Below are 227,717 nucleotides of genomic sequence, written 5' to 3' on the forward strand. Positions count from 1 at the left end.
GGACGCCACTTCCCCAGGACGCAGATGGCCCCGCCCCACTCCACCGGCCGCCGGCCGAGCTCGCGTTCTCGAACGGAATTCGCCCGCTGGATCCGGAGACGCACGGGTCGTCCGGGCCACGCAGGGCCATCCCGTTGCCGACCGCCGGCCGACCCGTCAGCAGACACCCGCGCCACCGGTCCGCCGCCCGGCCGAAAGGACGAAAGGACGAAAGGACGACGAAACGCCATGCCCCACCAACTGCGCTCCGAAGACCTCGGCTTCCTCGAACGCGCCCCTGTCCGGCGCACCCGCACCCGTGACCTCCACGCACCCGCAGAGGTCATCTTCGAACAATTGGCGGCCCGCCCCGAGAACTGGCCCCGCTGGTTCGGGCCGGCCAACGAATGCCGCTATGAAGGAGCACCCCCCTACGGCGTGGGAACCATGCGCCACCTGCGCCTGTACCGGCTGATCCGGGCCCGCGAGACCCTGCTCGTCTGGGAACCCGGCGAGCGCTTCGCCTACCGGGTCCACGAAACCAGTGCGCGCGGCGTCACGGCCATGATGGAGCAGTGGACACTCGCTCCCTCGGCACACGAGCGGACCAGAGTCAGCTGGACGATCGCTGTCGACTGCGCACCCCCCGTACACCTACTGCTTCGGGTGAGCCGACGCCACGTGGACAAGATCTTCCGGGATGCGATGGAGCGGCTTGAGGGCATGTGCCGCCGTCCCTGACACTCCACCACGGCTCCGACAACTCAGGGCGCGCCCGTACTCTTGACGCCCGGCCAGCGGTCATGGGGCCCACCCGCGGGTGGCGTATCCATCGCGCGGCGGCGGACAGGGGTCGCTCGCCTGCCGCCCTCAGCTCCGGGGCACCTGGGCCGGCTTCTCACCCATCGGTTCAAGGCCCGTGGCCGACGGCACGACCGCCACCTGCCGACGGATGACGTTGATCGTCTCGACGAGCTGCTCACGCAGCATCTGGCAGTGTCCGGCCCGCCCCTCCGGAGCCCAGGCCGGTCCGTCCGAACCGCTCATACACACCTCCGCGGGGCGTACCCGCCCTGAACAATGTCCGTCAGACCCGCCGACCAGGTCTGCAACCACCAGCACGGCACCGCCGCCCTGCCCGCCAAAGCCTCAGCTCGCCGAGAGCCCCTCGCTCCGACAGAGCTGGTCACCAGCGGGCATCTGCACAGCGTCCCCCGCTCTGCCGCCGACGCTGACCGCCATACGTCCCCAACGACGCCATCCCGCCGCCGATGGCCCGCCGACAGGGTGGTTTTCGGCCGCCGCCCATCCCGGAAGGTCGGCAGCTACGACGGAAATACCGCCAAATGGCCCGCGCACTGGTCACTGGCTAGCATGAGAAGCGGAGCGGTCTCTGACACCACTCGCAATGGCGGACCCGGCAATACCTGCCCCGGACCCGGCCGCTCGGCCTTCGCGCGGTCTGCTCTGCCTTATTCCTGCACAACCGTGACCGTTGGATGCGCCGGCGCTTTGCGTTGACCGGCCGCAACAGATGCCCGGCGGTACGCGGACGTCCTTCTCCGCAGGCAGCGATCAAGCGTTCCAGTCGTCGGCATCGTACGACTGGCGCGCTCGGAGGATCAGGCGCATGGCGACGAACGAGTACAAGCAGGGAACCGCGTTTCCCGGAGTGATCGGTCGCACGGCAGAGGAGTCGACGCCCGCTTGGCCACAGCCGACGCGGGCCGTTCCCGGCACGCCGAACGTCCTTTTCATCGCGCTCGACGACACCGGATTCGGCCAACTCGGCTGTTACGGCAGCCCGATCGAAACCCCCCACATGGACGGGCTCGCCGCGAACGGGCTGCTGTACAACAACATGCATACGACGGCTCTGTGTTCACCGTCGCGTTCGTGCATCATCACCGGGCGGAACCACCACTCCAACGCGATGGCCTGCGTCACGGAACTGGCCACGGGCTATCCGGGGTACAGCGGCCGGATCCCGTTCGAGAACGGCTTCGTCTCCGAGATGCTGGTGCAGCAGGGCTACAACACCTACATGGTCGGAAAGTGGCACCTGATGCCCTCGGAGTACGAGTCCGCCGCCGGTCCCTACGACCGCTGGCCGCTCGGCCGGGGCTTCGACCGGTTCTACGGCTTCCTCGGCGGCGACACCAGCCAGTGGTACCCGGACCTGGTCCACGACAACCACCAGGTGGAACCGCCCGCCACACCGGAGGAGGGCTACCACCTCACCCCGGATCTGGTGGACAAGGCCATCTCCTTCATCGCCGACGCCAAACAGGTCGCCCCCGACAAACCGTTCTTCCTGAACTTCTGCACCGGAGCCACGCACGCACCGCACCACGTGCCCAAGGAGTGGGCGGACCACTACCGGGGGAAGTTCGACGAGGGCTGGGACGCCTATCGCGAGGCCACCTTCGACCGCCAGAAGCAACTGGGGGTCGTCCCCGCGGACGCGCGGCTGTCCCGGCACGACCCGGACGTCCCCGAGTGGAACTCCCTGTCCCCCGACGCGCGCCGTCTCGCCACGCGGATGATGGAGGTGTACGCCGGGTTCCTCAGCCACACCGACCACCACATCGGGCGGCTCCTGCAGTTCCTGAAGGACACCGGCGAGTTCGACAACACCCTCATCATGCTCGTCTCCGACAACGGGGCCAGCGCCGAGGGCGGCGTCGCCGGGACCACGAACGAGGGACAGTTCTTCAACAACGCTCCCGAGCCGGTCGAGGACAGCCTCAGCGCGATCGACGAGCTCGGCGGACCGAACACGTTCAACCACTACCCGTGGGGCTGGACCTGGGCCGGCAACACCCCCTTCAGGCGGTGGAAGCGCGAAACGTACCGCGGCGGCGCCAGCGACCCGTTCGTCGTCCACTGGCCCCGAGGCATCAAGGCCCGCGGCGAGGTGCGCAGCCAGTACGCCCACATCATCGACATGGTGCCCACCGTGCTCGACGTACTCGGCATCGAGCCCCCGGCGACCATCAAGGGCGTACCCCAGTCGCCCCTCCACGGCGTCAGCTTCGCCCACACCTTCGACGACGCGACCGCGCCGACCGCGCACCGCACGCAGTACTTCGAGATGTTCGGTCACCGCGCCATCGACCACGACGGCTGGCGTGCGGTGTGCCCCTGGCCCGGTCCGTCCTTCACCGAGGCGGGCAGGCCCTTCGGCACCCCCATCACGGCGCAGGAACTGGGAGAGCTGGACGCCCAGCACTGGGAGCTGTACCACGTCGCCGAGGACTTCGCCGAGACCCAGGACCTCGCGGCCGACAACCGCGGCAAGCTCATCGAGCTGATCTCGATGTGGTACGTGCAGGCCGGAAAGTACGACGTCCTGCCCGTCGACGGCAGCGGCGTGCAGCGGGCCGTCACGGAGCGGCCACAGGTCTCCGCACCGCGGACCGGCTACGTCTTCCGGCCCGGCACGCAGACCCTGCCCATGGCGGTCGCGCCCCGGGTGCTCAACCGCCCGTTCAGCGTCACCGCCGACGCCGAGATCCCCTCCGACGGCGCCGAAGGCGTGCTGCTCTGCCAGGGCACCAACGTCGGCGGCTGGACCTTCTACCTGAAGGACCGCAAGCTGCACTACGCCCACAACTACCTACGGCGTGCCCTGTACAGCGTCTCCTCCACCGAGGACGTGCCCGAGGGCCGCCACGAGCTGCGCTTCGAATTCGAACCCACCGGAGAGCCGGACATCGCCCACGGCAAGGGCATGCCGGGCCGCGCACAGCTCTACATCGACCGGCGCCTGGTCGGCGAGACCCAGATCCCGGTCACCACTCCGCTCATGTTCAACCCCGGCGGCATGACCTGCGGCGCCAACCCTGGCTCAGCCGTCACGGCCGACTACCGGCCGCCCTTCCGCTTCAACGGCACCCTGCACACCGTGACCGTCGACGTGTCGGGCGAGCTGATCACCGACCCCGAGAGCGAGATGCGGATGCACATGGCCCGCCAGTAGAAGCTCCGGCAGCAGTGCCAGTAGCAGCGCAGGCCAGCAGGTCGAAGCCCGTCAGACGCCGTCCCGGGGCCAGTACAACTGGATCTCCAGCCACTGGCTCTCCTGGCGCCAGGCGTCCAGTACGGACACCAGCCGGCGGCTCAGTCCGGCCGTGGTGAGGGACCGCCACGGCCAGCCGGCCAGGAAGTCGCTCAGCACCGCGATCCGCTCGTCCTGGCGGGCGACCCCCTCCGCCCCGTCGAACCTGTGGGGGTCGACGGCGGCCAGCGCGCGGCGGCTGACAGCCTCGGGAGTGAGCGTCCGCCACGTATACGGGGCGAGTGCCTCGGTCACGGCGACGACCCGCGTGTCGTCCGGGGCAACGAGTCTCATCGGCAGAGGACGCCTTCCACAGATCCACAGCAGCTCTTCGCCGGGCAGAGGTGACGCGGGCGCCGTTCCCGGGTTCGGAAACGCGTCGGGGCATCGACCGTCGTGAGTGCCGGGCGTTCGGGCACGTCACACGTCATCGTAGTCCGGCTCCCTGACGCGGCACAGATTGCGTGGGCGGCACGGGTCGCGCCGGATCAGCTCGTCGTCCACGACCCTGTTCACTCGCGCCGTGCGCGACCCTGTTCAACAGGGCCCGCAGCGGTCGGCAGTCCTCGACCACCCTCGGCTCACCGATGCCGGTCGCATGGGTCGCATGGGTCGCAAGGAGAGTCCCCCCAGCTAGGCACGCGCGCCCTCGTCGCCCCATCCTTGTTCCGGCACGGAAACGTGGACGCGATCGCCGTCAGGCCGCTTCAGCCGGGACCCGTCCCTCTCGGATGGCATCGACCAGGGCCTGGTGGTCCTTCTCGTTCTGGTCCGCGTACAGCTCGGCGAAGGTCGCCAGCGCGCGGTCGAAGACGTCGCCGCCGCCGAGGTAGGAGGCGATCGCGACCCGGTCTCCGGACCTGGCGTGGGCGCGGGCCAGCGTGGCGCCGCACAGCCGGCCGAACAGGGCCATCCTCTTCGGCGACATGTTCTCGGCCACGGCGACGCCTTTCCAGTCCCGCAGCTGGCGTATGTAGAAGTCCCGCTGTTTGCCGTCGATGCCCGTGATGTGTTCCCAGCCCAGGAAGATGTCGCTGGTGGCCTGCATGAGGCGTTGGCCGGCGACGACGCGCTCGCCCTGCGTGCTGAACGCGCTGCCTCCGACGTAGGGCGCCAGAACCGACTCGTCGGCCTCCTTGGCCTGGAGGAAGAGGGGATCCTCGTCGTCCTTGCCGAGCAGCAGGATGATCCAGCAGCGGGTTCCCACACTGCCCACCCCGACGACCTTGCGGGCGATGTCGGCGACGCGGTAGCTCTCCAGCAGGAACCGGCGGTCCGTCTGCAGGGTCTGGCCGTAGCGCTCGATCAGCCGGCCGAGCAGCTTCTCCAGCTCGCCGCGTTCGGCCTCCGGCAGCAGATCCTGGAGCCGGACCAGCAGCGGCGGATCGGGCGCGATCCGACGCCTTCCGTCGATGACATGCGTGAGCTTGTCGAAGACCTGCAGCGTGCTGTGCGCACGGGCCTTCTCCCGGGTGTGTTCCCAGCGATCACGCTGCCCAGCGGTCAGTACCGGGGCGAACTGCCGCGCAAGATCGTCCGCGTCGAAGCTGGTGTACCAGACGTCGAGATTGCCCATTCCGGCAAAGCTCCGCATGCCCTCGCGGTAGGACCGCACGGCCGCCCGCACCACCGACGCCCGCTCCTTGGAACTGAAGCCGTTCGCCCGGCCCGCGATGACCAGGCTGGCGGACAGCCGCTTGACGTCCCATTCCCACGGTCCGGGCAGCGTCTCGTCGAAGTCGTTGATGTCGAACATCAGGCGGCGTTCCGGCGAGGCCAGCAACCGGAAGTTCAGCATGTGCGCGTCGCCGCAGCACTGCACCCTGAACCCGCTGCGCGGCGTCTCCGCGAGGTCCGCGGCCATGATGGCGGCGGCCCCACGGTAGAAGCGGAACGGAGCCTCGCTCATCCTGCCGTAGCGGATCGGTACGAGTTCCGGCACCCGCGTCGCGGACTGCTTCTCGATGATCTCCACCGGGTCCGTGCGCTTCGGCGGAGGTATGAACTCGGCGTGGCCGGAACGGGGTACCGCGGCCCGCGCGGCCCTGCCACGGGCGACCCGCTCCTGCGGAGTGAGGTGCCGCGTGTCGGTGCCGGAAAGGTGGTTGTCGTTCATTGCAGACCCTCCACGATGTGGTGGCCGATGCGCAGGGCGTTGGCCATGGCCCGTCAGGAACGGATCGACTGCTCCGATGCTCGGGGCGAAGCTCGCCGCCGACGGCACAAAGGTCGCCGCTGTCATGCGCCTTGCAGTTGACGTCGAGTGCGGAACCGGCCGGGTCGCTGCCACAGCGGACGGTGCTACTCCGCCCCCGCCGAATGAGATAGGCGAATCCACTTACAACCTATCTCCGGACGGTGTTCCCGACGACTTGGACCAACCTGGCCGCCGCACGCCCGGGGAGCACGGTGGGCACGGGCAGTTTCACGACTGGCGCGAGCATGCTCGGCCAGGGTAAGCAGCCAGGGCCACCGGTCCGCGTCGTCCAGGGCGTGCGGACGGTCGTCCTGGCGATGCGCGTGCGGACGGTCGTCCAGGCGATGCGCATCCGATCGCGTATGGCGTCCTGAGCCGCTGGCCGGGATGCGAGGTGGTTCCCCCTGTTGGATGGTGAAGTCATGAACCAGCACCACCGCCAGTCTTCTCAGACGATCGACATCGACACCCGGCTCGTCAGGACCGCTGCCGTGCTCACCGCGGCCGGTGCCATGGTGGCATGCGCCGGCATGGCCGTCGGGGCCTTCGCCGTGCTCACGGCGGGGCGGCGCATGATCCGCGACATGGACGTGCCTGCGACCCAGCAGGCGGCCATGAAGTGGCAGCAGGCCAAGGAGGCGTCCCTGGCGGGCATGAGGGCGTGGCAATCCGCGTCCGACGCCCAGAACGGGTCGCTCGCCCGTTAGTCCGGCATCGCTCCACCGGCACCGGGTCCCGGGCCCGGTGTCGGTGGAGCGATGCCTGCTGTCGGAAACTACGCGGGTTCCCCGGACCGCATCGCGGGGGCTGCCTGACGCAGGCCGCCGACGCAGAGGGCCCAGCTGGCGAAGTGATCACCATTCGAAGGCTGCCGTGGCCGGGCACATCACCCGTACCGGGCCCCCGCCCCTCGACGCCTTTTTCTGTCAGGAGTCGAGGATCTTGCGCTTTTCGCTCTCGAACTCGGCTTCGGTGAGGACCCCTTGGGACTTCAGCTCACCGAGATCCTTGAGCTTGTCCATCTTGCTGGACGTATCCTCGGCCGGCGGCGGCTGGTCGGCCACTGGTTCCTGGGGGTTCTGCTGGGCCCAGCGGCCCTGCTGTCGTCGGGATACGCGATTGGAGACGGCAGTCGCGGTTCCGGCGACCACGGCGGTCCGCGCGACTCCACGGATGAGGCCAGGCATCTTGCCCTCCTTGAGGTTCTGACTGCGGAGATGAGCCGACCAGCGGTCCTGGGCTCGGCAGGAAGCCCGCATGGGGGCCGGCCGCTCAGGTGGGGGAGCTCTCCTCGGCGGCGTCGAGTGCGGCCAGGACGGCCTGGACCGGGATCCGGCCGTCGGCTACCAGCTGCGCACCCCCGTGCCGGAGCGCCTCGGCGAACGGCGCGGCCCAGAGGTTCTCGTACACCAGTACGCCTGCGGAGTCACCAGGCGAGAGGAGGGAGGCGGTCTCTTCGAGGTCGTCCATGCCGAGCAGGCCAGAAGAGACACCTTCGAAGACGGCCAGTTCGGGTTTTCCGTCCACGGCCAGGTCGGAGATTTCCATGGCCTTGACGGACCCGTCGGAGTCCTTCTTGACGAACATGAAGTCGATGATCCGGATGATGCCCCGGTCGACGAGGTCGACGAGCAGCGGCAGTCCCTCACCCGTCATGCGACTACCGGGAAACTCCACCACCAGGTAGTCGACCGGCCCCATATGGTCGAAATCGGTGCTCACGGCGACCCCTCTCCTCCGTTTCAACAGAGCGCCGACGACGCGAGGGCCGCAATAATGTCGCTCTGCTTCAAATTGGTCCTTTGCAATTCAATAGATCTGACGGTCCGAGGCGTCAGCTCCCAACCCGCGCGCGAGCACAGGGCCGAACTGGACCGCTCCCCCTCCCTTCCGAGTGCAACACCGGATGGATGCCGTCGCAAATCGGCACGTACCACCCGCACGGAGCGGGTCGTTGCGGCACAGGAAAGGGCGCCAGATCACGCCCAGCGTGATCAGCGCGACTGTCCAGAATGAGCCTGGCAACGGATAGCCGTAGGCCAGGTTCATCGCATTCATTGCTTTCATTGCTTTCATTGCTTTCCTCATAATTTCTACGGATTCCAGCCTGCGCCAGGTCCGGGGCGGGCACACCACCCGGTGCGGGTGAATCCGTCAGCCCGTACACCGCTCCTCAGATACCGCCGCTGCCGTCCAGGACAGGGCGAGCAGCCTCGCGGAGCCTGGCTACCGCTGACCTGGCCCCGGTTCCTGCCCCGGCTCCGGGGCGGGAGGCGGTGTGAGCTTCGCCGTCGCGACGTACGAGACCACGACCGCGACGATCACCAGCGGCATGACGGTGACTCCCTGCGCCCCGATCAGCAGTGTGGCGAGCAGGACGGAGACGAGCGGAAGTCTCAGCATCGCGGCGCTCATCGCTCCGATACCCATCGCGAACCCCGCGACCAGGCTCAGCCCTGGCAGATGGGAGAACAGGATGCCGCCCGCCGCTCCCACGAACATCGCGGGAAAGATCGGGCCTCCCCGGAAACTGCTGAGCGACGCGCAATAGGCCAGACTCTTGCACAACACCAGCAGCAACAACGCTCCCACCGAATACGCGGCGCTGTGCGTGAGGAGCGGATCCAGCGCCGTCTGCCCCGAATACAGCACGTCGGTCGCTGCTTTGCCGGTGCCCTCCGCGTAGCCGATCGCCAGCCCCGCCACGACCAGTCCCATGACCACCGTGGCCGGCACCCGTCGCCTCTCGACACGCGTCCTGAGCCGGACGCCGAGCCATCGGATTCCCACGCCCACGAGTGCCGCCGACAGTCCGATGACCAGAGCCCAGCCGAATTCCGCCGCTGTCGGGCGCGTGACCTCGGGTACGTCGTGCAGCGCCAGCGAGTAGGTGCCCAGCCCGGTCCAGGATCCCAGTCCGACGAAGATGAGTGCACCGATGCCCGCGGCCAGCAGACCGGGCACCAACACCAGCGCCATCATCGCCCCGCCCAACCCCGAGGCTTCCATCAGGAGGAACGCTCCGAGCAGAGGTGATCCCAGCAGCGAGCTGACGGCCGCGAAACTGCCCGCCGCGCCCAACACCGCGCTCACCTGCTCCGGGGGGTCCCGTTTGACCAGGCGTACGACACCGGCGGCGAGCCCGCCACCGAGCGCCAGGAGAGGAGACTCGGGCCCGAGGACGGCAGCGAAGCAGAGCGTCGCCAGAGCGGCGAAGAAGATGCCGGGCAACTCGATGGGAGTGGGCGCGCCGCCGGCCTTGAACCCGGCTGTCGGCTCATGGCCACCGTGCCCCGGCAGGTACTGAACCGTCAGCCCCGCAAGCAGTCCCCCTACAGCGAGCAGCGGCAGCGGCCACCACCATGGCGTTCCCTCGAACCCCAGCGACTTGGGCAGATCCGTATAGAGCAGTGGCTGAACCTCGCCGACCAGCGCGAGGAAGCCGAACGCCGCCGCGGACACCGGCACGCCGATCAGCGCGGCCATCACCAGAAGCACCAGGTACGCGCGGCTCCGAAGGAGTGTCAGCGGGTCCAGGGGGGACGTGGCCTCGGATCCAGTCCTGGCAACCGGCATGCGCACTGCCTCCTCGCGACGCGGACCTCGTTGGTGATCTCACCGGCCGCTTTCCGCCAACCGGAAAGCCCCGCCATCTGAAGGGAGCGGCGCGCGGTTCCGAGCCTGGCACGCCGTTCCCATCCAGGCACTTCAGCGCCGCCCATGCGGGCAACTCCGACCCCTCACCCCTGACCAACCGGATCTTCCGCGCCCGGTGGCTCGCCAGAGCCGACTGACCTGGCCTCTTCTGCAATCCGGACGGCGCCGAGGAGGATCCGCGCAATCATTCCCACCAGAATCACGTCGGCCAGCATCTGCACCATGGTCAGAACACGTGCCGTCCCGGTGACCGGTGTGATGTCCCCGAAGCCGACCGTGGCGCGCGGATGAAGACTTCGGAAGCGTTCTGGACGCTGTCCAACGCGCCTCCTGTAACCCATTCAGGGGACCTTTCGCGGAGCGGGCAGGACACAGCTCCGAGCGGATCTGTGCCTGCTGTACAGCGACGCAAGCAGCTGGCTCCCCGCCAGACGGACGCTTCCACGGAACGGATTCAGCGGCCGCTGTGGCGCTGGTGGCATTGGCCCAAGGTCGTAACCGCAAAGTCCCGCCTGCCCGGCGACGCCTGGCACGCACTCTCGCCGCACCGGGCGTGCCGCAACCACCGGCTCCGAGCGGTAGGACGAGGGTGCGTCCACCGGGTTTCTGGGTCTCTCGACCGAGGTGTTGTCAGTCGCCGGGGCGGAAGTGGTTGCCCGCGGACTCGCACGCGCCTTCCGGGGCGAGGGACTTGACGGCGAGGCCCAGGCCTGCCGCTGGCCACAGCGGTCTACGACGGTCCTGAGCTGTCCTCTTCGTGATCATGTCACCGGCCGGTGACAGCGCTGTCCTGGAACGAAGACGCCGGGATCCTCTCGGCTCTCAGCCCCCTCATAGTGATCGAACGAGCACCGAGAAGCCGAAAGCACTTCGGTCTCAACCACTGATCATCAAGGGGATTTCATGTCCGGCAACCGTCGCAAGGCCCTCCTCGTCTCCGCAGCCCTCGTGGGCGGCGCCATGCTGATGACTGCGTGCCAGGACACGGACTCGGACAAGGTCACAGGCGTCCCGCAGGGTTCTTCGTCCGCCACTCCGGTCGGCAATGCGGCCACCCCGTCCGGCTCGTCGACCACGGGCGGCGGCAAGGGCACGGGCAAGGACTCCGGCAAGGGCTCCGACACGACGGGCAAGGGAACCGAGGACGGGGCCGGCTCCGGCGTCGACACCGGTAACGGCAAGCGGGAGCCGGTCGGGCAGAGTTGCGGCGCCAACGACATCTCCTGGAGCACCAGGTCCGAGAGCCAGGCCGGCGGATACATCCTGATCATCGCGAAGGCGAAGTCGGGGATCACCTGTGACCTGCCGGCCGCGCTTCCGACCGTGGCGTTCGGTTCCGACGGCACCGAGGCGGGTCCCGCGGAGCAGTCCGTCGGCAAGCAGATCACGCTGAGTGGGAGCACCACCGCGTACGCCGGGGTGAACCCGAAGACCGCCAACGGAGACGGTGGCAAGGAACTGGACAGCATCATCGTCGCCGTCGGTGACGACGACCCCAACCCGGTCTCCCTGCCGGTCGGCACCATCACTGTCGACGACCCGATCGTCACCAACTGGCACACCGCTCCGGCGGACGCCGTTCCCTTCAGCTGAACGGACCCGCGGCTCGTGATCCACGCTCGAACGGCTCGGCGCACGCAGCGGCCGGGCCCGGGGTCGGGGTCGGGGTCGGGGTCGGGACTGGTGGCGGCGCCGCCCGGAGAACCGGCCGTGCCGGTGGGCGGCGTTCAATAGCGGTAGCAGGCGAGTTCGCCGGTGTTGCGGTTGCGGCGGAGCAGGAGTCGGCGACTACTGGGTCCGGGGGCAGCCAGGTCGATGACGGCCCCGTCGTAGAAACGGTGACCCTTGACCCGGCCCAGCGGTGCGCTTCTTCACATCCCCGGTGCGGGATATTCACCCCACCGAGTTCTAACTATAGATCTGCACCAAAACGGCCGATGCAATAACCGAAATCCCCAGCATTTCACAGAAGAAAGCACCCAAGAGGCAAAAAGCCTGACGCTGCGCCGCACTGTCTTCAGATCTCAGAACCTGCAACCTTGCGCGCGCTATCGCTCTGCCCGCCTCATGATTTGGCGCAGCCCAGTGTGCGAAATCTACCGCACTTTCGATGGTGTCGGGGTCCAGGTCATGCGACCGGCGCGGAAGGTTCCCAAGTATTCCACCCAAGCACGACAGAGCTAACAGCACAGATGAAATACCGACCAGTAGACGAGAAGTACTAGAAAGCTCCTTCTGGCTCGAAAAAGCAGTGACGAGCGTCAACTGGAGCATCACTAGAACACCCGCAGAGCTGATGGCGGCAAGGGCCCGAGCCTCCAAAGAAGCTCTCCTTGCACGAACAATTTCCAGCTGATGCCTTATTAACTCACTTATTTCATCTCCAGCAGACATTCACCCTCCGACTCAAGGGCCGAAGTATATCCGCCGACGCACACTTATCCTGGGGTACTCCGCCTCAGCGCCCCTTTTTTCACTGCTCGGCCTTTCACGCCTATCCTCACCCCTCGGAGTCTCATCCGAAGAAGAGCCTTCCGAATTAGAACGTTCGTCTTCCGCCACGTCTACCTCATCTCCAAGGTTCAAGCACCCTAGACGGTCAGCAGTGTGAGGCATGCGGATGCACTTTCAGGAGGGGCGCACTGGAGCACATGCCCTTCTACAAGTGCGCCGTTCGCTACCTCTTGCACTCCATGCGAAAGTATTCTGCCTGCCACGCCAAAAGGTCGAATTTTTATCTCATTCCCATCCGAACCAGTACCCAATCATGTGCAATCCCTTAGTACCGCGTCGACCTCCCGCACGTACCGGTCAGGTCCGTACAGTGGCGCGCGCATGATGCTGGAGCGTTGAGGAACCGGCAGGTTCCGCACACGTGTCATCACGCGCGTCATCGCCAGAGCAACGTCACGCGGCTACATCAAGAAGGCAGGCATGGAAGCGGATCCCACACTGAGCACCGTGTCTAAGGAAGCCCGCGGCGCCGGCGCGGAGGGTCGCGTAGACGTACTCGTCCAGGTCGAGCGTGGTGAGGATGAGGACGCGGACGCCGGACAGGGCCGGGTCCGAGCAGATCTGCCGGGTCGCCTCGATGCCGTCGAGGTCCGGCATGCGGATGTCCATCAGCACGACGTCGGGCCGTTCGCGGCGGGCGAGTTCGACGGCTTCCGCTCCGTTCGCGGCTTCGCCCACGGCCGTCATGCCGGGCGTGTGGTCGACGAGGGCCCGGAAGCTGCCCCGCACCATCGCCTGGTCGTCGGCGATCAGGACCCGGACCGGGGTCTCGTCGGTCGTCACGGTTGTTCGTTCCCTTCGACCGGCAGGCGAACGGGTACTGCGAAACCGCCCTCCGGGCGGGGTCCCGCCTTGAAGCTGCCGCAGTACATCGTCGCCCGCTCGCGCATCCCCAAGAGGCCATGTCCGCCCGGCAGTTCACCGACGGCCCGCCTGGGGGCGGGCGGTACGGACAGTACGGACGGTGGGCCCTCGTCCTCGATGTCTATGCGGATCTCTCGTGCGTCCGTCTCGACCACCACCCGGCAGCGGGTCGGAGCGGCATGTCTGACCGCGTTGGTCAGGGCCTCCTGCACGATCCGGTAGATGGTCAGCTGTGTTCCCTCTGTCAGGCCCTCCGGTGCGTGCAGCGTCAGGTCGACCTCCACCCCTGCCCGGCCTGCTTCCGCGGTGAGCGAGCCCAGGTCGTCGAGATCCGGTACGGGGCCAAGGGGCGCCCCCTCGGTGCGTAGCACGCCGAGCGTGCGCCGCATCTCGGCCAGTGCGGAACGGCTTGTCTCCTCTATGACCTTGAGCGCGGCCCGCGCTTCCCGCGGGTCGGCCTCCGCCACATGCCCGGCAGCCCCCGCCTTGACGGCAATCAGGCTGAGGTTGTGCGAGACGATGTCGTGCAGCTCCCGGGCGATCCACAGACGCTCCTCGTCCAGTGCGCGTTCCGACCGGCCAAAAGCGCCTCGGCTACCTCAGTCCCATCGAGTTCGAAGAGAAGCACTACGCCGACCAGGCAGCAGCCGAACCAGTGAACCTGAAACCACGTCAAACCGCCCTGACCTGCTAGTCAGCCACTCCCGCGCAGCGGGGGAACCTCAGGGCGGATGGTCAACCCCGGCGTGGAAGGCGCGGGCGAACAGTCCGAACATGACGAGCGCGCCGCCCCACAGTCCCCAACCCGCGCTCCGGGCCCCGATCCGTGCGGCCACCACGGCCACGGCCGGCCAGAGCAGCAGGCTGCCCGCGGCGAAGAGGCCGTACGCGGTGGCCATCAGGGTGGGGTGCCGCTCGTAGGCGGCAAGTTGATCGGGGTAGAAGAAGGGGAAGCGGGCCCGCAACAGCGCACCCGTCAGCATCAGGAGTGGGCCGAGCACCATGGCAGTGCCGCCCACCCACCGTCCGGGGAAGCCGGTGGCCTCCCACCGCTCCACGGGCAGCGCGCCGCGCAGTCTGGCGCCGATCGTTGTGACCGGGGTGGTTGGGGTGGCCGGAATAGCCGGAGTGGCCGTGCGTGTTGTCGTCGGGGTCGTCATGCTGACGACGATGCCTTCGCCTTCCCTGCGGGGCGTCGGACCAGGAGCTGAACTGCCGGGTCTGACCTGGGTCTGACTTGGGTCTGACTTGGGTCTGACCCGGGTGTGGCCTGGGTATTGTCCGTCGGTCCTGCTGGTCAGGCCTCCGCCCCTGGTCGTGTACGGGTTCGGCGTACGGCGTAGGTCGCGCCTGCGCCTGCGGCGAGCAGGAGTGCGCCGGCGCCGCCGATCAGCCACTGGTTGGTGCCCGATCCGGTCCCGGGCAGCGAGCCGTTCGGCTTGGCCGCGGTGGCAGCCGACGCCGTCTCGTCGGCCTCCGATGTGCCGGAAGTCGCCGTGTTAGTCGTGTCAGTCGTGTCAGTCGTGTCGCTCTCATCGGTTGAGCCTGTCTGGTCGGTCGTGTCAGTTGCGTCGGTCGGCCCGGACGTGGACGTGCCCGTCGTCGTCCCGGTGCCAGAGCCAGTGCCAGTGCCAGTGCCAGTGATGTCGAACGACGCCATGACGTTGTTCTGGCCCGCGTCCAGCTTGCAGCGTGCGTCGATCTTGCCCGGGAACGTCACGTCGCCACTCGCGTCCTTCGGGGTGAGGTGCGCTACGAGGTCGCCGACGGTGATCCTTGCGCGGCCCGGCTGTTCGAAGGTGAGCGCCGGTGCGGAGCCGGTCGCCTTGGCGTGGAACGAGCCGGAGTCCGGGACGGCGGCCTTCACCCGGCCCGGGAATTCCACCGCGATGTCTCCCTCGGGGGCGGCCACGCTCGCGTTCGCGTCCACCGTGCCCTCGATGGTCTTCACGCCGATCCTGCCCAGCATTTTCGTGGCGTCCGCGTTCACCGGTACCGCCGCGTCGACGACAAGCCTCGGGGTGGGTTCGCCGACCGCGGTCGACTTCGGGATATCGGAGTCGATCCGTACGGTGACGGACACATTCCCGATCAACCGAGTTGAGCAGGTATACCGGAGCGTGAGCGACACCGGGTCCGCGGCAGCGGGTCCGGCTCCTGGAAATCCCACGATCGCGGCCGCGAGCGCCATAACCGTCGCCAGTCGTTTGTCAGTTCCCATGGTGGTTCCTGTCAGGGTGTTTGTGTGTGCGTTACTCGGAGAATGGCTGGTCGCGGTCGCAGTCACACGTCGCGGCCGGCCAAGAAGGTCTGCGTCAGGTGGTCTTGGAGTTCGGCGTGACGGAATTGGTAGACCGCGCCGGCCTGACGCAATACGTCTCGCTCGCATGCGTCGTCCAGGAATGCGATCAGCCGCCAGGGCAGTTTCCCTGTGAGTGGCAGCCAAATACGCGCGAGGGCCACCCATTGGCCCCAGGCGGTGAAACTGAGCCCGTACGCGAGCCCGCCCGCGAAAGCGGCTTCGATCCCGAACGCGAGACCGATCAGGAGCCCCCACACCGCCCCGTCCCCCGGCCCTGCCCCCGTGAGCCCGGTGGCGGTTCCGGCCCCCACCCCGAACACGACAGCCCACACCAGCAGATAGAAGCCCACGTTCCTGCGGTCCTGACTCAACAGCGCGGAGGAGCTGACGCCGGATCTGATGTCTATCGGAACTTCCAGCCACGACATGATTCCGAGCGCCAGCCCGACCCCGACCCCGAGTCCGGGCACGAACACCAGGCCCCCCACGAGCCCGCCGTCGAGCCCGTCCGCGAGCCCCAGTGACTCGACCACGACCCTGTCCAGGAACAGGATCACGAGCGCGGCCAACACCCCGCACATGAGCCCGAGTTGGAATCTCGGGAGGAACTTCGCCCGCCTCCCCCCGGTCCGGCCGAAGACCTGTACGCGTACGCGCGACGGCTCCGCCGCACCCCGGGAGACGTACCCGTACACGATCCCGAAGATCAGCCCGCTCACGAGCCCGTGCAGGAGGCCGACCACCAGCCCCCTCACGAGCGCGAACCTGAGCCCGTGGGATGTCGCGATCAGGTTCGCGGGCACGTTTCCGATCGCCGTCGTCACCCCGAGGGCCAGTGCGGCCAGGAACCCGATCACGAGCATGCGCGAGGAACGCCGCATCGTCGTGCCCAGCTGCCACCAGGCGAGGTCACGTGCCGGAACACCCGTGCGTTCTCTGCCGAGTTGGTCCAGGTGCGCGGCGAGATGGCCGAGCCAGTACTGCGCACGGTCGGGGTTCCAGTGCCGCCGGCGGCGACCGCCGGAGCTGCCGGCAGAGGCGCTGCCGGAGCCGCTGTCGCTGTCGCCGTCCGTCGGTGAGAGCTCGTACGCGGCGGGGGTGAACGCGGCCAGGAGATGCCGTTGCAGGGCCTCGGGGGTGGCGAATGTCGTGGTGTTCAGGAGATCTGCCGGCTTGCCCCCGGGGGTGTCGCTGTAGATGGTGCGGGCCATCGCGACCATCAGTGGGGTGGCGAGCACCTTGGCGACGTTCTCCGCGCCCGGGCCGCGCCGCTGTTGGCGCAGCTCCTCCAGGACGGGTTCCCAGACCGTGCTGTGCAGGCCGCCGTCCGTGCCCGGGCTGCTGGTGAGGGGCAGGTAGTCGGCGATGTCCCTCAGGGTGAGGCCGTTCAGCTCGACGATGGCCGCCTTGGGGAGCGGGCGCTGTTCCTCCACGGCGTCGGCGTACGCGCGGGGGCGGCTGGTGAGGAGCAGCGGGATGGTGGTGCGGTCGAGCTCTTTGAGCGCCGCACCCCGCAGACCGCTTGCGATCTCGTCGAACCCGTCCAGAACAGGCAGGATCCGGCCCGCGTCGACCAGGGCGCCGGCCAGATTGCCTCCGTGCGGGCCAGGCAGACTGCCTCCGTGCGGGCCAGGCGGACTGCCCCCGTGCGCGGCGGCCGGCGCTGCGAGGCCGTAGTCGCGCACCAGTTGGCGGCACATCCAGTCACGCAACGAGATGGCGGTCGGGTCCCATGAGCCCAGGCTGAAGATCACTGGTACGGGGTCACCAGGGGTTGTGGGGTCACCAGGGGTGCGGTCGTCCAGCCAGTCGAGGACGAAGCGCAGGGTCAGGATCGTCTTGCCGGAACCTGCCGCACCGAGCACCACCAGCCGACGGGACGGGATGGACCGGTACACCTCGACGATCTGGTCGAGACTGCCTGCCAAGGAGAGCGCCCCCGGATCCGTCCCGCGCGGGGCATCGCGGATCTTGGCCCAGTGATCGGACCGGCACGTCTCGGCGTTCCGGAAGCGCACGGGAAGTGGGAACGGGTCGTGCACCTTCCGCCGCCGCTCCTCCTTCCGCCATTGCGCGGCAACCTTGGAGGCGAGTCGTTCGGCCGCCTCCCGCAGCTCGGGCAGCTCGGGCCTGCCGTCAGGGAGCGGCGATGAGCGAGGGAGCCGCACAAGGTGGTCAGGGCACGCCGGTAGACCGATCAGCGAGTTCAGTTCATTGATCTCGTCCGGTGCCAGGTGTTCGTACCAGCGGTCCACCGGGCTTGCCGCGAGCGTGCTCAGCCCGTCGGAGAGGTGGTGCTTGGTGATGACCCCGATCACGTAACCGCCGCTCCAGACCGGGGCCCCCGACATCCCTTCCCAGGGAGAACGACCCTGCTCGGGGTCGTACTCCGGGGAGGACTTGAGGCTGATCTCCAGACTGCCCTCGATGTGGTTCGACAGCGGGGTGGTGTCGCCGCGCGCGTGGTGGGAATCCCGGTACACCGCGTTCGCGCCGCGGTCCGACGACGCGGCGTCTGTGCGCAGCCTGAACCTCGGGAATCCCAGTGCTTCGCAGTCCGTCGCCTGCTCGATACGGGCGAACCCCACCCGCGGAACCTCGGCGGCGGCCAGTTGGCCGACAGTCCGTCCGCCGGCAGCCAGGCCGTCGGCGTTCGTGTCGTCCGCGATGCTGATCAACGCGATGTCCGAGGCGAGGTTCGTCCAGACCGGTTTGCCGTACAACTCCCGTGTCCTGCGGCCCTCGGTGAGGAAACGCACCTGGACCTTCGTCGCGTCGCACACCACATGCGCGGCCGTGAGCACCAGATTCCGGGTCACCTGGTAACCCGACCCGCGCCATCCCCCGTCCGCGCCGCGCGTGGTGATGACCTGGACCGCCCGCCGCGGGTCCAGCCCGTACGGCTTGATCGCGCCGCCCACAGCCCTGCCCACAGCTGTGCCCACAGTTGCGCTCACAGTTGCGCTCACCGCTCGCGTGCGTCAGCGCGGCCGGTGACGTACGGCGAGTTGTGCGCTGTCGTCACAGTCGCCGCTGTCGCAGTCGGCCCCGTCAGAGTCGGCTGCAACGCCAGTGAGATGCGCTGGGTGGAGGTGGCGCTCGACGTCGCCTCCGCACCGGATTCCATCACCCAGAAGCGGACTTTCGCCCCCGCCTGCCCGGACCGTTCCAGGGCGACCGACAGTTCCAGCTCGATCGACCCCAGCTCGAAGCGCAGCGCCTCGCCCTCCGCCGCGGCGATCGCCCGCGCCAGCTCCTCCCGCAGGTCCCTGATCACACTGGCCAACTCGATCACGCCACGTTCCCCTTTGCCGATCACACCGGTCCACCAGGACTGACTGACGAAGACGGTCGCTTCGTAGCAGCCGCGAACCTCTCTTGCCTTGCCGAGCCACGACCGGACGCCCGTTGAGACGGTCGGTGCCGGTCTCTTGCTACTCAGGGGTTCTCAGGGGTTCTCGGTCGTGTCTCTGCAACCATGTCGGGGCACGTTGCAGCGCCGATGAAATTTCGATGATGTGCGGAAGCGATGATGTGCGGAAACGGGGACTTGAGAGATGGACAGCGAACCTCCTCAGCAACTGCGGGTCGCGGTGCTCGGGCCGTTACTGGCCTGGCGGGACGGAACACCACTGGATCTGGGGCCCGTCAAGCGGCAGGCCGTACTGACCGCGTTGCTGCTCCGGCAGGGTGCTTTGGTGAGCCACGAGCAACTGCTCGACGGGGTATGGGGGTTGGAGCCGCCCGCGGGTGGTCGCAAGGTGCTGCCGACTCACATCAACTCGCTGCGCAGGGTTCTCGACGCGGAGGGCACCCAGCCCGGGGAGTCGGTGATCCGCAGTGGCAAGGGCTGGTACCGCTTCGTCGTCGAAGGGGTCCGGCTCGATACGGCGGAACTGGCCACGCGGAACGACGAGGCGACGCGCACCATGGCGTCCGGCGACCTGGCCACCGCGACGGACCAGTTGTCGGCAGCGCTCGGGCTGTTCCGAGGAGAGCCCTTGGCCAACCTGCCAGGGCCGTTCGCGCAGGACGAGCGGCGGCGACTATGGGAACGCCGACGAACACTGCGCCTGGAGTGGCTCAAGTGCCTGGTCCTGCTGCGCCGGTTCGGTGACGCCCTCGACGACCTCGCCCACCTGTCCGGGGCCGATCGCTACGACGAGTCGCTGTTGGCCTTGCGCGTACGGGCCCTGTACGGCTGCGAACGTCAGGCGGAAGCGCTGAACGCGTACGAGGACATGCGGGTACGGCTGCGTGACGAGCTCGGCGTCGATCCCGGTGAGGAGCTCCGCCGGGTGTACGAGGCGGTGCTGCGTCAGGACGACGCCTACCTCCTCCGTCCGGTGACTCCGGCTGCGGCAATGCAGGTCCGGCCAGGGTCACCAGGGTCACCGGGGACGCCAGGCTCACTGGGATTACCAGGACTACCAGGACTACCGGGGCTACAGGGGCTACAGGGGCTACAGGGGCTACAGGGGCTACAGGGCTCACCAGGATTGCCGGAGTCACCGGAGCGATCCGCTCACCCTGCGCGCGACAGCGCCCCGTTGGTGCCCGCCGAGTTGCCGCACGGCGCCGCGGGCTTCGCCGGTCGCACCGAAGAACTCGCCCAGCTGCACGAGTTGCTTCCGCCGGAACAGGGCCAGGGGCAGCCGAACACCGTGGTGATCTCCGCCATCGGCGGCGCCGCCGGCATCGGCAAGACCGCGCTGGCCGTGCACTGGGCACATCAGGTGCGCGATCGCTTCCCGGACGGCCAGCTGTACGTGAACCTGCACGGGTTCGACCACGACCGGCCGCCCCTCACGCCCGGCGAAGCCCTTGAACTGCTGCTGCGCAGCCTGGGGCTCGCGGCGTCGGAGATCCCCGCGGACGACGAGGCCCAAGGCCGCGTGTACCGGACCGTGTTGGCGGGCCGGCGCCTGCTCGTCCTGCTGGACAACGCGGCCTCGGCCGAACAGGTACGTCCGCTGCTGCCGGGCAGCCCGACCTGCTGCGTCGTCGTCACCAGCCGCAACCGGCTCGGTGATCTGGTCGCCCGCGACGGGGCACACGCCCTGCCGCTGGACCTCCTCCTGCCGGACGAGGCCCGCGCGCTGCTGAGCGAGGCGCTCGGCGCGGACCGGCTCTCCGCCGAACCGCTCGCGGTCGACGAACTGATCCGCCTGTGCGGCAGCCTTCCACTGGCACTGCGCGTGGCCGCCGCCCAGTTGGCGGGCGACCCGGGCCTGCCCCTGGCCGACCTGGTCACGGAGATGTCCGAGGGAAACCGGCTGGAGGCGCTGGAACAGCACGGCCCGGACGGCCCGGACGGCGGCGACAACTCCCCTTTGCGGACGGCCTTTTCCGCGTCGTACGGGGTTCTGGCGCCGACGGCGCGCAGGCTGTTCCGTCTGCTCGGCCTGTTTCCCGGACCCGAGCTCACCGCCGAGGCGGCGGCAGCCCTGCTGGACGCACCGCTCCAGCAGGCCCGCCGCCTGCTCAGTGCCCTGGCCGCCGCCCACCTGATCGAGCCCACGGCAGTGGGCCGCTACCGCTTCCACGACCTCCTCCGCGAGTACGCGCTGGAGCGCGCGCAGGCCGAGGAAGCAGCGGCGGATCGCGACGCCGCGCTCGAACGCGTCCTGCTCTGGTACCTGCACGCCGCTCGCACCACCGGCGGAACCTGGCTCTTCCCGGAACTGCCCCGCGACCTCGACCTCGGCCCCCGCCCCGACGAGGGCCCCGGCCTCGGCCCAGACGAGAACCCCGGCCTCCGCTCCGGCCCCCGCCCCGGCGATCACCCGGGCATGCCCTCCGTCGCCGGAGCCACCCAGTGGCTGGAGGCGGAGCTGGCCAATCTGCTCGCTCTCATCAACCACGCCGCCCGCGTTGGTCCCCGACCCGTCGCCTGGCACCTGGCCAACGCACTGTTCGGCTACTTCTGGATTCATCTGCCGCGGGCGGCGTGGCAGGCCGTCGCCCAGACGGTGCTGGACGCGGCGACAGCGGAAGGCGACCCGTTCGGCCAGGCAGCGATGCACACCAGCCTCGGACTGATCCGGTCGGACCGAGGGCAGGCCAGGCAGGCGTTGGTCCATCACACGCGCGTACTGGACATCAGCCGGACGCTCGGCTGGCCGATAGGCGAGGCAGCGGCTCTCGGCGGCACGAGCCTGGCGGAATGGAACATGGCGCAACTCGACAAGGCGCACGAGCATGTCACCACCGGCCTGCGGATCGCCCGCGCGGCCGGAAATCGTCACCTTGAGGCGTTGAAGTTGGTCATCCTCGGTGTGACCTGCCGGGATCTGGGCCGGTTGAACGAGGCCGCCGATCACCTCGAACTGACCATCAGCCTCAGTACGAAGATCGGCTGGTGGGACGACAGCCTGGCGCTGCAGAATCTGGGCTGGGTCTACTGGGAACTGGGCCGTCTGGCCGACGGCCTCGACATCCTCGGCCCCGAGGTGAACGCTCCCAAGAAGGCCGGACGCCCCAACGCCCGCGCCATGATGCTCGATGCCGTCGCCAAGATCAATATCGAACTCGGCCGTCACGACGAGGCGCTGGAACAGGCCGAGCACGCCTTCGCCCTGGCCAAGAACAGAGGAAGACGCTGGGTGCAGGCCGACATCCTGAACACGGTCGCCGCCGCCCACCGAAAACTGGCACGCTTCGACCGATCGGTCGAGGTCGGTATGCGGTCTCTCGCCCTGGCCAGCGAGGCGAAGTACAGACGGCCCGAAGCGGACAGCATCCTGGGACTCGCCCTCACACACATGCAATTGGGCCGGCACGACCAAGCCCGCAGCTTCGCCAAAGAGGCACTGACCCTGGCCCGTCATCATGGTTTCCGCGTGGTGGAGGGCCACGCCCTGACCGTCATGTGCTGGCTCGCGGAGTCCGAGAACGCGTACGCCCCAGCCGTCGCCCTCGGCCGGAAGGCACTGGCAATACACCGTCGGACCGGCCACCGGCTCGGTGAAGCCCGCACCCTGATGCTCCTCAGCCGCGCTCTCCGACAACGCGACGACGACGTTACCGCTGCCCCTCTGAGGCAACAGGCAGTGGAGATCTTCACGGACGTCGGCGTGCCGCCGAAGGAGTACAAGCACCTCGACTGGTGAGCCCGGTGTGGCGGCGGCGGGCGTTGATCCGCCCGATCACGGCGATCACGACGGTCGCGGCGAACGCTCCGAGCGGAGGCGCGAGCAGGTAGACGGGGAGAAGCGGGAGGGGGAGGTTGGCGGCGAACACGGCCGGGCCGAACTCGCGGGCCGGGTTGGCGATTCCGCCGGACAGCGTGCCGAAGGCGATGATCTGGGCGGCGATCATGGTGCCGACCGCCCAGGGAGTGAAGGGGCGCAGTCGGGGATGGGAGATACCGAGCCCGGCCATGGCCACGATGACGAACATCGTGGCGGCCTCGACGGCGGCGACGGCGGGCCAGGACCAGCCAACGGCCGGACGGATCACGGCGTAGTCCACGGCCGGCGAGGAGATCACCGGTCCCCAGACCAGTCGCCCGGTCGCGACGCCCAGGACCGAGCCGAGTAGCTGACCGGTGATGATCGGAGCGACGTCTCGGCCGGGGGTGCGGCCGTAGCGCCACATCGCGAGGGTGATGGCCGGGTTGACGTGACCGCCCGTCACCCTGCCCCAGGGCGAGAGCATGACAGCGGTGACGACGTACCCGGACAGGGGCGCCACAGCGACCAGCCTGCCCTCGGGCGTGTTCCACCAGCCGCCGGCGGCGGGGTCGAGGGTGCCCATGAGCCAGCGGACCGTGGTGGCCACGGCGAACAACATGAGCGCGGTCAGGGCGAGTTCGAGGAGGGCGGAGCGGAGGGTGGCGGAGCGGAGGGTACGCCGCCACGCGAGGTGGGTCGGCCGAGTCGGCCCGGCGTGGCTCGCGATGTCGGTTCCGGTGCCGATGCCGGTGCCGATGCCGGTGCCGATGCCGGTGCCGGTTCCGGTGCCGGTGCCGGTTCCGGACCGGGGCGACCGCGCGGACGTACCACCACCGTGCACGGAGTTCCTGGTCACAGCTGCTTCGTCCAGGCCGCGTCGGAGCGCGCCAGCACGAACGCGGCGACGGAAGCTGCCACCAGGAGCAGCGCGGCGAACAGCAGCGGCAGGGCCGGGCCGCCGTGCTGGACTGCGACGGCGCCGACGAGGCCGCCGACGAACATCGCTCCGGCCGAGAGCGTACGACGGCCGGCCTTGCTGTCCTTGCCGCCCGCGGCACGGCTGTCCGCGGCGACTCCGGTGATGGTGAGCGTCAGCACGGTCGTGGTCAGGTCGGGTACGGCCAGGGCGCGGGCTGCCGCGTTCTGTACGCCCATGGCGAGGCCGAGGAGCACGATCAAGACGTACTGGACGGTGCCCGCGTACGGGGTGGCGGCGGTGGCCTCGGCGATGCCGTACGCCACCACGACCAGGGCGGTCTCCAGCAGCAGTGCCCGGTGCAGTACCCGTCCTCGGTGGGTGCGGGCCCCGTGGGCGAGACGGCCGCCGAACAGGGCGCCCGCGGCGAACGCGGCGAGTGCCGCGAGCGAGGCGGTCAGGGAGAAGCCGGCCGCGCCGGCGATCGCGAAGCCGGAGAAGACGACGTTGCCGGTCATGTTGGCGACGAAGACGTGGCCGAGGACGAGATAGCTGAAGGCGTCCACGAGACCGGTGACCACGGTCAGCGTGAGCATCAGCGGAGGGAGCGGACCGTGCCGGTCCTCCATGTCGGGGACGACCGTGGCCCATGCGTCCCGCAGTACGGCAGACATGGCAATGCTCCCATTCGCTGGAGGTCTCCCGGTTTCCCGGCTCCTTCAGAGCCTCGCGCGGACGGATCGTTCCGTCCAACATATGGATGTGTGCGCAGCAATCTCAGATGGCGATCAATCCCTGACCGCGTGCCGCTCCACCACTTCGAGGAACGCCGCGGCGGCCGGCGCCAGCCGCTTGCTGTCGTGGACCGCGCAGATGGTGTGCGCCGCCGCCTCGTCCGCGATACGGAGCGCGCGGGCGCCGTACGGCAGGCCGTCTTCGACGTCCGGGCCGGGGAGGGCGTCGCCGCCGAAGACGGACGAGCTCGGTACGACCGTCACGCCGATGCCCCGCGCGGCCAGCCGGACCATGTCCTGGATCTGGCCGACCTGGAAGTGCTGGCCGGGTTCCACTCCGGCGCGGGCGAAGGCGGCCTCGACCTGCCGGCGCAGTCCGCTCCCCCGCGTGAACTGGATGAGCTGGTGGCTCTCCGGCAGGTCGGCGAGGTCGACCACGTCCGCGTCGGCCAGGGCATGGTCGGCGGGCACGATCAGCACGAGCGGGTCGCTGGCCAGGACCAAGTGGTCCAGCCCTTCCGGGACTTGGCGCGGGCCGAGCCCGACGACGGCGATGTCGAGGTCCCCGGCCAGGACCGCGGCGGCCATCTCCAGGCTGGGCGCGTTGGTCACCTGGAAGTCGATGCCCGGGTAGTGGGCGTGATAGTCGGCCATCACCTCGACGAGGTCGACCGAGGAGGCGCGCGTCTGGAGGAGCCCCAGGCGCAGCCGCCCGCGCCGCAGCCCGGAGAGGGCGTCGAGGGCCGCCTGGGCGTTGCCGACATCGGCGAGGATGCGGCGGGCCAGCGGTTCGAGCAGTTCGCCGGCGGCCGTCAGCCGTACGGAGCGGCTGGTGCGGCTGAAGAGCTGGGCGCCCACGTCCTTCTCCAGGCGGGCGATCTGCTGGCTCAGGGCGGACTGGGCGACGTAGCAACTGGCCGCGGCCTGGGTGAAGTTGCGGGTCTCGGCGACGGCGAGGAAGTACTTCAGGTGCCTCAGGTCCATCCCACCCACCCATCTCTCTCACAGATCGATACAACCAGAATCATGTGTTGGACCGATCCATTGTGGCAAACCTAGCGTCGTCGGTGCCACCAGCCGACCGACCGAGGAGCCGAAGTGTCCAGCAGCACCATGCCCGTGGGTGGCATACGCCCGCACGACGGGGTCGAGAACCCCGCCCAGCTCGTCGTCCGCAACGCCCGTATCCACACCGGCGACCCCGCCCGCCCGGCGGCGTCCGCCGTCGCCATCACCGACGGTGTGTTCACCGCCGTAGGAGACGACGCGACCGTAGCCCCGCACATCGGCCCGGCCACCCGCGTCGTGGACGCACTCGGCCGACGCGTGATCCCCGGCCTCAACGACTCCCATCTGCACGTGATCCGGGGCGGGTTGAACTACCTGCTGGAACTGCGCTGGGACGGCGTACGGTCGCTGCGTACCGCCCTGCGCATGCTGCGGGAGCAGGCCGAGCGCACGCCGAAGGGGCAGTGGGTACGGGTAGTCGGCGGCTGGACCGGGGAGCAGTTCGCGGAGAAGCGGCTGCCGACCGTCTCCGAGCTGAACGCCGCCGCCCCCGACACCCCGGTCTTCGTGCTGCACCTCTACCAGTCGGCGATCCTCAACCGGGCCGCGCTGGAGGCGGTGGGCTTCACGCGCGACACCCCGAACCCGCCGGGCGGCGAGATAGTCCGCGACTTCGCGGGCAACCCCACGGGCGTACTGCTCGCCGCGCCCGCGGCCGGGCTGCTGTACTCCACCCTCGCCAAGGGCCCGATCCTCGCCCCCGAGGACCAACTCGGCTCCACCCGCCACTACTTGCGCGAGCTGAACCGCTTCGGCATCACCAGCGCCATCGACGCCGCCGGCGGCTTCCAGAACTTCCCCGACAACTACGCGGCCGTCACCGAGCTGGCCGAGCGCGGCGAGCTGACGGTCCGTATCGCGTACCACCTGTTCCCGCAGACCGCCGGCCAGGAACTCGACGACCTGCGCCGCTGGATCGGCATGGTCAGCCCCGGCGACGGCGACGAGTGGCTGCGCTGCAACGGCGCGGGCGAGAACCTGGCCTGGTCTCCGGCAGACTTCGAGAACTTCGCCGAGCCCCGCCCCGAACTGACCGCCCGCGCCGGCCAGGACCTGGAAGCGGCAGCCCGCCTGCTCCTCTCCAACGGCTGGGGCTTCCGCCTGCACGCCACCTACGACGAGACGATCCGCCAGGACCTGGACGTCTTCGAAAAAATCGCCGCGGACGGCGGCTTCCCGCCGGACACCCGCTGGCTGTTCGACCACGCCGAGACGGTCAGCCGGGAGAGCCTGGAGCGGATCAAGGCCCTCGGCGGAGCCGTCTCCGTCCAGAACCGCATGATGTTCCAGGGCAAGGCGTTCATCGACCGCTACGGCGCGGAGCGTGCCGCGACCGCGCCCCCGATCCGCGCGATGCGCGACACGGGCCTGCTGGTCGCCGCCGGCACGGACGCCACCCGAGTCTCCAGTTACAACCCCTGGCTTTCCCTCTCCTGGCTGGTCACCGGCCGCACCATCGGCGACACCCTCCTCTACCCGGCCGAGAACCGCGTCGACCGCGCCACCGCCCTGGACATGTACACGAGCGCGGGCGCCCACCTGACCGGCGAGGCCGAAGCCAAGGGCACGATCACCGAGGGCAAGTACGGCGACCTGGCGGTCCTGTCCGCCGACTACTTCTCGGTCGCCGACGAGGACATCGACCGCATCGAGTCCTTGCTCACCGTGGCCGGCGGCAAGATCGTGTACGCGACCGGCGACTACGAGCAGACCGCCGCCCCGCTCCCGGAGATCAGCCCGGCCTGGAGCCCGGTCGCCCGCTTCGGCGGCTTCCAGACCGCATCGGGCGTACGGCAGGACCGCGCGTCGGGCGTACGGCAGGCGCACGCCTTCGCCGAGGCGGCCGCCGACTCCGACGACCAGCGCACCTGGCGCGAACGCCGCGGCGACTTCGACCACGTACCGCGACTCGGCAACGCACTCGACCCGCTGGACGGCTGCTTCTGACCAGCCCTCAGTGGCCCAAGAGATCTGCTTCTGGGGCCACTCGGGCGACTGAACCACTGAACCACTGGGCCACTGGGCCACTGAGCGGCGTACGTCATTGGCCCAGCGGCGCCGGTGGCGTCGTATCAGGAACAGGCGTCGAGGTCGGTGGGTGTGCCGTTGTCGTGTGTTCCGTTGTCAGGGCGTCGGTGAGAGAGCCTGCCAGGAGCGGGTCCGCCGGGAGGACGTGGGCGGCGAACCAGCGCGCGGGCGTCGGGTCGGGGGACGGGTCGACGAACTCCGTGCCCGCGTAGTCGTCGAGCGGAGGGTCGTAGATGTAGCCGGTGACCACGCCGTGATTCACCAGGCGGTCCACGAGGGCGTCGCGGTCGTGGACCAGGAGCGGGACCCGGACGAGGGGGAGCGGACTGCCCCGTGCCGCGCGGTCGCTGAGGGCCGGGGAGGCCCAGGGGGTGGCGGAGAGGAGACCGACCCCCGCCCTGCGCCGGGCGAGGTTGTCGTCGAGCCGGGCCATCCTGAGCGCCAACTGGCCGCGGACCAGGGCCCCGTGGCGGCTCCGGTAGTCGTGGAGGTCGACGCGGATCCACGGTTCGTACGCCATCAGGCTCGGCGCCTCGCGCGCGGCGGCGGAGAGCAGGGGCGCGCGCAGGGGCATGCGGAAGTCGTCGCGTTCGAGGAGGCCGAGGCGTTGCATCGTCCGCCAGGCCGGGCGTACCAGGTGGAGGGTGCGGACGCCCGAGCGTGCCAGCGGGCGGAGCGCGGTGGCCAGGTCGGCCGCCAGGCGGCCCGGGGTCAGGAGGTCGTCCCGCAGCAGCTCCAGCTCACGGCGAGTGCGAGCGTCCTCCACCGCGAGGAAGCCGCCCGCCTTCGCCGCCACGTGCTTGGAGAGGCTGAAGGCCGCCGCCTTTCCGAACGTCCCGATCGGCTGCCCGTCCAGGTGCGTACCGATCGCGTGCGCCGCGTCCTCGATCAGCGGTATGCCCAACTCCTCGCAGCGCAGGCGTAGTTCGACGACCCGGTCCGGCATGCCGTACAGGTTCGTGGTGAGAACGGCGTCCACGCCGCGCCAGGTGGCCTCCGGTACGGCGGCCGGGTCGATGTTGCCGTCCAGAGCGGACACGGGGGCCTGCACCGGGCGCAGTCCGGCCGCGAGGACGACGAAGAGGATCACGTCGTCGTTCACCGGGGACATCAGCACGCGCGCGCCCGGCCGGCACCAGCGTCGCAGCGCCAGGTACAGCGCCAGCCGTGCCGAGGGCGTGTAGACGCACTCCCGTCCGAGTCGACGTGCCATCGTCGCGGCGAGCCGCGATCCGTACGGCATCGTCACCGCTTCCGACGCAAGCGCGCGTTGCCTTGCGGGTTCGGGTTGCCTTGCGGGTTCGGGTTGCCTTGCGGGTTCGGGTTTCCTTGCGGGTTCGGGTTTCCTTGCGGGTTCGGGTTTCCTTGCGGGTCCGCACCGGAGCCCGACCGGGCAGCCGATCGGCCAGTCGATTGGGCGGTCGACTGGCCGGACCGGCCCGACGTACGCAGCGTGCCGACCGTCTTCAGCAGCCGGTCGGCCGGTTCCCGCAGTCGCGGGTGCGCCAGGACCGTGTTCCGCAGGCCGCGTACCGGCCTGCGCCACAGGCGATGTGCCGCCGCCACCGGGTGGGGGCGGGTCGCGAACCCTTCGCCCACCCGCAGCTCGCGGGTCTTGAGCCAGTCCTTCCACTCCTTGTCGCCGCGCCCCAGGTCCATGAGCCGCACGCCGTCCCGGCCGGCGGCCTCGGCCATGCGGAGGTGCATGATCAGGCCGGGCGAGTAGTACTGGAGGTCGGGGTCGTACGCGGTGAACCACGGCGCGAACACCGTGCGCGACCGCGGCCCGAAGTGCGCGGCCACCGGCCGGTCGCCCGCGTACACCACGGACAGCACCCCGGTGAAGTGCTCCTCGCGGACCTGGAACAGCTGCTCCACGAGCTCCACGATCCACGGCCGCGCGAACCGGTCCATCCGTCCCGTCCTGCGGTACTGGGCGGACTTCCACCGCATGAGCGTGCGCAGCGCCGCCGGATCGCGCTCGTCGAAGACGAACCGCATCTCGCCCAGGTCGCGCGCCAGCCGGCGTTCCTTCTTCAGCGTCGTCTTGGCCAGCCCCGGGTACGCGCCGCGCAGCCACTCCGCGTAGCCGGCGTCGTCGCCGTCCTTCAGGTCGATGGCCGGTGAGGCGAACGTCCCCGTGACGTACGCCCCGAAGGGTTTCTGCTCCTCGACGAGGTGGTCGAACTCGAAGACCGAGAGCCCGCAGGCCCGCAGCAGTTCCCGGGTGTCCCAGGTGACGCCGGGCCGGTGCACGAGGGCCTGGGCGTCGGAGAGACCGAGTCCGATGGCCCGGCCCACCCCTAAGGCGTTGCGCTCGTACGGGAGGAAGCCGACGGCCTCTTCGCCCTCGTGCAGGACCGCCACCCGCGCTCCGCCGCGGTGCCGGCCGATCCCCGCCGCGAACTCCGGTGCCAGGAAAGGGTTCGCGTAGTCCGGTGACTCGTCCATCGCGCGGTGCCAGGCCCGGCGCAGTGGGATGCTCAGTTCCTCGGGTCTGTGGATCGTGATGGTGCTCATGGACCGCACGGGCGCCCCCCCATTCCCCCATGACGCGCTCTCCGCGTCCTGCCCCCGCCCCGAACTGTTCGACGGGGCTCAAACGTCGCGAAACAGTACGCACGCTGTCAAGGGTGGTGTGAGTAATGGAAGCGTACGGATCGGACTGTCCGGTCCGCACCCGGTCCGCACCCGGTCCCCACCCGGGACGAGCCACCGCCGGTCACCACCCGCCTCAGGTGAACGGGTGCCCTGATTGCCCTACAGTACGAGGATCTTGTGCATCACGATCCGGTCCGCATCCGGTTCCACACATCCAACGGGGGCACATCATGGCGCTGTTCGGAAACGCGCACACCGTCGATCCGGCGAAGGCCCAGCACGACTACGCGCGACTGCTCGGGCAGGACGAGCAGGTGTACGCCGCGTACCTGCTGATTCGCGACACGATCCTCTTCACCGACCGCCGTCTCATCCTGGTGGACAAGCAGGGCATCACCGGCAAGAAGACGGAGTACCACTCCGTCCCCTACCGCAGCATCACCCACTTCGCCGTCGAGACCGCGGGCCACTTCGACCTCGACGCCGAGCTGAAGATCTGGATCTCCGGCACCCCGGCGCCGATCGAGAAGACCTTCACCAAGGGCGTGGACATCTACGAAGTCCAGGCGATCCTCACGCAGTTCGTGGCGCGCTAGGGGGTGTTTCGAAAGTCCCGCACAGCACCCACGGCGCCCGGCACGCACCCTCGCCGCACCGGCCAAAGGCCCAAGTACGTCCAGTACGAGGGCCTTCGTCCGGCACGCCGAGGGCACGCACCGGACACCGCGGGCACCGCACGGGACTTTCGAAACACCCCCTAGGCCCCACGGCGGGCCGCCGCGCTGACTGCCCCCTTCGGACGGTGCGGGGCGCCACCCGTGCCCCTTCGGAGCGGAGTTAGCATCCGTTCATGACTACCGACTCAGTTCTCGACGTCGACATCGATGCCCTGCAGGGCGGTTCCGCGGACCTCGGCCAGTACAAGGGACAGGCCCTGCTCATCGTCAACGTGGCCTCCAAGTGCGGGCTCACGCCGCAGTACGCGGGCCTGGAGCGACTGCAGGAGCGGTTCGCCGCCCAGGGCTTCACCGTGCTCGGGGTGCCCTGCAACCAGTTCATGGGCCAGGAGCCCGGCACGTCCGAGGAGATCGCGGAGTTCTGCTCGGCGACGTACGGCGTGACCTTCCCGATGACCGAGAAGGTCGACGTGAACGGGGAGGGGCGGCACGCGCTGTACGAGCGGCTCACCGGTTTCGCGGACGGCGAGGGGCACAGCGGCGACATCCGCTGGAACTTCGAGAAGTTCCTGATCGGCCGCGACGGCACGGTGGTCGCCCGCTTCTCCCCGCAGACCGAGCCGGAGTCCGCCGAGGTCGTCTCGGCGGTCGAGGCACTCGTCGCCTGACGCGCCGGGACTCATCGCCTGACGTCCCGGGACTCGTCGCCTGACGCGCCGGGTCTCGTCCCCCCGCCCCGGCGGCGCTCGTCGCCCGAAGCGACGGCTCCCGCCGGTTGGCCGGGCCGGCGGGAGCCGTCGGACGACCGCGGGCGTACCCCCGTGCGGGGTGGCTCACCGCGGAGAAGCGCTACCCACTCCCCCGGAGCTACCCACTCCCCCGGAGCTACTCACTCCCCCGGATCGCCTCCCGCATGTCCTCGGGGCATCCCGTCCCCCGCGGCAGTTGATACGGCGCGGCCAGCCGATACGTGCCCGCCCGCGGAGCGATCAGCTCCGTCCACTTGTCCCCGTTGACGTCCTCTTCTGTCTCCATAAGACACCCATTGACGTTGTCGTATGTCTTGGGCACCTCGTCCCCCTCCCACCGCTTCGACTCCTCGGTCTCCTGCGGCGGCTTGACGCTCTTGCCCTCCGCGTCGACGAGGCCGAGCCACGGCGAGTACGGGATCCGGATGAGCACCTGCCCCGCCCGCTTCACCTCGATCGTCAGCTCCCCCTGCTCGGCCCGGTCGACGACGGCGGGCGGGTCGGCCAGCGGGGTGGGGTCGGTGACCTGGAAGAGCTGCCAGTTGGCATCGCCCCAGACCTGCTTCAGATACGGCATCCCGCGCTGCACGAGCTCCCGCTCGCGCTCACCGCCGTCACCGTCGGGCTCGCCCTTGGGGACGACGACGTAGTGGACGGCCCAGCGCCGCAGCCACTCGTGGTAGTTCGCGGAGTTGAGGGTGTCGTCGTAGAAGAGGGGGTTGCGCTCCATGTCCGCCTGGCGGTTCCAGCCACGGGCGAGGTTGACGTACGGGGCGAGGGCGGACGCCTCACGGTGGGAGCGGGCCGGTACGACCTCCACGCGGCCCTTCTCCGCACCGGCCACCTGGAGCTCGTTGACGAGCGGGGCCAGTTCGCGGGCCCAGGACGCCGCGGGCGTCGTGTGCACGACGTCGTCCACGGCCTTGAAACCGATCCAGGCGTTCATACACACGAAAGTGACGACGATCGCGTACCACTTGCGCGAACGCGGCACCGTGAAGGGCAGCGCGGCGATCAGCGCGACCCCCGCGAGGAGCATGGGCAGGCGGCTGATGTTGGAGCCGATCTGCGAGCTGATCAGCCAGACCAGGAGGACGGCGAGGCCGTACACCGCCGCCGTGATCCGGACCGTCTTCCACTCCTTGGGGACGAGGAGGAAGACGAACACCGAGTACGCGAACGGCAGCAGGACCGACCCGAACAGCATCGGCTGCGTACCGGAGAAGGGGAACAGCCAGGCGGAGACGCCCACGACGGCGGCGGGCGCGAGGCCCAGCGCGTACGCGCCGGGGCGGCGCTTCTGCAGGAAGAGCGCCACCGCGACGAAGCCCACGAAGAGTCCGGCCACGGGTGACGCGGCCGTGGCGAGCGCCGCGAGGGGGGCGGCGCAGAGGGCCTTGGCCCAGCGTTTGTAGCGCCAGCGGTACGGCCAGCAGAAGACGACGGCGGTCGCGCCGAGCCCGAAGACCATGCCGAGGCCGAAGGTCACACGCCCCGAGACCGCGTTGCACAGCAGCGCGAACACTCCGGCGAGGGCCGGCCACACGGGGTTGGGTACGGTCCTGGTACGCATCAGGATCAGCGTGAGCAGCCCGGCGGAGACCGTCCCCGCGATCATCATCGTGGTCCGCACGCCGAGCACGGCCATCAGATACGGGGACACCACGCTGTACGACACCGGGTGCATCCCGCCGTACCAGGCCAGGTTGTACGCGGAACCCGGGTTCCGCCCGACGAACTCGGCCCACGCGTCCTGCGCCGCGAGGTCGCCCCCACTGTTCGCGAACGTGAAGAACCAGATGACGTGAAGGATGCCGGAGAGGGCGGTGGCGAGGGTCGCGGGGTGACGGAGGAAGCGGTGGAGACGGGAGGTTTCCTGCTCGGCGGGAGTGGCCACGGGAGCAGCGGGGTCCTCGCCGCCCTTGACCCCCTCGATGTCCTCGATGTCCTCGCTACCGCTGACGTCCTTACTGCCCTTGACGTCCTTGCCGTGCCCGGCGCTCGCACCGTTCTCGGCGCTCTTGCCGCGCTCCGTGCCCTTGCCGTTCGCGGGGCTCTTGGGCGGCTCGGCGGCGCCGGGGCTTTCAACTTGCCGCGTACGCACGCGTATTCGCTGGCCGGCTTCTTGGCCCGGCTCGGCGTCGTCGGCGTGCGTCGGCTCCGCTGTCGCCACGTGAAGGTACTCCCGTGTCCCGTTGTTTCCGCTCTCGGCCGGGCCCCGCGGCGGGCGACCTGCCCTTCTCGCGACGCTAGCACGCACCCCGACGGAGAGCGCCTGGTCGGTGCTCCGTCGGCGGGGTGCGGCTGGTTCGGCAGGGCTTGGGGTATACGTCCCCGAGCCCGCCTCGGTTGCGTACGTCCCGTCAGCCCACCCGGGTGAACTTGGCGTCGTAGCCGGGTTCGATGAGGTCGGACTTGAGCGCGACCGGCACCTCGACCGCGTCGCCGCTCGTGCCGTCACCGACGCTCAGCGAGCCGACCTTGGTTCCCGCCTTCGCCTCGTTCGGGATGACCGCGCCGTCCTCGCCCAGCTTCAGCTTGACCGTCTGCCCGGCCCAGCCCACCGCGGAGACGTCTTTCGTGGCGACGACCGGCGTGCGACCGCCGAGCCCGTCGTCCACGTACCCCACGACGTCACCCTTCTTCAGGATCTTCCGCGAGATCAGCGCCTTCTGGGCGGCGATCATCGTCTCCTTGCTGACCGCGTTGACCGTGTCGATGATCGGCGGCTTGTGCTGGCCGAGGATCGCGCCGACGACGATGACGACCTCGCCGCCGACCTCCTGGGTGGCGGCGAACAGCAGGTTGCCGCCGGCCTTGGTGGTGGAGCCGGTCTTGAGGCCGATGGCGTTGTTGTAGGGGACGAGGCGGTTGTAGTTCTGCCAAACCTTGCCCGACGGGTCCTCCCAGGACGGGAGCTTGGTGATGTCCACCAGCGCCTCCATCCGCACCAGCTCGTTGCCGAGCTTCACCTGGTCCTCGGCGGTGGAGACGGTCGTCTCCTTCAGGCCCGAGGAGTCGGTGTACGTCGTGTTGGTCATCCCGAGGTCCTTGGCGGCGGCGTTCATCTTGTCGATGAACTTCGCCTCCGAACCGTTCATGTCCCAGCGGGCCAGCAGCCGCGCGATGTTGTTCGCGGAGGGGATCATGATGGCCGCGAGGGCTTCCCTCTCGGTGAGGGTGTCGCCCTCCTTGACGGTGTTGAGCGTCGACTCGCCGTCCTTGTCGTAGCCGCCCTCCTTTTCCGCCGTCGCGTCGACGGGGATCGACTTGCCGTCCTCGCCGCGCTTCAGCGGGTGATCCTTGAGGATCACGTACGCCGTCATGGCCTTAGCGATCGAGCCGATCGCGACGGGCTTCTGCTCGCCGAACTTGTCGACGGTCCCGATGCCGTTCACGTCCACCCAGCCCTGGCCCTCGTCGGGCCAGGGAAGGGCGAGCTTGTTCCCCTCGAAGGCGTACGACTCGTCGGCGGTCAGCGCGAGCGTGGGGGTCGGCAGCGGACGTACGGCCTGCACGATTGCAAACACCACGGCCAGCAGCAGCACCAGCGGCGTCCAGATCTTGACCCGCCGCACGATCGTCCGCACCGGTGTCTCCCGGGGCGGCGGCGTGTTCGTCAGCTCCGCCAGCAGGTCCAACGGGGGCTTCGGCGGCAGGGGTTGCTGCGTCGTCCGCTCGGGACCGACCTGCTGGATGGCGGCGGTCTCGGCGGCGGGCGGCACCGACGGGGACGACGGAGTCGGGGAGTGAGCCGGGGACTGAGCCGGGGACGAGGACGGGGCCAAGGACGGCGAACCGGTCGGGCGCGGCTTGGGCAGCGCGGGCTCGTCGAGCGGCTTGAGGGCTACGAACTTGCTGGTGCGCTCAGCTTCCGGCTCGGCGGAGGGTTTGGTGGAGGGTTTGGCGGCCCAGGCCGGAGCGGGCTTGCCCTCTGGCGTATCGGCGGGCGTACGAGCTGCTGTCCGGGCGTCGTCCCTGTCCGGCTGTGCACCGGGCTCGGGCTCGGCGGCGTCGCCCTTGTCCGCGCGGGCGTCCGACTTGGCATCCGGCCCGGTCTCGGGCTTCTCGGCGGCGGGCTTGGCACCGCCCAGCTTGAGCATGGTGGTGGGCTGATCCACGGCACGCGCAGGCATCCTGAAGATGCCGGTGGGCTGGTCGACGGGGCGCTCGGGGGCATCGCCGGAGCCGGAATCAGAGCTGGCATCGGAACCGGAGTCCGACTCGGCGGCACCTTCGCGGTCGGCTGCCTCCGCGGACTCGCCCGCCGTGTCGGAGGCGGCGTCGGCCTTCGCCGCATCGCCCTCGACCTCGCCGTCGCCGTCGCCCTCGCCGTCACTCGGGGCTTCACCTGCGGGTTCGGCCGCGCTGGGGGCAGAGTCGGCCACGGGCGCCGAATCGGCCACGCCGTCACCGGGGCCTTCACCGGCGGGCTGGTCGGACTCGGCATCGGGCTCGGCGTCGGGCTCGGTCACCTCGGGCGCCGCGTCCGCCTTCGCGTCGCCACCGGCCTCCGCCTCATGCTTCGACTCGCTCTTCGTCTCGCTCTTCGCCTCGCCGTCGGGCTTCCCCTCGGCGTCGGCACCGCCAACTGGCTCGGCGTCGTCACCGTCGGTCTCGGCAGCGCGGTCGGCGTCAATCTCGGCATCGAGCTCGCCCGGAGCGCCGTCCTCGGCCGGGGCCTCCGCAGGAGCGGCACCCTCCGGCTCGTCGCCCGCATCGCCCACGCCGTGCGCATCGTCGGCGCCGTCGGCGTCCTCCGCCTCGGCGACTCGCGGGGCATCCGCGGAAGCGGCGTCCCCTGCCAGGGCGTCAGCCCCCGCGTCCCCCTCGGAGCCACTCTCGGGCCCGGAGCCACCGCCGTTGTCCGAATCGGAGTCGTCAACCGAGCCACCGCCACCGGCAGCGACCTCCGGAGCGTCCAAGCCCTCCGCGTCGACCCCGGCCGCATCCGACGCATCCACGTCCGGCCGGTCGGAACCCTCCGCAGCGCCGGCCCCATCGGCCCCATCGGCCGCGTCGGCCTCATCGGAGCCATCCGCCGCGCCATCGCCCGCCCCGGAGCCATCCGCGTCCCCAGAGGAGCCCTCAGAGCCCTTCTCGTCCGCGGACGCGACCCACGCGGCCACCACGTCCCGCAGTCGCGCGTCACCGCCACCGGTGGCCTTCTCGGGGCTCTTCTGGGCGGACTCCCGCTCAGCAGAACCGTCACTCCCCTGGGAACTCCCGCCGGTGGCCCCCTCCGCCCCCGCCGAACCCGCGGAGCGCTTCGTGGAGAACACCGCCGTGGCCGTGTCAGCCCGGGAAGCCGCTGTGACGGCCTCCCGGGCGACTGCCAGCCGCGGATCCGGAACCGGAGCCGTACTCCCCGACGTCGCTTCTTTCGACGACTCGTGCTGCTTCGACCTGTCGGGGGACTCGCCCGCCACCGATGCCTCCTCCATGCGCCACACTTCGTGCGCCCAACCGAACCATGAACCCGCGGAGACGTGCACACACTCCCGGACATCCCCTGTCCGAACCATGTATCAGTGTCCTGTGTGCGGGCTTAACCTCCGTGGTAGACGAGAACGACATACCTGCTGGTTCCACAACGAACCGGTCACGCACCCTCGACAGACCAATGTGAGAGGGGTCACCCTGTCATTCATCCACGCGGGGAGGCATGGATGGGCAGGAGCCGCAGAACACTTCCGGAGGAGCTTCTGCTGCTGGCGCTGGACCCGACCACGGGTACCACCGCACAGCCGCAGTCGCTCGACCTAGGTCTGGCCGGAGCGCAGCTAGTAGAGCTGGCGCTGGCCGGACGGATAGCCCCAGACGGGGATCGTATCGCCGTGGTGGCACCACGGCCGACAGGAGATCCAACCTTGGACTGTGCGCTGGAACTACTCCGCAGGCGGGGTGCTCCAGTACGCGCTGTGAACTGGATCGGCGGACCCCGGCTGGGGCTGCGCCAGACCTATCTCTCGCATCTGGAGCGGTGCGGCATGGTGCATGCCGTGGCGGGACAGATGTGCGGGGTGCTTCCGACGACTCGCTATCAGGCGACGGACACGGAGATCAGCCGGGAGATCAGGGCCCGGCTGGACAGCGCGATCCGCACCGGCGTACCGCCGGACCCGCGGACCGCCGCGCTGGCCGCGCTGGCGCACGCCGTCGGGCTGGGCAAGCACCTCTACCCGGGGAACGAAGGGCGTTCGTCGCGCTCCCGACTCCGGGACCTGATCAGGCACGACCCCATGGGCGGCCTCGTGGCGCACGCCGTGATGGACGTCCAGAACGGTGTGGCCGCTCAGCCACGCCGCAGCCCGGCACCGGCCGGCCGTCAGGCCACCCCCGGCGCCAGGCCCGCATCGGAGCCCGCCAGGGGCGTACCGATGCAACCGCACCGCGGTTCGATGGCACGCGCCGTGGCTCACTGAGCCGCTGATCCACGGCACCGGCCGGCACGACCGCAGTGCGGCAGTACCCGCAGGCACCACAGCACGACTCGCAGGCACCACAGCAGTACCCGTAAGCAGCACAGCAGTACCCGTAAGCAGCACAGCAGTACCCGTAGTGCCCGCAAGACCCGTGGTACCCGCAAGACGATCACCACCGTGCAGCACGCATCGCGCGTCACGCACGTCAGCGCCGCACCGCAGTCCCCAAGACCCGGTCCGGGAGCCGCTGAGCCGCGCGGGGTGGTGGGCCGTACGTCCGGACGACGACACGGCCCGCCGCCCCGCGCAGCCGCATGTCACGGAACGTGCGGCCACGCCGCATGTCCCGTCGCATCGCAAGGCTCCGTCGCATCTCGTGTGTGGCCGCATCACCTGGTCTCTTGCGGGGAGGCCCCGGCGGTCACGCCAGGGAGGAATCGCATCCCGTGACAGCGACGCGGAGCGTCGCCACACCCTGTTCCTCGGGCGTGGAGCGCCGCTGCGGCTTGCCCAGCGGAGCCGAGTGCAGGCGAACACGTGTGCCCGCATTCGCTGACGGGGATGACTGCGGCGGGAGAGGAGCGCGAACATACGGATCTCGTACGTATGGTCATCCGGCAGGGCTCGGGTGGCCGGAACGTGGACGGGGGTGAGGGCGTGACGGAAGCAGCAGGGGCCGACGGAGCGGGGCACGCCCGGTACACCTTCCGTCTGCGCGTATCGTCCACCGCCCGCACTGCGCTGATGGCGGAGTGGGACCGCTGCCGGTGGATCTGGAACGAGTGCTGCGCGAAGTCGAAGCAGACGCACCTCTGGAACAAGAACCGGCCCGAAGGCGTGGACAAGCGGACCTGCGGTCCAGCCCAGCTCGACAAAATGCTGACCGAAGCCCGGAAGGCGAACACCTGGCTGCGCGAGGGCTCCAGCGTTCCGCAGCAGCAGTTGATCCGCGACTTCGGCAAGTCCAAAGCCAAGGCGCAGAAGGACGTCAGGGAACGGCTGCCCATGCACCGCCGGGCCGGGATGCCGAAGTGGAAGAAGAAGCGCGAGGCGCTGCCCACCCTCAACTACACCAAGCGCGGCTTCCGTCTCAAAGACGGCAAGCTGCACCTCGCGGGCGGGATCGTGCTGACGCCCGTGTGGTCGCGGGAACTCCCGGCCGAACCGTCCAGCGTCCGTGTCCATCAGGACAGTGTCGGGCACTGGTACGTCAGCTTCGTCGTTCCCACCGAGGTCCAACCGCTGCCCGAAACGGGCGCGGTGATCGGCATCGACGGGGGCGTGAAGGAGACCGCGACCACCACCAGCGACGCGCACGACCTGCCCCACGCCGAGCACGGCAGGAAGGCCCAGACGAAACTGACGCGGTACGACCGGATGATGGCCCGGCGCAAGCCGAAGAAGGGACAGGCCGGATCGGCAGGCTACCGCGAAGCGAAGAAGCTGCGGGCCACGGCATGCAAGAAGGTGGCCCGCCAGCGGCAGGACACCGGCCGCAAGTGGGCCAAGTCCGTAGTCCGCGACCACGACGCCCTCGCTGTGGAGGACTTCCGGCCGAAGTTCCTGGCCAGGACCACCATGGCGCGCAAGGCCGCCGACGCGTCGATCGGCGCCACCAAGCAGGCCCTGATCGAGATGGGCCGCAAGCATGGCCGTGCCGTGTACCTGGTACACCCCGCGCACACCACGATGGACTGTGCGCAGTGCGGAGCGAGAACCAAGCACGCACTACCTCTCTCAGAACGAACGTATACCTGCATCGCATGCGGAGCCGTGTCCCCCCGGGACAAGAACTCCGCTCGCGTCATGCTGGTCCGGGCAGGTCTCAACCCGGCTGGTGCTGATCGCGTAAGACCAGGTGGCGCGCTGCCCCACCTGGCCGCGTGAGCTAGAAATCCCCGACCGACCCTGGAGGGTGAGGAATCCCCTTCCTCCAGGGCGGGGAGGTTTCAACACTCTTCCACGCCAGGTGGCGCGAGGTGGCGACAAGTGGCGAGTACGCATGGCATATCCGCGGTTTCCCAGCGGTAGCAAGCGCCTTGGTGGCAATCTGCTCAACAGCAGATACGCAAAGTACAGGCAGCACGCAGCCGGAGGTGCACGTCCCGTGGCGTCCAATGTCAATCCCACCGTCAGGCGACGCCGGTTGGGCCAGGAGCTGCGCCGGCTCCGCGAGCTCAAGGGCATGACGGCAGAAGAAGTGGCCGAGCGGCTGCTCGTCTCGCAGTCGAAGATCAGCCGCCTGGAGAACGGACGGCGCAGCATCAGCCAGCGCGACGTCCGCGATCTGTGCGGGGTGTACGAGGTCGAGGACGTCCGGATCGTCGACTCGCTGATGCAGATGGCCAAGGACTCGCGCCAGCAGGGCTGGTGGCACTCCTTCGGCGACATCCCGTACAGCGTCTACATCGGCCTGGAGACGGACGCGGCGAGCCTGCGCGTGTACGACCCGCTGGTCGTCCCGGGCCTGTTGCAGACCCGTGCGTACGCCGAGTCCCTGATCCAGGGCGCGCTCCCGGAGGCGGCCTCCGGCGACATCGAGAAGCGCGTCCAGGTACGGCTGCGGCGACAGGAACGTATCTCCGACCTGGAGAACCCCCTGCGGCTGTGGGCCGTGCTCGACGAGGCCGCGCTGCGGCGTGCCGTCGGCAACAAACAGGTGATGATCGAGCAGTTGGAGCATCTCGTCGAGATGTCCCACGTGCCGCATGTGACGGTCCAGGTCATCCCGTTCACGATGGGCGCCCATCCCGGGGTCAGCGGGCAGTACGCGATCCTAGAGTTCCCCGACGCGGCCGACTCCAGCGTGGTCTACATCGAGGGTGTCACCAGCGACCTGTACCTGGAGAAGGCGAACGACGTCCAGAAGTACAGCGTCATGTACGAGCACCTGCGGGCGCAGGCTCTGAACGCGGACCAGTCAAGGGAGTTCATCGCGGACGTCGCCAAGGACTACGCCACCGTGGCGATGTCCTGAGCGGACGTACAGGGGCCGCCCCGGTGAGAAAGTGCCGGATCTTACACCGTCACCTCACTCCGGCGGAAGACTCCCCTGGTATATGCCACCCGGTCGAGTGAATAGTCGCTTCGTACGCCGATGTTGGCGAGTAGCGTCGATCACGCCAAGCAGCAACAAGCTTGGCGCAATCCGAGCAGCGGATTCCGGAACGAATCCGCAGCGCGGTGACAGCAACTCAGCAACTGGCTACCGGAGCGAACATGGCAATCAAGCAGGGCGCCACGGATGCGTGGACCAAGTCTTCGTATTCCCAAGGAAACGGCGCATGCGTCGAGGTCAAGTCCCCCGTCCTGACGGCGATCGCCGTCCGCGACTCCAAGGTCCACGAGGGCCCCGCGCTGGCCTTCCCGGCCGACTCGTGGAACGCCTTCGTGTCTGAGGTGAGCCGGGGCACTGTCTGACCCCACCACCGGCTGGATCAACAACTGCTTCCACAACCGCATCGACAACTGCATCAACAACTGCACAAGCACCACGAAAGAGCCCTCTCGACTGGCCCGCCGTCCCGGCCGAGGGGGCTCGGCCTTTTCCGGATTTCGCGCCTTTCAAGGCCTCCAAATACGATCAGTTCCCCCACTGTTCGCATACTGATCCGACCTTCAACCGACCGTTCCTGTTCGATTACAGTGCTGGACTGTCGGCCGTACCGACTGGTTCGGTACGGGATCGGGATCTGTAGGAGGCCTCGGTGGGTGCGACAGCCGGTGCCGTCTGGGGCCGTGCCGAACAGCAGGATTTCCGCAGCCGGGTGCGTGGCACACTGCTCGGCGCGGCCGTCGGGGACGCGCTGGGCTCGCCCGTGGGCAACCTCTCGCTGGACGGGATCCGCGCGGCGCACGGGGCGGAGGGGCTCACCGATCTGGCCTTCGGGCACGGCAGGCGCGGAGCCGTCTCCCACCTCACCCAGCTGACGCTGTTCTCGATGGACGGGCTGATACGGGCCCAGGTGCGCCGGGACACCGGGGCCTGGCATCCGCCGACGGACCTGCACCGGGCATATCTGCGGTGGGCCGCCACGCAGCGCGACTGGGGTCCCGACGAGCGGCGCAAGGAGGACGGGTGGCTGGCACGCGAGGAGTGGCTGTACGCGCTCCGCGAGCCGACGCGCGCCTGTCTGGCCGGGCTCGGCGACGCGACGATGGGGACGCTGGACGCCCCCAAGAACCCCGAGGAGCAGGGGCCTGAGGCGGCGGTCCGTTCCGCGCCCTTCGGGCTGCTCGTCGGCTGGGAGCCGCAGCTGGTGATGCAGCTCGCGGTGGAGTGCGCGGCGCAGACCCACGGGCATCCGACGGCGTACCTGTCGGCGGGGGCGTACGCCGTCGTCGTGCATGGTCTGGCGCGCGGCGAGAGCCTCGACACTGCCGTCCAGCGGGCCCTGCAGATGCTGGCCGTACGCCCAGGGCACCAACCCGTCGCCGCGGCCCTGCAACAGGCGCTGGGGGCCGTACGGCAGGGCATGCCGTCTCCGTCCCGTGTGGAGGACCTGGCCGGGGGCGGTACGGCGGACGGGCTGCTCTCGGTCGCCGTCTACTGCGCCCTGGTGGGCGAGGACACCCGCCACGGTCTGTGCCTCGCGGTGAACCACGGGGGCGCGTCGGCCGCCGCGGGAGCGCTCACGGGCGCCCTGCTCGGCGCGCTGCACGGCGAGACGGCCCTTCCGCCGTCCTGGCTGGCCGAGCTGGAGGGCCGCCCCACCATGCTCGTCCTCGCGGACGACTTCGCGATGGAGATGACCCAGGGCCCGGCCCTGCACGGCCCGGCGGGCTCCTCACCGGGCTGGCTGGCCCGTTACCCACGGGGGTACTCGGCCTTGGCGGGCGCCACACCGGTCCCGACGGGCTGACCACGCCGGACGTCCGTACGGGCGGGCAGGTCGTACAGGCGGGTCAGTCCTTGGCCGGCGTGCCCGCCACTCCGTCCGCCACCACTCCCTCCGCCGCCCCCGCGGGAGCCGGTACCGCCGCGGCCGCCGAACCCCGGCCACCGTCGCCGTCGTTGTTGATCTTCGCGATGATGGCGTCGCGCTCCGGGGTGTCCTCCGGTTTCACGTACCCGATGAGGATGTAGAGGACGAGCGACACCGCGAGCGGGATCGACACCTGGTACTGGAGGGGTACGCCGCCGTCGACGTTCCAGCTGATCGGGTAGTTGACCAGCCAGAAGGTGAACAGGCCGACTCCCCAGCTGATCAGCGCGGCGGTGGGACCGCTCTTGCGGAACCAGGGCAGCAGGCCCAGCATCAGCGGGATCGCGATCGGGCCCATGAGCCCCGCGACCCACTTGATGACGACGGTGATGATGTCGCCGAAGAAGGCGGAGTTGACCTGGGTCGCGATGGCCATCGACAGGCCGAGGAAGAGCAGCGTGGCCCAGCGCGCGGCCAGCAGCCCCATCCGGGTGTCCCACTCGCGCACCTTGCGCGAGACGGCGGGCATGATGTCGCGCGTGACGACGGCCGCGATCGCGTTGGCGTCGGACGAGCACATCGCCATCGTGTGGGAGAAGAACCCGACGATGACCAGCCCCAACAGCCCGTGCGGCAGCAGCTGTTCGGCCATCAGCGCGTACGAGTCGGCCGGCACGTCCGTCTTGATGATCAGCGGGGCGACCCACATCGGGAAGAACAGCACGAGCGGCCAGACCAGCCACAGCACGGCGGACAGGGTGGCCGACCGGGTGGCGGACCTCGCGGAGTCCGTGGCCATGTAGCGCTGGGCCTGGTTCCACATGCCGCCGTTGTACTCGAAGGTCTTGATGAAGAGGTACGCGATCAGGAAGACCATCATGTACGGACCCGCCAGCGGCTTGGTGTGACCGTCGAGGGCCGGAGCGTCCCAGACGTTCCACAGCCGGCTGAAGCCACCCAGCTCGGCCAGGACCGCGACGAGCATCGCGATACCGGCGATGAACTGGATGATGAACTGGCCGAGTTCGGTGAGCGCGTCGGCCCAGAGCCCGCCGACCGTGCAGTAGACGGCCGTGACGGCACCGGTGATCAGGATGCCCATGTTGAGCGAGACACCGGTGAAGACGGACAACAGGGTCGCGATGGCGGCCCACTTGGCGCCCACGTCCACGATCTTCAGCAGCACGCCGGACCAGGCGAGCGCCTGCTGGGTGGGCAGGTCGTAGCGGTTCTTCAGGTACTCCAGCGGCGAGGCCACGTGCAGCCGTGAGCGCACCCGGTTGAGCCGGGGCGCGAACAGCTTCGCGCCGATCGCGATACCGATGGCGATGGGGAAGGACCAGGTGACGTACGAGGTGACGCCGTACGTGTACGCGATGGCGGCGTAGCCGGTGAACATCACCGCGCTGTAGCCGGACATGTGGTGGGAGATGCCGGACAGCCACCACGGCATCCTGCCGCCGGCCGTGAAGAAGTCGCTGACGTTGTCGACCCGTTTGTGGGACCAGACACCGATCGCGACCATCACACCGAAGTAGCCGATGAGCACGGCCCAGTCGAGCCCGTTCATATGCCCCCTCCCAGGGTCGTGTGACGCCCGCTCATCGTGAGTTCGATGACATGACTCCGACAACAGCCGATACAGTCAAGGGGAGGTAAAATAGTTCTGTTTACTGACTACCGTTCATGTCCATGAACAAATCAGGATGCATGAACGCGGCCGGAAATGACCTACCGCATCAACTCCCCCGCATTGACCAGCAAAGACTGTCCGGTGATCGCGCGCGCCCGGTCCGACGCCAGGAACGCGGCGGCGTCCGCGACGTCCCCGTCCGTGGCCAGCTCGGGCAGCGCCATACGGGAGGTGAGCCGCTCCAGCACCTCGGCCTCCGGCACGCCCTCGGTGTGCGCGGTGAACTGCACGAACGCCTCCACCGGCGGCCCCCACATCCAGCCCGGCAGCACGGTGTTCACCCGGATCCGGTACGGGCCCAGCTCCCGGGCCATGGAGTACATCGCGCTGGTCAGCGCGCCCTTCGAGGCCGCGTACGCCGCCTGCCGCACCTGGGAGGGTGCGGCGACGGACGACTGCGTGCCGATGACGACCACGGACCCGCCGCGCTCCTTCAGCGCGGGCAGACAGGCGCGGGTCATCCGCAGCGTGCCGAGCAGGTTCACGTCGAGGACGGACTGCCAGGTGGCGAAGTCGGCGTCCTCCAGACCGCCGAAGTAGCTGTCCCAGGCGGCCACATGGACGACGGCGTCGAGCCGCCCGAACCGTTCCTTCGCGAGCGCGGCGAGCGCCTCGCACTGGCTCTCGTCGGTGATGTCGGTGGCCCGGTAGGCCGTGTGCACCCCGTCCGGGTCGAGTTCGGCGGCGGCCTTGGCGAGGTTGGCCTCCGTACGCGCGCCCAGCACGGCGTTCCCGCCGTCCCGCACCACGGCCGCCGCGACCTGGTGACCGAGCCCGGCCCCGACCCCCGAGACGACGACGGTCTTGCCCTGGAGCAGTGACATTGCGGGCCTCCCGGCTCTGGCGCTTGATCTGACGGTCCGTCAGAGTAGGTCCGTCCGGAGGAGGAAGGAAGGCCGCAGGAGGAAGGAAGGGGAGTGCCATGCTCGATGACACGCCGATCGACACCCGCAGCGAGGTGTACGCGGAACTGGCCGCCGTCGGCCCGTACGGCGTCCACCCCGGCCACGCCCTGATCACGATGGTGGAACCGCATCCGGGCCACGAGTACGCATACAATCGATGGTACGAAGACGACCACTACTACGCGGGCGCGATGGCCATGCCCTGGATGTACGCGGGCCGGCGCTGGGTCGCGACCCGTGACCTCCAACTCCTGCGCTACCCCGAGAAGTCGGCGGTCGCCCAGCCGGTCACCACGGGCTGCTACCTCTCGACGTACTGGGTCACGGACGGCCGCTACGACGACCACATGAAGTGGACGGTCGGCATCAACAAGCGGCTGAACAGGGACGGTCGGGTCTACCAGGACCGCACGCACGTCTTCACGGCGTTCCAGGACCACGAGGCGACGGTGTACCGGGACGGGGCCGCCGGGCCGCGCGACTTCCACGCCCTTGACCACCCGTACGCGGGCCTGGTCGTGGAGGTCATCGACGCCGAATCCCCGGCCCAGCGGGCCGAGTTGCTGGAGTGGCTCCGCTCCCGCCACCTCCCCAAGCGCCTCGCGGGCTCCCCCGCCGCCATGGTCACGATCTTCCGCCCGACCCCGCTCCCCGGCGACCGCATGACGTACGTGAAGCAGGTCGAGGGCGTCGATACGCGGCTGACGTTGCTGTGGTTCCTGGAGGCGGATCCTCGGGAGTGCTGGGACCCGTACTTCACCGGGCTGGACGCGCCGGTGGCCGCCGCATCCATGAGCGGCTCCGCCGCGGGCGGCCTGGGGCGGGTGGAGTTGGTGGCGCCCTTCATTCCTACGGTGCCGGGGACGGACCGGTACGTCGACCGGCTGCGGTGACCCGTCCCGTTTTTCCGCGTTGCCGGCGCGCGCTCGCCGCTCCCTCCTGCAACCCGGCATACACCAGGTCCCCCTGTGGTTGAGCAACACACGTACAGGAAAGGGGACTTGAGGTATGGCCGCAGCACGCGCGCTTCCGCTCACCGCGACCCTGCTCACCGGCACGGTCGCGCTCTACATCACGCTCGTGGCGTTCGGGAACATCACCGACTTCGGCACCAACCAGCAGTTCGTCCAGCACGTCCTCGCCATGGACACCACCTTCAAGGACGACGACCTGATGTGGCGGGCCGTCGAGTCCAAGGGGCTCCAGGACGCCGCGTACATAGCGATCATCGTGTGGGAGACGATCGCCGCGCTCGTCCTGATCCTGGGCACGTTCCAGTGGCTTCGCCACGACCACGTCCGGGCGCGGCGGACGTCCACGCTCGGGCTGTTGATGCTGATGCTGCTCTTCGGAGCCGGGTTTCTCGCCATCGGTGGCGAGTGGTTCGCGATGTGGCAGTCGGAGGACTGGAACGGGCTCGATGCGGCGATGCGGGTCTTTTTGTTGAGCGGGGTTGTGTTGGTCGTTGTCCACCTGCCGGTGGAGCGGGCCGGGAGTGCGGGCGGCTCGTCGGGGGCCGACGTCTAGCTTCCTCGCGGGAGGCTGGCGGGGGTTGTTCGGTGGCTGCGGGCCGGCGGTGGCTGGTCGCGCAGTTCCCCGCGCCCCTAGAGGGCTGCGCCCCTGACGGGCTGCGCCCGAAACGGGCGCGGCCCGTCAGCCGTCATTGGGCGTAGCGGGTTCGAATCGCGTCGCGGGCCGTCGTGACCTCCGTCAGGCGGGCGGCGAGGTGGTCTCGGTCGGAGCCGGGGCTCTCCCGTACGTCGGTGAGGACGGCGGCCAGGTTGGCCAGGTCATCCCAGTCGGGGGTCATGGCCAGGAGCTCGGCCAGTCCTCGGTCGGCGGCGGGCCAGTCGGCGAGGGCGCAGCCGACGAAGCAGCGGCCCTGCGCGCGCTCCAGCTCGTCCAGCCCGCCGCCCTCCTGGATCATCCGGGCCAGCTCCCGCCAGAGGGGTTCGGCGGCGGGCAGGCCTTCGGATCTGCTGACGGTCACGGCCAGTTGGAACGTGCCGGAGATCGGTTCCGACTCGCGTATCCGCTCGGCCAGTTGGCGGGCCTCCGTCCACCGGCCCGCGTGCAGGTGTGCCTCGACGCGCAGGTCGTCCAGGTCGTCGGCGGGCGTCGGCGCCCGGTCCGGGCCGGCCAGGCGGGCCGACGCCTCGTCCCAGCGGTCGCACAGCATCAGCAACTCGATGGACGTACGGCGCGCCCAGTCCTCCTCCGTCGCCAACTCGACGCACCGGTCCAGGTCGGCCAGCGCCCGCTCGGTCCGGCCGGTCGCCAGGCCGACCCGGGCACGTGAGGCGTAGGCCCATCCGTAGTCCGGGCTCAGCTCCAGGGCGCGGTCCAGGTGGCGGAGGGCCTCCTGGTGGTCCTTCATGGCGCGGTAGGTCCCGCCGAGACCGGCCAGTGTGGCGTGGTCGTCCGGGCTGCGTTCCAGTATGCGGCGGAAGACGGTGACCGCCTCCTCGTACAGGGCCGAGTCGCGGTACGCCACGCCCAGTTCGTGACTGGTCCAGCCGTCGTCGGGATCCGTGTCCACGGCTCGCCGCAGGTCCTCGAACTTGCCTGCCCGGTCGCCCAGTTCGTACTTCGCGTGGGCCCGCATCACCAGCGCCCAGGAGTAGTCGGACTCCAGCTCGACCGCACGGTCCAGGTCGGCCAACGCCTCCTCGTACCTGCCCAGTTCATGAAGGGCCTGACCACGGCTGGCCAGGGCCGAGGCGTAGTCCGGTTCGAGGGAGACGGCCCGGCCGAGCTCGGTGACGGCTTCCTCGTAGCGGTGGGCGCGCCGGTAGGCGTCACCCCGCTCCGACGCGACCCAGGCCTCGTCGGGCGCGAGCTCGACCGCACGGTCGAAGTCGGCGAACGCCTCGTCCGGCTCCCCTCTGGTGAGGCGCAGCCGAGCCCTGCGCACCAGCGCCCACACGTACTCCCCGTCGATGCTCAGCGCACGGTTGAAGTCGGCGAGCGCCTCGTCGTACCGCCCGAGAGCCTGTCGGCAGACGGCTCGCCCGGTCAGGGTCTCGTCATTGGTCGGGTCGAGGGCGACGGCACGGTCGAAATCCACGATGGCCTCCTCGAAACGGGCCGCGAGCCGATAGGTCTCGGCGCGCTCGGAGATGATCCACCCGGTGTCGGGGGCCAGTTCGTCCGCCCGGTCGAAGGCGGCCAGCGCGGCCGGGAGATCGTTCATCACCCGGTGGGTGAAGCCGCGGCCGTAGTGGGCCAGGGCCAGCTCCGGATCGAGTTCGAGCGCCCGGGCGTACTCCTCCAGTGCCCGCCCGTACTCCCCGCTGTGCCGCAGTTCCCTGCCCCGCATGGTGTGCGCCATCGCTCGGCCGCCGGTGTCCAGTCCCGGCCGGGCCAGGAGCAGCGCCATCGCTCCCGCCACCCCGGTCGCGTCGTCCGCGAGCGCCTCGCCCAGCTCCCGGCCCCAGTTCCTGAGGGCCGGGCTGTCCGTCGCCTCGCCCGCCTCCTCCAGCATCCGTGCCCAGCGGCGGCCGACGACCTCGTCCTCGCGGCAGGCCTCGACCAGCGAGCCCAGCGCGTCGGCGAGGGCCGCGGGCGGGCGGGCGCAGAGGCGGTGGTACGTCTCCTCCAGGAGCAGCTCGCGCCACTCCTCGTCCTCCCACAGTTCCTCGGTGTCCCGGCCGGCCCCGACGTCGTCACGCCACTCGGCGAACGCCTCCGCCAGCCGCCGGTGCCGCCCGGCCCACTCGCGCCGGGACTTGCGGCGTTCCAGCCTGAGCATCGGCGCCCGTACGACGTCGTGGTACTGCACCCGCTCCCCGCGCTCGCCGACGAACGGCAGCGCGGTCAACCACTCGTACAGCGCGTCCAGTTCGTCGTCCGGGCGGTCGACGACCAGGACTCGGAAGACGTCCGCGTCGAGCCACCGCGGCAGAGCGCAGATCCCGGCGACCTTGCGGCGTACGGACGGTTCCGATCGCAGGAACTGTTCCACGGCGCCGGCGCTCGGGTCGATCACGGCGTCCGGGTCGCCGGGGCGCTTGTTCGCGAGCGTCGACACGAGGACGGGCAGGCCGCCCGTGAGGCGCAGCACCTCCTCGACGACCGGCTCGGCCACGACGCCCTTCCCGGCGAGCAGCCGGCGCGACTCGGTCTCGGTGAACGGCGCCAGCGGCACGTCCGCCACCAGGTCCAGGCCTCTCCAGCGGGCGGGGTCCAGCCGGCGCTGTCCGGCGGTGACCACGACGACGGTGGCGGGCAGCCCGCCGTCCGCCGTGCCGCGGGTGATCATCTCGTGCAGCCACGGGTCGAGATACAGGCCTGTCCGCTCGTACGTGTCGAAGAACAGGACGATCCACTCGGAGGTGGCGGAGGCGGCAGCGCGCAGTTCGCGGAGCAGGATCGGCGTGAGCACCTTCTCGGGCGACGTCACGAGTTCGATGTCGTCGGGGTTGCGGAAGCGGGCGCCGAGGCCGGCCCGCAGGCGGTCGGCGCCCAGCGCGAGCCGGTCCGCCGGGAGGGCGCTCGTGAGGAGGCTGCCGCCCGGCAGGGTGGCCTCCACGGCGGCCATGCCCAGCCCCACCGCGGCCCTGCTGCCGACCGACGCCGCCTCCGGCTCCGGTGCGGGGCCGCCGGCGAGCGCGGCGAGGGCGGCCGCCTCCGCCTCGCGCCGCCGCTCCTGATACGCGGTCAGCCGCCGCTCCAGGTCCTTCAACCGCCGTCCCTGGTCCGCGAATTGCTCGCAGATCTCCGACAGTGCCTCCGGGACGCTCCCGGCACGCTCGTCGACGTACGCCGTGAGCGCCCCGCGTTCGCGTGCCAGGTGCCGCAACTCCTGTACCAGGAAGGTCTTTCCGACGCCCGCGGTGCCGTGCACGTGGAAGCGGAAACGCTGTCCGGGGTCGCCGGGCCGGAGGTCGAAGTTCCGCAGGAACGCGGCCCGTTCGGCGTCCCGGCCGACGAATCCGGCGCGGTTGCCCTGCTGGATGAGCTCCTGCCGCGACGGTCCTGCCTGCGCCACCCGTCCGCCTCCTTGCCGCTCCCGGTCGAGTCCCGGTCCCGGTCCCGGTCCCGCTTCCGGTCCGGGTCCCAGTCTGGCTCAGCCTGCCGGAGATGACCTAGAGGTGTCGCCCTTCTGCCGTCCGCCTCCCGGTCATCCGTCATCCGTCATCCGTCATCCGTCATCCGTCATCCGACGGAGGAGGCCGTGAGCCGGTCCGCCTCGGGTACCGCTGGCCGGGATCGAGGGGTACGCGGGATGGCCTTTTCCCCCGGAATTCACTTGTCCACGCCGACCTCGCCGACCTCGTCGAGCCGGAGCGTCAGCCTGAAGTCCCGGCCGGGCAAAGTGGGTTACACGTCCCAGCGACACGCCGTAAACCCGGCGTGTCGCTGGGACTCTCGCGACAATTACTTCGCCCGGCGGATTCGCCAACAAAGTCCTGAAGTCCCAGGCTTGCTGCTGGGGTCATCACTGGCGGTGATGTGGCCCGGCTGCGTCGAGGCCGCGACAGCCAACCTCGACACCACCATCCACGTCCGCGGCTCCAAGGACAGGCAGGGCTCACAGCTCACGTTCGCGGACGCGGCGTGGACCGAGTTCGTCGGCCACGCCCGCCAGTCAGCGTGACTGGAGTGCGTCCAGGGCCACCGCCTGGGCGATGGCGAGGCGGCGGTCGAGGTCGGGGGACGCTATGTCGAGTACGTAGCGGTCGCGGAGGCCGAACTTCTTGTCGACCGCCATCGATCGTTTGTCGCCCTCGGTGAAGTCGAAGTGGTACGGCCATGCGAACGGCACGAAATCGATGAGCGGCAGGAACTCCCAGACGCGGCGGAGTACGGCCACCACCCTGTTGCGTTCGCGTCCGGTGAGCTGTGTCGTGCCCGGTTGATCCAGGCTCCACGTCGAGCGCAGCAAGGAGGCGGCAAACCTCTTGCGAAACGTCCCGATGAGGTTGCCCGTCTCGTCCCGTACGTCGTAGACGGCGCCGACATCGAGGACCTGGCGGGCCTCGAAGGTGAACAGGACACGGTTCTTGGACTCGTCGGAGTAGACGGTCACCTGTTCTTTGAACGTCATCCGTTTCTGCTGGGCGAAGGCGACGACCTCGCCCTCGGAGCCGTCAGGACGGGCCACGGTCACCACGTACCGGTTGGCCATGACGGTCATCTTCTGCCGGACGTTGAACCGCCCGTGCGCCTGCAGTTGCATGTGGTCCACGTGACGTCTCCCGTTTCGTCGCCTGCACTGTGTCCTGCTGAGCCATCGTCGCCGCGACGGCCGCCCGGATCAGTCCTCGGAAGTCGCGGTCCGCAGCGACCTTCGGCTAGGGGGTGTTTCGAAAGTCCCGTGCGGTGCCCGCGGTGTCCGGTGCGTGCCCTGGGGGTCCCCCCAGCCGGAGGCTGGGGGAGTGCCGGACGAAGGCCCTCGTCCGGGCCGTACTTGGGCCTTTGGCCGGTGCGGCGAGGGTGCGTGCCGGGCGCCGTGGGTGCTGTGCGGGACTTTCGAAACACCCCCTGCGGCGCCGACGGCCCCCGACAGTGCCCGCCCCGGATGTGGTCGTCGACTTTCGTCGTTCGGCGGCGCGACGCAGGGATGATGCGGGCGCTCCCGGGCACTGCCTATGGTCTGGGCGTGGAACTGGACGAAGCGAAGACCGCCCGCAGCGCATGGCCGCTCCGACGCCGGCTTGCCGCCGTGTCGCCCTGGAGTCGCGGGCGGATCGCTGGGGAGACCGTACTCACCGTTGTGCTCGCCGGACTCGCGGGGCTGTTCGACGCCGCGGAGGCCGGGTTCGGTGTACGGACCTTCGTCGTCGTCGCGGGCGTCGCCCTGCTGTCGCTGATCCGGCGCGCACTGCCGGCGACGGTGCTGGTCGTCTCGGCGGCCGCGGCCGGGGATCTGGCGGGCGCGGCGCCACTGCTGGTCTACGCGAGCTGGTCGGCGGGCAGCCGGATCATGAAGCCCTGGCGGGTGGTCGCCGCTTTCGTACTGCATGCCGCGCTGTGGTTCCGCAGCGAGCTCAGCGCGGGTTTCGACCTGCCACTGGCCCTCACGGGCACGCTGAGCGCAGGTGTGTTCCTCACGCTGTCGATCGTGCCGGGACTGGCCTCCCGCTACCGGGCACAGCGCCACTCGCTGCTGGACGCACTGCAGCGGAACAACGTCCAGCTCGTGCGCGAGCAGGCGATGGTGGCACGGCAGGCGCGCCTGCTGGAGCGGGGCCGCATAGCCCAGGACATGCACGACAGCCTCGGCCACCAGCTCGCCCTGATCGCCGTGCACGCGGGCGCCCTACAGGTCGATCCGGATCTCACCAACCGACAGCGGGAAGGCGTACGGATCCTGCGGGACGCCTCCGTGGCCGCGATGGGCGAGCTGCGCGAGGCCGTCGGCATCCTCCACGAGGAACGGGACGACCGGAACTGGCCCGACGCGCGCACCACCGCGCCCGGACACACCGAGCGCACCGAACGCACCGAGCCCGCCGACACGGACGGCGGGCGTCCGGGCTCCCGCGCGGTCACCGCCATCGACCGGCTGGTCGAGTCGTCCCGGGCCGCGGGCGCGACCGTGGAACTGCTCAGGTCCGGCGCCTTCCGGGCGCTGGCGCCCGCCGCCGGCCACACGGCGTACCGCATAGCCCAGGAGGGCCTGACCAACGCCCACAAGCACGCTCCGGGCGCACCGATCGCCCTCGCCCTGCGCTACGAACCGGACAGCCTGGTGGTGGAGGTCGCCAACGGGCCCGCACCGGCGGGGGCACCGGACGTCCCGGCGGCGATCAGCGGCGGCCAGGGGCTGAGGGGCCTACAGGAACGGGCCCGGCTCATCGGCGGCATGGTGCACACCGGTCCCACCGCGGACGGCGGCTTCCGCATCGCGGGCATGCTGCCCTACGGCACCGGAGGCGGAGGCGGCGAACCCCAGCCCCGCCACCCCGACGGCACGACCTCCGTCGGCCCCTGCAACGACTTTGTGGGGCAGCCGGGCGCCGGCGCCGTGGACAACAGTGGAGCGGTCATCAACCGATCCGATCCGCAAGGGGAGTTCGCCGCCACCATGAGCAAGAAGAAGAACGTGGCCATCGGCTGCGCCGTCACCGCCGTCGTCCTCGTCGTGGGCGTTGTCGCCCTGGGAATCTGGGGGGTGAGCGCGCTGATGGACGAGATGAACAAGGTCACCATCTCCCCAAGGGTGTACCAGTCGGCGAAGGTCGGCGACCCCGAGTCCGCCGTGCAGGACAAGCTGCCCGACGAGGACTCGGTTCTGACCTCGGCCTTGGCGGACCAGGGCCCGCGGAAGCCCAAGGGCGCGGACTGCCGCAACTTCGTGTCCGACGACACCGGCGACACCATGACCGTCTTCCGGTTCTGCTTCCGCGACGGAAAGCTGGTCGAGAAGCAGACCTTCAAGGAAGAGGGCTGACCCGCAGGACCGAGTGGTGACCCGGAAGAGCGAGAAGTGACACACCGTCTCCGCGACGCACCGGACCCGATCAGGGCATGATGGCGAGGCCATGCCATCCGCTCCCGACCGACACCGCGCAGGAGGCCGTGTGATCCGGGTCCTCGTCGCCGACGACGAGCCGCTCATCCGGGCCGGCATCAGGATGATCCTCACCTCGGCCGACGACATCGACGTGGTCGCCGAGGCGGGTGACGGCCGCGAGGCGGTGGAGAACGCCCGGAGCACCGCCGTCGACGTGGCCCTGCTGGACATCCAGATGCCGGTGATGGACGGGCTGACGGCCCTGGCCGAACTGGGCCGCGCCGCACCGAACGTACGGGTGCTGATCCTCACCACGTTCGGCGAGCGCGACAACGTACTGCGGGCGCTCGGCCACGGCGGCGCCGGCTTCCTGCTCAAGGACTCCGCGCCCGACGAGCTGATCCACGCGGTGCGGGCGGCCGCGGCCGGGAACGCCTACCTCTCACCGGCGGCCACCCGGCACGTGGTGGACGCCCTCTCCTCCCCCGGGGCCACCGCCCGCGCGGAGGAGGCCAGGCACCGCCTCGACGGGCTGACCGCGCGGGAGCGCGATGTGCTCGCCCTGCTCGGAGAGGGCCTGTCCAACGCGGACGCGGGCAGGCTGCTGTACATGAGCGAGGCCACCGTGAAGACGTACGTCAGTCGCATCCTGACCAAGCTCAACTGCGACAACCGGGTCCAGGCGGCCCTCCTCGCCCGCGACGCCGACCTGCACCCGGGTGACCCCTGACCGGTCCGAGCACCTCGCCAAGGACACCGGGGCCATGTTCCTCGCGTTGGCGATTCTGACGGCCATCACCCTGCGTTCCGTACGGAGCAACAGGCTCGTGCAGACCACGGGTGCGGTGTGGCTCGTCTTCAACGTGCTGCACCTCAGCTACCACATGCGGCATCTCAGCACGTACGGAACGCGCGACCAGGTACTCAACGTCGTCGCCCTGTGCCTGCTGGTCCTGTCGTCGGCCCTTCTCCTCGTGCCGATGTTCCCCGGGCGGCGGGCGGCCACATCATGACGCACAGTGACAGGGTGGACAGGCGCACTTCGGAGCACGGAGGGTCGACATGCGGATCGCTGTAGCGGGTGGGACCGGGCTGGTCGGGCGGTATGTCGTCGATGAACTGGTCACAGCCGGGCATGACGCGGCGGTGCTGGCCAGGTCGCGAGGTGTGGACCTCGTCTCGGGCGCCGGCCTCGACGCCGCCATGGCGGGCGTGGAAGCCGTCGTCGACGTCAGCAACGTACAGACCACCAACGCCAAGAAGGCGGTCTCCTTCTTCGAAAGCGTCGGCCGGAACCTCCTGGACGCCGGCGCCCGGGTCGGCGTACGGCATCACGTAGCCCTGTCGATCGTCGGCCTCGAACGCGTCGGCTTCGGCTACTACCAGGGGAAACTCCGCCAGGAGGAGCTGGTGGCGACGCACGGGGCCGCGACGCGCGGGGCGGCGAAGCACGGGGCCGCGACGCCGTGGACTGTGCTGCGGGCCACGCAGTTTCACGAGTTCCCGCAGCAGATCCTCGACCGGATGCCGGGTCCGCTGGCGGTGGTGCCCCGGATGCGTACGCAGCCGGTGGCGGCCCGGGAGGTCGCCCAGCATCTCGTGCGGCTCGTCCTCGGACCGGCGCAGGGTATGGCGCCGGAGCTCGCCGGGCCGCGGGTAGAGGAGCTCGTCGACATGGCGCGCAAGCTGCTGCGGGCCTCGGGCCGGCGTCGGCTGCTGGTGCCGGTGACGTTCCCCGGCGCCACCGGGCGGGCCATGAAGGGCGGCGGCAACCTGCCGACCGGACCGGGGTCCCGCGGCACCCAGACCTTCGACCAGTGGCTCGCGGAGAACGTCCGGCACGTTGCGCAAGGGGGCTGAGCGCCTCATGCCCACCTCACCCGGTTCGGGCCGGGACCCCGCGTCCAGCCCCGGCCCCGGTTCCGGTCCCGGTCCCGGTCCCGGTCCCGGTTCCGGTCCCGGTTCCGGTTCCGGTTCCGGTTCCGGTTCCGGCCAGAGCCTCCACTCGTGGACCCGTGCGCAAAGGATTCCCTAGCCGACGGCGACAGTCGGCATCGACAGCCGGCCAACGGCTTTGCCTTCTCTTTACAACCCGGTCCCCCGCTGTCTCGTCTCTTTGCGCGATCCGTACCTCAGCCCGCCAGGCCTCCTGGCGGGCTGACCGACGAAGGAGAGCGATTCATGCGCCGAACTGTCCTCAGCGCCATAGCCCTCGCGTGCACCGCCGTACTGGCGACCTCCGTGCCCGCGTTCGCCGACGGGGCGGCCCCGACCGCGGCCCCGAGCCAGGCCGCCGCCGACACGGACCCGACGCCGGCCCCGAGCGACAAGCCGACCACGGCGCCCGCGCCCGCCGAAACCGCCCCGACGGTCGCGCCGTCCCCCGCACCGACCAAGGCGCCGGGCGGGGGCGAGGTCTCCGTCGTACCGAGCGGAGCGCCCGACACCGGTGTGGCGCCGGCGTCGACGCAGTCCGGATCCGAGGGCGCGCTGATCGCCGGGGGCGCCGCCGCGTTCGCCGCCGCCGGTGCGGCCGTCTTCGTCGTACGGCGTCGGCGGGCGACCGGGGCATGACCTTGCCCTCCAGGCGCGGGGCCTCCAGGGGTGGATCCCCCGGGAGCGGGACCTTCGGGAGCGGGACCTTCGGGAGCGGGTCATCCGAGCACGGCCGTTCCCAACACAGTCCGTCCCAACACGGGCTCTCCCGGCGCGCGTTCGTCGCCGCGGCGATGGCCACGTTGCTCGTGAGCTGCGACAGCCAGTCGGCCGACCCGAACACGACCGACGGGACCAGGACCGGCAGCGGGAACGGGAGCGGGAACGGGAGCGCACCCGATCAGGCCGGGAACGGCCGTGCCGGGAGCACACCGCCCCCTTCGTCGCCCTCCGCCAACTCGGCGCAGGCCCTTCGGCGTTCGGTGCCGGTCAGGTTGCGGATCCCGGCCATCGAGGTCGACACCCCGGTCATGCGGCTGGGGCTGGCCCCGGACGGCAGCGTGGAGGTGCCGCCGATCGCGGCGGACGACCAGGCGGGCTGGTACCGGCACTCGCCGACGCCCGGCCAGGTCGGCCCGTCGGTGATCCTCGGCCACGTCACGGTCGGCTCCTACGGCGACGGGGTCTTCCGCCACCTCGCGCGGTTGCGCCGGAACGACCGGATCGTGGCGCGCCTGGAGAACGGCACGGCGGCGGAGTTCGCCGTCACCGCCGTACGGACGGTCGCCCAGGCCGACTTCCCGACCGACGAGGTCTACGGGAACGTGGGCCGTCCCGAACTGCGGCTCATCACGTGCGGCGGCCCCCGTACCGGTGACGGCTACCGCGACAGCGTGATCGTCTTCGCCACGCTGAGCGCCGCCAGCCCGTAGCCGGACGTACTCCGGACGTACTCCGGAACAGGCGCCCCCGGATCCTGGGCCGACGGACCGTACCGTCGATGGACGACGGTCGATGGACGGTACGCCGACGGCCCGGGATCCTCCCCCACAAGCCCAACAAGCCCAACAAGCCCCACAAACCCTACGAGCCCCGACCAGCCCGACCCAGCCCAACCAGCCCAACCAGCCCAACGAGTGCGTCACGCCCCTGGAGAGTGTTGAAACGGTCCCGCGAGAAGGCAGCGTCGGAGCTGTTCGCCGCCCTCTACCCGCGCCTCGCCGGCTGGTGCCGCCGGCTCGTCGACGACGACGAGACGGCCCACGAGATCGCCTCCGAGGCGTTCACCCGGCTGTGGGCCCGCTGGACATCCGTGGCGGAGCCCCGAGGGTTCCTCTACGTCACCGCCGCCAACCTCGTCCGGGACCACTGGCGCAAACTGGAGCGCGAGCGCAGAGCCGTACGCCGTGCCACCAGCGAAGCGGCCGTCCGCCCGCAGAACGAACAGGCCGACCCGTCGGTGCGCCTGCTCGTGCAGTCGCTGCCCGAACGGCTGCGCGTACCGATCCTGCTGCACTACTACGCTGACATGCCGATCCGCGAGGTGTCCCTGCTGACCGGGCGCAAGGAAGGAACCGTCAAGTCCGACCTCCACGCGGCCAGAGAAATACTCCGCGCCCACCTGAGGAGAAGCGTTGATCACACCCTCTGAGGACGGTCCGGACCTCGACCACCACGACGACCCGCTCGCCGTCATCCTGCGGCCCCCCTCCGGCTACCTCGCCCCGCCCCCGGGCGGATACGAAGCGATCCGCCGCGACGCGGCCCGCCGCCGGGTGCTCCGTGCCGCGGCCGGGGTCGGCCTGTCGTGCGTAGCCGCCGCTCTCGTGGCGCTGCCGTTCCTGCTGACCGCGCCCGGGAGGCCCGTTTCGCCGACGGTCCCGCTCGCCCCGCCGCCCGCGAGCAGCCCTTCGACCGCGCCCACTCCGCCCACCGCGTCGGCTCCGGCACCGGCGTCGTCGTCCAAGCCCGTCAGCCCCACCCCGAGCCCCGGCAAACAGATACCGTCCGAGGACTCCACCCGCGCGCCCAGCCCCACCCCGACCGACGCGGCCGACCCCACCCAGGCACCGTCGTCGACACCGAGCCCGCTGTCCGTGAAGCCGTCGACGCTCGGGGACAAGACCGACACCACGGCCGACAGCGGCGTCCGCTAGGCAGCTAGTCGACGACCGCGACCTTCGTCCCCGCCATGCCGAACTTCCAGACCGCGTCGCCGTCGGCGGCCCGCATCCGGATCCCGCCGGTCGTCACGCCGGACGCGGGCGGCGGCGGAGAAGAGCCGTCCACGGCGTTGGAGAAGGCGATGTTCGTGCCGGAGCTGACGGTGAAGAAGACGATGTTCTCGATCTTCACGCCGTCGCTGCCCGTGCTGGCCGCCCGTCGCGTACCGACCGTGTACGTGCCCGGGTCCGGGCTCACCGTCCCCGGCCACACCGTGAAGCTGCGCCGGGACGCGTCGCTCGCGTCGACGAGCCAGACGCGGCGCTGGTCGAGGGAGTAGACGATGCGCCGTCCCGTGCCGGAGCCGTCCGGCACGGCGACCGGCTTGGACTCGCCGGGGTCGTCGGAGGGCTTGGCGGTCGCCGACGCGGAGGGCTTCGGCGATGCCGAGGCCGTGGGCTGCGGACCCTTCTCGGCCCTGACGGCCAGGAACGTCACCGCCACCAGAGCCGCCGCGGTCAGACCGGACACCCAGACCCACGAGGGAAGCCGTCGGGCAGGCACGGGCACGCAACTCCTCAGCTCTGATTCACCCCGTCGGAGGGTCGGATCATCCTACTCCGACGGGCACCTCGGGCGTTCCTGGCCCACTCGCCCACACGCATGCCTCACGTGCCTCACGTGCCCACACGCATGCCTCACGTGCCTCACGTGCCCACACACATGCCTCACTTGCCTTACTCCAACACCGGCAGCAGCTCCGGCAGATGCCCGTCCGAGGCCGCCGCCGCCCGCTGCCGCTCCTCCGGCACCTCGCCGTACAGGGTGGTGCGCGGCCGGGACGGGCGTCCCGCCGCCTCCGCCACCGCGATCAGCTCCTTGACGGACTTGTACGAGCCGTACGACGAGCCCGCCATCCGGGAGATGGTCTCCTCCATCAGCGTCCCGCCGAGGTCGTTGGCGCCGGAGCGGAGCATCTCCGCCGCGCCCTCCGTCCCCAACTTCACCCAGCTGGTCTGGATGTTGGGGATGTGGGGGTGCAGCAGGAGCCGCGCCATCGCCATCACCGCGCGGTTGTCCCGCGTCGTCGGACCCGGCCGGGCGATCCCCGCCAGGTACACCGGCGCGTTCGTGTGGATGAAGGGGAGAGTCACGAACTCCGTGAAACCGCCGGTCTGTTGCTGGATCCGGGAGAGCGTACGGAAGTGGCCGAGCCAGTGGCGGGGCTGGTCCACATGCCCGTACATCATCGTGGACGAGGAGCGGATGCCCAGCTCGTGCGCGGTGGTGATCACCTCGATCCACGTCGCCGTCGGCAGTTTGCCCTTGGTGAGGACCCAGCGGACCTCGTCGTCGAGGATCTCGGCGGCCGTGCCGGGGATCGAGTCGAGGCCCGCCTCCTTGGCCGCCGTCAGCCATTCGCGGATCGACATACCCGTGCGGGTGGCGCCGTTCACGACCTCCATCGGCGAGAAGGCGTGGACGTGCATGCCGGGCACCCGCTCCTTCACCGCGCGAGCGATGTCGAAGTAGGCCGTCCCCGGCAGGTCCGGGTGGATGCCGCCCTGCATGCAGACCTCGATGGCCCCCACGTCCCACGCCTGTTGGGCACGGTCGGCCACCTGGTCGAGCGACAGGGTGTACGCGTCGGCGTCCGTGCGGCGCTGGGCGAAGGCGCAGAAACGGCAGCCGGTGTAGCAGACGTTGGTGAAGTTGATGTTCCGCGTGACGATGTACGTGACGTCGTCGCCGACGGCCGACCTGCGGACGTCGTCGGCGATCCGGCAGAGCGCGTCCAGCGCCGGTCCGTCCGCGTGCAGCAGCGCGAGTGCCTCGTCGTCGGTGAGGCGGGTCGGGTCGTCGGCGGCCGTCGCCAGCGCGGCCCGGACGTCCGTGTCGATCCTGGACGGCACCATGCCGGGCGCCGCGGCCTCCCGCAGGGCGTCCCAGTCTCCGTACACGTGGTCGTAGTCCTCGCGCCGGTCGCCCGTCCGCCCCTCGGTGTCGATGGACGCGTGCAGGTCCGTACGGCCCGACGACGTGAACGCCTCCTCGGGCTCCTGCCACGGGTGCCCCTCCACGACCGCGTCCGGCACGGCGAGCCCGGTCTCGGGGTCGGCGAGCGCCCGTACGTGCGGGAGCAGCCGCGGGTCCAGCCACGGCTCGCCGCGCTGCACGAACTCCGGGTAGACGCAGAGGCGTTCGCGGAGTTCGAAGCCCGCCTCGGCCGACTGCTCGCGCAGGAGCTCGATCTGCGGCCAGGGGCGCTCGGGGTTGACGTGGTCGATGGTGAGCGGCGAGACCCCGCCCCAGTCGTCGATGCCGGCGCCGATCAGCCGCCCGTACTCGGAGTCCACGAGGTTGGGCGGTGCCTGGAGACAGGCCGACGGGCCCATGATGTGCCGAGCGACCGCGACCGTCGCGACCAGTTCGTCGAGCTCGGCGTCCGGCATGCCGCGCATCGCCGTGTCCGGCTTGGCGCGGAAGTTCTGGATGATCAGTTCCTGGATGCCGTGGTAGGCGCGGGCCACGCGGCGCAGCGCGAAGAGCGAGTCCGCGCGCTCCTCGTAGGTCTCGCCGATGCCGATCAGCACGCCGCTGGTGAAGGGGACCGACGAGCGGCCCGCGTCCTCCAGGACACGCAGGCGTACGGCCGGTTCCTTGTCCGGGGAGCCGTAGTGCGGGCCGCCCGGCTCGCTCCACAGCCGGGTCGCCGTCGTCTCCAGCATCATGCCCATGCTCGGCGCGACGGGCTTGAGCCGCTGGAAGTCGGTCCACGACATGACACCCGGGTTGAGGTGCGGGAGCAGGCCCGTCTCCTCCAGGATGCGGACCGAGATGGCCCGTACGTACGCGATCGTGTCGTCGTAGCCGTGCGCGTCGAGCCATTCGCGGGCCTCGGGCCAGCGGTCCTCGGGCTTGTCGCCGAGGGTGATCAGGGCTTCCTTGCAGCCCAGTTCGGCGCCCTTGCGGGCGATGTCGAGGACCTCGTCCGGGGACATGAACATCCCGTGCCCGGCCCGGCGCAGCTTGCCGGGGACCGTGACGAACGTGCAGTAGTGGCATTTGTCCCGGCACAGCCGGGTGAGCGGGACGAAGACGCTCTTCGAGTACGTGATGACGCCGGGGCGGCCCGCCGCGTCCAGGCCCGCGTCACGCACCCGGGCGGCGGACGCGGTCAGGTCGTCCAGGTCGGCGCCGCGCGCCTGGAGCAGGACGGCGGCCTCGGTGACGTCGAGGGCGACGCCGTCGCGGGCACGTTTGAGGGCGCGACGCATGGCGTTCGCGGTGGGCCCGGTTCCGGAGGTCGCGGAAGTCGTCATCCTTCGAGCATACGATCGCTTTGATCAGGCCCTATCAGGCGCTGGCAGGCATTAGCAGGCACTGTCAGGCACCACTCGTATTCCGTGTGACGTCTGGCCCTCGCGCGGCGCTACAGGTACTTGGCGTATTCGTCCAGTACGCGCAGTACGTCCGCCTCGGCGGCCGGTGGCAGCTGAAGGACGACCTCCTCGATGCCGAGGTCCGCGTAGTGCGCGAGTTTGCCAGCGCTGGGCAGTACGGCGTACGGCACGACCTGGAGGGCCTCGGGGTCGCGGCCCGCCTCGGCCCAGGCGGCCCGCAGGACGGGGACGGACTCCGTCAGGCCCCGGCCGCCGATCGGCAGCCAGCCGTCCGCGTACTCGCTGATGTGCGAGAAGAGCTTCGGCCCGGCCGCGCCCCCGACGAGCGTGCGCGGCCCGACGACGGGTCCGCGCGGTTTCCGTACGGGCTTGGGGTGGGCGTGGCTGGCCCGTACGGAGCCGAACTCGCCCTCGTAGCCGGTCGGTTCGGCCGACCACAGGGCCCGCATCAAGGCCATCCGGTCCCGGACGAGCTCCCGTCGCGTACGCCAGTCGACGCCGTGGTCGGCGGCCTCCTCGACGTTCCAGCCGAAACCGAGGCCGAGGGTGAAGCGGCCGCCGGAGAGGTGGTCGAGGGTCGCGATCTGCTTGGCGAGGCCGATCGGGTCGTGCTGGGCGACCAGGGTGATGCCGGTGCCGAGCGCGAGCGTCTCGGTGACCGCCGCCGCCTGGCCGAGCGCGACGAAGGGGTCGAGGGTGCGGCCGTACTCGGGCGGCAGCTCGTCGCCCGCCGGGTACTGGGTGACGCGCTCCACGGGGATGTGCGTGTGCTCGGGCAGATAGAGCCCGGCGAAGCCGCGTCGCTCCAGCTCACGGGCGAGCAGGGTCGGAGTGATCGTCTCGTCGGTGAGGAAGATCGTCACGGAGATGCGCATGCCACATCTCTACCGGCGCACGGCCCAAGTGTCCATACCGACCGGTCGGCACTCCAAATACGCCGCATAGCCCGACTCGCCCAATCCGAATCGCGCAATCCGACTGCTCGAACTGCGAGGACCAAAGCCGGTGTCGGACCTGGAGTGGCTCCGCCCACGGTCCGAGGCGCGGGACCCGGGTGCCGGGGCGACGCGGGTCGGCCTTCGCGGCAAGGGTGCCGAGAGTGGCGCCCGGGCAAAGCTGGGCGGTTGACCGGGAGGGAAACCGCCGCGTGCGCTCGTCTTCGACTACCGCCCCAATCCTAACCGGTATAGCGGATAAGATGAACCTGTCGGCCAGAAAGCCGACTCAATCGGAGCAAAGGGGTCGCCATTCATGAAGTCATACGGGCTGTCGGACAGCGGGAGGCCACATCCCCCCTCTTCTCCGGATACCGCCACCCTCGGCGGCGGCGTGATCGAGCGATGGACTCGGCCACTGATGCTCATCCTCGGTCTCTTCGTGGCGCGACACTTGGAGGACCCGTCCTCCGAGTCCTTTGGCCTCGAAGTGGCCAAGGCAACCGGCCTGGGCGTTGGCACCACATACCCCGTACTACGGAGGCTGCAAAGGGCCGAATGGCTATCCGCACGCGAGGAGGAGCCTGACGGGCCTCGCGACTCGGCGCGACCGCCTCGCGTCTACTACCGCATCAATCCGGATCATCTCGGAACAATCCGCCAGGAGTTGGCCGAGCGCGACGCGGTCCGGCGAGCGAGGCGGCCGTCGGTAACGGGAGTCCAGGCTCCCGCGTCTACGTGATGGGGACCGTCCCCTCGACCTAGTAGGCAAAGGACCACAACAACGTGGCGAGGCACTCAAACAGCCGTTCCTCAGTGTCACTTCGGGCCCTTCTCGAAGTGACACAGGACGTCGTGATCTACGGCGGCCTCGGAATGGCCGTCCTGGCCGGCGGGAACCTACTCGCCGGAAACAATGACCCCGGTCGCCTGGTGCTGCTGTGCACGAGCGTCGGCATCGGACTCGTGGGGTATTCCGTGGTGCGAGCCCTGTGGCTCGTCCTCGGAGTGATGTTCTTCCTCGCGCGCTACACAGCCAGGACCACCATGCGGTACGCGGTGGTCGGCAAGTCCCTGGCGGGAGGCCCCGTCTCCAAGGTCGCGGCGCGGCTGCTGCCGCGCTCGTACCGGGATGGCTGGCTGCACGATGTGCGGGAGTCGACTTACTACAGCGGCGAGTACGGCTTCATGGCCGTCGCCACGCTGCTCGGCAACGTTGTCGCCTACCCATGGGTGGTGATGAGGGCCTGGCTGGAGACCATGGGCCTCATCAGCCCGGTTCCGGGTCAGCGGCCTGATGTGCGGCAGTGCGCGAAGAAGAGCACGGATGCTGCCGCGCATCGGTTGCGGATCCTGGAGGGGACCGTCACCCAGGTGTGGCACGAGATGAAGATCGCGGTGATCCTGGCCTTGCTCGCGGCCTTCGCGATCGAGCCGGTGTGGCACCTCTCGTCGTACGTGCTGCACCACTTCGGGTTGGTCTGGCCGTGGGAGTTCTACTTCCCGCTGCACTGAGTCCGATCACCCGCGCAACATGGAAGCGGCCCAATGACAGTGGGCCGCTTCCATGCGTGATACAGAATACGCGGGTCGCCCCAGCCCGCCGAGGCGACCGCGATCACGGGTAAGCCCGACTCCCATCCGGTCTGACGCGCACCAGCCTCGGCGAGGCCCAGCCCCCGATGACGAATGATCCCGGACGGCCGATCTCAAGGTCCGGGAAATCACTTCGAACTGGGGTAGACGTCAACCACTGACGTGAAAACGCTTCCGTTTCCTTGCAGCCGGTCATAGGTGGAGGGGCTCAACTGCCAGCGGTCATCGACCCACTCGAGTTCGAAGGTGCCTCGCACTCTTGGGACGCTCGCGAGGGATTCATCACGCGACGCCCTGGTGAACTCCACAACGGTCTTTCCATGCGTCAGAGGGGTCACTCCGTCGATGTCGACCATGGCGACCCGTGCGCGGGCGTAGGGGTTTTCCTCCCAGGTGATGCTGATCAACCTCACGCAGTTGGCCGCCTGTGGAGCAGCGATCTCACACCATGCGCGGCCGTTCCCCAGCTCTTCGGCGGTTCGCATTTGTTCCGCTGTTTGATAGGCCCCGTCCGCTCCAGGCCGACGCACGACAGCCAGGTCTACGCTCCCGTCGCTCCTGTCACCGCCAGGTCGAGGCGTGGGCAACGACCCCACAGACGAGGGAAACGGCCTACCGGGCGGGGGCAACGGCCCAGCGGACGAATACACACCGCTGGTGGCGAGGACGCCCCCGACGGCGATGACGAAGCCGAGCAACACGGCGATGAGACCGCCGCGACGGGGCTCTCTGCCGCGAATGTTCCTTACGGAGGGTGGTACGGAAGTGCGCCTGTAGGCGGGTTTTCCAACAAGGGTGATCACATCTGAATGCGCCTCACTTGTACTTGCGGAATTCCCCTTTGCCCCGCCCTGGTTGCGCTTCTCGGCGGCTGAGACAGTCGGCACCTCGCCAACGTAGCCAGCGTCCTCCTGTACGTGCGCCACTTCGGACTCGGAGAGGCGGGCGGCAACCGCTGTCACCTCCAGTCGCTTCCGCTCCAGGACCTCGGGGGTCCACGCCAGTGTTCCCAACGAGTCGTCTCCACTGAGGGCATCGCGAAGGGCCGCATCCCGCTCGCGATGCAGTGCGGCCCGGCGGACTGCCTCAAGCGACTCGTCGCGGGCCAGCACGACTCGGTCCCGCCTCGACCTGGGATCGAACCACGTGAAGAACATGTACCTCCGCTTCATGAGAAAATCCCCGTCCTCCAGAGCCGGCGCCGCACCCGCAGGCTCGAATGCAGTTCGATGTTGCAGGCGCAGGCCTCGTCGAACTCGATTCGAGCGCGGCGAAGGCGCTGACGAACCGTCCCGGATTTCTCTTCCAGTACCGAGGCGATCTCCTTTGGTGTATGCCCTGCGTACGTCATCATCAGCACCTCCTCGTGCTCTGGCTTCAGCGTTCGGATGACGGCCAACGCCTGCATGACCAGGTCGGCGTTGACCACGATCTCTTCCGGAGACGGACCTTGATCCGGGATTTCGATCATCGATACGGTCCCGTCGGGTGACCGTCGGTGGAGGGGAACCTCGTCGATGTGAATCTTGCGGTAGTGATCGTTCGCCGCGTTGAAAAGCGCCCGTCTCGCGTACGCGGCGGGATACTCCCCAACACGGTCCCAGTCCTTGTTCATCTTGGCGAGGATCAGATTCAGTTCGCTGGGTCCGTCAAACCCGTGATGCCGACCTGAAAGAAATTCTGCCGTCCGGTACAAGCGCCCGGCGTTCTTTTCAAAAAAATCGTCCCACGATCCCGTGGGTGTACCGCGCGATCCCCTATGGGGCGCTGGAATCATGGACGCGATGCTCCTCGGTGTGCGGGTACCGACCCCACTAATGACGGATGCGGGAGTAGAGCGTTACCAAAAACGATGATTTCCACCCGTGTGGGTGAATGCCTGAATGTGCCTTCGACTCCACGTCAGCAGAGGTAAGTCGGCACGATCTCGCCATGACCCAGGGGTGGGAACGAATGGCGGCCGTCGTACTGCTCACGGCCGTCGCAGCGGCCGGGACGGCAGGCTGCGACGTTCGGCAGCTTCCGGGGCGCCCTGCCCCCGAAAGCTGCCGATCCCCTTCCCTTGCCTCGCAGTTCACGGCTGAATACCAGGGTTGCCGGTACTACCCCCTGCGCCACCCTGCACCGCCCATGCCACTCACGAGACCCGGGAGCAGCAGATATGTGCGAGGACGACCACCATGGCGAGCACGGCAGTGGCTCCGGCAGTGACCACGGCATCGGCAGACGCGCGCTCTTCGTGACGGGAGCCGCCGCCGCGCTTACGTTGGGAAGCGTGAGTTTTCCGAGCGAGGCCGCCGACGCGGCACGCGCGTCCGAGACCCGGACCGTCCGCGGCACCCTGCCCACCGGTTCGCCGGACTTCGTGTACCTGCCGGTCGAAGTCCCGGACGGCGTACGGGAGATCAAGGTTGCGTACACCTACGAGAGGCCCCCCGTCCCGGCGGGCACGGCGGGCAACGCGCTCGACATCGGCATCTTCGACCAGCGCGGCACCGAACTGGGCGGCAAGGGCTTCCGGGGCTGGTCGGGCGGGGCCCGCACGGAGTTCTTCATCCGCGCCGACGACGCGACGCCGGGCTACATCCCGGGCCAGGTCAAGGAGGGCACCTGGCACATCGCGCTCGGCCCGTACACGGTGGCCCCGCAGGGACTCCCGTACGAGATCACGATCACGCTGACGTACGGCGAGCCGGGCACGGCTGTGGAGCCGGTGTACCCGCCGGCGCGGGCGAAGGGCCGCGGGCGCGCGTGGTACCGGGGCGACTGCCATCTGCACTCCTGGTACTCGGACGGCCGCCGCACCCCGGCGGAGATCGCGGCCCTCGCACGGGCGGCGGGCCTGGACTTCATCAACTCGTCCGAGCACAACACGCACTCCGCGCACGCCCATTGGGCCGCGGAGGCCGGTGACGACCTGCTGATCATGGTGGGCGAGGAGGTGACGACGCGCAACGGCCACGTCGTCGCGCTCGGCACCGACCCGGGGACGTTCGTCGACTGGCGCTACCGGGCGCGCGACAACCGCTTCGGCAAGTACGCGCGGGAGATCCGCCGCGCGGGCGGCCTGGTCGTCCCGGCCCACCCGCACGCCACCTGCATCGGCTGCAACTGGAAGTTCGGCTTCGGCGAGGCGGACGCGGTCGAGGTGTGGAACGGCCCGTACGGTCCCGACGACGAGGTGTCGCTGGCCGACTGGGACGGCATGCTGGTCGCCTCGGTGCGCGACCGGGAGAACCGGAACGGCGGGAACGGCGGGGACGGCCCTGGCTGGATCCCGGCGATGGGCAACAGCGACGCCCACCGCGACCCCGACCCCATCGGCACCCCGCAGACCGTGGTCCTCGCCGACGACCTGACCCACGAGGCGATCCAGGAGGGCATCCGCGCGGGCCGCTCGTACGTGGCGGAGTCGCGGAAGGTGTCGCTGGCGTTCTCCGCCACCGGCCCGAAGGGCGAACACGCGGGGATCGGCGGCCGGTTGAAGGTGGACCGCGAGGCCCCCGTCACCGTCCGCCTGGAGGCCACGGGTGTGCCCCGCTGCACAGTCCGCTTCGTCACGGACCAGGGCGTGCTCCACACGAGCGCGGTCCTGTCGGTGTCCGGCTCGGGGACGGTGGAGTGGCGTACGACGGCCCAGTACGCGGCGTACGTACGGGCGGAGGTACGGCACGAGGCGGCGGCGGGCCCGCTGCCGGGAGCGCTGGCCGCGTTCACGAACCCGATCTTCCTCGGGCGCGCGTAGCGCTACTGGGCGCCTCCTCCTCGGATGCGGTTCTGCTGGAGGGACGTCAGCCGGGTCACGACGAGGATGGCCAGCACGGCGGTCACGACGCCGATGAAGGTGGTGAACAGCGAGCTGACGATGACGTCGGTGGCGCCGACGGCGAGTTTCTCGTCGTACCAGCTGGTGAACGAGCCTCTCAGGTCCGTCAGGACATAGCAGAGCCAGAACCACCACCACGTGTGCAGCAGCCACCGCCTGGCGCCCGTCGGCCGGCCGGTCGTCACCGTCCAGATGTCGTTGCTGATCTGCTTCGGCATGTAGAGGTTGACGACCGGGATGAACCACGAGCCGGCCGCCATCCCGAGTGAGTGGCGGACGCGCCCCGGCGCGAAGGCCTCGGCGTTGTTGCGCGTGCGCTGGAACCAGAACGCCCACACGATCACCACGGTCAAGCCCACCAGTACGTCGAGGAGGTCGGCCGCCACCGTCGCGATTCTCAGGCTCTCGAAGTCCTCGATGAGCTTGGGGGCGGACAAACTGTCCTCCGCGCTGAGCTGGGAGAAGGCCGTCCCGAGGACGGCGGCCCGGAACAGCAGCGGCAGCGTGTACAGGCCGAGCAGAACGGACAGGGCCGTCGCGAGCCCTCGGGTGGAGCGGGCGTACGGGCGGGGGGCGCCGGCCCCGGAGTGGTACGGGGCCTGCGGACCGCCTGACGCGAAACCGTGCGGCGGGAGAATGCCCTGCGGCGGAAGACTGCCCGGGTGGAAGCCGCCCGGCGGGGTGCCACTGCCCGGCGGAGGGGGGCTCTGCCACAGGGGCGCCGACGGGTCGTACGAGACGGGCGGGCCGAAGCCCTGCACTGGGACCGTTGCCGGTATCGGTGCGGGTACCTGTACCTGTACCGATACCGGTACCGATGGCGGACTCTGCGCCAGGCTCTGCGGGTCCTCGCTGTTCAGGAGTTGGACGGCGTGCCGGCCCAGCTCCGCCAGCACCTCGCCCGGCAGCCACGCGCCGCCCGCCACCGCCACGCCCTCGATGCCCTCGATGGAGGTCAACAGCGTGTCCAGCGAAGGCCGTTGGGACGGGTCCTTCGTGAGGCACGCCGTGATCGGCCCGTGCCACGGCTCGGGTATGCCGGTGAGGTCCGCCTCCCCCTCCGCGATGCGGAAGAGCAGCGAGTGAATGCCGCCCTCGCCCGCGCCGAACGGCAGTCGCCCCGTCAGGGTGTACGCCAGCACGACGCCGAGGCAGAAGACGTCACTCGCGAACGTCACCCGCTCCCCGCGCACCTGCTCGGGCGACATGAAGCCCGGCGACCCCACGACGGCACCCGTGAGGGTGAGGCCGTCGACGGACTGCGTGGTCGTGTCGAGGGCGCGCGCGATGCCGAAGTCGATGACGCGGGGCCCGTCGATCGTCACCAGGACGTTGGAGGGCTTGAGGTCGCGGTGCACCAGCCCCGCGCCGTGGATGGCCTGAAGCGCGCGTATGAGCCCGGTCGCCAGCGCTCGTACGGACTTCGGGGGCAGCGGTCCGTACTGCTTGTCCACCACTTCGGAGAGCGAGGGGCCGGCGACGTAGCCGGTGGCGACCCAGGGCGTCGCCGCCTCCGTGTCGGCGTCCAGCACGGGCGCCGTCCACTCGCCGCCGACCCGCTGCGCCGCCTTCACCTCCTGCGCGAAGCGCAACCGGAAGTCGGACTTGCGGGCCAGGTCCTCCCGGACGACCTTCACCGCGACCGTACGGCCGCGCTCGGAACGGGCCAGGTACACCCGCCCCATGCCGCCCTCACCGAGCCTGCCGAGCAGTCGATAACTGCCGATCCAGCCCGGATCCTCCGGAGCCAACCCCTGCATGCGTGCTCCCTCTCCCCCGGCGTCGCGTCCGCATGAGGATAAGAGATGCGTGGAAAGCGGCAGGCGGGACCCTGGTGTCTGACGGTTAAGAGGGGTGTTCCGAGCCACGGTCGCGGCCACGGTGCGGGAGCACGGCCGCCCACGGCCGGACCTAGCGGCAGTAGGTGTCCCGGGCGGGCCGTTCCCCCGTGGCGAGGTACCGCGAAACGACCCGGTCTCCGCACGCGTTGCCGTTGCCGAGATAGGCGTCGTGCCCGGTGGAGTTCACGGTCACCAGGACGGCACGCCTGCCGAGGTCGGCACGGAGTTTCAGGGCGCCGCCGAGCGGGGCGGCCGGGTCGCGCCGGTTCTGGACCATCAGGACGGTGGAGGGCCCGCGATCGGTGATCCGTACGGGATTCTCCTTCGGCGGATACGGCCAGGCGGCGCAGGCGGTCGCGTTCCTCGGCATCCCGGCGGTCAGCGGGTACTTGGCCCGGCTCGCGTCAACTTCCTTCTGGTACACGGATGCCGATGCCGAGTTGGGCCACGCCCCGTCGTTGCACATGGTGGCGAGCGCGACGGCGAGGCCGTTCTGCAGCAGGGCCTCGGGGGGCGGCTCGGGCGCGGGCGGGACGGTGCCCTTCCGCGCGGCCAGGATCAACTGGGCCAGCGCCGGAAAGCCGTCGGGGTCGTAGAACGCGTCCACCATGCCCTGTCGCAGGGCGTTCCCGTTCAGCTCGGCCGGAGTGGCACCGGGCCAGGGGATCGGCTCACGGTCCAGCCGTGCGGCGAGCCGCAGGAACATCGGCCGCACCTCGGCGGCGGTATCGGCCAGCCGGTACGGATTCCCGGGCGCCGACGCCCACTTGGCGAACTCGGGAAAGACGTCCTCGACGCCTTGCTCGAACCAGGCCCACCAGACACGGGAGACCCCGCCACGGTCGCCACTGCCGTCCTGGCTGCCGTCCAGGTTGCTGTCGAGTACGAAGCGGTCGGTGCGGTGCGGGAACAACTGGCTGTAGACGGCGCCGAGATACGAGCCGTACGAGACGCCCCAGGCCGAGAGCTTCCGCTCGCCGAGCGCCGCCCGGATGAGGTCGATGTCGCGCGCGTTGTCGGCGGTGTCGATGTGCCGGATCAACTCGCCGCCGTTGCGCTCGCAGGCGTCGGCCATCCGCCGTGCGGTGACCATGTTCCCGGCGACGGACCCGTCCGGCCCGGGCCAGGGCCGGAAGGCGGTCGAGACGAGATCACGGCGTTCGAGTCCACAGCCGACCGGCGCGGACCGCCCGTTCCCCCGAGGATCGAACACGACCAGGTCGTACGCCTCACGCACCTCCCGAGGCAGCTTCCGCGCCTTCGCCGACTGCTCTTCGAGCGTGCTGCCACCCGGCCCACCCGGTATCAGCAACAACACCCCACGACGTACGGCCGGCTTCTCACTCCGGATCCGGGAGACGGCGATGCCGATCTTCCCGCCACCGGGATCGGCGTGATCGAGGGGCACATCGACGGTCGCGCACTGCTGCCGAGCCCCGAACCCACTCCCCTCACACGCCACCCACTCAAGAGGCTTCACAGGTGGGGTGGTTGAGGAGGCGACCGATGTCGTCGAGGTGGCCGAGGCGGTCGAGGTGGCCGAGGCGGTCGCGGCGGTCGCGGCGGTCGAGATGTTCGAGCGGGTGGATCCGGTTGAGGCGGTAGCGGTGAGAGGCAGGGTGAGCCCGAGCACCACGCCGCAGGCGGCGGTCAGGGCGACGTTCCGCTTGCTCTTCTTCGTCATACGAAAGAGCCTCGCGAATCCACGCGACCCGCCCCATCCGGCCACCCGGCTTCTCCGTGGGGCGGTTTCCCGAACCGGCGCATCCCAGCGAGGCGGGACCCGGCCGGATTCGCACCGGGCGGGACCAGCCGGACGCGGGCGTGGTCAGTGCTTCAGCAAGGCGTCCACTTCTGCCGCGTACAGCAGGGCGGGGTCGAAGTCCATGCCGGTGAAGTGGCCCGCCAGTTCCAGGGACAGGACTCCGTGCAGGCGGGTCCAGAAGAGCAGGGCCCGGTGGAGGGCTGCCGGTGGGGCGGGGTGGTCGCCTGCCCAGTGGCCGTGGGTTTCGAGGTGGGTGTCGAACTGTGTTGCCGGGCGGTCCGAGGGCAGGGCCACGCAGACGTCGAGGATGGCCGCCATGATGTCCGACGCGATGCCGGTGACGTCGTCCGGTGCGTGGTAACCGGGTACGGGCGTGCCGTAGATGAGGAAGTAGCGGTGGGGGTCCGCGAGGGCCCACTCGCGCAGGGTGTGCGTGAGCGCGGTGAGGTCGGCGCCGGACGCGGCGGCCGTCCGGAAGGCGTCGGCGAGGCTGCCGTACGCGTCCCTGATCAGCTCGGTGATCAGCTCGTCGCGTCCGGCGAAGTACCGGTAGAGCGCGGGGCCGCTCATGCCCATCTGCTTGGCGATCGCGTTGAGGGACAGCGCGGTCGCGCCCGCCGTGGCGATCTGCTCCCACGCGCGCTCCTTGATCTCCGAACGCACCTGGACGCGGTAACGCTCGCGTGGGGTCTTGGTGTCGGTCTCCGCCATGGCCTGCCGCCTTCCGTACTCGTGAGGACGCCTGTCGGGATACATATTCAAGATTTAGTTAGAGGCTATCACTAAAGCCCTTGACGTGGACCTTCGCAGGAAGTTATAACTTCTAACAGAAGCGAGAACGGGTCACTCACTAGGGACTCGAAACACAGAACACAGTGGAGGAAGCCATGACCGCCGAAGCCCTCGTCGAGGTCGTCCTGCCGGGCAAGGTGGAGCCGGAGGGGCTGGAGATCCGGCTCGGAGCCGTCCCCGTCGCCGGCCCCGGCCAGGTCGTGATCCGGATGGAGGCGACCGGGGTCTCCTTCGCCGAGCAGCAGATGCGCCGCGGCCGGTACTACGACCAGCCGCCCTTCCCCTTCGTGCCCGGCTACGACCTGGTCGGGACCGTGGCGGCGACCGGCGAGGGCGTCGAGCCGGGCCTCGTCGGCATCCGGGTGGCCGCACTGGTCAAGGTCGGCGGCTGGGCCAGCCACGTACTCGTCGACGCGGCGGACGTGGTGCCGGTGCCCGACGGAGTCGGCGCGGCGGAGGCGGAGACCCTGGTGGTCAACGGCATCACCGCCTGGCAGATGCTGCACCGCAAGGCACGCGTCCGCGCCGGGCAGACCATCCTGGTGCACGGCGCCAACGGCGGCGTCGGCTCGGTCCTCGTCCAGCTCGCCCAGGCCGCGGGCGCGAAGGTGATCGGCACGGCGTCCGCACGCCACCACGACGCACTGCGGGCCCAGGGGGTCGTCCCCGTCGACTACCGCAGCAAGGACGTCGCCGGGCAGGTCCGCGCACTCGCCCCCCGCGGGGTGGACGCGGTCTTCGACCACGTCGGCGGCCCGGGCATCGTCGACTCCTGGAGTCTCCTCGCCCCCGGCGGCACGCTCGTCTCCTACGGCACCGCCTCGACCCGCGACGACGAGGGCTCCAAGCAGCTGCCCGTGCTCAAGCTGCTCGGCCGGATCTGGCTGTGGAACGCGCTGCCCAACCGCCGGAGCGCCTACTTCTTCAACATCTGGGCCGGTCGGGGCCTCGCCAAGAACCGGTTCCGGGCCCGGCTGCACGCTGACCTCACGCAGGTTCTCGTGGCCCTCCAGCGCGGTGACATCACTCCCCAGATCGCCGCGCAGATGCCGCTCTCCCGCATCGCCGACGCCCTGCGACTGGCCGAGTCCGGCACCGTCGCCGGAAAGATCGTGCTGAACCCGTAGCGACTGGACCCGTAGCGGCTGGACCCGCGGCGGCTGAACCCGTAGCGCGCCCACGGATACGCCCACCTCGCCGCCGCCCCGGTTCCACCGCCCAGTCCCCGGCCCCAGCCCCCGGCCCCAACTCCTGGCGCCGCCCCGGTCCTCGCCGCGTTCGAGGACGGCCGGGATCACCCCGGTCCACTCACCCTGCCCCGCTCACCCACCCCGAGGGGAACCTGATGTCCAGCACCCGCCCGTCCAACTCGCCCAACCCGCGGTCCCGGCCCACGGACGCGCGAACCGGCCGCTCCCGGACCGGTGTACGCCCCGGCTCAGTCACCTTCCCGCTCGCCGCCGCCGCTGCCGTCGCCGCCGTCGGTGTCGCTGTCGCCGGTGTCCTCGGAACGGCCCCGTCCGCCCAGGCCTCCCCCGGTCAGGCCCTGTCCCGGTCCCTGGCCCAGGCCCTCGGCGCCCAGCACAGTGATCCCTCCGCATGCCACGGGGAGGGCGTCGACAACACCGCCGTGATCCGCTACGAGTCCGACGTCGTGATCGACGCGCCGCTGAGCACCATCTGGAAGCTGCAGACCGACGTGGAGCGCTGGCCGTCCTGGCAGCCGCCCGTCCTCACCAGCGAACGCCTCGACCCCGGCCCGTTCCGCAAGGGCTCGCGGTTCCGGTGGACGACCCCGGCGCCGGCCACCCCCTCAACTCCCGCCACCACCCTGGAAGTCACCTCCACCGTCCGCCAAGTCCAGCGCCAGTCCTGCATCTTGTGGAGCGGGCCCGCGATCGGTGAAGGACTGCGCATCGACGAGGGGGTCCACCTGTGGACCTTCACGAAGGTCAGGGGCGGCGTCCGCGTCCACACCGAGGAGACCTGGACCGGCGCCCAGGTCGAGGCCGACGTACCCACCGCGACCGCGGCCCTCGGCGGAGGCCTCGAAGCATGGCTGCGAGACCTGAAGACCACGGCCGAGCGCCGCCGCTGAGCCTCGCCGCTGAGACCTGCCGCCGAGACCGCCCTGTCCCGCCACTCCGGCCACCCCGGCCGTTCGAGCCGGTCGGCCCTGCCTCTATTCTCGCGATCGACCGTCGACCGTCGGCCCCGGCCGGCGGCCGATGCGTGTCATCCGCTCCATCGCCCAGGACGAGGACCGACCACCGACATGTCGCGCTACCACGAGACCAAGTTCCGGGTCATCACGTCGTTCCAGCGGCGGGTCGTCAACCCGCTGGCCCGACGGCTGCCGTTCCAGACCCTCCTGGAGACCACCGGGCGGACTTCGGGGCTGCCCCGAAGGACGCCGGTCGGCGGTCGGCGGGTCGGGCAGGAGTTCTGGATCGTGTCCGAGTACGGGGAGAAGTCCCAGTACGTACGGAACATCCAGGCGAACCCGGCTGTCCGGGTCCGTGTCAACGGGCGTTGGCACCACGGCACCGCCCACCTGCTCCACCGGGACGACGCCCGCGCCCGCCTGAAGTCCCTGCCCCGGATGAACAGTGCCGCGGTGCGGGTGGTCGGGACGAACCTGCTGACGGTACGGGTCGACCTGACCGACTGACGGGCCCGGGCCTCGGGCCGCTCCTCCTGAGTAGGGCCGGGCCACCCTCGGCCCAGGAATGCGGTGATCCGCATGTCGGCTCCGGCCCAGCGGTATGCCACAGCGTTGACATAGTCCTACGGCCTGCTCACAGATCAACTGGCGCTGTCGCGAGTCGAAGAACTGCTGCGTGTCGGCGTTGAGCTCGCCCGGTCTTGGCCCTTCGGCGGGCTCAGGGCAAATACCTCCAGGCAACCAACCGATCGGAAGCAGAGGCAGTCAGTGCCGATGTTGGCGTGAGGTGTCCTTGACCAGGCGGCGAGTGCTTGGTGCTCTTGGACAGTCGGGGAGTCGATCTCGGGGGTCTCTTGGTGTCCAGTCTGGTTCCGCGTGAGCTCGTCCTACCTGGCGACAACGGCGCGGGGTCCATATGAGACTGCGCCGCGGCATGGCGATCGCCGTCGTAGCCGGCGGTGGTGCCGCCACGACGATGCTCGTGGGTCTGGTCACGAACGCCGTGTCCGAGACGTCGCACTGGCCGGCCTGGCTCGGATGGATGCAGGAACACGCCTGGTTGTCGTTCGTCATGCTCGGGGTGGTCCTGGTCGGGTTCACCGCGCTGCTCGCCATGTTGTCCGACATCGGGGCGAGCGACAGCAACGCGGAACCACTCGTGCGGGCCGATGACGGTTCCGGGACGCCAGGGGCCGCGCTCGTGCTGCGTTCGCTGCCGCGTGACACCGCCGCCTTCACCGACCGGGCTGCGGAGCTCGACCTGTTGAGGCGGTCGGTGGCGGCGTCGCAGGCGAGCGGGGAGGCGCTGCCCGTCCACGTGATCGACGGGATGCCTGGGGTTGGGAAGACAACCTTCGCGGTGCATGCCGGGCATGCGCTGGCGGGGCGGTTCCCGGATGGGCAGCTGTTCGTGAACCTGAACGGGCATACGTCGGGGCGGAATCCGGTGCAGGCGACGGAGGCGCTCGCTTCGTTGCTCGCGGCCACCGGGGTGCCGACCCAGCAGATACCGGTCGGGGATGACGTCGGCGCCGTCACTGAGGCACGAGCCGCCATGTGGCGGAGTCGGCTCGCCGATCGGAAGGCGTTGCTCATCCTCGACAACGCCGCCAGCTACCGGCAGTTGGAGCCGTTGCTGCCCGGCGGGAACGGATGCCTCGTGCTGGTGACCAGTCGGCGACGGCTGGCTGCGTACGAGGAGGTCGTGATGGCCGTTGAGGCGTTGCCGCCGGAGCATGCGATCGCGTTGTTCACGCGGCTCAGCGGGCGGCCTGGGGAGAGTTTCGACCGGGCCGTGCTGGAGGAGTTGGTGCGGCTGTGCGGGTGTCTGCCGCTCGGGGTGTCTCTGATCGCCGCGCGGTTGCGGCACCATCCCGCCTGGAGTGCCGAGGATCTGCGGGGGCGGCTGCTGGTCGCGCGGGATCGGCTTGGGGAAATACGGGCCGGGGAGCGAGCAGTGGCCGCGACCTTCGATCTCTCGTATCGGGATCTTCCGGAGGAGCGGCAGCGGTTCTTTCGTCGGCTTGGCTTGTACCCGGGTGCCGACATTGACCCATATGTCGGTGCTGCGCTTGACTCTGTTCCGGTGGCGGACGCCCGTCGGCACCTTGACGCGCTTTACGACGACCATCTGATCGACGAGAACCCGGGCAGCCGCTACCGGCTGCACGATCTCTTACGCGACTACGCCCGCGGCCTCGCTGACGAGGGGGACAGCATGAACCAGGCCCAGGACCAGGCTCAGGCCGTTCAGCGAGTGGTGACCTACTACCTGGCGGCTCTTGTCGGCGCGAACCGGCACATCGCTCGGAGTGATGCGGTTGTTCCCACTCCTTCAGGTGGCCCGTCGGGCGTTGAGACTCCCGTCATGGGGACGCGGGCTGATGCTCTGGGGTGGCTGGAGACCGAGCGCGCCAACATGTTGGCCTGCATCGAGCGGGCCAACGATCTCGACCTGCACTCCGTGGTCATCCAGCTCGCCGCGGCCATGGCCCCCTTCCTGCGGCAGGCCGGGCCCTGGGACCAGGCCGCCGGTCTGCACCGCGCCGCCGCCGAGGCCGCCCGGCACACCGGAGACCGGCAGGCGCTCGCCGGCGCGCTCGCCGAGCTGGGAGTCGTACGGCGCTTCATGGCCAACTACCCGGAGGCCGTCCGGGCCTTCGACGAAGCGGTGACGGAGTACGAGGCCGTCGGCGACCGGCATGGCAAGGCCGAGGCCCTGAACCAGGTCGGGATCGTCTGGTACATGACCGCTGACACCGACGCGGCCGCCCGGGCGCAGACCGAAGCCCTGGCGCTCTTCCGGGACTTGGGGGATCGGCTCGGGCAGGCCAACGCGCTCGCCGATCTCGGGATGGTGCGACGGCAGACCAGCCGGTTCGACGAGGCCGTGGAGACGCAGACGGAGGCTCTGGCCCTCTATCGCGACCTCGGCGACCGGTACGGTGAGGCGAATTCGCTGCGGGACCTTGGGGTCGTCCACTGCCTCATGGGGGACTACGGGCTGGCTGCCCGACGGCACCGCGAGGCGTACGACATCTATCGCGAGCTCGACGACCGGGTCCACCAAGCCTATGCATTGAATGAGATGGGTGTGGTGCGGCGGTTGACCGGTGACGTCGACGGGGCACGGGAGGCTCACGACCAGGCGCTGGAGTACTACATCGAGCTTGGTGACCAGTTCGGGCGGGCCAACAGCATCCGGCTTCTGGGCGTGCTGGAGCGGCTGGGTGGGCGCGCGGTGGAAGCCGTGGCGAGGCAGGAGGAGGCACTCGCCGTCTACCGGGAGCTCGGGAGCCGTGGTGGCGAGGCCGCCGCGCTGGGTGAGTTGGGTGCCGCGCGTGGCGCCGCGGGCGACTCGGTCGGGGCCGTGGCTGCCTGCGAGCAAAGCCTGTCGATCTTCCGGGAGTTGGGCGACCGGTGCGGTGAGGCGGAGGTGCTGAACCACTGGGGAGGGCTGCTGGGTGCCTCCGGGGAGCCCGCTGACGGGCTTGTGCGCTTCCGCGAAGCGTTGCGCGTCGCCCGGGAGATCCGGTGCCCGCTGGAGGAGGCGCGCGCCCTGGAGGGAATCGGGCGCTGTGAGCTGGCGGAGGGGGAATGCGGTCGCGCTGATGAGTCGCTGCGCGATGCGCTCGCCGTGTACCGGCAGTTGGGAGTGGCGAGCGCGGTTGCCGAGGTCGAGCGGCTGCTGGCCGCGCAGGCAGGATGAGCCGGTTCCCCGGGGAAGCGCTCAGGCGCACGTGCGCGTCGCAGCGTCATCAGAGCAGGCCACGTGGCCAGTTTCGGTATCCCGGGATGCGCTGTTGGACTGCTACGGTGCCAGCTGATCAGTCACGCCAACTTCCTTTGTACAGCACCGATTTCGACGCTTCGATGGTCGGTGCGCACATCACGAGGAGCGTTGAATGCCGCCCAGCACGACTGTTCCTTCCCCTTCGGCCTCTGGCCTGGACAGCGCGGAAGCCGCGCCCAATCCGGAGGTCCTGGACCGTATCGCCGCCCGCGTGCAGCGTCGCTTGGCGGCCGAGCGGGCTGCCTCGAACAGCGTCGCGGACGGCCCCCACGCCGCCTCGCTGATCTGGCCGTGGCCGCTGTAGTCGCTGCTGCTTGATGACGTCCACGCCTCCTGGTACGCCGTTCCATACCTTCATCCTCAAGGTCGCCAATCGGTGCAACATCGACTGCGACTACTGCTATGTCTTCAACTCCAAGGACCAGGCGTGGCAGAGCCTGCCGGCGCGGATGAGTGTGGACGTGGCTCGGGCGGCGGCTCGGAGGATCGCCGAGCACGTGGCGACGTACGGGCTGCGGATCGTCCACGTCGTGCTGCACGGTGGCGAGCCGCTGCTCGCCGGACCCCGGCACCTGGGGGAGCTTCTCCGCGTACTCAAGGACGGCATCCCGTCCGACGTCGAGGTCCGCTTCGAGCTGCAGACCAACGGGACCCTCGTGTCGGAGACGTGGCTCGACCTCTTCGAGCAGTACGAGGTAACGGTGGGCGTCAGCCTCGACGGGCCACCCACCGCCAACGACCGCCACCGGCTCACCCACACCTCCCGGTCGAGCGCGGCCTCGGCGGTGCGGGGCATCGAGTTGCTGCGGTCTCGCCCGCGGCTGTTCGCGGGACTGCTCGCCGTGGTGGACTTGGCGAATGATCCCGTGGAGGTGCACGACTACCTGGCGTCGTTCGCGCCGCCGATCATCGACTTCGGGCTGCCGCACGGGACTCACGATGCGCCGCCGGATCGGAATGATCCCGCCGTCCCGGAGTACGGGGTGTGGATGAGCCGCGTCTACGACGCCTGGCTTGCCCGGCCTCAGTACCAGCACAGCGTGCGCATGCTGGAGGACATCGTGGCGCTCAGCTCCGGCGCGCGCGGCGCGGTGGAAACCCTCGGGCTCGCGCCGCCCGCCAGCGTCGTGATCGAGTCCGACGGTTCCGTCGAGGGCGTGGACACGCTGCGTTCAGTGGAGGAGGGCGAGTCCTGGCTCGGGCTCGACGTCTTCAGTGACTCCTTCGACGCGGCGGTCCATCACCCCAAGCTCTTGCACCGGCAGGTGTCCGGGACGGCCGCCCTGGCTGAGGAATGCCAGCGCTGTCCGCTCGTGGCGGTGTGCGGCGGCGGTTACCTGCCGCATCGTTTCAGCGTGGCACGTGGGTATCGGAATCCATCCGTGTACTGCGCGGATCTGGCGTATCTCATCCGGCACGTCCAGGGTTCTCTTCAGCGGCACGGCTGGGAGCTGGGCGCTGCTGCCACCGGGGCCCAGTAGCCACCATGAACGACCGCGCAAACGACAGGAGTTGCACGACAATGACCGTGACGATCCGGCCCGTCGAGAAGAGCGATGTCCGGGGACTGGCCGAACTCATCGAGGAGATCGAGCGGTTCTACGGAACGGACGACGCCGACATCCAGCCATTCGACGAGCGCCAGGCGCAGGTCGAGGAAGCCCTCTTCGGCTCGCCACCGCTCGCCTCCGCCCTGCTGGTCGAGGACGAGGCCGGGGACATCGTCGGGCTCGCCGCGTACTCGTTCCTGTGGCCCTCGGCGGGGTCCACCCACTCCCTCTTCCTCAAGGAGCTGTACGTCCGCGACACGCTCCGTCGGCAGGGCGTCGGCGCACGCCTCATGGACGAACTGCGCGCCATCGCTGCCGCGCGCCCTGGGTGCAGCCGGGTCGAGTGGATGACGGACCGCGTCAACCCGGACGCGCGGGCCTTCTACCGATCCCTCGGCTTCGCCGAGTTCGACGGGAAAGTCGTGTACCGGGTGGAGGCAGGTTCGGCCTGAGCGGAGGCATCGGGGAGTAAGCGGGTCGGGGGCACGCCCGCCCGCTGCCCTTCGTCCTTCACCAGACGCCCCGCCGTCAGCCCGGCCACACGATCGACTGCAGTTCCGAGTACGCATGCAGCGCATACGACCCCACGTCCCGCCCCACCCCGCTCCGCTTGAAGCCGCCGAACGGGGCCTCCATGTTCCGGCCCACCGTGTTGACGCCGACGCCGCCCGCTCGTAGCCGCCGGGCCACGCGGAAGGCACGGGACACGTCGCCGGACCAGACGTAGTCGATGAGGCCGTAGTCGCTGTCGTTGGCGAGTTCGACCGCCTCCTCCTCGTCGTCGAAGGGGAGGACCACGACGACCGGGCCGAAGATCTCCTCGCGGACCACCCGCATGTCGGGCGTGCAGTCGGCGAGGAGGGTCGGGGCGACGTAGAAACCCCGGTCGGACGGCGGCCGTTCACCGCCCGCGACCACCCGTGCGCCCTCCTTGCGGCCCAGTTCGACGTACGACTCGATCCGGTCCCGGTGCGCGGCGGAGATCACCGGGCCGACGACCGTGTCCTCCGCCCGCGGGTCGCCCACCTTCAAGTAGCCGATGTAGGACGCCAGTTGGGACACCAGTCGGTCGTAGACCGGACGCTGCGCGAGCACCCTCGTCGGGGCCGTGCAGATCTGGCCGCTGTAGAAGGAGAAGGTGGTCCCGATGCCGCGGACCGCCGACTCCAGGTCCGCGTCCTCGAAGACGACCGCCGCGCCCTTCCCGCCCAGCTCCATCAACTGCCGTTTCATACCGCGCCCGCACACCTCGGCGATACGCCGCCCGACGGCTGTCGAGCCGGTGAAACTCACCATGTCGACGTCGTCCGAGTCGACGGCCGCCTCACCGACCTCCGCGCGCGAGCCGCTGACGACGTTCACGACCCCCGGCGGCACACCCGCCGCCTCCAGCGCCTGAGCCATCCGGTACACGGACAGCGGGTCCTGCGGGGCGGGCTTCACGACGACCGTGTTGCCCATCGCGAGCGCCGGGGCGATCTTGCCGGCCGGGTTCGCCCAGGGGTTGTTGTACGAGGTGATGCACGTGACCACACCCACCGGCTGGCGCACGGCCAGGGCGCCCATCACCGCCGCCCTGCCGAACGGCCCCGCCTCGTTGATCTGCGGGACCAGCGGCTCCTCGACGGGCTCCACGCGCGCGTACCGCTGGAAACGGGCCGCCCCGACGCCCACCTGCATCCCGCGCGCGGTGCCGGTCGTCGCCCCGGTCTCGGCCTGGGCCAGTTCCGCGTACGGGACGAGGTTGCGCCGGATCTCCGAGGCCGCCCGGTGGAGGACGGTGGCCCGCTCCTCGGGTGCCGTGCCCGACCACGACCGGAAGGCCTCGCGGGCCGCGGCTGCCGCCGCGTGCACCTGATCCCGCGAGGCCTCCGGAGCCAGCCCGACGACACCCTCGGTCGCCGGGTCGATCACCTCGTAGTGCCCGCCGTCCGGCTCAACCCACGAGCCGCCGATGAACAGCCGCTGCCCGTCCGTCACTTGGCCCCCAACACCCGCCGCCACCGCCGCCACCGCCGTCGTCGCGTCACTTCGTGCTCACCGTTCGCGTGTCCCGGCCCGACCGCAGCACCTTGCCGGGTACGGCCCCCGACACCACATCGCCCCGTATCGCCTCGACTCCGTTGACCCATACGGCCGTTATTCCGATCGCCTTCGAGTCGAGGCGCGGGCTGTCTCCCGGCAGGTCGTGCACCAGGGTGGCCTTGCCGGCGTCGATCCGCTCCGGGTCGAAGAGCACGAGGTCCGCGTGGAAGCCCTCCTCGATCCGTCCGCGCTCACGCAGTCCGAAGAGCCGCGCCGGATCGTCCGTGAGCATCTTCACGGCCTGTTCCAACGTCACCAGTTTCCGGCCCCGTACACAGTCCCCGATGAACCGGGTCGTGTACGGCGCCCCGCACATCCGGTCCAGATGGGCACCCGCGTCCGAGCCGCCGAGCAGCACGTCCTCGTGCCGCCACGTCTCCTGGCGCAGGGTCCACGAGTCCGGGTCGTTGTCCGTCGGCATCGGCCAAAGCACCGTACGCATACGGTCGTTGGCGCAGATCTCGATGATGCACTGGAAGGGTTCCTCGCCGCGCTCGGCCGCGATGTCCCGTACGACCCGGCCCGTCAGACCCTCGTTCTCCGCGCTGTACGTGTCCCCGATGACGTACCGCCCGAAGTCGGCGAGGCGTCGGAAGACACCGGCCTCCTTGGAGTCGGCCCGCCGCAGCATCTCGGAACGGACCACCGGGTCCCGGAGTTTCGCGATCCGCTCGGGTACGGGGAGGCCGAGCACCTCGCCCCACCCGGGGATCAGGTTCAGCGCGCAGAAGGTCCCCAGCGACATGTTCATCGGCGTGAGGATCGGCATCGTCAGCGCCACGATCCGCCCACCGGCCTTACGGGCCCGCTCACTTGCCGCGAGCTGACGCGGTACGCGCTCGGGGACGGACGAGTCGATCGTCAGGACGTTCCAGTTCAGCGGACGGCCCGCCGCCGCGCTCATCTCCACGAACAGGTCGATCTCGTCGTCGCTGAACTGGTCGAGACAGCCCGCCACGATCGCCTCGATCTGCGTGCCCTCGTGGTCGCCCACCGCCTGGGAGAGCGCGAGCAGTTCGGCGGGCTTCGCGTGCCGTGAGGCGACGGGCTTCCCGTCCCCGTCGGAGTGGGTGGACGACTGCGTGGTGGAGAGCCCCCAGGCGCCGGCCTCCATCGCCTCGTGGAAGAGCGTGAGCATCTGCGCGAGCTGCTCCCCGGTCGGCTGCCCGCCCACGGCCTCCGGCCCCATCACATACCGCCTGAGCGCGCAATGCCCCACCATGAAGCCCGCGTTGACCGCGATCCGCCCCTCCAGGGCATCGAGATACTCCCCGAAGGAATGCCAGCTCCACGGCGCCCCTTCCTCAAGCGCGACCAGCGACATCCCCTCGACCTTGGACATCATCCGCCGCGTGTAGTCGGCGTCTTCGGGCCGCGCCGGATTCAACGGGGCAAGCGTGAAACCGCAGTTGCCACCGGCCACCGTCGTCACCCCATGGTTGAGGGAGGGCGTGGCGTACGGATCCCAGAAGAGCTGCGCGTCGTAGTGGGTGTGGGGGTCCACGAACCCGGGCGCGAGTACGAGCCCGGCCGCGTCCTCACTCGTACGCGCCTCCTCGGAGACCTGGCCGATCACGGCGATCCGCCCGTCCCGTATCCCCACGTCGGCGACAAAGGCGGGCCCACCCGACCCATCGATGACGGTCACGCCTTTGATCAGATGGTCAAGCACGACGAAACCCTTCTCTCCCTGAGCCTTCTGGCTTACGGCGGGGCTCACTTACCCAGGGGCGCGGGGCTGTGTCGATTTGCGCTCCACCGCGTGGGCGCGACCAGCCACAACGAACCCGCACCCGAAAACGAACCCCTCACACGGCCTGCCGGAAACGACTGGTCCGGTGGACGGGGTCGGTATCGATCTTCGGAATCACGTGCTCCCCGATCAGCCTGATCGTCTGAAGCGTGTCCTCCTTGGGCACCCCGACCGGCAACCCGAACGACAACTGATCGGCCCCGGCCTGCTCCCACCGCTTGCAATGCGTGAGCACCTCCGCCGGGTCCCCGCAGATCAACAGCTCCTCGGCGATGAGCAGTTCGATGAACTCCTCGTTGTACTCGGGCAGCGTCTCCGGCCACACGGGGAACCCCTCGGGCCGAGGGAACGTGTCGTGGTACCGGAACACCAGCGACGGCAGATAGTGCAGCCCGCCGCCCACGGCGATCCGGATCGCCTCCTCGTGCGTGGGCGCGCAGATCGCGGTCGTCGTCACCATCACGTTGTCGTTGACGAAGTCCCCGATCGGCTCCGCCTCGACGACGGCCGTCTTGTACTGCTCAAGCACCCACTCCATGTCGGAGACCTTCTGCACGCTGAAGCCGAGCACTCCGAGGCCCTTGCGGGCGGCCATGGCGTACGAGGGCGGCGACCCGGCCGCGTACCACATGGCGGGGTGCGACTTCCCGTACGGCTTCGGCAGGATCTTCCTCGGCGGGAGCTGCCAGTGCTTGCCCTTGAACCCGACGTACTCCTCCTGGAGCCACATCTTCGGGAACTCGGCGATGGTCTCCTCCCAGATCTCCTTCGTGTAGTTCATGTCGGTGATGCCGGGGAGGAAGCCGAGGATCTCGTGCGACCCGGCCCCGCGTCCGCTGCCGAACTCGAAGCGGTTCTCGGTGAGATGGTCGAGCATGGCGACCTTCTCGGCGACCTTCACGGGGTGGTTGACCTGGGCGAGCGGGTTGAAGATGCCCGACCCCAGGTGGATCCGCTCGGTCGCGTGCGCCAGGTAGCCGAGGAAGACGTCGTTCGCGGAGAGGTGCGAGTACTCCTCCAGGAAGTGGTGCTCGGACGCCCAGGCGTACTTGAAGCCGGACGCGTCCGCCTGGATGACGTACTCGGTCTCCTCCATCAGCGCCTTGTGCTCCGCGAGCGGATCGGTCTCGGCCCGCTTGCCCACGTATCCCTGTACAAAGAGCCCGAATTCCAAGGAGGTTCACCGTCCCCTGTCCGTCACCTCGTCGAACCTGACGCACCGTCAGATCCGCCTGCCGCCGACTGTTGCACCGCGCCCGCGAGGCGTCAATAGCTGATGGAGCGTCACATCATGAGGGCGGCGCCCTCGCGGGGTCACATGGCGCCCACCCCCGCCAGCCACCCCCCGTCGATCACGAACGGCTGCCCGGTGATGTACGAGGAGTCCGCCGAGGAGAGGAAGAGCGCCAGTCGCGCCACCTCCTCGGGCCTGCCTATCCGGCCCAGCGGCACGAGCTTGCGGTACAGCCGCTCGACGCCGGCCGAGGACGCCTCGGCGTCCGCCGCCGGGTCGAGCAGGGCCGGGTTGCTCATGGCCGTGTCTATCGCGCCGGGACAGACGGCGTTGACGCGGATCCCCTTGGGGGCCAGCTCCAGCGCGGCCACGCGCGTGAGGCCGACGATCGCGTGCTTGGTCGCGCTGTACGCGCCGACGTACGCCATGCCGGTGACCCCGGTGTACGAGGCGGTGTTGACGATGGTGCCGCCGCCGGCCGCCTCGATCTCGGGGGCCAGGGTCTTGATGCCGAGGAAGACGCCGACCTGGTTCACCTGCACGACCTGCATGAACTCGTCGAGGGGCGTGTCGACCAGGGCGTTGAACCGAAGGATGCCCGCGTTGTTGACCAGCCCGTCGACCTTCCCGTACGCCTCCTTCGCGGCGGCCAGTGCTGCCGCCCAGTCGTCCTCCCGGCTCACATCGAGGTGGACATAGAGCGCACCGATCTCCTTGGCGAAGGTCTCACCCTGACCGTCGAGGACGTCGGCGACCACGACGTCGGCCCCCTCCTCCCTGAACAGCCGGGCCTCCTGCTCCCCCTGGCCGCGTGCGGCGCCTGTGACGAGGACGACACGTCCGTCGAGCTTGCCCATGTGGACTCCCTTCGCGGTGCATTGGCCAAGGTCAGCGTACCTCCGTATCTGACGATGCGTCAGACCAAGCGCGGATGCTTGCATCTGCGATCTCAAGTAACCGACGAGTAGGGATATTTGACTCTGTCGGCCCCTCCCGCGAGACCCCAATACTCCTCAATCAAAAGGCAAAGGAACCCCCAAGGAGAGCTGAGCATGGCCGCCAAGAGGCGCTTCAAGAACAAGAAGGTCCGGTACGTCGCGATCGGGGCCTCCATCACCACCGGTGCGGCCGTCGCCGCCGTGCTGCTTCCGTCGGCGAACGCCGCCGACGACAAGACGCCCGAGCAGATCATGCAGATGTGCGAAAGGGCCAGGGTGGTCAACGGTGAACAACGGTCGGTGGAGGATTTCGGGGGCTCCTCCACCGATGGTTTCTCGTCCGACAACTGCGATTTCGTCGAGACGAAGTTCGAGACCTTCGACGGACCCACGGAGAAGGTCACGGTCGACTTCCCGAACTGCGAGCCGAACGCCACCGAACCGTCCAAGGTGACCACCGAGTTCTCGCAGGCGATCGGTCAGGGCGAGGGAAAGTACACCGAGACCCAGCAGGGCGCCGGCGGCGGCCTCTTCGGATTCCTGAGCGGATCCTGGCTGAAGCACAAGAGCACGCTGGACCTGACCATCAGGACGGCCACCGCCAAGGAGTCGGAACAGCGCGAAGTCCCCGTCGGCAAGGTCATGCACGTGACGTTCACGCCGAAGATGCAGCGCATGACCGGCGAATGGCGGGTTCGTATCGACGCCGTCGAGCAGACCACCGTCCTGCCCGCCAGCCCCGAGCAGAACTTCGTGGCACCGGACGTCATCGAGGGCCCAGTCATCCAGCCGGGGGCCGCGGGTGCGCCCGGCCTCGCGGACGGCGTCTCCAAGGCCGTGCTCACCGACTGCTGAGCCGGGACCGGGACCTCGCACCCTCCCCGGAAGTCTCGGAAGTCTTCCCCCTTACTCCCCGTACAGGAGAAACACCATGACACGCACCGGCCGTGGCGCAAGCCACCGGAGCAAGAAGAAGCGCATCGTTCTCTTCCTGGCGCCGGTCGCCGCCCTCGGGCTCGCCGTCCCGCTGATGTACAGCGCGGGCGCCGCAACCCCCGACGAGGTGGCCGCGGACTGCCGTACGGACTCGGACAAACTGGAGAACTGCGAGTTCGTCGACGTCCAGAACAAGCCCAACAGTCTCGGCCCCAACGAGCGGGTCACCAGTGTGACCGACAACTGCGGAGTCACCTCCACCGCGACGAAGACATTCAGCGGATCAGCGGCCGTGACCAGGGTCATCCAACTGGAAGACGGATTCACCGTGGACGGCGGAGCGAAGCTCGGAAACTCGTTCTTCGAGATCGGCGCCAAGTTCAACACCACGGAAATCAACATCAAACGCGACGACACCACCTCCACTTTCTCCTTCAGCAGAAGCGACACAGTGAAGGCGGACAACATCGCCTTCTTCATGTGGTCCCACAAACGCACCGACGTGAGCGGATTCCTGCGGGCCACCTACAAAGAGGCCCAGGACGGCCAGAAGGTGTTCTTCTCCCCCAGTGAGGGAAGCGCCACCGTTCACGTCTTCTACCCGCAGCTTCTGGCCAGCGGAGCGCCTGACGGCCGCCTCTGGCTACGCAATGTGCAGTGCGGCACACCAGAGGCCGACGGAATCATCAACAGCGGGAACAGCGTTCGCACCGAACCCGGATTCGGTGAAGGCGGCGCGAACGTCACCGACGTCGAAATCCCGCTTTCAGAGATCGCACAGTCATAGCGGCGCCGACAGGAGGGTGAAGACGGCAAGCACGTGAAAACGGGATCGAGCCCCCGGTACGGATACACGTACGGATACACGGGGGCTCGTTACCGACGCACGAACAGCTCGTTGCCACACCGAACGACTCGTTCTCATACGCGAATTGAGAGCGCCGCCCCCAGCCACTTCAGGACCGCTTCCGTACTCCCCCGGGCGTCCAGCTTGGCGTAGATGTTGCTGAGGTTGTTGCGGACGGTCTTCTCGCTCAGCCGTAAGTGCAGCCCGATCTCCTGGGCGCCGATGCCGGTCGAGAGCAGTTCCATGATCTCCCGCTCCCGGGGCGAGAGCGTGGCGCGCAGCCGCTCGGTCTCCTCCCCGCCGGCCGGCATCCGCCCGGCGGCCTCCCGCAGGGCGTTGCACGCGGTGGGCGAGAGGTAGGTGTGGCCGACCACGGCGGCGACGGCCGCCGCGGACAGCATGGTGGTGCAGTAGTCGCCGTCGACCAGGTAGCCCGCACCGCCCTGGAACACCTCGACCACCGTCTCGGTGTCCCGCACGGGGCTGACGACGACCACCGGGGCGCTCATCGCACCCCTGGCCTTCAACAGCTCCGCGAAGTCGGCCGACGGATCCTGGCACCGGAGGACGACGACGTCCGCCGCGCCCTCCAACGGGCTTTCCCGGAGGGCGCGGTAGGGCGGGGACACGGACAGCACCCGGCTCACGTACGGGTCGTCCGGCACCGGCCAGTCCTCGTACGGCCAGTCGCCGTCACCGTCGGCACGGGCGAGCGCGACGGTCAGCTTGCGGGAGGGACCCATGGGAAGAGGGGGAAGGATGGTGCCGACGGGCTGAGCGGTGGTGTCTATGAGCTCGGAAACGTGCTCGGGGATATGTGCGGAACTGTGCTGCGAGCCGTGCTGTGAGCCGTGCATGGGGGTTCGGACGTGCCGGGGGGATCGCACTGCGCGTGTCCTTCCGCCGTAGCCATGACGTCCTTACATACGCGGCACGGGCGGGTTTTGTTCGAAGTTTCAAGAATGAACTGTCTGGCTGTCAGACAGCTGTGTCCCGAGGGCCCGCGACAGCGCCTGTAACCGTGCCCGCAACAGCGCCTACGACAAGCACCTACAACAGCGGAGCGACCTCGGCGCCGAACGCGGCCATCTGGTCGGTGAGTTCGGTGCGGCTCCGGCTGCGGAACCGTACCTGGATCTGGTGCACCCCCATCGCCCGGTACGCGCGCAGCGACTCGGCGAGCGATTCGGGGGCCCCGGTGAGGGTGCGGCGCCCCACGGTCCACCCCGGCTCCCCCACGTACAGCGGTTCGGTGATGGCGCCGACGGTGAGGGGCTCGACGACCCCCGCCTCCTCTCTCAGCCGGCGGATCCGGGCGATCTGCTCGGGCAGCCGCTCCCGCGGATCCCCCTGCGGCAGCCACCCGTCCCCCTTGACCGCGGCCCGCCGGACGGCGGCGGGCGAGGAGCCGCCCACCCAGACGGGCACCCGTTCCTGCGTGGGCCGGGGCCGCTGCCCGAGTCCTTCGAAGTCGTACAACTTGCCGTGGTGGGAAGGGAATTCATCGGGCCCGAGTGCGGCCCGCAAGGCGTCGACGCACTCGTCGAGTACGGCCCCGCGCCGCTCGAAGTCCACGCCCAGCACCTCGAACTCCTCCTGTACGTGTCCGGCGCCGACCCCGAGGATCAGGCGCCCTCCGCTCAGGTGGTCGAGGGTCGCGTACTGCTTGGCGGTGAGCAGCGGGTGCCGCAGCCCGACGACCGCGACGTGGCTCAACAGCCGTACGCGCTCGGTGACCGAGGCCAGGAAGCCGAGCGTGGCGACGGGGTCGTACCAGACCGTGCTCATGGCGGCGGCGAGCCGCCGGGGTATCGCGACGTGGTCGCAGCTCGCGAGGTAGTCGAAGCCGGAGCGGTCGGCGGTGCGGGCGATCTCGACGAGGTCGCCGGGACCCGCGTCCGCCTCCCACGCCTCCGCGAAAAGAGCGCTCTGCGACTGGACGGGCAACTGCATCCCAAAGGAAAGGCGGGTACTCAACGGGCACCCCCCGGTCCCGCCCACAAACCGTCCTCGGTCAGGCCCAGCAGCTCGATCGCGTTGCGCCGGACGATCCGGTCGACGACGTCCGCGTCCAGGTGGCCCATCTGCGCCTCGCCGACCTCCCTGGACTCGGGCCAAGTGGAGTCGGAGTGGGGGTAGTCGGTCTCGTACAGCACATTCCCCACGCCGATCGCGTCGAGGTTCTTCAACCCGAAGGCGTCGTCGAAGAAGCAGCCGTAGACGTGCTCGGTGAAGAGTTCGGACGGCGGGCGGTGGACCTTGTCGGCGACGCCGCCCCAGCCACGGTTCTCCTCCCACACGACGTCCGCGCGTTCGAGGATGTAGGGGATCCAGCCGATCTGGCCCTCCGCGTACATGACCTTGAGGTTCGGGAAGCGCTCGAACTTGCCGCTCATCAGCCAGTCGACCATCGAGAAGCAGCAGTTGGCGAAGGTGATGGTGGAGCCGACGGCCGGCGGGGCGTCGGCGGAGGTGGAGGGCATCCGGCTGCTCGACCCGATGTGCATGGCGATGACGGTGCCGGTCTCGTCGCACGCGGCGAGGAGCGGATCCCATTCGTCCGTATGGACGGACGGGAGTCCGAGGTGCGGAGGTATCTCGGAGAACGCGACGGCCCGTACCCCGCGGGAGGCGTTGCGCCGCACCTCCCGCGCGGCGAGTTCCGCGTCCCACAGCGGTATGAGGGTGAGCGGTATCAGCCGGCCCCGGGCATCGGGGCCGCACCACTCCTCGACCATCCAGTCGTTGTAGGCGCGCACCGAGAGGAGCCCCAGTTCACGGTCCTTGGCCTCCGTGAAGGTCTGACCGCAGAAGCGGGGGAAGGTGGGGAAACAGAGGGCGGACTGGACGTGGTTGACGTCCATGTCGGCCAGGCGCTGCGGGACGTCGTACGACCCCGGGCGCATCTGCTCGTACGTGATGACTTCGAGCTTGATCTCGTCCCTGTCGTATCCGACGGCGGTGTCGAGACGGGTGAGCGGCCGGTGCAGGTCCTCGTAGACCCACCAGTCGCCGATCGGGCCGTCGTCCCCGGGGCTGCCCATGACGGGGGCGAACTTGCCGCCCAGGAAGGTCATTTCCTTGAGGGGGGCGCGGACGATGCGCGGCCCCCGGTCCCGGTACCGCGACGGGAGCCGGTCCCGCCAGACGTTGGGGGGCTCCACCGTGTGGTCGTCCACCGAGATGATCTTCGGGAAGGTCTCCATGGACTTTACGGTAGCGCCGATCTGACGGTCCGTCAGCTATCAGGAACGGGTCTCTGGAATGCGGCAACCGCGTCACGGGGTTGCGAGGACGGGGTGTGGGCCCTGTGAGGGCTTGGGACACTCGGCACGGCGGCCTGTGATCGGTCTCTCCCACGGCTGACGCATCCGCCATGGACAAGGCAAACTGGCCTGGTTGTCATGACGTTCGGCAGGGGGCAGCGATGGACGGTGTACCGCGAGTACCGGAGCAGGGGCGTGCCGAGGATTCGGCGGTGCTCCACTTCAGCGTGCTCGGCCCGGTGCGCGCCTGGCGCGGGGCGGAAACCTTGGCCACCGGGTCCCCTCAACAACGCGCCCTGCTGGCGGCTCTGCTGCTCCGCGAGGGCCGTACGGCCACGGCGAACGAGCTGATCGACGCGCTGTGGGGCGAGGAGTCGCCCTCGCAGGCACTGGCGGCGGTACGGACGTACGCGTCGCGGCTGCGGAAGATCCTCTCCCCCGGTGTCCTGGTCAGCGAGTCGGGCGGCTATGCCGTGCGGCTCACCGACGGGTCCGGCGTGGGCGCCTCGCTGGACCTCGCGCTGGCCCAGGAACTGGCGGCCGACGCGGAGAAGGCGAAGGCGGCGGGCGACCTGTGCCACGCGCGCTCCCTGCTGAACAAGGCGCTGAGCCTGTGGGACGGCGAGGTCCTGGCGAGCGTCCCGGGCCCGTACGCGGAAACCCAGCGCACCCGCCTGAACGAGTGGCGGCTCCAACTCATCGAGTCCCGCCTCGACATGGACCTGGAGCAGGGCTGCCACGCGGAGGCGGTCTCCGAACTCACGGCGCTCACCGCGGCCCATCCGCTGAGAGAGCGGCTGCGTGAACTTCTGATGCTGGCGCTGTACCGCTCGGGCCGCCAGGCGGAGGCCCTGGCCGCGTACGCGGACACCCGGCGGCTGCTGGCGGACGAGCTGGGCGTGGACCCGCGGCCGGGTCTCCAGGAACTCCAGCAGCGCATCCTCCAGGCGGACCCGGGACTCGCGGAACCCTCGGCCCCGTTGGCCCCGGAGACCGCGACCGCCCCGGTGCGCCCGGCCCAACTGCCCGCCACGGTCTCGGACTTCACCGGCCGGGCGTCCTTCGTGTCGGAGCTGAGCGAGGTGCTGGCGGCGGCGTCGGCCGCCGAGGGCCGGGTGATGGCGGTGTCGGCGCTGGCGGGCATCGGCGGCGTCGGCAAGACGACGCTGGCCGTTCATGTCGCGCACCAGGCCCGGACGTCGTTCCCGGACGGACAGCTGTACGTGGACCTCCAGGGGGCGGGTGCGCGGGCCGCCGAGCCGGAGACGGTCCTGGGCGTCTTCCTGCGCGCCCTGGGCATCGCGGACGCGGCCATCCCCGACTCCCTGGAGGAGCGGGCGGCCCTGTACCGCTCGATCCTGGACGGCCGCCGGATCCTTGTGCTGCTGGACAACGCGCGGGACGCGGCCCAGGTACGGCCCCTGCTGCCCGGGATGGAGGGGTGTGCCGCGCTGGTGACGTCGCGGGTGCGGATGGTCGACCTCGCCGGGGCGCATCTGGTCGACCTGGACGTGATGTCCCCCGAGGAGGCGCTCCAGCTCTTCATGAAGATCGTCGGCGAGGAACGGGTCGCCTCCGAGCGGCAGTCGGCGCTGGACGTGGTGGCGGCGTGCGGTTTCCTGCCGCTGGCGATCAGGATCGCGGCATCGCGGCTGGCGGCCCGCCGCACCTGGACGGTCTCGGTCCTCGCGGCGAAGCTGGCGGACGAGCGGCGACGACTGGATGAATTGCAGGCCGGGGATCTCGCCGTCAAGGCGACCTTCGAGCTGGGGTACGGGCAGTTGGAGCCGGCCCAGGCCCGCGCGTTCCGCCTGCTGGGGCTGGCGGACGGCCCGGACATCTCCCTGGCCGCGGCCGCGGCGGCGCTGAACCTGCCGGTCGACGAGACCGAGGACCTGCTGGAGTCCCTCGTCGACACGTCACTGCTGGAGTCGGCGGCACCGGGCCGCTACCGGTACCACGACCTGGTGCGGCTCTACGCGCGTGCTTGCGCGGAGCGGGACGAGCAGCCGCCGAGCGAGCGCGCGGCCGCGATGTCGCGGATGCTCGACTTCTACCTGTCCACGGCCGCGGGGGTCTACGCGATCGAGCGGCCCGGGGACCAACTGGTGGATCACCTGGAGGTGACGGAGTACCCGGGGCTGCGGTTCACCGAGGGCAGCGCCGCCCTCGACTGGCTGTACACCGAGGCCTCGCCACTGCTGGCCTGCGTACGGCAGGCGGCGGGCACGGACCGGCTGCGGCGGGCGGTGGACCTGCTGTGGGCCGCCAGAGACCTCACCGAGTCCGGGGCCAACTCCCACCAGTACGAGACGACGGCCAGAGCGATGTGCGACGCCACGCGGGTCGCGGGGGACGCGCACGCGGAGGGCAGAGCGCGGACGACGCTCACCCACCCGCTGCTGGTCTCCGGCCGCATCCAGCAGGCCGCCGAGCAGGCTCAGCTCGCCATGGAACTCGCCGCCTCCGCACGGGACGCCATGGCCATGAGCTGGGCGGCCAACGACCGGGGGCTCACCCTCGTGCACCAGGAGCACTACGCGGACGCCAAGCCCTTCTTCGAGCAGGCGATAGAGGGGTACGCCGCGATCGGCAACCGGGCCCTCGAAGCGCTCAGCCTGTGCAATCTGTCGCGGGCCCACCTGGGCATGGAGAACGTCACCATGGCGGTGGAGATCGCGCAGCGCGCCCTGACGGCCTACCGCGGCATCGGTCAGACCCTGCGCCTCGCCAACGGCCACTACACCCTGGGGATCGCGCTGACCAAGGCGGGCCGTCACAACGACGCCCTCAACCAGTTCTCGGACGCCCTGTCCGTCTTCGGCAGCCACCGGCAGCGGCTCTGGGAGGGCACGACCAACTACCGGATCTCCCAGGTGCACCTGGCGGCCCGTCGTCCCGCGCAGGCGGCCCAGCACGCCGAGCAGGCGCTCGCGCTCGGCTGCATCGGCGGGGACCTGATGCAGGGCCGCGTACTGACGCTCCTGGGCCGGGCCCTGACCATGCTGGGGCAGTCGGACCGGGCCAGGGCCTGCTGGCGCGAGGCGCTCAGCATCTTCGAACAGCAGGGCGGCGCCTCGGAGGCCGCGGAGGTACGCGCGCTGCTCACGCCCGCCACCGCGGCGTGAGTTCAGGGCTCCCACCAGGGCGGATGTAGTCGTTCAGCATTCGTTTATCCCCGCGAGGCAGTCTCTACCTGTCACACCGTCGCGTCGGGGGGCAGACGGTCTGACCAGGAGCCCGACGGCTAATGTGCGGCTCCGAACGCCCGTCCAGCGACCCTCGGGGGAGTTTCTGGGCGGGCGTTCCTCACTCGTCACCCACAACGGAGGATTCAGGCCCATGAGTGACACGAAGAAGGACACGGAGTTCACCACGCAGGACAACGGTATGCCGTCGCCGCCCGACAACGGGATGCCGATTCCGCCCGCCAAGGACCCGGTCGCCGCTCCGCTCGACAACGGGATGCCGACACCGCCCGCGAACGACGCGGAAGCCACCACGGCGGACAACGGGATGCCGACGCCGCCGGCGCCGGTCAAGGACCCCGAGATCACCACGCTCGACAACGGTATGCCCAGCGGGCCCGCCGACATCCGGACGATGGACAACGGCATGCCCGCCCCGCCGGCGCTGGACCTGGACGGCGGCAAGTAGGACCTTCACCCGACGGGGATCGGCCGCGGTGGCGCGGAGGGGGAGCCATCGCGGCCGAGGTGTGTCCGGGCAGGGGTTCGACCACAGGTCACGGAACTGGTTCGACCACAGGTCGCGGAACAGGCTCGGGCACGGGTCACGGAACAGGCTCGGGCACGGGTCACGGGTCACGGAACAGGCTCGGGCACGGGTTCGGGCCAATCAATGGCGCGAACCCCTCGCCCCCGTCGATAGAACATCCCGCTTGTCGCTAGCGTCCCTTGATGTCCGAAAGTCCCCTCTCCCTCAGGAGTCGGCATGACCCTCACCAAGCGGATACTCGCCACGATCGCCCTGATACTCGGCACGGCCGCGGCGGCAGCGAGCCCGGCCCTGGCCGACAACTCCATGCCCACTCCCGCGCCGGACACGTCCCTGACCGTGACCCCGTCGGCCAACTCGGCGCCGTAGGACGGCACTTCGATGGGGGTCGAGCCAGTGGCTCGGCCCCCATCGCCGTATCCGGGCGGCCACGGCAATACACTGGACCAGCCAGTCCATTTCGAGGAGGCGTGTGTCGTGCGCGGAGGTCTGACGGCGAAGGGGCAGGCGACCCGGAGGCGGATCGTCGAGGGGGCCGCGGCCGTGCTGCGGGAGAAGGGCGTCACCTCGGCGACGCTGGACGACATCATGGCGCGGACCAGCACCAGCAAGAGCCAGCTGTTCCACTACTTCCCCACCGGCAAGGACGAACTCCTCGTCGCGGTGGCCCAGTTCGAGGCGGATCAGGTCCTGGAGGACCAACAGCCCTATCTGGGCTGCCTCGACTCCTGGGAGGCCTGGGAGCAGTGGCGGGACGTGGTCGTCAAGCGCTACGAGGCGCAGGGGGACCAGTGCCCGCTCGGGTCGCTGTTCCTTCAGATCGGACGTTCGACTCCCGGGACACGGGCGATCGTGATCGAGCTGATGTGCCGCTGGCAGGAGAGCCTGGCGGCGGGCATCCGGGCACTGCAGGCCACCGGCAGGCTTCCCGCCGAGCTCGATGTCGACAGGAGGGCCGCGGCGCTGCTGGCCGCGATCCAAGGGGGCGTGTCGATCCTGTTGTCGACGGGCCAGCCCACCCACTTGCGCGCCGCCCTCGATCAAGGGATCGCGGACCTGCGGAGCGCGGGCGACCTCGTGGCGTGACCTGGCGTCGGCCGGATCACCCGCCCACCCTCGGGCCGGGCACCGGCACCCAACTCGGGCCGGGAACCGGGAACCGGGCATCCCCGGCCACGGCACCCATCGCCCGCGCACGGCCCGTTCGCGTTCACGTTCACGTTCACGTCCGGACGTGAAACGGGGGCGGGCAGCTCTCACCTCAGGCGGCGATGACGGCCGTCGCCGTCCGGCCACCGTCGACGTCGAGCACGATGCCGTGCACGAACGAGGACTCGTCGCAGGCCAGGTACACGGCGGCGTTCGCGATGGCGTCGGGAGTGCCCATCCCGCCCGCGGGGGTGCCCTTCATCATGATCTCGGCGGGGTGAACCTCTCCCGGTGCGGGCGTCAGCACCACCCCCGGCGAGATCGCGTTCACCCGTACCCCCTGCGGCCCGAACTCCGCCGCCCAAGCCCGGGTCAGCGTCTCCACAGCCCCCTTGGTGGAGCTGTAGAGGGCGCCGACCGGAATGCCCAGGCGCGCGATCCAGGAGCCCAGGTTGATGATCGCCCCACCGCCGGCCCCCAGCATGGCGGGCGCGACGGCCGCGGTCAGAAAGAACGGGGCCTTCACGTTCACGGCGTAGACCTGATCGAAGGTCTTCTCGTCGGTGGCCGCCGTGGTGTCGCCGGGGTAGATACCGGCGTTGTTGACCAGGACGTCGATACGGCCGCCGAGGACCCGCGTCGCCTCCTGCGCCAGCGCCTGCGAGGCCGCGGCGCTGCCGTCCAGGTCGGCCCGCACGAAGTCGGCACGACCGCCGCGTGCCCGGATCCCGTCGACCACCTCCTCGCCCCGCTCGGCGCCGCGGCCCGAGACAACGACGTGCGTCCCCTCGGCGGCGAAGGCCTCCGCGATCGCCCGCCCGATGTTGCTGGTCGCTCCGGTCACCAGGGCGGTCCTGCCCTCAAGCCGCATCGACATGGTCCACTCCGTTGCTTGGTTCTCCACCGTCAATCCGAACCGGGCCCTGGGTGGTGGGGTGGCCAGGGCGCGGGTGCCACTGTGCGACGGAAAAAATGGACTCGCAAGTCCAGACGAGGGTCGCGCCTACGCGCTCTGCCGCGGGCGCGGCCTGCCCAGGTTGCACCCCTCCGCCGCCACCTCGATCACCACGTCTCCCCCAACTCGCACCACACCGTCTTGCCCGTAGCCCCTTGCTCCACGCCCCACCGCAACGCCACCGCGTCGAGCAGCGCCAGCCCCCGCCCCGACTCGTCGTCCCCCGCCGCACAGAGCAGGACGGGCAGGGCACGCGGGTCGGGGTCGCTCACCTCGATGCGGATCCGACCGCCGCGCGCACCCTCCATACCAGCACTCGCACCCGCACCCGCACCCGCCACTCGTACGCGGACCGGGGTCCCCTCCCCCACATGCCGGACCACGTTGCCCACCAGCTCCGTGACGCAGAGCTGGACGTCGTCGCACGGGCCACCCAGGTGACGGCGGACCGTACGACGCAGGTCGGGTACGGCCTTGGGGAAGGCCAGCAGCTCCAGTTCGAGCAGCGACGCCGTGCTCACTGCGCGGCCGCCTCTCGGAGTACGGCCGCCAGCTTGCTCGCGGTAGCCGTGTTGCAGTTGCCGAGCGCGATCAGACCGGCCGACGGCGGATACGTACCCGCGAAGGTCGGCAGGTCCACCCGCAGGGACGGCAGCGTGATGCCGTGGGCGGCGAGGGCGGTACGGAGTTCGCCGACGCTGCGTTCCATGTCGTAGGCGGTGGGGGCAGAAGGCTGGGGGTCTCTCATGGGGACGCCTTTCCGTACGTACGACGAGTGCGATCTGTGACGATTCAGTCACACGTTGACGTCGAGCGGCGTACCGTAACAGGGGTTTGGGCTGCGCAAGAGCAACTGGCAAACGGCGGTGAAGAGTTGTGCCCCCACGCAAGGATCCCGACGCGTCGGCGAACGTCCCCTCCTTCTACGGCGCCGAGTTGCGCTACCAGCGGGAGCTGGCGGGCCTGACGCTGGAGCAGTTGGCGGAAGGAAGCTTCCGAGGCATCCCGTTCCTCAGCCAGATCGAGCGCGGGGAGCGGCGTATGCCGCTGGACCTCGCCCGGCACGTCGACAAGGTCCTCGGCACGGACGGCTTTTTCGAGCGCCGCTGTGAAGATGCGCGCAGGGCCCGGCAGTCGGGGCACGCGGAGTACTTCGCGGATGTCGCGGAGATGGAGCGGCATGCGGAGTCGATTGAGGACTGGGCGCCAACCCTCATTCCGGGGCTGTTGCAGACAGAGACGTACACCCGGAAAGTCATTCAGGTCGGGGCTCCATGGGTTCCCCCTGCGGACATCGAGAAGCAAGTGCAGGCTCGGATGGAGCGCGCCGAGATCTGGCAATGCGAAGACCGTCCGTCGTTCTGGGCGATCCTGCACGAGTCGCTGGTCCGCAGGCCCCTGCTCCCGCCGGGGGCAATGGCCGGACAACTGGAGCACATTCTGGAGACGGTCCACGCCACGCAGAGCGTTTTGCAACTCATTCCGGAAACCGCTACGTCCCATCCGCTGATGATGGGCGTCACCAAGACCATGACTTTTCCGGACGCCCCACCGGTGGTCTACATCGAGAGCCAGCACAGCGGTCAACTGATCGACTATCCGGCGCTCGTGAAGAATTACCGCAAGTCGTACGATCTACTCAGGGCCACGGCGCTACCGCCGGAGACGTCCCTGGCCATGATCGAGCAAGCGGCGAAGGACTACCGAAATGGCAAGCACAGAGCCTGACTTGAGCTCCGCGCGGTGGCATACAAGCGGCTACAGCAACGCCACCGGTGGTGACTGCGTCGAGGTAGCCTCGAACCTGCCCGGAGTCGTCCCCGTCCGCGACTCCAAGTCCCAGGACAGCCCCGTACTCCTGATCTCCCCCACAACCTGGACCACTTTCATCGCGGCACTCCTCCTCCCGCCGGAGTAATTGGAAGGTTCGGGACACCCTCAGCGCCCCTCAACTACCCCCAACCGTCCCCAACCTTCCATTCCCTCCGCCCTGGTAGGCCCGCGCGGCGGCGTTGTCCACAGGGTGGGCGGAGCTGAGTGGTTCTTCGGGATCCTGGGCGCGTGGATCGCGGAGACTCTCTACTTGCTCTCGCCGATGACGGCGTGCTGCTCTTCTCCCGGGCTCTCGCAGCCGGGTGGGAGCGTCGTGCGCTCTCGCGGGCGCTCGGGAGAGCGGGCTGGACTCGTATTCGTAAGGGGGCCTGGGCCGAGCCGGGGCGGGACGTGGACCTCCGGGTGTGCCTCAGGTCCGTGCAGCTCGCGCGTCCGCGGCTCGTCGTGAGTCACCGCTCGGCAGCCTCGCTCTGGGGGATCGAGACGCTCAACCCGGTAAGTCCGCAAGGCCCCTTGGAGTTCATCGATCCCGAGTGCGTGATTCGCCGCCAAGGCGAAGGCATCCTCGTCCACCGCATGTCCCTCGGGGCGGAGGATGCGGTCCTGCGCGGTGGCCTGCGGGTGACGGACGTCGGTCGTACGCTCGCCGATCTCCTCCGGAGCGGGCCCCGGGACGAGGCCCTCGTCGCCGTCGAGTCCGCTCTCACCTGGCGAAGGGTCGGGGGCGTCCGCCGACCGCCCCTCACGACCAGGTCAGCGATCGCCCTCGCGCTCGAAGCCCCCATGCGCGGAGCGGAGAGGGGCAACCGCTGGTTTCGGCTCGTCGATCCGAACGCGGGGTCGCCCGCCGAAACCATCGCGCGCCTGCGCCTGCACGACGCGGGCCTTCGCCCGGAAAGCCAGGCCGAACTCCGCACACCCGACGGCCGCCGTCGCTACCTGGACTTCCTCTTCCGGGCCGAGGGGCTGGCCGTCGAGATCGAGGGGTACGCCTACCACGGCTCCCGGGAGTCCCACCGCCGGGACATCGCCCGCTTCAACCAGGTCCTCCAATGCCCCGAGGTTCGCCTTCTCCTGCGCTATACCGCGGTGCAGGTTTTCCACCGCCCCGGGGAGATGGTCGAGGAGATCCGCGCAGCCCTCTCGAAGCTCCGGGAGGACAACGGTTCAGGAAGCCCGGGAAGCCGACGCCCCTCAGCCGCTCTCCCATGACTGACGGACACGGTCCTCAGTGGGAGCAGGCGCTGTGTCAGTTCCCAGCCTCGGTCAGGGAATGTAGTCAGGCGACGCGTCCACCACGTCCGGGACGCTGGGGGTGGGACTGGGAGTGGGTGGCGCCGTCGGGACGTTCGCGGGATTGACCGGCGTCGGCCGTTCCCAGTGCGCCGACACGAACAGGGCGCCGACCACCACGGCGGCCAGCACGAGCAGCAGAACGGTGCGGCGGAGGGGGCGGCTGACCTGGAGCCGGAACCGGGTCTGGCGGGACGGCGGGGCGGCGGGACGCAGATCGGACAGGTCGACCGAGTCGGTCCGGGCTCGCAGGGCGTCGCTCAGCCGTTGTTCGAGGGGGTCCGGGGGCAGGCCGGAGCCAGGGTCATGTTCGATCATCGCGGTGCCTCCGGGATCACGTATGGCTTCATCAGGAAGCCTCCAACTGTCGGCGCAGGGCCGCCAGTGCCCGGCTCGCGGTCGACTTGACCGCCCCACAGGACAAGCCCAACGTATCGGCGATCTGGGCTTCGCTGAGGTGGGACCAGTACCGCAGCACCAGCACCTCACGCTGCCGCCGCGTCAGACGGTGCAACGCGGCGATCACTTCTCCGTGCTCCTCGTTGAGCAGCACCGGTTCCTCCGCCGACGGCGCGTGGCCCTCGCGTTCGGGGACATGGGCCCGTACCGTACGGCGGCGGCGCAGGACCGAGCGGGAGGTGTTGACCACGCTCGTCCGCAAGTACGCGTCCGGGTTGTCCAGACCGGACAGCCGCTCCCCGTAGCGGCGGTACAGCGCCGCGAAGACGTCCTGCACCACGTCCTCCGCCGTGGGAAGGTCGTCCACCAGAAGCAGCGCCAACCGCACCAGGTGCAGGCGGCGGTGGGTGTACAACTCGTCGATACCGGGCCGCTCATCGCCGAGACCGGTACCGGCGCCGGCGCCAACAGCCGGTGAGCCCGGGGCCGACGACGGACGGCCCGCCCCGCCCACCGGGACGTCCTCGCGCCGGTACGACACGCCACGCGCCAGAGCGCGCACCAGGCCCCACACCTGATGCACACCCCAGACGGGGGCCGGGGCCGGGGCGGCCGGGATCATCGCTGCCTTCATGGATCTCCTGGACATGATGGTCTTCACAACCCCCGCCCGGAACCATCGCACGGAGGACGGTGGAGCCGCCGGACACGCGCCCGGCGGCCCCACCTCAGGTCCGTCAGCGCTTGGAAGGAGCGACCTTGGCGTCCCCGTAGGAGTCGGGCTTCGCGACGTCGTCGCTGTCACCCGGCACCGCCTCGACCGGGTCGTCGTCACCGGGACCGGGCTCCGCGCACTCGTCGTCACCGGGCACCGCGTCGATAGGGCCGTCGCTCCTGACGTCGATCCGGCCGCCCTTGTCGTCAACATAGACGTCCGCGTAGGAGTCGGGCTTCGTAACCTCGCCCTTGTCAAGCTCCGCCTCGACAGAGTCCCCGTCGCCGAGGTCGATCGGGCCCTTGTCGTCGATCTTGACGTCCTTGTAGGAGGTGGGCTTCGGCAGCTTGCCCTTGCCCGGCACCGCGTCGACCACATCCCCGTCGCCGAGGTCGATCGGGCCCTTGTCGTCGATCTTGACGTCCTTGTAGGAGGTGGGCTTCGGCAGCTTGCCCTTGCCCGGCACCGCGTCGACCGGGTCCAACTCCGCGCACTGGTAGGAGAGCCACACCTGCTTGCCCTTCTCCGGGGTGGGCGCGGAGCTGCCGGCGCTGGCCTGGGCGGTGAACGCGCCACCCATACCGATCGCGGCGACAGCGGCGGTCACTCCGATCGCGATACGCACTCGACGCGAACGGAGGCCGCCTCGGACGCTCTGACCTGCAAACATGTGATTCCTCGAATCGTCGATCGTGGCTGTTTCGGACGGGCCGCCACCACGGGTGGTTTCCCGTGGCGAAGGCCTTGGCTTGGAGGCGCCTCCACCCGGACAGACGTTCCGACCGCACCGAGGTTGCAGGTCCGAGGAAAATTTCCCGATCGGGGGTCAGGCGCGGAGTTCGCCTTCGATCAGGGCGTTCTGGGCCTGCTCCGTGGACAGGTCGGACGCGCCGTCGCCGGTCGCCTGGAGGGCCACCGCCCGGCGGCCGGGGATCTGGGCGTACGTCGTCGGGGCGGAGGTGTCGCGCAGGGCCAGCGGACGGATGATGCGCCGGGTGACGTCCTGCTCCCAGCTGTGCCCGGTGGCCTTCTGGCTGATCATCCCGGCGAGGATGTAGTTGGTGTTGGAGTACGACCACTTGGTGCCGGGAGCGAAGTCCGGGGCGTGCCGCATCGCACGGAGGGGCGAAACGTAACAGATAGGAACCATAGGAACGGATGGGGACAGATGGGTACGAGCCCTCACCGCCCCCGGGGGCCCCGCAGCTCCCCCTTGACCACCTTCCCGCTCGCGTTCCGAGGTAGCTCCCCCACGAACTCGACCGCCCTCGGCACCTTGTAGTTGGCCATTTCCCGTCGCGCCCACGCCATCAGGTCGTCGCCGGTCAGTGGCGTCCCGGGCCGCCGCACCACGTACGCCTTGCCGACCTCGCCGAGCCGTGCGTCCGGCACGCCGATCACCGCCACGTCGGCCACATCCGGGTGCAGGCCGAGCAGTTGCTCTATCTCCGCCGGGTACGCGTTGAAGCCGCCGACGATGAACATGTCCTTGAGGCGGTCGGTGATACGGAGGTTGCCGGCCGGGTCCAGGACGCCGATGTCGCCGGTGCGGAGCCAGGCGTCGGGGGTGAGAACCTCGGAGGTGGCGCGGGCGTCCTCGTAGTAGCCGCCCATGACGTTGAAGCCGCGGACCAGGACCTCGCCCTGGACGCCGGGAGCGACGGCGACGCCCGCCGCGTTCACCACCCTCACCTCCGTGCCCGGGATCGCGCGACCTGACGTCGACGCGATCACGCCAGGCTCGTCGCCGCGTCGGCACATCGAGACGATGCCGCTCGCCTCGGAGAGGCCGTAGGCGGTCAGGACCGTCCCCACCCCGAGTTCCTCCCGCAACCGCTCCACCAGGCGCAACGGCACCACCGCCGCGCCCGTCACCACCAGACGCAGGGGCGAGAGGTCGTACGCGTCGCGGCCCGGGTGGTCCAGGAGCGACTGGTGGAGGGTGGGCGGGCCGGGGAGTACGGAAATCCGCTCCGAGGCCACGTTCGCCAGGACCGTGTCCACGTTGAACACCGGCTGCGGGACCATCGTCGCGCCCCGCATCAGACAGGCGATCACACCGGCCTTGTAGCCGAACGTGTGGAAGAAGGGGTTGACGATCAGATAGCGGTCACCCTGGCGGAGGCCCGCGAGATCGCTCCACACCTCGTACGCCCGCAGCGTCTGCGCGTGCGTGATCACCGCGCCCTTGGGGCGGCCCGTCGTGCCCGAGGTGTAGACGATGTCGGAGGGGGAGGACGACTCCAACGCCGAGGCCCTGGCCCGTACTTCCGCCGCGTCCACCCCGTCGCCGCTCGCCAGGAAGTCCTTCCAGGTACGGAAGTCGGCGGGGGCGTCGTCCGAGAGCACCACCACCTGCTCCAGGTGCGGGAGCCCGGGCAATGGTCCCGCGGATCCCGGGCCGGGTCCCGGCTCGGACCCTGACTCCGACTCCGACTCCGACTCCGACTCCGGCTCCGGCTCCGACTCCGGCTCCGGCTCCGGCTCCGGGCCCGGGCCTGCGGAACCCTGCCCGTCCCCGGCCGCCCGCCGCAGCGACGCCACGTACGACGTCCCGAGGAACGTCCCCGTCACGAACAGCAGCTTCGCCCGGCTCCGGGCGAGAATGTACGCCGCCTCCGCGCCCTTGAAGCGGGTGTTCAGCGGGACGAGGACCGCGCCCGCCGACACCGCGCCCAGTGAAGAGACGATCCAGTCCAGGGTGTTGGGCGCCCAGATGGCCACGCGGTCGCCTGAGGCTACGCCGTTCGCGACGCAGGCCGCCGCCGCGCGATCCACTCGGGCGCCCAACTCGGCGTACGAGACGCGGGTGCGGCCCTCGACGACGGCCTCCACGTCGGCGTACCGCTCGGCCGCCCCTCGCACCAGCCCGGGAATGGTGCCCCACTCCATGTCACCGCGCACGGCGAGCCTCCCCACGGTCGACACCCAATAGCTGACTACCCGTCAGATTAGCTGTAGCCTGACGCCCTGTCAGCATTCGTGGACCACGGTGGAGGTGCGCCCATGGCAAGGGAAGGGGCAGGGGCAGGACTCAAGGACGCCACGGCCGTCGTCGGCATCGGGCAGACTCCCTTCGCCAAGCAACTCCCCGAGAACGAGAAGGCGTTGGCCTGCCGGGCGATCCTCGCCGCGCTCGACGACGCCGGGATCTCCCCCGCCGAGGTCGACGCGCTCGCCTCCTACACCATGGAGGAAACGGACGAGGTGGAGGTGGCGAAGGCCGTCGGCTTCGGCGACCTCACCTTCTTCAGCAAGGTCGGGTACGGGGGCGGCGGTTCGTGTGCCACCGTCGCGCATCTGGCCGCCGCCGTGGCCACCGGGCAGGCGACGGTCGGGGTCGCCTGGCGCTCACGGAAGCGGGGCAGCGGACCGCGCCCGTGGAAGAACACCGCGGTCCAACTCCCCACCCCCGCCCAGTGGACCCGCCCCTTCGGCCTCCTGCGCCCCGCCGACGAGATCGCCATGCTCACCCGTCGCTACCTGTACGAGTACGGGGCGACCCGGGACCACCTCTTCAACGTCGCCCTCGCCTGCCGCAACCGGGCCAACCAGAATCCCGCGGCGATGATGTACGAGCGCCCGCTGACCCGGGACATGTATATGACCTCGCGGTGGATCAGCGAGCCCCTCTGCCTCTTCGACAACTGCCTTGAGACGGACGGCGCGTTGGCCTGCGTCGTCGTCTCCGCCGAGCGGGCCCGCGACTGCCGGCGACGGCCCGTGTACGTCCACTCCGCGGCCCAGGGCCTGCCCGCCCAGCACCACGGCATGGTCAACTACTGGAACGACGACCCGCTGACCGGACCCGCCTGGACCGCGGCCCGACACCTGTGGAAGCACTCCGACTTCACCCCGGAGGACGTCGACGTCGCCCAGATCTACGACGCGTTCACGCCCCTCATACCGCTCTCCCTGGAGGGCTACGGCTTCTGCGGCCGGGGCGAGGGCGGCGCGTTCACCGAGAGCGGCGCCCTCGAAATCGGCGGACGGCTGCCGCTGAACACGAGCGGCGGCGGCCTCTCGGAGGCGTACGTCCACGGCTTCAACCTCATCAACGAGGGCGTGAAGCAACTCCGGGGCACGAGTACCGCGCAGGTTCCGGGCGCGGCAACCTGCCTGGTCACGGCGGGGGAGGGCGTACCGACGTCGGCCCTGCTCCTGAGGACCTGACCGTGCCCATGAACTACTGATCGACCGAGCTTCCGCCGAGCCGAGTATCCGAGGAGCCGACATGCTGACACCTGTCGTGGACGACGACGGCGCCCCCTTCTGGGAGTACGCCTCCCGGGGCGAGTTGCGGATCCAGGCCTGCGCCGAGCCCGGCTGCGGCGAACTCCGGTTCCCGCCCCGGCCCTGCTGCCCGCACTGCCACTCCTTCGACAGCGAGTGGCGCAGGATGAGCGGCAAGGGGCGCGTCTGGTCGTACGTCGTTCCGCATCCGCCGCTGCTGCCCGACTACGCGGCGCAGGCCCCGTACAACGTGATCGTCGTCGAACTTGCGGACGCCCCGCGCATACGGCTCGTGGGGAACCTCGTCAGCGGGCCGGAGGCGGCGCTCAACTCCGTTGCCCAGGAGCGGATCCGGATCGGGGCGAAGGTGCAGGTGGTCTTCACGGACGGCGCGGGTGGCGCGGGTGGCGTGGGCGGTGCGGGTGGCGTGGGCGGTGCGGGTGGCGTGGGCGGTGCGGGTGGCGTGGGCGGTGCCGGGCTGCCCCGCTGGGTACTGGAGCGGCCATGACCCTTCACCTCTCCACCGACAAGGACACCGGCGTCGCGGTCGTCACCCTCGACCGGCCGGAGAAACTCAACGCCATCGACCTCACCACCGCCGCCGAACTGGCCGCTGCCTGGCGGGAGTTCAGGTTCGACGACTCGGTACGGGCGATCGTCCTCACGGGCGCGGGCGGGCGGGCCTTCTGCACGGGCCTCGACCGGGGCGTCGATGTCCCGCAGCCCAACTCCCCCTACATGGTGGACGATCCGCTCGTCGCGATCGGCCCGAAGGCGAACGACCTGTGCAAGCCCGTCATCGCCGCCGTGAACGGGATGGCGTGCGGCGGGGCCTTCTATCTGATCGGCGAGGCGGACTTCGTGATCGCCGACGAGACGGCCGCGTTCTTCGATCCGCACACGACGTACGGCATGGTCAGCGCGTACGAGTCGGTGTACCTGGCGCAGCGGATGCCGTTCGGGGAGGTCGCGCGGATGGCCCTGATGGGCACGGCCGAGCGGGTCTCCGCGCGGCGGGCGTACGAGGTGGGGCTGGTCAGCGAGCTGACCGCGCCCGGTGAGGCGCTGGCCGCCGCCGTGCGGTGCGCGGACGTCATCGCGTCCTACCCGACCGAGGCCGTGCAGGGGACGGTCCGGGCGTTGTGGGCGGCGAAGGAGGCGACGCGGGCGGCTGCGCTGGCGCACGCCCCCCATCTGGTGTCGATGGGCAACCTCCCGAACGAGGCCCAGGCGGGCCTGTTCGCCGACCGCAGATCGGGGTTCCGGACCCGCTGATCAGCACACCGAGCCTTCACTCGTCCGTCCTCGCTCCCGCCGGAGCGACGGCCGCCGTGAGGAGCCCCTTCCGCGCCTGGTACGACGGCCGTCACTGACGGCACGACCGTCTCGCCGAGCCGCCGGTGCGCTGCCGAGCGGCGCTCGGATCACGCCGCGGCGTAGTCGGCGAGTGACGGCTCCAGCAGGCCGAAAGCGCTGTCCGCCTCCGCGGTGACCGTGGCGGAGATCCGGGCGTTGTCCTGGCCGGCGAGGGTGAGTTCCTGGATGCGCTGGAAGAGAGTGCGGTGCACGGCGCCGAGCAGGGCGGCCGCGGCGCGGGGGGTGATGTCGTCGCGGGCTGCGCCGGTGGCCTCGGCCAGGGCGTCGGCCAGGGCCGCCTCACGCAGGTCGTGCAGGTCGCGCAGGCGAGCGGAGAGGGTGGGGCTGTCGGCGATCATGCGGGCGAAGTCGGGGCCGGAGAACCCGGCGACCGGGTCGGCGGCCGTGGCCGCGTCGGTGAAAGCGCGGCGCAGTGCCGCCAGGGCGGAGTCGCCGGCCTGACGATCGGTCACGGTGCGGGCCAGGGAGGCGATGAAGGCGTCCTGGTGGTCCATGGCCAGATCTTCCTTGCGTGGGAAGTAGTTGGTCACCGTCTTCTTGGCGACCCGTGCGGCGCCGGCGATCTCGGCGATGGTGGTCTGCTCGAAACCCTGGGCGATGAACAGGCGGGTGGCGTGGTCGGAGATGAGCTGCCGGGTCTCCTGCTTCTTCGATTCCCGCAGGCCGGCAGGGGGTGCGGACGGGGTGGCATCAGTAGTCATGAGGCAATCTTACACTCGTAGCATTTTTACGTTGACACCCTCGGGAGGGCTGGGATAACTTTACGCCCGTCGCAAATTTTCCACGGACCGAAGAACGGGACTACTGGCCCGCACCCGACCGGCACCCACACCTCCCCCTCGCGGGAACCACTGAGGAGAAACGCGTTGCAGATCACCACCTCCACCGTCTCGCTCACCGTCGACGACGTCGCCGCCTCCCAGCAGTTCTTCACGACCCACCTGGGCTACACCGAACAGGCCGCCGCCGACGGATTCGCCTCCCTGGCCCGCCAGGACGCCGCGGTCGACATCGTCCTGCTCGCCCGCGGCCATCAGATCCTGCCGGCCGACCAGCGCGACCAGCACGCCTCCGGCCTGATCCTCGCCTTCACCACCACCGGCATCCAGGACGAGGAGAAGCGCCTGCACGCCGAGGGCGTGGACATCACCATGCCGCTGCGCGAGGAGCCCTGGGGCGAACGCCTCTTCCAGATCACCGACCCCAACGGCGTGATCGTCCAGTTCGTCGAGTGGGCGGCACCGGCCGCTCCCTGATCCCGCGGCTGATCCCACGACATCGGGGGCTTGCGGCAAAGCCCGGGGCGTGCCGGAAGATCACCGACCGAGGCAAAATCACCGAGGCAAGAATCTACGGAAGTGGGATGACGAATGCGCGTGTTGCTGTCGGCCTACGATTCGCGCGGAGGCGTCGAACCGCTGGTGGGGCTCGCGGTGCGGTTGCGGGAACTCGGCGCGGAGGTGCGAGTGTGCGCGCCACCCGACGAGGAGTTCGCGAAGCGGCTGGCCGGGGTCGGTGTGGAGATGGTGCCGACCGGCCGGTCGGTGCGCGATCTGGTGACCGGGAAGACGCCGCCGTCGGCGGCGGGCGTGCCCCGGCGGGCGGCCGAGTTGGCCGCCGCGTTCTACGACAACGTCACCGCGGCGGCCGACGGGTGTGACGTGCTGGTGGCGACCGGCCTCGTGCCGGCCGTGGCCGGAGTGAAAGCGGCGGCCGAGAAACTGGGCATCGACTACGTGTACGTGAGTTACCAGCCGGTCAGCCTGCCGTCGCCGCACCACCCTCCGATGCCGCGGCCCGGCCGGCCGCTTCCCTCGGACGTGACCGACAACCGGGTGTTGTGGGAGCGGGACGCCCAGGACGCGCAAGCGGTGTTCGGCGAGGCGGTCAACACCCACCGGGCGTCGATCGGGCTGCCGCCGCTGGACAACGTCCGCGACCACGTCTTCACCGACCAACCGTGGCTGGCCGCCGACCCGGTCCTGGCCCCGTGGCGGCGGCCGGCGGACCTCGACGTGGTGCAGACCGGCGCGTGGATCCTGCCGGACGAACGCCCGCTCCCGGCCGAGCTGGTGGCGTTCCTGGACGCCGGCACACCACCGGTGTACGTGGGCTTCGGCAGCATTCCCATACGCGATCCGGAGGGCGTCGCCCGGGTGGTCATCGAGTCGATCCGCGCGCAGGGGCGCCGCGCGGTCGTCTCCCGTGGCTGGGCCGACCTGGCCCTGATCGACGACCAGGACGACTGCTTCGTCGTCGGCGAGGTCAACCATCAGGCGCTGTTCGGCCGGACGGCCGCCGTCGTCCACCACGGCGGCGCGGGCACCACGACGACGGCCACCTGGGCCGGTGCGCCCCAGGTGGTGGTACCCCAGGGGGCGGACCAGCCGTACTTCGCCGGCCGGGTGGCCGACCTGGGCATCGGCGCGGCGCACAACGGTCCTGCTCCGACCGTCGAGTCCCTGTCGGCCGCGCTCAGGACGGCCCTGACCCCCGAGACGCGCGTACGAGCACGCACGGTGGCCGGCACGTTCCGCACCGACGGGGCGGCGACGGCCGCGAAACTACTGCTCGACGCCGTCGGCCAGGAAGGGCCGCCAGCGCCTGCGTGAACCACGCGGGACCGTCGGGTCAGCGGGACCGTCGGGTCAGGGGGAGTTCTCCGGGCGGCGGGGTTGTGACATATGCGGCCCCGCCACGTCAGGAACGGGCGGTGCCCGTTCCCTTCTCCGCGTCCAGTGCGTACACGCACCGGTCCTTACTGCACGCGTACACCACCCCGTCCTTGACGACGGGCGCCCCGGTGATCTCCCCGCCCGTGGCGAGCTTCCAGCGGAGCCGGCCGTCGTCGGCCTTCAGGGTGTAGAGGAGGTGGTCGGTGGAACCGAAGTGGATGCGGCCGTCGGCGACGGCGGGGGCGCCCACGAGCTCGCCGCCCGCCTGGAAGCGCCACTTCGGTGTACCGGTGACCGCGTCCAGGGTGTAGAGCCCCTTCCCGGAGCCGACGTGGACGTGCCCCGCGGAGACGAGCACCGGGTCGAGCGAGGCACGCGACTCCGTGGCGATGCGCCAGCGGTCGCGGCCGTCGGTGGCGTCGAGCGCGTAGACCGTGCCGAGGTAGTCGGCGAGGTAGACCCCGCCGCCCGTGACGGCGGGACCCGGGGCGAAGGTGGGCGGGCTGAGGAAGACCGCGGGCGCCTCGAAGTGCCAGCGGACATGGCCGCCGGCGATGTCGATGGCGAGGACCCGGGTGCCGGCGGACACGTACACGTATCCGTCGTCGGCCTGGGTCAGCCGGACCGGGACGCCGCCGCAGGACGCCGCGTCCCCGATGGGGTACGACCAGCGCTCGTCGCCGGTACGGGCGTCCAGGGCGCGCAGGCGGGCGTCCTTCCAGACGTAGACCGTGCCATCGTGGATGACGGGTCCGGCCTCGGGCGACTCGAAGTCGGTCTGGGCGCCGGTGATCTCCCAGAGCTTCTGGCCGTTGGCGGCCTCCCAGGCCTGTACGCCACCGCCGCGGGTGCCGGTGATGACCGTGCCGCGGTCGGCCTTGAGGGAGTACACCCAGGCGTCGGTCGGCAGCCGCCACAGGTCGGTGCCCTCGCGGGCGTCCAGGGCGAAGAGGGTGGGACCGTCGGAGGCGAGAACGCGGCCGCCGGCGACCGCCATCGACCAGGCGACGTCCCGGGTCTTGAAGCGGCGCCGGCCGGTGGCCACGTCCAGGGCGTGCACCTCGAAGGAGGTGACGTAGACGAGGTCTCCAGCTACGGCGGGCGTCCCCCACACGTCGTTCGACATGCGGAAGCGCCACGGCCGCCAGGCGGAGGCCGAGTCGTGGCCGGGGCCGGGGGCCGTCGCGGGCGCGGGTACCGGGACGGGTCCGGCGCCGGGTACGACGGGGTCGGCGCCGTTCACGCCGGGGCGCGGGCGGGACCAGGAGGCGGCGAGGCCGGCCTCGGGGGGAGGTGCCTTGACGGCGGCGGCGCGGGCGTCGGCGACGCGCGGGCCCGGGCCGATGGGCACCTTCGCGCCCGCGAGGCGTACGGGACCGCCGTCGGGCGCGCCACCGTGCCGGCCGCTGCCCACGCCGACCGGGACGGGAGGCGGGTCGTGGGGCGGCGGGGGCGGCACCACGGGGGCTCCTCGTCCGCCACTGCGGCCGGACGACGGCTTCGGCGCCGGGCGGCCCCCGCGGCGCGTCTCGATGAGGCCCACGGCCCGCTCGGGCAGCCACGCGGAGGCCGTACCGCTGTCGTCGGAGCCGGAGCCGAAGAGGTGCGGGGCCAACTGGGCCTGGAGGTCGGCCGGGTTCGGGCGGGCCGTGGCCTCCATCTGCATGCAGGACTCGATGAGCGGGCGCAGCTCCTCCGGCAGGCCTTCGAGGTCCGGGCCCTCGCGGAGCAGCATGAAGACGGTCTCGACGGGGTTCGCGCCGTGGAAGGGCGCGTGGCCGGTGGCGGCGAAGACGAGCATCGAGCCGAGCGAGAAGACGTCGCTCGCGCCGGTCACGCTGCGGGAGTCCTTCGCCTGCTCGGGCGACATGTAGGCGGGCGTACCGACGGCGACGTTGGTCATCGTCAGCCGGGTGTTCGACACCCCGGAGGCGATACCGAAGTCGATGACGCGCGGTCCGTCCTCCACGACGAGGACGTTCGACGGCTTCAGGTCGCGGTGGACGAGACCGGCGCCGTGGATGGACTGCAGGGCCTCCGCGACTCCCGCCGCGAGCCAGCGGACCGCCTGGGCGGGCATCGGCCCGCACTCGGCCACTATCTCTTCGAGGGAGGGCGCGGGCACGTACGCGGTGGCCAGCCACGGCACGGCGGCGCGCGCGTCGGCGTCGACCACGGCGGCCGTGTAGAAGCCGGACACGGCGCGTGCCGCCTCGACCTCGCGCGAGAAGCGGACCCGGAACAGCTGGTCCTCGGCGAGCTCCGTCCGGACCGTCTTGATCGCCACCCGCCGGCCCGAGGCCGAGCGCGCGAGATAGACCAGCCCCATGCCGCCGGCTCCCAGCCGTCCCAGCACCTCGAACGGCCCGATCCGCCGCGGATCGTGCTGTGTCAGCTGATCCACCACTTGCCTGCCACCTCCCCGTACGCGGCCGCGCTTCCAGCCACCGTTCCATCCGCAGCTTCAGCCACTGCGCAGCGTCTCACCACCGAGCCTCTCCGGCGGCACGCACCCCGATTCTTCCTGGCCGCGGCTCCGGTTGCGAACCCAGACGCAAACCGGGATGGCTCAGAGAATCTCATGACAAAAGACCCGACCTCACCTTGCTTTTCAACGCCGCCCGGTGTTTTTCGATGCCTTTCACAGCTTTGCGCACACCGATCATCCGTCCTTCAACACTGAAGCACGGTGAATTTCAGGCTTGCAGCAGGGCGAAGGACGCCCCCTGATTGTCCGTGACGACCGCCACGCGCCCGTACGAGGTGTCGAAAGGCGTCGCCTGGACCCGTCCGCCGAGCCGCACCACCGCCCCGAGGACCGCCTCGCAGTCCTCCACCCCGAAGTGGACGAGGAAATGGGGCGGCATCTCGACCGGGAAGACCTCGGAGACGAGGACCCGCCCGAAGTCGCGGGTGGTTCCCGGACCGAAGAGGGCGTCGTGGAATAGACGGGTGTAGAAGGAGTCGGCGACGGCCGTGTTCCGCGCGTACAGCTCGACCCAGCTGAAGGACCCCGGCCCGTGCCGCCTGCCGAACCCGGGGTGCGTGCCGCCCTCCCAGAGCCCGAAGACCGCGCTCTCGGAGTCGGCGGCGAGCGCGATCCTGCCGTACGGGCCCACCGGTACCGGTGTCGTGATCACCTGACCGCCCGCCGCCCGGATCCGTCCGGCCAGGGCGTCGGCGTCCGGGGTGGCGAAGTACACGGTCCACACGGTGGGCATCCGGCCGTCCCGCTTCGGTACGAGGGCGGCGACGGGGGCACCGTCGAGGCGCGCGCGGAGGGCGTCGGCGTACGGCGTGGGGCGGACGGGGGGCGTGTACGGCGTGAGGGCGACGGGGGGCGCGTCGGCAGGGGGAACGGCGGGGGTCGCGTGCGCCGAGGGGGACGGAGGCTCCGGGGAGCCCGGGGAGGGCTGGGGGGACTGGGAGCCCGGGGAGGGCTGGGGGGCCTGGGAGCCCGGGGAGGGCTGGGATGCCGGGGAGGGCCCCGCCGATGCCTCCGTCTTGCCGGAGAGGTCGACGGACTCAGCGGATTCGGGGGCCTCAGGCGCCCCAGGGGCCCCAGGGGCCTCAGGGGCCTCAGGGGCCTCGAAGGGCTCGAAGGTCCACCCGAAGAGTTCGCCGTAGAAGCGCTTGCCCGCCTCGACGTCCGGAAGCTGGGCGTCGATCCAGCAGGGGACGCCCTCGACGAAGTCGGCGAAGTCGGCAGATGCCTCAGATCCAGCCATGCGGCCAAGCTAACGGCCTTTCACGCATCCCGCAGAGCGGGCGGCATCCCGTCCCCTCCCCCTCTCTCCAGGCCCGCGCACCCCATTTGCAGTCGGCCGAATAGCGCTCCGATCACCCCTCGGTAAGCTGACGTCATGACAGGACAAGTGCGTACCGTCGACGGCCGTGTGGCCGGTCGGCGCGGGCAGGCGACGCGGCAGAAGCTGCTCGACTGCCTCAGCGAGATGCTCAGCTCCTCGCCCTACCGCGACGTCAAAGTCATCGACGTCGCGCGGAAGGCGGGCACTTCACCGGCGACCTTCTATCAATACTTCCCGGACGTCGAAGGCGCCGTCCTGGAGATTGCAGAGCAAATGGCAGCGGAGGGAGCCGGGTTGACCGAGCTCCTCGCAGGACGCTCCTGGGTCGGCAAGGCCGGCTGGCAGACCGCGCAGGAACTCGTGGACGGGTTCCTCGAGTTCTGGCGCAAAAACGATGCCATCCTGCGCGTCGTCGACCTGGGCGCCGCCGAGGGCGACAAACGCTTCTACAAGATCCGCATGAAGATCCTGAACTCCGTGAACAACTCCCTCACGGACACGGTCAAGGAGCTTCAGGCGAAGGGCAAGGTCGACAAGGACGTCAGTCCGGGGGCGATGGCGGGTTCCCTCGTCGCGATGCTCGCGGCGGTCGCCTCGCACCAGAAGGGCTTCCAGACCTGGGGCGTGAAGCAGGCCGAACTGAAACCGAACCTCGCCCTGTTGGTACATCTGGGCGTAACCGGCAAGAAGCCGACCAAGTAGGCCGACACGTCACACGGCAGATACGCCGGGCTTTCCAGGCACAAGTCCTGTCACACGGGCGGCAGTTCACTCCGGTGGACTGCCGCCTGTCGCGTTCCCGGAACCCCCGGGTCCGTCCCGCCGGACGATCCGGAACAGGCGGATCTCCCGCTCCACCCGCGCCTGGTACGTCGCGTACGGCGGCCAGAACTCCAGCAGCGCCTTCCAGGCGGTGTCCCGCTCCTCACCGCGCAGAAGACGGGCAGTGACCGGGATGTCCCGGCCCTTCCAGCTGACCTCCGCATCGGGATGGGCGAGCAGGTTGGCGGTCCAGGCGGGATGATCCGTACGCCCGAAGTTGGACCCGATCAAGATCCAGCTGGCTCCCTCGCTCCCCTGCCCTCCCTTCCCCTGCCCTCCTCCCTCCGGCATGCAGGCGAGAGGCGTACGCCGGGGCAGTCCGCTCTTCGCGCCCCGCGCGGTGAGGATGACGCCGGGCAGCATCTGGGCGCTGAGCAGCACCTTTCCGCGGGTGAGCCGGTGTACGGCGCGGTCGAGCGCGGGAATGAGATGAGGCGCGACCTTCGCGAACGCGGGCGTCGAGGACACCCTCTGCACGATCCGAACTCCTACTCCCACTCGTACTCCTACGCCTCCTACGCCTCCTACGCCCATCAGACCGCCACCTCCCCGCCGCCGAACAGCCGTGCCGCGTCCGCCGCGTGCTCCCGCAGCCGGTGGACCGGCCCGAAGAGCAGCTCGTCGCCGGCCGCCCGCTTGAAGTACAGATGCGCCTCGTGCTCCCAGGTGAACCCGATGCCGCCGTGCAACTGCACGCCCTCGGACGCGGCGATCCGCAACGCCTCCAGGGCCTGGGCGAGGGCGAGCCCACCCACCCGCTCCTCCCCCACAGCGGTCGCCCAGGCCGCGTAGTACGCGGCGGACCGCGCCGCCTGGACCTGTACGTACAGATCGGCGAGCCGGTGCTTCACGGCCTGGAAGGACCCGATCGCGCGCCCGAACTGCTCACGCTGCTTGACGTATTCGACGGTCCGCTCCAGTACGCGATCGGCGGCGCCGACGGCCTCAGCGGCAAGGACGGCGGCGACCGAGTCACCGACGCGCGCGAGCACCCCGGTCACGTCGACGGACTCATCCTCTCCCAGCAACTCGGCCGGTGCATCCCGGAGTTGAAGCCGGGACTGCGACCGCGTCTCGTCGAGGGAGGTCTGCCGTACGCGGGTCACTCCCGCACTTCCGGAACCGCCGTCGTCCCGTGCAAGAGAATCGTCCCGTACGAGAAAGAGGAGGGTCCGCGAGTGGGCGAAGCCCCCGGCGTGCGCGGCCACGACCAGCAGGCCCGCGCTGTGTCCGTCGAGCACCTGGTCGGCCTGCCCGTACAGCCGCCACGCGCCGTCGACCTGACGCGCCTGTACGCCGCCCGCGCGCCCGCCGCCCGCCCAGTCACCGCGGTTGTCGCCGGTCAGCCCGAGGGCGGTGGTCAGGCTGGGGCCCGACACCGCGAGCGCGGCGGTGAGTTCGCCGGAGGAGATACGGGGCAGCAGCGCGGCCCGCTGCCCCTCACTCCCCAGCGCCAGCAGCAGGGGCACGCTCAGCACGGCCGTGGCGAGCAGCGGCGAGGGAGCCAGCGCCCGCCCCAACTCCTCACTGGCGAGGGCGAGTTCGGTGACGGAACAACCGACCCCTCCGTATGCCTCGGGCAACGCGAGTCCGGGCAGCCCGAGTTGCCTCGCCAGGGCCTCCCAGAGCGCGGGGTCGTACCCGCCCACGGTCCGCACGGCGGTCCTGACCTCCTCAGGGCCGCAGCGTTTGAGGAGGAGCTCACGGAGGGTGCGGCGGATCTCGTCCTGCTCCGCGGTGAAGGTGGCGTCCATGGGCAGCACACTCCTTCGCATCTGACGGCGCGTCATGTTAGAGCGGCGGCGGTCAGATGCACAGAGGCGCGACGCCTCGCATGCCGCCTGCCGAGGGCATCAAATCTGATGTACCGTCAGATTCATGACTGGGGCGACGGGCACTGGGGCTGGGGCTGGGACCGGAAGTAGAACTGGGACTGGGACTGGGACTGGGACTGGGACTGGAACCGGGAGTCGGCCTCGGGCTCGGACTCGGACACGGGGTGGGCGGAAGGTGGCGGTGGTCGGCGTGTCCCTCTCCGACTGCGGCCGGGTGGACGAGGCGACGCCGTACGCGCTGCATGCCCAGGCCGCCCGCCGGGCGCTGGCCGACTCGGGCCTGGACCGCACGGTGATCGACGGCTTCGCGTCGGCGGGCCTCGGCACGCTGGCCCCGGTCGAGGTGGCCGAGTATCTGGGCCTGCGGCCCACCTGGGTCGACTCCACGTCCGTCGGCGGATCCACCTGGGAGGTCATGGCTGCCCACGCGGCGGACGCGATCGCCGCCGGGCACGCGAACGCGGTCCTGCTGGTGTACGGATCCACCGCCCGCGCGGACATCAAGGCGGGCCGCCGCACGGGCAACCTGTCGTTCGGCGCGCGCGGCCCGTTGCAGTTCGAAGTCCCGTACGGCCACACGCTGATCGCGAAATACGCGATGGCCGCGCGCCGCCACATGCACGAATACGGCACGACGCTGGAGCAGTTGGCGTCGGTGGCGGTGCAGGCGCGGGCCAACGCCGCGCTGAATCCGGACGCGATGTTCCGGGACCCGATCACGGTCGACGACGTCCTGTCGGGCCCGATGATCGCGGACCCCTTCACCAAGCTGCACTGCTGCATACGGTCCGACGGCGGGGCGGCGGTCCTGCTGGCGGCGGAGGAGTACGTACGGGACTGCCGTACGGCTCCCGTGTGGGTACTCGGCACCGGGGAGCACGTCTCGCACACGACGATGTCCGAGTGGCCGGACTTCACGGTGTCACCGGCGGCGGTGAGCGGCCGAACCGCGTTCCAGCGGGCGGGAGTTGGCCCGGAGGACATCGACTTCGCCGAGATCTACGACGCCTTCACCTATATGACGCTGGTGACGTTGGAGGACCTGGGCTTCTGTGCGAAGGGGGAGGGCGGGGCGTTCGTGGACGCCGCGAAGGGGCGGCTGACGGTCGGCGGCGAGTTCCCGGTCAACACGGACGGGGGTGGCCTGTCGGCCCAACACCCGGGCATGCGGGGCCTGTTCCTCCTGGTGGAGGCGGTACGTCAACTGCGCGGCGAGGCGGGCCCCCGCCAGATCCACCGCCCTGACGGCGGCCTCCCGGAACTCGGGGTGGCGTCGGGAACGGGCGGCTGGTTCTGCTCTTCGGCGACGGTGGTGCTGGGCCGAGAGATGTCGTGAGACTGGGAGTGGGAGGGAATGGGTGGGGGTGGGTGGGGACTGGCCATCGTCCTGACCTGCGGGTGGGTGGGGACTGGTCGCGCACAGCAACTGCCGTACGACCGACACGCCCATCTCGTCGTTGAAGTACGGAAAGTGCCACTGGTCGGGCGCCTCGACGACACCGTCGAGCGAGATGAACAGGCCGGCGCTGATCTTCCTCATGGCATTCCTCCAGGTTCCGGCGGGAGCTGGTCCATGAACTCCGTGTCGTCGAGTTAGACACCAGCGTCGGAAGGAACTAATCGCCGCTGGCCGAACCCTTCAGCTCACGACCCGATTCATGATCGGATCACGAGGGCAACGGGCGCGAGAACACGGTTCGACAGAAGCACCGGAACCGATACCGATACCAGTACCGGAACGACTCGCCGCTCCCGACCCTGATCCCGTCCCCCCGCGAAGACGAACAGCCGCAGCACCATGAAGCGTCCGATCCCGGCGAGCCCCGAGGCGCTGAGGTAGACGACCTGCTCCGTGAGTACCCCCGGCGACGCCTGCACGAGGTGCAGGATCAGCATCGCGAGGGAGGTCACCGTGTACGCCGCCGTGGCCGACCCGGCGGACTGCCAGTGCCGGCGCCACCCGGCCCGCTTCCCGGTCCCGAAGGTGAAGAGCGCGTGCAACTCCGTGCAGAGGACGGTCGAGGCGACCGTGATCATCGCGTTGGCCACCGCCCAGGGCAGCACCCCGGCCAGCACCGCCACCGCACCACTGGAGAGAACCCCGATCCCGCCCCCACACACTACGAACCGCACGAAGGAGGCGAACGCCCCGGGAGCGACCCCGCCCACCGCCACCGGCTGCTGCGCGAGCTGCGACTTCATGGGGGAGGTTCCTTCCGGGCGGCGGGGAGGCGGGGAGGTGAAGCAGTGGGGCAGTGGAGCAGTGGAGCAGTGGGGCAGTGAACCCTGCGATCAACTGGGTTCAACAATGCCGTCGCCCGCACGCCCCAACGAGACAGCACGCACCCGAACCCATGCTGGTGCTGGCTCCACCATGGAAGGGGGGTCCTCCTGCCGAACAGCCGGTCTGAGCCGGAGGCAGACGCGACAATCGACCCATGAGCACCGAGTCTTCCTCCTCGTCCTCCGAGTTCGTACGGCTGTTGAAGGCCCAGCGGGTGTGGGACACCGAGCTGCCCCGCTTCATGCCGGACACCGCCCCGGCGGAGCCGTTGCCGCTGTTCGAGCAGTGGTTCGCGGAGGCGGTGGCGGCCAGGCAGCCCGAGCCGCACACGATGTCCCTGGCCACGGCGGACGAGGCGGGCCGGCCCGACGTGCGGATCGTGATGCTGCACGGCGCGGACGAGGAGGGCTGGCACTTCGCGTCGCACGCGGGCAGCCGGAAAGGCCGACAGCTGGCGGCCAGGCCGTACGCGGCGCTCAGCTTCTACTGGCCCGTGCAGGGGCGGCAGATCCGGGTGCGCGGCCCGGTGACGGTCGCCCCGCCCGAGGTGGCGCACGCCGACCTGCACGCCCGCTCGACCGGAGCCCTCGCCTCCGCCCTGGTGGGCCACCAGAGCGAAGTCCTCGACTCCTACGAGGAGTTGGAACGCGCGTCGGAGGCCGCCTGGCACCGCGCCCACCAGGAACCGGACGCGCCCGCACCCTCATGGACGGTGTACGTACTGACCCCGGACGAGATCGAGTTCTTCCAGGGCGACGCACAACGCCGCCACGTACGCCTCACTTACCACCGCACCCAGTCCACTTGGCAGAAGGAACTGCTGTGGCCGTAGGCCCGCCGGCGGGCATCCGACACCTGCGGCCGAGTGGGAGCTGGTCGCGCAGTTCCCCGCGCCCCTAGGTAGGCGAGGGCTGAGGCAGGTTGTCCAGTGCCGTCCAGTGCCGCTGATCCAGTCCCGCCCAGGAAGGCCCCGCAGGGGCCTTTCAGGGGCGCGGGGAACTGCGCGACCAGCCCCCACCGCCCCGCAGCCGCCCATGCAACCAAGCCCCCGCCCCACCCGGGCGTCACAAAACAGCAGGCTCCCCATCCGTGGCGAGCCGCGCATGCAGATGCACATCCCGGAACGCATCCTGCTGCCCCGCCTCGAACATCGCTCCCCGCAACGTCCCCTCATACAGAAACCCGCACCGCTCAGCGATCCGGCACGACGCGTCGTGGCCAAGGGCATGCCCCAACTCCAGCCGGTGCAGGCCGAGCCCGTCGAACGCCCAGCGCCCGGCCACCGCGAGCGCCCGCGTGGCGACCTGACGCCCACGCGCCTCGGGCAGCACCCAGTAGCCGACCCGGGCGACCCGTATGACGTGGTCGATGTCGTTGACCCCGATGTGCCCGAGCGTCGCGCCGCTCTCCGGGTCGGTCACGCGGAAGGAGGCTGCGGCCCCTTCCGCGGCCGCCTTGGCCCGCGCCCGCAGCGACTCCCGCGCGCCGTCCCGGTCATCCAGCGCCTTGAGCGGCGTGTTCCACCGCTTGAACTCCGGGTCCGAACACCCCCGCAGCCACGCCTCGACATCCGCCTCGGCCTCCGCGTCCCACGCCCTCAGCGACAGCCCGTACCCGTGGAGCTCGGGAAAGGGCCGGCCGGAGCGGGACACGTACGAGTCGGTCATTGAGCCATTCAACAACGGGCTCCGGAACGGCAGGACGCTGGGGCGCGCCGAGGTGCGGGCCCGGGCACTCGCGAGCCTGGTCGAGACATCGAGACATCGAGACATCGAGAACGCCGAGCACGCCGAGAACTGCCAAGAGACCAGCTGACGTTGGCGACCGCCCTCGATCAGTCCCTGTCCAGCGGCGTTACGGCTGCTCGCGAGAAGCGGGCCGGAACACAGGAACCGTGACCGCCCCCTGTGCCTCCTCGGTTCGGAAGGCCACCTCCACCGCCATCCCCACCCTCAGCGATTCCTCCCCGCACTCCACCACCTCGGTCATCATCCGCGGCCCCTCGGAGAGGTCGACGACGGCGGCGACGTACGGCGTACGGGCCCCAAAGGGCGGCAGGTCGTTGCGGTGGACGACAGACCAGGTGTAGAGCGTGGCGCTGCCGCTCGCCCGTTCCCAGGTGACGTCCTCGCTCCAGCAGTACGGGCAGAACTCGCGGGGGTAGTGGTGGGCGCGCCCGCACGCCCCGCACCGGCGCAGGAGGAGGTGCCCCTCGGCGGCCGCTGCCCAGTAGCGGCGAGTGAAGGCGTCGACCTCCGGTACGTCGAACCGCGTCACCGTCACCGTCACCGCCGCATCCCCGTCAACTCTCGCCACCGCGCCTCCGCCAGAACAGGGCCGGCCATCAGAAGAACCCCAGCGCGCTGTCCAGCGACCACGTCTGCCACGACATCCCGAAGAGAGCCACCAGGGAGATCAGCGCCATCATCGCGTTCTGCCCCTGCTCGGCCCAGTCGTGGATCATCAGCACGAGGTAGAGGCCGTTGAGAAGCAGCCCGCCGACCAGGGCGATCGGGGTCAGGAAGCCCACGACCAGACCGAGCCCGAGGGCAAGTTCCGCGTACACGACGACGTACGCCATCGTGCGCGGACGCGGCGCGACCACGACGTCGAAGCCGCTGCGCACCGCGTGCCACCGGTGCTTCGCGGCGACGCCCGCCGCCCACGCGATCCCGGTCCCGCGCTCGAACCAGCCCTTCTTGTCCTTGTGCCGCCAGCTCTCCAGCCACCACAGCCCGAGGCCGATACGCAGCACGGCGACCCATTCCGCACCGGTGAGCCAGATCGTGTCCATGAACTCCCCTGCCGCTGAACGAAATCTGACGGAACGTCAGTTCAGCGGATACGGGGGCCGACGCGCAAGACACGCGCAGACATGATCTCCCTGGCCCGGGATCCACGAAACGCCTTGCCGTAGGCCGCACCCTGCCGCGACAGCGGTGGTCCGGGGCGCCCGATGAGGCCCGAGAGCACCCAAGGGCACCCGCTCGCCGCGCTCCCGCCGTACATCCGTCGCGCATCCGCCCCCGCCGCACGGTCCAAGACAACTACGTCACCAGTCCCACCCACTTCTCCTACAGTCGTGATCAATCCGCAACCAATTCCGGGCTTGACCGAGACCCATCAAGTGACGGCGCGCATACGCTCTGGCACATGGCCGACTCCGACTCCACAGCCTCCGACTCCGCGGCGCCCGCGAACCCCGCGGCGCAGTTCCGCGCCGACCGTCCCGTGTACGTCATCGGCGGCGGACCGGGCGGTCTCGCGGCGGCGCACGCGTTGCGCGCGCAGGGCGTACGGGCCGTCGTGCTCGAGAAGTCCGAGCGCGTCGGGGCATCCTGGCGGCAGCATTACGACCGGCTGCGGCTGCACACCACGCGGCGGCTGTCCGGGCTGCCGGGGCTGCCGATGCCGCGCTCGTTCGGGCGGTGGGTGTCGCGCGACGACGTGGTGCGGTACCTGGAGAAGTACGCCGAGTACCACGAACTGGAGATCGTCACGGGTGTCGAGGTCTCCCGCGTGGAACGCTCCACCGACGGCAGCCGCTGGCTGCTGCGCGCCACCGGCGGACGCGAACTGACCGGCAGCGCGGTCGTCGTCGCCACCGGCTACAACCACACACCGCACGTGCCCGACTGGCCCGGCCGCGACGCGTACAAGGGCGAACTCCTGCACGCGGGCGCGTACCGCAACCCCGCCCCCTACACCGGACGCGACGTCCTCGTCGTCGGGGTCGGCAACACCGGTGCCGAGATCGCCGTCGACCTCGTCGAGGGCGGCGCCTCGCGCGTACGGCTCTCGGTGCGGACCGCGCCGCACATCGTGCGCCGGTCGACGGCCGGCTGGGCGGCCCAGTTCACCGGGATCCTCTGCCGGCGGCTGCCGGTCGCGCTGGTGGACCGGTTGGCCGGGCCGCTGGCCAAGGTCAGCGTGCCCGACCTGTCGGAGCAGGGGCTGCCGAGGCCCGACACCGGGCTGTACTCCCGCGTGAAAGAGGGGGCCGTCCCCGTGCAGGACGTCGGTCTCATCGACGCCGTCCGCAAGGGGCGCGTCGAGGTGGTGGCCGCCGTCGACGGCTTCGAGGACGGCCAGGTCGTCCTCGCGAACGGCGACCGCGTCGAGCCCGACGTCGTGATCGCCGCGACCGGTTACCGGCGTTCCCTGGAGGGCGTCGTCGGACACCTCGGCGTACTGGACGGACGGGGGCGGCCGGTCGTGCACGGGGCGCGCTCCCCGAAGAACGCGCCCGGCCTGTACTTCACCGGCTTCACCAACCCCATCAGCGGCATGTTCCGCGAACTGGCCATCGACGCAGAGAAGATCGCGAAAACGATCGCGCGCGACGCGGAACGAAGGCGTCCGTCCCGCATCGCGCGCTGATCGCGACAGCAACCGCGACCGCGACCGCGACCGCGACCGCTGAGCTCAACTCGTTGGCGTTTCCGCCTAGTTGACGACCAGGCTCGCCGAGTTGTTCGTGCTGTCCGGGTCGAACGGGAAGCCCTCGCCCCACTCCGGGCGGAGCGTGACCGCCCCGCTCGCCCCGGGCACCACCGTGTCGACGCGCAGCCTGAAGTCGTACGTCGTCTCCGAGTTCTCCGTCACCCAGTGCGGCAGGGCGCAGACGTAGCGCGGGGCACCCGTCGAGCCCGGGTAGTAGCCGCCCTCCAGCGTGCGCGGGGAGCAGTCGGACGGAACGCCGGTGACCGTCGTGCCCTGCGGGACGCGCAGGTCGACGAGGGCCACCGCGTCGCCGGAGCCGAGGTTGGCGACCCAGGCCGGACCCTTGTTCCGGAAGGCCAGCGTGGCCGTCACCGTGTCACCGGCCGCGCCCGTGACCTCGGCGCCGCGCACCGCGAAGTCCGCCGTGTTGTCGGCGCCGATCTGCAGCGCCACGTAGTTGTCGTCGTCCCAGAGGTCGGTGGCACCGGCGCCGGGTTCGACAGAGAGATCCAGCCGCTCGTTGAACGCGTGCGCCGCGATCGCCACCTTCAGCGGCTCGGGCAGCTCGAAGGAGTCACCGGGCGCGAGGACCTCGTCGAAGGTGCAGGTGGCGTGCGCGACCGGGATCGAGGCCGTGTACGTGCACTCGGGGTACTTCGACACGAAGTCGAGCCCGTACGACGCGTACATCGTCAGCGTGAAGCCGTTCGATGTCTCGTTGCCCTTGTTGGACAGGGCGAACGGGATCGTCTCCGTCGTCCCCGGCTCGGTCTCGCCGATCGGGGCCTCGTCACGGATGGAGAGGTCGGGGCCCGAGGCGACCGTGAGCGTCGTCTCGGAGCTTTCCTCCGCCACGAGAACGCCGCCCGGGCCGCCGGTGGCCGTCGCCTCGTACGTGATCCGGCCCTGCGCACCGCGCTCGGCGCCGTCGGCCGCCCGGACCGTCAGGTGGATCTGCTTGTTGTCGCCCTCCCCGACGACGGGCACGTCCGGCATGACGCACACCGCGGTCGTGCCGCTCGGTGTGCAGTTCTCCGGCCAGGTCACCTCGGCGACCCCCGCGAGCCCCGAGACGTCCACGGTGATCCTGCCGTCGGTCACCGTGAAGGTGCTGTTGTCGTGGTACAGGCCCAGGTCGAGTTGGCGGGTCGCCGGTTCACCGCCGTCCGTGCCGAGCGGCAGGCTCTGCTCGTACGGCGCGTTGATCCACAGCTGGTCGGTCTCCGGTTCGGCGGCTGCCGCGGGCAGGGCCAGGCCCACCGTCAGCAGACCGGCCACCGCACCGGCACAGGCTCCTAGGCGCGCAGCGCGCCGGACGGAGTCGGGTCTCATGTTTCCCCCAAGGGACTCGGTCGTCTCCTTCAACATGGTCAACACGTAGACATCCGGGCGTGGTTGAGGGTTGTCCTGGAACGCTGCGCGATCCTTGCGTGATCTGTGCGCCGTATGTGCGTGGTTCTTGGCGATCCGTGCGTGGTTCGTGGCGATCCGTGCGTGGCCCGCGTTGGCCGGGGTCGGCCCGGGTGCGTCGGGGCCGACCCGGATGCGTCGGGGTCGGGTGCGTTCCCGGACGGGTTCCGGCGGGTACGAACCCTGTGTTCGCCACAAGTTCTTTGCGTGCAGACCAGTTCCTGACAGGGCGTCAGTTAAGTAATCTGACACTGCGTCAGTTATTGGCAGCCACTCAGGAGCGGGCGGACCGATGCTTGGATCAACCCACGGCACTCTCACCACCGACTCCCGCCGGGCCCGCGTCATCGCCTGCGGTGAGCAACCGGCCCCTGCCGTGCACGGCAGGCCCGCCGCCACCGACGACCTCGACGTCAGCGGCCGGCCGCTGTACGCCGGCGTACCCGATCTGGACCGCTTCTTCCGCCCCGAGTGCGTGGCCGTCGTCGGCGCCTCGGACGCCGAGGGGCGACCGAACACCGGCATCACAAGTCAGCTGCTCGCCTGGGCCGAGCGGGTCGGCGCGCGGCTGCATCCGGTGCACCCGACGCGTGAGTCGGTCTTCGGCATTCCGTGCGTCGCCGCTGTCGGGGATCTGCCCGAACAGGTCGACCTTGCCGTGCTGTTGGTCTCCGACCCACTGCCCGTGATCGAGGAACTCGCCGAGTCCAAGGTGAAGTTCGCGGTCGCGTTCGCCTCCGGGTTCGCCGAGACGGGCGCGGAGGGCGCCGCCGCGCAGGCCCGGCTGGCCGCCGCCGTGGGGCGCTCCGGGCTGCGCCTGCTCGGCCCGAACACCAACCTCAATGCTTTTGAGAGGTTCCGCGAGGATTTGGATGGCCCCGCGATCGCGCTGATCACCCAGTCCGGCCACCAGGGGCGTCCCGTCTTCACCATGCAGGAACTGGGCGTACGGCTCTCGCACTGGGCGCCAACCGGCAACGAGGCCGACCTGGAGACCGCCGACTTCATCTCCTACTTCGCCGAGCAGCCGGAGGTCGGCGCCATCGCCTGCTACGTCGAGGGGCTGAAGGACGGGCGGTCCTTCCTGCTCGCCGCGGACCGGGCGGCGCGGCGCGGGGTGCCGGTGGTGGCGGTGAAGGTCGGCCGCACCGAGACCGGCGCCCGTACGGCCGCCTCGCACACCGGGAAACTGACCGGCGCGGATGATGTGGTGGACGCGGCGATGCGGCAGTACGGGGTGATCCGGGTCGACGGGCTCGACGAACTCCAGGACACGGCGGCGCTGTTGGCGCGTGCCCGGCCTTCGGCCGCCGACGGTGTCGTCGTCTACTCGATCTCGGGCGGCACGGGTGCGCACTTCTCGGACCTCGCGACGGAGGCGGGGCTGTCGCTCCCCAGGCTGTCGCCCGGCAAGCAGGCCGAGTTGCACGAGTGGATCCCCGAGTACCTCGACGTGTCCAACCCCGTCGACAACGGCGGGCATCCCGTGGGCGACTGGCGCGGGCGGAAGATCATCGACGCGATCCTCGCCGATCCGGAGGTGGGGGTGTTGATCTGTCCGATCACGGGCCCCTTCCCGCCGATGAGCGACAAGCTGGCGCTCGACCTGGTGGCGGCGGCGGAGGAGACCGACAAGCTGGTGTGTGTGGTGTGGGGGTCGCCGGTGGGGACGGAGGCCGCGTACCGGGAGACGCTGCTCGGGTCGTCCCGGGTGGCCACCTTCCGTACGTTCGCGAACTGCATCACGGCGGTTCGGGCGTATCTGGAGCACGGGCGGTTCGCCGCGTCCTACCGGTCGCCCTTCGACGAGGCGCCGCGTACGTCGTCTCCCTCGTTCCGCAAGGCCCAGGCGTTGATGCGGCCGGGGCAGCGGTTGAGCGAGCACGCGGCGAAGCAGTTGCTGCGCGCGTACGGGATACGGGTGCCGCGGGAGCAGTTGGTGACCAGTGCGGCAGCGTCCGTGCGGGCGGCCGGGCTCGTCGGCTACCCCGTGGTGATGAAGGCGTCCGGTGCGCAGCTCGCCCACAAGACCGAACTCGGGCTGGTGAAGATCGGGTTGACGTCGGCGAGTCAGGTTCGTGACGCGTATCGGGAGCTGACGGATATCGCGCGGTACGAGGAGGTGCCGCTCGACGGGGTGCTGGTGTGTCAGATGGTGGAGCCCGGGGTCGAGATGGTCGTGGGGGTCACGCAGGACGCGCTGTTCGGGCCGACGGTGACGGTGGGGCTGGGCGGGGTGCTGGTGGAGGTCCTGCGGGATTCCGCTGTGCGGGTGCCGCCGTTCGGGGAGGAGCAGGCGCGGTCGATGTTCGATGAACTGCGGGGGCGGGCGTTGTTGGACGGGGTGCGGGGGCGGCCGCCGGCCGATCTCGACGCGCTCGTGGAGGTTGTGCTGCGGGTGCAGCGGATGGCGCTCGAACTGGACGGGGAGTTGTCCGAGCTGGACATCAATCCGTTGATGGTGTTGCCGCGGGGGCAGGGGGCGGTTGCGTTGGATGCGCTGGCGGTGTGTCGCTGACCGTGTCGCTGACTGCGGGTTGTGTGTGGCTGATCGCGCCGTTCCCCGCGCCCCTAAAGACGCGCCAGCGGTCTGTTGCCGGGTCGGGGCCGCGACGGGGCATCCGATCGCAGCTGTGTCATCCCCTGCCTACTGGTTGCTCACGGGAGGTCGTGCTGCGATCGGAAACCCCGACACGACCCCTTGCGCCGGGGGGCGGCTGCCGCCCAGTGGGGCCACTTGTAGAGACACGACCACCACAGGCGCCTTTAGGGGCGCGGGGAACTGCGCGACCAGCCCACGACGGCTCGCGCTTGCGCACCGGCCCCAGGCACATCTTTCAGGGGCGCGGGGAACGGCGCAGTCCTTTAGGGGCGCGGGGAACTGCGCGACCAGCCACAGACGGCCCGCACCCACTCCACGGACGGAGGCACCCCTTGATACTCCACACCACCGCCACCCACGTCTCATGGATCACCCTCAACCGCCCCGAAGCCATGAACGCCCTCACCCCCGACCAACGCGACCACCTGATCCAGCTGTTCGAGGCCGCCTCCGCGAACCCGGACGTACGGGCGGTCGTCATCACGGCGACCGGTCGCGGATTCTGCGCGGGCGCAGACCTCCGCGGCGGCCCGCCGGCAGGCGACCGCGTCGCCGGCGACGTAGCCCGAGTCATCCGCCAAGGCGCCCAGCGCCTGATCACCGCCGTCCTCGACTGCGAGAAGCCGGTGATCGCCGCGGTGAACGGCACCGCAGCAGGCATCGGCGCCCACCTCGCCTACGCCTGCGACCTGGTCATCGCCGCCGAATCGGCCCGTTTCATCGAGGTGTTCGTACGCCGCGGCCTCGTCCCGGACGGCGCCGGCGCCTACCTCCTGCCCCGCCTGATCGGTCCCCAGCGAGCAAAGGAGCTGATGTTCTTCGGCGACGCCCTGACCGCCGCGGACGCGGAACGCCTCGGGCTCGTCAACCGCGTCGTACCGGACGAGGAGTTGGAGAAGACGGCCCGCACCTGGGCCGAACGCCTCGCCACCGGCCCCACCCGCTCGCTCGCCCTCACGAAGCACCTGGTGAACGCGTCCCTGGACACCGACCGGTCGACCGCCTTGACCGCCGAGGCCACCGCACAGGAGATCAACATGACGACGGCGGACGCGAAGGAGGGGGTGACGTCGTTCGTGGAGCGGCGGAGCCCGGATTTCCGTGGTCGCTGACCCCTCGTCCTCCCCCTCACGCTGTCGTTGCCGCCAGGTCAGGAAACCCCTTCCCATCTGACACTCCGTCAGCTTCAATGGGCAATGTGATGGGACATGCAGGGATGGCCGCCGCGGCCGTCCGGTATCTCAGGTCGGCCGGCGTCCCGGACACCACGGGCCGGGTCGAACCGCTCCCACGCCCGGACCTGCGCGCGGTGGGCGACGACGAGCGCGCACCGATCGATCCGGCCGAATTCCGGCGCGTACTGGGCAACTTCGCGACGGGCGTCACGGTCGTCACCGCACCGGCCACCGAAGGCGAGCGTGAGGACGGGCCGACAGGTCCGGCCGGATTCGCCTGCCAGTCGTTTTCGTCCCTCTCTCTTGACCCGCCGCTGATCGCGTTCATGGTCGCGCGTACGTCGACGACCTGGCCGCGCATCGCCCGCGCGGGCGTCTTCTGCGTGAACGTCCTCGGCGCGCACCAGGGCGACCTGTGCCGCGGTTTCGCGGTGAGCGGCTCCGACAAGTTCGCCGGGGTCGTCTACGACGCGGCCCCGGTCTCCGGCTCACCACGCCTCGCCGGCGCCCCCGCCTGGATCGACTGCACGGTCCACGCCGTCCACACGGGCGGCGACCACCTGATCGTGGTGGGCAGGGTGGACGCCCTGGGTACGGCGGACGGCGAGGAGGCGCCCCTGCTGTTCCATCGGGGGCGGTTCGGCGGACTCGCGGCCAACTGACGCCGATAGCCCACTTCTTGACGCCTGTGGACGCCCGTATCGGCGGAACCGTTTCTTCGGCCGTCGTGTCCTCTTTCCCGGAGGGTGGTTCCACGCCGCGGATCCACCTGTGGAGGTGGAGGGGGATGCCATGGGGCAGGTACGCGAGGGGGCACGGTTAGGGGCTTGGGCCGTCGCCGGAGTCATCGGCCTGGCGGTGTTGTACGTGATCGGCGCGTTCGCCTTCGGCGGCGCGGGGTGGATCACCGCCCCGTTCCGCGGTGAGGCGGACGAGCGCAACAACACGGTCGGCTCGGGCGAGTTCCGGCAGACCACGTACGAGGAGTTCTTCGATCTGTGCGAGGCCGTGCAGAACGCCGAAGGAACGATCCAGGTGCTCCAGGACGAGCGGAAGGCCGCTTCGGAGACCCGCAGGACGCAGATCGACCAGTCGGTCACCGCGCTGAAGGCCACGCGGATCGAGTCGGTCAACGACTACAACTCGAAGGCCGCCCAGGAGCATCGCGCGCCCTTCCGTGACAAGGACCTGCCATACCGGCTGAGTGTCGAGGCCGAGCGCACGACGTGCACCAACTGATCCCCGTCTCATCCCGGGAAAGAGGGCAGCACCTCATGAAGAAGTTCGCACGCATGGCTCTGGCCGGCATCGTCGCGCTCGTCGTGGGCCTCGCCCTGACGTCCTGCACCGACTCCAGCCAGGACAAGGAGAACAAGGCCAAGCAGGAAGGCTACGACCACCTCGTGGCCCAGCAGCCGGCGGGCCGCATGGAGTACTCGCCGACCCGCGAAGCGATCAACCAGTGGGTCAAGACGTGGGGGAAGCGGGGCAAACTCTCGTACGTCTACATCCAGAACGCCAAGGGCGAGTACGGGTACTTCATCATGAAGGGCCTGCCGGTGCCGCGCTGCAAGATGCTCACCCCGACGGAGAAGGTGGAGCACTCCGACAGCGGCGTCGCGGTCCTCGCGCAGCCCGGCATGGACGGCACGTACACCACGGGTTCCACCTGCAACGCGTACTACGGTTTCGACGCCACGACGGGCGCGTACATGGAGTTCACGGTCGGCACGAACCAGTCGTTCTTCCTGTTCGACAAGCCCATGACGATGCCGGAGTACGCCAGTGCCAAGCAGTTGGGGCCGACCTCGGTGAAGGACCTCAAGTAGCGAGCGAGCGGCGTCGATGGTGCCGGTGATTCACGGGGTCTCAGGCCAGTGCCGGGCGGGTCTCCGTCCGCTTTCGTCGGATCACCAGCGCCATCAGCGCCGCCGCGGCGCACAGCGCGCCCGAGGCGTACCACATCACGTCGTACGAGCCGAAGGTGTCGCGCGCGACGCCGCCGAGGAAGGCGACCAGGGCCGCGCCGACCTGGTGGGAGGCGAGGACCCAGCCGAAGACGATGGCGCTGTCGTCGCCGTACTGCTCACGGCACAGGGCGATGGTGGGCGGGACCGTGGCGACCCAGTCGAGGCCGTAGAAGACGATGAAGAAGATCATCGGCGGGTGGACCGAGGGGGCCAGCAGCATCGGGAGGAAGAGGAGGGAGATACCTCGCAGGGCGTAGTAGGCGGCGAGTAGCCGGCGTGGGTCGAAGCGGTCCGTGAACCAGCCGGAGGCGATCGTGCCGACGACGTCGAAGACGCCGATGACCGCGAGGAGCGACGCGGCGGCCGTGATCGGCATGCCGTGGTCGTGGGCGGCGGGCACGAAGTGGGTCTGGATCAGGCCGTTGGTCGAGGCCCCGCAGATCGCGAAGGTTCCGGCGAGCAGCCAGAAGGGTCCCGTGCGCGCGGCGGAGGAGAGGACCTTCACCGCGCGTCGTGCGGCGCCGGGCACGGGCGGCGGCTTCTCGACGAACTCCGTTGCCCCGTACGGCTTCAGGCCCACGTCCGCCGGGTGGTCGCGCAGCAGCAGCCAGACGAAGGGCACTACCGCGAGGGCCGCCAGGGCGACGGTGACAGCGGCCGGACGCCAGCGGTGTTCCTCCACGATCCAGGAGAGGAGGGGCAGGAAGATCAGCTGCCCGGAGGCGGAGGCCGCGGTGAGGATGCCCGTGACCAGTCCGCGCCGCTCGGTGAACCAGCGGTTCGTGACGGTGGCGGCGAAGGCAAGGGCCATCGATCCGGATCCGAGGCCGACCAACAGGCCCCAGCACAGCAGCAGTTGCCACGCGGCCGTCATCCACACCGTCGCGCCGGAGCCGACCGCGATCACGATCAGGGCAGCCGCGACCACTCGTCGGATGCCGAACCGGTCCATCAGCGCGGCGGCGAACGGCGCCGTCAGCCCGTACAGCGCGAGGTTGACGGAGACCGCGAGCCCGATCGTGCCGCGCGACCAGTGGAACTCCTGGTGCAGCGGGTCGATCAGCAGCCCCGGCAGCGAACGGAAGGCCGCGGCCCCGATGATCGTCACGAAGGTCACGGCGGCGACGAACCAGGCCCGGTGTATCCGCCGGCGCCGCTTCCCGGGCACGGAATCCTGAAGGGCTTCGGCTGCGGCTGCGGCATCGGTTGTCTGTGTCACGTCATAGAGCGTCCGGCCTGCGGACTTCCGGAACGAGTGGCCAGAAGGACAGCATTCGCTAGGATCGGGCCATGGGTACTCGCACCGCTGTCCGCCGCCACCGGGTGGTCGTCCTCGCCCTGGACGGCCTCCTCCCCTTCGAGCTGGGCATCCCGCAGCGGATCTTCGGCCGCGCCAAGGACGCGGAGGGCCGCGAGCTGTACGAGGTGGTGACCTGCTCGATCCGGCCACCGGGCCGGGTCGAGGCGGAGGCGGACTTCTCCATCCTCGTCGAGAACGGCCCGGAGGCCCTGGCCACCGCCGACACCGTCGTTGTCCCGGCCTCGTACGAACTCGGCCCGGTGCACGACGAGGGCGTACTCACGGACGAGCTGGCCGCGGCCCTGGCTCTGATCCCGCCGGGCACCCGGCTCGTCTCCATCTGCACGGGCGGGTACGTGCTCGCCGCCGCCGGATATCTCGACGGCCGCCCGGCGACCACGCACTGGGCGTCCGCGGAACACTTCCAGCGTCTCTTCCCGAAGGTGCGGGTGGACGCGGACGTGCTGTTCATCGACGACGGTGACGTGCTGACGTCCGCCGGTGTCGCGGCCGGCATCGACCTGTGCATCCACATCGTGCGCCGCGACCACGGGACGGCGGTCGCCAACGACGTGGCACGTCGTACGGTCGTGCCGCCGCACCGGGACGGCGGGCAGGCGCAGTACATCCAACGCCCTGTTCCCGAGCCGCAGTTGGCGACCACGACCGCCGCCCGGGCCTGGGCGCTGGCGCGTCTGCACGAACCGATCCAACTGCGCGACATGGCCGGGCAGGAGTCCATGTCGGTACGCACCTTCACGCGCCGCTTCCGTGAGGAGGCCGGGATCAGCCCCGGCCAGTGGCTCACCCAACAACGCGTCGAGCGAGCCCGCCACCTCCTGGAATCCACCGACCTCTCGATAGACCAGATCGCCCAGAACGCGGGCTTCGGCACGGCCCAGTCCATGCGCCAACACCTGCAAACGGCCCTGGGAGTGACCCCGACCGCGTATCGCCGCACGTTCCGGTGACGGGAATTTCCCCCCGCGAAGGGGAGCGGCACAAGAGGGTTCTCCCTCCGACCTGGGTGGGCGAGTACTTTGGCGAGTTTTGCGCCGCCCGGAAACCGTGACCCTTCCGCAGCCGTTCGGCGTGATCCGGCACGCGGACAAGAGGCCCCCAACTGCGGTCCTTACGCGCGCAGTTGGGGGCATTGCCCGCCCGAACGGGGGCACCGGGGCGGGGGTCTAGCGGTTGCTGCCCTGCGAGTTCACCGGCCAGGAGGTTCGGATTCTCCCGAGGGGCCGGTTCATCGTGAAGTACCCGCCCGTGGGCCACTGCTCAGCGCCCCACGGGAACGGTTGGTCAGTTTTCAGGAGTGTCTTCGATCCTGACGATCACTTCGACCTCCACCGGTGCGCCCATGGGCAGCTCGGCCATACCGACTGCCGAGCGCGCGTGCTGGCCGGCGGCCCCGAACACCTCCTCGAAGAGGGCTGAGGCGCCGTTGACCACGGCCGGCTGGTCGGTGAAGCCGTCAGCCGACGAGACGAATCCCAGGACTTTGATCACCTCTGCCACGGAGTCGATTCCGACTTCCTTGTCGATCACGGCAAGGGCGTTGATGGCGCACGCGCGCGCCAACTCCTGCGCTCGCACCACGTCGACCTCGGCTCCGACCTTGCCCGTGGTGCGAAGCACGCCGTCTTCGTACGGCATCTGGCCAGAAGTGAAGAGAAGGTTCCCCGCCCTCTTCGCCGGCACGTATATCGCCGTGGGCGGTGCCACTGGCGGAAGGACGATGCCCAGGTCGGTCAGCCGCTGGCTGGCGCTCATGTCAATGCACCTCTTTCGTCGTTGATCACTTGTTCAACCCACTCGGCGACCGCGAAGGCCTGTGCGTTCTCGGCCGCGATGAGTTGCAGGCCCACAGGGAGCCTTGATGCCGCCGGTACGGGCAGGCTCAGAGCCGGGTGCCCAGTGAGGTTCGCCGGCCGTGTATTGCGCAGCAGCACCTCTCGTACCGGTAGTCGTTGTCCGGCCTCGCCGACGTCTGTCGCTTCGAGGGGAGGAGCGACGATGGGTACGGTCGGCAGGACAATGGCGTCCACGGTCCGCAGCAACTGGTCGACCGTGGCCGCTAGTTCGGCGGCACGATGCCGGGCGCGTTCATAGCGCCGGGCGGAAATCTCGGCTCCGGCACGGAGCCGCTCAAGGACGTCGCTCTGGTAGTCCTCGGCATGGCCGGCCATGCTCTCGGCATGGACCCTGTTCGCCTCGGGGCCTTGCAGGTCCAGCGCGGTCGCGGTCATCTCCGGCCACTCCGGCAGCGTGATCTCGACGATCGAGGCACCCGCGGCGACCAGTCGATCGATGCTTGCGCTGTAGGCGTCGCCAACTGTCGTGGAACAGTCCAAGGGCTCGGGGTTGGCCAGGATTCCCAACGTCGGTGCCCCGGGCAGCGACCAAGTGGAAAGGTCGACACCGCCGAGTACTTCGGTGGCGAGCCGGGCATCGGCCACGGATGCGGTGAGCACCCCAACGTGGTCGAGGCTCGGAGACAGGGGGAAGACGCCGTCCAGTGGCAGTGTTCCGCGGGCCGGTTTCGCGCCGACGACACCGCACAGGGCCGCCGGGATACGTACCGAGCCCGCCGTGTCGGAGCCGAGTGCCAGTGGCACTACGCCGGCCGCCACCGCGGCCGCCGATCCGGCACTTGAGCCGCCGGCCATGCGGGACGGGTCGTGCGGATTCCGGCACGGCCCGATCCTGTTCGATGTGCCCGTGCAGCCGTACGCGAACTCGTGGCTGTGGCTCAGTCCGATGATGACCGCGCCTGCCTCCCTGGCCTGACGCACCACTGCGGCATCGGATGTCCCCACCCTGTCGGCGAAGACTCGCGAACCGCAGCGGTGTGGCAGCCCCCGCACTTCGATGATTTCCTTGACCAGCAGGGGAACACCTGCCAGGGGTCCCGTCCGGGTGCCTGCGACGGCCTGCGCGGCTTGTCGGGCCCCGTCGACGTCGATATGGACCACAGCACCGAGGCCGCTGACCCGTTGGGCCTGGTCCATCGCGCGTTCCGCCAGTTCGACGGGATCGAGTTCACCGAGCCGCACTCCGCGGGCGATCGACTCCAGCGAGCCCGTGACGCCCTGCTCGTACGGTGTCTTCACGCCGGGACCTCTTTGACCGCCGCCGGCGAGGGGAAACGCACCTTCGCGCCCGGGTCCACGAAGAGCATGGCCAGCATGCCCAGCGTGCAGGCGACCCCGGCGCCGATGAACATCGCGCCGTACCCGTAGTCGGCGACAAGGAACCCGGTCAGCGTCGGCGCCAGAATCGTCGCGATGTTGGCAAAGAAGTGCATGATTCCACTGAATGTGCCGGCGCGCGCCGCCGCGACATCGACGACCACGGCCCAGTACACGGTGTCGGGCAGGAAGTTGAGGGCGTTTCCCAGAGCGAGAAGCGCCAGCACGGCACCTGGGCTGTCGACCAACGGGATGCACAGGAAAACGGCACCGGTCAGCGCAAGGCTGACCACCGCCAGCCAGGAGCGGGCGATCTTCAGATTGCCCGTCCGGCGTGCCAACCAGTCGGAGATCTTGCCGCCCAGAAGGATCGTGACGCACGCCCCTGCCCACGGCACCATGCCGAGGTACCAGAGCGATGACAGGCTGAAGCCGAACTCGTCCTGGAGGTACTTCGGTGTCCATGTCAGCAACAGGAAGTTGACATAGAGGAAGGCGAAGAAGCCCACGGTGTTGGCAACGAGCGTGCGGCTGGCGAAGAACGTGCGCCAGGTGTCGGCACCCAGCTGGTTCCCCTTGGGCTGTCCGGATACCGTCGCCGCGCCGGCTGCCAGAAGTTCCCGTTCCTCACGTCCGACCTTCGGGTGATCAGACGGCCGGTCGGTGAACACCCGCAGCCATATCGCCACCCAGACAAGGCCCAGAACACCCAGCACGACGAACATCACACGCCAGCTGGTTATGGCCAGCAGACCGACGGCGATGGGCGCGGTCAGCAGGGCACCCAGCGGCGTTCCAAGAACACCGAGGCCGATAGCGGTACCACGCTCCGACGGTGCCGCCCAGACCACCAACGAGCGGTTGATCGTGACGAACGCGGGTCCTTCGGCGAGCCCGAAGAGCACTCGGAACATGGCGAAACCAGCCAGGGCGGACCCACCGAACAGCGCGATGCCGATGTCACCGGCAAAGATCATGCAGATCTCCAGCACTGACCACGCGGTCCCCGCGACAATCCACATCCATTTCGGGCCTTTGGCGTCCGCCAGCGCACCACCCAGCAGGGCTCCGACCATGTAGCCGTAGCCGAAGTAGCCGAGCACGGCACCCCATGCCGCCGCGTCCAGGCCGAACTCGCTGGTGATGGGGCCCGACGCGTACGCGATCGCACCCCGGTCGACATAGTTGATGACCACCATCAGGGCCATCAGGGCCATCACCAGGTACCGATAGTTCCGAATCACCACTGCACACCTCCACGCGGTCACGGCGACCCTGCAATCGATTGCAAGTAGACACGCAATCGATTGCAGGCAAGTTAGGCCCCGGCTACAAGCGAGGTCAATGGGGCCGGACGAGGTCCACTAAAATCGTTGTCGTGGACAACTCGGGTACACGCAGAGTCACGCTCGATGACATTGCCCAGGCAGCCGGCGTGCACAAATCGACGGTGTCGCGGGCCCTGCGCTCGACCGGCGGAGGGCCTCATGCGCTCCGCATCAGGGAACTGGCCGCGGAACTGGGATGGATGCCCGACCTGATCGCGGCCGGCCTGCGCAACCAGCGCATGCAATTGATCGGGATTCTGGTTCCCCGGCTCACCGACCAGGTACTGTCCACGATCTTCGAGGGCATCGACCACGCACTGGCCCAGCAAGGTTGGCAAGCGGTCGTGGCAAGCACCTGGGACGATCCCGCGCGGCAACGCTCGCGAGCGAGGATGCTGCTCGCCCACCGGGTGGACGGACTGATCGTGGCGGACAACCGGGAAGACAACCCGTACATCGTCGATGTCGCCAGCCACGGCGTCCCGATACTGCTGGTGAACCGTTCCTACCCCGGGTTTCCGTCGATCACCTGCGACGACGAACTCGGCGGAAGACTCGCGGCCGACCACCTGATCGATCTGGGGCACCGCCGGCTCGGGGTCATCGCCGGGATGCCCTACGCGCGTAGCCTGGCCAACCGGGTTCGCGGGTTTCGCGATGCGGCCCGAGCACGTGGGGTCGACGTGGACGACGAATTGATCGTTCACTCGACCATCTACCCGTCCGCCGGGCGCGAGGCGGGCGCTCGGCTGCTGGCACTCCCCCATCCACCGACGGCGTTCTTCGCCGTCAACGACGCCGCCGCGATCGGGCTGATGGGACTCCTTCGGGAACGCGGTCGGACAGTCGGCGACGATGTCAGCGTCATCGGATTCAACGACGTCCCCGAGGCGGCCGAACTTCATGTGCCGTTGACTACAGTGCGTTCTCCCATGCGCGCGCTGGGGTCAGCGGCCGCAGCCGAGGTGCTGCGCATGGTGGAAGGGCAAACGGTGCACAGCCAAGTGTTGCCAACCGAGCTGATAAGGCGCGCCAGCACCGGACAGGCACCCGTGTCAGCCTGACGAACCCGAAGGCCCCGTCAGCCCCAACGGCCCGCTTCACCCGACTCGGTGCGCACCATCCGGCGCACCGGTGCCGCATCGCCCCGTTCCGTCGGCGCACCGGACGCACAGTGGTGCGGCAGGTTCCCCCTGGACCGCGCCCGTGGTCCAGGGGTTTTCCGGTGATGCGCACTGTGTGCGCCGCATCGCCGGGACGGTACGGCGCACACCTCCGGGACGATGCAGTTCACTGCCAAGCGGTTGATCGCCGCACCGGCAGTAGGGGTGTGGACCTTGTACGACTCGTACTGTGGCCCTGTTCGACGCGGCGGTCGGCCAGCTGCGCGAGCGCCGGGTGCTGCTGCCCCGCGTGACGACGCTGACCCGCCTGGTCGCCTCGGTGCGGGAGGCGGCGAACCAGCGGCTGTGGGACACCCTGTACGGGATGCTGAGCATTGGCCAGCGGGCGGTGCTGGACTCCTTGTTGACCGTGCCGTCCGGCGCCCGGGTGTCCGAGCTGGACCGGCTGCGGCGGGGTCCGGTGCGAGTGTCCGGACCGCAGATGAAGTGGGTTCTGGACCGGGCCGAGGAGATCGCCGACCTGGATATGCGGGCGCTGGATGTGTCGGGGATACCGCCGCGGCGCCTCGCGGAGCTGTCGCGGTACGGGGTGGACGGCAAGGCGTCCTTGCTCAAGCGGCACGGCGACTCGCGCCGCTTGGCGACGCTGCTGGCCACCGCGGTCTACCTGACGACCCGGGCTGTGGAGTACGCAGTGGATCTGCTCGAAGTGCTGATCGCGACGAAGCTGTTGGCCACGGCCGAGCGGGAGACGGTCAAGGAGAAGATCAAGACGCTGCCGAAGGTGGAGCGGGCCGGCGCGAAACTGGCGACGGCGTTCCAGGTCGTCTTCGACACCACGAGCGAGCAGGTCGACACCGACACCGGGGAGGTCAGCCCGCCGAAGGTGGAGACGCTGACGGCGATGTGGGATCGGATCGAGGCGGTGGTGCCGCGCCACGAGCTGGCGGCCGCGATTGCCGCGCTGCTCGACTCCGACGCGGACGAGGCATGGCGGGCGATGCTGGTCAACGGGTTCGGCACCGTACGGCCGTTCCTCAGGCTCCTGGTCAAGGTCGTCGATTTCGGCGCGACCCCGGAAGGGCTGCCGGTGCTCACGGCCCTGAAGTCGCTGCCGGACCTGATGGGCCGCAAGAAGGTCGGTCCGAAGGAGATCGATACCGATCTCCTCATCGGCTCCTGGCGGCGCCTGGTCCATTCGGCCCCGCACCTGGAGCTAGGCACGGTGGACTGGAAGGCGTACACGTTCTGCGTCCTGGAGCAGTTCCACCGGATGCTGCGCCGACGGGAGGTGTTCGCGAAGAACTCCTCCAAGTGGGGCGATCCCAGGGCGAAGCTGCTGGCTGGTGAGGCGTGGGAGCAGGCCAAGCCCATCGTGCTGGCCTCGCTGAATCTGCCTGCCGGAGCGAGCGAGCACCTGACCGCGCGTGCCGCGCTGCTGGATGGGACGTAGCGCGAGGTCGCCGGGCGGCTGCCGGACAACGCGCAGATTGCCTTCGATGACGGCAGACGGCTGCACTTCGCCGCCCTGGAGCCGGAGCCGGAACCCGCCTCGCTGCTCGACCTGCGGGCCGCAGTGAACGCGATGCGTCCCCGCGTCGATCTGCCCGAGGTCCTGCTGGAAGTCTTCTCCTGGACCGGAGCCGACCAGGCGTTCACCTCGATCACCGGCGGCGAGGCCCGCCTCAAGGACCTGCCCGTGACGATCGCGGCGCTGCTGGTCGCGCACGGCTGCAACGTCGGCTATACCCCGGTCATCGGCTGCATCGACGCGCTGAAGTACGGGCGGCTCTCCCACGTAGACCAGACGTATCTGCGGCTCGGGACGTACCGGGCCGCGAACGCCACGCTGATCGAGCACCAGGCGGCCATCGGGCTCGCGAGCGCGTGGGGCGGCGGGCTGATCGCCTCGGTCGACGGGATGCGGTTCGTCGTCCCCGTTCCAAGCGTGTACGCACGGCCGAACCCGAAGTTCTTCGGGCGCCGGGGCGGCGCCACCTGGCTCAACATGATCAATGACCAGGCGGCTGGGCTCGGCGGGAAGGTTGTGGCTGGCTCCCCTCGCGACTCGCTGTGCGTACTGGATGTGCTCTACGACCGCGACGGCGGCAGGCGCCCGGAGATGATCGTCACGGATACCGCCTCGTACTCCGACATCGTGTTTGGTCTCCTGACCCTGGCGGGATTCGCGTACGCGCCCCCGCTCGTCGACCTGCCGGACCAGAAGATGTGGCGCATTGACCGCGCCGCCGACTACGGCGCCTTCCAGGACTCGGCCCGCGGCCGGGTCGACCTCGCCCGGATCGAGCGGCACTGGAAGGACGTCCTGCGGATCATCGGCTCCATCCACACCGGGGCCGTACGCGCCTACGACGTGATCCGGATGTTGTCCCGGGACGGCCGTCCCACCCCGCTCGGCGACGCGATCGCGCACTACGGGCGGATCGCCAAGACCCTGCACATCCTGCGCCTGGCCGACGAGCCCGGATACCGCAGGCAGATCAAGGTGCAGGCCAACCTCCAAGAGGGCCGCCATGCGCTTGCCCGGAAGATCTTCCACGGTCGGGCCGGACAGCTCTACCAGCGCTACCAGGACGGCATGGAGGACCAGATCGGTGCCCTCGGACTGGTCCTCAACGCCCTGGTGCTCTTCAACACGAGGTACATGGACGCCGCCGTCACTCAGCTGCGCGAGGACGGGTTCGACGTCCGCGACGAGCACGTGGCCCGCCTCTCCCCGTTCGTCCGCCATCACGTCAACATGCTCGGCCGGTATTCCTTCCAACTCCCCGACCTGCCCGGGGGCCTGCGTCCGCTGCGCGATCCGGACGCTGACGACCCCTCTCACCGGGCTCAGGGCTGGAGGCGATCGGAAACCTAACCAGCGGTCGCCGCCGCGTCGGCGACCGCAGGGACGGTCGGCTTCGCGGCAGCAGGCGGCGTGCGGTAGGCGCGAAGGGGCGCGTTGGTCGCGGCCACGGCGGCGATCGTCAGGATGGCGGACAGTCCGCCGAAGACCAGGGAGAAGGAGGCGGAGGTGGCCGACGCCAACAGGCCACCACGGAAGTTGCCGAGTTCGGGGCCCGCGACACCGATGACGTGTTCTACCGAGGAGACCCGCCCCCGGTACGCGTCCGGGGTCTCCAATTGGACCAGGGCACTGCGGGTGACGACAGACACGGTGTCGGCAGCGCCCGCCACGGCCAGGCATCCGAGCGCCAGCCACAACGGCCCCGCCAGACCGAAACAGGCCAGCGCCAGGCCCCAGACACCGGCTGCGGACAGCTGGACCAGGCCGCCACGGCGCCAGCGCGTCACCGTACCGGAGAGCAGACCGGCCGTGATCCCCCCGACCGCGACGGCCGAGAGGAACAGGCCGAGGGTCTGCGGGTTTCCCCCGAAGCGGATCTCGTTGACCAGCGGGAAGAGTGCGATGGGCATGGCGAGCAGCGTTGCGGACAGGTCGGTGGCCATCGAGCCCCACAGCGTCGGGCGGCGCAGCACGATACGCCACCCGCCACGCTCCGGCCGGCGCCTGCCGCCTACCGCGTCGGCGCCTTCGGGCCGCATGGCAGGCAGGCGGATCACCGCGAGCATCGAGACTGCCAGGGCCACGGCCTGGGTTGCGTATGCGGCAGGGAAATCCCAGCGGGCGATGATCAGCCCGGCCATCGCGGGCCCGGCCAGCATCGCTGCCTGGAAGGAGACGTTGGTCAGCGCAAGACCGGCCGCGACCTGGTCGCCCGGCAAAAGCCGGACCGGGAAGGTGCGCCGGGCAGGAGCTCCGAGAGCGCTGCAGCTCGTCCCCATGGCTACCAGGGCGAACAGCAGCAACACGTTGCGGTTGTCCGCCAGGGCCTGGGCACACAGCCCTGCGGCGGCCAGCAGTTGGCCTGCGGTGGTGGATCGCACCACCGCACGGCGGTCAACGGTATCGGCCAACGTGCCGCCAAGCAGCCCGAACAGCACCATCGGCAGGCCAGTGGCGAGCCCGATGGCGCCGGTGCCCACTGGGCTGCCGGTCAGGTCCCAGACCTGGGCCAGCACCGCCACATTGGCTATCTGTCCGCCGAGTTGAGAGACCGAGGTACCGATCCACAGGTCGCGAAACGGCTGACTGCTACACAGCGGGCGGGTGTCGAGAAACCGGACACGGACATGCCCCCTCATCGCGGTGGCTCGACAAGGTGATGGAGGACCCGCTGCCGCATCGACCGGTGTTCCAGCGCCCGCCGCACCTCCTCGACAACGGTGGTCATCGCGTACGGGACCTCGCTGTCCAGCTCGGCGACGGTCTCGTGGGTAGCGCGCCACTCCGCCTCCAGGAACGGCACCAGCGACCGGCCGCGCTCAGTCAGGTCGATCCGCCGGGTGCGGGCGTCAGGGCCCGGCTCGGAGGTGACCAGATCCTCCTTGCGCATGGCGGCGATGGTCTGGCTGATCGCGGAGTGCGAGCGGTCCAGGGACTTCGCAAGCTCGCGAATGGTCAGTGGCCCGGTGTGGGCGAGCCGGATCAGCGGATAGGCGAACCGCGGCCGCACCCCCTCGATGCCCCGCTCGACGTAGACCTGCTCGATCTCGGCGTCCATGGCTGCCAGAAGCTCGTGCAGGGAGTGCCAGGGATCGGGTCGGGCTGTGGGATCCGATGGTGTCACAGCGCTAATATAACAGCGCTGCGATAACCGATGCCAGTGATCGAACCTAAGAGCCTGCGGCTGTACCGCTGGTCCCAATTCCGGGAAGGCACCCCGCCCGCGGTCAGCGCCGGCGATCGCCCGGCGCGAGCAGGCTGGTAACTTCGGCGATCGCCTCCGGGGAGGGGTGGAAGTACTTCCGTACGTTCTCTGCCTTCCTGTGCCGGGACTTCGCCATCAGCATCAGCAGGCTCGCCCCTCCCTCGCCGAGGTGGGTCAGGCCGGAGTGTCTTGTGTCCGCAGAGACCGTGTGCAGATGACATCGTGTCGCGATTGAGCAGGCCAGGCATCGAGGCCGCATTCGCGACGCAGATCGTCGATCGTGTTGCTTTCCACGGGATTTCCTGTGATGCGGATCACTCGTCGCTGGTGCTCGTGGGGCCGTGTTGTCAGTGAGGGCTGAGATCGTGCCTCCGTGAGCGAACTGGTTGAGCATGTCGATGAGCATGACCGCGTGTTGGGGGTCGTCGAGCGAGACGAGGCGGTGCGCGAGAACTGGCCGCATCGCATTGCAGCGACGATCTGCCGTGATCGCGAGGGGCGGATCTTGGTCCTGCGGCGGTCCGAGGTGCTGTCCCGGTTCCCGGGCCACTACGACGTGATGGTCGGCGGCGCCGTGGACGTGGGCGAGTCGTATGAGGAAGCGGCGGCCCGGGAACTGTCCGAAGAGCTGGGCGTTCGTGTGCCGGTGCGCTTCATGTTCAAGTTCCTCTGCCGGGAGGGGATCAGCCCCGTATGGATTGGGGTGCATGAGGCTGTCGTGACGGAACCCCTGGTCCCGGACCCAGGCGAGATCGCCTGGCAGGGCTGGCTGGCCATGGCCGAATTGTGCAAGGTCATCGATCGATGGCTCTTCGTTCCAGGAGGACGGGAAGCTCTGCGACGATTTCTGGAGCCCGGATGCGGCAGCTGAAGAGCGTCTCCCTGACGATCCGGCAATGTCAGTGGCGGCTGCGATGCTGGCGGCATGATCCCTTGGAATCTGCTGGCCATCGACAAAGCCCTGCGAGCCAGTTGGGCCGCCGACACCTGTTCCCCGGACGACCTCGCTCGCGCCGAGTGGCATCCGGGCAACCCGGCGTGGGGCCACTGTGACATCACGGCTTTGATCGTCAACGACATCTTCGGCGGCGACCTCACGGTCGGGGAGGTCCACTGCAGCGGGGAACAGCATGGATTTCACTGGTGGAATCGACTGCCCGGTGGCGTGGAGCTCGACCTGACCCGCGAGCAGTTCCGAGACGGCCAGACCATCACTGCAGCCCGTGTCGTCAAACGTCCGCCGGGGCCTCTGCCCCGGCGCTGGGAGGAGTACCTCCTCCTGCGTGAGCGCGTTATCAAGCACCTCGGTCACCTCCCCGAGCCTGCCGTCTGACCGAGCGGAGATCGTCTTTCAACTGCAGGTTCCGATCACCGTGCTCCGCGGCGAAGGGAGACGACTCACCCGGCTGGTCCCAGCGGCGGCTTCGCGGAGTCGGACGATCTCTTCATGTCGGGCGGCGAGCCGGGCCAGGGTCTGGCTGCGGAAGTCGGTGAGCTCGTCAACCGTCTGCTCCGACTGGGCCAGCCATTGCCTGAGCTGGTGTTCTCTGCCTCGAGCCGGGAGATCTGGACCTCGCGAGGGTCGGGTATCTCGCCGGCCTCGCGCATGGCGTTCAGGCGTCGTTCGACTCGACGCGGAGGTGAGAGTAGGGGCGGGTGCCGTAGAGCGCGGCGCGGTCGACTGCGGCCTCGCTGGCGAGTGTCTTGATGTCGCACTTTCCGCCGGGCGGGATTTCGCCTCGGAGGAGCCTGTCCATGGCGGCCCGGATGCGGTTCTCGTTCTCGGTCCGTTGGGCTGCGGAGATTCTCATGCGGACTCCTCGTCCATGGTGTTAGCGGCGTCGATCTCGGGACCACACGCATCGCCCGGTCGTAATCGGCTTGGAGTCGGGTGCGTTCGGTCTTGCGGGGGGCGCCGAGCTGGCCGAGGAAGGTGTTGGTGCGTTCGGCGTGCTCGGCCCAGACGAGGCGGTGGCAGGGGTGATGGGTGGCCTGCGGGCAGCGGGCGGAGTCACACATCCCGACGAGCGGGCGGTCGGCGGTGGGGGTGCCGGCGAGTTTGAGGCAGAGCGCGCGGGACGGGTCGGTGAACCAGCAGTAGTTCGCGGGACCGAGATGGAGGGTCTTGGCCCGCTTGGTCAGCAGGTTGAGCACGTCGCGGTCACTGCGCTGGGTCTTCGGCGCCGACGCTGCCATCGGTTCGAGCTTGGCGTCGATGCTGGCGAAGAATTCGGTCAGTCTCCGGGCTCCTGGCCCGGATGGGAGGATGCCCTGTTGGTAGTTGCGGAACTCTTCCAGAACCAGGTCGAAGTTGCGGTCGCCTTCCAGCTTGTTGACCTCGGCCAGCAGTTCGGCTTGGGCTCCGCCGGGGCGAGATAGCGGTGGAGTCGGGTATTGGAACCCTCGGAATACCCCGCTCACGATCTTCCTCTCTGGCTGACTGCTCTGTACTTCACCCGGAAGAGTTGTGCGAGCCGGCGTGAAGGCCGGTGCTGGGCGAAAAGAAGGTGCACTGGGCAAGGCGGTGTCGGCAGGATGCCTGGCGTGACTGAGCTGCCGAGCAACGCCGTTCCCGCCCCTACCGTCCTCGATGCCTTCGGTGTGAAGGGCACTCCTGTCCCGCTGGTTGGCGGGCAAGGACGAAGCGTTCTCGTCGGTGGGTTTGTGTTCAAGCCTGCGGAGGGAGCTGAGGACGAGGCCGAGTGGGCTGCTTCCCTGTTCGGGACGCTGACACCGGGCAGTGGATTCCGCGTCCCGTTGCCGCTCCGGGCTGTCGGCGGGCGGAGCGTCGTGGACGGCTGGACGGCCAGCGAGTTCCTGATCGGCGAGCCTGGTCCGCAGGAACACTGGACTGGTGTGCTCAGCGCCGGCCGTGCCTTCCATGCCGCCCTGCGACAGGTGCCCCGGCCCGACTTCCTTGATCGGCATACCCACCCCTGGGCCGTGGCCGACCGCGTCGCGTGGAACGAACAGGACATCGACGTGATCCAGGACCTCGCCGCGCCGTTCTCGGCTCTGCTGGAGTTAAGGCGCCCGGTGAAGCAGGACGCAGCTCAGCTCATCCACGGCGATCTCACCGGCAATGTGCTCTTCGGTGCGGGCGAAGTGCCTGCTGTGATCGACTTTTCGCCGTATTGGCGACCTCCGGTGTTCGCCGAGGCCATCGTGGTCGCAGATGGTCTGCTGTGGTTCGATCTTCTGTCCGACCTGCTGACGGGTGGCCGCGATCATCCTGACTGGCAGCAGATGCTGATTCGCGCACTGATCTTCAGGCTCGTCGCACACAGCGAGAGCGTAGGACCGTTGGGGCGGGCTCAGCCTGGTGAGCCAGAGCGGTATGCAAGGGCAACCGACGTTGTGGTAAGGACGTTGGCATCGCTTCGGGGTTAGTCCTCTCGGGTGGTTTCCAGCTGAACGAGCTCGGAGTATCGGAACCCTCGGAACGCCTCGGTCATGCTCTTTGTCTCTGGCTGACCTCGGCGGCGTAGGCGGCCCAGTCGCCAGCGGATGCCTTCTGCCGTTGGACGGCGACTTGGATGTGGACGCCGAGCATCCGGGCGAGGATGGCGGCGGGCAGTTCGGCGGCGAGGGTGAACAGGGCTGTGGAGCGGTCCTGTTGGGGCCGGATGCCGATCTTGTGCAGCCGCAGACCGACCTGACTGTCGCTGAGCGGACGCCCTGGTTGTCCTCCGGGGAAGAGCCAAGGGGCGTCGTCCGGAGTGCCGATCTTGGCTTTGCCGCGTCGGGTCGCGATGAGCTCGTGGACCAGGGCGCCAAGCGGCATCGGCAGGATGACGGGCGAGATTCCGAAGGTGATCGCGACGGTCTCGACGGTGATGTCGACGTCCTCGACGGTGAGTTGGCTGATGGTGGAGATCTTCTGCGCGTAGAGAACAGCAGCAGTCCAGCGACTCGGTCCGCGGTGGGTAGCGTGTCGTCGTTGAGGAGGCGGCGTGCGTCGGTCCAGCGTTTCTCGCTGTCGATGGTGCCCTGCGGGCGGCGCCGCAGGTGAGGCCGTGGGCATGGCGATGCTGTACGGACCAGCGGACGAAGTTGCCGGTCTCGTCCCGGTAGCGGAAGGCGGGATCGGTCATCCAGCGTTCCAGGTCGGCTTGTGTGCAGGTATCCAGGGTGAGACCTTCGCCGGCGAGCCAGGCGAGGAAGTTGTCGGCCGCGGTGACGTGGCAGCGCACGTTCATGTCCTGCAGCTGAGTGGTGTGCTGTTCGCAGACTCGGCGACGGAGTCGGCGCAGGTGGTGCCAGACCGCGTAACCGTGCAGGATCCGGCGTTCGGCGAGGTCCGTGCGAGCCTGGACGGTTGTGGTGATCCATTTCTCCAGAGCGACGAGCCGTTCGTCGCGCGGCGGCAGGGCGCCCGTCGCGACGAGGACGCTGCGAAGGTGAGCCAGCGCCTTGCCCGGCGGAACTTCGTCGAGGACGTCGTGGGTGACGGGACGCTCGTCGCGGCCGGCCTCTCGTATCTGCTCGGCGAGCGTGATGGTGTGCGGGCCGAATGCTGCCGGCAGGTAGAGAGCGGCGGCGAGCATCGGCCGCAGCACGCCGTCCTCGACGGGCTGGGTCTTGTTCTCGTCCCTTCCGTTGGGCATCTGGGCGACGGCCGAAGGGGTGGCACCGCCCACGGAATCAGGTCGGCGGCAGGCTGGTCGGCGGTGAATAGTTCGCGGTAGTTGACCAAGTCGACCGGGACCATGGCGGCAGCCCGCCGGGTTGCCGGGCTCCCCGCTGCGGATGTTGTCGGCATGCTGCTCGTCGCAGCTCTGCCCTTCTTCCTGCTTCCTGCTTCCTGCTTCCTGCTTCCTGCTTCCTGCTTCCTGCTTCCTGCTGACTCGGAGGTATTCGCGGCCGGTGAGTTCCCGGGCGGCGGTGAGGGCGGCGGTGAGGGCGCCGGAGACTGCGGCCGGGCTGGTGTCTGCGCTGGTGCAAGCCATGCATCACCGTGCCAAAGTGGGTCCCCAAGATGCTGCGTTCCCGAGCCGAGAGTGGGGGAGGTAGGGGCGGCGGGCGAAATCCCTCCGGATCCCCCCGCGGCGTGGCTCAGAACGTCAGGACAGCCCGGGCGACCCGCCCGGCCGACGCATCGGCGGCAGCCTTCTCAAAGTCCTCCACCGGATACGTCTCCGTCACCAACTCGTCCAGCAACAACCGCCCCTCCCGATACAGCTGCGCATACAGCGCGATATCCCGCTGCGGCCGAGCCGCCCCATACCGGCACCCCAGAATCGACTTGTCCAGATACATCGACGAGACAAGAAAGGACGCCTCGGCCGCAGCCGGCGGAACACCGAGCAGAACCGCCTGCCCGTGACGGTCGAGCAAGTCGATGGCCTGCCGCACCAGTTCCACCCTCCCCACACACTCGAAGGCATGGTCCGCCCCCGTGGGCAGAATCTCCCGCACCCCCTCCGTCGAAGACAGAAAGTGCGTCGCCCCGAACCGCCGCGCCACCCCCTCCTTCGCCGGATTCGAGTCCACCGCCACCACCGTCAGCGCCCCGGCGAGCCGCGCCCCCTGAATCACGTTGAGGCCGATCCCACCCGTACCGATCACGACGACACTCTCCCCGCGATCGACCCGCGCCCGGTTCAGCACGGCCCCGACCCCGGTGAGCACCCCGCACCCGATCAACGCGGCGGACGCCATCGGAATGTCCTTCGGAATCCGTACCGCCTGCACGGCCTTCACCAGCGTCCGTTCCGCGAAGGCGGAGTTGGACGCGAACTGGTACAACGACTGCCCCGCCCGCGTGAACGGCCGCTGCGGCATCCCGATGGCCTTGCGGCACATGGTGGGCCGCCCCCGGTCGCACTCCGCGCACGTCCCGCAGTTCGCGAGTGTGGACAGGGAGACATGGTCTCCGGGCTCGACATGGGTGACGCCCACACCCACCGCCTCCACGACACCCGCACCCTCATGACCGAGCACCACAGGTACGGGGAAAGGTATGGTCCCGTCCACCACAGAGAGATCGCTGTGGCACAGCCCCGCCGCCGAGATCGCGACCAGCACCTCTCCCGGCCCCGGCTCCCGTATCTCCAGGTCGTCGACCACCTGGGTCTGCTTCCCATCGAAGATCACACCCCGCATGGCGCCCACCTCAACCCTTCGGTTCCCTGGGAAGGCCGAGCACCCGCTCGGCGATGATCGTGCGCTGGACCTCGTCCGAACCGCCGTAGATCGTGTCGGCCCGGCTGAACAGGAACAGGTGCTGCAACGCGTCCAGTTCGTAGGGCGCCGAAGCCGACCACTCCACCGGCCCCACCGCCCCCGCCGTTCCCCGCACCCGCATCGCCAGCTCCCCGAGCCGCTGATGCCACCGCCCCCACAACAACTTGGCCACACTGGGAGCACCCAGGCTCTGCCCCTGGCCCTGGCCCCCCGAACTCCCCAGCGTCCGCAGAGCGTTCCACCGCATGACCCGCAACTCGGCCCACTGCCGCACGAGACAGTCCCGTACGACCGGATCGTCCACCGCACCCGTCGACACGGCCGCCTCCACCACCCGCCCCAACTCCTGGGCGAAGCCGATCTGCTGGGCGAGCGTGGACACACCCCGCTCGAAGCCGAGCAGGCTCATCGCGACCTGCCACCCGTTGCCCTCGCCCCCGACGACGTGCTCCACGCGCGCGTGCGCCCCGTCGAAGAAGACCTCGTTGAACTCGCTCGTCCCCGTCATCTGGCGAATCGGCCGCACCTCGATCCGCCCCGGCTGGTCCATCGGTACGAGCAGAAAACTCAGCCCGCGATGCCGCCGCGACCCCGCCTCCGTACGGGCCAACACGAAGCACCAGTCCGCCTCGTGCGCGAGCGAGGTCCAGATCTTCTGCCCGGTGACCCGGTACCCGCCCGCGTCGCCGTCCCGTACGGCCGCCGTACGGACACCCGCGAGGTCGGACCCCGCACCCGGCTCGCTGTACCCCTGACACCAGAGCTCGTCCCCGGCAGCTATCGGCGGCAGGAAACGGGACTTCTGCTCGTCGCTGCCGTGGGCGATGAGGGTGGGGGCAAGCAGGTTCTCCCCGATGTGCCCGGTACGGGCGGGAGCCCGGGACCGCGCATACTCCTCGGCCCAGACAACCTGCTGACTGAGCCCGGCGAGCCGATTCCCATACCCACCCTCGCCCCACCCGAGCCCGATCCACCCGGCCGCACCCAACGTCCGTTCCCACGCCCCGCGTTCCCCGGCTCCGGCTCCGGCTCCGGCTACGTGCTCGGCCAGCCAGGCACGCGCCTCGGCCCGAAACGCCGCATCCTCCAACGTGAACCCGAAATCCAAGGTGCCCTCCCACCGCCCTTAAGGGGCGCGGGGAACTGCGCGCTCAGCCACAGCCAACCCGCACCCACCAACCAGCCCAGCCCCTACGGCGCGCTCACTCCTGCCCAGCCGCGCGCCGCGCAGTTCGCGCAGCGGCCCGCGCCATCTCCTCCACCCGCTCAAGCAACGGCATCGGATCCACCCCCACCGTCCCCGGCAGAAAGTCCGCGATCCTCTCCGGCGTCCACGCCGCCCCCTCCGCGTACCCCGAACGGAGTTCCCTCGGCTGCGCCCACACCGCGATCTTCGGCCCCGCGATGGTGTAGACCTGCCCGGTGATCCGCTCCTCCCGCGCCCGCTCGGACAGCAGGTACACCACGAGCGCGGCCACATCCTCGGGCTCGCCGATCTCCTTCAACTCCATCGGCACGTTCGCCGACATGCGCGTACGGGCGACCGGCGCGACCGCGTTCGCCGTGACCCCGTACTTGTGGAGCCCGAGCGCGGCGCTCCGTACGAGCGAGATGATCCCGCCCTTCGCGGCGCTGTAGTTGGCCTGGGAGACGGACCCCTGGTGGTTGCCGCTGGTGAAGCCGATGAGCGTGCCGGAGCCCTGCCGCCGCATCACGGCGGACGCCGCGCGGAAGACCGTGAACGTGCCCTTCAGGTGCGTGGCGATGACCGGATCCCACTCCTCCTCGGACATGTTGAAGAGCATCCGCTCGCGCAGGATCCCGGCCACGCACACGACCCCGTCGAGTTGCCCGTACGTCTCCAGTGCCGTGTCGACGACCCGCTGTCCGCCCGCCATCGTCGAGATGTCGTCGGCCACCGCGACCGCGCTTCCGTCGGCCGCCTCGATCTCCTTGACCACGGCGTCGGCGATCTCGCTGGTCGGTTCCGCGCCCTCGATCGACACCCCGTAGTCGTTGACGACGACCCGTGCGCCCTCGGCCGCGGCCGACAGCGCCACCGCGCGCCCGATGCCCCGGCCCGCCCCGGTCACGGCGACGACCTTGCCTGCCAAGAAGTTCCCCACGCCCCGGCCCCTTCCCGCAGTTTCTGACGGTCCGTTAGATTCGTACTCGGATTCTACGACCCGTCAGATACCTGGAGACAAGCCCCGGGGAGTACTCATGTCGATGCCGGCCGAGTTCCACGAGATCGCCAAGCGCGTGAACAACTGGGGCCGTTGGGGGGCCGACGACGAGATCGGCACGCTGAACCTGATCACCGACGAGGTCATGCGCGAAGCCGCGGCGACGGTACGTACGGGCCGCCGCGTTCCGCTCGCGCTGCCGCTCCGGGAGGACGGTGTGCAGACCGGGATGATGCCGGGCCGGATCAACCCGCTGCACGCGATGGTGCAGATCAACCAGGAGCTGTTCGGGCCCGGCACGGTCGCGTGCAGCGATGACGCCGTGACGATGGGCCTCCAGGCGGCCACCCACTGGGACGCGCTGACCCATGTCTCGCACTCGGGAAAGATCTACAACGGCCGCCCGGCCGGCACCGTCACGGCCCACGGCGGCGCCGAGTTCAGCGGCATCGACAAGCCCCGCCACATCGTCTCGCGCGGCGTCCTCCTCGACGTGGCCCGCGCGCTCGGCAAGGACCGCCTCGACGGCGGACACGCGGTGACCCCGGAAGACCTCGAAGCGGCCGAGGAGATGAGCGGCACGAGGGTCCGCTCGGGCGACATCGTCCTCGTACGCACCGGCCAGATCCAGCTCTATCTGGCGGGCGACAAGCACGCGTACGCGTTCCCGTCGCCCGGCCTGTCCGTCCGCACCCCGGAGTGGTTCCACGCGCGCGATGTGGCCGCCGTCGCGAACGACACCCTCACCTTTGAGATATTTCCGCCGGAAATAGAGGACTTGTGGCTTCCCGTGCACGCCCTCGATCTGGTCGACATGGGCATGCTCCAGGGCCAGAACTGGAATCTCGAAGACTTGTCCACAGCCTGTGGACAAGTCGGCCGCCATGCGTTCCTACTGTCGGCGATGCCCGAACCGTTCGTCGGCGCCACGGGGACGCCGGTGGCACCGGTCGCGATCCTCTGACCCCTGGGGACGTCCCGCTGGCCCCTGGGGACGTCCCGCCGACCCCTGGGGACGCCCCGCCGACCTCCGGGACTCTCCACCGACCAGGTTCGGCTGGCGGCGCGGCGGTGCTGACCCCGAGCACGGCACCGCGCGCCGCCATCCGGCTCCGGCGCACCCGCCCCGCTCCTGGCCCTGGAGGAGCCGACGCCGAATCGCGACCCACGCTCGCCAAGGGCCCCCGTCACCGGAACCCTCGCCGTCCCCTCACAGCGAATCGCTGAACACAAGCGTGATCAAACGGACACCTCACGTCAACACCCGTTCGGTGATTAGTGGCTTACGCGCCCTTTGTGACGCCATGGATGGAAGCACGATCCGGCGCATCGGGCGGCACGGGGCAAGTAGGGCGCGGGCCCCGTGCTTCCGTGCTCCGCCCGGAGGTCCGGATGCCACGTGCGGGGCACAGGGGGGCGGTCGCGCAGTTCCCCGCGCCCCTAAAAGGGGCACGCCCGCCCGGCCAGAAGGGGTACGCCCGCTCGCCCCAGAAGGACACCGTCCGCACGCCCCCGAAAGGACACGGTCGCACGCCCCGAAAGGACACTGCGGCCCGCCCTGAAGGGGCACTGCGGCCAGCCCTGAAGGAACACGAACGGCCCGGCTCAGACCACCTCGTACGCCAAGTCCCCGTACGCCGCCAGCGCCGCGTCGTACGTCATGGCGCCCGCCGCCCTCGCCGAACAGCGGTCCACCTCGCACCAGATGCGCTTGCCCGCACCCTCCGCGCTCCAGCCCCAGCGATCCGCGAGGCCGTCGACGAGCGCCAGGCCGCGGCCGTTGGTCTCGTCGCGGTCCGCGCAGCGGGGGCGCGGCGGACGGGTGCAGGCGTCGAGCACCTCCAGGCGGACGGTGGCGACGGCCTCCCCCACGGCCCGCTCCCCTACGGCCCGCTCCCCGGCGGTCAGCCCCTCGCCCGTCGGCCCGGTCACCGCACCCGGCAGCGACAGACGCAGCACGGCCGGACGGCCGGTGTGCACCACGGCGTTGGTGACCAGTTCGGAGACAAGCAGGATCAACGTCTCGGCAAGTGGCTCATCGACCTCTATCCCGGACCCGGCGAGGCGCGAACGAGCCCATCTCCGGGCTCGCCCCACCTCTGCTGGGTCGGGCCGGATTTCCAGCTGCACTTGAAGCACCTGCACCGCTCACACCATCCGAACCGGCGGACACATCGCCTCGCGCCTCGCAAGGGCCACGATCGTGGTCAGAAAAGGGCTCACGGAACGTGATTCCCTTAGGAGACAGCATGGTTGACGTACAGTCACCCCAACAAGCGCTTCGGGCATATTCCAGCGCGAAGGAGTACGCGTGCGGCATACTGTGCGACGCTCGTCGCGGGGAGTCGAACAGGCAGGAACGGTCCTGCTCCCTGCCTCGCGAGCGGTACGCATCGCCGGATCCGGAGTTGCCTCAGGGGCAACACCGTGATGACTCGGCCTCAGCACCACTCGCATCTCACACAAGGTACCGGAGCACAGCTCCGACTCCAGGCCGTCACGAGTCACGCCTAGGACACAACCCGATATCAACGCTCGGTAATTCCGGTATGCCACGTTCAGTGACATCCGTCCGTTCAGGGCCGTTCCGTCGTGCCACGATCGGCGGCAATGATCGTGCACAGTTCATGTCCGGGGCCCCGGCGCGGCGGATTGCAGATCCTCGGCGAGCGCCTCCTCCGCCTCGGCCGCGCTCTGCCCGCGACGCGCCCGCAACCAGGCACGTTTGAGGTGAAGGTGCACGTCGGACTCCCACGTGAATCCCATCCCGCCGTGCACCTGGAGGCAGTCGCGGGCGCCGCGCTCGGCGGCCTCGTCGGCCAGCAGCCCGGCCGCCGCGATGTCGAGCGGATCGGCCGTGACGGCGGCCGCGTACACCGCGCCACGCGCCACCTCCACGCGCACCAGCATCTCGGAGCACAGGTGTTTCACCGCCTGGAAGGCCCCGATCGGCTGCCCGAACTGCTCACGGGTCCGGGCGTGTTGCACGGCCAGTTCGCAGGTGCGGGCGGCGGAGCCCAACTGCTCGGCGGCGGTCAGCAGCGCGGCCACCGGGTCGGGCGGCGCGGCGCGGGGCACCCGGTGCAGCGGTGTCAGCGGGTCCGCCGAGCGCATCGGGACGGCTCCGGTCACGTCTCCGCGTACGACGTCGGCGGCGTCCAGCCATTCGACGAGTGTGCCGTCGACGGCCGCGACGACGGTCTCTCCGGTGGCGGCACCGGGTACCTCGCCGGCCGCGAGGTGCGTGGCCACGAGCGGTCCGGTCAGCAGCGCCCGGCCGGCCTCCTCGAAGGCCAGCACCGCCTCCGGGAGCCCCAGTCCGACCCCGCCCGCCGACTCGGGCAGCCGCAGCGCGAAGAAGCCCGCCTCGCCCAACTCCCGCCAGAGCGCACGGTCGAGGTTCGGGGCGTCCGGGGCGTCCACGGCGGCCCGCAGCCGCTCCCGTCCGAAGCGCCGGACCAGCAGTTCGCGTACCCCCGCCCGCAATGCCCGTTGATCATCAGTGAGTTGGAAATCCATACGGTCACCGCCCCTTCGGGAGGCCCAGGATCCGTTCGGCCACGATGTTCCGCTGGATCTGCGAGGTGCCGGCCGCGATGGTGTACGAGAGGGACGACAGCCGGTCGAGCGTCCACCGGCTGTCGAGGTCGAGCGCCTCGGGGCCGAGGACCTCCGCCGCCGCGTCGTACAGCTCCTGCCGCGCGCGCGAGTACCTCAGTTTGAAAACCGAACCCCCGATGCCCGGCACTCCGCCCGCCCGCTCCGACTCGCTGACGTTCCACTGCGTGAGCCGCCACAGCGCGCGGAACTCGGCATTGAGACGACCGAGCCCGCGGCGCAGCACGGCGTCGTCCCAGCGGCCGTTCTTCCGCGCCTCGCGGGCGAGTTCGCCGAGGACGCGCCGGCAGGCCACCACCTCGCCCACGAAGGCCGTACCGCGCTCGAACGACAGCGTCACCATGGTCACGCGCCAGCCGTCGTTCTCCGCACCGACCCGGTTGGCGACGGGCACCCGCACCTCGTCGAGGAACACTTCCGCGAACTCGGTCGAGCCCGCGAGCGTACGCAGTGGACGTACCGTGATCCCCGGCGCGTCCATCGGCATCGCGAGCCACGAAATCCCCCGGTGCTTGGGCGCCTTCGCATCCGTCCGCACCAACAGCTCGCACCAGTCGGCGACTTCCGCGTGGGAGGTCCAGATCTTGGAGCCGCTCACCACGTAGTCGTCGCCGTCCCGCCACGCGCGCGTGCGCAGCGCCGCGAGGTCCGAGCCGGCGTCCGGCTCGCTGAACCCCTGGCACCACACCTCCTCGCCGCGCAGCACGGGCGGCAGCCAGCGCGCCCGCTGTTCGGCGCTCCCCTCGGCCGCGATGGTGGGCCCGGCGTGCAGCAGTCCGACGAAATTGGCCCCTACGTAGGGCGCGCCCGCGTTTTCCGTCTCCTCCAGGAAGATCAGATGCTGCGTGGGCGTGGCCCCGCGGCCCCCCGCGTCGATGGGCCAGTGAAGCCCCGCGTACCCGGCGTCGTACAGCGTGCGCTGCCATCCGAGGTCGTACGCGCGCCTGCCGGGCCAGTCGTCGGGCGAGGGCTTCGGAGGCAGCCCGGGGAGCACCTTGGCGAGCCACTCCCGCAGCCGCCCCCGGAAGTCCTCCTCCTCGGGCGTGTAGGAGAGGTCCATTACTTGAGGTCCATCACTTGTCGAGGTCCAGGCTCAGCATGCGGATGGCGTTCCCGCGCATCAGCTTGTAGACCGTCTCGTCGTCGAGGCCCTTCACATGGTCGAGGGCGACCTCCTTGGTGTGCGGGAAGGTCGAGTCGACGTGCGGGTAGTCGGTCTCGAAGGTCGCGTTGTCCCGGCCCACCACGTCCAGCGACGCGACGCCGTGCTTGTCGCGGAAGAAGCAGCAGAAGATCTGCCGGTAGTAGTAGGTGGAGGGCGGCTCGGGGATCAGGTCCCTGACCCCGCCCCAGGCCCGGTGCTCCTCCCACACGTCGTCGGCGCGCTCCAGGGCGTACGGGATCCAGCCCATCTGCCCTTCGGAGTAGGCGAGTTTGAGCTGCGGGAACTTCACCAGCACCCCGCTGAACAGGAAGTCCATCATCGAGGCCATGGCGTTGTTGAAGCTGAGCGAGGCCTGAACGGCGGGCGGGGCGTCCGGGGACGCGGCGGGCATCTGGCTGCTGCTGCCGATGTGCATGTTGACGACCGTGCCGGTCTCCTGGCAGACCGCGAAGAACGGGTCCCAGTAGCCGGAGTGGATGGACGGCAGCCCGAGGTGGGTCGGGATCTCGGAGAAGGTCACGGCCCGCACTCCCCGGGCCGCGTTGTGCCGGATCTCGGCGACCGCGAGGTCGATGTCCCAGAGCGGGATGATGCACAGCGGGATGAGCCGGCCGCCGCTGTCGCCGCACCACTCCTCGACCATGAAGTCGTTGTACGCGCGCACGCAGGCCAGCGCGACCTCCTTGTCGTGCGCCTCGGCAAAGGTCTGCCCGCAGAACCGCGGGAAGGTCGGGAAGCAGAGCGAACCCTCGACGTGGTTCGCGTCCATGTCCTTGAGCCGCTCGGCCGGATCCCAGCACCCCGGCCGCATCTCCGCGCGCGTGATGCCCTCAAGGGTCATCTCGTCGCGGTCGAAGCCGACGGCGGCGATGTTGCGCTTGTACGGGAACTTGAGGTCCTCGTAGATCCACCAGTCGGTCGGCGGCCCGTCCGGGTCCATCGTGATCCGGTACTTGCCCGCCACGTAGGCGAGTTCACCGATCCCGGCCGTCAGCGGCTTGGGCCCGCGGTCCTGGTACTTCTTCGGCAGCCAGGTCTCGAAGAGGTTCGCGGGCTCGATCACATGGTCGTCGACGCTGATGATGCGGGGCAGTTCGGTCATGAGTCCCCTCCGCCTTGGCCAACTGCAAGTATCTGACGGACCGTCAGTTATCGGCCCCTTAGAAGGCTAGCCCCGCACCCCTGGACCGACAAGCCACCTGGCTCTACGCTCTCCAGCCAATCTGACTACCCGTCAGCCAAGGCGAGTGAGCCGAAGGGGCGCGCCTGTGTCGAGATGGCTGGGGCCCCCGGACGGAGTCTGGGGGAGCGCGGAGGCCCGACGAAGGAGGGTCGAGCACGATCGCCGTCTCGACACAGGCTTCTGCGCCCCGGAGGCGAACCGAGCCGCAAAAAAAGGGGCCGCATGCCTACCGACACCGCACACGCACTGGGCGCCTCCCGCACCTTCTGGGAACTCGTCGAGCGTCGCGCCGCGCTCACCCCCGACCGCCCCGTCCTCCTCCAGGACGACCGCACGCTCACCTTCGAGGAGCTGCGCGCGGGCGCCGAGCGAACCGCGGCCGGTCTCCACGACCTTGGCGTACGCCCAGGCACGGTGGCCGCCTGGCAACTGCCGACCCGCATCGAGACGGTCGTGCTCGCGATGGCACTGGCCCGGCTCGGGGCCGTGCAGTCCCCGGTGATCCCCTTCTACCGCGACCGCGAAGTCGCCTTCGCCGTACGGGAGTCCGGGGCCGCCCATTTCGCCGTACCGGGCGAGTGGCGCGGCTTCGACCACACGGCGATGGCGGAACGCATCGGCGCACGCGGCGTCTTCGAGGCGTACGACTCCCTCCCCGAAGGGGACCCGTCCGTGCTGCCCCCGCCGCCCACCACCGGCACGGACGTGCGCTGGATCTACTGGACCTCCGGGACGACGTCCGACCCCAAGGGCGTACTGCACACGGACCGTTCGCTGATCGCCGGCGGCTCCTGCCTCGCCCACGCGCTACGCCTGTCGGCCGACGACATCGGCTCGATCGCGTTCCCCTTCGCGCACATCGGCGGCCCCGACTACCTGGTCATGCTGCTGCTGTACGGGTTCCCGGCGGTCCTCTTCGAGAAGTTCGCGCTGCCGGACGCCCTGGAGGGCTATCGCAAGCACGGGGTGACGGTGGCGGGCGGTTCGACGGCGTTCTACTCGATGTTCCTGGCCGAACAGCGCAAGCGGCCGGGCACCAGACTCATCCCCACCCTGCGCCTCCTCGCGGGCGGCGGAGCGCCGAAGCCGCCCGAGGTCCACCACGCCGTCGTACGCGAGATGGGTGTCCAACTGACCCATGGATACGGCATGACCGAGGTCCCGATGATCACGATGGGCTCGCCCGACGACTCCGAGGACAACCTCGCGACGACCGAGGGAAGGCCCCCGGAGGGCATGGAGATACGGATCATGGACGGGGAGGTGCACCTGCGCGGAGAGGCCGTCTGCCAGGGCTACTTGGACCCCGCGCAGACGGCGGAGGCCTTCGACGAGGACGGCTTCCTGATCACCGGCGACCTCGGACACCTCACACCCGGCGGCCATCTCGTCCTGACCGGCCGCCTGAAGGACGTCATCATCCGCAAGGGCGAGAACATCTCGGCGAAGGAGATAGAGGACCTCCTGCACCGCCACCCGGCGGTCGACGACGTCGCGGTGATCGGCCTGCCGGACGCGGAACGCGGCGAGCGGGTCTGCGCGGTGATCGAACAGCAGGCCGCGACCCCGGAGTTGACCCTGCAGTCCCTGACCGCCTACCTACGCGCGGAAGGGCTGTCCGTGCACAAGCTGCCGGAGCAACTGGAGGTGGTGGACGCCCTTCCGCGCAACGAGACCTTGCGGAAGGTGCTCAAGTACAAGCTCAGGGAACGCTATTCGGGCACCGTGAAATAGCGGGCGAAGGCGCTCACGATCTCCGGCTCGGTGACCCGGCCGTCGGCGTCCGTGTCGAGCGCGCCGGCCGCGGCGGCGGCGATGGTCTCGGGCGTACCGAGGGCCTTGAGGGCCCGCGCGATCTCGTCCACGGTGGCCACGGCGTCCCCGTCGCCGTCCGCGATGGCGAGCGCCGCGTCCAGGAAGGGGCGGGCGATCTCGGCGAACCGGTCGGGGTTGTCCCGCAGCCGCTTCACCGCGCCGCCCACGAACTCCTCGCGGGTGATCCGCTGGTCGCCGTCCCGGTCCGCAATGCCGGCCATGCCCTGCCAGAAGGCCTCCGCGCCGATGTAGAGGGCCTGGCCCTTGTCGGACCGGGCCGCGATGCCGAACTCGGCGAGCAGCGCCTTGGTCGCCGCGTTGAAGTCCTCGCGGTCGATATAGCCGTTGCCGTCCTGATCGAAGGTGGCGAACCGCGCGGCGATCTTTCGCTCGTACTCGGTGCTGACCATGTCTTTTCGGGCCGCCTTACATCACGTGGGTACGTCTGGCAGGAGCGTACGACGAGCGGGCCCCCCGGGGAGCGGGAAAACGACCCTTGTGCCAAGACCGGGGGAAATCCGCGACAACGGCGTCACGGAGTCACGGAGTCACGGAGTCACGGAGTCACGAGACGATCTTCCCCGTACGTGACCCCGCATGTGACCCCGCACGTGACGGGAATCACGCCGACAGAGACCCCGGCTCGTCGTCGACGGCGGCGTCGACATCGGGATACACGTCGAAGAGCCGACGTACGCCGAGGGCGCCGAGCACCCGGTTGACGTGGGCCCCTCCCCCAATCTCGAATTCACTCGATCGGGAGGTGCCCCCATCGGCCCCCTGCACGGGCAGGATCAAGCGGAGGCTCCCCTGACAGGAGCGGATGAGCCGCCGGGTGGCGATCAGCACCCCGACGCCACTGGAGTCGCAGAACAGGACTCCGGAGAGATCGAGGACAAGTCGGTGCCGTCCCTCGGCCACGGCGTCGTGCACGCGCTGCCGCAGCACCGGTGACGTCACCAGATCCAGTTCGCCTGACACCCGGAGCACGGCCCAGCCGCCCTGCTCGCCGTCGGTCACCCTGAGCGTCACACGCCTGCCTCTCGCTCGACGTTGTCGGACCCGGACGGCCCGACGACGTCGGACCGGAAACGGAAACGGAAGCGGAAGTGGTGCTGTCACTTCCCTGGTGCGCGGCTGCCCCACCCTCACTCCATGAAACACCGGATGCCGCATCGAATCGTGCCCCAGTTGGGCTGTTTCGTTCGAGAACGGTCTAGTACGGTCAAGCCTGATCAGACTGACCTAGGCAGCCACACGCACAACGTGACGAGCCGCACGCACAGTGTGATCAGGGCACTACCACCCACGGCCCCGCGAGGGGCGCGCATTGCCACAAAGGGGCGTGCACGGCCAGGGGTGCCGACTACATTCGGAAGGAAGCCGGAGAGGAGAATCCGGTGGACACAGGGACAGGCGCACCGCACGACCGGGGTGAGGGGGCCGCATGACCAAGAAGGACGCGCCGCCCCGCTGGGACCGCAAGATGCAGCAGCGGCTCGCACGCGGGGAGGCGGCCGCGCTCGGTGAGCTGTACGACCGATTCGCTTCGCTCGTGCACGGTCTCGCCCATCGTGTGCTCGGAGACGAGCGAGCCGCCGACGGCGTCACCCGCGAGGTCTTCGCCCACGTCTGGGAGAACCCCGAGACATACGACCCCAAACAGGGCCCTCTGCGCTCCTGGGTCGCCACGCTGACCCACCGCCTCGCCGTGCAGCGCCTGCGCGCGACGGAGACCGCCGCGCTCGCCGGCGGCGGCCCGGGCAGCACCGAGGAACTGGAGCGCAAGGTCCGCCGCGCCTCGGTGGCGGCCCGCGCCGACTACATCGTCCAGTCGATGCCCACCCCACTGCACGCGGCCCTGGAGCTCGCCTACTTCCAGCGCCGCGACTACCGACAGACCGCCGTCGACCTCGGCGTCACCGAGGACGAGGCCCGCCGCCGCCTCCGCCTGGGCCTCCAGCTCCTGTCCACGGCCAACGACACCGGCCCGTCCGGGGCACCGCCCGAGTACGGGGGCGCCCGATGAAGGGCACGAACCCCTTCGAGGCACACGACGACGGGTACGCGGACAAGCCGGACCCGGCGGAAGACCACACAGGCCGAACGGGCCCCCAGAAGGACACCCCCGGACCAGACAGCTCTCCGGGCGCCCCGCGCACCCCGCACGGCCCGGGCGGCCCGACGGGCCCGAGGCCCCCGGAACCCCCCACCCCCACCCCCACCTCCCGCAACCCCGACGAGCCACCGCGCATACCGATGCCACGCTCGTCCATCGAGGACACGGGCCTCCCCCTCCCCGCTCCCACCCTCACCCCGCTCCTCCTCGACCACCGGGTCCTGAAGGCCCTGCTCGGCGCCTGGGCGCTGGCGGCCTGCTCGCCCGAGGAGGCGGCGGCCGTCGAGGACCACCTGGGCACCTGCGGCGCGTGCGCGGACGAGGCCCTGCGCCTGCGCGACGCGGTGGGCCTCCTGCACCCGCCGGAAAGCCTCGACCTGGACCCCACCCTCCGCACCCGGATCCTGGAGGGCTGCCTGGACCGCCGCCCGCCGCGCATCCCGGTCCCCGAATGGGCAACGCCGTACGACGCGGAGACGGCCCGCCTGGACGCCCTCCTCCAGGACATCGGCGACGCGGAGTGGCACGCCCCCGTACGCCTGCGCTGGTTCGAGGGCGACGAACAGACCAGCCGCCGCACCACCGTCGCGGGCGTGATCGCCCACCTCCTGACCGTGGACGGCCTGGTCGCCGTGACCCTGGGCCTGGACGACCCCCTGGAAGCCCCGGCGGACACCCCCACCCCGGCGGCCCGCACGGAGGCCTACTGGACCGCCTCCCACTTCCCGCCCACCCGTTCCGTACGCGGGCCCTGGCGCGAGCAGGCCCACAACCTGGTCCGCACGGCGGCCTTCGCGGGCGGAGGCTCGGGCCGCCTCCCCGTCTCGTACGGCGCCTTCGAACTCCCCCTCCGGGACGCGATGCTGGACCGCGCCTTCGAGACCTGGGTCCACGCGGGAGACATCGCCGAAGCGGTCGACTACCCCTACGAGCCACCGTCGCCCCGCCACCTGCACGCGATGATCGACCTGGGCGCCCGCATGCTCCCCATGGCCCTGGCCGCCCGCCGCCAGGCCGGCCTCGCCACCCCCGGCCAGACCCGCCACCTGGTCCCGGCGGGCACCCCCGGCCGCAGCCTCCGCCTGGAGATCGAGGGCCTGGGCGGCGGCGAATGGCTCATCCCCCTGGACTCCCCCGGCGCACTGGCCTCCCCCGACCACGAGGTGGCGCACATAGCCCTGGACGGCGTCGAGTTCTGCCAACTGGCCGCGGGCCACGTCTCCCCGGCAGAGGCGGCAGCGGGCCAGCTGGGCGACCGAGAAGCCATCCGCGACGTCCTCTTCGCGGCAGCATCACTGAGCCGCATGTAGCGCGCAAGCCGCCCCCCGGCCCGCACCCGCCCCACACACGGGAGCGGGCCGTGCCGGTACGTCGAAAGTCCGCCGCATACGGCTCCTCCAGGAACGGTCTTCCTCGAAAGCCAACAGCCGTATACCCCGCCGCGGCGGACTCGACGTACCGGCGCGGCCCGCGCCCCCACGACAACGCAGGGCGCGACGCACCTCAGTCAAAAACGACGGTCCGCCGCCCGTTCAACAGAATCCGCCGCTCCGCATGCCACTTCACGGCCCGAGCCAGCGCCTGGCACTCCACATCGCGCCCCACAGCGACCAGCTGCTCCGGCGTGACCTGGTGCCCCACCCGCTCGACCTCCTGCTCGATGATCGGCCCCTCGTCGAGGTCGGCCGTCACATAGTGCGCGGTGGCACCGATGAGCTTCACACCACGAACGTGCGCCTGGTGGTACGGCTTCGCACCCTTGAAGCTGGGCAGGAACGAGTGATGGATGTTGATGATCCGCCCGCTCAACTGCTTGCAGAGATCATCGGAGAGCACCTGCATGTACCGCGCGAGCACCACGAGCTCGACGCCCTTCTCCCGCACCAGCTCAAGCAACTGCGCCTCGGCCTGCGGCTTATTGTCCTTGGTGACCGGAATGTGGTGGAACGGCACATCGTACGAAGCCACGAGTTCGGCGAAATCCGTGTGATTGGACACCACGGCCGCGATCTCGACGGGCAACGCCCCGATCCGCGCCCGGAACAGCAGATCGTTCAGGCAGTGCCCGAACCTGCTGACCATGAGCACGATCCGCATCTTGTCCTCGGCCCGGTTGAGCTGCCACTCCATCTGAAAGGAGTCACCGATCGCCGCGAAGCTGGCCCGCAGCTTCTCCACCGTCACCGGCGGCTCCGCCGAGAAGTGGACCCGCATGAAGAACAGCCCCGTGTCGTGGTCACCGAACTGCTGGCTGTCCTCGATGTTGCACCCGGTCATGAAGAGATAACTCGACACGGCGTGCACGATGCCCTGCTTGTCAGGACAGGAAAGCGTAAGGACGTACTGCTCGGGCGCGACCTGCTCGTTCATGCACGCCAGGGTCCCATAAATCAGCCAGCACCGAACACGCGCCCTTTAGGGGCGCGGGGAACGGCGCGACAAGCCCACACCCACCCGCACCCGCCCACGCAGGAATTCACCCACCCCCATAGGCGCCCACCCCACCGCCGGAGGCATACGCGCCCACCCCACCGCCGGAGGCCTACGCGGACCGAGTCATGATCTGCAGGACCTCGAGCGTCCGAGGCGCAGCATCGGGATCCTCCCCGTCACTCACCGCCATCCGCACGTGCGCGTCCCGAGCGGCCCGCACAGCCTCGGGCCACCCCTGATGTTCGAGATACACGGAGACAGCGGCATCAGGCCCCACCTGATGCATGATCCGCAGCACCCGAAGCACGGCGCTGTCGACGAGCGCCGCCTCCTGCGAGTCCCGGAAGATCGTCCCCACGTATTTCTCGGCGGACCAGTTGTCCAGCCAGGTGTCCTCGACGAGGCGATAGACGGCGTCGGTGACATCCCCGTACCCGTCGACCCCCGCGAGCCAGACCCCTCGCTGGAACTCGGTGTCGGAAAGCATGTGCAGCGCGGAGCGCACATTGCTGCGCCAGCGCCACCACGGCATATCGTTCAGTGGCATGCCGCCCATGGTGGATGAGCGACGCCCGCGACGGGAAGAGTTCTCCGAACCTTGCACGGTCACCGATCGTACGTTCTCGGCGAATCGCCCCGCCTCGCACCCCGGTGTTCACCTTCACGTCACCGAGCATTGACCAAGGGTCACACAGGCCGTAGTCATGTAACGGAATCGTGCGTGTCCATGACCGGTCGGCGACCCACCCGCACCTTCCTCCCCGCCCACCATCGTCCCGCCAAGGCCAGAGTGCTGTTCGCGGGCGCGTTGGCGGCGTGTGCGTCGCTGGCCGTCGGATGTGGTGTCGTCCCCGGTACCACGGGGGGTTCCGGGGACGGCACCATCACGGTCATGACGTGGGCGCCCCAGGACACGAAGGCGACCAACAAGCCGGGCATGCCCGCCATGGCCCTGGCGTACGCGCGCTGGATCAATGCCAAGGGCGGCATCAACGGCCACAAACTCAAGGTCCTCACCTGCAACGACCACAACGACACGGTGTCCGCCGCCAACTGCGCCCGCCGCGCGGTCGACGAGAACGCCGTCGCGGTCGTCGGCTCGTACAGCCAGCACGCCCGCTCGTTCTTCTCCCCGCTGGAAGCGGCCGGCATCCCGTACCTCGGCGGGTACGGCGTCACCGACGACGAGTTCACCAGCCCGCTCTCCTACCCGGTCAACGGCGGCCAGCCCGCCCTCCTGGCAGGCCTCGGCCAGCAGCTCGCCGCCAACTGCGGACCCGTCACCCTCGTACGCCCCGACACGATCGCCGGTGACGAGCTGCCGGTCCTGCTCGACTCCGGTCTGACCGCCGGAGGGCACTCGGTCGCCGTCGACCAGCGGGCCGCCGAGGACGCCACGGAGTACACGAACCACGCCGAGCAGGCGCTGCGGCGCGTGACGTCGGACCCGACGGAGGAGGGATGTGTGGTGCCCGCGCTCGGGGACCGCACGGGCACCTTCATGGACTCGTTCCGGCGTGCCCGCGAGGACTACCCGACGGTGCGGACGGCGTCCGTGCTGGGCAGCGTCGACCAGTCGGTGATCGACTCGACGGGCAACGCGTACGAGGGGTCGTACGTCACCGGCTGGTACCCGGCATCGCGCGACAAGCGGTGGAAGCCGATGCAGGACGTCATCCGCCAGGAGGCCTTCGGCGACAACCGGATCGACACGGCCGACCCGGGAGTGCAGACGACCTGGGTCGCGTACACGGCGCTGAAGAAGGCCATCGAGTCCCTGGGCGACGGCGAGGTGTCCTCGCGGACGCTCCGGCGGACGCTCGACGACGGCTTGAAGATCACCACGGACGGGCTGACGCCCACGCTCAGCTGGAGCTTCGACAACCTGACCGCGGCGAGCGGCTTCCCCCGGCTGGTCAACTCGGACGTGTCGTTCCAGGTGGTACGCAAGGGCCAACTGGTCTCGGCCCGCAAGGGGTTCGTGAACGTGTCGAAGGTGCTGGAGACAACGGACGCGTCCTGACGGCGCCGACACCGGCCCTGCCGAATCGGCCGGAAACCGACCCCGTCGAATCGGTCGGACGCCGCCCCCGCCCCGAACCAGTCGCCCGTTACAGCTGGCCGGGCTGGCGTTCCGTCAATCCGTAGGTCTGGGCGATGGTGTTCCACAGCTGCGCGGCCTTGGCCTTCTGCGTGGTCGCGATGCCGCTCTGGCGGTTGCCCGCCGCGGTCTGGCCCGTGGCGCGGGCCTGCCCCTTGTTGCAGCCCTTCTTGCCGGCGACCTGGCCGGCCCAGGCGGCGTAGTGGTTGTCCGCCGCGGCCGAGGCCTTCCACGCGCTGTTGAGCGCGGTGGTCAGCCGAGCGTGGTCCGGCAGCTTGTCGACCGAGAGGGCCGCGAGGCTGGTGACCAGTCCGTCGCGCTGCTTGGCCGCGTCGCGCAGATCCGTGGCGGCCTGGGCGAGGTTGGCGCACTTGCGTACGTTGTCGACGGCCTTGACCACCGAGTCGCGGCTGTCGCCGCTGTCCGCCAGGAGCTTGTCCAGGGCCACGGCCTGCTCCTTGGCCGGGTCGGCGCCCCCGGAGCCCGATTCGCCCGTGGCGGGCGCGGTCGCCGCCACCGGCTTGTTGTCGTCGCCCTTGTCGTCTCCGCCGCCGCTGAGCAGGGCGCCCGCGCCGATGCCGAGTACGGCGATCCCGACGCCGACCGCGGCGATGACGGGCACGCGGGAACTAGTGCGGCCGCCACGGCCGTTGTCACCGTCCCCCGCGCCTCGGCGTCCACCACGACCGGCGGGACCGGACGGACCGGCAGGACCGGCAGGACCGGCCGAACCGGGGAAGCCGGCCGGTGCGCCGCCCGGGCCGCCCAGCCCGACGGGACGGCCCGGGGTGCCGAAGCCGGACGCGGCGCCCAGTCTTACTTGCGGCTGCCTTGCCCGGGGCAGCTGCTGCGTGGAGCCTCCGGCGTCGCCGGCGTCGGCCCGGAAGAGGTTGTCGAACTCGGCCGGCGGCTGCTGCTGCCGGTCCTCCGGTACACCCGCGCGCGCCCCGTACGGCGCCGCGCCCGGCTGGGCCGGGACGGGCGGGATGAACTGCGTGGGCTGGGCGTCGGGGTCGACGGCCGGAGGCAGAGGTCCGGCTCCGCTTCCCCCGGACGTCGGCCCCGGCCCGTCCTGCCGGGCCCGGCCGAGGAACCGGGTGGATTCGGCGGACATCGACGCGGGTGACGACGCCCCTGCGGCGGGCATCTCGGGCGGCAGCGCACCGGGGCCCACGGGCGGGAGGAACTGCGTGGCGCCCTCGTCCACGGCCGGCGCGGCGGGGACCGGCGGCAGAAACTGGGTCGCACCCTCATCCATGGGAGCGGCGGGCGGCAACGCACCGGCACCGGCTCCCGTACCCACACCGGCACCGGCACCGGCACCGGCACCGGCGGGCGGTAGTGGTGCGGCGGTCTGGCCGCCGGAGGCGTACGGCACCGGCGCCTGGCCGCCAGAGGCCTGCGGGTAGCCGTAACCGCCCGGAGCCTGCGCCCCGGCAGAACCCTGTGGCTGGGCTTGGGCCTGTGCGCTGTCGGGCGCGTACATACCCGGAGTCTGCGGAGTCTGCGGGGCGCCGTACCCGTTCGTCGGCGTGCCCTCCTGCGGGAGAGGTGTCGCGCCGTCCGACCGCTGGTCGGGCACGGAACCCGGTCCGGCGGCCTGCGGGCCACCCCAGGCGGCGCCCGCGCCGTGCGTCCCGTACGGGGCGGCCGGCGCGGCGTACTGCGACGACTGTCCGGCGTACCCGCCTCCGCCCTGCGCGCCGGAGCCGGGAGCCGACCCGTCCCATCCGGGAGTCTGAGCTGCCGGACCGCCTTGACCTCCCTGGCCTCCCTGGCCGCTTTGGCCTCCCGGACCCGAAGGGGTCGTGTTCCAGCCGGACGTCTGTGCGCCCCCGGCCGGCGGCGGGGCGGTCCAACTCGAAATCTGCGGGGGCGCGTCCTGGGCCGGGGCGCCCGAAGCCGCAGCGGCCCCGCCCGCGTCGGCGGGCCGCGTGCCCCAGCCGGGCGCCTGCGCACCCTGGCCTTGGCCTTGACCTTGACCTTGGCCGCGACCTTGCCCCTGGTCCTGGCCCGCATTACCCCACTCGGGGGCCGGTGTCCAACCCGGTCCCGGCTCCGGAGAGGTCCCCGGAGCGGGCCCCGGTCCCCACGGCTGGTCCCAGGCCTGGCCGCCCGCCGGGATCGCGCGGTCGCCCGTCTGGCCCGGCAGGAGGGGTTCGCCGCCGTCGGACGGCAGCACGATGCCTTCGCGCGCGGGCCGCGCCGAGGGCTCGTCGCCCTGTCCGTTGTGCGTCACCGGGACTCCTACGAATGGGGGACCTTCGGAATCGTCGGTTCACGCTACCGGGTCCCCCCAACCCGGTGCCACGCAGCACAGGACGTGACGCCCGTCTCCGGGGGCGGCAGTAACGAAACCGCCCCCCAAGACGCTGTTTATGCCTCCTTTCGCCCCACAACCCTTCAGTTCACCCCGCGTTCACGCCCGCGTACCCGTGTCTATCCGCGTACCGCGTACCCGCGTACCGCGTACCCGCGTACCCGCGTACCCGCGAGCACCTAAGTCCTAGGCCGCCGCTCCTAGGCCGCCGCCTGCAACTCCATGCGCGCCCCGAACTCCCGTACCACCGGCTCGTCCCGGTACGGCTCCAGGCGCTGCTGGAGGTCGTCCAGGTACTCCGCCCCGCGGTTCGACCGCAGGGTGCCGAGGAGTTCGACCGCGCGCAGACCCGTGTGGCAGGCCTCCTCGATCTCGCGCTGCTGGACCTGCGCGGTGGCCAGCAGTACGTACCCGATGGCGCGGCGCCTCGCCCGCGACTCGGGGTGCCCGGCGAGGGACTCCGACGCACACCGCGCGGCCGCCTCCGACTGCCCCAGGTCACGGTGGCAATGCGCCAACTCGTCGGCCAGATAGGCCTCGTCGAAGTGCGCGATCCACCGCGGGTCGTCGCCGGACTCCGGATCGGCCTGCTCCAGCGCCGCCACGGCCCGCCCGGACGCCGCCTGCGCCGAGCGCGCGTCACCCATCAACGCGTGCCCCCGCGCCTCCGCGGCGTGGAACATCGACTCCGCGCGCGGTGTGACCCGCCCCCGCGCGCCCTCCTGTGCCGCGCGCGCCAACTGCGCGATCTCCCGCGGATTCCCGAGCTGCGCCGCGAGGTGGCTCATGGACGCGGCGAGCACGTACCCGCCGTACCCGCGGTCGCCCGCGGCCTGTGCGAGCCGCAGCGCCTGGATGTAGTAGCGCTGCGCGAGCCCGGGCTGTCCGGTGTCGATCGCCATGTAGCCGGCCAGCTCCGTCAACCGCGCGACCGCCGCGAAGAGTTCACGCCCGACCGCTTCCCGGTACGAACCAGCCAGCAGCCCGGACACGACACTGTTCAGGTAGTGCACGACGACCGGGCGTACGTGCCCGCTGCCGTACTGATGGTCGAGGTCGACCAGCGCCTGGGTCATCGCGCTCACCGCGGCCACGTCGGACTGCCCGACCCGGGGCCCGGCGGCACGCGACACCTGCGCGTCCGGCGAGGAGATCAGCCAGTCCCGGCTCGGCTCGACGAGCGCGGAGGCCGCGACGGAGGAGCCGGACAGGAAGTCCCGCCGCCCCACGTCGCTGCGCCACAGCTCGCAGACCTGCTCGATCGCCCCGAGGACGGTCGGCGAGAACTGCAAGCCCACCCCGGAGGCGAGGTTCTTGCCGTTCGCCATGCCGATCTCGTCGATCGTGACGGTCCGGCCCAGCTTGCGGCCGAGCGCCTCGGCGATGATGGCGGGCGCCCGCCCGCGCGGCTGCTGACCTCGCAGCCAACGCGCCACGGACGTCTTGTCGTAGCGCAGATCGAGACCGTGCTCCGCGCCGCACATGTTGACCCGGCGGGCCAGCCCTGCGTTGGAACAGCCCGCTTCCTGGATGAGCGCCTGCAGTCGTTCGTTCGGCTGCCGCGCGACGAGAGGCCTTGCGGCCATGGCGTACCCCCTGTGGCTGCGGTGCCTGCCCACGCACCGAGTTGACGAGTCCTCAGCGGCCGGGGCCTCCCGCACCCGTGAAGAGAACGAAAAGATCCGGCCTCGAAGATCAATGCCCCGCGGATATACCGAAGATGCGAGACATGTGAGGATTGCCGGGGTAAAGGCTGCTGCCTGCCCCTCCGGTGGCTACCCCGCACCCGCTGCCGCCTCCCATGCGCGCCCCCACAGATGCATCCATGCGCCCCACATGTGGAATCGGTGCTCCTCCCCCGCGCGCGCAGGAAAAACGGTGCAAGCCCGAAGGGCTTTCCCAAGAAGGGCGGTGGTGGGAGACGGGTGGGCGTAACCCCTGGTGGGTGGGGGAGTTGAGTTCAGCGTGGAAGAGACGATCGCAGGCACCCAGACCGCCCAGATCCCGAAGCAGCGAGGCGAATCGCTGCAGGACACCGCCGTGCGCTATGCCGAGGAGCGCCATTGGGACGTGTTCCCAGGCACTTGGCTGGAAGCCGTCGACGGGGTGCAGCGCTGCTCGTGCGGCGAGCCCTCGTGCGCCGTGCCCGGCGCGCATCCGGCGCGTGAGGACTGGGCGACGCAGGCCACGGGCAGTGCGACCGTCGCGCGCCGACTGTGGGCGAAGCAGCCGTCGGCGTCGATCCTGTTGCCCACGGGGCGGACTTTCGACGCGATCGACGTTCCTGAGACCTCGGGATTTCTCGCGCTCGCCCGGATGAGGCGGATGGAGCTGACGCTCGGGCCGGTGACGTGCACGCCGGATCGGCGGATGCAGTTCTTCGTGCTGCCGGGTGCTGCCGTGAAGGTGCCTGATCTTGTACGGAAGCTGGGGTGGCCGCTCACCTCTCTTGATCTGAACGTGCTGGGGGAAGGGACGTATGTGGCTGCGCCGCCTACGCGGTTCGGGGCGCGGGGGGCTGTGCAGTGGGCCTGTCGGCCGACTCCGGCGAATCGGTGGCTGCCGGACGCTGAGGAACTGATCTCGCCCTTGGCTTACGCCTGCGGGCGGGACGCTCGTCGGTAGTGCGCCGTTCGACTCTGGCGTGATCTGCCGCCTGCGGGTCCGTAGGGGCTGAGCGCTCCCCTGAAGGGGCGCCCCTTGTCGGACCCGACCCGTATCGTGCCCTTCATGGTGGAGGGAGTGCGGGTGAATGACGCGGTGGCCGTGCGGGTGCGGGGGCTCTGGAAGCGGTTCGGGGAGCAGGTTGCCGTCGCGGGGATCGATCTGGAGTTGCCCGCGGGGCAGTTCATCGGGCTGGTCGGACCCAATGGGGCGGGGAAGACCACGACTCTGTCGATGGTGACCGGGCTGCTGCGGCCCGATCAGGGGTCCGTCGAGGTCGTCGGACACGACGTGTGGCGCGACCCCACGGAGGTCAAGGCCCGGATCGGTGTCCTGCCCGAGGGACTGCGGCTCTTCGAACGGCTCTCGGGGCGGGAGCTCCTCGCGTACACCGGGCGGCTGCGCGGACTGCCCGGTGCCGAGGTCGACAAGCGGGCCACCCAGCTGCTCGACGTGCTCGACCTGGCCGGGGCGCAGCACAAACTCGTCGTCGACTACTCGACCGGCATGCGCAAGAAGATCGGGCTCGCGGCGGCCCTGCTGCACAACCCGGAAGTGCTGTTCCTGGACGAGCCGTTCGAGGGCGTCGACCCGGTTTCCGCGCAGACGATCCGCGGGGTCCTGGAGCGCTACACCGCCTCCGGCGCGACCGTCGTCTTCTCCTCCCACGTCATGGAGCTCGTCGAGTCGCTGTGCGACTGGGTCGCCGTGATGGTCGCGGGCCGTATCCGCGCCCACGGCCCACTCGCCGAGGTGCGCGGCGAGGCACCCTCCCTCCAGCAGGCCTTCCTCGAACTCGTCGGGGCGAACGGCCGCGACACCGGCTCCGACCTCGACTGGCTGGGCGGCGGCGCCCGATGAGCGCCGGGACCGGGACCGCGACGACGGCCTCCACTGCCTCGCCCGCCTCCGTCACCCCCGTCACCTCTGTCGTCGTACGGCTGAAGCTGTCGCTGCTGCGCAACGGGCTGCGGCAGTCGGCGGGGCGGCGGGCCGCGTACGTGGCGTCGCTCGTCGTCGTGCTGCTGTTCGCCGCGCTCCAGCTCATCGGCCTGATAGCGCTGCGCGGCAACGCCCACGCGATGAACGTGACGGTGCTGATCACCGCCGTAGTGGCGCTCGGCTGGGCCGTGATGCCGCTCTTCTTCCCCGGCGGCGACGAGACCCTCGACCCGACCCGCCTGGTGATGCTGCCGCTGCGCCCACGCCCGCTCGTACGCGCGCTGCTGGTGGCCTCGCTGGTCGGCATAGGGCCGCTGTTCACGCTGTGCCTGCTCGTCGGTTCGGTCGTCGCGATGGCGCACGAGGCGGCGGCGTACGTCACCGGGGTCGTCGCGGTCGCCCTCGCGCTGCTCGTCTGTGTGGCCCTCGCGCGGGCCGTCGCCACCGCCAACATCCGGCTGCTGACCAGCCGCAAGGGGCGCGACCTGGCCGTACTGAGCGGTCTGGTGATCGCGGTGGGCGCGCAGGTCGTCAACTTCGGGGCGCAGAAGATCGGTTCGTCCGGCCTGTCCACGCTGGACCCGACGGCCAACGTGCTGCGCTGGGTGCCGCCCGCGTCGGCGATCGGCGCGGTGGACTCCGTCAGCGAGGGCTCGTACGCCGTCGGAGTCGCCCAGCTCGCGCTGAGCGGCGTGGCACTGGCGGCGCTGCTGTCCTACTGGCAGCGGAGTCTGACCCGGCTGATGACCTCGCCGGACGGCTCGACACTGCAGACCGCCGAGCCCGCGCGGGACAAGGCGGGCCGCTCCTCCGGACTCGGCCGGCTGCTGCCCGCGGGGCGCACGGGCACGGTCATGGAGCGCAGCCTGCGGTACGTGTGGCGGGACCCGAAGACGAAGGCCGCGTGGGTGACCTCGCTCGCGATCGGCCTGATCGTGCCGCTGTTCAACGCGCTGCAGGGCACCGGCTCGATCTACTTCGCCTGCTTCGCGGCAGGCATGCTCGGCATCCAGATGTACAACCAGTTCGGGCAGGACACGTCCGCGTTCTGGATGGTCGCGATGACGATCTCGTCGACCCGGGACGCGTATGTCGAGCTGCGGGCACGGGCGTTGGCACTCCTGGTGATCACCCTTCCGTACGCGGCCCTCGTGTGCGTCCTGACGACGACGTTGCTCGGCGACTGGGCGGCGCTGCCCGAGGTGCTCGGCCTGTCGTTCGCGCTGCTCGGCGCGATGCTGGCGACCGGGGCCTGGTCCTCCGCCCGCTTCCCGTACTCGATTCCGCAGGAGGGCTACAAAGGCGTGGCCCCCGGACAGGCGGGCCTCGCCTGGATCTCGATCTTCGGCGGCATGATCGCGGCGGCGCTCCTGTCCGCTCCCGTCATCGCCCTCACCATCTGGCTGAACGTCTCATCGGGCGGCGACGACTGGATGTGGCTGCTGCTGCCGATCGGTACGGCTTATGGAGCGGCGATCACCCTGGCGGGCCTGCGCCTCGCCGCGCCGCGAACGGCACGGAGGCTGCCGGAGATCCTCGCGGCGGTGAGCAAGGGCTGACCGACCGGGATGTGGACCCGCGCCCCGTTCAGGGGCGCGGGGAACTGCGCATCTTTCAGGGGCGCGGGGAACTGCGCGACCAGCCCCCGCCGGGCCGCGGACAAGGGACAACCGCAGTTCAACGGCGCTCGATTTTCCAGGCGGCCTAGCGAATCGCCTCGTCCAAGAACGGCTCAACCGCCGCCCGCCAAGCCTCCGGCTGGTCGTAGTGGACGAGATGCCCCGCATCGGCCACCTCCGCGTACTGCCCGTTGGGCAGGACGCGGACCATCTCCTGGGACTCGGCCCGGCCGAGCTCGCCGTCGAGCCCACGCACCACGAGCGCGGGGCACTGAACCTGCGTCAACTCCTCCCAGTGCGCGTCGTACACCCAGGTCTCGCGGGACTTGAGCATCTGCTCGGGCTCGAAGACGGGCCGCCAGCCGTCCGGCGACTCGGCCATCACCTCGGCGTAGAACTCACCGCGCGAGGGGTTCGGGCGCTCCACCCAGGGGTCGTCCTCGCCGAACCACTTCCGGACGTCGGCGAGTGTGGCGAACGGGACCGGCCAGGCCTTGAACCAGTGCTCCCACTCACGCTGCGAGGCCGCTCCCAGCGCCGAGGCCCGCATGTCGCAGATGACCAGGCCGCGCACGAGGTCGGGGCGCTTGGCGGCGAGCTGCCAGGCGGTCAGGGCGCCCATGGCGTGGCCGATGAGGACGGCCGGGCCGAGGTCCAGCTGTTCGAGGGCCGCCTCGGCGTCCTCGACGTACGCGTCGCGGGTGTAGGACGCCTCGGGCGGCTTGTCGCTCTGGCCGTGGCCCCGTTGGTCGAGCGCGACGGCGCGATGCCGCTCGGAGAGCCAGCGGGCGGTGGGCGCCCAGTGCGAGGCCCGGCCCATCAGGCCATGCAATAACAGCACGCCGGGTGCACGCACGACCTCCCCGGACGCGATCCCGGCCCCCGCGCCGGTTCCGGCCCGCGCCCCGGTTCCTGTCCCGGTCCCGGTTCCGGTTCCTGTCCCGGTCCCGGTTCCGGTTCCTGTCCCGGTTCCTGTCCCGGTTCCGGTTTCCGTCCCGGTCCCGGTCCCAGTCCCAGTCCCAGTCCCAGTCCCAGTCCCGGAAGGATCGCCCCTGGGGGGATCGATCTTGGGCGGATCGGCGAACTCCCAGGCGGCGAGGCGTACGCCGCCCGCACCGCTCACGTCGATGCGCCGCACCATACGTTGGCACCCCCCTTGATCCGCTCAGCCGGGTCGTCCCGCACGAGCCGGCCGGTCCACTCGTCACGCTCGTCGTACCGGTGCTCCTGCTGGTTGTTCCTGCGTCATCCGTAGTGGATCCGTCACTCATACGCTATCGAATGCGCATTCGAAAATGGGGTCCTTGGCGGCAACACCCCTCCTTCGAGTGACCTCGCGCAAGGATTGACCGCCGCCGCCGAGGGGAGATCTTCAACGGGAGGCGGGCCGCTCGGGGAAAACGGTCCGAGGGGAATGACCCTGGGAGCTCGGGGCTCCGGGTCAGCACAGGGGAGGACAGGCCCCGGCGCCTCAGGGCGCCGGGGCCCTCCTCATGTCCGCGGCACATCCTCCCGCCCCCTCCCCGACCGCGTATCGGCGCCGCTGCCGCCACGGTCAAGAGCCCTCAGGTCATATGCCTCTCGCGACAGCCTCGCACGCAAACGGTCCGGCCGCTGCGATTCCGCGCACTGAATCTTCGTTTCTGACGCAACCACGAGGTGGGACAACTGGGGTTTGTGTTAAGGGAGTTGAGGGTGGGTAATCAATTGGGCGGGGCACCACGAGGGTGCCCCTGTTTCAGGGGCACGGGGCTGTGACATTTGCGGCTCCGCCGCGATGGGGGTCCCCCCGCTCATGGGGGTCCCCCCGCTCGAGCGAAGCCGAGAGTGGGGGAGAAGCCGAGAGTGGGGGAGCGACCAGCCCCCACCACCCGCAGACGAACAACGCTCCCGGCGGAGCGCTACCGCTTGGCCACGAACACGTGGGACGCAACATCGGACTGCAACTCCGCAGCCTCGCCCCCGCTGCCCACGAGCACCCCGCCCGCGGACTCCGTCACACTGACGACGGACCCGGGCTGCACGCCCGCCCTCCGCAGCGTGTACATCAACTGCGCGTCCGTCTGGATCGGCTCACCGATGCGACGGACGACGACCGTCTTGCCGTCGAGCCCGGGATCGAGATCGGCCAGCGACACCATGCCCGCGTCCAGGAAGGGATCCGCCCCGTCCTTCTCGCCCAGCTCCTCCAGGCCCGGGATCGGGTTCCCGTACGGCGACTCGGTGGGGTGGCGCAGCAGTTCGAGCACGCGGCGCTCGACCGCCTCGCTCATCACGTGCTCCCAGCGACACGCCTCGGCGTGCACCTGCTCCCACTCCAGACCGATCACGTCGACGAGCAGGCACTCGGCGAGGCGGTGCTTGCGCATCACGCGCGTGGCCAGCCGGCGGCCCTCCTCCGTGAGCTCCAGGTGCCGGTCGCTGGCGACCGCGACCAGGCCGTCGCGCTCCATGCGCGCCACGGTCTGGCTGACCGTCGGCCCGCTCTGGTCCAGCCGCTCGGCGATCCGGGCGCGCATGGGGACCACACCTTCCTCCTCCAGCTCGAGGATGGTGCGGAGATACATCTCCGTGGTGTCGATCAGTCCGGACATACGTGCCCCTCGATTAGCTCTGCCGGAGGCTGGGTGGCTCACCGGCGTGTGCGCTGGCCCTGGCACCAATTCTGACGCATCCCACTGACAACCGTGCCGCGCAGGTGAAACCACGTGGTGACGAGTGCCCGCGCGAACGGCCGGGCCATGGGCCCGGCCCGGCGGGAAAGGGGCCCTCAGGACCCAGTGTCGCCCCTGCCGACCGTATTGACACAGCGCTGGTCCAGACCGCAACGTGATCCGCGACACGACGGGGAACAGACAGGGAAAGAGGGCTCCGCGCATGGGCGACAGCAAGCTGGCCGGGCAGTTCTTCGACGCCGCGATCGGCCTGTTGCAGCGGGTGCGGGACGAGGAGGCCGGGACCGTCGAGGCCGCCGGGACGCTGATCGCCGACACGGTCGCCGACGGCGGACGGCTCTTCGCGTTCGGCGCCGGGCACTCCTCGCTGGCCGCGCAGGACCTCGTGTACCGGGCGGGTGGGCTCGCGCTGATGAACCTGCTCGCCGTGCCGGGCGCCGTCGGCGTGGACGTCATTCCGGCGACGCTGGGCTCCGCGCTGGAACGGGTCGACGGCCTGGCGAGCGCCGTCCTCGACTGCAGCCCGGCCCGCTCCGGCGACGTACTCGTGATCGTCTCCCTCTCCGGGCGCAACGCCCTCCCCGTGGAGATGGCGATGCACGCCCGCGCCCTGGGCCTGAAGGTCATCGGCGTCACGTCGGTCGCGTACGCCTCCGAAACCACGTCCCGGCACTCCTCGGGCACGTATCTGAAGGACCACTGCGACGTCGTACTCGACTCGAAGATCGCGGTCGGCGACGCCGAACTCACCGTCGACACCGTCCCGGCGCCCTTCGCGCCCGCCTCCACGGTCGTCACGTCGGCACTCCTCCAGGCCGTCATGGCCACGGCGGCGGGCACCCTCGCGGACCGCGGCATCGAGCCGCCACTGCTGCGCTCGGGGAACGTGGACGGCGGCCACGAGTGGAACGGCCGCATCTTCGAGGAGTACGCGGACCGGATCTTCTACCAGCGCTAGGGGGCTTCTGATGGATCTCCGTGGGGAAGGAGCGGCGTTCGGTGCGTTCTCTGGGGGTCCCCCCGGCCGAAGGCTGGGGGAGTGCCGGGCACAGACCCGCGTACTGGACGTACTTGGGTCTGTGCCTGGTGCGGCGAGAGGACGTGCCGGGCGTCGCGACGCCGCGGAGATCCATCAGAAGCCCCCTAGCCGCGAAGCGCTCCGCGGGATGGGCCGTGGCAGGACTCCGGGCCGGTCGTGGCTGATCGCGCAGTTCCCCGCGCCCCTGAAAGACGGGGCTGCGCCCCTGTCTTTCAGCCCGTCCGGCGAGCGCCCCAACGCCCCCTCAGCCCCGCCCCTCCAGCGTCTCCCCCAGATCCAGCGCCGCAGCGATCCGTACGGCGACATCCTCCGCGTACGCCGCATCGGCCCGCTCGAACTGCGTACGACTGGCGCCACGCAGGAACGTAACGACACCCAACGTCCGCCCCCGACTGCGCAGAACCGCGCAGAGGGCGTGGACGGAGTCCGCGGGCCACTGCCGGGCGACGGCCCACTCACGCGCCCGCTCGGGCTCACTCGCCCCCGCCCCGGCCCGCGCCGCCCCCGCACTGGCCCGTACGGACCCGATCCGCTCGACACACTGGAGGGCCGGATGCCCGTCGGCATACCGCACGGGCAGCCCCGCACGGCCCGCGGGAAGGCTCGGGCCCGGTGCCCCGGAGGGCGTGGCGGCGGCCCGTACGAGCCGGACCGGACCCTCGCCGTCCGGTACGGCACCACCGGCCACCCGGTCGATCAGCGCGTGGTCCGCGAAGCCGGCCAGCGCGAAGTCGAGGTGGACGCTCGCCGCCTCGGCCGGGTCCTCGCACTCGGCGGCGGCCCGCGCGGCCCGGTGCAGCTGGTTGGTCCTGAACCGCAGGAGCGCCGCCTCCTGCTCGGTCTGCTTGCTCTCGGTCACGTCCTGGAAGAGCCAGCCCACACCCAGCGGAACCGGTTCTTCCGCGAGGGGCGAGGCGAGCCGCAGGAAGCCGCTGCGCCAGCACCGCCGCTGCTCGCCCTCGGCGGTCCGCACGGTCACCCACATTTCGGCGGGCGCCGGCGGGGCACCCTCCGCGAGGACGTGCGTGAGCGCGCTCTCCAGCTCCTCCACGCCCTGCGCGAGCAGCTCGCCGAGGGGGCGCCCCAGTACGGCCGTACGCCCCGTACCGAGCGCGCGCGCCGCGTGCGCGTTGACCACGGCGGGCCGCAGGTCGGCGTCGACGAGCACGACGCCCCAGGAGGCGTCGTCGAACAGCGCCTCGCTGAGCGCGATCGACCGCTCCAGATCGATCTGCGCGTGCACCTCGCTGAAGGCGCAGTACACCCCGGCCGGCTTCCCGTCGGGACCCGGCACGGCGGCCGACTGGGTCCGTACGAGCACCCGGCCGCCCTCCTTGGTGAGCAGCGCGAACTCGTGGACCTGCCGTCCGGGCGCCTGCATCGCGGACAGCAGCCGACCCTCGACCTCCTCGGCGTCCGCGGGCCGTACGGCCCAGCCGGCGAACCCCTGCCGGCCGACCGCCTCGGCCGCGGTCCAGCCGAGAATCCGTTCCGCCTCCCGGTTCCAGTGCGTCACCACTCCGTCGGCGTCGAACGCGCACAGCGCCGCGTCCATCCCGTCGAGCAGAGCGGCGAGCAGATCGGCCCCGTCCCGCTCGGGCTCCTGCGGCCCGAGCTCGTCCGTGGTCCCACTACGCCGGGAAGCACTCACCTGGCACCCCCTGCAGGCCGTGTCGGCGTGTCCTGCGCGGTATGCCCGCGCGTCTGTTCACTCACTACGCATCACTCACTAGGAATCATTCAACTCGAACGTGACGCAGCCCACATCTGGTTCCCACAAGATTGGGGAAATCGTTGTGTGCGGACGCTTCGGCGTTCGGATCGATCACCGGGTACGTCCTGCGGCGGGCCCGTTGCGGGGTCGGTGACGGTAGTCGCGCGACTCCGTAGGGTCGCCGTTCCGAAAATCGGTTGAGGGATGGGGATCCGGTTCCTAGTGTGTGTCGCACGCCGAAAGGAGGTGATCGGGTACATGTATGAAACCCGGACCAGCGAGGTGGCTGCGGGCTAGCGGCCCGTCACCACATCCAGTGCGGTGCCGGACCAGCGCGTGAGACGAGCGTGCGGCCGGCCCAATCTCAGCAGTCACCCGACCCGTGAGCTCGCCGGTAAGTCCGGCCGGCTCCCTCGCCGCGAGGCGGAGGGACCAGAGCTCACGGGTCGTCTGCGTTTCGCGGGCCTGTGAGGTGTGAAGTGAGGGTGTGGCGGCACCCCACCTGGGGCACCGCCACATAGGCCGTACACACATGGGCCGTACGCACATAGGCCGTACGCACATGGGCCGCGCACACATGTGAAATCAGTGGGCGATGTCCTCGTAGCCCTCGATCTCGTCCGGGTTGCGGGTGCTCGGGCCCACATAGCGGGCCGAGGGCCGTACGAGGCGGCCGGTGCGCTTCTGTTCCAGGATGTGGGCGGACCAGCCGGCGGTCCGGGCGCACGTGAACATCGAGGTGAACATGTGGGCGGGGACCTCGGCGAAGTCGAGGACGATGGCGGCCCAGAACTCGACGTTCGTCGCCAGGACCCGGTCCGGGCGGCGGGCGTGGAGCTCGGCGAGAGCGGCCTTCTCCAGGGCCTCGGCGATCTCGAAGCGGGGCGCGCCCAGTTCGCGGGCGGTACGGCGGAGCACCCGCGCGCGGGGGTCCTCGGCGCGGTAGACGCGGTGGCCGAAGCCCATCAGCCGCTCACCCTTGTCGAGGGCCTGCCTGACGTACGCCTCGGCGTTGCCGGTGCGCTCGATCTCCTCGATCATGCCGAGGACGCGGGAGGGGGCGCCGCCGTGCAGCGGGCCGGACATGGCGCCGACGGCGCCCGAGAGGGCAGCCGCCACGTCCGCGCCGGTGGAGGCGATGACGCGGGCCGTGAAGGTGGACGCGTTCATGCCGTGCTCGGCGGCGGACGTCCAGTAGGCGTCGACCGCTGCCACGTGTTTGGGGTCCGGTTCGCCGCGCCAGCGGATCATGAAGCGTTCGACGACGGACTGCGCCTTGTCGATCTCGCGCTGCGGAACCATGGCGTTGCCCTGGCCGCGGGCGGACTGGGCGACGTACGACAGGGCCATGACGGCGGCGCGGGCGAGGTCCTCGCGGGCCTGCTGCTCGTCGATGTCGAGGAGGGGACGCAGGCCCCAGACGGGGGCGAGCATCGCCAGCGCGGACTGGACGTCCACGCGGATGTCGCCGGAGTGGACGGGGATCGGGAACGGCTCGGCGGGCGGCAGGCCGGGGTTGAAGGCGCCGTCGACCAGCAGCCCCCAGACGTTGCCGAAGGAGACGTGGCCGACCAGGTCCTCGATGTCGACGCCCCGGTACCGCAGGGCGCCGCCCTCCTTGTCCGGTTCGGCGATTTCCGTCTCGAAAGCGACGACTCCCTCGAGTCCGGGTACGAAGTCGGACATCAGGCGGCTCCTCATGATGTGTGCGACAGATGATTTCGGAGTGTTTGCGAGGGTGCTCGTGGTGCGGAGTGCGTGTGGTGTGCGTGGTGCGGAGTGCTCGTGGTGCTCGTGGTGCTCGTGGTGCTCGTGACCAAGCGTCTGCGATATATCGGCGATACGTCTGTGGTGGGTGCTGGTCGTCCGGTTCCGCGGTCGCCTCGTGGACTCGCGTCCGTACGTCACCCCGGTGATGCCCAGTCCGGATGGCGGTCACCCAACCGTTTCGGAAGCAGGACGATATCCCTTGGTGTCACCTTTGGGGAGAGGTAGCGGCACCGGGTGCCACGCAGTGACGAAGGCCACGCTCGCGGGGTGCCCCTCTGGCGCCTTGCGGAATGCGGCAGGATGGCCGTGTGACCGACCGTGATCCCGTCCTCGACCCCGCGTTGATGCGCAAGCACTACCGGGCCGAGGGACTCGACGAGACCGAGCTGGCCGACCACCCGATGGAACAGTTCGCGCGCTGGTTCACCCAGGCCGCGACCGATGGCGTGGTGTACGAGCCGAACGCCATGGTCGTCTCCACCGCGGACGCCGAGGGGCGGCCCAGCTCCCGCACGGTGCTCCTGAAGCAGTACGACGAGCAGGGCTTCGTCTTCTTCACCAACTACGAGTCCCGCAAGGCGCGCGACCTCGCCGGCAACCCGTACGTCGGGCTGCTCTTCCCGTGGCACGCGATGGCGCGGCAGGTCATCGTCAGCGGTACGGCGCGGCGGACGGGGCGGGACGAGACGGCCGCGTACTTCCGTACCCGTCCGCACGGGTCCCAGCTCGGGGCGTGGGCCAGTGCGCAGTCGTCGGTGATCTCTTCCCGGGCGGAAGTGGATGCGTCGTACGCCGAGTTGGCCGCCCGCTATCCCGAGGGCGAGCAGGTTCCGGTGCCCCCGAACTGGGGCGGGTTTCGCATCGCGCCCCGGACGGTGGAGTTCTGGCAGGGCCGGGAGAACCGGCTGCATGACCGGTTGCGGTATGTGGCTCAGGAGGACGGGTCGTGGCGGGTGGAGCGGCTCAGCCCTTAGTCCTTAGCCACCCTTGGCCACCCTTGGCCACCCCGAGCCCTGAAGCCGAGGAACGGCCCCCGCCCAATGGACCCTCCGCCTCAGCCCAGTACCCCGTCCAGGATCGTCGACCACTGGCGTACCACGCCCTCGCGGCGGGTGCGGTCGTCCGTGAGGAGGTTGGCGAGGCCCAGGCCTCGGGACATGTCGAGGAGGCCCTGGACGGTTTCTCGGGTGCCGGGGCGGGATTCGTCGGCGTGCAGGAGTTCCACGGCTATGCGGTGGGTCTCGCGGCCTACGCGGGCCTCCAACTCCGTTACGCGGGACCCTAGTTGATCCTCGTTGGAGGCGGCGACCCAGAGGTGGAGGGCGGCGCGGAACAGGGGGCCCGTGTAGAGGTCGACCAGGGCGGCGACGACCGCGTGGCGGTCCGTGGGGCCGTCGGGGAACAGGGCGCGCAGGGCGGTGGAGCGTTCCTCGGCGACGTACTCGACGGCGGCCGTGAAGAGGTCCTCGCGGGTCGGGAAGTGGTGCTGGGCGGCGCCCCGGGAGACGCCGGCGCGTTCGGCGACGACGGAGACCGTGGAGCCCGCCCAGCCGTGTTCGGCGAGGCAGGCGACCGCGGCTTCGAGGAGCCGCTGCCGGGTGGCCCGGCTGCGGTCCTGTTTGGGTACGCGCTCGACGAGCGGCGCACCGTTCACCGCGCCGCCCGTCGTCGCGCCACCGTTCACCACGCCCATGAGGGATCCCGTCGTTCGAGGAAGGCCGTCATTCCCTCGCGGGCCTGCGGGGAGGAGAACAGCCGGGCCGAGAGCGCGGTCAGGTCGGCCGCGTCCCGGTCGAAACTGTCCAGCACCTTAGCCGTGAGCAGCCGTTTCGTCTCGGCCAGTCCGTCCGGGGAGGCCCGGCGCAGTCCGTCGAGCACGGGCGCGAGTACGTCGTCGGCGTCCTCGCCCGCCGCCGTGACGAGGCCGATCCGGGCGGCTTCGTCCGCGTCGAACTTCTCCCCCGTGAGGTAGTAGCGGGCCACCGCGCGCGGGTCGAGGCGCGGCAGCAGGGACAGCGAGATCACGGCGGGGGCGACCCCGATGCGTACCTCCGTGAAGGCGAACGTGGCCTCCTGGGAGGCGACGGCGATGTCGCAGGCGCCGAGCAGTCCGAGGCCGCCCGCGCGCACATGGCCGGTGACGCGGGCGACGACGGGTTTCGGCAGTTCGACGATCTGGCGTAGTAGGGCCACCAGGACGTCCGGGTCGGGCGGATCACGCAGGTCCGCGCCCGCGCTGAAGGTGTTTCCGGTGTGGGTGAGGACGGCGGCGCGTACGTCGCCGTCCTTGCCGCACTCCGTGAGCGCGTCCGCCAACTCCCCCACCAACTGGGCGGAGAGGGCGTTGCGCCGCTCGGGCGCGTCGAGCGCGAGGGTGGTGATCCCGCGCTCGTGCGACCGCCGTACCACCGTCATGCGCGCTCCCTCAGTTCCCGTGGTTCCCGTGGTTCCCGCAGTTCCCGGCGCAGGATCTTGCCGGAGGCCGCCCTGGGCACGCCCGCGAGGAAGACGACCTGCCGGATCTTCTTGTACGGGGCGACGCGCTCGGCGACGTACGCCATGACCTCGTCCTCGGTGAGGTCCGCCGCGGTCGGCTGGCGCTGCACGTACGCGTGCGGCCGTTCGTTGTTGTCGCTGTCGTAGACCCCGATGACGGCGGCGTCGGCGATGCCCGGGTGGGTGAGCAGGAGTGCCTCCAGTTCGGCGGGGGCCACCTGGAAGCCCTTGTACTTGATGAGTTCCTTGACCCGGTCGACGACGTACAGCCAGCCGCCCGCGTCGACGTGTCCGACGTCTCCGGTGTGCAGCCAGCCGTCGGCGTCGATCATCGCGGCGGTCGCCTCGGGGCGGCCGAGGTAGCCCTTCATGACCTGCGGTCCGCGGATGAGGATCTCGCCGCGCTCGTCGACGCCGACGTCCTTGCCGGGGTCGTCGAGGGAGATGATGCGCATTTCCGTGTTGGGGATGAGTTTTCCGACGCTTCCGGGGGGCGGGTTCACGCTGTCCCGGGGTACGGCGTGCGTGCCGGGCGACAGTTCCGTCATGCCGTACGCCTGACCGACGGGCGGCAGCCCCAGCCTGCGCGAACAGGCCTCCGCCAGCTCGGCGTCCAGGGGGGCTGCCGCGCTGATGACGTACTCCAGGGACGACAGGTCGTAGCCCTCGACGGCCGGGTGCTTGGCGAGGGCGAGGACGATCGGCGGGGCCACGAAGAGGCCGGTGATCCGGTGTTTCTCGATGGCCGCGAGGAACGTTTCGAGGTCGAAGCGCGGCAGGACGACGACCGTGGCACCCTGCCGGAGGGGCGCGTTCATGAGGGCGGTGAGCCCGTAGATGTGGAAGAACGGCAGGACCGCGAGGATGCGGTCGCCGGGCCCCATCGGCATGGTGGGCGACAGCTGCGCCAGGTTGGTGGCGATGTTCCGGTGGGTGAGCATCACGCCCTTGGGGGTGCCGGTCGTCCCGGAGGAGTACGGGAGGGCCGCCACGTCCTCGGCGGGGTCGATGTCGACCTGCGGCTCGGGGGCCGTGGAGCCCAGCATGTCGAGCAGCGAGCGGTGTCCGGGTGCCTGGTCGCAGACGAAGATCTCCCGTACGCCGCCCGCGAGTTCGGCCGCCGTACGGGCCGTGTCGAGGAGCGGTGACACGGTGACGATCCACTCGGCGGCGCAGTCCCGCAGCTGCTTGGCGAACTCGTCGGGCGTGGCGAGCGGGTGCACGGTCGTGACCGACGCCCCCGCGCGCGTGGCGGCGAAGAAGGCCGCGGGGAAGGCGACGGTGTTGGGGCTGTGCAGCGCCAGCACGTCCCCCTTGCGGACGCCGAGGTCGGCGAGTCCAGCGGCTATTCGCCGGTGGAACGCGTCGAGTTGGGCGTAGGTGAGGGTCATTCCGTCCACGCCGTCGATCAGCGCGGGCGTGTCGCCCCGGGAGGCGGCGCGGCCCAACACCGCCTCGTGTATGGGTTCTTCGACGGCGGGGACGTCTTCGTACGCGCTGCGGAACACCATGGCGGGCCCTTTCCAGGAGCCGGAAGTTGCCGGAAGTCGTAGAGGAGATAGTGCTAGTAGGACTTCGGCAGGCCCAGGGTCTGGTGCGAGACGTAGTTGAGGATCATCTCCCTGCTGACGGGGGCGATCCTGGCTACCCGGGATGCCGTGATGAGGGACGCGAGGCCGAACTCGCCGGTCAGGCCGTTGCCGCCGAGTGTGTGTACGGACTGGTCGACCGCTTTCACACAGGCTTCGCCGGCCGCGTACTTGGCCATGTTGGCGGCCTCTCCGGCGCCCGCGTCGTCCCCGGAGTCGTACAGGAGGGCCGCTTTCTGCATCATCAGACGGGCGAGTTCGAGGTCGATGTGGGCCTGCGCCAGGGGGTGGGCGATGGCCTGGTGGGCGCCGATCGGCTCCCTCCAGACGGTGCGTTCGCGGGCGTAGGTGACGGCCCTGGAGAGGGCGTAGCGGCCCATGCCGATCGCGAAGGCGGCGGTCATGATGCGCTCGGGGTTGAGGCCCGCGAAGAGCTGGAGCAGGCCCGCGTCCTCGTCGCCGACGAGTGCGTCGGCGGGCAGGCGTACGTCGTCGAGGGTGAGCTCGAACTGCTTCTCCGCGCCGTGCAGTTCCATGTCGATCCGTCGCCGCTCGAAGCCGGGCGCGTCGCGCGGGACGATGAACAGGCAGGGCTTGAGCTTGCCGGTGCGGGCGTCCGCCGTCCGGCCCACGATGAGGGTGGCGTCGGCGATGTCCGCTCCGGAGATGAACACCTTGCGGCCCGTGAGGAGCCAGTCCGTGCCGTTGTCCGCGCGGCGGGCGGTTGTTGTTATTCGGTGGCTGTTGGAACCGGCGTCGGGTTCGGTGATGCCGAAAGCCATGATGCGGGTGCCGTCGGCCAAGGCCGGGAGCCAGTCCTGCTTTTGGGCCTCTGTGCCGAAGCGGGCGATCACTGTGCCGCAGATGGCCGGGGAGACGATCAGCATGAGGAGGGGGCAGCCCGCGGCGCCCAACTCCTCCAGGACGATGGAGAGTTCGGCTATGCCGCCGCCTCCGCCTCCGTATTCCTCGGGGAGGTTGACGCCGAGGTAGCCGAGTTTGGCCGCCTCTGACCAGAGTTCGTCGGGGTAGGTGCCCGCGGCGATGACCTTGGTGAGGTAGTCGTGGCCGTAGCGGGTGCCGAGGGCGGCTACGGCTGCGCGGAGGTCCTTCTGTTCGTCTGATTCGAGGACTGTTGTCATTGGGGGCTCCTCAGGGGGAGGGAGGTCTTGTTGTGTGGAGGGTGCGGGTTGGGTGTGGCTGGTCGCGCCCACGCGGCGGAGCCGCATGATCGACACAGCCCCGCGCCCCTATAGGGGCGCCTCTTGCTGGACGACCGCCAACAGGGCACCCACCTCGACCTGCTGCCCTGGAGCCGCGTGCAGGGCCGTCAGTGTTCCCGTGGTCGGGGCGGTGATTTTGTGTTCCATCTTCATTGCTTCCAGCCAGATGAGGGGGTCTCCGGCCCGTACGGCGGAGCCCGTGGTCAGGCCGTCGGCGATGCGGACGACCGTGCCGGGCATGGGGGCGAGGAGGGAGCCGGGTTCCTGTTGGGCCGTGGGGTCCGGGAAGCGGGGCAGGACGGTGAGCGCGGTGGTGTTCACGTAGACGCGGTCGTCGTGGCGGGTGACGTCGAACTTCCGGCGTACGCCGTCGATTTCGAGTACGACGAGATCCGCGGCGGTGGTCAGTACGCGGACGCCGTCGGCCGTCAGGCCCTCGCGGGTGTGGTGGTAATGGACCTCGTGTTCGTCGGCCGGCGAGGCGTAGCGCTTGGTCTGGGGCTGGGAGGGCAGGTTGCGCCAGCCGCCGAAACGGGAGCGGCCGTGGGCGTCCGCGAGGGCGGCGGCCAAGGGGGCGTACGGGTCCGGGGCGGCCGTGGTGAGGTCGGCCAGGTGGCGTTCGTAGAAGGCCGTGTCCATCCGGGCCGTCGTGAACTCCTCGTGGCGCAGGGAGCGTACGAGAAGGTCGCGGTTGGTGACCGGGCCGTGGATCGTGGCCCGTTCCAGGGCGCCTGCGAGGCGGCGGATGGCCTCCGCGCGCGTGGGGGCGTACGCGATGGCCTTGGCGAGCATGGCGTCGTAGTGGACGCCGATCGTGTCGCCGTCCTCGTAGCCGGTGTCCAGGCGGACGCCGGGTACGGAGAGGCGGTGCAGGGTGCCGGTCTGCGGGGCCCAGTCGTGGGACGGGTCCTCGGCGTAGAGGCGGGCCTCGACCGCGTGGCCGGAGGGCGGCGGCGGGTCGCCGTCCAGAGGCGCTCCCTCGGCGACGCTCAGTTGCAGGGCGACCAGGTCGACGCCGAACACCGCCTCCGTCACCGGGTGTTCGACCTGGAGGCGGGTGTTCATCTCCAGGAAGTGGACGTCGTCCCCGGAGACCAGGAACTCGACGGTGCCCGCGCCCGTGTAGGCGATCGTGCGGGCGGCGGCCGTCGCCGCGGAGTGCAGGCGCTGTTCGACACCGGGGGCGAGGCCCGGCGCGGGGGCCTCCTCGATCACCTTCTGGTGGCGGCGCTGGAGGGAGCAGTCGCGGGTGCCGTAGGCCCACACGGTGCCGTGGGTGTCGGCGACGATCTGCACCTCGACATGGCGTCCGTGCTCGACGTACGGCTCGACGAAGACCGTGCCGTCCCCGAAGGCGCTCTCGGCCTCGGCCGACGCGGCCGTCAACTCGCTTTTCAGGTCGGCGAGTTCGCGGACGATCCGCATGCCGCGGCCGCCGCCGCCCGACGCCGCCTTCACCAGGACCGGCAGATCGGCCTCGGTCACCGCGTCGGGTTCGAGGGGGGCGAGCAACGGCACCCCGGCGGCCGTCATCAGCTCCTTGGCGCGGGTCTTGGAGGCCATCGCCTCGATCGCCTCGGGCGGCGGGCCGATCCAGACCAGGCCCGCGTCGAGGACGGCCCGCGCGAAGTCGGCGTTCTCGGACAGGAAGCCGTACCCGGGGTGCACGGCCTCCGCGCCCGCGGCCAGGGCGGCCTTCACGATCAGCTCGCCGCGCAGATACGTGTCGGTGGGCGTCGCGCCCGGCAGGCGTACCGCGGTGTCGGCCACGCGCGCGTGGAGGGCGTTTTCGTCCGCGTCCGAGTACACGGCGACGGTTCGGATTCCCAACTCACGGCAGGTGCGGAAGACCCTGCAGGCGATCTCGCCCCGGTTGGCTACCAGCAGACTCGAAATCATGGGACCTCTCACATCCGGAAGACGCCGAAGCCGCCGCGTGCGCCCTCGTAGGGCGCCGTGTGGATCGCGGACAGGCACAGGCCGAGGACGGTGCGGGTGTCGCGGGGGTCGATGACCCCGTCGTCGTACAGCCGCCCGGACAGGAACATCGGCAGGGACTCGGACTCGATCTGCTGCTCCACCATGGCGCGCAGGGCGGCGTCGGCGTCCTCGTCGTACGGCTGCCCCTTCGCGGTGGCGGACTGCCGGGCGACGATCGACAGGACGCCCGCGAGCTGCTGGGGGCCCATGACGGCGGACTTGGCGCTGGGCCAGGCGAAGAGGAAGCGGGGGTCGTAGGCGCGCCCGCACATGCCGTAATGGCCCGCTCCGTAGGAGGCGCCCATGAGCACGGAGAGGTGGGGGACGCGGCTGTTGCTCACCGCGTTGATCATCATCGCGCCGTGCTTGATGATGCCGCCCTGTTCGTACTCCTTGCCGACCATGTAGCCGGTGGTGTTGTGCAGGAAGAGCAGCGGGATGTCGCGCTGGTTGGCCAGCTGGATGAACTGGGCCGCCTTCTGGGACTCCTCGCTGAAGAGGACCCCTTGGGCGTTCGCCAGCACTCCGATGGGGTAGCCGTGGAGCGCCGCCCAGCCGGTGACCAGGCTGCTCCCGTACAGCGGCTTGAACTCGTCGAAGTCGGAGGCGTCGACGAAGCGCGCGATCACCTCGCGCGGGTCGAAAGGCGTGCGCAGATCCCCGGGCACGATGCCCAGCAGCTCGTCCTCGTCGTACTTGGGCGGGGCGGCCGGGCCGGGATCGCCGTACGCCTTGCGGTGGTTGAGGCGGGCGACGACGCGGCGTGCCTGCCTCAGGGCGTCCTGCTCGTCGACGGCGAAGTGGTCGGCGAGGCCCGACACGCGCGCGTGCATCTCGGCGCCGCCCAGCGACTCGTCGTCGCTCTCCTCGCCGGTGGCCATCTTGACCAGCGGCGGACCGCCGAGGAAGACCTTCGCCCGCTCCTTGACCATGATCACGTGGTCGGACATGCCGGGGATGTACGCACCGCCGGCGGTGGAGTTGCCGAAGACGACGGCGACGGTCGGGATACCGGCGGCGGACAGGCGCGTGAGGTCACGGAAGATCGCGCCCCCGGGGATGAAGATCTCCTTCTGGGAGGGCAGGTCCGCGCCGCCGGACTCGACGAGGCTGATGCAGGGCAGGCGGTTGGCGAGCGCGATGTCGTTCGCCCGGAGGGCTTTCTTCAGGCTCCAGGGGTTGCTGGCGCCGCCGCGCACGGTCGGGTCGTTCGCCGTGATCAGGCACTCCACGCCCTCGACGACCCCGATCCCGGTGACGAGCGAGGCGCCGACGGTGTACTCGGGGGAGGCGCTCCCCCAGGCGGCGAGCGGCGACAGTTCGAGGAACGGCGTGTCGGGGTCGAGGAGCAGCTCGATGCGCTCGCGGGCGAGCAGTTTGCCGCGCCCCCGGTGCCGGGCGACGTACTTCTCGCCGCCTCCCGCGAGGGCCTTCGCGTGCTCGGCGCCGAGCTCGGTGAGCTTGGCGAGCATGGCTTCGCGGTGGGCGGCGTAGTCGGGGGAGGCGGTGTCCAGGGCGGACGCCAGGACCGTCACAGCAGGACCTCCGGGATGTCGAGGTGGCGGGAACGCAGCCATTCGCCGAGGGCCTTGGCCTGCGGGTCGAAACGGTGCTGGGCGGCGACGCCCTCGCCGAGCACTCCCTCTACTACGAAGTTGAGGGCGCGGAGGTTGGGCAGGACGTGCCGTACGACGGTCAAGTCGGCTGTCTCCGGGAGGAGTTCGCGGAACCGGTCGGTGGTGAGGGTGTGCGCGAGCCATCGCCAGGCGTGGTCGGTACGGACCCAGACGCCGACGTTGGCGTTGCCGCCTTTGTCGCCGCTGCGGGCTCCGGCGACTAGGCCGAGGGGGGCGCGGCGGGTCGATCCCAAGGGTGGGGGTTCGGGCAGCGGGGGTTCCTCCAGCGGCTCCAGTACGCGGGTGCCGTGGGCCGACGTCACATGGACCCGGCGCCCGTCGTGGAGGACGGCCATATGGTCCACATCCCCATGAGGGACGTACACATCCTCGAAGACCCCATAGGGGGAGCCCTTTCCCGGTGGCGCCATCACATGGAATCCGGGATAGCTGCCGAGCGCCAGCTCGACGGCGGCTCCGCTGAGAGTCCGGCCCACCGCGTCCTGGTCGGGGTCGCGCACGACGAGCCGGAGGAGGGCACTGGCCGTCTCCTCGGTGGGCGCGTCGGGGTGGTCGGTGCGGGCCAGTTCCCACCGCATGTCCGCCGGGCGGGACTTCGCCGCCATGAGCGCGGTCTCCAACTGGACCCGCGCGAACGCGGCCTTCTTCTCGATGTCGAGCCCCGCCAGGACGAAGACGACCTCGTTGCGGAAACCGCCGAGCCGGTTGAGCCCGACCTTGAGGGTGGGAGGCGGAGCCTCCCCGTGCACACCGTCGATCCGTACCCGGTCGGGGCCCTCCTGCGTGAGCCGGACCGAGTCGAGGCGCGCGGTGACGTCGGGGCCCGCGTACCGGGCGCCGGACGTCTCGTACAGGAGTTGGGCGGTGACCGTGCCGAGGTCCACGACGCCGCCGGTGCCGTCGTGCTTGGTGATGACGCTCGTGCCGTCCTCGTGGAGCTCGGCGACCGGGAAGCCCGGGTGGTGCAGGCGGGCCGGGTCGTGTTCGGCGAAGAAGGCGTAGTTGCCGCCGGTGGCCTGCGTGCCGCACTCCAGGACGTGCCCGGCGACGACGGCACCCGCGAGCCGGTCGTACGCGTCGGGCGCCCAGCCGAAGTGGGCGGCGGCCGGGCCCGTGACCAGGGCGGCGTCGGTGACCCGGCCGGTGACGACGATGTCCGCGCCTTCGCGGAGGCAGGTGGCGATGCCTTCGCCGCCCAGGTAGGCGTGCGCGGCGAGGCTCTTCGGGTGGCGTGCGGTCAGGTCGTCGCCCTCGACGTGCGCGACCCGTGCCGGGATGCCGAGCCGCTGGGCCAACTCCCGTACGGCATCGGCGAGTCCGGCCGGGTTCAGGCCGCCGGCGTTGGCGACGATCCGTACGCCCTTCTCGTGCGCGAGGCCGAGACACTCCTCCAACTGCCGCAGGAAGGTGCGGGCGTAGCCGCCGGCCGGGTTCTTGAGGCGGTCGCGGCCGAGGATGAGCATGGTCAGTTCGGCGAGGTAGTCACCGGTCAGGACGTCCAGGGGGCCGCCGCTGAGCATCTCGCGCATGGCGTCGAACCGGTCACCGTAGAAGCCGGAGGCGTTGCCTATGCGGAGGGGGTGGGGGGCGGAGGCGGGTGCGGAGAGCGGCGCAGGTCCGGTCGTGGGGCCGGGCTCAGGACCGGCCGCGGCCCCGGGCACAGAGCGCGGCGTGGCCCCGGGCACAGAGCGCGGTGTGGCCCCGGGCACACGGCCGGGCGTCGAGTCGGTCATGCCGTGGTGGCTCCCTTCGGTTCGCGGCCGGTGCCCGGTGGCCCCGCGAAGGCCTGTGCGATGTCCAGCCAGCGGTCGGCATCGGGCCCGTGCGCCCGTACGGCGAGGTCGGTGCGGTGGGCCCGCCGGGTGACGAGCAGGCAGAAGTCGAGGGCGGGGCCGGTGACGCGCTGGGCGGCGTCCTCGGGGCCGTACGTCCACAACTCGCCGGAGGAGGGTCCCGAGGGGGGTGAGGTGAGCTCGACACGGAACTCCTCCTCGGGCGGGGCGAGCCCCCGCACCCCGAAGGCGAAGTCCCTTGCCCGCACCCCGATGCGCGCCACATGCCGCAGCCGGTCGGTGGGTGGCCTCATCACATGCAACGTGTCGGCGATGTCCTGCCCGTGGGCCCAGGTCTCCATGAGTCGGGCCGTCGCCATGGAGGCGGCGGACATGGGCGGCCCGTACCAGGGGAAACGCACCCCTGTGGGTGCCGCGCACAGCGCCTTGTGCAGGGCGTCGCGCCCCGCGCGCCACTCGGCGAGCAGCCGTGCGGGCGGCAGCCCGGCCCCTGCCTCGGCACCCTCGTCGACGAACCGGTCCGGGGCGGCGAGCGCCTTCTCGACCTCCCCCGCGAACGCCTCCAGGTCGGTCACCGCGAGCAGCGCCGAACGGTCGGTCCAGGTGAGGTGCGCGATCTGATGGGCGACGCTCCAGCCGGCCGCCGGGGTCGCGAGCGCCCAGGTGTCCTCGCTCAACTCCCCTACAAGCCGGTCGAGTTCCTCGCTCTCGTCGCGCAGATCGTCGAACACAGGCGTCAGGTCGGTCACGATGCGCTCCCCTCGGGCACGGCGGTGTGCGACGCGGTGTGCCCAGGAGCATGGCAGCGCCCACAGAAACAAGCAAGCGTGCTTGCATTGTTGAAGCGGGGATGGCCTATACGGCCGGTATGGATGCCTGTACGGATTCCCGAAGGCATGCCGGGTCGGCGACGGCGAAATTGGCACGCGTGGGCAGGGACCCCCGCAGTACGGTCTGCCGGTGGCAGACGACGAGGACGGCTACTTCGGAGAAACCATCGCGGCGACGTACGACGAGTCGTCGGCGGAGATGTTCGAGTCCCGCGCCGTGGACCCGGTCATCGACGTGCTGGCGGCGCTGGCCGGTGACGGCCGGGCGCTGGAACTGGGCATCGGGACGGGCCGCATCGCGTTGCCGCTCGCACGACGCGGCGTCGCGGTGCACGGCATCGACATGTCCCGGGCGATGGTGGCGCGGCTGCGCGCCAAGCAAGGCGGCGAAGGTGACGGCGACGCCGACGCCGACGCGATCGATGTGACGATCGGCGACTTCGCGACGACGAGGGTGGACGGCACGTTCTCGGTCGCGTATCTGGTCTTCAACACGATCATGAACCTGACGACACAGGCGGAACAGGTCGCGTGTTTCCGCAACGTCGCGGAGCACCTGGAGCCCGGCGGAACGTTCGTCATCGAGGTCGGAGTCCCCGACCTGCGCAGGCTTCCGCCCGGCCAGAGCGCCGTACCGTTCCACACGAGCCCGACGCGATGGTCGTTCGACCTGTACGACGTGGCGACCCAGGGGATGAGTTCGAACTATGTGGAGGTCGTGGACGGCCGCGGCTCGTACTGGTCCGTCCCTTTCCGTTACGTGTGGCCCGCGGAGCTCGACCTGATGGCCCAACTGGCGGGGCTACGGCTGCGCGACCGGTGGGACGGGTGGACCCGGGAGCCGTTCACCAACGAGAGCGAACAGCACGTCTCGGTCTGGGAGAAGCCCGCCGACTGACGACGCCGAGACCTGAACCGCCAGTCCCTGCCGCCCGTTCCGGGGGCCGGCGCCCAGACCTCCTGCAAGTTCTGGCCCTCAGGTGGGTATCAGTCTGTCCCCAGGAGCAGCTCATCACCGGCGGGGAATCGGGCCGCACCACCCTCCTCCCAGGTGACCACAATGGCCACCCCACCCAGCGGACCCCGGGCGGTCGTCGTGGTTTTGACGGTGCGCCACATGCCTTCGTAGCCGATGACGTCACCCGTGCCGATCAAGGCCGCGCGCTTGGTCGGGACACCTGAGGGCTCTCGACGGGGTGGATGCTGTCCAAAGGGACGTCCCACTCGATGCCACCTCCTCTCGGCCGCACGAACGCGGTCCGGCTACCGACGCGCCCGGTGCCCTTGGCGCGTTCCTCGATCACGCCGACCAGTTCGCCGGTCCGGTCGTGCACCGTATCCTCGACGAACGTTCCCGCCGGGTACGGCAGTTCGCCGTGGCTGAGCATCGTTGAGGGCTTCTCGTTTCCCATTACTTGCGGCCCCCTCGCCGAAGCGCTCGCGCCAGGCGGTCCGCCACATCGGCGCGCACACGCCCCAGCTCAACGAGCCGCAGTTGAGGGGATGCAGGGTCGACCCTCAGCGAGGGCAACACGATCCCGACCTCGGTCAGTGCTGCTCTCAGGGACTCGGCAGCCGTGTACGGGTCGACGTCCGGTTTCTTCGTAGTCATGAACGGAACGCTAGAAGTGGGGGGTTGGCGGGCGATATGCTGTTTTCTCGAATTTGCTCGACGAGTGATTCGGATTGCTGGTGTTTTCACCTATGCCCTGCCGCAACCCGTGGTGCCGTGGTGGAGCCCCGACCATGCTGATTGGATCAACACTCCTGGAAGGGAGAGCGTCCATGGCTCGTCAGTTGCGCTTCACCGGCACAGACAGCAAGGTCGACGGTTGCCCCGCCCTGCACACGGATGAGGGAACCGGCGAGATCATCGTTCAGGGCACGCCCGTCACCGACCCCGGAGACCTCGCGCAGCTTCAGCACTTCGGGCCGGACGAGGCAGCGGTGGTCGTGCCGCGCGAACTGCTCGTGAACTGGGGACCGAAGGAGATGGAGCGGGTGCCAGAGCTTGTCGACCGGGCCACTTTCCGGCGTCTCTTCGAGACCTTCAAGCACACCGCGTGGCGTCTGGAGACGCGCCGCGGTTACGCGTCGGACCGACAGGACCCCGACTTTCAGGCGTTCCTGGCCACCGGTTCGTCGCCCTGCGACCTCAACGACCCCTGGTTCGTCAACATCAAGGCCCAGACGGACGCAGGCAAGACGGTCGGCCGGGTCCGCATCGCCGACAACCCACCCACCACGGAACAGCGGTTCCTGCTCGACTACGCCCGGCACAACGCCGCTGTCGGCGAGGACATGCGCTACCTGTGGCGCGAGGACGCGACTGGTCTGCCCACCGAAGACTTCTGGATTTTCGACTCGCGTTTGGTTGCCCTGCTGCACTTCGATGAGGCCGACAACCTGTTGAACATCGAGCTGATCACGGAACCGGCGGAGGTCGTGCGGTACGCCGTCGCGCGCGACGCGGCGGTGCACCAAGCCGTGCCGTTCGACCAGTTCGCCGCACAAGTGGCTGCGATCGAATAGCGCGCGTGACCGGTGAGCACTGACTATCAACAGGCACGGGCGGCACTAGGAACGCGGCTGCGTGAACTCCGCTTCTCGTGTCCCGGTGGTCGGCTCACCGGTCAGCAACTCGCGCAGCGGCTCGGCTGGCCCGGCTCCAAGGTCAGCAAGCTGGAGAACGGCAAGCAGACGGCTACCCCCGAGGACCTGCGGGCGTGGGCCGACGCGGCCGAGCGGCCGGGTGCATACCCCGAACTCGCCGCCCGGCTGGCCGGGTTCGAGTCCCACATCAGGTCATGGCGCAGGGCCCTGGCGAACGGCTTCAAGCCGCTGCACGAGGGACTGAGTGCGGAGATCGACCGCACCTCGGAGATGTGGATCTGGGAAGAGTCGGTGATCGCCGGACTGTTGCAGACCCCCGAGTACGCGCGCCACGTCATCCAGCGCTATGCGGAGTTGCTGGGCGGAGCCGGCGACATTGAGGACGCCGTGCGCTCTCGGGTGCAGCGACAGGAGTGGCTGTACCGCCCTGGTCACAAGCTGCACGTGCTGATGTGGGAAGCCGCGTTGCGTTCACTCATCTGCCCTCCCTCGGTGCTTGCCGCCCAGCTCGACCGTCTCACGGGCCTGATCGGGATGGACACGGTCGAGCTTGGCATCATCCCGTTCACGGCATCCGTCAAGATCGTGCCTGCGAACGGCTTCTGGGTCCTTGATGACCGCCTGGTCGTCGCCGAAGACTGGCACGCCGAGCTGTGGTTGAACGACGCCGAGAACATCGCCTTGCACTCGAAGGTGTGGAAGACCCTGCGCGAGTCGGCGGTGTACGGGGCTGACGCCCACAACGTCATCAACGCGGCGCGACGTGCGCTGAACCCACGTTGAAGCGCTCGGCGTGCCCTACTGACCGTGTTTCCGGTAGGGCCGGGCGTGGGGAGTCTGTACGTCGTGCATCTCTTACACATTGAGGTCTGGATCGGCGACGGGTGGCAGCGGGTCGTGCGGCTCGATGGCAAGGCGGACTACAGGCCGCCTGAACGCGGAAGCTGGGACGACGACTTGATGCATGAGTTGGAAGCGTTCCTGACGGCCAACCCAGAGAAGTTCTGGGTCGAGACTTCCGGTGAACCTCACGGGGGTGCTATTCGGTTCGGAGATGCCCCGGCTGTTCCGATTGCGTCCGGCCTGACGGCGAAACCCCGGCGAGCGGGCTGACGCTGTTTCTGCGAGTTCAAAACACGCCGAGCGACGTCAGCACCAGCAGGCACAGCGTGAGAGTGCCGCCGAACGTGCGGCCCCGAAGAACGCATGCCCCTTGGGGTGTCGGGCTTGTGGATGACACGAGCAGCCACAATGCCGACGATGATGGAATTCAGGGCACAGACAACGACCATCAGCACCTTGATACCGAGACAGACTTCACCTTCCGATAAGCGTGCGTGTTCTCTGCTGGGACAGCACCGATCGGCGAGAGTCGGCTCTCAGAGGAGAGGGTCGGAAGTGATCTGCCAGATGGTGACGAGTTCCGTGCGCGGCGTGACCATGTAGACGAAGAACCCGCCGTCCACGAATGCGTGCTTCGCCCCCTCGTCTGCCCCCTGAAAGGCAGGGCCGTGGAGGTAAAGGGCTTCAGCCGCTCTCACCAGCTCGTCCGCTCTCTTCTCCACCTCGGCGATGAACGCGGGCGGAGCGCCGGACGCCACGGTCTCCTCGTCGGGGATGTATTCCCAGTGCCAAGTCACGCGGCGTGCACCGCCTTGGCCGCGTCACGGTAGATGCCGCCGGCTGTGGTCAGGTGTGTGCGGGCCTCGTCAGGGGCGGTCGCGACGTGGGCGAGGTATTCGGCGCGGTGGTAGACCTTCGCCCTCTCCGGGTGCCGCTCGATCTCGATCAGAGCGGCCCAGTGGTTGAGGTAGGCGTGGACCGGCTTGATGGAGCCGTTCTCCAAGGCCTCCGCGAGTGCCTGGTCCCTGGCTTGGTCGTAGGCAGCCAGAAGCTGGGGGGCAACGACGGCGCAGGCCGCGCGGAGGGCGGCGGGGGTGCGCTCCGGGCGCGGGATAAGCGGTCCGTCGCCTGCTGTTTCGGCGTGCTGCGCGCTCATGCTGCCGTTCCCTTCGTCCTATCGGTGCCAGTTGTCCCGCTCTTGGTATCTCGCATCTGGCCCTCTTGCATCTGGCGGATACGCGAAGAGGTGTATCCGGACGCTTCGGCCACGCGGACCGGCCAGCCGCGCCGGGTGGAGGTGGTCAGGCCGTTGCTGATGGCCTCTGCGAGGCGGCCGGAGGCGGCGTCGAACGCTGCGCGTGCCGTGCGGATACGGTCGATGGCCGCCTTCTCGTCCGGGGTCATGGCGTCCGGCGTGAGGTGCGGGGTGTTGCGGGGATGGGGGGTGTTGGGGGTCCTGGGCACGAACCCGACTGTAGCGCTCACACCATTATTTGCGAAACAATTTGCGTTTTCTACCAGATGCGTCGGTCGCCCCGACCATCGGTCAAGACGCCGCCCCGGCCTCCAGCCCCTTGGCCCTGCCCCGCCCCACCTGGGTCCGTACCGCCCCCATGCTCGCCGCGATGACGAGTGTGATCGCCAGGGCCTCCGTCACGGACAGCGTCTGGCTCAGGACCAGGAAGCCCGCGATCGAGGCGACGGCCGGTTCGAGGCTCATGAGGACGGCGAAGGTGGAGGCCGGGAGGCGGCGCAGGGCGAGGAGTTCGAGGGTGTACGGGAGGACGGAGGAGAGGACGGCGACGGCGGAGCCCAGGGCGATCGTCGTCGGGTTCAGCAGCTTCGCGCCGGACTCTACGAGGCCCAGAGGCAGGAACAGCACGGCCGCCACCGCCATGGCGAGCGCCAGCCCGTCGGCCTGCGGGAAGCGGCGGCCCGTCCGTACGCTGAAAACTATGTACGCGGCCCACATGGCGCCCGCCGACAGGGCGAACGCGACGCCGACCGGGTCGAGGGTGTCGAAGCCTCCGCCGCCGAGGAGGAACACTCCGCCGAGAGCGAGGCCGGCCCAGACGAAGTTGAGGGCACGGCGGGAGGCCAGCACCGAGAGGACGAGGGGGCCGAGCACCTCCAGCGTCACGGCGGGGCCGAGCGGGATGCGGGCGACGGACTGGTAGAAGAGGCCGTTCATCGCGGCCATCGTGATGCCGAAGACGATGACGGTGCCCCAGTCCGCGCGCGAGTGGCCGCGCAGCTTGGGGCGGCAGATCACCAGCAGCACGATCGCGGCGACCGCGAGGCGCAGCGTGACGATGCCGAGCGCTCCGGCGCGCGGCATGAGACTCACGGCGAGGGCGCCGCCGAACTGGACGGAGATGCCTCCGGCCAGCACCAGGCCGACGGGCCCAAGGGCCCGCACTCCGCGTGAGCCACCCGTGGGAGCGGCACCGGACGCCGGCGCCGGGTCGGGCGTGGAGGCCGCCCCGGACTTGGAGGCCGGACCGGCGACAGCGCCCGCGCCCGTGGGGTTGGCGGCCACCGTCGGGGACTGGTCAGCGCTGGTGCTGGGGATGTTCACGGGGCCGTCCAGGAAGTTCGGGTCGAGAGTCGTAGTTCGTGGTTCGTCGTTTGTCGTGCGTGGTTCGTCGTTTGTCGTGCGTGGTTCGTCGTTTGTCGTGCTTGCCGTTCACCGTTCGTGGTTCGTTCACCATGGTGCACAGCTCGGTCCAGAGTAATGGACTTCGTCAGGACTGTGAACCCATTTTGAGGCTTACGGTGACCTCGGCGCCTCCTCCTACGAGTCGGGGCCGCCCAGTCCCTCCGCAAGCACCTCGGCCAGGTGTCGGCCCTTCACCCCGCCCACCTGTTCCAGCTGCGTGCGGCACGAGAAGCCGTCTGCCAGGACCACCGTCTCCTCCCCTGCCGCCCGGACCGCCGGCAGCAGTTGCTCCTCCGCGCAGGCCACCGACACCTCGTAGTGCCCCTTCTCGAAGCCGAAGTTGCCCGCCAGGCCGCAGCAGCCGCCGGAGAGTTCGCCGGTCAGGCCCGCCGCCGTGCGCAGGCGGCGGTCAGGCGTGTCGCCGAGTACCGCGTGCTGGTGGCAGTGCGTCTGGCCGGTGACCGGGCGGTCGACGTGCGGCGGGGTCCAGTCCGGGGCCTGGCTCTCCAGGGCCTCGGCGAACGTCACGACCGACTCCGCGAGCCGCCGCGCGCGCGGGTCGTCGTGGAGCAGCTCGGGGAGGTCGGTCCGGAGGGCGGCGGCGCAGCTCGGCTCCAGGACGACGAGCGGGGTGCCGAGGTGGGGTTCCATACGGTCGAGGGTGCGCCTCAGCACCGTACGGGCGCGGTCCAGTTGACCCGTGGAGACGTACGTCAGGCCGCAGCACACGCCGGACGGCGGCAGTTCCACCCGGCGTCCCGCGTCCTCCAGGACCCTGACCGCCGCCTGGCCCACCTCGGGCGAGAGGTGGTTCGTGAAGGTGTCGGGGAAGAGGAGAGTGACGGGCGGCCCCGCATCACCGCTCGGGTCCGCCGACCCGCCCACCTCAGGCCGGCTCTCCGACCTTCCCACCTCAGACCGGCCCTCCGACCCTCCCGCCCCGGGCCGACCCACCGACCCTCCCGCCCCAGGCCGACCCTCCGACCCTCCCGCCCCAGGCCGACCCACCGACCCTCCCGCCCCGGGCCGACCCACCAACCCGCCAATCCCGAGTCGTCCCGCCAATCCACCCCCATCACGCCGCCCGAACCACCCCCGGAACGTCTCCCCCGCCACCCGAGGAATCCTCCGCTCGGGCGCGATGCCTCCGAGCCGCTTTCCGACGCCGGCCAGCAGTCGTACCGAAGCGAGGAAGTTGACGACGCCCGCCAGGCGCAGGCGGGACACCGTCCGTAGCCAGATCGGTAGCCAGCCCATCGCGTAGTGGGCCGCCGGGCGGCGTCGGCCCTTGTAGTGGTGGTGCAGGAACTCCGCCTTGTACGTGGCCATGTCGACGCCGACCGGGCAGTCGGAGCGGCAGCCCTTGCAGGACAGGCACAGGTCCAGTGCGTCGCGGACCTCCGTGGACGCCCAGCCGTCGGTGACGACCTCGCCCGCGAGCATCTCGTGCAGCAGCCGGGCCCGCCCGCGTGTGGAGTGCTCCTCCTCGCCGGTCGCACGGAAGGAGGGGCACATGACGCCGGAGCCCGGACCGGCCGTCTCCGTACGGCACTTGGCGACGCCCACGCACCTGCGGACTGCCGCCGAGAAGTCGCCCCCGTCGTGCGGATAGCCGAAGGCCACGTCCACCGGCTTGCGCGGGAGCACGGCGAACCTCAGGTTCTCGTCCAGGGCCGCGGGCCGGACCAGCATCCCCGGATTGAGCAGGTCGTCCGGGTCCCACACCGTCTTCGCGCGCTCGAAGAGGGCGACCATCTCCGCCCCGTACATCTTCGGGAGGAGTTCCGCCCGGGCCTGTCCGTCGCCGTGTTCTCCGGAGAGCGAGCCGCCGTGGGCGACTACCAGCTCCGCCAGCTCCTCCGAGAAGCGGCGGAAGCGGGCGATGCCCTCGCGGGAGAGCAGGTCGAAGTCGATGCGTACGTGAATGCAGCCGTCTCCGAAGTGCCCGTACGGCGTGCCGCGCAGCCCGTGGGCGGACAGCAGCCCCCTGAAGTCCCGCAAGTACGGCCCCAGTCGGGCCGGGGGCACCGCGCAGTCCTCCCAGCCGGGCCACGCCTCGGTGCCGTCCGGCATCCGGGTCGCCGTACCGCTCGCGTCCTCGCGGACGCGCCACAGGGCCCGCTGACCGGCCGGGTCGGTGACCACGAGGGAGTCGACGACGTCCGCGGACCGCACGATCGCGTCCGCACGCGCGCGTGCCTCCGCCGCCGTCCCGCCGCCCGTCTCCACGAACAGCCAGGCGCCGCCCTTGGGCAGTCCCGCGTCCGCCCGTACGAGATCGGCCGCCATGCCCTCCACCGTCAACGGCCCGTACGGCAGCAGGCCCGCCGCTGCCTCGGCGGCGGCGCCCTCGTCCCCGTACGCCAGCACGGCGAGCGCACGCGCGCGTGGGGACTCGACGAGAGCGACGACCGCCTCCGTCAGCACGCCCAGGGTGCCCTCGGAGCCGCAGAAGAAGCGGGCTACGTCGGCGCCCTTCTCGGGGAGCAGCGCGTCCAGGGCGTACCCCGAGATGCGGCGGGGCAGGTCCGGGAAGCCCGTGCGCAGCCGCTCCAGCTCGCCCTCCACCAGAGCCCGCAGCCCCTCCGGAGCGCCCGCCCACGACCGGCCCGGCGACAGGGACTCGCCCCTCGCCGTCACCACGGACAGCTCGCGCACACTGTCGGCCGTCGTGCCCCAGGCCACCGAGTGCGACCCGCAGGAGTTGTTGCCGATCATCCCGCCGAGCGTGCACCGGCTGTGGGTCGACGGGTCGGGCCCGAAGCGCAGGCCGTGCGGCGCGGCGGCCTCCTGGAGGCGGTCCAGGACGACTCCCGGCTGGACCACGGCCGTGCGCGCCCGCGCGTCCAGGGACACGATCCGGTTCATGTGCCGGGTGAAGTCCAGGACCACGCCCGTGCCGGTCGCCTGTCCCGCGATCGACGTACCACCGCCGCGCGCGACGACCGGTACGCCCAGCCTGGAGCACACCGCCAGCGCCGCCGCCACGTCGTCGGCGTCTCTCGGGGCGACCACGCCGAGCGGTACGCGCCGGTAGTTGGACGCGTCCATGGTGTTCAGCGCCCGCGCGGTCGCGTCGAAGGCGACCTCTCCGCGCACGTCTTTCCGCAGCTCCGACCGCAACGCCGCCCGCAGCTCCCTCAGATCCTTTTCCGTCATACCTCCAAGAATGCCTCCCGTCACTGACAGTGACACGCGGCGGGGCGAGGAGGGTCTGCCCGCGGATTGAGAACGACTTGTGAAAGCGCAACCATTCCCACCCTGTGCGATCACGAACTCCCATATAGTTACGCCCAGTTGAGCACCAGGTGTCGCATCCCGCCCAGGACACGACCGAGGACACGATTCATGACCGCGCCCACTCAGCAAGCGCGCACCATCCCAGATCGGCCGTCCCCAGCGCACCTCGGCAGGGAACGACCCCGCCTGCGTGCCGTCGTGATCGCCCCGCTCCTGGCCGCCGTACCGGCGGCGTTCGCCGTCGGCGCCTCGGTCGCCCTGGCCCCCGTATCGGTGCGCGTACCCCTCGCCTGGGGCGGAAGCGCGGCCGTCGTCGTGCTGTGTGCGGCCGTCACGCTGGCGAGCCGCGCCATGGCGACCTCGCGATTACTGGTCCGCCGCCTCGAAGCGGTGTCCCAGGACGCGGACCGACTGCTCCATGAGCAGGCCCGTATCACGGAACTGGCGGCCCTCGAACGCGCCCGCCTCAACGACGAGTTCACCCGGGAACGCGCCCGCCTCGCCGAGCAGAACGCCCACCAGGCCGAGCAGAACGCCCACCAGAAGGTCCGCCTGGCCGCCGAACTCGACCGGGAGCGCGTCCGGCTCGGCGCGGAGCACGCGCGCGTGGCCGCCGAACTGCGCCGGGCGAGAACCGACCGCGCCGCCGCGATCTCCGCGGCCGCCAACACTGCGGGCCGGCTGCAGGCCCTGGCCACGAGCATGCTCGCCGACCTGCGCGCCATGGAGGAGAGGCACTCCGACGAGGACGTCCTCACCGACCTCCTCCACCTCGACCACCGCACCGCCCAGGCGGGCCGTCTCGCCGACTCCGTCGCCGTCCTCGCGGGCGCGCGCTCGGGCCGCCGCTGGGCGCGCCCCATCGTCATGGAGTCGATCCTGCGCGGCGCGATGGGCCGTATCAGCGGCTACCAGCGTGTACGTGTGCACTCGTCGAGCGAGGCCGCCGTGGCCGGGCACGCCGCCGAGGGCGTGATGCACGCGCTCGCCGAGATCCTCGACAACGCCGCGAACTTCTCGCCTCCGACGGCCGAAGTGCACGTCTACGTAGAGGAGGTTCCGGCCGGAGTCATCGTCTCCGTAGAGGACAGCGGGCTGGTGATGGGCGAGGTGCAGCTGCGCCGCGCCGAACGCGCCGTCTCCGGCGAGGAGGCTGAGCTCGGCGGCCTCAGCGGCACCCGGCTCGGCCTCGCGGTCGTCGGCCGCCTCGCCCTCAAGTACGGCCTGAGGATCTCCTTCCGCCCCTCCGCGCGCGGCGGCACGGGCGTACTGGTCCTCGTACCGCAGGACATCCTCGCGAGCCCGGCGACGGCCACCGCCACGCCTACGGCCACGGCTCCGACCCAGACAGCCGAGACAACCCGGACGACCCAGACCGCCCAGACGGCCCAGACCGCCCAGACGGCCCAGACGGCCCAGGCTCCGGCTGCGGCTCGGAGGGTCACTCGGACAACGACTGCGGCTGCCGCTGGGACTGGGACCGCGGCTGGGGCCGCGCCCCAAGCTCCGACTCCGGCTCCTGCCGCGACGCCGACTCCGAGAGCGCCCGCGTTTACGCCCACGCCCGCGACCGCGACTCAGGCAGGGGTCCCGTCCCCGGCACCCGCCCCGGCTCAGGAGTCGGCCCTCGCTTGGGCCCCGGCACCGACTCAGTATCCGGCTCAGGTACCAGCCCCTCAGGTGCCAGTCCCTCAGGTGCCGAACGCTCAGATGCCGGCCACTCAGCTACCGGCCGCCGCTCAAGGACCGGCCGTGACTCAGGTACCGGCCGTCACTCAGGTACCGGCCGTCCCCCAGGTACCGGCCGTCCCCCAGGTACCGGCCGTCACTCAGGTACCGGCCGCGACGCCAGTTTCGGCACCCGCCCCGGCCACGGCCACGGCTTGGGTCCCGATTCCCGCAACCCATGAGGCCCAAAACCCACACAACACCCACGGCACCCACGGCACCCACGGCACCCACAGCCTCCATGGTCCGCAGGACCCCCACGGCACCCACAACGCTCAAGGCACCCATGAGCCCGCGCAGCTCGACCAGTTGACGCATCCGTCCTGGCCTCAGCCCCAGCCCTGGCCCCAGCAGTCGTACGCCGCCGCGCACGCCCGCTCCGACCTGGACCCGGAGCCCGTACCGGCCCACGGCTCGCCGCTGCCTCCGCCCGTGGCCGCCGACGAGCACATCGGCATCCTGCCCAAGCGCCGCCGAGGCCGCACCCTCGCCGAGGCGGAGGCCGAAGTGGAGGCCCAGCGCGCCCGCATCAGGCCCCCGGCCGAGCCCCACAGCCTCGACAACCCCAACGGCCCTCCCGGCGCCCACGGCTCGCACGGCTCCAACTCCCCCGAGTTCCAGCCCCAGTCGCGGTTCCAGCCCCAGCCCCAGGAGGCCCCCGACACCGCGCCCGAAGACGTGATGGCCCGCGCCGCCCGCTTCAGCAGTTTCCGCCAGGCCGTCCGAGGGACGTCGGCGGAGGAGCCCGTACAGGCCCGTACGAGTCCTGCCACCTCCCATCCCGAAAGCGACCCCACTTCATGACCGGCCCCACCGGCCCCATAGGCACCCCGGCCACGACCGCCATCTCCTCCGCCTCCGGCACCGCTGCCGGCACCGCCGGCACCGCCGACGAGGAGCTCACCTGGCTCATGGAGGGCATGCTGGCGCGCACCCCCGGCGCCCGGCACGCGCTCGTGCTCTCCCGGGACGGTCTGAAGCTGTGTCGTACGCCGGAACTCTCCGTCGACCAGGCGGACCAGCTCGCCGCCATCGCCGCCGGGATCCAGTCGCTGTCGCACGGGGCGTCCATGGAGTTCGGGGACGGCACCGGGGGCGTACGGTCGGCGATGGCCGAGTTCTACGGCGGGGTGCTGTTCATCGTGGAGGCGGGCGCGGGCGCGCACCTGGCCCTGGTCACGGCCGAGGAAGCGGACCCCGGGCTCGTCGGGCACAACATGGGCGAACTCGTGGAGCAGCTCGGCGAACACCTGAGCGCGCAGCCTCGTACGTCACCGAGCGAACAGCCCCGTAGCAACCCATTGAGCGCGCAGCCTCGTACCTCATGAGCCGGCCGGGCAGGGACGACGCGCCCGACCGGCTCTACACACTCACCCAAGGACGCAGCCGGTCCATGCCCGGCACGCCGTTCGACCTGGTGACCCTGGTCGTCGCCGAGTGCGACGCCGTCCCCGGCATGCAGTCGGAGCACGCGGCGATCCTGCGCCTCACCGGACGGCCGACCGCCGTCGCGGAGGTCGCCGCCGAGCTGCGGCTGCCGGTGAGCATCACGAAGATCCTGCTCTCCGACCTCCTCGCCGCGGGCCGCGTCAGCGCCCGCCACCCGCGAAGGGCCGTACGCGCCGGCCACACCGATCCCGACATCCTGGAGCAGGTGCTCGTTGGACTCCGCAACCTCTGAAACGACCGCCGCCGCCATGGAGGCCCGTACGCCCTTGGAGGCGTCCGCCGACAACGGGCTGAAGATCGTGATCGTCGGCGGTTTCGGCGTCGGCAAGACGACGATGATCCACTCGGTCAGCGAGATCCGCCCGCTCAGCACCGAGGAGACGATCACGCGGGCCGGTGGGACGGTCGACGACGTCAGCGCGGTGCCCGGCAAGTCCGCGACCACCGTCGCCTTCGACTTCGGCCGCATCACGCTCAGCGCCCGCACCGTGCTCTACCTCTTCGGCGCGCCCGGCCAGGAGCGTTTCTGGTACCTCTGGGACCGGCTCTTCTCCGGCGCGCTCGGCGCGGTCGTGCTCGTCGACACGCGGCGCATCGACGACTCCTGGTACGCCATCGACCGGCTCGAACGCCTCGGCACCCCGTTCATCATCGCGCGCAACCACTTCGGCGGCCCCGCCCACCCGCTCGAACAGGTCCGCGACGCCCTCGACCTCGCCCCGCACATCCCGCTCGTCGACTGCGACGCCCGCTCCCGCGACTCCGGCAAACGCGTCCTGATCACGCTGGTCGAGCACATCAAGAGCCTGTACCTCGCCGAGAACCCGCAGGCCATCGAGAGCGTGCGGACCGCGAGGAGTCCGTACGCGGCCGAAGGCGCCGCCGGTACGTCACAGGACCACGTCATCGCACCCAGAGCACCCAGAGCACCCAGACAGGAGTCGGCCCAGTGAACCCCGTCCCCGTGCCCCTCAACGGGCCCCGGTTCATGGCCGAACCCGCCCAGCTGTACCGGGAGTTGAGGCGCGAACACGGTGCCGTGGCGTCGGTGCTGCTCGACGGGGACATCCCGGCCTGGCTCGTGCTCGGCTACCGCGAGCTGCACCAGGTCACCGGCGATCCGGTGCTGTTCAGCCGCGACTCCGGGCTCTGGAGCCAGTGGCACCGCGTCCCCGACGACTGGCCGCTGCTGCCGCTGATCGGCCGCGGCCAGCCGTCCATCCTCTACACCGTCGGCGAACGCCACCGCGAGCGCGCCGCGATGATCAGCGACGCCCTCGAAGCCGTCGACGCCTTCGAACTGCGTACGCTCGCCGAGCGGTTCGCCGACGAACTGATCGACGCGGTGTGCGCCAAGGGCGAGGCGGACCTCGTCGCGGACTACGCGACCCTGCTGCCCGTACGCGTCCTCGCCACCCTCTACGGCTTCGCCGACGAACAGGGCCCGGGGCTCGTCGCCGCCCTGAACGACATGGTCAACGGGCACGAGGACGCCATCACGGGGCAGCTGCACGTGGGCACGGCGATGGCCCGACTGGTGGCGGACCGGGCGGCGCGCCCCGCGGACGACGTGGTGAGCCGCATGCTCGCGAGAGCACACTCGGCAGGAGGCGGGAGCGGCTTCACCCCCATGACGCCCTTCACGCACGAGGAGATCACCCAGGACCTGATGGTGATGATGGCCGCGGGCCACCAGCCGACCGCCGACTGGATCGGCAACTCGCTGCGGCTGATGCTCACGGACGAGCGGTTCGCGGCCTCGCTCTTCGGCGGGCGGCGCAGTGTCGCCGAGGCCATGAACGAGGTCCTGTGGGAGGACACGCCCACCCAGAACGTGGCCGGGCGCTGGGCCGCCCGCGACACCCGGCTCGGCGGGCGGGCCGTCCGCGCCGGTGACCTGCTGCTGCTCGGCCTCCAGGCCGCGAACCACGATCCGCAGGTCCGCACCCACGGTTCCGCCCTCACCGGTGGCAACAGCGCGCACTTCTCCTTCGGCCACGGGGAGCACCGGTGTCCGTTCCCGGCACAGGAGATCGCGGAGGTCGTGGCCCGCACGGCCATCGAGGTCGTCCTGGACCGCCTCCCGGACATCGACCTCACGGTCCCCGCGGAGTCGCTGCCGCGCCGCCCTTCCCCATGGCTACGGGGCCTGACGAAACTGCCGGTACGCTTCACACCGGCTCCGGCGCTCGGGGGTCCGCGCGCCTGACAGACGCTTTTCCTCACCCGGCGGGAACCGTCTCATCCGACGGACGACGTTTCACCCAGGTTTCCCGGAACGGATACGCTCCCGTCGTGGCTGATATCCAGATCCCCGCTGACCTCAAGCCCGCCGACGGCCGTTTCGGCGCGGGCCCCTCCAAGGTGCGTACGGAGTCGCTCACCGCGCTCGCCGCCACCGGCACATCCCTGATGGGTACGTCCCACCGCCAGGCCCCGGTGAAGAACCTCGTCGGGAAGGTCCGCGAGGGCGTGAGCGACCTCTTCCGGCTCCCCGAGGGCTACGAGGTCGTCCTCGGCAACGGCGGCTCCACCGCGTTCTGGGACATCGCGACCCACGGCCTGATCGAGAACAAGTCGCAGCACCTCACCTTCGGTGAGTTCAGCTCGAAGTTCGCCAAGGCCGCGAAGCTCGCGCCGTGGCTGGCCGAGCCCACCGTGATCAGCAGCGACCCCGGCACGCACCCGGAGCCGGTCGCCGAGGCGGGCATCGACGTCTACGCCTTCACGCACAACGAGACCTCCACCGGTGTCGCGGCGCCCGTCAAGCGCGTCGCGGGCGCCGACGAGGGCGCGCTCGTCCTCGTGGACGCGACGAGCGGCGCCGGCGGCCTGCCCGTCGACATCGCCGAGACGGACGTCTACTACTTCGCCCCGCAGAAGTCCTTCGCCGCGGACGGCGGCCTGTGGATCGGGATCTTCTCCCCGGCGGCGATCGAGCGCGCGGAGCGCGTCCACGCGAGCGGACGCCACGTCCCGGAGTTCTTCTCGCTCCCCACGGCGATCGACAACTCCCGCAAGAACCAGACGTACAACACCCCGGCCCTCGCCACCCTGTTCCTCCTGAACGACCAGCTGGAGTGGATCAACGGCCAGGGCGGCCTCGACTGGTCCACGGCCCGTACGAAGGACTCCTCGACCCGCCTCTACACCTGGGCCGAGGAGAGCAAGTACGCGACCCCGTTCGTCACCGACGCCACCAAGCGCTCGCAGGTCATCGGCACGATCGACTTCGCCGAGGAGATCGACGCGGCGGCCGTCGCCAAGACCCTCCGCGCCAACGGCATCGTCGACACCGAGCCCTACCGCAAGCTCGGCCGCAACCAGCTCCGTGTCGCCATGTTCCCCGCGATCGCCCCGGCGGACGTCGAGGCGCTCACGAAGTGCATCGACTACGTGATCGAGAAGCTGTAGTCGTTTTCGCGAAGCTGTAGTCGTTTTCGTTACGACGAGGAAGGGCGCCCCGCGGATCAACCGCGGGGCGCCCTTCCTCGTCCCCCGTCGTCCCCCGTCGTCCCCCGTCGTCCCCCGCCATCCTTTGTCGCCCTTCGTCGTCGAGGGCAATGCCGAGTGGCCTGCGGCCGACGTCCAGGTGAACCCGCAACCCGGACAAACCCGCCTCTCGCCACAGCCGCGTAACAGCGGCCGCACAGAGGACAACTCCCGCCCCACCCCGCCGGTCAACCTGCTGCGTCGCACACCCGCGCCGCGGCGGAACCGGTGCCGCCCGGCGCAACTCCTCCAGTCCCTAACGAAGTTGGAGTTGCCCCATGCCCAGGAAGTCCCTGCCGACACGGCTCGCCGCCACCGCCGCGCTCCTGCTCGCCGCGGGCGCCCTGTCCGCGCCCGCCGCCTCGGCGAAGCCCGCGGACCCCTCCCCCAGCGACGCCTACGTGCTGACCGTGAGCACCAACCCGGCCGGCACCGACTACGACAACCGCCACGTCGACGTCACCGGCACCGTCACCAAGGCCGACGGCACCCCGGCGCCCAACATCCCCGTCACCATCCAGGAGGTCGTCCGCTTCACCACCTGGAATCCGTGGGGCGACCCGATCGATCCCACCTACTACGAGCCGCGCGACCTGGGCAAGCCGGTCAGCGACGCCAACGGGAAGTTCACCGTCCCCAACGTCAACATCGACCACATGAGCGGCAGCAGCCTGCTCAACGTCCAGCACGACGTGCAGATCACGGCCTTCTACGACGAGGACGGCGACCTCAACACCCCGCAGGACGGCTACTTCGCGGACACCACCGTGGCCGCCAACACCAAGTCCAGTTCGGTCAGTTACCAGGTCAACAAGAAGAAGGTGAAGGCGGGCGACATCCTCACCGTCCAGGGCAAGGTCACCCTCCCCAAGGGGGTCGAGCCCCAGGGCACCGAGGTCTTCCTGCAGACCTACTGGGAGCAGGAGTACGACGTGAAGACCACCGTCGAGGACGACGGCTTCTTCGTGATGTCCGTGCGCGTCTCGGGCTACGACGACACGTTCAAGCTGCGCACGGCTCCGACGGACCTCTACGTGGCGGGAGCGGAACAGTCGCTCCCGATCACCAAAACGTCGCTGCCCCGCAAGTAGCCCCTGGGAAACACGTAGCCCCGGGAGAAGCAGCACCCGCGTCCCCCGGCAACGGGTCACGGGTCACGGGTCACCCTCGCGCGAGCGGAGGTGACCCGGCCGGGGCACGGCTCAGCCCCCGTCAGCCCCCGTCAGCCCTCGTCAGCCCTCGTCAGCGCTCGCCAACCCCCGTCAGCTCTCGCCAGCCCCGTCAGCTCTCGTCCGAACGGGACAGAGCTTCGGTGATCATGCGGGTGGCGAAGTCGGGGTCGTCGGTGATGCGGTTGATGTGCTCCGCGAGCAGGAAGGCGGTGACCTCCAGCGGGGTCATCTCCTCCTCGGTCCAGTCTCCGTACTGGTTGCGCCAGAGGTTGGGGCTCAGGCCGATGCCCGCGGCAACGACCAGGCCGGTCATGGTGGGGACGACCTCGGGGCGGACGCTCTTGGTCATCATGCGCATCGAGCCCACGAGGGTGGGCACCACGTACTCGATGACGTCCTTGTCCTGGCTCTCGTGCGCCTTCCTCAGCCAGGTCATGAACATGTAGATGAGCGTGCACGCGCCGTCCAGCACGTCATTGAACCCCTTGGGGCCCAGCGACGCGACGTACTGGTCCATCAGCGCCTGCTGTTCGGGGTCGGTCTCGGTCTTGCCTTCGTGGATGGTCTTGAGCCGGGAGTCGATCAGCATGAGCACCGCGCCCACGTCACCGACGGGAGCATGCTGAGGGTCGCAGGGCGATGACACAGGAATCCTCCTCAAGTGGCCGCAGTGGGTAGCGCGGCGTATCCGTACAGTAGTTGGCCGACGGGGCGAGGGTCGGCGACTTCTCGCTTCTACGACTGCGACTGCGACGCGACTGCACGGCGACCGCACTGCGATTGGGCACTGCGATCGCGACCGATTCACTTCACGACCGCGACCGATCTCCTTGCTGAGCCGACTACTTGCTGAGCCGACTACTTGCTGAGCTTCTGGAACCTCCGCACCGCCAGCGGAACGAAGATCAGCGTGAGGATCAGTGGCCACACACCCGCCATCAGCAGGGCGTGCTGCTCGACCCACGAGTCGCCGCTGCCCACCGGCGTGCCGAACAGTTCGCGGGTGGCCGCGGCCGTCGACGAGATCGGGTTCCAGGCCGCCACGAAGCCGAGCCAGTCCGGCATCAGTTGGGGGGCGACGAAGATGCTGGAGATCATCGTCAGCGGGAACGCGACCGCGAACAGACCCCCCGCCGCCTCCGGGTTGGGCACGAGCAGACCGAGCCACACCCCGAGCCAGATCAGCGCGAACCGCAGCCACAGCAGCAGCGCGAAGGCGCCCAGGAAACCGAAGCCGCCGTCGGGCCGCCAACCCATCGCGACGGCGGTGAGCATCAGGATCGTCAACTCCGCGCAGGCGACGATGAGATCGGTGACCCCGCGCCCTGCGACCACCGCGGACGGCGCCATCGGCATGGAGCGGAAGCGGTCGATGACGCCCTTCGTGGAGTCGTACACGACGAGCGTCGCGGTGTTGATGAACCCGAAGGCCATCGTCATCACGAACATGCCCGGCATCAGGAAGTCCCGGTAGTCACCGCCGCCGGGCACGGACATCGCACTGCCGAACACATACCCGTACAGCAGCACGGACAGGATCGGGAAGCCCAACTGCCAGGCGATGTTGATGGGTTGGCGCTGGTAGTGGGTGAGGCCGCGCCGGACGACGTTCCAGCAGTCGACCAACGCCCAGTACGCACGGCCGTGTTCGTCGACGGCGGGCGTCCCGGTCGGCGTCCCCGTCGGCGCCCCCGTCGCTTCGAGCGTGCCGCTCATGCCACGGCCTCCTTCGTGTCCTCGGCACCCTGAGTGCCCTTCACGCTCTTCACGTTCGTCTCGTCCTCGGTGACATCCGTACGGTGTCCCGTCAGTCGCAGGAACACGTCGTCGAGGCTCGGCCTGCGCAGGCCGATGTCCTCCACCCGCACACCCTCGTCCTGGAGGGTGCGCGCCACCTCGGTGAGGGCCGCGACCCGGTCGGTGACGGGCGCGTGCACCCTCAACTCGGTCTCGTCCGACTCCGGTTCGCCGTCCGAGACGCGGGCGACGACCTTCACCGCCCGCGCGATGTCGGACCGCTCGGCGACCACGACCTCGATCCGGTCGCCGCCCACCGTGCTCTTCAGCCCGTCCGGGGTGTCGTCGGCGATGGCCCGCCCCTGGTCGATCACGGTGATGTGCGAGGCGAGCTTGTCGGCCTCCTCCAGATACTGCGTGGTCAGCAGCACGGTGGTACCGCCGGTGACCAACTCCCGTACGGAGTCCCACACTTCGCCCCGACCGCGCGGGTCGAGCCCGGTCGTCGGCTCGTCGAGGAAGAGCACCTTCGGCGTGAGGATCATCGACGCGGCGAGGTCGAGACGCCGCCGCATGCCGCCGCTGTACTTCCCGACCCCCTTGTCCGCGGCGTCGGCCAGGTCGAACTGCTCCAGCAGCTCCCCCGCCCGCAGCCGCGCCCGGCGCCCGCCCAGGTGGAACAGCCGCCCGAACATCTCCAGGTTCTGCCGACCGGTGAGCACCTCGTCCACCGCGGCGTACTGACCGGTGAGCCCGATCCGCGCCCGCACCTCCCGCGGCCGGCGTGCGACATCCAGGCCCGCCACCTCCGCACTGCCCCCGTCCAGCTTCAACAGCGTGGCGAGGATGCGGACGGCGGTGGTCTTGCCCGCGCCGTTCGGCCCCAGCAGGCCGTGCACCGTGCCCTCCCGCACGGCCAGGTCGAAGCCGGCCAGCGCCCGCTTCTCCCCGTACCGCTTCTCCAGTCCCTCGGCCCGCACCGCGTAACCGCTCACAGCACTCCCCCAATCCCTGAAGCCCATCCTCAAACTGAGTACACCGTACCCTTTTGAGAGTACACCGTACCCAGTTCCGCTCCAAGGGATTATCCTGAGATCCATGACAAGCGGCCCGGGCAGCACGGAAACCAGCGGCAGCGGAGACATCACCCGCACCCTTCACCTGCTGTGGGACACGGGCCCCCGGCCCAGCCGCGGCCCCAAGCCGGGCCTCACGCTCGACCGGATAGTGGAAGCGGCGGTCCGGATCGCCGACGCGGACGGACTGGAGGCCGTGTCGATGCGCCGGCTCTCCACGGAGCTCGGCACGGGCACGATGTCCCTCTACCGGTACGTGCCCGGCAAGGGCGAGCTGCTCGACCTGATGCTGGACCGCGTACAGCGCTCGGCCGCCGACACCTCCGTCTTCGGCGAGAACTGGCGCTCCACGCTGGAGGTGCTCGGCCGCGAAAGCCTCGCCCTCTACCAGCGCCACCCCTGGCTGCTGAAGGTCAACCAGTCCCGCCCGGTCCTCGGCCCCAGCGCCATCGACGGCATGGAGAAGGTGATCTCCCGCATCAGGCCCATGGGGCTGAGCGATCCGGAGCTGGTCTCGGTGGTCATCCTGATCGACTCGTACGTCACCGGCGCCGCCCGCACCCAGCTGTACGCCCAGGAGGCGGAGCACAGGACGGGCCTGACGGACGCGGAGTTCTGGGCCGCCCAGGCCCCGGTCCTGGAACAGGTCATGACCAGCGGCCGCTACCCCGTGATGGCCTCACTCGCGGAGGACGCCTTCGGCCCCGACTTCGACCACTTCGACTTCGGCCTGCAACGAATCCTGGACGGCTTGGAGACACTGGTCCAGCGCAGGGGCACCGGTTAGGGGCACCGGTTAGGGGCACCGGTTAGGGGCGCCCTTCAGGGGCGCGGGGAACTGCGCGACCAGCCCGACGTCGAATGCGACACCATCGGCCTGTGATCAGGCAGCCGAGCTGATCAGGAACTCCTGGTCTGCCGTCCCGTCGCAGGGCTTCACCGTGACATCGGCTCCGGTCTTGGTGGAGTCGTCGCGCAGGCCCACACAGCTCCGGGTGCCCTCCAGCCGGAGGAGGTAGCGGGTGGTTCGGCCGACGGGCTCGATGCGGAAGTGCTGGTAGGGCCGATTGGCGTCGCAGCTCTTCCACGGCCACGGTTCCAGCAGGTCCTGGCCCGGGCCCTCGCGGCGCAGGGTGAGACAGCCCCGGCCGTGCTGCGGGTGCTGCCACTCGATGAAGTACGTCGTCCGTGACGCGGAAGGGTCGACTGGCCTGAGGTACGTGTGGGGCGGCCTGGCCTCTTCGCAGGGCAGTTGTGCCGCGACCGCGTTCAGGTATTCGCCCCGGGTGTCCCGGCCCTCGGTGAGGCACAGATGGGGCGTGCGGGCGGGGCGGATCTCCGCGAAGCCCCGCAGAGCCTTGACGGTCGCAGCCTCCGGGCCGGCGGAGGAGGCGGGCGGGGACGGGGGAGAGGAGCCCGCCGCCGTCGACAGCGTCCATACCAAGACCGAGATGGCGGCCAGAGCCGCCGTGACCGTCCCGGCGAGGACCCACCACTTCGTCCGCCGCCGCAGCCCGCCGATCCGCACGGCCGCCACCCACGAGTGGATCCGTCCCGCCGCGCTGTCGGCGGCTGCGGGGCCAGAACCAGGAGCGGTTTCCGGCGGCCGCGCGCCCGCCCCCTCCTCTGCCCGCTGCCTGGCCTCCAGCCATGCGGGCACATCCGCCTCGGCCGCACCGCAGGCCCGCACGTACGCGGCCAGCGTCTCGGGACCCGGCAGACGGGTTCCACGGAGCATGTCGCTGACCGTGCTGCGCGCCAGCAGCTCTCCCCGCGCCTGGGCCCGCCCCTCCAACTCGCGCAGGGTCAGGCCGGATCGCTCCTTCAGCTCGCGCAACAGGCCGACGAGAGCGGCGATGTCACGTACGCCTCGCAGATCGAACGCCTCACTCCTGTCCGAATTCACGCTCCATGCTCACCGATCTGGCCCGCTGCAACAAATACGCATCTAGACAATCAATGGAGGGAACTGGCCATCGCCGTTCGCACGGCCTTGCTCCCTCACCACCGCTTCTGGCAGTCCGGACAACGCTGGGTCGAAGCAATCGTGGCCGCGGAGGTGAGAACCACGACAGTCTCCGCCAGGGCGAGGACTTCCCGCACCCGGCCCGGCGGCTGATGGCCCAGGCCGACGCGGACGAGGACCTCAGCTGGGCTGTCCCGGTGGACTCCACGATCGTGCGTGCTCACCAGCGCGCCGCTGGGGCCCGCACAAACGAAACTGCCTAGTCGCGCGGCTCGCGCCGGAACAGCCGCTTGAGCCCGTAAATGACAACCAAGGCGGCCCCCAGGGCGATCGCCCCCTTCGTGAGGTCGGCGTTCATCCCGTCGTCGGTGCCGTCACCGCTGGCCGAACCCCCGTCCCCCGAGGACGACTTACCGTCTCCCCCGCCCGCACCGGGAGCGTCCTCCGGCTCCACCGAACTGCCGGACCCCTCACTCCCGTACAGCAGCGTGGACCCGTCGGGGGTGTACGCGATCGACTCGCCCTGTCCCTGGAGGGGCACGTTCAGCCGGTCCTCCTGCTTCACCTTCCCGCCGTTCCACGTGTACGCGAGGCCGCCGAAGTAGCCGCGTACGGCGAGCCGCTTGCCGTCGGGCGAGAAGGCGCCGTCGGTGACCCAGAGGCCGATGTCGCCGATGCGCTTGAAGGTGTTGGTGCCGGAGGCGGAGAGCTTGGCGGGCCCTTCGTACAGGCCTCCGCCGTCCTCGTTCTTCGAGACGATGTAGGCCCGCCCGGTCTTCGGGTGCACCATGAGGGCCTCCGCGTCCCGCGCGCCGTCCGCGTATTTCACGTCGTACTGCGTGGCGCGGATGCTCTGGTCCTTGAGCTGCTTCGGCTCGGGCAGTTCGTAGATCCAGACGTGGTCCCACGCGCCGTTGAGGTTGTCGCCGATGTCGCCGACGTAGAGGTGGCCGTTCGGGCCGATGGAGATGGCCTCGACGTCCCGGGGCCGGCCGACGCCCGTCATGGTCACCGTGGCGACCGTCTCGCCGGTCTTGCTGTCGACCGCGTAGAGGAAGGCCCCGTCGTCGCTGTCGTTGTGGGTCCAGTAGACCCCGGGGTGGGCGCGGGAGGCGACGAGCCCGCTGGACTCGGTGATCCGGGGATCCTTGATCGTGAACCCGTCCGCACCCTCCGCCCCGTCGGCATCGGCGGCGACGGCGGGCGCGACGAGCACCCCGGCAAGGAGCACAGGGAGGGCCCCGACAAGGAACGCAAGCGAGCGACGCATGCCCCCAAGCCTGCCATCCCCGTCGCCGGTTCAGCGGGCGTGTCCATCCTCACACTCCGCCCGTCCCCCCGCACGCTCCGCCCGTGGCGGTGATCGTCCATGATGAGCGGATGCTCAGGTTCATGCCCGTCGGCGATTCCATGACCATCGGAAGCGCGGGCGAACACACATGGCGCTACCGGATGTGGCAGCACCTGCGCGCGACGTACGGCGGCCCCTTCAAGATCGTCGGCCCTCGCGAGACGCTGTACGACAAGGCCACGGAGACCGCCGACTCGTACGAGTACGCCGACCCGGACTTCCCCCGCGCCCACCTGGCCGGATGGGGCGAGGGCTGGCACCACCTGACCCCGCAGATCGCGGAGGCGGTCCGCACGTCACGCGCGGACGTCCTCCTGGTCTCCCTCGGCCTGATCGACCTGGGCTTCTACACGAACGCGGCCCAGACGGCGGAGAACGCCCGCGCCTTCGTCGCCGAGGCCCGCTCGGCGAACCCCCGCGTGGCGATGGTCCTCCTCCCGGTGATCCCGAACACGAGGGCGGAGACGGACGCGCCCTTCGCCCGCGAGGTCGCCCTCTTCAACGAGCTGCTCGCGAAGACGGTCGCGGACCTGGACGAGCCCGCGTCCTCGCTCCTCCTGGCCTCGGTCCCGCCCTCGTACGACATCACCGACGACACGTACGACGGCACGCACCCGAACGCTTCCGGCGAACACAAACTGGCGGCGGCGTTCGCGGAGGCGATGTATCAGGCGTGGGATGTGGGGGAGCGGTACGGGGCCGAAACCGCCTGACCGAATCAGGGCGTGGCTTGGTCACCGTGCGTGTCGTTGGGCTGCGTGGCCGCACTCGTCCGACGGCGGCCGGGGAGGAGCCCACGATGTCCGACGTCAACGCCCGGATCCTGGACGAGCTGTTCGACCAGGTGCCCGTCCCCGAGGGGTACAAGGGCGAGATCGTCGAGGGAGCGATCTACATCGCGCCACACCACGACATCCACTGGGAGACCACTCTCGCCCTCCTCGAAGTACTCAATGCAAGGTTCGGCAACGATGTGCGGGTCTTCTCAGACGTCCGCATCGACTTCCCCGGCCACCTGAACGGCTTCGCCCCGGACGTGGCAAAGCTGCGCGATGGTTCCGAAGCGGATACCGAGGGCCGTTGGCGCCACCAGGACGTCGAGTTCATCGCGGAAGTCGTCGACCCGCACAGGGCCAAGAACGACTACGGCCCCAAGAAGACCGCGTACGCCCTCGCCGAAGTCCCTGCCTACCTCATCGCCGACCCGTACCAAGGCAAGTGCCACCTCTACACCCAACCCAAGGACGGCGAGTACGTCAGCAAACTCTCTGTGGCCTACGGCGCGGACATCGACATGACGAGCACAGTCCTCGGTCTCACGCTCAAGACGGACGAGTTCCCCCAGGACTGACGCCTCGCCTCCTTGACCTCAACCAAACTTGAGCTCCTACGGTCGGCTCATGACCACCCAGAGCGCGACCCAGCCCAAGCCGTACCCCCGCGACCGGCTCGCCGCCCAGCCCATCGGCTACTGGACCGGCGCCGCCTACCGCGAGGTGGTCGGCCGGATCCGCAAGGAGCTGGCGACGGAGTCGCTCACCCAGCCCCACTGGTGGATCCTCAACCACGTCGCCGCCGCCCCCGCCCGCTGGACCCGGACCGAACTCACCGCCAAGCTCCAGCGGTACGACGACCAGGGCATCGACTTCGACGAGGTCTTCGACGACCTGGTGGGCCGCACCTGGCTGACGGAGGACGAACCCGGCGCCGAAACCCTCACCCTCACCGAGGCGGGAGAAGCGGGCCTCGCCCGCGCGAGGGAACGTACCCTCCGATCCCACGAGCAGACGCACGCCGGGATCACCGAGGAGGAGTACGTGGCCACCCTCGACGTGCTACGCCGGGTGATAACCAACTTGGGCGGGGACAGCGACCTGCCGGAGTAGGTCCGGCGGCTTAGCCTTCCGCCCCCGCAGCCGTCACACCTGCGTCCGCCCCACCATCAGCACTTTGATCGCCACTCGTGCGCCATCGATCTCGTACGTGACTCGGTACGCACCCACCCGTAACCGCCGCAGATCGGTGCCGCCCAGCTTGCTGCTCTCGGGCGGCTCGGGTTCGAGGGCGAGGGAGTTGATCGCCTGGACGAGAGGCTTGACGGCGTCCCCGTCACGCGATTTGAGGCGTCGCAGGCCTGCCGCCGCGGCCGGTTCCCAGATGATCGTGAACCTCATGAGGCCTTGCCCCTCAGCATGTCCTCGACTTCGGCCTGCGTGTACGTACCGCTGCCGCCCGTTGCCTTGGCTCGCAGCGCGATCGCCAGGTCGGCGAAGTCGATGGCGAGGGCCTTGGCGTTCGCGTCGGTGGCCGTGTCGGCGAGGGACTGCGCCCACCAGTGGTCGAGGAACGCCTCGAAGGCGGATCCTTCCGAGAGGGTCGCCAATTCGGTGTCGAGGTCCGGTAGCCGGTCGGGGCGGAGGGCCGCGCGGATCCCCTCAAGGTTGCGCGGAACCATGGGCCCGGTGAAGCCGACGGCCTCACGCGCCTCCTGAAGGATCTCGCTCCATGCCGCCATGTCCCTGCTCCTCTCCGAGGCCGCCTTCCGGGCTGCGGCAGCAGCGTATGACGCGCTACGCACCGGCGGCACACTCCTGTACACGCGTCCGCCACTGCTCCGAGAGTGGCTGGAACTGGAGCGTCGCCTCGAACGCGGCGGCCGTGCGGCAGCGGAGGCAGTGGGTTTCGTCGCTACGGGGGCGGAAGACGTGCTCGCTGCCGGGGCCCGGGCAGGTCACGAGGCCCCGCCTGGCCGGAGGGGCTACCCACTCGGGTGAGGGCGGAGCAGCGACCGGATGCCGAAGTCTCGCCGCCGCCGGTAGCTTCTGGACCAGGCGGTGACGCAGAAACCCGACCGCCGAGCGGATGCCGTCCTTCGGAAGGCCGGTCGTCAGGGCGCGGCGGAGATCCGGCGCGGAGACACCCCGCCGCAACCACTCCGCAGCCGCGCCAGCAAGGAGCCGGGCCTCGCGTACGCCGAGGAGCAGATCCCGGTTCGAGTGACGCAGCGACAGCAACAGGCCTTCCGCCTCCGCGAGTTCAGGATCCGGTTCGGGATCCGGTTCGGGATCCTCGCGATCAGCGGTGTCAGCGGCGTGATCGATGTGATCGGCATCCCGAGGCGGGTCTTGGGGTGGTGGGTGGGGAAGGTTCTTCTCTCCCAAGTCTTCTGTCTGGGGAGAATCACCGACCGTCCGCTCCCCCGGCCCACCGACCGTCGGCGGACGCTCACTCGGCAGGTCGTCGTCCTCACGGACCCGGGACGCCTCGTCACGCGTGAGGGTGACATTGGTGAGGAGTTGTTCCGTGACCCAGCGGCCCCGCGCCCCCTGCTCCCGCCACTCGTGCAAGTAACCGCAGTCGGCGAGGAGTTGCTTGGCCTTCTGGTAGGCCCGGCCCTTCAGACCCAGCCTGGCCGCGTGTTCGCTGAGCGGCTTGGGGGCGGTGGCCTCGGACTCGGGGAGCCCCTGTACGTACAGCAGCAGAACCTTCGCGTCACTGTTGAGCCGCGAGTGCCGTACGACGTCGTGCGAAGCCTTCGTATAGCGCCGAACCGGCGCGATAGCATGCCTAAGCATCCCTGGTGGACCTCTAGACCACTCGGTGGTGAAGGTCCTCGGGCGGTGTTCTCAGCACCTCCGGGGACCGCTCCGTACACGGATGCGCACGGAGTGTGATGTCGCGGTCACCGTACATCACCGATCAAGCGGCCCACCACTTCGTGCAGCAACCCCGCCTCCACGAACGGCACTTCGGGCGTCGGCTCCGACCTCCACTCCAACGGCCAGGTCAGCCCGCCCAACGCGGGCACCCCCACGTACGCCCATCCCTGCGAGTCCCGCCCCAGCGCCCGCACCCCGGTGGGCCAGCGGTAGCCCGTGGCACTTTGCGGAGGCAACAGGAAGTACATGTACCGGTACCCCGTCGCCTCCCGGACGACCGGCCCCGCCCGAAAGTCCGTGAACTGCATGAGCTCGTACGCGACTTGCTCTGCGAGGACGCCCGCGATGCGTACGGCGTCGAAGTGGATACCGGCGTGACGGAGTCCGTGGCCGGAGGCGGGGATCCAGGCGTGGACGGTGGTGGGGGAGGTTTTCGGGTTCATGAAGCAAATGCTTCCGGTCGGTCACATACTGTGACCAGGGTTACGCAAGGTCCGTGCACGTCTGTGCACTTGGGGAGGTCGCTGTGCACTCCAGTGAACGCGGGTCGGAGTCCTTCGGTGTGCTGTTGCGCTTCTACCGCGAACGGGCCGGGATGACGCTGGAAGGGCTCGGCGGACACGTCGGATACTCCAAGTCACAGGTCGCGATGGTGGAGCGCGGCGAGCGACAGCCCAAGGGCAAGTTGGTCGAGACCGCGGACCAGGTTCTGGGTGCACAAGGTGCACTACTGGTGTTGGCGGAGAAGGAGTTCGGGAACAGCGGACTTCGGCCATGGACCGAGGACTACCTGGCGGAGGAGAGGAAGGCCTCCGCGCTGCACGTGTACCAGACCCATCTGATCCCGGGTTCGCTCCAGACCGAGGCGTACGCGCGCGCCGTCTACTCCTGCAACCGCTACCCGACTCTGGACGACGACGAGATCGAGAAGCGGGTCGCCTCCCGACTGGAGCGACAGCAGCTCTTCGAGCGCAAACCCTCGCCGAGCGTCAGCTACGTACTGGAACAGAGCACTCTCACAAGGCCGTTGGGCAGTCCGGCGACGCTCAAGGAGCAACTGCACCACGTCCTCACCATCGGCCGACTCCGCCACGTCGAGGTCCAGGTCATGCCGCACGACCGGCATACACATGCCGGACTGAACGGCCCCATGATCCTCCTGGAGACAACCGAGCGTCTCCAGCTCGCCTACATCGAAGGGCCAAGCGGCGGCTACTTCGTAAGCGAACATCCTGACCTTGGAGACCTGTTCGGCAAATATGGCATTCTGCGGGCGCAGGCCCTCACTCCCGAGGAGTCCGCGAAGCTGATCGAAGAGGTGGCGCGGGAGCTATGAGCACGGACCTCGACTGGTTCAAAAGCAGCTACAGCGGCGGCGAGGGCGAATGCGTGGAGCTTGCCGTGCAGTGGACCAAGAGCAGCTACAGCGGTAGCGAGGGCGAATGCGTCGAGATAGCCGTAGCCCAGACCGCCGCCACCCCCGCCACCATCCACATCCGCGACTCCAAAACCCCCACCTCCGCCACCCTCAAGGTCGCCCCCGCGCCATGGGCCACCTTCCTCGGCCACGTCGCCGCGTCGTGAGTGATTCGGGCGCACTCTAAGTCGCCCATCCGGACCGGACCCGCCCTCACCGGATCTTCCATCCGGACGAGGTATCCACGCCCTGATTCGCGCACGTCGTACCGCCCCTCACGTGATGCTGGGCGTCATGGAGATCCGGATCACGATGGACGGGGCTCGGCACGACACCGAGCGGCGTTCCCTCTACAAGTGGCTGTGCGACGACCGGGAGTTGAGGGGGGTCGTCGAGGTCGCGATGGTCGGCTCGGAACCCGAGGAGCCGGACACCGACACGATGGGGGCCGGCTTCGAGACCATCGCCGTCGTCCTGAACACCGCGCTGCAGCTCGGCAGCCTCGCAGTGGCGATCGCGACATGGCGGCAGGGACACGCACCCCGTTCGACGATGGTCATCGAGCGCGACGGAGTAAGGATCACGCTCCCCGACGGCCGTCTCGACGACGCCGAGGCACTCCTGCGCGCCTTGGAGGACCGGGACCAGGGCCAGGACCGGGAGAGGCGCCGATGACCGGAGAGACCAACTCCCGGATCGATCCGGCGCGTTCGGCCTGCGTGCTCATCGGGGTCGACGCGTACACCGCCCTGGATCCGCTGCGGGCCGTACGGAACAACCTCACTCGGCTCGAAGAGGCGTTGACGGACCCGGGTATCTGGGGCGTACCCCGGGAGTCGTGCCAGGTCGTGTCCAATCCGGCGACACAGCAGGAGCTGATCGGCCCGGTCCGCAAAGCGGCCACGGCCGCTCAGGACACACTGATCGTCTACTACGCGGGCCACGGCTTCATCGACCACTCGGACGGCGGTCTCTATCTGACGCTTCCCGGGACGGAACCCGGGGAGATCGACGGGGCGGTGCCCTACGAATGGCTGCGCCGCGCCATTCGCGACAACGGCTCGGCCAAGCGTCGCGTCGTGGTGCTGGACTGCTGCTACAGCGGCAAGGCGCTCGACGGCATGTCCGCCGCGGGGACTCTGCAGGTCACGGCCCTCATGAATGACGTCGAGGGGTCGTACGTGGTGGCGGCCTCCGCCGCGAACCGACTGGCGCTGTCCCCCCGGGGCGAGGAGTGCACGGCCTTCACCGGTGAACTCGTGAACATCCTGGGGCACGGCATCCCGGGCGATCCGGAGGTGCTGCCCCTGGGCAGGGTCTTCCACCATGTCCGCACCAGTCTGCAGCGCAAGAGGCGGCCGCAGCCCGAACTGCAGGACCGCAACGGCATCGGCTCGCTGCTCTTCGTCAAGAACCGGCAGCACGTCGCGCAGGCCGTCCCGCCGCCGTCCGGAGGGACACCGACCGCACCCGGGCGCAGACGGCGCGGCTACCTGGTGTCCGCCGCGGTGGCGGTGGTCGCGGCTCTCACGACGGCGGGAGCCCTGATCCTGTGGCCGCCCGAGAAGGCGGCCGGGCCCTGCTCGAAGACCGCGTCGCTGCTGAGCGTCTCCGACGCCCTGGGCAGGGTCGACGATCCGAAGTACCAGCGGGCCCGCCTGGACGGCCTGTCCGCGATCGCGCTCGACGGACCGGCCCACGCGTGGGTGCTGGCCGACAACGCCCCGGGCCGGATGTTCCACGTCGCGCTCGGCACCCCCGACCGCCTCGATCCCGATCCCGAGAGCGGCGGGGGGATCCGGACCCTCAGACGCAAGGACGGCACCCCGTACAAGCAAGGCTTCGACGGTGAGGGCCTGGTCGTCGAGAAGGGCACCGACACCGTGCTGATCAGCGCGGAGCGAGACTCGGCGATCCATCGGTTCCGGATCGCGGACGGCAAGGAGCTGGGCACCCTGCCCGTCCCCGGACCCTGGCGGAACATCCCCTCCGGAGGGCGGGCCGACGGAAACCGCAACGTCGAGTCCCTGACCGCCACGTCGGACGGCCGCCACCTCTACACGGGCCTCGAAGGGCCGCTCGCCGGCGACGGCGACTCGGCGGGCCGCAACCTGTTGCGCATCCAGCGCTACACGGGCTCGCCGGGCGGCTCGTACGCCTTCGACGGCCAGTACGCGTACGAGGCCGACGCGGGCGCCTACCTGGCGGAACTCGTCGCGGTCGACACCGACCGGCTGCTCGCACTGGAGCGCACGTACGCCGCGGGCATGGGCAACAGGATCCGCGTCTACGACGTCACACTCACCGGCATGACGGACGTCTCAAAGGTCACATACCTGACCGACGAACTCCCCGACACCTTCGCCACCGAGAAGAAGCGGCTCGTACTCGACCTGGTCGACTGCCCCTCCGGAGACCTGAAGGCACCCGAGGGACAGACCCAGCCGAACCCGCTCCTCGACAACGTGGAGGGCATGGCCCTCGGCGGCCGCCTCACCGAGGGGGAACACCGTGGCCGCCGCCTGCTCTATCTGATCAGCGACAACAACAGCAACCCGAAACAGGTCACCAGGCTGTACGCCCTGAGCGTGTCCCTGAAGTGATTCCTGCGCCCGGCAAGGTGTTCAGAACGCCTGGCCCCGCTCGCCCGGCACGTTCACCTGGCTTGTTCCTATGGTCTGCCTGGTCACGACAGTAGGCTGCCGGACACCGAGATGTCGGAGGTCGGCAGGAGACCCCGCACCGGCCGGAATGAGTCGAGGAGCCGATGCAGCGACGGCGGGCAGTCTCTCCCGAGGAGCGGTACGAGCAGCTGGTCGCGCAGTTCGCGGAGCTGGACGGGGTGACCATCCCTGGCGACGAGCCGGGACGGGAGGGAAAGTTCGGCGCTGCCGCACTCAAGGTCGGCGGGAAGATTTTCGCGATGCTCGCGCAGGGCCGTCTGGTGGTGAAGCTCCCGCGGGCCCGGGTCGACCAGCTGGTGGATGCCGGTGAGGGCGAGCGCTTCGACCCGGGGCACGGGCGGCTCATGCGCGAGTGGCTCAGCCTGGACCCCGGCTCGGAGCTCAGCTGGGACGGACTGGCCCGTGAGGCCCTGGACTTCGTCAACCCTGCCCGCTGAACCGCACAAGGACGGCTTCCCAGCCCAGGCCGCCGAGCACGGGCACGGGCACGGGCACGGCGCGACGTACGTCGGTGGCCCCGCAGCCCATCACCCTCACCTCACCCATCGCCCCTCACCGGCACCGTCAACCATCGCCCGGAACCTGCCACCCGCCGCCGCCCCCTCCGTCACACCCTGGTGAGATTTCTGCAACATCCTGGTAAGTCCGGTCTCCCGGACGTGACCAGGAGCCCTGGGTTTCCCTCTCCAAGGGCATGAGTCTGACCGGGACGTCGTTCCTCTACACCGTCGTCGTACTGTTCGCCCTCGCCGTCGTGCTGCCGCTCGTGCTGTGGTCGCGGCTGCGGGGGCCCAGAGTGCTGCGGGCCGTGGGCCGGGTGCTGATGCTGCTGTTCGCGCAGGGCACGGCCGTCACCCTGGTGTTCGTCCTGGTCAACAACTCCAACTGTCTCTACGACAACTGGTCCGACCTGCTCGGCACGAGCAACCATGTGCAGCGGGCCGCCGACCTGGGTGCGGACGGTACCGGCGGGATATCGCTGGAGCGGTTGCCCAGGGTCCAGCAGAATTTCCACAGGGCCTCCGGGCCCGGCATGCGCGCGGCCGGCGGCGTGCGCGTCACTCAGCTCAAGGGCCGGGTCTCGGGGGTGAACGCCGAGGTCTACGTCTGGCTGCCCCCGCAGTACGACGAACCCGCCTACCGCAACCACAAGTTCCCCGTCGTGGAGCTGCTGCCGGGCTTCCCGGGCTCGGCGAAGGCGTGGTTCGGGACGCTGAAGGCGCACGAGCAGCTGATGCCGCTGATGCGCAGTGGGCAGGTCGCGCCGTTCATTCTGGTGGCGCCGCGTACCAGCCTGCTGCCCAGGGTGGACACGGGCTGCGCCAACGTGCCGGGCACGGTCAACGCCGACTCCTGGCTGAGCATCGACGTACCGAGGATGGTCACCGACAACTTCCGTGCCCAGTCGGCCCCGCAGGGCTGGGCGGTCGCCGGATACTCGGCCGGGGGACACTGCGCGACGAGGCTCGCCATCGCCCACCCCGACCGCTACCGGGCCGCGGTCAGCCTGTCCGGCTACAACGACCCGAACGGTGAACGCAGTTCGCTGACCGCGCGGACCCCGGCACTGCGGGCCGCCAACAACCCGTATCTCATGCTCAGGCGGGCGCCCGTACCGCCCCCGATCTCGCTCTACCTCTCGGGTCAGCCGCGCGACGGCTACGAGGCGGCCGTGAGCCTCCAACAGGCCGCGAAGGCGCCGACGAACGTGCACGTGGTGCTCGTGCCGCGCAGCGCGGGCGGCCACACGATGGCGCTGTGGGAGCCACAGGTGGTCCCGTCGTTCCGCTGGCTGACCGAACTGTTCCCCGCCGGGACCACCGGGACCACCGGAACCGCCGGAACCGCCGGGGCCGCCGGGGCCGCCGGGAACGACCAGCCGCCCAGCGCCCGCGCCGACCGTCCCGTGACCCGCCACGCGGGACCCGGGAGGGGTGTTGCCTAGATCGGCGATCAGCCCGGCCCGCCAGGTGACCTCCGCCGAGGGCCAGGAACAGGAGCCGAAGGCCAGGAACAGGAACAGGAACAGGATGCCGCTACTCGGCCGGAGTGCGCAGGCCGGCCAGCATCACCTCGTGCGTGCTCTCACGCTGCCGGGGAGTTGAGGCCGAGTCGGCCATGCGCATGAACGCCGCCACGTCTTCGGCGGTGACATCCCCGCGCAGTTGGCCGCTTCGCCGGGCTCGGTCGGCGACCGGGGTGATCAAGGAGGCGGTGAGAGCCCTCCCCTGCTCGGCCGCCTGCGGGCTCGTCCTGCACAGAGCGTCGAACAACCGCAGCCCCGCGTCGTCGAGTACGCACCCGCGGGTGAACACCGCGCGGAAGGCCTCCCAGTCGTCGGCGATGGCAGCGGCCTCCTCCGCGACCTGGCCCGCGCCGCGCGCCAGGTCCTCCAGCAACTCAAGGACAAGGTCGTCCTTGGTCGCGAAGTGCCGGTAGAAGGTGGTTGCTCCCACTCCCGCGGTCCGGGCGATGGCCTCGATGCTCAGGTCGGGTCCCTGCTCGGCGAAGGCCAGGCGGGCCGCATCGAGCAGCCGCCGCCGGTTGCGAACTTGGTCTTTGCGCGGTGCACGCGGTGACGTGGCGGTCAATCCAGGCTCCTGATCGGGACACCCACCGAGGCGGTAGTGGTGCTGCCCCGCCTCGGCCAGCACGATGGATTCGGTAGTGATACTACCGCTTCTTGCGGGAGGCGCGCCCACTCGGCCCCACGCCCCACTCAGGCGCACGGCGCCAGCCGCCCCACCCCCCTCCGTCAGTCGCACCGCAGACCGATCCGGTTGTTCCACTACCGTTTTATGCGTACGGTGAAGCGGTAGCAGTACTACCACTTCCCAGGAAGGTGCTTTCATGCGCGCGCTCATCCCGACCGGCAACCCGGAGACCCTCACCGAGCTGGGGGAGGTCGATCTCCCCACCCCGCAGCGCCACGAAGTGTTGATCCGGGTGACCGACGTCGCACTCAACCGGGCGGACTTCCTGTACCTGAGCGACCCTTCGACCACGTTCCGCCCCGGTATCGACGCGGCCGGGGTCGTCGCGAAGGCAGCAGTGGACGGCAGCGGACCGTCGGAGGGCAGCCGGGTCGCCCTCCACCTGCCCTCAGGAGGAGGCGCCGCCGAGTACGTCGCCGCCTCGGCGGACCGCCTCGCGGTCATCCCCGACAACGTGGACTCCGCCTCCGCGGCCGCGCTCCCCCTGGGCGGGCTGGTCGCCCAGCGACTCCTCGCCCTCGCCGGCCCTCTGGAGGGGCGCAGGATTCTCGCCACGGGCGTGGGAGGCGGGGTCGGCCAGGTCCTCATCCAGCTCGCCGTCGCGGAAGGAGCCGAGATCACCGCCGTTGCCGCGCAGGGCCAGCCGACTGACCACATGGCGGCGCTGGGCGCCAAGATCGCCCTCGACATCGACGCCGTCGAGGACACCGCCTTCGACATCGTCCTGGAGTCCGTGGGTGGCGACCTGGGGTCGAAGACAGCCCACAAGCTGCGCCCCGGCGGCCAGTTCCTCTGGTTCGGTCAGGCCAGCGGCAGCCCCATCACCCTGGACTTCTTCCGGCAGGTCCAGGGGGGCACCTCTCTGACCTTGCGCCACTTCGTCTACGGCGACGGTGACGGGAGTCGTGACGCCCAGGACATGAACGCGCTACTGGACCTGGCTTCGCAGGGGAAGCTCCAGGTCGAGATCGGTCGCCGCGACAACTGGGCCGTCGCGGACTCGCTGCTGAAGGAGATGGCAGCAGGCCGCCTGCGGGGCAAGGCGGTACTCGACGTCGACTGAACCCTTCTGAGCCAGCCGCGACTCGAGGTCAGCCGACTCGTGCTCGGGATCCCGCCCTGTTGATGGCCGCCGCTTCCTTCCGGTTCCTTGCGGTTCCTTGCGGGTATCGGCGGGGCCGCGGCAGCCATCACGTGAACCGTCGGCCTACGACGTCACCAGGCGAACGCCTCTGGCGAAGGCCCCGGTCCGGGGAAGATCTCGTCGAGCGAGGTCAGCAGTTCCGCACTCAGCTCCAGTTCGACGGCCCGCAGGGCGGACTCCAGCTGCTCGGCCGTGCGCGGGCCGACGATCGGGCCCGTGATGCCCGGCCGGGTCAGCAGCCAGGCCAGGGCGGCCTCGCCGGGCTCGACGCCGTGCTTGTCCAGCAGGTCCTCGTACGACTGGATCTGCGCGCGGATGGCGGTGTTGGTGAGGGCGTCGGCGGCCCGGCCGCTCGCCCGGCGCCCGCCCTCGACCTCCTTCTTGATGACACCGCCGAGCAGACCGCCGTGCAGCGGCGACCACGGGATGACGCCGAGGCCGTAGTCCTGGGCGGCCGGGATGACCTCCATCTCGGCGCGGCGCTCGGCGAGGTTGTAGAGGCACTGCTCGCTGACGAGGCCGATCGTGCCGCCTCGGCGGGCGGCGATCTCGTTGGCCTGGGCGATCTTGTAGCCGGGGAAGTTGGAGGACCCGACGTAAAGGATCTTCCCCTGCTGCACGAGTACGTCGATGGCCTGCCAGATCTCCTCGAAGGGAGTGTCGCGGTCGATGTGGTGGAACTGGTAGATGTCGATGTAGTCGGTCTGGAGCCGCTTCAGGCTCGCGTCCACCGCCCGCCGGATGTTGAGCGCGGTGAGCTTGTCGTGGTTGGGCCAGGCGTCGCCGGCGGTCATGTGCCCGTACACCTTGGTGGCCAGGACCACCTTGTCGCGGCGCTCGCCGCCCTTGGCGAACCAGCTTCCGATGATCTCTTCGGTACGGCCCTTGTTCTCGCCCCAGCCGTACACGTTGGCGGTGTCGAAGTAGTTGATCCCCGCGTCCAGCGCCGCGTCCATGATCGCGTGGCTGTCGGCCTCGTCGGTCTGCGGACCGAAGTTCATGGTCCCGAGTACGAGTCGGCTGACCTTGAGTCCTGTGCGTCCCAGCTGCGTGTACTTCATGGTCATAGCCAACGCCTTCGAGCCCGCTCGAAGCAAGGGTGTCACTCGGCGCTTCATCAGCGCCGTTGGCCCAGGGAAGCGCCCTCTCACTGCCTCATGGCCGGGCGACTTGGACGGTCGATCCCACGGAGGCACAAGGCTGATCCCATGGAGGCACAAGGACGACGGCGAGGTCGGTCGGTTACCTGCCCACCGCCGCCGCCATCGCCACCACAACGAACATCAGCACAAGCACCCCGGCCATGATCCGGTTCCGCGTCTTCGGGTCCACGTCGCCGAGCCTAGCCGCCCCGCCCTCAGGCACCCCCGGCGAGGGGTCCGGGGGAGAGTCCGGTGACACGTCGGGCGACGGATCGGGCGGCGGGTCAGGCTACGGGTCGGGCGAAAGGTCAGGCGGCAGGTCGGCCAAGGGGCCAACGTCCGTGCACCTCGTACCGCGGCTGCTCCCCCGGCACACCCGAGGCGGGCAGCCGGCTCCGCATCAGGCAGAGCTCGCCGACCGTCCACGCCCGCCCCTCGAAGCCGTCCAGCGTGGACACGTACTGCGTGAAGTCCGTCTCCTCCCGGCTGCGCGCCAGCGTGAGGTGCGGCCGGTACCGGCGGTGCTCCTCCCGCTCCACCCCCGCCTTCCGCCCCGCCGCCCCCGCCCGCTCGGCGAGCAGCCGCAACGTCCGTACGTCCCCCGCGGCGCCCGCCCACAACGCCCGGCCCCCGAAACGGCCGCCGCCCCGCAGGGACAGAGGGAACGGGTCCGTCCGCCGCGCCGCGCGCTCCAGGCGGGCCGACAGATCCGGTACGAGATCCTCGTCGACCTCTCCGTAGAACGCGAGCGTGAAGTGCCAGCCGGGGCGGCCCGTCCAGCGCAGCCCCTGGCCCGTTTCCGGCAGCTTCCTCAACTCGTCGACCACCGAGGCGAGTTCGGCGGTCACGTTCTCCGGGGGCAGCACAGCGGCGAAGAGTCT

At 70.0% G+C, this 227,717-nt stretch carries 202 protein-coding genes and 8 pseudogenes (1 of these 210 only partly in view); 97 read left to right on the forward strand and 113 right to left on the reverse strand.

Annotated elements, in window-relative coordinates:
* The first annotated feature begins 228 nt into the window (after positions 1-228).
* Entirely contained in the window at positions 229-720 is a 492-nt protein-coding gene (locus OHA11_RS18750) for an SRPBCC family protein (RefSeq protein ID WP_266497765.1), read from the forward strand.
* A gap of 129 nt (positions 721-849) precedes the next feature.
* On the opposite strand, the gene OHA11_RS18755 is transcribed toward OHA11_RS18750, so the two are convergent.
* Positions 850-1,026, reverse strand: a complete 177-nt coding sequence (locus tag OHA11_RS18755) for a hypothetical protein (protein ID WP_266497767.1) — start codon at positions 1,024-1,026, stop codon at positions 850-852.
* Between the two features lie 583 nt (positions 1,027-1,609).
* Here OHA11_RS18755 and OHA11_RS18760 point away from each other — a divergent pair.
* Positions 1,610-3,961, forward strand: a complete 2,352-nt coding sequence (locus OHA11_RS18760) for an arylsulfatase (RefSeq protein ID WP_266497769.1) — start codon at positions 1,610-1,612, stop codon at positions 3,959-3,961.
* Positions 3,962-4,012: 51 nt separating this feature from the next.
* Here OHA11_RS18760 and OHA11_RS18765 read toward each other — a convergent pair whose 3' ends face one another.
* Positions 4,013-4,333 carry a hypothetical protein gene (locus OHA11_RS18765; protein WP_266497770.1) on the reverse strand — a complete coding sequence of 107 codons (321 nt, stop codon included), beginning with the start codon at positions 4,331-4,333 and terminating at the stop codon, positions 4,013-4,015.
* A gap of 403 nt (positions 4,334-4,736) precedes the next feature.
* On the reverse strand, positions 4,737-6,155 hold the full coding sequence (locus OHA11_RS18770) for a DUF2252 domain-containing protein (protein ID WP_266497773.1): 1,419 nt from the start codon (positions 6,153-6,155) through the stop codon (positions 4,737-4,739).
* 242 nt (positions 6,156-6,397) lie between these two features.
* On the opposite strand from OHA11_RS18770, the gene OHA11_RS18775 reads away from it, so the two are divergent.
* Together OHA11_RS18775 and OHA11_RS18780 are read left to right on the forward strand one after the other, a co-directional pair.
* Positions 6,398-6,610: a hypothetical protein gene (locus OHA11_RS18775; protein WP_266497776.1), complete on the forward strand. Its 213-nt coding sequence runs from the start codon at positions 6,398-6,400 to the stop codon at positions 6,608-6,610.
* Between the two features lie 48 nt (positions 6,611-6,658).
* The gene (locus OHA11_RS18780) at positions 6,659-6,943 is read left to right on the forward strand and encodes a hypothetical protein (RefSeq protein WP_266497777.1); all 285 of its coding nucleotides are present in this window, start codon (positions 6,659-6,661) and stop codon (positions 6,941-6,943) included.
* Between the two features lie 219 nt (positions 6,944-7,162).
* Here the strand turns inward: OHA11_RS18780 and OHA11_RS18785 are convergent, their stop codons facing one another.
* The 4 genes from OHA11_RS18785 to OHA11_RS18800 all read right to left on the reverse strand — a co-directional run bounded on the left by OHA11_RS18785 (position 7,163) and on the right by OHA11_RS18800 (position 10,234).
* The gene (locus OHA11_RS18785; protein ID WP_266497780.1) at positions 7,163-7,423 is read right to left on the reverse strand and encodes an SHOCT domain-containing protein; all 261 of its coding nucleotides are present in this window, start codon (positions 7,421-7,423) and stop codon (positions 7,163-7,165) included.
* Positions 7,424-7,508: 85 nt separating this feature from the next.
* Positions 7,509-7,937 carry a DUF6325 family protein gene (locus OHA11_RS18790; protein ID WP_266507277.1) on the reverse strand — a complete coding sequence of 143 codons (429 nt, stop codon included), beginning with the start codon at positions 7,935-7,937 and terminating at the stop codon, positions 7,509-7,511.
* A gap of 525 nt (positions 7,938-8,462) precedes the next feature.
* Positions 8,463-9,812 carry a chloride channel protein gene (locus OHA11_RS18795; protein ID WP_266497784.1) on the reverse strand — a complete coding sequence of 450 codons (1,350 nt, stop codon included), beginning with the start codon at positions 9,810-9,812 and terminating at the stop codon, positions 8,463-8,465.
* A 164-nt stretch (positions 9,813-9,976) separates the two neighbouring features.
* A complete protein-coding gene (locus OHA11_RS18800) occupies positions 9,977-10,234 on the reverse strand; it encodes a potassium channel family protein (protein ID WP_266497785.1) in 258 nt (85 codons plus the stop codon).
* Between the two features lie 562 nt (positions 10,235-10,796).
* Between OHA11_RS18800 and OHA11_RS18805 the strand changes: the two genes are divergently transcribed.
* Entirely contained in the window at positions 10,797-11,486 is a 690-nt protein-coding gene (locus OHA11_RS18805) for a DUF4232 domain-containing protein (protein WP_266497787.1), read from the forward strand.
* 315 nt (positions 11,487-11,801) lie between these two features.
* Here OHA11_RS18805 and OHA11_RS18810 read toward each other — a convergent pair whose 3' ends face one another.
* From OHA11_RS18810 to OHA11_RS18840, 7 genes and pseudogenes are all read right to left on the reverse strand, one after another.
* Complete coding sequence (locus tag OHA11_RS18810) at positions 11,802-12,287, reverse strand: hypothetical protein (protein ID WP_266497788.1); 486 nt, start codon at positions 12,285-12,287, stop codon at positions 11,802-11,804.
* 573 nt (positions 12,288-12,860) lie between these two features.
* Positions 12,861-13,190 (reverse strand): annotated as a pseudogene (locus OHA11_RS18815) (response regulator transcription factor); the annotation flags it as partial.
* Positions 13,187-13,834: a sensor histidine kinase gene (locus OHA11_RS18820; protein ID WP_323186771.1), complete on the reverse strand. Its 648-nt coding sequence runs from the start codon at positions 13,832-13,834 to the stop codon at positions 13,187-13,189. The gene OHA11_RS18820 and the pseudogene OHA11_RS18815, both read right to left, overlap by 4 nt.
* Positions 13,835-13,993: 159 nt before the next feature.
* Positions 13,994-14,431, reverse strand: coding sequence for a hypothetical protein (locus OHA11_RS18825; RefSeq protein WP_266497789.1), 438 nt, complete (start codon positions 14,429-14,431; stop codon positions 13,994-13,996).
* A 137-nt stretch (positions 14,432-14,568) separates the two neighbouring features.
* Positions 14,569-15,492: a DUF6801 domain-containing protein gene (locus OHA11_RS18830; protein WP_266497791.1), complete on the reverse strand. Its 924-nt coding sequence runs from the start codon at positions 15,490-15,492 to the stop codon at positions 14,569-14,571.
* 62 nt (positions 15,493-15,554) lie between these two features.
* Positions 15,555-18,530: an NACHT domain-containing protein gene (locus OHA11_RS18835; protein ID WP_266497793.1), complete on the reverse strand. Its 2,976-nt coding sequence runs from the start codon at positions 18,528-18,530 to the stop codon at positions 15,555-15,557.
* 8 nt (positions 18,531-18,538) lie between these two features.
* Positions 18,539-18,868 carry a trypco2 family protein gene (locus OHA11_RS18840; RefSeq protein WP_266497795.1) on the reverse strand — a complete coding sequence of 110 codons (330 nt, stop codon included), beginning with the start codon at positions 18,866-18,868 and terminating at the stop codon, positions 18,539-18,541.
* A gap of 262 nt (positions 18,869-19,130) precedes the next feature.
* On the opposite strand from OHA11_RS18840, the gene OHA11_RS18845 reads away from it, so the two are divergent.
* Positions 19,131-22,685: a BTAD domain-containing putative transcriptional regulator gene (locus tag OHA11_RS18845; protein ID WP_266497797.1), complete on the forward strand. Its 3,555-nt coding sequence runs from the start codon at positions 19,131-19,133 to the stop codon at positions 22,683-22,685.
* Here the strand turns inward: OHA11_RS18845 and OHA11_RS18850 are convergent.
* The 3 genes from OHA11_RS18850 to OHA11_RS18860 form a co-directional block, all read right to left on the reverse strand.
* Entirely contained in the window at positions 22,636-23,604 is a 969-nt protein-coding gene (locus tag OHA11_RS18850; protein ID WP_266497799.1) for an MIP/aquaporin family protein, read from the reverse strand. The two genes, OHA11_RS18845 and OHA11_RS18850, sit on opposite strands and share 50 nt — an antisense overlap.
* Complete coding sequence (locus OHA11_RS18855; RefSeq protein WP_266497801.1) at positions 23,601-24,338, reverse strand: YoaK family protein; 738 nt, start codon at positions 24,336-24,338, stop codon at positions 23,601-23,603. Before OHA11_RS18855 ends, OHA11_RS18850 begins: the two co-directional genes overlap by 4 nt.
* Positions 24,339-24,452: 114 nt before the next feature.
* On the reverse strand, positions 24,453-25,382 hold the full coding sequence (locus OHA11_RS18860) for a LysR family transcriptional regulator (RefSeq protein ID WP_266497803.1): 930 nt from the start codon (positions 25,380-25,382) through the stop codon (positions 24,453-24,455).
* Positions 25,383-25,511: 129 nt separating this feature from the next.
* Here OHA11_RS18860 and OHA11_RS18865 point away from each other — a divergent pair, with 129 nt between their 5' ends.
* Positions 25,512-27,413 carry an amidohydrolase gene (locus OHA11_RS18865; protein ID WP_266507280.1) on the forward strand — a complete coding sequence of 634 codons (1,902 nt, stop codon included), beginning with the start codon at positions 25,512-25,514 and terminating at the stop codon, positions 27,411-27,413.
* Between the two features lie 94 nt (positions 27,414-27,507).
* Here OHA11_RS18865 and OHA11_RS18870 read toward each other — a convergent pair whose 3' ends face one another.
* A complete protein-coding gene (locus OHA11_RS18870; protein ID WP_266497805.1) occupies positions 27,508-28,737 on the reverse strand; it encodes a DegT/DnrJ/EryC1/StrS family aminotransferase in 1,230 nt (409 codons plus the stop codon).
* Positions 28,738-28,739: 2 nt separating this feature from the next.
* Positions 28,740-30,023: a GNAT family N-acetyltransferase gene (locus OHA11_RS18875; RefSeq protein WP_266497807.1), complete on the reverse strand. Its 1,284-nt coding sequence runs from the start codon at positions 30,021-30,023 to the stop codon at positions 28,740-28,742.
* A gap of 302 nt (positions 30,024-30,325) precedes the next feature.
* On the opposite strand from OHA11_RS18875, the gene OHA11_RS18880 reads away from it, so the two are divergent.
* Entirely contained in the window at positions 30,326-30,691 is a 366-nt protein-coding gene (locus tag OHA11_RS18880) for a PH domain-containing protein (protein ID WP_266497810.1), read from the forward strand.
* Positions 30,692-30,945: 254 nt separating this feature from the next.
* Positions 30,946-31,440: a glutathione peroxidase gene (locus OHA11_RS18885; protein ID WP_266497813.1), complete on the forward strand. Its 495-nt coding sequence runs from the start codon at positions 30,946-30,948 to the stop codon at positions 31,438-31,440.
* Between the two features lie 217 nt (positions 31,441-31,657).
* Here OHA11_RS18885 and OHA11_RS18890 read toward each other — a convergent pair whose 3' ends face one another.
* Together OHA11_RS18890 and OHA11_RS18895 are read right to left on the reverse strand one after the other, a co-directional pair.
* The gene (locus OHA11_RS18890) at positions 31,658-33,694 is read right to left on the reverse strand and encodes an MFS transporter (RefSeq protein WP_266497815.1); all 2,037 of its coding nucleotides are present in this window, start codon (positions 33,692-33,694) and stop codon (positions 31,658-31,660) included.
* 190 nt (positions 33,695-33,884) lie between these two features.
* Entirely contained in the window at positions 33,885-36,965 is a 3,081-nt protein-coding gene (locus OHA11_RS18895; RefSeq protein WP_266497817.1) for a D-alanyl-D-alanine carboxypeptidase, read from the reverse strand.
* Positions 36,966-37,190: 225 nt separating this feature from the next.
* Here OHA11_RS18895 and OHA11_RS18900 point away from each other — a divergent pair, with 225 nt between their 5' ends.
* From OHA11_RS18900 to OHA11_RS18920, 5 genes are all read left to right on the forward strand, one after another.
* The gene (locus OHA11_RS18900; protein ID WP_266497819.1) at positions 37,191-37,946 is read left to right on the forward strand and encodes a GPP34 family phosphoprotein; all 756 of its coding nucleotides are present in this window, start codon (positions 37,191-37,193) and stop codon (positions 37,944-37,946) included.
* A gap of 561 nt (positions 37,947-38,507) precedes the next feature.
* On the forward strand, positions 38,508-39,833 hold the full coding sequence (locus OHA11_RS18905) for a transposase (protein ID WP_323186588.1): 1,326 nt from the start codon (positions 38,508-38,510) through the stop codon (positions 39,831-39,833).
* Positions 39,834-40,053: 220 nt separating this feature from the next.
* A complete protein-coding gene (locus OHA11_RS18910; protein ID WP_266497821.1) occupies positions 40,054-40,923 on the forward strand; it encodes a helix-turn-helix transcriptional regulator in 870 nt (289 codons plus the stop codon).
* A gap of 242 nt (positions 40,924-41,165) precedes the next feature.
* Positions 41,166-41,366, forward strand: a complete 201-nt coding sequence (locus OHA11_RS18915) for a DUF397 domain-containing protein (protein ID WP_266497823.1) — start codon at positions 41,166-41,168, stop codon at positions 41,364-41,366.
* 287 nt (positions 41,367-41,653) lie between these two features.
* The gene (locus OHA11_RS18920; protein ID WP_266497826.1) at positions 41,654-42,808 is read left to right on the forward strand and encodes an ADP-ribosylglycohydrolase family protein; all 1,155 of its coding nucleotides are present in this window, start codon (positions 41,654-41,656) and stop codon (positions 42,806-42,808) included.
* A 43-nt stretch (positions 42,809-42,851) separates the two neighbouring features.
* On the opposite strand, the gene OHA11_RS18925 is transcribed toward OHA11_RS18920, so the two are convergent.
* Positions 42,852-44,441, reverse strand: coding sequence for a sodium:solute symporter family protein (locus OHA11_RS18925; RefSeq protein ID WP_266497829.1), 1,590 nt, complete (start codon positions 44,439-44,441; stop codon positions 42,852-42,854).
* A gap of 161 nt (positions 44,442-44,602) precedes the next feature.
* Positions 44,603-45,388 carry an SDR family oxidoreductase gene (locus OHA11_RS18930; RefSeq protein WP_266497832.1) on the reverse strand — a complete coding sequence of 262 codons (786 nt, stop codon included), beginning with the start codon at positions 45,386-45,388 and terminating at the stop codon, positions 44,603-44,605.
* Between the two features lie 98 nt (positions 45,389-45,486).
* Here OHA11_RS18930 and OHA11_RS18935 point away from each other — a divergent pair, with 98 nt between their 5' ends.
* A complete protein-coding gene (locus tag OHA11_RS18935; protein WP_266497835.1) occupies positions 45,487-46,362 on the forward strand; it encodes a hypothetical protein in 876 nt (291 codons plus the stop codon).
* A 115-nt stretch (positions 46,363-46,477) separates the two neighbouring features.
* The gene (locus OHA11_RS18940; RefSeq protein WP_266497838.1) at positions 46,478-46,996 is read left to right on the forward strand and encodes a DUF2165 domain-containing protein; all 519 of its coding nucleotides are present in this window, start codon (positions 46,478-46,480) and stop codon (positions 46,994-46,996) included.
* Positions 46,997-47,129: 133 nt separating this feature from the next.
* Here OHA11_RS18940 and OHA11_RS18945 read toward each other — a convergent pair whose 3' ends face one another.
* Positions 47,130-50,459: a tetratricopeptide repeat protein gene (locus tag OHA11_RS18945; protein WP_266497839.1), complete on the reverse strand. Its 3,330-nt coding sequence runs from the start codon at positions 50,457-50,459 to the stop codon at positions 47,130-47,132.
* A gap of 435 nt (positions 50,460-50,894) precedes the next feature.
* Here OHA11_RS18945 and OHA11_RS18950 point away from each other — a divergent pair, with 435 nt between their 5' ends.
* Positions 50,895-51,068 (forward strand): DUF397 domain-containing protein, encoded by a 174-nt coding sequence (locus OHA11_RS18950; RefSeq protein ID WP_266497842.1) that lies wholly within the window; start codon positions 50,895-50,897, stop codon positions 51,066-51,068.
* Here OHA11_RS18950 and OHA11_RS18955 read toward each other — a convergent pair.
* Complete coding sequence (locus OHA11_RS18955; protein WP_266507283.1) at positions 51,060-51,650, reverse strand: hypothetical protein; 591 nt, start codon at positions 51,648-51,650, stop codon at positions 51,060-51,062. The two genes, OHA11_RS18950 and OHA11_RS18955, sit on opposite strands and share 9 nt — an antisense overlap.
* 429 nt (positions 51,651-52,079) lie before the next feature.
* Here OHA11_RS18955 and OHA11_RS18960 point away from each other — a divergent pair, with 429 nt between their 5' ends.
* The 8 genes from OHA11_RS18960 (at position 52,080) to OHA11_RS18995 (ending at position 58,522) form a co-directional block, all read left to right on the forward strand.
* Positions 52,080-53,867 (forward strand): sensor histidine kinase, encoded by a 1,788-nt coding sequence (locus tag OHA11_RS18960; RefSeq protein ID WP_266507284.1) that lies wholly within the window; start codon positions 52,080-52,082, stop codon positions 53,865-53,867.
* A 130-nt stretch (positions 53,868-53,997) separates the two neighbouring features.
* Positions 53,998-54,660 (forward strand): response regulator transcription factor, encoded by a 663-nt coding sequence (locus OHA11_RS18965; protein WP_266497844.1) that lies wholly within the window; start codon positions 53,998-54,000, stop codon positions 54,658-54,660.
* Positions 54,650-54,943 (forward strand): hypothetical protein, encoded by a 294-nt coding sequence (locus tag OHA11_RS18970; RefSeq protein ID WP_266497846.1) that lies wholly within the window; start codon positions 54,650-54,652, stop codon positions 54,941-54,943. Before OHA11_RS18965 ends, OHA11_RS18970 begins: the two co-directional genes overlap by 11 nt.
* 49 nt (positions 54,944-54,992) lie before the next feature.
* Positions 54,993-55,790 carry an SDR family oxidoreductase gene (locus OHA11_RS18975; RefSeq protein WP_266497849.1) on the forward strand — a complete coding sequence of 266 codons (798 nt, stop codon included), beginning with the start codon at positions 54,993-54,995 and terminating at the stop codon, positions 55,788-55,790.
* A 321-nt stretch (positions 55,791-56,111) separates the two neighbouring features.
* Entirely contained in the window at positions 56,112-56,504 is a 393-nt protein-coding gene (locus tag OHA11_RS18980) for a Tat pathway signal sequence domain protein (RefSeq protein WP_266497852.1), read from the forward strand.
* Positions 56,505-56,659: 155 nt separating this feature from the next.
* Entirely contained in the window at positions 56,660-57,298 is a 639-nt protein-coding gene (locus OHA11_RS18985; RefSeq protein ID WP_266497853.1) for a class F sortase, read from the forward strand.
* 227 nt (positions 57,299-57,525) lie between these two features.
* Positions 57,526-58,017 carry an RNA polymerase sigma factor gene (locus OHA11_RS18990; protein WP_266497854.1) on the forward strand — a complete coding sequence of 164 codons (492 nt, stop codon included), beginning with the start codon at positions 57,526-57,528 and terminating at the stop codon, positions 58,015-58,017.
* Positions 58,001-58,522 (forward strand): hypothetical protein, encoded by a 522-nt coding sequence (locus tag OHA11_RS18995; RefSeq protein ID WP_323186591.1) that lies wholly within the window; start codon positions 58,001-58,003, stop codon positions 58,520-58,522. The genes OHA11_RS18990 and OHA11_RS18995 overlap by 17 nt, the downstream gene beginning before the upstream one ends.
* Positions 58,523-58,526: 4 nt before the next feature.
* Here the strand turns inward: OHA11_RS18995 and OHA11_RS19000 are convergent, their stop codons facing one another.
* From OHA11_RS19000 to OHA11_RS19010, 3 genes are all read right to left on the reverse strand, one after another.
* Positions 58,527-59,099: a hypothetical protein gene (locus tag OHA11_RS19000; protein ID WP_266497856.1), complete on the reverse strand. Its 573-nt coding sequence runs from the start codon at positions 59,097-59,099 to the stop codon at positions 58,527-58,529.
* Between the two features lie 167 nt (positions 59,100-59,266).
* Positions 59,267-61,852: a bifunctional FO biosynthesis protein CofGH gene (locus OHA11_RS19005; RefSeq protein WP_266497858.1), complete on the reverse strand. Its 2,586-nt coding sequence runs from the start codon at positions 61,850-61,852 to the stop codon at positions 59,267-59,269.
* A 110-nt stretch (positions 61,853-61,962) separates the two neighbouring features.
* Complete coding sequence (locus OHA11_RS19010; RefSeq protein WP_266497859.1) at positions 61,963-62,808, reverse strand: LLM class F420-dependent oxidoreductase; 846 nt, start codon at positions 62,806-62,808, stop codon at positions 61,963-61,965.
* A gap of 900 nt (positions 62,809-63,708) precedes the next feature.
* Here OHA11_RS19010 and OHA11_RS19015 point away from each other — a divergent pair.
* Entirely contained in the window at positions 63,709-64,383 is a 675-nt protein-coding gene (locus OHA11_RS19015; protein WP_266497861.1) for a hypothetical protein, read from the forward strand.
* Between the two features lie 209 nt (positions 64,384-64,592).
* Here the strand turns inward: OHA11_RS19015 and OHA11_RS19020 are convergent, their stop codons facing one another.
* Both OHA11_RS19020 and OHA11_RS19025 read right to left on the reverse strand, forming a co-directional pair.
* A complete protein-coding gene (locus OHA11_RS19020; protein WP_266497863.1) occupies positions 64,593-65,636 on the reverse strand; it encodes a hypothetical protein in 1,044 nt (347 codons plus the stop codon).
* Complete coding sequence (locus OHA11_RS19025) at positions 65,633-66,241, reverse strand: sigma-70 family RNA polymerase sigma factor (protein WP_266497865.1); 609 nt, start codon at positions 66,239-66,241, stop codon at positions 65,633-65,635. Before OHA11_RS19025 ends, OHA11_RS19020 begins: the two co-directional genes overlap by 4 nt.
* Positions 66,242-66,625: 384 nt before the next feature.
* On the opposite strand from OHA11_RS19025, the gene OHA11_RS19030 reads away from it, so the two are divergent.
* Entirely contained in the window at positions 66,626-68,209 is a 1,584-nt protein-coding gene (locus tag OHA11_RS19030) for a CehA/McbA family metallohydrolase (protein ID WP_266497867.1), read from the forward strand.
* 2 nt (positions 68,210-68,211) lie between these two features.
* Here the strand turns inward: OHA11_RS19030 and OHA11_RS19035 are convergent, their stop codons facing one another.
* From OHA11_RS19035 to OHA11_RS19045, 3 genes are all read right to left on the reverse strand, one after another.
* The gene (locus OHA11_RS19035; protein WP_266497869.1) at positions 68,212-70,050 is read right to left on the reverse strand and encodes a DUF4328 domain-containing protein; all 1,839 of its coding nucleotides are present in this window, start codon (positions 70,048-70,050) and stop codon (positions 68,212-68,214) included.
* A 151-nt stretch (positions 70,051-70,201) separates the two neighbouring features.
* Positions 70,202-71,815 carry an alpha/beta hydrolase gene (locus tag OHA11_RS19040; protein ID WP_266497871.1) on the reverse strand — a complete coding sequence of 538 codons (1,614 nt, stop codon included), beginning with the start codon at positions 71,813-71,815 and terminating at the stop codon, positions 70,202-70,204.
* Between the two features lie 144 nt (positions 71,816-71,959).
* On the reverse strand, positions 71,960-72,607 hold the full coding sequence (locus OHA11_RS19045; RefSeq protein WP_266497873.1) for a TetR/AcrR family transcriptional regulator: 648 nt from the start codon (positions 72,605-72,607) through the stop codon (positions 71,960-71,962).
* A gap of 176 nt (positions 72,608-72,783) precedes the next feature.
* On the opposite strand from OHA11_RS19045, the gene OHA11_RS19050 reads away from it, so the two are divergent.
* The 7 genes from OHA11_RS19050 to haaN all read left to right on the forward strand — a co-directional run bounded on the left by OHA11_RS19050 (position 72,784) and on the right by haaN (position 80,647).
* The gene (locus OHA11_RS19050) at positions 72,784-73,815 is read left to right on the forward strand and encodes a medium chain dehydrogenase/reductase family protein (RefSeq protein ID WP_266497874.1); all 1,032 of its coding nucleotides are present in this window, start codon (positions 72,784-72,786) and stop codon (positions 73,813-73,815) included.
* A 218-nt stretch (positions 73,816-74,033) separates the two neighbouring features.
* Positions 74,034-74,786, forward strand: a complete 753-nt coding sequence (locus OHA11_RS19055; RefSeq protein WP_266497877.1) for an SRPBCC family protein — start codon at positions 74,034-74,036, stop codon at positions 74,784-74,786.
* Positions 74,787-74,963: 177 nt separating this feature from the next.
* Positions 74,964-75,359, forward strand: coding sequence for a nitroreductase/quinone reductase family protein (locus OHA11_RS19060; protein WP_266497879.1), 396 nt, complete (start codon positions 74,964-74,966; stop codon positions 75,357-75,359).
* A 409-nt stretch (positions 75,360-75,768) separates the two neighbouring features.
* Positions 75,769-78,561 carry a cyclophane-containing RiPP biosynthesis TPR protein HaaT gene (gene haaT / locus OHA11_RS19065; protein ID WP_266497881.1) on the forward strand — a complete coding sequence of 931 codons (2,793 nt, stop codon included), beginning with the start codon at positions 75,769-75,771 and terminating at the stop codon, positions 78,559-78,561.
* 196 nt (positions 78,562-78,757) lie between these two features.
* Complete coding sequence (gene haaA, locus OHA11_RS19070; RefSeq protein ID WP_266497883.1) at positions 78,758-78,949, forward strand: HaaA family cyclophane-containing RiPP peptide; 192 nt, start codon at positions 78,758-78,760, stop codon at positions 78,947-78,949.
* Between the two features lie 13 nt (positions 78,950-78,962).
* On the forward strand, positions 78,963-80,126 hold the full coding sequence (locus OHA11_RS19075; RefSeq protein ID WP_266497885.1) for an FxsB family cyclophane-forming radical SAM/SPASM peptide maturase: 1,164 nt from the start codon (positions 78,963-78,965) through the stop codon (positions 80,124-80,126).
* 41 nt (positions 80,127-80,167) lie between these two features.
* Positions 80,168-80,647: a cyclophane-containing RiPP N-acetyltransferase HaaN gene (gene haaN / locus OHA11_RS19080; RefSeq protein WP_266497888.1), complete on the forward strand. Its 480-nt coding sequence runs from the start codon at positions 80,168-80,170 to the stop codon at positions 80,645-80,647.
* Positions 80,648-80,723: 76 nt separating this feature from the next.
* Here the strand turns inward: haaN and OHA11_RS19085 are convergent, their stop codons facing one another.
* The 4 genes from OHA11_RS19085 to OHA11_RS19100 all read right to left on the reverse strand — a co-directional run bounded on the left by OHA11_RS19085 (position 80,724) and on the right by OHA11_RS19100 (position 86,124).
* Entirely contained in the window at positions 80,724-82,175 is a 1,452-nt protein-coding gene (locus OHA11_RS19085; protein ID WP_266497890.1) for an aldehyde dehydrogenase family protein, read from the reverse strand.
* 46 nt (positions 82,176-82,221) lie between these two features.
* On the reverse strand, positions 82,222-83,952 hold the full coding sequence (locus OHA11_RS19090) for an amidohydrolase family protein (RefSeq protein ID WP_266497893.1): 1,731 nt from the start codon (positions 83,950-83,952) through the stop codon (positions 82,222-82,224).
* 136 nt (positions 83,953-84,088) lie between these two features.
* Positions 84,089-85,207 carry an LLM class flavin-dependent oxidoreductase gene (locus OHA11_RS19095; RefSeq protein ID WP_266497896.1) on the reverse strand — a complete coding sequence of 373 codons (1,119 nt, stop codon included), beginning with the start codon at positions 85,205-85,207 and terminating at the stop codon, positions 84,089-84,091.
* Positions 85,208-85,347: 140 nt separating this feature from the next.
* Positions 85,348-86,124 carry an SDR family NAD(P)-dependent oxidoreductase gene (locus OHA11_RS19100; RefSeq protein ID WP_266497897.1) on the reverse strand — a complete coding sequence of 259 codons (777 nt, stop codon included), beginning with the start codon at positions 86,122-86,124 and terminating at the stop codon, positions 85,348-85,350.
* Between the two features lie 195 nt (positions 86,125-86,319).
* Between OHA11_RS19100 and OHA11_RS19105 the strand changes: the two genes are divergently transcribed.
* Positions 86,320-87,060, forward strand: a complete 741-nt coding sequence (locus tag OHA11_RS19105; protein ID WP_266497899.1) for a hypothetical protein — start codon at positions 86,320-86,322, stop codon at positions 87,058-87,060.
* A gap of 76 nt (positions 87,061-87,136) precedes the next feature.
* Positions 87,137-87,928 (forward strand): hypothetical protein, encoded by a 792-nt coding sequence (locus OHA11_RS19110; RefSeq protein ID WP_266497902.1) that lies wholly within the window; start codon positions 87,137-87,139, stop codon positions 87,926-87,928.
* Positions 87,929-88,062: 134 nt separating this feature from the next.
* On the opposite strand, the gene OHA11_RS19115 is transcribed toward OHA11_RS19110, so the two are convergent.
* From OHA11_RS19115 to OHA11_RS19125, 3 genes are all read right to left on the reverse strand, one after another.
* Positions 88,063-88,731 carry a LuxR C-terminal-related transcriptional regulator gene (locus OHA11_RS19115; RefSeq protein ID WP_266497904.1) on the reverse strand — a complete coding sequence of 223 codons (669 nt, stop codon included), beginning with the start codon at positions 88,729-88,731 and terminating at the stop codon, positions 88,063-88,065.
* A gap of 307 nt (positions 88,732-89,038) precedes the next feature.
* Positions 89,039-89,941 carry an LLM class F420-dependent oxidoreductase gene (locus tag OHA11_RS19120; protein ID WP_266507288.1) on the reverse strand — a complete coding sequence of 301 codons (903 nt, stop codon included), beginning with the start codon at positions 89,939-89,941 and terminating at the stop codon, positions 89,039-89,041.
* Positions 89,942-89,961: 20 nt separating this feature from the next.
* Positions 89,962-91,194, reverse strand: coding sequence for an amidohydrolase family protein (locus tag OHA11_RS19125; RefSeq protein ID WP_266497905.1), 1,233 nt, complete (start codon positions 91,192-91,194; stop codon positions 89,962-89,964).
* Between the two features lie 221 nt (positions 91,195-91,415).
* Here OHA11_RS19125 and OHA11_RS19130 point away from each other — a divergent pair, with 221 nt between their 5' ends.
* From OHA11_RS19130 to OHA11_RS19145, 4 genes are all read left to right on the forward strand, one after another.
* The gene (locus OHA11_RS19130) at positions 91,416-94,382 is read left to right on the forward strand and encodes a BTAD domain-containing putative transcriptional regulator (protein WP_266497907.1); all 2,967 of its coding nucleotides are present in this window, start codon (positions 91,416-91,418) and stop codon (positions 94,380-94,382) included.
* A gap of 214 nt (positions 94,383-94,596) precedes the next feature.
* Entirely contained in the window at positions 94,597-94,911 is a 315-nt protein-coding gene (locus OHA11_RS19135; protein WP_266497908.1) for a hypothetical protein, read from the forward strand.
* Between the two features lie 297 nt (positions 94,912-95,208).
* Positions 95,209-95,361 carry a hypothetical protein gene (locus tag OHA11_RS19140; protein WP_266497911.1) on the forward strand — a complete coding sequence of 51 codons (153 nt, stop codon included), beginning with the start codon at positions 95,209-95,211 and terminating at the stop codon, positions 95,359-95,361.
* A 108-nt stretch (positions 95,362-95,469) separates the two neighbouring features.
* Positions 95,470-96,078: a TetR/AcrR family transcriptional regulator gene (locus OHA11_RS19145; RefSeq protein ID WP_266497914.1), complete on the forward strand. Its 609-nt coding sequence runs from the start codon at positions 95,470-95,472 to the stop codon at positions 96,076-96,078.
* Positions 96,079-96,253: 175 nt separating this feature from the next.
* On the opposite strand, the gene OHA11_RS19150 is transcribed toward OHA11_RS19145, so the two are convergent.
* The 3 genes from OHA11_RS19150 to OHA11_RS19160 all read right to left on the reverse strand — a co-directional run bounded on the left by OHA11_RS19150 (position 96,254) and on the right by OHA11_RS19160 (position 97,844).
* Positions 96,254-97,018 carry an SDR family NAD(P)-dependent oxidoreductase gene (locus tag OHA11_RS19150; protein ID WP_266497918.1) on the reverse strand — a complete coding sequence of 255 codons (765 nt, stop codon included), beginning with the start codon at positions 97,016-97,018 and terminating at the stop codon, positions 96,254-96,256.
* Positions 97,019-97,203: 185 nt separating this feature from the next.
* Positions 97,204-97,617 carry an ATP-binding protein gene (locus tag OHA11_RS19155; protein ID WP_266497921.1) on the reverse strand — a complete coding sequence of 138 codons (414 nt, stop codon included), beginning with the start codon at positions 97,615-97,617 and terminating at the stop codon, positions 97,204-97,206.
* Positions 97,614-97,844: a hypothetical protein gene (locus OHA11_RS19160; RefSeq protein ID WP_266497924.1), complete on the reverse strand. Its 231-nt coding sequence runs from the start codon at positions 97,842-97,844 to the stop codon at positions 97,614-97,616. Before OHA11_RS19160 ends, OHA11_RS19155 begins: the two co-directional genes overlap by 4 nt.
* 128 nt (positions 97,845-97,972) lie before the next feature.
* Between OHA11_RS19160 and OHA11_RS19165 the strand changes: the two genes are divergently transcribed.
* The 3 genes from OHA11_RS19165 to OHA11_RS19175 all read left to right on the forward strand — a co-directional run bounded on the left by OHA11_RS19165 (position 97,973) and on the right by OHA11_RS19175 (position 100,141).
* The gene (locus OHA11_RS19165) at positions 97,973-98,824 is read left to right on the forward strand and encodes a helix-turn-helix transcriptional regulator (RefSeq protein ID WP_266497927.1); all 852 of its coding nucleotides are present in this window, start codon (positions 97,973-97,975) and stop codon (positions 98,822-98,824) included.
* Positions 98,805-99,014 carry a DUF397 domain-containing protein gene (locus OHA11_RS19170; RefSeq protein WP_266497930.1) on the forward strand — a complete coding sequence of 70 codons (210 nt, stop codon included), beginning with the start codon at positions 98,805-98,807 and terminating at the stop codon, positions 99,012-99,014. Before OHA11_RS19165 ends, OHA11_RS19170 begins: the two co-directional genes overlap by 20 nt.
* Positions 99,015-99,157: 143 nt before the next feature.
* Positions 99,158-100,141, forward strand: a complete 984-nt coding sequence (locus tag OHA11_RS19175; protein ID WP_266497933.1) for a hypothetical protein — start codon at positions 99,158-99,160, stop codon at positions 100,139-100,141.
* A gap of 54 nt (positions 100,142-100,195) precedes the next feature.
* Here the strand turns inward: OHA11_RS19175 and OHA11_RS19180 are convergent, their stop codons facing one another.
* The 5 genes and pseudogenes from OHA11_RS19180 to OHA11_RS19200 all read right to left on the reverse strand — a co-directional run bounded on the left by OHA11_RS19180 (position 100,196) and on the right by OHA11_RS19200 (position 104,240).
* Positions 100,196-100,540, reverse strand: a complete 345-nt coding sequence (locus OHA11_RS19180; protein WP_266497936.1) for a hypothetical protein — start codon at positions 100,538-100,540, stop codon at positions 100,196-100,198.
* Between the two features lie 31 nt (positions 100,541-100,571).
* Positions 100,572-101,255, reverse strand: coding sequence for a SigE family RNA polymerase sigma factor (locus tag OHA11_RS19185; RefSeq protein ID WP_266497938.1), 684 nt, complete (start codon positions 101,253-101,255; stop codon positions 100,572-100,574).
* 103 nt (positions 101,256-101,358) lie between these two features.
* Positions 101,359-101,943: a hypothetical protein gene (locus OHA11_RS19190; protein WP_266497940.1), complete on the reverse strand. Its 585-nt coding sequence runs from the start codon at positions 101,941-101,943 to the stop codon at positions 101,359-101,361.
* Between the two features lie 219 nt (positions 101,944-102,162).
* Positions 102,163-102,453 (reverse strand): annotated as a pseudogene (locus tag OHA11_RS19195) (serine hydrolase); the annotation flags it as partial.
* 65 nt (positions 102,454-102,518) lie between these two features.
* Positions 102,519-104,240, reverse strand: a complete 1,722-nt coding sequence (locus OHA11_RS19200) for a fatty acid--CoA ligase family protein (protein WP_266497942.1) — start codon at positions 104,238-104,240, stop codon at positions 102,519-102,521.
* A gap of 102 nt (positions 104,241-104,342) precedes the next feature.
* Here OHA11_RS19200 and OHA11_RS19205 point away from each other — a divergent pair, with 102 nt between their 5' ends.
* The 3 genes and pseudogenes from OHA11_RS19205 to OHA11_RS19215 all read left to right on the forward strand — a co-directional run bounded on the left by OHA11_RS19205 (position 104,343) and on the right by OHA11_RS19215 (position 106,844).
* Positions 104,343-105,509: a lipid-transfer protein gene (locus OHA11_RS19205; RefSeq protein WP_266497943.1), complete on the forward strand. Its 1,167-nt coding sequence runs from the start codon at positions 104,343-104,345 to the stop codon at positions 105,507-105,509.
* A 61-nt stretch (positions 105,510-105,570) separates the two neighbouring features.
* Positions 105,571-105,954: pseudogene (locus OHA11_RS19210) on the forward strand (Zn-ribbon domain-containing OB-fold protein); the annotation flags it as partial.
* Between the two features lie 119 nt (positions 105,955-106,073).
* Entirely contained in the window at positions 106,074-106,844 is a 771-nt protein-coding gene (locus OHA11_RS19215; protein ID WP_266497945.1) for an enoyl-CoA hydratase/isomerase family protein, read from the forward strand.
* Positions 106,845-106,993: 149 nt separating this feature from the next.
* Here the strand turns inward: OHA11_RS19215 and OHA11_RS19220 are convergent, their stop codons facing one another.
* Positions 106,994-107,647, reverse strand: a complete 654-nt coding sequence (locus OHA11_RS19220) for a TetR/AcrR family transcriptional regulator (RefSeq protein ID WP_266497947.1) — start codon at positions 107,645-107,647, stop codon at positions 106,994-106,996.
* 165 nt (positions 107,648-107,812) lie between these two features.
* On the opposite strand from OHA11_RS19220, the gene OHA11_RS19225 reads away from it, so the two are divergent.
* Both OHA11_RS19225 and OHA11_RS19230 read left to right on the forward strand, forming a co-directional pair.
* Complete coding sequence (locus tag OHA11_RS19225) at positions 107,813-108,202, forward strand: VOC family protein (RefSeq protein WP_266497950.1); 390 nt, start codon at positions 107,813-107,815, stop codon at positions 108,200-108,202.
* Between the two features lie 114 nt (positions 108,203-108,316).
* Positions 108,317-109,558 carry a glycosyltransferase gene (locus tag OHA11_RS19230; RefSeq protein ID WP_266497953.1) on the forward strand — a complete coding sequence of 414 codons (1,242 nt, stop codon included), beginning with the start codon at positions 108,317-108,319 and terminating at the stop codon, positions 109,556-109,558.
* Positions 109,559-109,646: 88 nt separating this feature from the next.
* On the opposite strand, the gene OHA11_RS19235 is transcribed toward OHA11_RS19230, so the two are convergent.
* Both OHA11_RS19235 and OHA11_RS19240 read right to left on the reverse strand, forming a co-directional pair.
* Entirely contained in the window at positions 109,647-112,028 is a 2,382-nt protein-coding gene (locus tag OHA11_RS19235) for a PQQ-binding-like beta-propeller repeat protein (RefSeq protein ID WP_266497954.1), read from the reverse strand.
* A 289-nt stretch (positions 112,029-112,317) separates the two neighbouring features.
* Positions 112,318-113,349 carry a VOC family protein gene (locus tag OHA11_RS19240; protein ID WP_266497958.1) on the reverse strand — a complete coding sequence of 344 codons (1,032 nt, stop codon included), beginning with the start codon at positions 113,347-113,349 and terminating at the stop codon, positions 112,318-112,320.
* A gap of 135 nt (positions 113,350-113,484) precedes the next feature.
* Here OHA11_RS19240 and OHA11_RS19245 point away from each other — a divergent pair, with 135 nt between their 5' ends.
* Entirely contained in the window at positions 113,485-114,132 is a 648-nt protein-coding gene (locus tag OHA11_RS19245; RefSeq protein ID WP_266497960.1) for a TetR family transcriptional regulator, read from the forward strand.
* Between the two features lie 66 nt (positions 114,133-114,198).
* Here the strand turns inward: OHA11_RS19245 and OHA11_RS19250 are convergent, their stop codons facing one another.
* Both OHA11_RS19250 and OHA11_RS19255 read right to left on the reverse strand, forming a co-directional pair.
* Positions 114,199-114,786 (reverse strand): nitroreductase family deazaflavin-dependent oxidoreductase, encoded by a 588-nt coding sequence (locus OHA11_RS19250; RefSeq protein ID WP_266497964.1) that lies wholly within the window; start codon positions 114,784-114,786, stop codon positions 114,199-114,201.
* Entirely contained in the window at positions 114,786-116,006 is a 1,221-nt protein-coding gene (locus OHA11_RS19255; RefSeq protein ID WP_266497966.1) for an acyl-CoA dehydrogenase family protein, read from the reverse strand. Before OHA11_RS19255 ends, OHA11_RS19250 begins: the two co-directional genes overlap by 1 nt.
* Before the next feature lie 262 nt (positions 116,007-116,268).
* Between OHA11_RS19255 and OHA11_RS19260 the strand changes: the two genes are divergently transcribed.
* Positions 116,269-117,423, forward strand: a complete 1,155-nt coding sequence (locus OHA11_RS19260) for an acetyl-CoA acetyltransferase (protein WP_266507290.1) — start codon at positions 116,269-116,271, stop codon at positions 117,421-117,423.
* 99 nt (positions 117,424-117,522) lie between these two features.
* Here OHA11_RS19260 and OHA11_RS19265 read toward each other — a convergent pair.
* Together OHA11_RS19265 and OHA11_RS19270 are read right to left on the reverse strand one after the other, a co-directional pair.
* Positions 117,523-117,627, reverse strand: a pseudogene (locus tag OHA11_RS19265) (dihydrofolate reductase); the annotation flags it as partial.
* Positions 117,628-117,743: 116 nt separating this feature from the next.
* Positions 117,744-118,289 carry a hypothetical protein gene (locus tag OHA11_RS19270; RefSeq protein ID WP_266497969.1) on the reverse strand — a complete coding sequence of 182 codons (546 nt, stop codon included), beginning with the start codon at positions 118,287-118,289 and terminating at the stop codon, positions 117,744-117,746.
* A gap of 236 nt (positions 118,290-118,525) precedes the next feature.
* Between OHA11_RS19270 and OHA11_RS19275 the strand changes: the two genes are divergently transcribed.
* Positions 118,526-119,203 carry a pyridoxal 5'-phosphate synthase gene (locus OHA11_RS19275; RefSeq protein WP_266497971.1) on the forward strand — a complete coding sequence of 226 codons (678 nt, stop codon included), beginning with the start codon at positions 118,526-118,528 and terminating at the stop codon, positions 119,201-119,203.
* A gap of 232 nt (positions 119,204-119,435) precedes the next feature.
* Here OHA11_RS19275 and OHA11_RS19280 read toward each other — a convergent pair whose 3' ends face one another.
* From OHA11_RS19280 to OHA11_RS19290, 3 genes are all read right to left on the reverse strand, one after another.
* Positions 119,436-120,038 (reverse strand): GNAT family N-acetyltransferase, encoded by a 603-nt coding sequence (locus tag OHA11_RS19280; protein WP_266497973.1) that lies wholly within the window; start codon positions 120,036-120,038, stop codon positions 119,436-119,438.
* A 187-nt stretch (positions 120,039-120,225) separates the two neighbouring features.
* A complete protein-coding gene (locus OHA11_RS19285; RefSeq protein ID WP_266497975.1) occupies positions 120,226-120,687 on the reverse strand; it encodes a Zn-ribbon domain-containing OB-fold protein in 462 nt (153 codons plus the stop codon).
* A 28-nt stretch (positions 120,688-120,715) separates the two neighbouring features.
* Positions 120,716-121,165 carry a DoxX family protein gene (locus tag OHA11_RS19290; protein ID WP_266497976.1) on the reverse strand — a complete coding sequence of 150 codons (450 nt, stop codon included), beginning with the start codon at positions 121,163-121,165 and terminating at the stop codon, positions 120,716-120,718.
* Positions 121,166-121,524: 359 nt separating this feature from the next.
* Here OHA11_RS19290 and OHA11_RS19295 point away from each other — a divergent pair, with 359 nt between their 5' ends.
* A complete protein-coding gene (locus tag OHA11_RS19295; RefSeq protein WP_266497978.1) occupies positions 121,525-122,751 on the forward strand; it encodes an NAD(P)/FAD-dependent oxidoreductase in 1,227 nt (408 codons plus the stop codon).
* 66 nt (positions 122,752-122,817) lie between these two features.
* Here the strand turns inward: OHA11_RS19295 and OHA11_RS19300 are convergent, their stop codons facing one another.
* Positions 122,818-124,092: a hypothetical protein gene (locus OHA11_RS19300; protein ID WP_323186592.1), complete on the reverse strand. Its 1,275-nt coding sequence runs from the start codon at positions 124,090-124,092 to the stop codon at positions 122,818-122,820.
* A gap of 424 nt (positions 124,093-124,516) precedes the next feature.
* Here OHA11_RS19300 and OHA11_RS19305 point away from each other — a divergent pair, with 424 nt between their 5' ends.
* From OHA11_RS19305 to OHA11_RS19325, 5 genes are all read left to right on the forward strand, one after another.
* Positions 124,517-126,742, forward strand: coding sequence for an acetate--CoA ligase family protein (locus OHA11_RS19305; protein WP_266497983.1), 2,226 nt, complete (start codon positions 124,517-124,519; stop codon positions 126,740-126,742).
* 416 nt (positions 126,743-127,158) lie between these two features.
* On the forward strand, positions 127,159-127,938 hold the full coding sequence (locus OHA11_RS19310; protein WP_266497984.1) for an enoyl-CoA hydratase/isomerase family protein: 780 nt from the start codon (positions 127,159-127,161) through the stop codon (positions 127,936-127,938).
* Positions 127,939-128,027: 89 nt separating this feature from the next.
* Entirely contained in the window at positions 128,028-128,663 is a 636-nt protein-coding gene (locus OHA11_RS19315; RefSeq protein ID WP_266497986.1) for a flavin reductase family protein, read from the forward strand.
* Between the two features lie 130 nt (positions 128,664-128,793).
* Positions 128,794-129,240: a hypothetical protein gene (locus tag OHA11_RS19320; protein ID WP_266497988.1), complete on the forward strand. Its 447-nt coding sequence runs from the start codon at positions 128,794-128,796 to the stop codon at positions 129,238-129,240.
* A gap of 35 nt (positions 129,241-129,275) precedes the next feature.
* Positions 129,276-129,830, forward strand: coding sequence for a hypothetical protein (locus OHA11_RS19325; RefSeq protein ID WP_266497989.1), 555 nt, complete (start codon positions 129,276-129,278; stop codon positions 129,828-129,830).
* A 40-nt stretch (positions 129,831-129,870) separates the two neighbouring features.
* Here the strand turns inward: OHA11_RS19325 and OHA11_RS19330 are convergent, their stop codons facing one another.
* A complete protein-coding gene (locus OHA11_RS19330; RefSeq protein ID WP_266497991.1) occupies positions 129,871-131,190 on the reverse strand; it encodes an MFS transporter in 1,320 nt (439 codons plus the stop codon).
* 71 nt (positions 131,191-131,261) lie between these two features.
* Here OHA11_RS19330 and OHA11_RS19335 point away from each other — a divergent pair, with 71 nt between their 5' ends.
* Positions 131,262-132,242: a GlxA family transcriptional regulator gene (locus tag OHA11_RS19335; RefSeq protein WP_266497993.1), complete on the forward strand. Its 981-nt coding sequence runs from the start codon at positions 131,262-131,264 to the stop codon at positions 132,240-132,242.
* 334 nt (positions 132,243-132,576) lie between these two features.
* On the opposite strand, the gene OHA11_RS19340 is transcribed toward OHA11_RS19335, so the two are convergent.
* The 3 genes from OHA11_RS19340 to OHA11_RS19350 are packed head-to-tail and all read right to left on the reverse strand — an operon-like array spanning position 132,577 to position 135,709.
* Positions 132,577-133,047 carry a RidA family protein gene (locus tag OHA11_RS19340; protein ID WP_266497995.1) on the reverse strand — a complete coding sequence of 157 codons (471 nt, stop codon included), beginning with the start codon at positions 133,045-133,047 and terminating at the stop codon, positions 132,577-132,579.
* Positions 133,044-134,387 (reverse strand): amidase, encoded by a 1,344-nt coding sequence (locus OHA11_RS19345; RefSeq protein ID WP_266497997.1) that lies wholly within the window; start codon positions 134,385-134,387, stop codon positions 133,044-133,046. The genes OHA11_RS19340 and OHA11_RS19345 overlap by 4 nt, the downstream gene beginning before the upstream one ends.
* Positions 134,384-135,709, reverse strand: a complete 1,326-nt coding sequence (locus tag OHA11_RS19350; protein ID WP_266497998.1) for an MFS transporter — start codon at positions 135,707-135,709, stop codon at positions 134,384-134,386. Before OHA11_RS19350 ends, OHA11_RS19345 begins: the two co-directional genes overlap by 4 nt.
* Before the next feature lie 134 nt (positions 135,710-135,843).
* Here OHA11_RS19350 and OHA11_RS19355 point away from each other — a divergent pair, with 134 nt between their 5' ends.
* On the forward strand, positions 135,844-136,857 hold the full coding sequence (locus tag OHA11_RS19355) for a LacI family DNA-binding transcriptional regulator (protein WP_266498000.1): 1,014 nt from the start codon (positions 135,844-135,846) through the stop codon (positions 136,855-136,857).
* Positions 136,858-137,149: 292 nt separating this feature from the next.
* Positions 137,150-139,798: pseudogene (locus tag OHA11_RS48530) on the forward strand (Tn3 family transposase); the annotation flags it as partial.
* Here OHA11_RS48530 and OHA11_RS19370 read toward each other — a convergent pair.
* From OHA11_RS19370 to OHA11_RS19380, 3 genes and pseudogenes are all read right to left on the reverse strand, one after another.
* Positions 139,795-141,087: an MFS transporter gene (locus OHA11_RS19370; protein ID WP_266498007.1), complete on the reverse strand. Its 1,293-nt coding sequence runs from the start codon at positions 141,085-141,087 to the stop codon at positions 139,795-139,797. The pseudogene OHA11_RS48530 and the gene OHA11_RS19370 sit on opposite strands and share 4 nt — an antisense overlap.
* The gene (locus tag OHA11_RS19375) at positions 141,084-141,572 is read right to left on the reverse strand and encodes a MarR family winged helix-turn-helix transcriptional regulator (protein ID WP_266498010.1); all 489 of its coding nucleotides are present in this window, start codon (positions 141,570-141,572) and stop codon (positions 141,084-141,086) included. The genes OHA11_RS19370 and OHA11_RS19375 overlap by 4 nt, the downstream gene beginning before the upstream one ends.
* 103 nt (positions 141,573-141,675) lie before the next feature.
* Positions 141,676-141,849, reverse strand: a pseudogene (locus tag OHA11_RS19380) (site-specific integrase); the annotation flags it as partial.
* A gap of 177 nt (positions 141,850-142,026) precedes the next feature.
* Here OHA11_RS19380 and OHA11_RS19385 point away from each other — a divergent pair.
* On the forward strand, positions 142,027-142,524 hold the full coding sequence (locus tag OHA11_RS19385) for an NUDIX hydrolase (RefSeq protein ID WP_266498012.1): 498 nt from the start codon (positions 142,027-142,029) through the stop codon (positions 142,522-142,524).
* 54 nt (positions 142,525-142,578) lie between these two features.
* Entirely contained in the window at positions 142,579-142,986 is a 408-nt protein-coding gene (locus OHA11_RS19390; RefSeq protein ID WP_266498015.1) for a hypothetical protein, read from the forward strand.
* Positions 142,987-143,266: 280 nt separating this feature from the next.
* Here the strand turns inward: OHA11_RS19390 and OHA11_RS19395 are convergent, their stop codons facing one another.
* A complete protein-coding gene (locus OHA11_RS19395; RefSeq protein ID WP_266498017.1) occupies positions 143,267-143,464 on the reverse strand; it encodes a hypothetical protein in 198 nt (65 codons plus the stop codon).
* Between the two features lie 70 nt (positions 143,465-143,534).
* Here OHA11_RS19395 and OHA11_RS19400 point away from each other — a divergent pair, with 70 nt between their 5' ends.
* Together OHA11_RS19400 and OHA11_RS19405 are read left to right on the forward strand one after the other, a co-directional pair.
* Positions 143,535-144,032: a hypothetical protein gene (locus tag OHA11_RS19400; RefSeq protein WP_266498019.1), complete on the forward strand. Its 498-nt coding sequence runs from the start codon at positions 143,535-143,537 to the stop codon at positions 144,030-144,032.
* Between the two features lie 165 nt (positions 144,033-144,197).
* Positions 144,198-145,043, forward strand: a complete 846-nt coding sequence (locus OHA11_RS19405) for an aminoglycoside phosphotransferase (RefSeq protein WP_266498020.1) — start codon at positions 144,198-144,200, stop codon at positions 145,041-145,043.
* Positions 145,044-145,104: 61 nt separating this feature from the next.
* Here OHA11_RS19405 and OHA11_RS19410 read toward each other — a convergent pair whose 3' ends face one another.
* The gene (locus OHA11_RS19410; RefSeq protein WP_266498022.1) at positions 145,105-145,677 is read right to left on the reverse strand and encodes a hypothetical protein; all 573 of its coding nucleotides are present in this window, start codon (positions 145,675-145,677) and stop codon (positions 145,105-145,107) included.
* Here OHA11_RS19410 and OHA11_RS19415 point away from each other — a divergent pair.
* A complete protein-coding gene (locus OHA11_RS19415) occupies positions 145,676-146,341 on the forward strand; it encodes a hypothetical protein (protein WP_266498023.1) in 666 nt (221 codons plus the stop codon). The genes OHA11_RS19410 and OHA11_RS19415 overlap by 2 nt on opposite strands.
* Before the next feature lie 367 nt (positions 146,342-146,708).
* Here the strand turns inward: OHA11_RS19415 and OHA11_RS19420 are convergent, their stop codons facing one another.
* From OHA11_RS19420 to OHA11_RS19430, 3 genes are all read right to left on the reverse strand, one after another.
* Entirely contained in the window at positions 146,709-147,758 is a 1,050-nt protein-coding gene (locus tag OHA11_RS19420) for an alcohol dehydrogenase catalytic domain-containing protein (protein WP_266498025.1), read from the reverse strand.
* Positions 147,759-147,768: 10 nt separating this feature from the next.
* Positions 147,769-148,947 carry an acyl-CoA dehydrogenase family protein gene (locus tag OHA11_RS19425; protein WP_266498028.1) on the reverse strand — a complete coding sequence of 393 codons (1,179 nt, stop codon included), beginning with the start codon at positions 148,945-148,947 and terminating at the stop codon, positions 147,769-147,771.
* 94 nt (positions 148,948-149,041) lie between these two features.
* On the reverse strand, positions 149,042-149,965 hold the full coding sequence (locus tag OHA11_RS19430) for an SDR family oxidoreductase (protein ID WP_266498033.1): 924 nt from the start codon (positions 149,963-149,965) through the stop codon (positions 149,042-149,044).
* Positions 149,966-150,062: 97 nt separating this feature from the next.
* On the opposite strand from OHA11_RS19430, the gene OHA11_RS19435 reads away from it, so the two are divergent.
* Complete coding sequence (locus tag OHA11_RS19435; RefSeq protein WP_266498035.1) at positions 150,063-150,989, forward strand: cyclase family protein; 927 nt, start codon at positions 150,063-150,065, stop codon at positions 150,987-150,989.
* Between the two features lie 641 nt (positions 150,990-151,630).
* Here OHA11_RS19435 and OHA11_RS19440 read toward each other — a convergent pair.
* The 4 genes from OHA11_RS19440 to OHA11_RS19455 all read right to left on the reverse strand — a co-directional run bounded on the left by OHA11_RS19440 (position 151,631) and on the right by OHA11_RS19455 (position 155,910).
* Entirely contained in the window at positions 151,631-152,155 is a 525-nt protein-coding gene (locus OHA11_RS19440) for an ATP-binding protein (RefSeq protein ID WP_266498038.1), read from the reverse strand.
* A 495-nt stretch (positions 152,156-152,650) separates the two neighbouring features.
* Positions 152,651-153,544 (reverse strand): acyl-CoA dehydrogenase family protein, encoded by an 894-nt coding sequence (locus tag OHA11_RS19445; RefSeq protein ID WP_266498041.1) that lies wholly within the window; start codon positions 153,542-153,544, stop codon positions 152,651-152,653.
* A 4-nt stretch (positions 153,545-153,548) separates the two neighbouring features.
* Complete coding sequence (locus OHA11_RS19450) at positions 153,549-154,703, reverse strand: acyl-CoA dehydrogenase (RefSeq protein WP_266498043.1); 1,155 nt, start codon at positions 154,701-154,703, stop codon at positions 153,549-153,551.
* 13 nt (positions 154,704-154,716) lie between these two features.
* On the reverse strand, positions 154,717-155,910 hold the full coding sequence (locus OHA11_RS19455) for an amidohydrolase family protein (RefSeq protein ID WP_266498046.1): 1,194 nt from the start codon (positions 155,908-155,910) through the stop codon (positions 154,717-154,719).
* Between the two features lie 303 nt (positions 155,911-156,213).
* On the opposite strand from OHA11_RS19455, the gene OHA11_RS19460 reads away from it, so the two are divergent.
* Positions 156,214-157,725, forward strand: a complete 1,512-nt coding sequence (locus tag OHA11_RS19460) for a class I adenylate-forming enzyme family protein (RefSeq protein ID WP_266498047.1) — start codon at positions 156,214-156,216, stop codon at positions 157,723-157,725.
* On the opposite strand, the gene OHA11_RS19465 is transcribed toward OHA11_RS19460, so the two are convergent.
* On the reverse strand, positions 157,704-158,216 hold the full coding sequence (locus tag OHA11_RS19465; RefSeq protein ID WP_266498049.1) for an EF-hand domain-containing protein: 513 nt from the start codon (positions 158,214-158,216) through the stop codon (positions 157,704-157,706). The genes OHA11_RS19460 and OHA11_RS19465 overlap by 22 nt on opposite strands.
* A gap of 211 nt (positions 158,217-158,427) precedes the next feature.
* Positions 158,428-158,838, reverse strand: coding sequence for an STAS domain-containing protein (locus OHA11_RS19470; RefSeq protein ID WP_266498055.1), 411 nt, complete (start codon positions 158,836-158,838; stop codon positions 158,428-158,430).
* A 415-nt stretch (positions 158,839-159,253) separates the two neighbouring features.
* On the opposite strand from OHA11_RS19470, the gene OHA11_RS19475 reads away from it, so the two are divergent.
* Together OHA11_RS19475 and OHA11_RS19480 are read left to right on the forward strand one after the other, a co-directional pair.
* Positions 159,254-159,835 carry a sigma-70 family RNA polymerase sigma factor gene (locus OHA11_RS19475; RefSeq protein ID WP_266498057.1) on the forward strand — a complete coding sequence of 194 codons (582 nt, stop codon included), beginning with the start codon at positions 159,254-159,256 and terminating at the stop codon, positions 159,833-159,835.
* Entirely contained in the window at positions 159,832-161,235 is a 1,404-nt protein-coding gene (locus OHA11_RS19480) for a zf-HC2 domain-containing protein (RefSeq protein ID WP_266498059.1), read from the forward strand. The genes OHA11_RS19475 and OHA11_RS19480 overlap by 4 nt, the downstream gene beginning before the upstream one ends.
* A 193-nt stretch (positions 161,236-161,428) precedes the next feature.
* Here OHA11_RS19480 and purU read toward each other — a convergent pair whose 3' ends face one another.
* Complete coding sequence (gene purU / locus OHA11_RS19485) at positions 161,429-162,295, reverse strand: formyltetrahydrofolate deformylase (protein ID WP_266498061.1); 867 nt, start codon at positions 162,293-162,295, stop codon at positions 161,429-161,431.
* A 172-nt stretch (positions 162,296-162,467) separates the two neighbouring features.
* On the reverse strand, positions 162,468-162,968 hold the full coding sequence (locus tag OHA11_RS19490; RefSeq protein WP_266498063.1) for a hypothetical protein: 501 nt from the start codon (positions 162,966-162,968) through the stop codon (positions 162,468-162,470).
* A gap of 117 nt (positions 162,969-163,085) precedes the next feature.
* On the opposite strand from OHA11_RS19490, the gene OHA11_RS19495 reads away from it, so the two are divergent.
* A complete protein-coding gene (locus OHA11_RS19495; protein ID WP_266498066.1) occupies positions 163,086-164,381 on the forward strand; it encodes an ABC transporter substrate-binding protein in 1,296 nt (431 codons plus the stop codon).
* An 88-nt stretch (positions 164,382-164,469) separates the two neighbouring features.
* Here OHA11_RS19495 and OHA11_RS19500 read toward each other — a convergent pair whose 3' ends face one another.
* Together OHA11_RS19500 and OHA11_RS19505 are read right to left on the reverse strand one after the other, a co-directional pair.
* Positions 164,470-166,698: a hypothetical protein gene (locus OHA11_RS19500; RefSeq protein WP_266498069.1), complete on the reverse strand. Its 2,229-nt coding sequence runs from the start codon at positions 166,696-166,698 to the stop codon at positions 164,470-164,472.
* A gap of 281 nt (positions 166,699-166,979) precedes the next feature.
* Entirely contained in the window at positions 166,980-168,365 is a 1,386-nt protein-coding gene (locus OHA11_RS19505; RefSeq protein ID WP_266498070.1) for a transcriptional regulator, read from the reverse strand.
* 379 nt (positions 168,366-168,744) lie between these two features.
* Between OHA11_RS19505 and OHA11_RS19510 the strand changes: the two genes are divergently transcribed.
* The 3 genes from OHA11_RS19510 (at position 168,745) to OHA11_RS19520 (ending at position 171,944) form a co-directional block, all read left to right on the forward strand.
* Complete coding sequence (locus OHA11_RS19510) at positions 168,745-169,404, forward strand: bifunctional DNA primase/polymerase (protein WP_266498072.1); 660 nt, start codon at positions 168,745-168,747, stop codon at positions 169,402-169,404.
* Between the two features lie 105 nt (positions 169,405-169,509).
* Entirely contained in the window at positions 169,510-170,304 is a 795-nt protein-coding gene (locus OHA11_RS19515; protein ID WP_266507292.1) for an ABC transporter ATP-binding protein, read from the forward strand.
* Entirely contained in the window at positions 170,301-171,944 is a 1,644-nt protein-coding gene (locus OHA11_RS19520; protein WP_266498073.1) for a transporter, read from the forward strand. The genes OHA11_RS19515 and OHA11_RS19520 overlap by 4 nt, the downstream gene beginning before the upstream one ends.
* A 145-nt stretch (positions 171,945-172,089) precedes the next feature.
* Here the strand turns inward: OHA11_RS19520 and OHA11_RS19525 are convergent, their stop codons facing one another.
* Positions 172,090-173,145 (reverse strand): alpha/beta fold hydrolase, encoded by a 1,056-nt coding sequence (locus OHA11_RS19525; RefSeq protein ID WP_266498075.1) that lies wholly within the window; start codon positions 173,143-173,145, stop codon positions 172,090-172,092.
* 760 nt (positions 173,146-173,905) lie between these two features.
* Entirely contained in the window at positions 173,906-174,598 is a 693-nt protein-coding gene (locus OHA11_RS19530; protein WP_266498078.1) for a metal-dependent transcriptional regulator, read from the reverse strand.
* A 283-nt stretch (positions 174,599-174,881) separates the two neighbouring features.
* Here OHA11_RS19530 and OHA11_RS19535 point away from each other — a divergent pair, with 283 nt between their 5' ends.
* Complete coding sequence (locus tag OHA11_RS19535; RefSeq protein ID WP_266498081.1) at positions 174,882-175,637, forward strand: SIS domain-containing protein; 756 nt, start codon at positions 174,882-174,884, stop codon at positions 175,635-175,637.
* 325 nt (positions 175,638-175,962) lie between these two features.
* On the opposite strand, the gene OHA11_RS19540 is transcribed toward OHA11_RS19535, so the two are convergent.
* Complete coding sequence (locus OHA11_RS19540; RefSeq protein WP_266498084.1) at positions 175,963-177,369, reverse strand: PAS domain-containing protein; 1,407 nt, start codon at positions 177,367-177,369, stop codon at positions 175,963-175,965.
* A gap of 648 nt (positions 177,370-178,017) precedes the next feature.
* Positions 178,018-179,118 carry a citrate synthase 2 gene (locus OHA11_RS19545; protein WP_266498086.1) on the reverse strand — a complete coding sequence of 367 codons (1,101 nt, stop codon included), beginning with the start codon at positions 179,116-179,118 and terminating at the stop codon, positions 178,018-178,020.
* Between the two features lie 374 nt (positions 179,119-179,492).
* Between OHA11_RS19545 and pdxH the strand changes: the two genes are divergently transcribed.
* Positions 179,493-180,176, forward strand: a complete 684-nt coding sequence (pdxH, locus tag OHA11_RS19550; protein ID WP_266498089.1) for a pyridoxamine 5'-phosphate oxidase — start codon at positions 179,493-179,495, stop codon at positions 180,174-180,176.
* An 80-nt stretch (positions 180,177-180,256) separates the two neighbouring features.
* Here pdxH and OHA11_RS19555 read toward each other — a convergent pair whose 3' ends face one another.
* From OHA11_RS19555 to OHA11_RS19590, 8 genes are all read right to left on the reverse strand, one after another.
* Positions 180,257-180,895: a TetR/AcrR family transcriptional regulator gene (locus OHA11_RS19555; protein ID WP_266498091.1), complete on the reverse strand. Its 639-nt coding sequence runs from the start codon at positions 180,893-180,895 to the stop codon at positions 180,257-180,259.
* Positions 180,883-181,617 carry an enoyl-CoA hydratase family protein gene (locus OHA11_RS19560; RefSeq protein ID WP_266498092.1) on the reverse strand — a complete coding sequence of 245 codons (735 nt, stop codon included), beginning with the start codon at positions 181,615-181,617 and terminating at the stop codon, positions 180,883-180,885. Before OHA11_RS19560 ends, OHA11_RS19555 begins: the two co-directional genes overlap by 13 nt.
* The gene (locus tag OHA11_RS19565; RefSeq protein WP_266507297.1) at positions 181,614-183,206 is read right to left on the reverse strand and encodes a 4-coumarate--CoA ligase family protein; all 1,593 of its coding nucleotides are present in this window, start codon (positions 183,204-183,206) and stop codon (positions 181,614-181,616) included. The genes OHA11_RS19560 and OHA11_RS19565 overlap by 4 nt, the downstream gene beginning before the upstream one ends.
* Before the next feature lie 56 nt (positions 183,207-183,262).
* Positions 183,263-184,429 (reverse strand): acyl-CoA dehydrogenase family protein, encoded by a 1,167-nt coding sequence (locus OHA11_RS19570; protein WP_266498094.1) that lies wholly within the window; start codon positions 184,427-184,429, stop codon positions 183,263-183,265.
* A 108-nt stretch (positions 184,430-184,537) separates the two neighbouring features.
* Positions 184,538-186,409: a biotin carboxylase N-terminal domain-containing protein gene (locus tag OHA11_RS19575; protein WP_266498096.1), complete on the reverse strand. Its 1,872-nt coding sequence runs from the start codon at positions 186,407-186,409 to the stop codon at positions 184,538-184,540.
* Positions 186,410-186,417: 8 nt separating this feature from the next.
* A complete protein-coding gene (locus OHA11_RS19580) occupies positions 186,418-188,025 on the reverse strand; it encodes an acyl-CoA carboxylase subunit beta (RefSeq protein WP_266498098.1) in 1,608 nt (535 codons plus the stop codon).
* Positions 188,022-189,860 (reverse strand): acyclic terpene utilization AtuA family protein, encoded by a 1,839-nt coding sequence (locus OHA11_RS19585; RefSeq protein WP_266498100.1) that lies wholly within the window; start codon positions 189,858-189,860, stop codon positions 188,022-188,024. The genes OHA11_RS19580 and OHA11_RS19585 overlap by 4 nt, the downstream gene beginning before the upstream one ends.
* Positions 189,857-190,669 carry a TIGR03084 family metal-binding protein gene (locus OHA11_RS19590; protein ID WP_266498102.1) on the reverse strand — a complete coding sequence of 271 codons (813 nt, stop codon included), beginning with the start codon at positions 190,667-190,669 and terminating at the stop codon, positions 189,857-189,859. Before OHA11_RS19590 ends, OHA11_RS19585 begins: the two co-directional genes overlap by 4 nt.
* Positions 190,670-190,880: 211 nt before the next feature.
* Between OHA11_RS19590 and OHA11_RS19595 the strand changes: the two genes are divergently transcribed.
* Entirely contained in the window at positions 190,881-191,648 is a 768-nt protein-coding gene (locus tag OHA11_RS19595) for a class I SAM-dependent methyltransferase (protein ID WP_266498105.1), read from the forward strand.
* 253 nt (positions 191,649-191,901) lie between these two features.
* Here OHA11_RS19595 and OHA11_RS19600 read toward each other — a convergent pair whose 3' ends face one another.
* Positions 191,902-192,162: a hypothetical protein gene (locus OHA11_RS19600; protein WP_266498107.1), complete on the reverse strand. Its 261-nt coding sequence runs from the start codon at positions 192,160-192,162 to the stop codon at positions 191,902-191,904.
* Positions 192,162-192,362 (reverse strand): hypothetical protein, encoded by a 201-nt coding sequence (locus tag OHA11_RS19605; protein WP_266498110.1) that lies wholly within the window; start codon positions 192,360-192,362, stop codon positions 192,162-192,164. The genes OHA11_RS19600 and OHA11_RS19605 overlap by 1 nt, the downstream gene beginning before the upstream one ends.
* Positions 192,363-192,535: 173 nt before the next feature.
* Between OHA11_RS19605 and OHA11_RS19610 the strand changes: the two genes are divergently transcribed.
* Positions 192,536-193,282 carry a DUF6879 family protein gene (locus OHA11_RS19610; protein WP_266498112.1) on the forward strand — a complete coding sequence of 249 codons (747 nt, stop codon included), beginning with the start codon at positions 192,536-192,538 and terminating at the stop codon, positions 193,280-193,282.
* Positions 193,283-193,294: 12 nt separating this feature from the next.
* Complete coding sequence (locus OHA11_RS19615) at positions 193,295-194,146, forward strand: helix-turn-helix transcriptional regulator (RefSeq protein ID WP_266498113.1); 852 nt, start codon at positions 193,295-193,297, stop codon at positions 194,144-194,146.
* Between the two features lie 596 nt (positions 194,147-194,742).
* Here OHA11_RS19615 and OHA11_RS19620 read toward each other — a convergent pair.
* From OHA11_RS19620 to OHA11_RS19640, 5 genes are all read right to left on the reverse strand, one after another.
* The gene (locus OHA11_RS19620; RefSeq protein WP_266498114.1) at positions 194,743-195,003 is read right to left on the reverse strand and encodes a hypothetical protein; all 261 of its coding nucleotides are present in this window, start codon (positions 195,001-195,003) and stop codon (positions 194,743-194,745) included.
* Positions 195,000-195,362: a DUF6247 family protein gene (locus OHA11_RS19625; RefSeq protein WP_266498116.1), complete on the reverse strand. Its 363-nt coding sequence runs from the start codon at positions 195,360-195,362 to the stop codon at positions 195,000-195,002. Before OHA11_RS19625 ends, OHA11_RS19620 begins: the two co-directional genes overlap by 4 nt.
* On the reverse strand, positions 195,359-195,670 hold the full coding sequence (locus tag OHA11_RS19630) for a hypothetical protein (RefSeq protein WP_266498117.1): 312 nt from the start codon (positions 195,668-195,670) through the stop codon (positions 195,359-195,361). Before OHA11_RS19630 ends, OHA11_RS19625 begins: the two co-directional genes overlap by 4 nt.
* Before the next feature lie 82 nt (positions 195,671-195,752).
* Positions 195,753-196,625 (reverse strand): DMT family transporter, encoded by an 873-nt coding sequence (locus OHA11_RS19635; protein ID WP_266507299.1) that lies wholly within the window; start codon positions 196,623-196,625, stop codon positions 195,753-195,755.
* A 375-nt stretch (positions 196,626-197,000) separates the two neighbouring features.
* A complete protein-coding gene (locus OHA11_RS19640) occupies positions 197,001-200,024 on the reverse strand; it encodes an FAD-binding and (Fe-S)-binding domain-containing protein (protein WP_266498119.1) in 3,024 nt (1,007 codons plus the stop codon).
* Positions 200,025-200,456: 432 nt separating this feature from the next.
* Here OHA11_RS19640 and OHA11_RS19645 point away from each other — a divergent pair.
* The 7 genes and pseudogenes from OHA11_RS19645 to OHA11_RS19675 form a co-directional block, all read left to right on the forward strand.
* Positions 200,457-201,440: pseudogene (locus OHA11_RS19645) on the forward strand (ATP-binding protein); the annotation flags it as partial.
* A gap of 1,304 nt (positions 201,441-202,744) precedes the next feature.
* A complete protein-coding gene (locus OHA11_RS19650; RefSeq protein WP_266507301.1) occupies positions 202,745-203,161 on the forward strand; it encodes a roadblock/LC7 domain-containing protein in 417 nt (138 codons plus the stop codon).
* Positions 203,158-203,514, forward strand: a complete 357-nt coding sequence (locus OHA11_RS19655) for a DUF742 domain-containing protein (protein ID WP_266498120.1) — start codon at positions 203,158-203,160, stop codon at positions 203,512-203,514. The genes OHA11_RS19650 and OHA11_RS19655 overlap by 4 nt, the downstream gene beginning before the upstream one ends.
* 16 nt (positions 203,515-203,530) lie before the next feature.
* Positions 203,531-204,235 carry an ATP/GTP-binding protein gene (locus OHA11_RS19660; protein WP_266507303.1) on the forward strand — a complete coding sequence of 235 codons (705 nt, stop codon included), beginning with the start codon at positions 203,531-203,533 and terminating at the stop codon, positions 204,233-204,235.
* A gap of 35 nt (positions 204,236-204,270) precedes the next feature.
* Positions 204,271-205,491 carry a cytochrome P450 gene (locus OHA11_RS19665; RefSeq protein ID WP_266507305.1) on the forward strand — a complete coding sequence of 407 codons (1,221 nt, stop codon included), beginning with the start codon at positions 204,271-204,273 and terminating at the stop codon, positions 205,489-205,491.
* An 86-nt stretch (positions 205,492-205,577) separates the two neighbouring features.
* Positions 205,578-206,696 carry a phosphoserine transaminase gene (serC, locus tag OHA11_RS19670; protein WP_266498121.1) on the forward strand — a complete coding sequence of 373 codons (1,119 nt, stop codon included), beginning with the start codon at positions 205,578-205,580 and terminating at the stop codon, positions 206,694-206,696.
* A gap of 356 nt (positions 206,697-207,052) precedes the next feature.
* Positions 207,053-207,865, forward strand: coding sequence for an acyl carrier protein (locus OHA11_RS19675; protein WP_266498123.1), 813 nt, complete (start codon positions 207,053-207,055; stop codon positions 207,863-207,865).
* A gap of 190 nt (positions 207,866-208,055) precedes the next feature.
* Here the strand turns inward: OHA11_RS19675 and OHA11_RS19680 are convergent, their stop codons facing one another.
* The 3 genes from OHA11_RS19680 to OHA11_RS19690 form a co-directional block, all read right to left on the reverse strand.
* The gene (locus OHA11_RS19680; RefSeq protein ID WP_266498124.1) at positions 208,056-208,592 is read right to left on the reverse strand and encodes a hypothetical protein; all 537 of its coding nucleotides are present in this window, start codon (positions 208,590-208,592) and stop codon (positions 208,056-208,058) included.
* 212 nt (positions 208,593-208,804) lie between these two features.
* Positions 208,805-209,662, reverse strand: coding sequence for an ABC transporter permease (locus OHA11_RS19685; RefSeq protein ID WP_266498127.1), 858 nt, complete (start codon positions 209,660-209,662; stop codon positions 208,805-208,807).
* Positions 209,659-210,678: an ATP-binding cassette domain-containing protein gene (locus OHA11_RS19690; RefSeq protein ID WP_266498128.1), complete on the reverse strand. Its 1,020-nt coding sequence runs from the start codon at positions 210,676-210,678 to the stop codon at positions 209,659-209,661. The genes OHA11_RS19685 and OHA11_RS19690 overlap by 4 nt, the downstream gene beginning before the upstream one ends.
* A gap of 103 nt (positions 210,679-210,781) precedes the next feature.
* Between OHA11_RS19690 and OHA11_RS19695 the strand changes: the two genes are divergently transcribed.
* Positions 210,782-211,546, forward strand: a complete 765-nt coding sequence (locus OHA11_RS19695; RefSeq protein WP_266498130.1) for a TetR/AcrR family transcriptional regulator — start codon at positions 210,782-210,784, stop codon at positions 211,544-211,546.
* A gap of 96 nt (positions 211,547-211,642) precedes the next feature.
* On the opposite strand, the gene OHA11_RS19700 is transcribed toward OHA11_RS19695, so the two are convergent.
* The gene (locus tag OHA11_RS19700) at positions 211,643-212,665 is read right to left on the reverse strand and encodes a helix-turn-helix domain-containing protein (RefSeq protein ID WP_266498131.1); all 1,023 of its coding nucleotides are present in this window, start codon (positions 212,663-212,665) and stop codon (positions 211,643-211,645) included.
* A gap of 206 nt (positions 212,666-212,871) precedes the next feature.
* Between OHA11_RS19700 and OHA11_RS19705 the strand changes: the two are divergent.
* Positions 212,872-212,976 (forward strand): annotated as a pseudogene (locus tag OHA11_RS19705) (IS5/IS1182 family transposase); the annotation flags it as partial.
* 8 nt (positions 212,977-212,984) lie between these two features.
* On the opposite strand, the gene OHA11_RS19710 reads toward OHA11_RS19705, so the two are convergent.
* A complete protein-coding gene (locus OHA11_RS19710) occupies positions 212,985-213,995 on the reverse strand; it encodes a WD40 repeat domain-containing protein (RefSeq protein WP_266498132.1) in 1,011 nt (336 codons plus the stop codon).
* Positions 213,996-214,105: 110 nt separating this feature from the next.
* On the opposite strand from OHA11_RS19710, the gene OHA11_RS19715 reads away from it, so the two are divergent.
* From OHA11_RS19715 to OHA11_RS19725, 3 genes are all read left to right on the forward strand, one after another.
* Positions 214,106-214,789, forward strand: a complete 684-nt coding sequence (locus tag OHA11_RS19715; protein WP_266507306.1) for an SGNH/GDSL hydrolase family protein — start codon at positions 214,106-214,108, stop codon at positions 214,787-214,789.
* Between the two features lie 86 nt (positions 214,790-214,875).
* Complete coding sequence (locus OHA11_RS19720; protein ID WP_266498134.1) at positions 214,876-215,427, forward strand: Uma2 family endonuclease; 552 nt, start codon at positions 214,876-214,878, stop codon at positions 215,425-215,427.
* A gap of 49 nt (positions 215,428-215,476) precedes the next feature.
* Positions 215,477-215,962, forward strand: coding sequence for a MarR family winged helix-turn-helix transcriptional regulator (locus tag OHA11_RS19725; protein ID WP_266498137.1), 486 nt, complete (start codon positions 215,477-215,479; stop codon positions 215,960-215,962).
* 33 nt (positions 215,963-215,995) lie between these two features.
* On the opposite strand, the gene OHA11_RS19730 is transcribed toward OHA11_RS19725, so the two are convergent.
* From OHA11_RS19730 to OHA11_RS19745, 4 genes are all read right to left on the reverse strand, one after another.
* Positions 215,996-216,250, reverse strand: a complete 255-nt coding sequence (locus OHA11_RS19730) for a type II toxin-antitoxin system RelE/ParE family toxin (protein WP_266498139.1) — start codon at positions 216,248-216,250, stop codon at positions 215,996-215,998.
* Positions 216,247-216,591 carry a hypothetical protein gene (locus OHA11_RS19735; RefSeq protein WP_266498141.1) on the reverse strand — a complete coding sequence of 115 codons (345 nt, stop codon included), beginning with the start codon at positions 216,589-216,591 and terminating at the stop codon, positions 216,247-216,249. The genes OHA11_RS19730 and OHA11_RS19735 overlap by 4 nt, the downstream gene beginning before the upstream one ends.
* Positions 216,592-216,646: 55 nt before the next feature.
* Positions 216,647-217,651, reverse strand: coding sequence for a hypothetical protein (locus OHA11_RS19740; RefSeq protein ID WP_266498143.1), 1,005 nt, complete (start codon positions 217,649-217,651; stop codon positions 216,647-216,649).
* A gap of 107 nt (positions 217,652-217,758) precedes the next feature.
* A complete protein-coding gene (locus OHA11_RS19745) occupies positions 217,759-218,178 on the reverse strand; it encodes a hypothetical protein (RefSeq protein ID WP_266498146.1) in 420 nt (139 codons plus the stop codon).
* Between the two features lie 83 nt (positions 218,179-218,261).
* On the opposite strand from OHA11_RS19745, the gene OHA11_RS19750 reads away from it, so the two are divergent.
* The 5 genes from OHA11_RS19750 (at position 218,262) to OHA11_RS19770 (ending at position 222,273) form a co-directional block, all read left to right on the forward strand.
* Complete coding sequence (locus tag OHA11_RS19750) at positions 218,262-219,071, forward strand: helix-turn-helix transcriptional regulator (RefSeq protein WP_266498148.1); 810 nt, start codon at positions 218,262-218,264, stop codon at positions 219,069-219,071.
* Positions 219,068-219,319 (forward strand): DUF397 domain-containing protein, encoded by a 252-nt coding sequence (locus OHA11_RS19755; RefSeq protein WP_266498150.1) that lies wholly within the window; start codon positions 219,068-219,070, stop codon positions 219,317-219,319. Before OHA11_RS19750 ends, OHA11_RS19755 begins: the two co-directional genes overlap by 4 nt.
* 127 nt (positions 219,320-219,446) lie before the next feature.
* Complete coding sequence (locus OHA11_RS19760; protein ID WP_266498153.1) at positions 219,447-219,827, forward strand: hypothetical protein; 381 nt, start codon at positions 219,447-219,449, stop codon at positions 219,825-219,827.
* Positions 219,824-221,755: an esterase-like activity of phytase family protein gene (locus OHA11_RS19765; RefSeq protein ID WP_266498155.1), complete on the forward strand. Its 1,932-nt coding sequence runs from the start codon at positions 219,824-219,826 to the stop codon at positions 221,753-221,755. The genes OHA11_RS19760 and OHA11_RS19765 overlap by 4 nt, the downstream gene beginning before the upstream one ends.
* 164 nt (positions 221,756-221,919) lie before the next feature.
* On the forward strand, positions 221,920-222,273 hold the full coding sequence (locus tag OHA11_RS19770) for a hypothetical protein (RefSeq protein ID WP_266498157.1): 354 nt from the start codon (positions 221,920-221,922) through the stop codon (positions 222,271-222,273).
* On the opposite strand, the gene OHA11_RS19775 is transcribed toward OHA11_RS19770, so the two are convergent.
* The gene (locus OHA11_RS19775) at positions 222,257-222,382 is read right to left on the reverse strand and encodes a hypothetical protein (RefSeq protein WP_266498160.1); all 126 of its coding nucleotides are present in this window, start codon (positions 222,380-222,382) and stop codon (positions 222,257-222,259) included. The genes OHA11_RS19770 and OHA11_RS19775 overlap by 17 nt on opposite strands.
* Before the next feature lie 148 nt (positions 222,383-222,530).
* On the opposite strand from OHA11_RS19775, the gene OHA11_RS19780 reads away from it, so the two are divergent.
* Positions 222,531-223,781 (forward strand): esterase family protein, encoded by a 1,251-nt coding sequence (locus tag OHA11_RS19780; RefSeq protein ID WP_266498162.1) that lies wholly within the window; start codon positions 222,531-222,533, stop codon positions 223,779-223,781.
* 91 nt (positions 223,782-223,872) lie between these two features.
* Here OHA11_RS19780 and OHA11_RS19785 read toward each other — a convergent pair whose 3' ends face one another.
* Complete coding sequence (locus OHA11_RS19785) at positions 223,873-224,427, reverse strand: TetR/AcrR family transcriptional regulator (protein ID WP_266498165.1); 555 nt, start codon at positions 224,425-224,427, stop codon at positions 223,873-223,875.
* 259 nt (positions 224,428-224,686) lie between these two features.
* Between OHA11_RS19785 and OHA11_RS19790 the strand changes: the two genes are divergently transcribed.
* Positions 224,687-225,613, forward strand: coding sequence for a zinc-binding dehydrogenase (locus OHA11_RS19790; protein WP_266498167.1), 927 nt, complete (start codon positions 224,687-224,689; stop codon positions 225,611-225,613).
* Between the two features lie 152 nt (positions 225,614-225,765).
* On the opposite strand, the gene OHA11_RS19795 is transcribed toward OHA11_RS19790, so the two are convergent.
* Positions 225,766-226,755 carry an aldo/keto reductase gene (locus OHA11_RS19795; RefSeq protein WP_266498169.1) on the reverse strand — a complete coding sequence of 330 codons (990 nt, stop codon included), beginning with the start codon at positions 226,753-226,755 and terminating at the stop codon, positions 225,766-225,768.
* 389 nt (positions 226,756-227,144) lie between these two features.
* Positions 227,145-227,717 carry the 3' portion of an RNA 2',3'-cyclic phosphodiesterase gene (gene thpR, locus OHA11_RS19800; RefSeq protein ID WP_266498170.1) on the reverse strand. 3 nt of this gene lie beyond the right edge of the window, so only the last 573 of its 576 coding nucleotides appear in the window; its start codon lies beyond the right edge, outside the window — the gene reads right to left on this strand; it ends in the stop codon at positions 227,145-227,147.

Source organism: Streptomyces sp. NBC_00878 (assembly GCF_026341515.1).
GTDB lineage: Bacteria > Actinomycetota > Actinomycetes > Streptomycetales > Streptomycetaceae > Streptomyces.

Excerpts from the sequence above, each read along its gene's own strand:
- OHA11_RS19720 (WP_266498134.1), top strand. The coding sequence starts at position 214,876 with ATGTCCGACGTCAACGCCCGGATCCTGGACGAGCTGTTCGACCAGGTG.
- OHA11_RS19055 (WP_266497877.1), top strand. The coding sequence starts at position 74,034 with ATGTCCAGCACCCGCCCGTCCAACTCGCCCAACCCGCGGTCCCGGCCC.
- OHA11_RS19795 (WP_266498169.1), bottom strand. The coding sequence starts at position 226,755 with ATGAAGTACACGCAGCTGGGACGCACAGGACTCAAGGTCAGCCGACTC.
- OHA11_RS19685 (WP_266498127.1), bottom strand. The coding sequence starts at position 209,662 with ATGAGCGGCACGCTCGAAGCGACGGGGGCGCCGACGGGGACGCCGACC.
- OHA11_RS19505 (WP_266498070.1), bottom strand. The coding sequence starts at position 168,365 with ATGGCCGCAAGGCCTCTCGTCGCGCGGCAGCCGAACGAACGACTGCAG.
- OHA11_RS19250 (WP_266497964.1), bottom strand. The coding sequence starts at position 114,786 with ATGGGCGTAGGAGGCGTAGGAGGCGTAGGAGTACGAGTGGGAGTAGGA.
- OHA11_RS18880 (WP_266497810.1), top strand. The coding sequence starts at position 30,326 with ATGGCGCTGTTCGGAAACGCGCACACCGTCGATCCGGCGAAGGCCCAG.
- OHA11_RS19060 (WP_266497879.1), top strand. The coding sequence starts at position 74,964 with ATGTCGCGCTACCACGAGACCAAGTTCCGGGTCATCACGTCGTTCCAG.
- OHA11_RS19725 (WP_266498137.1), top strand. The coding sequence starts at position 215,477 with ATGACCACCCAGAGCGCGACCCAGCCCAAGCCGTACCCCCGCGACCGG.
- OHA11_RS19020 (WP_266497863.1), bottom strand. The coding sequence starts at position 65,636 with ATGAAGCGGAGGTACATGTTCTTCACGTGGTTCGATCCCAGGTCGAGG.
- OHA11_RS19780 (WP_266498162.1), top strand. The coding sequence starts at position 222,531 with ATGAGTCTGACCGGGACGTCGTTCCTCTACACCGTCGTCGTACTGTTC.
- OHA11_RS19290 (WP_266497976.1), bottom strand. The coding sequence starts at position 121,165 with ATGGACACGATCTGGCTCACCGGTGCGGAATGGGTCGCCGTGCTGCGT.
- OHA11_RS19205 (WP_266497943.1), top strand. The coding sequence starts at position 104,343 with ATGGCAAGGGAAGGGGCAGGGGCAGGACTCAAGGACGCCACGGCCGTC.
- OHA11_RS19160 (WP_266497924.1), bottom strand. The coding sequence starts at position 97,844 with ATGAGAGACCCCCAGCCTTCTGCCCCCACCGCCTACGACATGGAACGC.
- OHA11_RS19215 (WP_266497945.1), top strand. The coding sequence starts at position 106,074 with ATGACCCTTCACCTCTCCACCGACAAGGACACCGGCGTCGCGGTCGTC.
- OHA11_RS18985 (WP_266497853.1), top strand. The coding sequence starts at position 56,660 with ATGGCCACGTTGCTCGTGAGCTGCGACAGCCAGTCGGCCGACCCGAAC.
- OHA11_RS18830 (WP_266497791.1), bottom strand. The coding sequence starts at position 15,492 with ATGGGAACTGACAAACGACTGGCGACGGTTATGGCGCTCGCGGCCGCG.
- OHA11_RS19320 (WP_266497988.1), top strand. The coding sequence starts at position 128,794 with ATGGGGCAGGTACGCGAGGGGGCACGGTTAGGGGCTTGGGCCGTCGCC.
- OHA11_RS18780 (WP_266497777.1), top strand. The coding sequence starts at position 6,659 with ATGAACCAGCACCACCGCCAGTCTTCTCAGACGATCGACATCGACACC.
- OHA11_RS19370 (WP_266498007.1), bottom strand. The coding sequence starts at position 141,087 with ATGAGGGGGCATGTCCGTGTCCGGTTTCTCGACACCCGCCCGCTGTGT.
- OHA11_RS19415 (WP_266498023.1), top strand. The coding sequence starts at position 145,676 with ATGGCGATGCTGTACGGACCAGCGGACGAAGTTGCCGGTCTCGTCCCG.
- pdxH (WP_266498089.1), top strand. The coding sequence starts at position 179,493 with ATGCGGCAGGATGGCCGTGTGACCGACCGTGATCCCGTCCTCGACCCC.
- OHA11_RS18785 (WP_266497780.1), bottom strand. The coding sequence starts at position 7,423 with ATGCCTGGCCTCATCCGTGGAGTCGCGCGGACCGCCGTGGTCGCCGGA.
- OHA11_RS18810 (WP_266497788.1), bottom strand. The coding sequence starts at position 12,287 with ATGTCTGCTGGAGATGAAATAAGTGAGTTAATAAGGCATCAGCTGGAA.
- OHA11_RS19420 (WP_266498025.1), bottom strand. The coding sequence starts at position 147,758 with ATGCGGGGTGTGATCTTCGATGGGAAGCAGACCCAGGTGGTCGACGAC.
- OHA11_RS19560 (WP_266498092.1), bottom strand. The coding sequence starts at position 181,617 with ATGACGGTGGTACGGCGGTCGCACGAGCGCGGGATCACCACCCTCGCG.
- OHA11_RS19135 (WP_266497908.1), top strand. The coding sequence starts at position 94,597 with ATGAGTGACACGAAGAAGGACACGGAGTTCACCACGCAGGACAACGGT.
- OHA11_RS19315 (WP_266497986.1), top strand. The coding sequence starts at position 128,028 with ATGGGACATGCAGGGATGGCCGCCGCGGCCGTCCGGTATCTCAGGTCG.
- OHA11_RS18800 (WP_266497785.1), bottom strand. The coding sequence starts at position 10,234 with ATGGGTTACAGGAGGCGCGTTGGACAGCGTCCAGAACGCTTCCGAAGT.
- OHA11_RS19525 (WP_266498075.1), bottom strand. The coding sequence starts at position 173,145 with ATGGTGCGGCGCATCGACGTGAGCGGTGCGGGCGGCGTACGCCTCGCC.
- OHA11_RS19675 (WP_266498123.1), top strand. The coding sequence starts at position 207,053 with ATGCCCAGGAAGTCCCTGCCGACACGGCTCGCCGCCACCGCCGCGCTC.
- OHA11_RS19130 (WP_266497907.1), top strand. The coding sequence starts at position 91,416 with ATGGACGGTGTACCGCGAGTACCGGAGCAGGGGCGTGCCGAGGATTCG.
- OHA11_RS19520 (WP_266498073.1), top strand. The coding sequence starts at position 170,301 with ATGAGCGCCGGGACCGGGACCGCGACGACGGCCTCCACTGCCTCGCCC.
- OHA11_RS19100 (WP_266497897.1), bottom strand. The coding sequence starts at position 86,124 with ATGGGCAAGCTCGACGGACGTGTCGTCCTCGTCACAGGCGCCGCACGC.
- OHA11_RS18795 (WP_266497784.1), bottom strand. The coding sequence starts at position 9,812 with ATGCCGGTTGCCAGGACTGGATCCGAGGCCACGTCCCCCCTGGACCCG.
- OHA11_RS19040 (WP_266497871.1), bottom strand. The coding sequence starts at position 71,815 with ATGACGAAGAAGAGCAAGCGGAACGTCGCCCTGACCGCCGCCTGCGGC.
- OHA11_RS18930 (WP_266497832.1), bottom strand. The coding sequence starts at position 45,388 with ATGTCACTGCTCCAGGGCAAGACCGTCGTCGTCTCGGGGGTCGGGGCC.
- OHA11_RS19435 (WP_266498035.1), top strand. The coding sequence starts at position 150,063 with ATGTCGATGCCGGCCGAGTTCCACGAGATCGCCAAGCGCGTGAACAAC.
- OHA11_RS19660 (WP_266507303.1), top strand. The coding sequence starts at position 203,531 with ATGGAGGCCCGTACGCCCTTGGAGGCGTCCGCCGACAACGGGCTGAAG.
- OHA11_RS19110 (WP_266497902.1), top strand. The coding sequence starts at position 87,137 with ATGACACGCACCGGCCGTGGCGCAAGCCACCGGAGCAAGAAGAAGCGC.
- OHA11_RS19655 (WP_266498120.1), top strand. The coding sequence starts at position 203,158 with ATGAGCCGGCCGGGCAGGGACGACGCGCCCGACCGGCTCTACACACTC.
- OHA11_RS19255 (WP_266497966.1), bottom strand. The coding sequence starts at position 116,006 with ATGGACGCCACCTTCACCGCGGAGCAGGACGAGATCCGCCGCACCCTC.
- OHA11_RS19170 (WP_266497930.1), top strand. The coding sequence starts at position 98,805 with ATGGCAAGCACAGAGCCTGACTTGAGCTCCGCGCGGTGGCATACAAGC.
- OHA11_RS19030 (WP_266497867.1), top strand. The coding sequence starts at position 66,626 with ATGTGCGAGGACGACCACCATGGCGAGCACGGCAGTGGCTCCGGCAGT.
- OHA11_RS19025 (WP_266497865.1), bottom strand. The coding sequence starts at position 66,241 with ATGATTCCAGCGCCCCATAGGGGATCGCGCGGTACACCCACGGGATCG.
- OHA11_RS18905 (WP_323186588.1), top strand. The coding sequence starts at position 38,508 with ATGACTGCGGCGGGAGAGGAGCGCGAACATACGGATCTCGTACGTATG.
- OHA11_RS18935 (WP_266497835.1), top strand. The coding sequence starts at position 45,487 with ATGCTCGATGACACGCCGATCGACACCCGCAGCGAGGTGTACGCGGAA.
- OHA11_RS19240 (WP_266497958.1), bottom strand. The coding sequence starts at position 113,349 with ATGGCTGGATCTGAGGCATCTGCCGACTTCGCCGACTTCGTCGAGGGC.
- OHA11_RS19335 (WP_266497993.1), top strand. The coding sequence starts at position 131,262 with ATGGGTACTCGCACCGCTGTCCGCCGCCACCGGGTGGTCGTCCTCGCC.
- OHA11_RS18955 (WP_266507283.1), bottom strand. The coding sequence starts at position 51,650 with ATGCAACTGCAGGCGCACGGGCGGTTCAACGTCCGGCAGAAGATGACC.
- OHA11_RS18925 (WP_266497829.1), bottom strand. The coding sequence starts at position 44,441 with ATGAACGGGCTCGACTGGGCCGTGCTCATCGGCTACTTCGGTGTGATG.
- OHA11_RS19455 (WP_266498046.1), bottom strand. The coding sequence starts at position 155,910 with ATGACCGAACTGCCCCGCATCATCAGCGTCGACGACCATGTGATCGAG.
- OHA11_RS19340 (WP_266497995.1), bottom strand. The coding sequence starts at position 133,047 with ATGAGCGCCAGCCAGCGGCTGACCGACCTGGGCATCGTCCTTCCGCCA.
- OHA11_RS19575 (WP_266498096.1), bottom strand. The coding sequence starts at position 186,409 with ATGATTTCGAGTCTGCTGGTAGCCAACCGGGGCGAGATCGCCTGCAGG.
- OHA11_RS18860 (WP_266497803.1), bottom strand. The coding sequence starts at position 25,382 with ATGGACCTGAGGCACCTGAAGTACTTCCTCGCCGTCGCCGAGACCCGC.
- haaN (WP_266497888.1), top strand. The coding sequence starts at position 80,168 with ATGACCGTGACGATCCGGCCCGTCGAGAAGAGCGATGTCCGGGGACTG.
- OHA11_RS19120 (WP_266507288.1), bottom strand. The coding sequence starts at position 89,941 with ATGCAGTTGCCCGTCCAGTCGCAGAGCGCTCTTTTCGCGGAGGCGTGG.
- OHA11_RS19530 (WP_266498078.1), bottom strand. The coding sequence starts at position 174,598 with ATGTCCGGACTGATCGACACCACGGAGATGTATCTCCGCACCATCCTC.
- OHA11_RS19230 (WP_266497953.1), top strand. The coding sequence starts at position 108,317 with ATGCGCGTGTTGCTGTCGGCCTACGATTCGCGCGGAGGCGTCGAACCG.
- OHA11_RS19640 (WP_266498119.1), bottom strand. The coding sequence starts at position 200,024 with ATGACGGAAAAGGATCTGAGGGAGCTGCGGGCGGCGTTGCGGTCGGAG.
- OHA11_RS19760 (WP_266498153.1), top strand. The coding sequence starts at position 219,447 with ATGGAGATCCGGATCACGATGGACGGGGCTCGGCACGACACCGAGCGG.
- OHA11_RS19735 (WP_266498141.1), bottom strand. The coding sequence starts at position 216,591 with ATGGCGGCATGGAGCGAGATCCTTCAGGAGGCGCGTGAGGCCGTCGGC.
- OHA11_RS19475 (WP_266498057.1), top strand. The coding sequence starts at position 159,254 with ATGACCAAGAAGGACGCGCCGCCCCGCTGGGACCGCAAGATGCAGCAG.
- OHA11_RS19740 (WP_266498143.1), bottom strand. The coding sequence starts at position 217,651 with ATGCTTAGGCATGCTATCGCGCCGGTTCGGCGCTATACGAAGGCTTCG.
- haaT (WP_266497881.1), top strand. The coding sequence starts at position 75,769 with ATGAGACTGCGCCGCGGCATGGCGATCGCCGTCGTAGCCGGCGGTGGT.
- OHA11_RS19710 (WP_266498132.1), bottom strand. The coding sequence starts at position 213,995 with ATGCGTCGCTCGCTTGCGTTCCTTGTCGGGGCCCTCCCTGTGCTCCTT.
- OHA11_RS19045 (WP_266497873.1), bottom strand. The coding sequence starts at position 72,607 with ATGGCGGAGACCGACACCAAGACCCCACGCGAGCGTTACCGCGTCCAG.
- OHA11_RS19050 (WP_266497874.1), top strand. The coding sequence starts at position 72,784 with ATGACCGCCGAAGCCCTCGTCGAGGTCGTCCTGCCGGGCAAGGTGGAG.
- OHA11_RS18760 (WP_266497769.1), top strand. The coding sequence starts at position 1,610 with ATGGCGACGAACGAGTACAAGCAGGGAACCGCGTTTCCCGGAGTGATC.
- OHA11_RS19495 (WP_266498066.1), top strand. The coding sequence starts at position 163,086 with ATGACCGGTCGGCGACCCACCCGCACCTTCCTCCCCGCCCACCATCGT.
- OHA11_RS19185 (WP_266497938.1), bottom strand. The coding sequence starts at position 101,255 with ATGAAGGCAGCGATGATCCCGGCCGCCCCGGCCCCGGCCCCCGTCTGG.
- OHA11_RS19395 (WP_266498017.1), bottom strand. The coding sequence starts at position 143,464 with ATGAGAATCTCCGCAGCCCAACGGACCGAGAACGAGAACCGCATCCGG.
- OHA11_RS19245 (WP_266497960.1), top strand. The coding sequence starts at position 113,485 with ATGACAGGACAAGTGCGTACCGTCGACGGCCGTGTGGCCGGTCGGCGC.
- OHA11_RS19390 (WP_266498015.1), top strand. The coding sequence starts at position 142,579 with ATGATCCCTTGGAATCTGCTGGCCATCGACAAAGCCCTGCGAGCCAGT.
- OHA11_RS19410 (WP_266498022.1), bottom strand. The coding sequence starts at position 145,677 with ATGCCCACGGCCTCACCTGCGGCGCCGCCCGCAGGGCACCATCGACAG.
- OHA11_RS18845 (WP_266497797.1), top strand. The coding sequence starts at position 19,131 with ATGGACAGCGAACCTCCTCAGCAACTGCGGGTCGCGGTGCTCGGGCCG.
- OHA11_RS19270 (WP_266497969.1), bottom strand. The coding sequence starts at position 118,289 with ATGAAGTCGCAGCTCGCGCAGCAGCCGGTGGCGGTGGGCGGGGTCGCT.
- OHA11_RS19755 (WP_266498150.1), top strand. The coding sequence starts at position 219,068 with ATGAGCACGGACCTCGACTGGTTCAAAAGCAGCTACAGCGGCGGCGAG.
- OHA11_RS18915 (WP_266497823.1), top strand. The coding sequence starts at position 41,166 with ATGGCAATCAAGCAGGGCGCCACGGATGCGTGGACCAAGTCTTCGTAT.
- OHA11_RS19665 (WP_266507305.1), top strand. The coding sequence starts at position 204,271 with ATGGCCGAACCCGCCCAGCTGTACCGGGAGTTGAGGCGCGAACACGGT.
- OHA11_RS18825 (WP_266497789.1), bottom strand. The coding sequence starts at position 14,431 with ATGACGACCCCGACGACAACACGCACGGCCACTCCGGCTATTCCGGCC.
- OHA11_RS18855 (WP_266497801.1), bottom strand. The coding sequence starts at position 24,338 with ATGTCTGCCGTACTGCGGGACGCATGGGCCACGGTCGTCCCCGACATG.
- OHA11_RS19555 (WP_266498091.1), bottom strand. The coding sequence starts at position 180,895 with ATGGGCGTGGTGAACGGTGGCGCGACGACGGGCGGCGCGGTGAACGGT.
- OHA11_RS19005 (WP_266497858.1), bottom strand. The coding sequence starts at position 61,852 with ATGACGACTTCCGCGACCTCCGGAACCGGGCCCACCGCGAACGCCATG.
- OHA11_RS19450 (WP_266498043.1), bottom strand. The coding sequence starts at position 154,703 with ATGGACCTCTCCTACACGCCCGAGGAGGAGGACTTCCGGGGGCGGCTG.
- OHA11_RS18805 (WP_266497787.1), top strand. The coding sequence starts at position 10,797 with ATGTCCGGCAACCGTCGCAAGGCCCTCCTCGTCTCCGCAGCCCTCGTG.
- OHA11_RS19765 (WP_266498155.1), top strand. The coding sequence starts at position 219,824 with ATGACCGGAGAGACCAACTCCCGGATCGATCCGGCGCGTTCGGCCTGC.
- OHA11_RS19650 (WP_266507301.1), top strand. The coding sequence starts at position 202,745 with ATGGAGGGCATGCTGGCGCGCACCCCCGGCGCCCGGCACGCGCTCGTG.
- OHA11_RS19140 (WP_266497911.1), top strand. The coding sequence starts at position 95,209 with ATGACCCTCACCAAGCGGATACTCGCCACGATCGCCCTGATACTCGGC.
- OHA11_RS19715 (WP_266507306.1), top strand. The coding sequence starts at position 214,106 with ATGCTCAGGTTCATGCCCGTCGGCGATTCCATGACCATCGGAAGCGCG.
- OHA11_RS19220 (WP_266497947.1), bottom strand. The coding sequence starts at position 107,647 with ATGACTACTGATGCCACCCCGTCCGCACCCCCTGCCGGCCTGCGGGAA.
- OHA11_RS19545 (WP_266498086.1), bottom strand. The coding sequence starts at position 179,118 with ATGTCCGACTTCGTACCCGGACTCGAGGGAGTCGTCGCTTTCGAGACG.
- OHA11_RS19625 (WP_266498116.1), bottom strand. The coding sequence starts at position 195,362 with ATGAGCGCGCAGCACGCCGAAACAGCAGGCGACGGACCGCTTATCCCG.
- OHA11_RS19150 (WP_266497918.1), bottom strand. The coding sequence starts at position 97,018 with ATGTCGATGCGGCTTGAGGGCAGGACCGCCCTGGTGACCGGAGCGACC.
- OHA11_RS19275 (WP_266497971.1), top strand. The coding sequence starts at position 118,526 with ATGAGCACCGAGTCTTCCTCCTCGTCCTCCGAGTTCGTACGGCTGTTG.
- OHA11_RS19180 (WP_266497936.1), bottom strand. The coding sequence starts at position 100,540 with ATGATCGAACATGACCCTGGCTCCGGCCTGCCCCCGGACCCCCTCGAA.
- OHA11_RS19115 (WP_266497904.1), bottom strand. The coding sequence starts at position 88,731 with ATGGGTCCCTCCCGCAAGCTGACCGTCGCGCTCGCCCGTGCCGACGGT.
- purU (WP_266498061.1), bottom strand. The coding sequence starts at position 162,295 with ATGAACGAGCAGGTCGCGCCCGAGCAGTACGTCCTTACGCTTTCCTGT.
- OHA11_RS19745 (WP_266498146.1), bottom strand. The coding sequence starts at position 218,178 with ATGAACCCGAAAACCTCCCCCACCACCGTCCACGCCTGGATCCCCGCC.
- haaA (WP_266497883.1), top strand. The coding sequence starts at position 78,758 with ATGCCGCCCAGCACGACTGTTCCTTCCCCTTCGGCCTCTGGCCTGGAC.
- OHA11_RS18940 (WP_266497838.1), top strand. The coding sequence starts at position 46,478 with ATGGCCGCAGCACGCGCGCTTCCGCTCACCGCGACCCTGCTCACCGGC.
- OHA11_RS18750 (WP_266497765.1), top strand. The coding sequence starts at position 229 with ATGCCCCACCAACTGCGCTCCGAAGACCTCGGCTTCCTCGAACGCGCC.
- OHA11_RS19035 (WP_266497869.1), bottom strand. The coding sequence starts at position 70,050 with ATGCAGGGGTTGGCTCCGGAGGATCCGGGCTGGATCGGCAGTTATCGA.
- OHA11_RS18790 (WP_266507277.1), bottom strand. The coding sequence starts at position 7,937 with ATGGGGCCGGTCGACTACCTGGTGGTGGAGTTTCCCGGTAGTCGCATG.
- OHA11_RS19515 (WP_266507292.1), top strand. The coding sequence starts at position 169,510 with ATGGTGGAGGGAGTGCGGGTGAATGACGCGGTGGCCGTGCGGGTGCGG.
- OHA11_RS19445 (WP_266498041.1), bottom strand. The coding sequence starts at position 153,544 with ATGGATTTCCAACTCACTGATGATCAACGGGCATTGCGGGCGGGGGTA.
- OHA11_RS19280 (WP_266497973.1), bottom strand. The coding sequence starts at position 120,038 with ATGACCGACTCGTACGTGTCCCGCTCCGGCCGGCCCTTTCCCGAGCTC.
- OHA11_RS19105 (WP_266497899.1), top strand. The coding sequence starts at position 86,320 with ATGGCCGCCAAGAGGCGCTTCAAGAACAAGAAGGTCCGGTACGTCGCG.
- OHA11_RS19790 (WP_266498167.1), top strand. The coding sequence starts at position 224,687 with ATGCGCGCGCTCATCCCGACCGGCAACCCGGAGACCCTCACCGAGCTG.
- OHA11_RS18980 (WP_266497852.1), top strand. The coding sequence starts at position 56,112 with ATGCGCCGAACTGTCCTCAGCGCCATAGCCCTCGCGTGCACCGCCGTA.
- OHA11_RS18865 (WP_266507280.1), top strand. The coding sequence starts at position 25,512 with ATGCCCGTGGGTGGCATACGCCCGCACGACGGGGTCGAGAACCCCGCC.
- OHA11_RS19770 (WP_266498157.1), top strand. The coding sequence starts at position 221,920 with ATGCAGCGACGGCGGGCAGTCTCTCCCGAGGAGCGGTACGAGCAGCTG.
- OHA11_RS19480 (WP_266498059.1), top strand. The coding sequence starts at position 159,832 with ATGAAGGGCACGAACCCCTTCGAGGCACACGACGACGGGTACGCGGAC.
- OHA11_RS19295 (WP_266497978.1), top strand. The coding sequence starts at position 121,525 with ATGGCCGACTCCGACTCCACAGCCTCCGACTCCGCGGCGCCCGCGAAC.
- OHA11_RS19010 (WP_266497859.1), bottom strand. The coding sequence starts at position 62,808 with ATGCGCATCTCCGTGACGATCTTCCTCACCGACGAGACGATCACTCCG.
- OHA11_RS19730 (WP_266498139.1), bottom strand. The coding sequence starts at position 216,250 with ATGAGGTTCACGATCATCTGGGAACCGGCCGCGGCGGCAGGCCTGCGA.
- OHA11_RS19775 (WP_266498160.1), bottom strand. The coding sequence starts at position 222,382 with ATGGGTGAGGTGAGGGTGATGGGCTGCGGGGCCACCGACGTACGTCGC.
- OHA11_RS19695 (WP_266498130.1), top strand. The coding sequence starts at position 210,782 with ATGACAAGCGGCCCGGGCAGCACGGAAACCAGCGGCAGCGGAGACATC.
- OHA11_RS19325 (WP_266497989.1), top strand. The coding sequence starts at position 129,276 with ATGAAGAAGTTCGCACGCATGGCTCTGGCCGGCATCGTCGCGCTCGTC.
- OHA11_RS18885 (WP_266497813.1), top strand. The coding sequence starts at position 30,946 with ATGACTACCGACTCAGTTCTCGACGTCGACATCGATGCCCTGCAGGGC.
- OHA11_RS18770 (WP_266497773.1), bottom strand. The coding sequence starts at position 6,155 with ATGAACGACAACCACCTTTCCGGCACCGACACGCGGCACCTCACTCCG.
- OHA11_RS18900 (WP_266497819.1), top strand. The coding sequence starts at position 37,191 with ATGGGCAGGAGCCGCAGAACACTTCCGGAGGAGCTTCTGCTGCTGGCG.
- OHA11_RS19600 (WP_266498107.1), bottom strand. The coding sequence starts at position 192,162 with ATGGGAAACGAGAAGCCCTCAACGATGCTCAGCCACGGCGAACTGCCG.
- OHA11_RS19460 (WP_266498047.1), top strand. The coding sequence starts at position 156,214 with ATGCCTACCGACACCGCACACGCACTGGGCGCCTCCCGCACCTTCTGG.
- OHA11_RS19610 (WP_266498112.1), top strand. The coding sequence starts at position 192,536 with ATGGCTCGTCAGTTGCGCTTCACCGGCACAGACAGCAAGGTCGACGGT.
- OHA11_RS19585 (WP_266498100.1), bottom strand. The coding sequence starts at position 189,860 with ATGACCGACTCGACGCCCGGCCGTGTGCCCGGGGCCACACCGCGCTCT.
- OHA11_RS19305 (WP_266497983.1), top strand. The coding sequence starts at position 124,517 with ATGCTTGGATCAACCCACGGCACTCTCACCACCGACTCCCGCCGGGCC.
- OHA11_RS19465 (WP_266498049.1), bottom strand. The coding sequence starts at position 158,216 with ATGGTCAGCACCGAGTACGAGCGAAAGATCGCCGCGCGGTTCGCCACC.
- OHA11_RS18755 (WP_266497767.1), bottom strand. The coding sequence starts at position 1,026 with ATGAGCGGTTCGGACGGACCGGCCTGGGCTCCGGAGGGGCGGGCCGGA.
- OHA11_RS19605 (WP_266498110.1), bottom strand. The coding sequence starts at position 192,362 with ATGACTACGAAGAAACCGGACGTCGACCCGTACACGGCTGCCGAGTCC.
- OHA11_RS19125 (WP_266497905.1), bottom strand. The coding sequence starts at position 91,194 with ATGGAGACCTTCCCGAAGATCATCTCGGTGGACGACCACACGGTGGAG.
- OHA11_RS18975 (WP_266497849.1), top strand. The coding sequence starts at position 54,993 with ATGCGGATCGCTGTAGCGGGTGGGACCGGGCTGGTCGGGCGGTATGTC.
- OHA11_RS19535 (WP_266498081.1), top strand. The coding sequence starts at position 174,882 with ATGGGCGACAGCAAGCTGGCCGGGCAGTTCTTCGACGCCGCGATCGGC.
- OHA11_RS19075 (WP_266497885.1), top strand. The coding sequence starts at position 78,963 with ATGACGTCCACGCCTCCTGGTACGCCGTTCCATACCTTCATCCTCAAG.
- OHA11_RS18765 (WP_266497770.1), bottom strand. The coding sequence starts at position 4,333 with ATGAGACTCGTTGCCCCGGACGACACGCGGGTCGTCGCCGTGACCGAG.
- OHA11_RS18870 (WP_266497805.1), bottom strand. The coding sequence starts at position 28,737 with ATGCCGTACGGATCGCGGCTCGCCGCGACGATGGCACGTCGACTCGGA.
- OHA11_RS18895 (WP_266497817.1), bottom strand. The coding sequence starts at position 36,965 with ATGGAGGAGGCATCGGTGGCGGGCGAGTCCCCCGACAGGTCGAAGCAG.
- OHA11_RS19570 (WP_266498094.1), bottom strand. The coding sequence starts at position 184,429 with ATGACAACAGTCCTCGAATCAGACGAACAGAAGGACCTCCGCGCAGCC.